Source organism: Chitinophaga sp. YR573 (genome assembly GCF_900110995.1).
In the GTDB taxonomy this organism is placed as follows: Bacteria; Bacteroidota; Bacteroidia; order Chitinophagales; family Chitinophagaceae; genus Chitinophaga.
In genome coordinates this window covers 3,895,189-4,125,874 of sequence record NZ_FOJF01000001.1, presented here as the reverse complement: position 1 = coordinate 4,125,874, position 230,686 = coordinate 3,895,189, and the positions used below count along the sequence as shown (strand labels likewise).

Here is a 230,686-nt window from a genome sequence, read left to right as displayed (position 1 = left end):
CTGGTTTTCCGGCAGCAATACTGGACAATGGAGAACAATTATACCTGATAGCACGCGGATTTACTCCATTGGAGCGCATGCTGGAAGCAATTAAAGAAATTAAAGACAAAGTATAAATATGTTTCAGATAAAAGCAGTCACTGCCGCAGAGATACCAGTTATACAGGAGCTGGTGGAACAGATATGGCGGCCTACTTATCAAACGATCCTGGATAAGGAACAAATTGAGTATATGGTAGAGCTGATGTATAGTACAGCAACACTGACTAAACAATTTGCTCAGGGACAGCATTTCTTGTTGCTGTATGATGACGGATCCCCTATCGGTTATGCCTCTTATGCATCTACAGATACCGCAGGTATTTATAAACTGCATAAGATATATGTGCATGGTAATTACCAGGGAAAAGGTGTAGGGAAATTATTTATCAATGCTGTTATTGATGCTGTAAAAGCATTAAACGGGACGATACTTGAACTGGATGTAAACAGGTATAATAAAGCACGTTTCTTTTACGAAAAACAGGGCTTTACCATTTACAAAGAGAAAGATACTGATATCGGAAATGGTTATTTTATGAATGACTATGAGATGAGGAAAGTATTATAAGAATGATATAAACAATCCAGCCTGGTAGAAATACCAGGCTGTTTCCCAAGTTAACCATTAAAAGACACAACTTTTCTAATTATATTAGAAGGTGATCAATGATCGTTTCTCCTTCTGTATTATAACTTACGATAAATGTTTAAACACGGTTTTGATAAAGGACCGTTTTTATCGAAAAAGATATATAATATATAATAACTAATTAATAATCAGGTATATAATAAAAAAATCCCGCATAATGTAATGCGGGATCCTTTTTTCGGTACGTGTATTCGGTAAATATTTAGAAAACTCTTGGTGTTATTTCGTGATCGCTGCTCCACCCAAAACGGAAGTTAAGCATTACTTCGTGAGAAACAGACTGTGCTCCTTTCAGATTAGAATTGGTAGGTGTATCGTAAGAATAACCTAATTCAAACTGAGGCGTAATACGTACCTGCACCAGTCCGGTCACTGTTTTTTCTGAACGCCATGAAGCGCCCAGCCATACCAGTTCTCTTAACAGTACACAAGCATTCAGATCATACTGCATGCCATTCCCCTTTACTTCTCTCAATAATATGGAAGGTTTCAGCAAAACATCATCATTCACCCTGTATGCATAACCTGCGGTTAAGTAATAGTGTGGTTTGGTAATAATCTTGCTTACTCCTTTTTTGCCCATGTCAAAACTTTTGAAGAGCGGAGAAGATAATCCCACGTAGAAGTCTTCTTTAAATAAAGTGAAACCAAAACCTACATTCGTTTTCATGTAGCTCTGGTTCTCTGCAAAAGAAGGGTCTGTTGTTGAGAGCTGACTATTATTTTCTTTGTATTGAGAGATACCAACCTGTAAACCCAGCGACACATTCCACTCATCATTTAACGCTACTTTCTGAGAGGCAATTGCATTAAAGTCTGTTCTGGAATCTACAGTGATCGATTCTTTCATTGCGGAGAATCCGATGCTGGTTTTAGTTTGCTTAAAAGGTGTGAAAAAAGACAGGGATGCTGTTTTAGGAGCACCATCTAATCCTACCCACTGGTTACGTCCTACCACTGTTAGACTGGCAGATTCATCCACACTTGCATACCCCGGATTTATTACCAGTCCATTAAACATGTACTGAGAATAAATCGGTTCCTGCTGAGCCTTTGCCGGCAGACAGAATGCAATTGCGATAAGCAGGTTTATCAGGAATATCTTCTTATCAGTCATCATCATCTTTTTATTACCAGGTAACCGGTGTAACGTATCTTCTTACCACTGCCATCTGTATAGTGTATGATAAAGAAGTAAGAGCCATCCAGTACGTCCTGATTCTTTCCGCTTCCGGTATTTGCTTTACCATTGAAGTTGTTGGTGAAGTTGTTGTATCCTTTTGTTGTGAATACGGTACCACCCCAACGGTTAAACACGGTTACATCGTTATCAGGATATTTATCAATGTTCTCGATATACATTGCGTCATTACCCAAACCATCATTGTTTGGAGAAAGAGCAGGATGCACACGGATATTTCCATTGTTATCATCTTTCCATCTTCCATCTGTAATAAAACGTTCGATGTAATCAGGAACTCCATCACCGTCCACATCACAATCTGTACATATTTCGATGATACCACTTGCAGATACTATGGAATCTATTGTAGGTGTATGCTGGTTCGTAGCTACCGTTGCTCTCAGCAATCTCATACCAAACATCTTATCTCTTTCAACACCATTTACCAACACCTGAATTTCTGCACTAGCCTGTGCTGGTAATATTAACAACGGTGTAACAGTGTTATCATAATCCTTACCTCCCTCTGCAGCACTTGTACGTGCCGGTAATTCTCCTGCTGCCGGTGTGAAGAATTCGTAGTACACTGTTACAATACGGGAGCTGGTACGATTCAATCTGAGGGTGAATGGTAGTGGCTGTCCGACTGTATCAAAGGCTACTTTAGCTGTGTAGCGACTGGATGTAAATGATATTCTGAGTGAGTCGTTATCTGTTACGGTATTTTTCAGATCACTAGCCAGGCCCAATGTGTAGGCAGGTGTTCCGCTGCCGGGGACATATGGTTTGGCACTTACCTGCAGGAATCCGTCATCATCATTGACATCGTTATCATCTACGTGTACAGTGATATATTTCTCTTTCTGTCCTGCCAGCATTGTTACGATCAGTGTATCTCCTTTCACAACTCCACCACTCAGCGTCAGCGTTCTGTATATATCGTTTGTAACAACGATAGTGATCGGCATATCTGTTTTAGTGGTTTTGGTTGTTCTCACGATAAACTGCACATCGTCTCCTTCTGTGATAGCACTGGTGGCGGCGAAGATATTTACCTGTGGTGTATCGATATTATTATTGTAGATCGTTACCGTTGCCTGCGGGATAGCTACAAAACCCCACACTACAGCAGGTATGCTGGAGCTGGCATTTTTAAGCTGTAACTGAACCGTTTGATTTGCACCTGCTGATGTTATTCCGGAAGGAACGATCTTAATCAGTGCACCATATGATCCGGCAGGGATGATTACGTTTCCGGAGATACCTACATAGTCTGTTCCTGCGGTAGCAGTACCTCCTATGTTATAATTCACAGACACATCTTTCGCGGCTACCAGCGTGGTATCGCTAAAGCGTACCATGAAGCCTCCTTCAATATTCGGCTGTGTAGCATCTGTTGTTTTTTCTATCAGTATCTGGCGGGCAACTGATTTAGGACCGGTTGCCAGACTTTCATCATCTGTTACATTAATGAGAACAGGTGTAGCATCAACAACCAGGAAGGTCATTCCGGTCATTGCTTTAGTAAGTATAACAGACAGGGTATTATCACCCTGGATGATGTTGTCGTCCTGGATATATACCGGCACCATCAGGCTGTCTGTACCTGCAGGAATCACTACTGAGGTAGGAATCGCCTGTATGTTAGTGCTGCCATACGTAGCGCTTAATGTAACGGTTACATCTGTAACTGATGCAGCTGGTAATTTCACTGCGAATGCACCATTGGTAGAAGGTTCGCCTGCATCGGAAATTTTGATGAGCTTTATAGCTGCAGCAGTTTTATCCAGGATGTACAATGGCGGTACAGTTGCTACGGTATAACCGGTAGCACTTGCAGCGAATTGTAAGATAGTAGTTCCTTCTATTTTAAAGTTGTCCGGTACATTGAGGAAGAAAGTAACAAAGTTGCTGTCTTTCGGTAAGGTTACTACTGTAGGGATACCGCTGTAATTAGTGATATCGGCAGTAGAAGAGGCATCAGGAGCAACATTGATTGACAGACTTTGTGTTGAAGTTACTGTAGGATCTGCATAACCGACCGTCACTCTGGTGAAACTACCTTTATGAATAGAAGTAGAATCGAAAGTGATTTTTAGTTTTGCTTTGGTTGTATTCAGAATGGTAGAATCATCTATGAACACATCCAGACTATCTGTAGTTACACCCGACATATTCGTTACTGTACCGATGATCCTTAACAGCTCTGTGCTTTCCAGGATGTTATCTGTACTGGCAGTAAGGGTGAAGTCCTGGTAACCTGTTGTAGGATCGATTGTCACTACTGTTGGAACACCGGTGTAATCGGTAGATGCAGCAGTAGAATTCACACTTGCTCCAACAGAGAGAGACACTGCTTTATAAGGCAGGACACCTGCAGGGAAGCTGGCTCTTACTGTGTAAGTATTGCCTTCCAGTACATGAGTACCCTGAGAGGTTGGCTGCGCTGTGAAAGTGATTTTACGCTTAGAAGCGGCAGTAGCATCCTTGATCTGTAATACTACAGAGTCTTTAGGATATCCTGCAGCATCTATATATACTACCAGTGTTTCATCATCACCTACAATATTATCAGCAGAAGCAGAAACAGGAGACAGCACTATTGAACTACCTACCAGTGAAACTGTTTGTGGTAATCCTGTATAACCTGAAGTAGCCTGTGAGCTAAGTCCTCTTGAAGCTGTAATAGAGATAGGCGTTGAAGTAGTAGCGCCACCTGGCAGTTTGATAGTGATATTGGCACCGGCCCCACCTTCTGTGATCGTTGTAGTATCAGAAGTGATAATCAGGTTGCCAACTACAACGGCCTTATCTTTTATAGTAACAGTAGCTGCCTGATTTACCTGTAAACCGGTAATAGCTGTTGATGCAGCAGAACCGCCCAGGATCAGGGTTTCATCCCCTTCATTCGTGTTATCATCTGTGATAGTAACACCAGACCAGGTACTGTGATTATTTGTTTTATCTAATGTTAATGTTGTTGAATCCAGTGTGTAATCTGCTGATGATGCGGTAGAAGCGGCCATCAGTGCAGGTGTTATAACAATAGGAACTTCTGTTGTGATACCTGCAGGTAAGCTGAAAGTAAAGCCGTACCCTGTACCACCTTCATCCATGGCGGTAACACTCGGTGTTATTGTTATTATTTTATTAGCCGGATTAGTACCTGTAATATCCTGGATCAAACCACCGAAGGATGGGATATTAAGTCCGGAGATGCTGGTAGATGTACCCAGTAATGTGAATGCCTCATCTGCTTCCAGGATATTATCTGTAACAGCGGTTAATGCACTGGTTGCAGTATAACTGTTCGTGAGAGCAGGCAATGTCACGGATGCAGCAGGATTGAAATCGGTACCGGAAGCAACTGATGCAGCATCAGGCGTCAGCATTACAACGATAGGATCTTCTGCAGTGATAGCCGGATTTACAAGGCTGATCTTAATATCGGAGCTGGCGCCTTCACTTAAAGTAGAAGTAACCAGTTGCAGGTTCATATCTTTATTACCAGGGATCAATCCTGTAGAATCTACAATGGTAATGATAGAGGAGTCTGTTGTAAAACCTGTTGGTTTGGTAACGATATAAAGGATCTCATCGTTCTCCAGTATATTATCAACTTTTGCCAGCAGTTTGGTGGCAACATTTACAGATTTTTTATTCAGGCCAATCGTTACAGAAGTAGGCAAATAAGAAGCATTGGTCAGATCTGACATTTGAGCTTTTGACCCCAATCCTCTTGAAAGTGCTACTGCAATAGGATATGAAGTAGCGATACCGCCCGGTAATGCTACAGTAATAGTAGCACCTGCATCACCTTCTTTTATGGTGGTAGGTGCGATGACTACTTTCATGCCGGTACTGTAGTCCATATCTGTGATAGGGATATCTGCCCCTGTGTAAGGATAAGAACGTTTTGTACCAACGTTATCGAGAGAAATGACTGCTAATCTTACGAATTCGGGTGTTGGCCCTTCAATTAATTTATCTGCAAGGGCACTGAAAGGCACCAGCACGGAAGTACTTCCGGCAGGAATGCTGTAAACCGTACCACCAAAGATGTCCAGGCTGTAATCTATTCCATCATCTGCCGTAGAGGCATTATCTTCTGTAATGCTCTGGATGGTGATAGGTACCTCTGTAGTTACTCCTGTGGGCAGGTGAAGCATCAGATTTCCCGTGTAACCTTCAGGTATTGGCCTTGAGGCAGTAGGTGAGAAATCTCCCTGTATCTGAGCATAAGCAGCATTATAATAGGTACTATCCTGAATGAGCAGGTCTGATTGGCCTGTCACCGTGATACCTAATATAGTGCCCTGGAATTTAAGTGTAAGTTTTTCTGTATTCTCGAGGGCTTTATCTGATTTTGCCTGGATAATGAAATCGGCGCTGCCGGAGGCATTTGCAGGAATCAGGATAGATGCAGGCGTGACAAAATCCGTATCGCCGGCTGTTGAAGTGGCGAGCCTGGAGAAAGTAATATTGATATCTTCCGGACAAGTTACCCCTGAGGATAATTTAACTCTTGCCTTAGTTGTATTTCCTTCGAGAATCTGTGTACTGTCCATGCTCAGTACCATGGTACGTGGTTCATCATCTACAATGGTGTAATCACATTCGGAAGTACCGTTGATGTTGATCAGGGACGCACAGGTAGCTACCAGTTTAAGGTGTAATGAGCGGCTGTATTGTAACTGGTCGTTACCAATTACATGCAGGTTTGTGATAGCCACATTTTTAGCGGTGGTATAGTCTCCCGCAGGAACCAGTACGGCTTCCTGTACCAGTTTAAAGTCGGTATTCACTGCTGCAGGATGTGCGAAAGTAGCTGTAGGATCATACTGCACCAGTACATAAGTAGGCGCACCCAGCTTACCACCGGATACGTTAAGCGTTAAACCCTGTGCAACCTGTTCACCATCAGCTGTATTTCCTTCATTACCTGATAAAGCAGCACTGGTGAACTGTACTTTTATGGGGGTAGCTGAGAATCCTGTTACGGGGAATGAGTCCTTTACTGTTGTAAGACCATCAAACTCTGTAGCAGTAGTACCATAACCCGATAATATGCGGAAAGTTTTGATATTTGGGGGATCGGGACTATAAGCATCACTGTAGATAGCTCCCAGTGAACGCATTACGGCGAGAGATCTTCCCCTTCCATCTACTCCGGTAGCAACTACATTGCCCGGGAAGTAACCGTTGTCATTTACATAAAAACGGTTGTCCGGGATGGAAGCTTCCCAGGAATCAAATTGATTATATGTTCTGTATACGTGTGAGCGGGGCGCTTCAGGCGCACCGGAACAAGCTACATCTCTTAAGATACCTACTGATTTACCATCTGCACTTACGAAACCATACCCACACTGACTTACTTCATCAGGATCTGCGCCCGAAGCGGCCCCCATTAATGACTGTTCTGACAAATAGAATAATGCAGATGTCCCAAAACTGGTGTTGGGCATATGCATTATAAAGTCCATGAAAAAGTAATTACTGTTCTGTATATAAGACACTATGCAGGTAACAGTACCTGTCTGCCCTGCACCACCGTAGTATTTATCCTGTATTGTTCCTATGATATGTACTTTGTAGGGGTCTGCACTTGTACCTGTTCCTGATACAGGTGAGATATAACAGATAGAGGGGCTTTTAAGGTTGGCCCCATCCAGCAGGTGCGAGGTACTTTTAAAGTCGAAGAAAGCTCTGAGACCGGTTGTACTATCCGTATGTGAGTAACTTTCTGTGAGCCCGTTACGGGTCACTTTAATACCACCATCGCTGTATATTTCGACTTTAATACCATCTGCAGCACTTGTACCGCCGGTAGGATTAATTACAGCTTTAACAGTTTGCGCGTTTACCTGACCGCACATAAGTAGCAATAACACCGGCAGCACGGTCCGGTAAAGTACACGACATACTTTACGGTGTGCAATACGGAGATTGCGTGTCATAGGATTGGGAAGTTTGAGCATAGTAAAGCGTGTAAATTTCTATTATCCATCTGATTCTGTTCACGATTAACCAATAATGAGGATATGGTTACGAATTCTTTTAAATGCAATAAAAAAGCCCTGTGCTGCTGATAAAATAAAACGCATAGAACTGATTCCTTGATGGTTAGTCCAGATCGTACCAATCACATTAAGCAGCTGCCAAAACCATCAAATTTTGTATTGCCCCGAAAACTCAATGACAATACATATATATTGAAATACAAACATATCGAATATTTGACACCCAGTCAAAATATTTTATATGTTTTGTTAATATGTCTATCCCCGAAATGGGGATAACTTTTATTATTCCCTATTTACCAACCTTTTATGAGATGGTTTTTTTTACACATATGATGTGAATATATCAGCTAAAATCATGTTATAACATATGATTAGCAAACTGAACTATACCGACAGTGAAAAAATAAGAAAGGGGTGAATTAATCAAATGTTCTGTTTGGGCATTAAAAAAAAGAACAAATGCATAGTCAGAAGCCATAAAATAAAGGTAGATTTGCACAAAACAAGTAAAAATGTCGACAATAGCTAATTCTAACATTGACTTTAACCTTGCATATAAGGTAAAGGACATGTCTCTGGCCGAGTGGGGACGCAAAGAAATTGAACTGGCAGAAGCTGAAATGCCGGGTTTAATGTCCCTGAGAACGGAATATGGTGATACCAAACCATTACAGGGTGCCCGCGTTGCCGGTTGCTTACATATGACCATCCAGACTGCTGTATTAATAGAAACACTGGTACATCTGGGAGCAGAAGTACGCTGGAGTTCCTGCAATATCTTCTCTACTCAGGACCATGCCGCTGCTGCTGTAGCTGCTGCAGGTGTTCCTGTATTTGCCTGGAAGGGTTTAAGTGAGAAAGATTTTGACTGGTGTATTGAACAGACCCTGTTCTTTGGTGCGGCTGACCGTCCTCTGAACATGATCCTGGATGATGGTGGTGACCTGACAAACATGGTATTTGATAAATATCCTGAGCTGATCCAGCACGTTAAGGGTTTGAGTGAAGAAACTACCACCGGTGTACACCGTTTATACGAGCGTATGCAGCATGGTACTTTACCTATCCCTGCTATCAACATCAATGACTCTGTTACCAAATCTAAATTTGATAACAAGTACGGTTGCCGCGAATCCTGTGTAGATGCGATCCGTCGTGCTACTGACGTGATGATTGCTGGTAAAGTTGCCGTTGTTGCTGGTTTTGGTGATGTTGGAAAAGGCTCTGCAGAATCTCTGAGAGGTGCAGGTGCCCGTGTAATCGTTACTGAAATAGATCCTATCTGTGCACTGCAGGCTGCTATGGAAGGTTATGAAGTAAAGAAAATGTCTGATGCAGTGAAAGAAGCTGATATTATCGTAACAACTACCGGTTGCCGCGATATCATCAACGGAGAGCACTTCAAACTGATGAAAGATAAATGTATCGTATCTAATATCGGTCACTTCGATATCGAAATCGATGTTGCATGGCTGAACAAGAACTACGGTAATACTAAAGTGGAAATCAAACCACAGGTAGATAAGTATACCATCGATGGTAAAGATATTATCCTGCTGGCTGAAGGCCGCCTGGTAAACCTTGGTTGTGCTAATGGTCACCCTTCCTTTGTAATGAGTAACTCATTTACAAACCAGGTAATGGCTCAGCTGGAACTGTGGCTGCACACAGACAAATACGAGAACAAAGTATACGTACTGCCTAAACATCTTGATGAGAAGGTAGCCCGTCTGCACCTGAAAAAGATAGGCGTAGAACTGGATGAGTTAACTCCTACCCAGTCTGCTTACCTGAACATTCCGGTTGCAGGTCCTTACAAACCTGATTACTACAGGTACTAGTCGTATCAAAAACATATAGGAAAGGGTGTTCTGTTAAAAACAGAACACCCTTTTTTTCTGGTAATGATTTAGTTAAATTGATTTTGATGGCGCTTCGCACCATCAAAATCAATTTAAGGGGTTTTGCAGGGCTTCGCCCTGCACCCAAAAATCAAACTGAGTCACTACCTTTTTTCTTTAATTTTGTAGCATGACCAAGCTTAGTGTAAATATCAACAAGTTTGCTACCCTCCGTAATGCACGGGGCGGCAATATGCCGGACATACTTAAAGTAGCACAGGATTGTGAACGATTTGGCGCTGATGGCATTACCGTACACCCCCGCCCGGATGAACGCCATATACGCTACCAGGATGTGAAAGACCTGAAACCACTGGTAACTACAGAATTTAATATAGAGGGATATCCGTCTAAGGATTTCATGGACCTGGTGCTGGCTGTAAAGCCTCATCAATGTACACTGGTACCTGATCCGCCTGATGCGATTACTTCCAATACCGGCTGGGATACTATCAAGTATCAGTCTTATCTGAAAGATGTAATCGGTACTTTAAAGGCTGCAGGAATCAGGGTATCTATTTTTTTAAATGCAGATGTGAGTAAAGTGGAAGCGGCTAAAACCGCAGGAGCAGACCGCATAGAATTATATACCGGCCCTTATGCGGAAGAGTATGCAAAAGCGCGTACACAAGCACAGAATTTCCAGTTATTCAATGATTACAAGAATACCGCAAAAGCTGCTACTGCTATTGGATTAGATCTGAATGCAGGGCATGATCTGAGCCTGGATAATTTACGCTTCTTTAAGCTGCATATTCCACAGTTGAAGGAAGTTTCTATTGGCCATGCACTGGTTTGTGATGCGATTTATCTTGGACTTGAGAATACAATACAGTTGTATAAAAGAGAGTTGATAGATTAAAAAAAATTATTGAATGAGCTAAGCTCATTCAATAATTTTTTTAAGTTTTTTTTGCAGGGCTCCGCCCTGCACACCAAAATTTTGAAAGTTATTTTTTCTAGAATACGCCCCACTCTTTTAGTGGAACATTCACTCCTAACTGATTAAGCGCTGCACTGCGCTGGTACCATGAACGGGTATAGCGTAGTTGCAGTTTGCGTGTAATAACGCCTAAACCTGCGGAGAAACCGCTTAACCCTTTTTGCTGAGCTGTTGCTAACTCCTGACGTCTTAAATGATTGTACCCTGCTGTAAACTCTATATAACGGCCTATCTCCCACTGTGCTGCCAGCACAAAATGCCGGAAGATCTTATCTGCTGTTTTATTACCGGCTTTAGTTGTATCTCCGTTTGTAATGATAGTGCCTTCTTCAAAGCCGGGATCTGCGTAACGAACGTCGAACTGATAGACGTGATGTAAAGTGGCTGATAATTGTAAAGGAATATGTTCCAGTTTTTTAGAAATCCCTATCTGTAAGTCGAATGGTAAAGGTTCCTGTGAACCTGCGACGTAGGTGCTTAATTGTACCCCCATGTTCTTTGCTACAAATCCTGCCTGCCATTTATGAGTAGTATCCTGGTAAGTGAGCCCCACATTTACGCCTAAACCGGTAGAATGATATTGCTGGTAACCTGATTGTATAAATTGTAAAGTGATACCGTAATGCCATCTTTCCAGATATTGACGGGACATGGTAAGTTGCACGGACATATCCCGGGGTTTGAAAGCTCCCTGGATATTACCGGATGCATCTGTTTGAGTAACAGTACCATAGTTGATGTATTGAATACCGGCTGCAAATGTTGTCTGTAAACGGCTGGAACGATAACCAAACAGGCAATGTGCGTACTGCACATCTGCGAAGTAATTGGTGTAGTTCATTTCCAGGTGCTGGTGCATGCTTTCTCTGAGTAAAGCCGGGTTTAATGCGGATAAGGCGATATCATTATTCTGCTGACTCACATTTGCGTTTCCCAAAGCCGCCAGTTGAGGAGCTACGGGAAGATCCAGGAAAGAAAATACGCTCTTTCCTCCCAGTACCTGTGCGGTACATGGCTGTATGTATAGGAATAAAAATAAGATGTTAATCTTCCACATGCTGACATAAAACTAATTAATAATAAATAATATTAATGAGCCGGGGGAAAATTAGCATACACAATAAAGCCACTCTGCCCGAAGGAAGAATGGCTTTATTTTAAACCCTTAAAACAATCAACATAAACATACGATGCAGGTCACAACTGTAACAACCTGCATTGAAGTGTTACTTCTTTAATAACGCTATATCGATCACTTGGTTCATTTCTTTTACAAAATGGAACTTTAACCCTTTAATATGCTCAGGATTTAATTCCTTGATATCTTTTTCATTCTGCCAGCAAAGGATAATTTCCCGGATACCCGCCCTTTTGGCAGCCAGGATCTTTTCCTTGATCCCTCCTACCGGTAATACCTGTCCACGCAGGGTGATTTCCCCTGTCATTGCCAGATAAGATTTTACCTTTCTTCCTGTAAATACGGAAGTAAGTGCGGTGAGCATGGTGATACCTGCGCTGGGACCGTCTTTAGGCACTGCCCCTTCCGGTACGTGTACATGCACACTACGCTGGTACATCATCTTGGGATCGATATTGAACTGAGCGGCATTAGCCTGTAAGTAGCTGAGGGCCGTAGTTGCAGACTCCTTCATCACGTTACCAAGGTTCCCGGTCAGTTTCAGCTCTCCTTTTCCTTCACTCAGACTGCTTTCTATAAAGAGGATATCTCCTCCTACGTAAGTCCAGGCCAGGCCAACAGCTACACCAGCAGGGTTACCTACTTTGTATATTTCGTTGGAATAGCGTGGTTTACCCAGTATTTTCTCTACATGTTCTTCTGTAAGGCTATCCGGCACTTCTTCTTCCAGTGCTACATCTTTTGCAAGGGAGCGCATAATGGAAGCCAGTTGGCGGTCCAGTTCACGTACACCGCTTTCACGGGTATAGTCCTGGATGATCCTGTCCATTACGCTGGTGCTGATCTTCATCTTCAGAGATTTCAGACCATGTGCATCTTTCTGTTTTGGAACAAGGTGGCGTTTGGCGATTTCTGCTTTTTCTTCAATGGAATAACCACTGAGATCAATGATTTCCAGGCGGTCGCGCAGGGCCGGACTGATAGCATTGATGTTATTGGCAGTAGCGATGAATAATACCTTGCTGAGATCATATTCCAGCTCCAGGTAGTTATCATAGAAGGTACCATTTTGTTCGGGGTCCAGTACTTCCAGCATGGCAGAACTTGGATCTCCACGCTGGTCGCTGCCTATCTTGTCTATCTCATCCAGGATCATCACCGGGTTAGAGGTTTTTACCTTACGGATGGATTGCAGGATACGACCGGGCATAGCACCGATATATGTTTTACGGTGTCCGCGGATTTCGCTTTCATCGTGTAAACCACCAAGGCTCAAACGTACATATTTACGACCGATGGCACTGGCAATAGAGCGTCCGAGAGAGGTTTTACCAATACCCGGAGGGCCTACGAAACAAAGGATAGGAGATTTCATATCCCCTTTCAGTTTCAGCACGGCCAGGTATTCCAGTATCCTTTCTTTAATCTTATCCATGCCATAATGATCATTATCAAGGATCTTTTTGGCTTTTTTAAGATCGTAGCTATCCTGGGTATAATCCTGCCAGGGCAGGTCCAGCATCAGGTCTAAGTGATTATATACCACAGAATAATCGGGAGTGCTTGGATGCATACGTTCCAGTTTCTCGATTCCTTTGCGGAACAGTTCTGCAGCAGCTTCTGTCCATACTTTCTTTTCCGCTTTGCGTTGCAGTTCTTTTACTTCACGGTCGTTGGAATCACCACCCAGTTCTTCCTTAATGGATTTCAGCTGTTGTTGCAGGAAGTATTCCCGTTGCTGTTTATCCAGGTCTGCTTTGGTTTTGTTGGTGATTTTGTTTTTTAACTCTGCCAGTTGCAATTCCACCTGCAGGAGTTTCAATAACAGTTCTGCTCGGGTGCGCAGATTATTGATTTCCAGCAGTTGTTGTTTTTCCTTCAGGTCGCAGTTAAGGTTGGAGGAAACGAAATGCACGAGGAAGGAAGCGTTCTCAATATTCTTGAGGATAATGCTTGCTTCGGATGGCAGGTTTGGAGAGAGTTGAATGATTTGTCCTGCCAGGTCTTTGATAGATGAGATATACGCATCAAATTCCGGATCATCTGTCACTATTTCATCGTTCAGTATCTCTATACGGGCTTTGAAATAAGGATCTTCGGAAGCTATTTCACTGATCTTAAATCTCTTGCGTCCCTGTATGATGATAGTAGTACCACCATCCGGCATTTTAATCAGCTTCACGATACGGGCAACCGTACCTACATCTGCCAGATCAACTATATTAGGGTCCTCTATTGTACTGTCTTTCTGTGCTACAACGCCAATCAGTTTGTCGCTTCTGTAAGCATCATTGACTGCCTTAATTGATTTGTCTCTGCCAACGGTGATAGGTAATACAACACCGGGAAAAAGTACAGTATTTCTTAAAGGTAAGAGTGCCAGTTCATCGGGTATTTTATCGTCTTCCTGCCCATCCCCATCTTCATTTAAAGGGATTATTGGCATGAATTCCATCTCTTCTTCAGAATTATTTAAATAAAATCTGTTCATCTGCATAGTTTAATTCAGAAAGTGGCCAATTTGTCAGACCATGGCCTATCTTTTCCTTTTATTTATAAGCACAGGTATATTGTCAAGTTTAATGCCATTTGTATATACGTAATAACTATAGGTCTAATAAAAAAAGCGTCCCGGACAATTTGCCGGGACGCTTTCTATAATTTATGTGATAAGTACTATAATGTTACCCCCACGCCTAACTGGATAGCCTGGTTTTTCCAGTTACCGGTGTTAGACACGTCCTGTACACTTCTTACGTCGGTAAAACCAACAATGTAACGGGCACTGATGTTTACGATTGGCAGCTGAATCCATAAGCCGGCAACACCGGAAATGTCTCCGCCATTGAATGCGTCATCGGCACCTTTGAATACATTCTTGTTACTCACCAATGCACTGAACTGAGGTCCGACCTGCAGTTTGATGCGTGGAGTTCCCAGAGAGAAGTTAGCCAGCAGGGGAATACTGAGATAGTTCAGTTTAATCTTTTTGTTTTCATTTGAAGGGTCGTTCAGATTGTCCGGGTTATAAATCTGACCGAAATCATCGGTTGTTTTAGTCTGGGTAGATGAGAAGATCAGTTCTCCCTGTACACCAAAGCCTTTTGTGAGGTTGATCTGTGCAAAACCACCCAGGTGATATCCCAGGTTAAATCCATCCTTGTAACCTTTACCATCCAGTTTACCAAGGTTTGCACCTCCTTTTAAACCGAATCTTAAAAATTTGCTTTGGGCACTAACAGTAGAAAATGCAGTTACACTGAGTACTGCCATTGCGAAAAACAGTTTTTTCATATAGCGTTTTTTATGTGCTACATATTATATCAAATTCTATGCTAAGTTTATTTATATATTACTTTATTGAGAATCCAACCCTTGCTGTGAAGTATCCCATCAGGCTCTTATCCGTTCCCTGAAAGGGTCTGAAGACTGTATAAGAAGGAGCTATGGTAAATTTTCCTATTACGTAAGAAACATTGAGGGTAAAGTCCAGGGCCCGTACTTCGAAGCCGGTTTTGTTACTGCTGGAGAGTTGAAGTGCATCCCTCATAATTTCAGGACGCTCTTGTTTATCGTCCCATTTCAGTTTGGGAGAGCGGGAGATATACTGGAATGCTTTGAGGTTACTGTAATAATGTGCTGTTCCCATGGTAAGGCCAAAGGAAGGGGTTATCAGGAAAGCGTCATCCGCTTTTATAACATCCATAAAGATAAAGGGATGTCTGACGGCGGCTACTATGTTCCAGTCATTCCCGGAAACATTACGGGTAGCAGGTCCTATTTTTTCTTCTTTGCTACCCCAGCCAAAATCCAGGCTAATGCCGGGCTGAACCCACCACTTGCGGTAATAGAAGTATGCAAACAGTTCATTATTAATAGGTGTGGCCGGAACGTCTGAAGAATCAGAGAAGATATACCTTGTATAAGAGATCCCTGTAAGGAAGTTCCTGTTTTTGGAATAGTCGTACCCTGCGGAGAAATCCCATTCAAACCAGGGATCGCCGATGGCATCAAAAAGGTAGTAAGCACTGGCGGTGCCATAGAACCCGCTTTTATGGTAGTATCCAACGGTAGGTGTGACGAAAGTCTTCATCACAATTGGACGGTCTTCGTTGCTGGCAACGACTTTACTTCCATAGGCAGGGTTATTACCGTAGCCTACCCCGATCATGAATTCACTTTTCTCCCGTTTACTCAATAGGGAATCCAGTTGCTTTTCAAGTTCGGCAAGGGACTGGCTCATAACAGCCTGACTACACAACAGAAATAAAACAAAACAAAGGCAGCGATGCATGCACGAAGCATTTTACTTATGCCCGCAAGATAAGAGAAAAGTTTGAAGGTTTTAATTATACGAGGTCGATTACCGTGATTTCGGGTAAAATGCCCACACGACCCGGATAACCCAGGAATCCAAAACCCCTGTTTACGTACAGACGCTGGTTTCCTTCTTTGTAGAGGCCGGCCCATTCTTTATAGATGTATTGGGCAGGGCTCCATCTGATTCCGGGAATTTCGACGCCGAACTGCATACCATGGGTATGGCCAGCCAGGGTAAGATCGATATCCGGGTACTCTGTTCTTACCTGGGCATCCCAATGGGTGGGATCGTGAGATAATAATATTTTAAAGGGCAGGTGAGATGCACCGGCGTATGCTTTCTTCATGTCCCCATATTTAGGGAAACGATTCATGGCACTCCAGTTTTCTATGCCCAGCAGTGCGATCTGCTCTCCTCCCCTGTCCAGGGTAACATGTTCGTTCATTAGCAGACGCCAACCCAGTTGTCCGTGCAGGGCTTTTACTTTTTCCAGGTTTTCGGTGCGTTGTGCGCTGTAACCGTTGGCGTCTTTGTCTGGCCAGGCGTAATAATCGCCATAGTCGTGGTTACCGAGGGTAGAATATACGCCCATAGGCGCTTTTATCTGGCTAAAGGAGTCCATGTGGTTATCCATTTCCAGTGCGCGGTCATTTACCAGATCGCCTGTAAAGAATATGATATCTGCCTTTTGGGCTTCGATAAGGGCAATGCCTTTGGCAACGGCTTCTTTGTTACTTAAGCTACCGGAGTGAATATCAGAGATTTGCACTATTCTTAGTCCTTTAAATGCCGGTGGCAGGTTTTTAAAGGACAGTTTGATTTTATGGACCCGGTAATTGTAGCGGTTGGTGATACCATATAATATGGTAGCGAACAATCCTCCACCCATCAGCAGGGCAGCCTGTGTTAAAAAGCGGGAGCGGGTGATATTGCTGATATCGGATGACACGGCAGCACCAGATGAGAACTTTTTGAAGGTCCACTGTACTCCTCTTCTTACATCATCCAGCAGCAGGAATACGGCTACCAGCAATTTGGCGAATACGACGCCGAAGATGACGGTAAGGACAAAAGAGCGGGTATTTACGGGCCAGTCCTGCCAATTGAGGTAGGGTAGCGACACTATAGTAAACAGTATGAGGGCTGACAAGGTCCAGTATATACTGAAAACTATTGTCCGTGTACGTCCGGATGAGTCGCTGAGGATACCTCTAACGGCCATGAAAACATAGATATCGAGTAAAAGCAATATTGCTACCAGTATAATCGTATTCTTAAATCCCCGCATGATTTTTTATTTGAGCCAGTTGATTTGCGTTAAAGTCAGCATGATCTGATGACGATTTATGATAGCCAATATTGTACCTTTGTGCGACAATTTTTCGTTTTAAGGAAGAAATACGGTTAACTAATTAATTATTAACAAATTAACAATTGCGTACATCTGCTGTTGTGAATAAATAAATATACCCCTGCACCTTAATTTTACCTAATCGTTGTACTTTTGTCTGACTTGGTAAAGATACTGATATATGAAATTTACTTTTTACGGTCATTCCAGCTTTGCAGTAGAGATTAAGGGTAAGAAGATAGTTTTTGATCCGTTCATTACCCATAACGAACTGGCCAAGTCTATAGATATCAATAAGATAGAAGCCGATTATATTTTCATTTCTCATGGCCACGATGATCATATTGCTGATCTTGTTGTCCTGGCCAGACGTACCAATGCAACGGTTGTTGGGTCTTTTGAAATTACAACCTGGTTGGGGAAACAGGGGCTGGAAAGAGTGCATCCTATGAATACGGGAGGAAAGTGGGTGTTTGATTTTGGTACAGTGAAGTGTGTGGTTGCTCATCATTCCAGTGGTTTACCGGATGGTTCATATGGTGGTAATCCCCTTGGATTCCTGTTTACGACAGAAGAAGGCAATTTCTACTTTGCAGGAGATACGGCCCTTACGCTGGACATGCAGTTGATTCCCCGGTTTGCAAAACTGGACTTTGCAGTGTTACCGATAGGAGATAATTTTACGATGGGTGCTGAGGATGCTATTGTAGCAGCCGAATTTATTCAGTGTAAGCGCATTATAGGGGTTCATTACGATACATTTGGTTATATTAAGATAGATAAAGAGAAAGTGACACAACAATTTGCCCAGGCTGGCTTAGAGTTATTGTTACCGGCAATTGGAAGCAGTATCGATTTGTAAGAAAAGTATATATTACATGGATTGTTCCATGGCCTTTTTATTATCCTATAGTAAACCTAAGAAATACCTAATCACAAATGGCAAGAGTAATCGCAATCGCTAATCAGAAAGGTGGGGTAGGGAAAACTACCAGTGCTATTAACCTGGCAAGCAGTCTGGCTGTGCTGGAATATAAAACTTTACTGGTAGATGCCGACCCACAGGCTAACAGCACTACCGGTTTGGGTTTTGACCTGCGTCATATACAGCAGAGCTTATATGATTGTATGGTGAATGATGTGCTTGCAAAAGATGTGGTATTAGAATCAGATACCCCGAATTTGAAAGTATTACCTTCTCATATTGACCTCGTAGGCGCTGAACTGGAGCTTATTAACCATCCGAACAGGGAACAGGTGATGAAGCAGGTGATAGATGCCGTTAAGCATGACTATGATTTTGTTATAGTTGACTGCTCTCCTTCCCTGGGTCTGATCACGGTAAATGCCCTAGTGGCATCTGACTCGGTGATCATCCCGGTGCAATGTGAATTCTTCGCACTGGAAGGTTTGGGTAAGTTACTGAATACAATAAAAATCGTACAAAGCCGTTTGAATACCCATCTGGAAATAGAAGGTATCCTGATGACTATGTATGATGGCCGTTTACGCCTGAGCAACCAGGTGGTAGATGAGGTGAAGCAGCATTTTGAGGAAAGCGTGTTTAATACCATCATTCACCGTAATACCAAACTGGGTGAAGCGCCTAGCTTTGGTAAATCCGTGATTATGTATGATGCCGCCAGTACAGGGGCTATTAACTACCTGAACCTGGCTAAGGAAATACTGCAGAACAACAATTTTACACGTATTAACCAGGACGATAAAATATTAGCAATTAACGATGAGCAATCCGAGTAAGGGCAATCCTAATAAAAAAGAGGCGCTGGGGAAAGGGATCCGCTCGCTGCTGCAAAACATTGATACTGATCTGAAACAGACTACCGTAGCCCTGGGCGAACAGGTAGTGGCACAGGCTACGGGCATTGAACGTATCCCGCTGGACCAGGTAGATGTGAATCCAAAGCAGCCGCGCCGGGACTTTGATGAGAAGGCTTTACAGGAATTGAGCATGTCCATTTCACTGCACGATGTAATACAACCTATTACAGTAAGCAGGGTGGGCCCCAAAAAGTACCAGCTCATAGCAGGTGAAAGGCGTTTACGCGCCAGTAGAATGGCCGGTCTGAAAGACATTCCGGCTTATATCCGTCAGGCCAATGACCAGGAACTCCTGGAACTGGCATTGCTGGAAAACCTGCAACGTGAAAATCTGAATGCCATAGAAATTGGTCTTTCTTATAAGAGACTGATGGACGAATGCGTATTTACGCAGGAACAGGTGGCAGACAGGATGGGTAAGGAAAGAAGTACAGTTACCAACTATATCCGTCTTTTAAAGTTACCACCAGATGTACAGGTGGCTGTGCGTAACGGGCAAATCAGCATGGGTCATGCCAGGGCGCTGATTGCAGTGGAGAACATTGAGAAACAACTCTTTATCTTTAACGAGATCATTCAAAACGGTCTTTCCGTTCGTCAGACGGAAGAACTGGTGCGCAAAACCAGCCATATAGACAAAGGCAACGTTAAGAAGCCTGTGAAGAGCGTGTTACCACCAGCCTACCAGAAAATAGAAGATCACCTGGCGACTCACTTTGCGACTAAAGTAAAACTGGACAGAGGTAAGAATGGTAAGGGAAGTGTGGTGATCGAGTTTTATTCCGATGAGGAACTGGATAGCATATTAGAAAAAATAGATTTATACGGTGGCTAAAAGGTCCGGGAATATACTTTTTACTTTATTGCGCATTTGTATCCTGGCTATGCCCATGCTATGTCTGATCCAGTCTACATTGCTGGCACAGGATAGCACCAAAGCGGCCTATCTGCGGAAACAACAGCCGGACAGCCGGAAAGACAGCAGCAAGCTCTTTATTAAAAAAGACAGTACTGCTGCCATTGTTGAAAAACCTGTGCATAGCCCACGCAAGGCTGCACTTTATTCTGCCGTGTTACCAGGTCTGGGACAAATATATAACCGCGAATACTGGAAACTTCCTCTTGTTTATGCTGCACTTGGTATCACTACCGGTACTTTTATCATTAATATGAGAGAATACAGGACTTACCGCAATGCCTACCGTATCCGAATGGACGGTAATGCGGATACCCATGATGCATATGAAGGACTATACAGTGATGCTTCCCTGAAATATTTACGGGACGGATACCGGGAGTACGTAGATTATTCCGTACTCGTATTTGTATTAGCCTATGGGCTGAACATTGCAGATGCTACTGTATTTGCTCACCTTCGCTCCTTCGACATGTCTGATGATCTTAGTATGAAGGTTGTACCTACGATTATCGATAACAGGTCTATTGGCCTGAGTTTACGTATAAGCATAGGCGGAAAGAAGAAGTTCAACAATGCAATGGCTATAGGCCGGTAATTACCTCACTCTGCAAATCACAACACTCTATATATTATGAAGATAGCGCTTATTGGTTATGGGAAAATGGGAAAAGCTATAGAAAAAATAGCTATTGCCAAAGGCCATGAGATTGTACTCCGTACTAATAGTCAGCAGCCATTGGAAAAGGAATTACTGAAACAGGCAGATGTGGCGATTGAGTTTACAGGGCCTGAAACCGCTTACCATAATATATTAAAGTGCTTTGAGGCAAATGTACCGGTAGTTTGTGGCAGCACAGGCTGGCTGGACGCTTTACCTGCTGTGAAAGCAGTATGCCTGGAGAAACATCAGGCTTTCTTATACGCCAGTAACTTCAGCGTAGGTGTAAACATCTTCTTCGAGATCAATAAACGCCTGGCAGAACTGATGGGCAGACAACTCCAATACAATGTGGTGATGGAAGAAATCCATCATACACAGAAAAAAGATGCCCCAAGCGGTACTGCTATTACACTGGCTGAACAGGTGATGGACAAGGTAGGCCGTAAAAAGCTATGGGTAAATGAAGTGACCAATCAACCGGATGAACTGGCTATTATCTCCAAAAGAATAGATCCGGCCCCTGGTACCCATATTATTACATATACATCTGATATTGATGATATTACGATTTCTCATACGGCACATTCCCGGGAAGGTTTTGCTTCCGGCGCTGTAGTAGCTGCAGAATGGTTAAAAGATAAGAAAGGGATTTTCAGCATGAAGGATGTACTAAGCCTGTAAGACAGGAATGACGTAAAAAGCAGTTATCTTTGCGTAATCTTCACCGTATTCACAAAACTTCAGGGAGGGATGCAAATCATTCGATATGTTGTCTAAAAAAACACAATACGCTTTTCACGCGCTCATACACCTGGCCGAAAATGCAGATAAAGGACCAATTTTAATTTCTGAAATAGCTCAGGAAAAAAGTATTTCCATCAAATTCCTGGAGAATATCCTGCTGGAATTAAAGAATGCTGGTATTCTGGGTAGCAAAAAAGGAAAAGGAGGTGGTTATTACCTGCTGAAGCCGCCTAAAGAGATCGCCCTGGCCAAGATCATCCGTTTACTGGATGGCGCCATTGCCCTATTACCATGTGTAAGTCTGAACTACTACGAACGTTGTGAAAATTGCCGGGACGAGGCCGTTTGCGGATTAAATGACGTGATGGGTAAAGTTCGTGACGCTTCACTTAAGATACTGGAAACCAAAACATTAAAAGATATCCTGACTAGAGATTAATCATTTTCCCCTACCCTCTTTGCTACTCCACAATGAGGAACATTTGTAATTTTTTTCAAAACAGTCTATCTTTTTTATAGGTTTTATGTAATTTTGTTCCTACAGCGGAAGCATGAGTGGTAATGCGTCATGACTGTTATAGCTAAGGAAGTTTACATGGAAAACATTAAAGCAGCATTGGAAGGCCTTGACGCAGCGGCCGCCATGCGATACCTGGTAGAACAATTCCCAGGTGCCGTGGCATTCTCCACTTCTTTCGGGCAGGAAGATCAGGTAGTAGCGGATATGATATGGCGGGCAGATTTACCCATCCGGGTATTTACACTGGATACCGGCCGATTGTTCCAGGAAACTTATGACCTGATGGATCTTACCCGCGCCCGTTACAAAAAGCCATTTGAAGTATATTTTCCTGAAACAGCTTCAGTTGAGAAACTGTTGCTGGAAAAGGGTCCTAATAGTTTCTACGAATCGGTAGAGAACAGAAAAGAATGCTGTCATATCCGTAAAGTAGTACCACTGAACCGTGCCCTGCAGGGTGTGAAGGTATGGATTACCGGCCTGCGTGCTGAACAGTCGGAAAACCGGCAGGGACTGGAAGCCCTTGAATGGGATGAGGCCAGGCAGATGTATAAGTACAATCCCCTTATCCACTGGACTTACGATGATATGATGGACTATATTAAAGCGCAGAAAGTTCCTTACAACAAACTGCATGATAAAGGTTTCATCAGTATAGGCTGTGCATCCTGTACACGTGCAGTTGAACCTGGAGAACATCCACGCGCCGGCAGATGGTGGTGGGAATTATCCAAGAAGGAATGTGGGTTGCACGGCTAAAATTATTTAATTATTTTTCAAGATGGTCTGTGAACAATGGCCATTTAAATTAAGATATATGACCAACAAAATACAGTGGGAGTTTCCGCAGGCATTGGAAGATGAGGCCATCTATATTTTACGTGAAACAGCGGCACAGTTTGAAAAACCTGCCATCCTGTTTTCAGGTGGAAAGGATTCTATCACACTAGTACGTCTGGCGCAAAAAGCTTTTTATCCTGGTAAAGTACCATTTCCCCTGTTACATATTGACACCGGGCATAACTTCCCGGAAACAATTGAGTTTCGTGACTGGCTGGTGGAGAAACTGGGACTCGAACTAATCGTAAGAAATGTACAGGACAGTATCAACCAGGGCAAAGTACAGGAAGAAACCGGTAAGTATGCCAGTCGTAATGCACTACAAACCGTTACCTTATTAGATAGCATCGAAGAGCTGAAGTATGATGCCTGTATGGGTGGTGCCCGCAGGGATGAAGAAAAAGCCCGTGCCAAGGAAAGGATCTTCTCTGTAAGAGATGAATTTGGTCAGTGGAATGCAAAAATGCAACGTCCCGAGCTGTTTGATATGCTGAATGGTAAGATTCATCTGGGTGAAAATGTGAGGGTATTCCCTATTTCTAACTGGACAGAACTGGATGTATGGAATTATATCCGCAGGGAAAATCTCCGTATCCCCTCTATCTATTTCTCTCATGAAAGAGAGATTATTGAAAGAGATGGTATGTACTGGCCTACCTCTCCTTTCCTGAATACTTCTGAGGATGAAAAACCTTTCCTTCATAAAGTACGTTTCCGCACGGTAGGAGATATGACCTGTACCGCTGCTGTTGCGTCTGAAGCAGATAAACTGGAAGATATTATTGCTGAAATAATGGAAGCCAAAATTTCTGAAAGAGGTGCGCGTATCGATGATAAACGTTCCGAAGCCGCCATGGAAAAGAGAAAACAGGCTGGTTATTTTTAAACTAATTCAAAAAATTAAACATGGAGGTTTTACATATAACCACTTCGGGCAGTGTAGATGATGGTAAAAGTACCCTGATTGGCAGGTTACTCTACGATACACAATCTATTCCCCAGGATAAAATGGACGCATTACATGCTGCCAGCAAACGTAAGGGACTGGATTTTACCGATCTGTCTCTGTTAACAGATGGTCTGGTAGCAGAACGTGAACAGGGTATCACCATTGACGTAGCGCATATCTACTTCTCTACCCCTAACCGTAAATACATTATAGCTGATACCCCGGGACATATAGAATACACCCGTAATATGGTAACCGGTGCATCTACTGCACAGGTATCCCTGATACTGATAGATGCCCGTAAAGGTATTGTGGAACAAACCTACAGGCACTTCTTTATTGCTGCCCTGCTGCGTATTCCTTACCTGGTGGTGTGTGTGAATAAAATGGACCTTGTAGAATACAATGAAGCACGCTTTAACCAGATAGTGGAAGATTTCCAGCAAATGGTGGCCAGCGCTTCTTTCCAGGCTCCTTCTATCAAGTTCATTCCAATTTCTTCTTTATATGGTGAGAATGTGGCTGGCAGATCTGAAAAGATCGGCTGGTACAAAGGTGAATCCTTACTGGAATACCTGGAGCAGATCACTTTTGATCATGCAGACAGCACTCATCCAGCCCGTTTCCCGGTACAATCCGTGATCCGTCCGATGACCAAGGAGTTTCATGACTTCCGTGGCTTTGCCGGTAAAGTGGCCAGTGGTCATTTTAATGTAGGTGATGAGATCATCTCCCTGCCATCCCAGCAGAAGAGCAGGATTAAAACTATACAGCAGTTTGAAACACAACTTTCTATTGCAAGTGCCCGTGAAAGCGTGGTAATTACGCTGGAAGACGAGATTGATACCAGTCGTGGCAGCATGTTGTCTAAAACAGACAATGTACCTTCCCTGCTGAAAGAAATCACGGCGCAGGTATGCTGGATGGACCAGCAAAAGCTGGTGCCTGGTAAAGCATATTTACTGCAGCATGGTATTAACCGTGTGAAAGCGAAAGTACAGCAGATCAATCATGTGATTGATGTGACTAACAACAAGATAGTAGAAGATAAAAAGGAACTTGGGCTGAATGATATCGGGAAGATTACGTTGAAAACAGCACAGCCAATATTTGCAGATTCTTATCACGTGAACCCGGCTAACGGTGCATTCATACTGGTAGATGAATTCAGCAATGCAACTGTAGCGGTAGGATTTGTAGAATAGTATATCTATAGAAAATATAAACCCCGGTCATGCATGACCGGGGTTTTTTGTTTAGATCAGAATGTTAATTTTCAGGACAGTTATTTCTGCAGTGTTTCCGGTAGGTTTTTTAGCATGTCTACCGTCATTTTTTCCAGACAGTATTCCGGTTTCCAGCCCCAGTCGTTACGGGCCAGTATATCGTCTATGCTCTGTGGCCAGCTGTCGGCAATCTGCTGACGATAGTCTGGTTCATAGGTGATAGTAAATTCAGGAATATGTTTTTTGATCTCCGCTGCGATCTCTTTTGGAGAAAAGCTCATGCCACCCAGGTTATAGGATGAACGTACGGAGATGCGTGATTTATCTGCTTCCATCAATTCTATGGTAGCACGGATAGCATCCGGCATATACATCATAGGCAGGTATGTGCTTTCCTTCAGGAAGCAGTTGTATTTTTTCTCTTCCAGCGCTTCGTGGAAGATTTCAATAGCATAGTCCGTAGTACCACCACCGGGAGCAGATTTATAGCTGATCAGACCAGGGTAACGCAGGCTGCGTACATCCAGACCATAGCGGTGATTATAGTATTCGCACCAGCGTTCACCTGCATATTTGCTAATACCGTAGATGGTAGTAGGCTCTATGATGGTGTGCTGAGGTGTTGTTTCTTTAGGAGAATTGGGACCGAATACGGCAATGGAGCTGGGCCAGTAGATTTTGTCTATACTCTCTTCCTTAGCGATGTCCAGTACGTTCAGCAGGCTTTGCATGTTGATATGCCAGGCCAGGAGCGGGTTCTTTTCACCGGTAGCAGAAAGGATGGCAGCCAGCAGATAAATCTGGGTAATGTTATGACGGATGACCAGCACATGCAGCTGTTCCTTATTCATTACATCCAGGGTAACATAAGGGCCGGTACCTTTCAGCAGATCATGCTCCTCTCTGAGGTCGGAAGCAAGTACATTGGCATCTCCATACATTTTTCTCAATGCCAGTGTCAGCTCAACACCAATCTGCCCACAGGCACCAATAACCAGTATCTTATCTTTCTTCATGCTTTCTTCAGGATTTCAGAACGTAATATTAACTGCTTCTGGTAGAATATGAACAATCTCTTCCAGCGGATGACAAAACACTAACAATCCGGTGTAGTGCGATATTATTAACAGTGGCTTACACCTTTCCGCATTACAATATTATGACAAAAGCATTGTATCAGAGTGGTCATGCTAATACAATTCGAATAGTATAACTTTGCATTCTCAAATACAAAAATCATGTCGTCAATAGAAAATTTGAAGTCACTATTCAAAGAGCAATACAATCCTGATAATTTTTTCCTGATCGCTGGTCCGTGTGTGGTAGAAGATGAAGCATTGCTTTTTCACGTGGCTGAAAAAGTATCCGGCATCTGCAAGCGTTTAAATATTCCTTATATATTCAAAGCATCTTACCGTAAGGCCAACCGCACAAGCATACACTCTTTCAGTGGTGTAGGTGATGTGGAAGGACTGGACCTTGTACAGAAAACAGGACAGGTATTTAACCTGCCTACTACTTCTGATATTCACTCTGCAGCGGAAGCTGCCATGGCAGCGGCCTATGTGGATATCCTGCAGATCCCTGCTTTCCTGTGCAGGCAGACTGACCTGTTACTGGCAGCAGGTGAAACCGGTAAGTTTGTGAATGTGAAGAAAGGACAGTTCCTGAGTGGAGAAGCGATGAAGTTTGCGGTGGAAAAGATCAGACAGTCTGGTAACGAGAAGATATTATTAACTGAGCGTGGTACTACTTTCGGCTATCAGGACCTGGTAGTGGATTACCGCAATATTCCTATCATGCAGGAGCATAAAGTGCCTGTAATCATGGACTGTACGCATTCCCTGCAGCAGCCTAACCAATCCAGCGGTGTAACCGGTGGTAATCCCAAAATGATTGGTACTATCGCTAAAGCGGCTATAGCTACCGGTGCAGACGGGTTATTCATAGAAACACATCCGGACCCTTCCTGTGCAAAATCTGATGGCGCCAATATGCTGCATCTGGATCTGCTGGAAGGATTACTGGAAGACCTGGTAAGGATACGTGAGGCAGTAAGGAAATAGTAAACGGTTTGATTTTTGGGTGTTAGTTTTTCGTAAATTCATAACCGACACCCAAAAATATAATTCCATGATCAACTTACATGATGTAAAAGCAGGAGACACCGTTCTGGTGAATTACGAAGGCAATACAGTTGAAGGCCAGGTGCTGGAAGTGAATCGTGAGGACAAACAGGTTTGTGTACAAACCGGTGAACAGGAATTCTGGTATGATCTGGACGCGCTTTATGCTATCCCACTGAATGAGGATCAATTGCTTAAGCTGAAATTCAGGAAAGAAGGTACTGAGAATGGTAACGGACGCATATACGTACGTGGGCCCTTTTCTGTTAAACTGTATGAATTAGGAAATGGTCAGCCAGCTACCCGCCTGGACTACCGTGATGAACATCGTGAGATTAAGGAGTCTATCACAGTTAACCAGTTACAAAATCATTATCATGAAATGACCAATTTTCACCTGGAATAGGCGAAAAGGACTCATTTTAAAGAAAAAAGCCATCAGCGATATTGTATTGCTGATGGCTTGTTCTTTTATATAACTGGTATTATAAGTACCGGAGTGGGTTCCTGCGTGCGTTGAGGATGTAATTCTTCATATTCACCCAAAAGGCCATAATCATATAAACAATTATGGGTGAACCCATTGTGAGAAAAGAAGTATAAATAAAAAACAGACGGATGCGGGAAGTTGCTACTCCCAGCTTATTGCCGATAGCTGTACAAACCCCAAAGGCCTGCCACTCCACGAAATCTTTTAGTCTGTTCATATGTCAAATTTATCGCAATATGATGGCAAAAACAACTATTTGTTGTGTATGGTATGGAGCTTGTGGGAAGCTGCCGGTTTGGTGTTTATTGACAGCCGGCTACATATCTTTTAAAAACTTGTTGTTTTTAATTAATTTTGCGGTGCATTTTCTAACCGGTCTTAAATTATTTTTCATGGTGTTTGATATTGAAATGATTAAAAAAGTGTATGCGGCTCTGCCGGGTAAGGTGGAAGCTACCCGTAAAATGCTGGGACGCCCGCTGACACTGTCTGAGAAGATCTTATATGCTCACTTATTTTCGGCCACTACTACGGCTTTTGAGCGCGGAAAGTCTTATGTGGAGTTTGCACCGGATCGCGTAGCGATGCAGGATGCGACTGCGCAGATGGCTCTGTTACAGTTCATGACATGCGGACGCGACCAGGTAGCTGTTCCTTCTACCGTACACTGTGATCACCTCATTCAAGCCAAGACAGGTGCTACTGAAGACCTGGCAACGGCTGTAGACACCAACAGGGAAGTATATGATTTCCTGTCTTCTATCTCTAATAAATACGGTATCGGTTTCTGGAAACCAGGTGCAGGTATCATTCACCAGGTAGTATTGGAAAACTATGCTTTCCCTGGTGGTATGATGATTGGAACTGACTCCCACACTCCAAATGCAGGTGGTTTAGGTATGCTGGCAATCGGTGTTGGTGGTGCTGATGCAGTGGATGTAATGGCGGGATTAGCCTGGGAACTGAAAATGCCCAAACTGATAGGTGTAAAGCTGACAGGTAAACTGAGCGGCTGGGTTTCTCCTAAAGACGTAATTCTGAAAGTAGCTGGTGTACTGACTGTTAAAGGTGGTACCGGTTGCATCGTTGAATATTTTGGTGAAGGTGCTGATAGCCTGAGTGCTACCGGTAAAGGAACTATCTGTAACATGGGTGCGGAAATAGGTGCTACCTGCTCTGTATTCGGTTACGACAGCAAAATTGCTGATTATCTGAAGGCTACTGAACGTGCTGAAATAGCTTCCCTGGCTGATGGCGTAAGAGAACATCTGCGTCCGGATGCTGAAGTATATACAGATCCTACTAAATATTACGACCAGGTTATTGAAATTGACCTGAATGAGCTGGAGCCACATGTAAATGGTCCGTTCACTCCGGATTTAGCATGGCCTATCTCTAAATTTGCACAGGCTGTAAAGGAAAACAACTGGCCTGAGAAGCTGGATGTAGCCCTGATCGGTTCCTGCACCAACTCTTCTTACGAAGATATCTCCCGTGCAGCATCTCTGGCAAAACAGGCTATCGACAAGAATCTGCCTGTAAAAGCTGAATACACTATTACTCCGGGTTCTGAGCTGGTTCGTTTTACCATCGAAAGAGACGGATTCCTGAATACATTTGAACAGATTGGCGGTGTGGTGCTGGCAAATGCCTGCGGTCCCTGTATCGGTCAATGGGCACGTCATATAGACGATCCTAACCGTAAGAACTCAATCATCACCTCTTTCAACCGTAACTTTGCGAAGAGGAATGATGGTCTGGCAGCTACACATGCTTTCGTAGCTTCTCCGGAGATAGTAACGGCACTGGCTATTGCCGGTGATCTTACCTTCAACCCGCTGACAGACAAACTGAAGAACAAAGATGGTAAGGAAGTAATGCTGGATGAACCATCCGGTTATGAACTGCCTATAAAAGGTTTCTCTGTAGATGATCCTGGTTACCAGGCACCTGCTGCAGATGGTAAAGGCGTTCAGGTAATAGTATCTCCTACCAGCGACCGTTTACAACTGCTTGCCCCGTTCTCTGCATGGGAAGGTACTGATCTGAAAGGTCTGAAACTGCTGATCAAAGCGAAAGGTAAATGTACTACTGACCATATCTCTATGGCAGGTCCGTGGTTGAAATACCGTGGTCACCTGGATAACATTTCCAACAACATGCTGATTGGCGCTATCAATGCGTTCAATGATAAAACTGATACCGTTAAGAACGAAATCACCGGTGAATATGGTGCTGTACCAGCTACTGCCCGTGCTTACAAAGCCGTTGGTGTTGGTTCTGTAGTAATAGGTGATGAGAACTATGGTGAAGGGTCCAGCCGCGAACATGCTGCAATGGAACCTCGTCACTTAGGCGTTCGCGCTATTCTCGTTAAATCTTTTGCACGTATCCACGAAACCAACCTGAAGAAACAAGGTATGCTTGGTCTTACCTTTGCTAACAAGGATGATTACGATAAGATACAGGAAGATGATACACTGGATATCGTGGGTCTGACTTCTTTCACTCCTGGTGTTGGTCTTACAGTGATTGCAAATCACAAAGACGGTAGCAAGGATGAAATTCCGGTAAACCATACTTACAATGAACAACAGATACAGTGGTTCAAAGCAGGTGGTGCGCTGAATGTAATTCGTGCTGAAGCAGCAAAGAATAAGAAAGGTTAATCTTTCTTTGAGATATAAATAAAAGACCCGTTCCGATATCGGAACGGGTCTTTTATTTTGGTTTATAGGGCTTCGCCCTGCACCCAATTATTTAGAATAATTTCTTCTTCAGTTTAAATCTTCTTGCTATACTGATCCTTAAATCCCCCGCTCCTATTCTCTGATAAGTATCGGGTACAGGTGAGTTACTACGTGTAGTGAAATTCATATAGTGAATGCCCGCGAAGTAGCGTTTGGAGTTATATCCTATTGAGATACGTTCTGTGTTATTCAGTTGTAGTCCGAATTTACCAATCTTTTTATCTGTCCTGATTAAACTTAAACTGCTGTAATTAGTACCTATACTGCCGGTAAGAGACAGTGTAAGAAAGAAATGCCTTTTATATACAAACGTGTATGCATATCCTGCGCTGGCAGCCAGACTAACAATACCTGTGCGGTCAAAACGCCGGTTATTAAAGAAATCTTCTTTGGAAAGCCTACCGGGAATAATAGACGAATCTGCCTTCATCCTTACACCAAACAACTCTGCTCCTATAAGGAATGAACCGGCACTTTTCTTCTGGTAATCATTTTGCAGATAAGCTGCCCGGTAAGAGAACTTGCTATCGTTAAATACATATTGAACACCCAGTCCCAGCGTGAGATTATGGATATCCGGTCTTACCGGCACTTTGGTCTCTGGAGTAAGCGTATTTAATCCATTTAATAATCCTTTGGAACTGGAGATATAATATCCTTTGTAAAACTGTGCATAAAGATCTACAACCAGCTTACGTGCATAAAAATGGCTCTGCAAATCCAGTCCTCTCGTTTTACCATACTTATCCTCCTTATTAATGAAGGGCAGGTTAAAAGCAAGGTTAATGCCCAAAAACTTATAATTGACGCCAAAACCAAGGTTAAAAGGGGTATTAGGACGGTATAATACTTCCTGATTCCTCTTACTGTCCACGATATCGTAGTAGTTATATTTCCGGCTACCGAAAACCCGGAAGGTGATATCCTTTGTATGATCTTCTATGTAGCTGGAATCGTTATCCGTCTGGAACCATCTGATGGCTTTCTTTACAGCAGGGGGTGTATTGGATGGCAGAGGGATATCCTTTGCCTGACCCAAAGCTGAAATGTATAGACACAGGCATCCCGACAATAGAGTGAGCCATTTCCTCATGTGCAACAGTTGTAGATAAGTAAAGTGCGAACGGCGTGCCCCGTTATTATTTAGGCAATTCAATGACTTCCAGATTGCTGATATTTCCCTCAGACAACTCAAAACGTAACAGTGTTTTTACTTTATGCCAGCCCTGCTGGCCACATGCCCCCGGATTCATATGCAACAACTTTAGTGCAGGGTCCGGCATTACTTTCAGAATGTGGGAATGCCCGCAAATAAACAGTTTGGGGGTATTTTTCAACAATAGCTCCTTAATACCGGGAGCATATTTGCCTGGATACCCGCCGATATGTGTGATAAACACTTCTACTCCTTCCAGATTAAAAGGTAAGTGTTCCGGATAACGTACCCTCAGATCTGCTCCATCTATATTCCCGAATACCGCCCTGAATGGCTTGAATCCTTCGAGCTGGTCTGCCAGCTCTATGTTCCCGATATCTCCTGCATGCCATACCTCATCCACCTTATCAAAATATTTAAATACCTGCGGATGCAGATAGCTATGTGTGTCTGACATCAACCCAATCTTCTTCATATTGCAATATATAACCAAATGTAAAATAATAAAAAGCTGATTACATTTAGTTATTTTACAAACGAATATATCCCTGTTTTATGCAAACTGATATTACCGGCAAGTTATTGATCTGCTGTCCCGACCGGCCGGGTATTGTTGCCGGTGTATCCCAGTTCCTTTATAACTGTGGTGCAAATATTCTGGATGCCAGTCAGCATAGTACTGATCCCCGCGAAGGATTGTTCTTTATGCGTATGGCATTTCAGTTGGAAAAAGCAGACATTACCCGTGAGCAACTGGAAAAAGATTTTCAGGAGAAAGTAGCAGGGCCACTGAAAATGGACTGGCATATCGATTATACAGATCATAGGAAACAGATGGCCATCATGGTATCGAAATATGATCATTGCCTGATGGAATTGTTACTAAGATGGAGAAGCGGGGAATTACCGGTGGATATTCCTTTAGTGATTTCCAATCATAAAGAATTACAGCAGCTGACAGAAGACTTTGGCATTCCTTTTCATTATTTACCGGTAGATGCGGGCAATAAAGCTGTGCGCGAACAGGAAGCCATTCAGTTAATTAAAAATGCGCATGCTGATTTCATTGTGCTGGCGCGTTACATGCAGATCCTCTCTCCTGCTTTTGTAAGTGTTTTCCCCGGGAAGATCATCAATATACATCACTCTTTCCTACCTGCTTTTGCGGGTGCGAATCCTTACAAGAATGCCTATACGCGAGGAGTGAAACTGATTGGTGCTACAGCACATTATGTAACAAATGATCTGGATGAAGGACCGATTATCGATCAGGATGTGGCGCGTGTAAGTCATAAACATGCGGTGAGTGACCTGGTAATGCTGGGAAGGGATATTGAGCGGCAGGTGTTAACAAGAGCGGTAGTAGCGCATATTGAAGATAGAGTGATTGTGCATGGGAATAAGACAATCGTATTTTAAAAAGAAAGCCTGATGTTTGAACATCAGGCTTTCTTTTATTTAGTCGTTTTTCTTTCTGATGAACTTACCCAGACCTTTACCGGCTGTTGCGTAAGACTCTCTGATACGAACACCTGTATCATAATCATAACCACCAAAAGTTCTGCCAGGACAATCATCCACAGTCAGTTTCGCAATTACTGCTTTGGTAGCTGAATCGATGATCCATGCTTCGCCATCAATAGAGGCATTTTTACGGGAAATCATGATATTGTAACCTGGTTCTACAAACTTGGTTTTAAATATCAGGGTATACTTGGCTGTAGGGAATTCACCGGATTTAATATCACCACTGTTCTCTGTGAACAGTGTATTAAATTGTGGTTCAAACCTTTCTTTACGATCTGCTTTCCAGGCTTTCTCCCAGGTGTCTCCTTTTCCTGGTTCTTTCTTGTTGTACTCTGCTTTCTTTTTGTTGATATAATCCTGTTCGTCGGCAAATTTACCAACGGCTACATGATCATACTCAAATACAGTGTTGATTTCTGTTTGTCCTTTGAGAGCTGCTACATCGCCCTCAATTAACTTAACTTTTTGTGCGTCTGCAGTGACAGACATGCATGCTGCGATTGTAAGTGCAGCAGCAGATTTGAGGATTAATTTCATGCTATACAGTTTATCAGACAAATATAATTATCAGATTCATATCCTGTGCATATTTATAAATATTTGCGGGAACTACGTAATAGCTCAACTGAGGTTTATATCTCTAGTTTACAACTTCGAATAACAGCGCGGCTCCAAGTTTCGCTGTACGGTTATCTATATCAAATTCAGGATTCAGTTCTGCAATATCGAGTCCTGCGAGCTTTCCGCTTTGTAACAGTGTGCGGTAACATTCCAGAAAAAGGCCATCGGGTCTTATACCGTTATAGGCAGTAGCGCTAACGCCAGGGGCAAATGCTGCTGCGAAAACGTCGAGGTCTATGGTGAGGTAGATCTGATCTACTTCTTTGATGAATTGAGAGATGGCTGCCTGTAGTAAAGTACGATCCTGTAAGTGGAAAGCATCAGCATCTACGTACTGTGCATCCAGCTCTCCGGCGATACGGAAAAGTTGTTGTGTATTGCTGTTTGTCTGAATACCTAATGCGAGATAATGAAAAGGGCGCTCCAGCTCTTTGCAGTATTCTGCCAGTTGCCAGAAACCGGTACCAGAAGTACTTCCTTCCTCTCCGGGAATCCTTAAATCGAAATGTGCATCTATGTTTAGCAGGCCTAATTTTGCAGATGATTTGTTGATATGCAGATGTGCATATAATGCCTGTGCATGTCCATATGTGATCTCATGTCCACCACCTAATAATATAGGCAGATAACCAGCCTTTTTTATAGCCAGTACAACTCCGCATAATAGTTCATGTGCGGGTTCTAATGCCTGCTCATAACACACTACATCTCCCCCATCTATCAGTACTAACTCCTTAGTATCAAAATGAACAGGGAAGTTAGAACAGGCATTCCTTAATGCTGCCGGTCCGGCAGCTGCACCTGTACGTCCTTTGTTACGCCTTACCCCTTCGTCGGATGCAAAGCCTAAAAAAACGAACCCTTTCTGGCCAGGTTGTAAGACGGGGAACTTTTCGCCTCCCAGTACATTCACTGGTATTACATGCTGGTGCCAGCGAAATGTTTCTTCGTCTGTACCGTCTATCCGGCCCGTCCATGCAACCGGTGGGCGGTAAAAGTTTGTCGTAATCATAATCTATAAACAGGTGTAAAATATCTTGCTAAATTGGAACAAAAAACTGAACGAATTAGCGTTAATTATACAATTAATGCTTAACTTGGAATTGAACCCTAAATTAATAACCCATGAGATATTCCTACTATTACTGTGCATTATGCCTGCTTTCTATTTTATTTTACAGCTGCCAAAAGAATGAGAAAGTAAGAATAGAAAAAATAGACATTGGCCCAATTGAAAATCACAAAGTTACGTTAGAACAGGCAAAGAATATAGCTAAATTAAATTCGCTATATACTAAGGTCCGCGAAGGTAATGACTTACCCTCCCAAAGAAGTGGTATTGCTTTGGCAAGAATTGCCCCAAAAGAAATTAAAGATGCAAGAAGTATTGCAGGCAATACTGCCGATGCCGATTACTACATCATCAGCTATCAGGATAGCGGTTTTGCTATTGTATCCGGAGATGACAGACTGATGCCAATAGTGGCCTATTCAGATAAAAATTCTTTCCCTATTATTGAAAACGGCCATTACCCTACAGGTTTAGTCGGTTGGTTAGCAAAATTATCGGATACTGTTAAAACCATCCGGACTAAAAACATAGGTCAGGATTCAGTGACCAAACATGCTTGGGAAGAGATCCGGTTATATAGTGAATTATCAAAGGACAATGTCAGATCTACTGCGGATCTGTCTGATGCAAGAGTTTCGTTATATCATGTTGCATGCACCAAGCTGAATGCAACCACATCGGTTACAAATGTAGCTGGTCCCTTTTTATCGTCAACATGGGGGCAATGGGACGGATATAACAATACACTTACATACGCCAATTGTTCCGCCTCTTCCAATGGCATGCCCCCTTCTGGTTGCGTAGCTACATCTACAGGACAAATAATGAGATATTATACATGGCCTACTTCATATGATTGGGCAAACATGCCATTAACTTATGGTACAAATACAACCTCCAACTTATTGAAAGATATAGGAGAAGCTGTTGATATGGATTATGCCTGTGACGGGTCAAGTGCCTCCACCTCCAACGCAGCATCGGCCCTGGTTAACAATTTTAATTACAAATCTGCTTCTTATAATTCGACATATAACTATGCAACTGTTGAATCAGAATTATTTGGTGGACACCCGGTAATTTTATCAGGTGGTTCAATAAGTAAATTCCTGTTTTTTAATGTATACTCAGACGGTCATGCATGGGTGTCAGATGGAGTGACAGAGGTAATCTATTATAAATGTATTGCGTATATCCCGGTAGACGACATTTCAGGTTTATGGTGGGACCAGACTGCAACTTATTTATATTTCCATATGAACTGGGGCTGGAGTGGACAGTATGACGGCTGGTATGGCTTCAATGCCTTTAATCCGGGGAGTTATACGTTTAATTATAAACCTGCGATGATCACTAACATCAGGCCCAACTGATAAATGATGAACTGCTTTTATTTAATAATATCAGCTGTCTTTTTAATGTCCTGTTTTAAGTCCGGGTCACAAGGCGGCATTCTGAGGGATGTCGCTACTAATATTTCATACCATAAAGATGGACATGCCATATTAGGTCCTTCAAATGCTTTATATACAGCTGATAATATAAAAGTCTATTATCTTCAGAACGGAGAAAAAAAAGAAGTTAAGGAGGGAAACCTGGATGCATCAAAGGGTTTTCTGATAATGAAAGATGATAGTACCGGTTTAAATTATCTGAAGTTATATCCTAACACACAATTGGAAAAGAATAGTAGTACTCCTACTACGCTCATACAATTCGGAAATGATTTTACAGATACGGTTGTTTGTAAAATAAACCAGCCGAATAATAAATCATATATCGTGACCCGGGTTTGGTATAACAGCCAGATAAAATGGGATAAGGATACTTCCCCCCGGCATTATCTGATACGTTTTTTTACGGTAAATAAATAAAAGAGAGGGGTATCGTACTTTTGAGTGACGATACCCCTCTATAATAGTTCTCCATTCTTCCACACACCTGATGGTTTCATCTTCCCCTGGTAGTATAAGATATCCCTGTAATCATCGCATGGATACATCTGCATGTCTGCGTCAAAGCCTGTTGCCAGCTGACCGGTATGTGTAAGTTGCAGCGCTTTTGCAGCACGGTATGTAAGCCCGGCAAATACTTCTGCAGCAGATAACTTTTCTGCAGCACTCATTACTGCGGCTTGCAACAGCAGGTCTCCCATAGGCGCAGAGCCTGGATTCCAGTCGCTGGCAATAGCTACACATGCCCCTGCGTCTAATAACTTGCGGGCAGGTGCATAATGCATGCCTAAGCCTAATGAAGCACCTGGTAATACTACAGCAACAATGTCTGCGGCTGCCAGTCCTGCCACAGAGTTGATATCACTGGCCTCCAGATGATCTGCAGATACAGCACCTGCTTCTACCGCTACGATCGCACCACCACAAGTGAACTGATCAGCATGCACAGTAGCTGCAAAACCCAATGCTTTTGCCTGTTGTAAAAAGGGTAAGGCCTGTGCAGCAGAAAAGGCCGTTTCTTCTATGAAGATATCTATGCGTTGCGTAAGGTCTTTTACTTCTGGCAGTAAGACGTTGATGACCCAGTTGAGATATGTTTCTTCAGTGCCTTCAAAATCTTTGGGACGCATATGTGCTGCCAGACAGGTAGGTATCAATGTAGCTTTCGTTTGTAATCCTGCCAGTCTGATAGCCTGTAACATCTTTATCTCATCTTCTAAATTTAGTCCGTAACCACTTTTCACTTCTATGGTAGTTACGCCTTCCTGTAAATGACGGTTAGCTCTTGCTACAGTATTTTTAGTGAGAGTATCTATAGTAGCGGTACGCGTTTTGGTAACAGAATCCCATATACCACCACCTGCACGGGCGATTTCTAAGTAGCTTTTACCGGCGATACGCATTGCGTAATCACGACTGCGGGTACCATCAAAACAGATATGTGTGTGACAGTCTATGAACCCCGGCAGTAATACAGCCGGGGTGTTGATATGTGTAATATTACTTTGCGGATATTGTTGTTGCAGGGTAGTGAAATCTGCAATAGCGATTATTTTACCGTTGTCTGTAACTATACCTCCATTAGTGATTACAGATAGTTGTTCATCACGCAGTGCCCCTTTTACAGGTAATCCTGAGAGTGGTAATATCTGGGAAAAAGGGCCGGTCAGATTCATAAGTTTAATTAAGAGATTTAAAGGTCTAAGTTAAATTGCTTTGCTATATCCTGAGCTTTCTCATATCCTGCATCTGCATGACGGAAAATACCTAAAGCAGGATCATTGTATAATACTCTTTGTAAACAAGCTGCTGCACGGTCGGTACCATCTGCCAGTACTACCATTCCTGCATGCTGGGAATATCCCATCCCTACTCCACCACCATGGTGAAAAGAGACCCAGGTGGCACCGCCACCGGTATTGGCCATGAGGTTGAGTAAAGTCCAGTCGGATACGGCATCAGAACCATCCTTCATCGCTTCTGTTTCACGATTGGGAGAAGCTACAGAGCCACAGTCTAAATGATCACGACCGATAACGATAGGCGCTTTTACTTTGCCCGTTCTAACGAGTTCATTAAAGATCAGTCCTGCTTTTTCACGTTCACCCATACCCAGCCAGCAGATACGTGCTGGAAGACCCTGGAAGGCTACCTGTTCCTGTGCTTTCCGTAACCAGTTAATAAGTGGTTTATTCTCCGGGAAAGCGTCTATTAACGCCTGATCTGTAGTATAGATATCCTGAGGATCTCCGGAGAGGGCTACCCAACGGAACGGGCCTTTCCCTTCGCAGAATAAAGGACGGATATAAGCCGGAGTAAACCCGGGGAAATTGAAAGCATTTGCTTCTCCCCCTTGTTTAGCGAACTCCCGCAGGTTATTACCATAATCAAATGTAATGGCTCCTTTCAGTTGTAATGCCAGCATATAACCTACATGACGGGCCATGCTTTTTAATGATAACTGTTTGTAAGCTTCTGCATCTGATTTGCGGAGTACAGCTGCTTCCTGTAAGGATAGTCCGTTAGGGATATATCCGTTGAGAGGATCATGTGCAGATGTCTGGTCTGTTAGTATATCAGGGATGATATTATCTTCCAGTAATCTTTTTAATAAATCTCCTGCATCACTTACTAATCCTATGGAAAGTGCCTGTCCTTTAGCTTTGGCGTCCATTGCCCAGGCGATCGCTTCCTCATAGGAATGTGTCATACGATCTATATAACGGGTAGCTAATCTTTTCTGAATACGGGTTTCATCAACATCTGCACCGAGGAACACAGCGCCTGCCATGGTAGCCGCTAATGGCTGTGCGCCACCCATGCCGCCTATACCGGCAGTGACTAACAAACGACCGCTAAGGCTTCCACCGAAGTGCTGATTACCGCATTCCACAAAGGTTTCGTAAGTTCCCTGTAAGATGCCTTGTGTACCAATGTAAATCCAGCTGCCTGCTGTCATCTGTCCGTACATCATGAGCCCCTTTGCACGTAACTCGTTGAAGTGTTCCCAGGTAGCCCATTTAGGCACAAGGTTACTATTAGCCAGCATTACACGCGGTGCCTGCGGATGTGTACGGACAACACCTACCGGCTTACCCGACTGTACCAGTAAGGAATGATCTTCATCCAGTTCCAGCAGTATTTCTATGATCTTTTGTAACGCTTCTTTATTGCGGGCTGCCTGGCCAATACCACCATATACAACTAATTCATCCGGGTTCTCTGCCACTTCATCATCCAGGTTATTCAGGAGCATACGCAGGGGAGCTTCCGTTTGCCATGAGCGGGCATGTAATTGCGGGCCACGGGGTGCTTTGTAATGCGGGTGTGCCGCATATGTTTTAATAAAGTCCGAACTGGTCATGATAAATACCGTTTAGTGATAATTGATTGTCGGCAGCCGCTTTATTGGCTACATTAACTAAAGACTGATTGGTGATGAGTGTATGCAGGTGTTGAATATCGTACGCAAAGATCCTGTCTTTTGTAGCAAAGGAAACGGTTTCGCGTACAAAGCTATGTACTGTTTCCAGTACCGGACCGGATGTAAGCGGACGACGGAAATCCACAGCCTGTGCAGCATACAGCAGTTCTATTGCAAGAATATATTCCAGGTTGTCTATCACCTGGTGTAGTTTACGTCCGCTGATAGAACCCATGGAAACATGGTCTTCCTGACCCAGGGAAGTAGGTACGCTGTCTGCACTGGCAGGGAAACACAGGGTTTTATTTTCGGTCACCAATGCTGCTGTGGTATACTGCGGAATCATGAAACCAGAGTTGAGCCCTGCGTTTTCTATAAGCAGCTTTGGCAGGCCATAACGCCCTTCAATCATCATATAACAACGTCTGTCTGAGATATTACCCAGTTCTGCCGCAGCTACAGTAGCGTAATCCAGCGGAATAGCCAGCGGCTGTCCGTGGAAGTTACCGCCACTGATAGTATCCTCAGCGCTGAAGATAATAGGATTGTCGGTAACGGAATTCAGTTCTATGGTAGTGAGATCAAGCAGGTGTAACCAGGCCGTACGGGAAGCCCCATGCACCTGCGGCATACAGCGTAAAGAGTAAGGGTCCTGTACACGATCACAGTCAACATGTGCCGCCATGATACCGGAATTCTCCAGCATCATTTTCAGGCGGTGAGCTACCAGCTGACTACCAGGATAAGGACGGATAGCATGTAAGCGCGGATCGAAAGGCCGGGCAGTACCCATTAACCCTTCCAGAGATAAAGCACCTATAATATCTGCGGCTTCCAGCAGGTTATGAAAACGTTGTAATGCTGTTACCGCAAAGGAGAGGATAAACTGCGTACCGTTAATGAGTGCCAGTCCTTCCTTAGGGCCAAGTATAATCGGATCAAGACCTTCCGCCTGCATCATGGCAGAGGCATGTACACGTTGTCCTTTGTACCATACTTCCCCTAACCCTATCAATGGCAGGAACAGGTGTGATAAAGGCGCCAGGTCGCCGGATGCCCCCACAGAGCCTTTCTCCGGCACTACCGGTGTAACGTTATGTTCTATATGCCAGATGATACGGTCCAGTGTAGCAGGGGCCACACCTGAATACCCCTGCGCCAGTGCATGCACTTTAGTGATCAGCATTACACGGGCTACCGTTACCGGAATAGGATTGCCCACGCCTACGCTGTGGCTTTGCAGGATATTGTATTGCAGGGTGCGGGTATCTTCTTCGGAGATCTTGGTATCACACAAAGGGCCAAAGCCGGTATTGATACCATATACTGTGCTGTGCTTAGCGACGATCTCCTGTACATAGGCACGACTGGCAGCAATACGTGCTGCCACTTCGGGGATGATGACCCCACGTAAGCAGCCGGCGGCAATATCAAGCGCTTTGGCTACTGTGAGCTGATCAATGCCGTAATTGAATTGGTGTATCATTATACAATCAGTTTTTCATTGAAGAAAGAATACGTATGGACAAAGGCTCCTGCTGAACAGCTTTCTCCACCTGTGTAATAGCTTCCAGCAGCAGTTTACTCTGACGTTGTGATTCTGTAAGGTCTGTCATGGCCAGGGTGATAGCCTCCCATACAGGCTGTACTTCCTGCAATAACGACTCCCCTTTGTCTGTAAGCATCACCAGTTGCCGGCGCCCATCATCGGGACAGGGAGCCGTTTCTACCAGTCCTTTCTTTTTAAGGCCGGTTACCAGCTGACTGACTGCTGAATGTGATACTTCCAGTTGTTCGGCTATATCAGTTAAAGGGATATTCTGTTGTTTGGAGAGGATATAGAATACAGGGAACCAGCTGGCATCAAAGGCAATGCCCGACTGTTCATAGACTTTATTTACTTCCATCAGGAAGTATTCACTTAACCGCCTTAACCGGCTGCCAAATACCAGGTATCCCAGGGAGGAATAAAAACTCATAACGCAGGGTATTAAATTATATAAGCACTTACATAATTTAATACAATAATAAGGAATTTCTCAATTCCTTTAATTTTTGGTTTATTTTTTACGGACGTCGAACCAAACGGGGGATGTGTCTGTGACGTCTCCGTTGTAGTTGATGCTGAGTTCCTCTCCCTTTTTAATTTCTTTACGGGTGATGATACTCATGGTTTCTTCATCAAAGTCCATTTCGTACTCACAATTGGGCTCGTAAGCATGGTTGTAGATGGAACAAAAACCGAGTGCGATACAGGAACGCGTTTCACGTGCTCCCCAGAGGAAGATATAGTTATGCAACTTGGTTGTATCCACCGTTTGTGTATCATCATAAGATAAAACCAGTACAGGTGAGGTTTCTATGCGGGTACCTGCAGGAATGTTTTCTTTTGTGAATACCCCCCGGCCCTTGCCTTTTGTGTGATCTACGTATAAATATGGTTTGATCATAATTTTATAATACAAAGCGTAAAATAAAGGTAAAGCAGGAAGTTATCAAAATCAGACATAAAAATTTTAGGTTTGCGGAAATGTAATTACGAAACATGATCGATTATAACCCAAAAGCCTGGTTTACTTTCATCTTCCGGTTTCATAAAGGAGATACCGTGCGCAAGCTATCTCCTATGTTCATCGGCCTCTCTATCTATTCCGCTGCTGTGGCGTATATAGAGATGGATTTCTTTAAGCTGAAGGCCGATAGTGAACTGAAAAACATCGTGATAGTACACACTCTGCTGGGTTTTGTTATATCAACGCTGCTCGTATTCCGTACCAATACGGCCTATGACCGCTGGTGGGAAGGACGCAAACACTGGGGCTCCCTTGTGAACAACAGCCGTAACCTGGCCATCAAGTTAAGCGCCATACTACCTCTTACCAATACTGCTTCCAGGGAATACTTCAGGATAATGATCCCTAATTATGCATTTGCCCTTAAGAACCATCTGCGTATGAACTTTATTGGTGGTGAACTGGAAACGGTTACCGGTTTTACGGCAGATACGACCAAACATGTCCCTAACCAGATTGCGGCACATATACTGGCACATATACACGAACTGTACCGCCAGCAACAGATCTCCGGAGAACAACTGCTCTCCATCAACCATGAATTACAAGCCTTTACCGATATATGTGGCGCCTGTGAACGCATCAGGAACACCCCTATCCCATTTTCGTACAGCGTTTTCATTAAGAAATTTATTTTCTTTTATGTGATGACCCTGCCCCTTGGTTATGTGTTCACTGTTGGTTACCTGATCATACCCGTAGTAGTATTCGTTTTTTATGTATTGGCCAGTCTTGAGCTGATTGCAGAAGAAATCGAGGACCCTTTTGGTTTTGATGCCAATGACCTGCCTACAGACACCATTTCAGCCAACATACGCAAACATGTGGCAGAGATATTGTAATGTAGCACCTCAACTTTGTTTAATTTCGCTCACTGACAGCCTTTTGGAATATGGAAAATGAAGCTTTACTGGAAAAATTCGAAACGCTGGTCAATGAGCATAACTACCAGGAATTAAAGGTTTACCTGGACGATCAGCTCATTACAGATGTGGCCGAACTCATTCATGAGTTACCGGAGCAGGCTGGTATTATCATCAACAATCTCTCCCTGGGGCGTGCTGCTGCGGCCTTCAGGATACTGGAGTTCCATGCACAGGAAGATGTGATTCATGAGCTGCCGGCAGCGAAAGTAGCTGAACTGCTGAATGAACTGCCTGCGGATGACCGTACAGCTTTCCTCGGAGAGCTGCATAGTGACGTGGTGAAAGAGCTGATCAAACTACTGGACCCTGAAGAGCGGAAAATTACCCTCAGCCTGCTGGGATATCATGAAACCAGCGTAGGCCGTATCATGAACCCGGACTATATCGCTGTCCGGGAAGAATGGACGGTAAAGCAGGTGCTTGATTATATCCGTGAATATGGGAAGGACAGTGAAACCATAGACGTGATCTATGTCGTAGATGAAAAAGGCAAGCTGATAGATGACTTCCGTATCAGGGAATTCCTGCTGGTGGCGACCAACACCGTTGTGCATACGCTGATGGATGACCGCTTTGTAGCCCTGCATGTGAACGATGAACAGGAAGAAGCCATCCAGGTATTCCGTATGGAAAACCGTGTGGCCCTGCCGGTTGTAGACGATGAAGGCATTCTGCTGGGTATTGTGACCATCGATGACATGTTGTGGATTGCCAATGAAGAACATACAGAGGATATCCAGAAGATAGGTGGTACCGAAGCGCTGGATGAACCTTACCTCGATATTCCCCTCATGAAGCTGGTGAAGAAACGAATAGGCTGGCTGGTAATTCTCTTTATAGGAGAAATGCTTACTGCCACCGCCATGGGCTTCTTTGAGGATGAAATTGCCAAAGCTGTAGTGCTGGCCCTGTTTGTACCACTCATTATCTCCAGTGGTGGTAACAGCGGTTCCCAGGCATCTACCCTGATTATACAGGCCATGGCCCTGGGTGAAATCACCATTGAAGACTGGTGGCGTGTCATGCGCAGGGAAATCCTTTCCGGATTGATGCTGGGTAGTGTACTGGGACTGATAGGCTTTATCCGTATCCTTCTCTGGAACTCCTTCTTTCATACCTATGGTGCCCATTCTGTTCTGATAGGCATTACCGTAGGACTGTCACTTATCGGAGTGGTATTATGGGGTACCCTTTCGGGCTCTATGCTGCCATTGATCCTGAAACGTCTGGGGGCTGACCCCGCCACGTCTTCGGCTCCTTTTGTGGCTACACTGGTGGATGTAACAGGGCTCCTGATTTACTTCTCCGTGGCTTTTGCTTTGATGGAAGGGATACTGCTGTAGCTGATTTTCCTGCTCTTCACGCTATCCCTGTATTTCCTTATTAAAAACATATCTGAATAACTGACAGTGTCTGCCGGAGGCTTTGCCTTTAAGGATCGCATCACGGAGGCTACTGTGTTGCCCTGCCCTATGATGAGCAGACGCTTGCCCCAGTCGTCATGACGGGTAATCTCATAAATCAGTCCTTCCCCGGTAGAATCAGGGTTATAAGAGGCTGTATCCACATTCTTATATGCCCGCAGGGAATCTGCTGTTTGAAGACTGCGTAAAAAGGGAGTGATATAGATCTTCTGTATAGCCGAATCTTTCAGGAAGCGGTATAAATCTCCTGCACGGCGGAACCCTGTTTCTGTTAAAGAGGAATCATAACCGGGTAATTGTTCTGCATGGCGTACCAGGAAAAAAGTACCGGTAAGAAAGGTACTGTCATCCGTCAGCGGGACAGGCTCCTTTACCGGAACTGGCTGCTCACAGGCCAAACAACATGACAACAATAAGATGATATAATGCCTCATAGGATTCGCTGGTTCAATACTTCGACAAATTACGATTTTTATAATTTGCCAGGTAAATGACGTTAATCACATGACTCTCATTTCGTTATTATAAGACTATTTTCCCTATTGTTTGTACAGAATTCACATATTTTAGCCATATTGCACGCTGATCCATGTAAAAAATTGAGAAACATATATGTGCGGAATAGTCGCTTATATAGGCCAGAGAGAAGCCTACCCCATCGTTCTTAAAGGATTAAAACGATTAGAATACCGAGGTTACGACAGTGCAGGTGTTGCCCTGATCAATAACGGCCTGCAGGTATACAAGAAAAAAGGCAAGGTGGCTGAACTGGAAAACCACGTAAGTGGTAAGGATATGCGCAGTCATATTGCTATCGGTCATACCCGCTGGGCTACCCACGGAGAACCAAGTGACCGTAACTCTCACCCACACGTTTCCGGCAATGGTAAACTGGCTATGATCCATAACGGGATTATAGAAAACTATGCACAACTGAAACAGGAATTGCTGAATCAGGGGCATATTTTCAAAAGTGATACCGATACAGAAGTACTGACTCACTTCATTGAAGAGATTCAGAAAAGTAATCACTGTACCCTGGAAGAGGCGTTGCGCATTGCTTTAAAAAGAGTAGTAGGCGCTTACGTAATCGTTATTGTAGATGAAGATAACCCGGATACACTGATTGCTGCCCGTAAAGGCAGCCCGCTGGTAATAGGCGTAGGCAAGGGAGAACACTTCCTCGCATCAGATGCGTCCCCTATCGTGGAATACACCAAAGAAGTGGTGTATGTGAATGATTATGAGATAGCGATTATCAAGGCAGATGAACTGATACTGAAGAATATCTCCAACGAGAGACAAACACCTTATATACAAAAGCTGGACATTGAACTGGCAGCAATTGAGAAAGGTGGATATGATCACTTTATGCTCAAAGAGATTTTTGAGCAGCCGCAAACCATCTTCGACAGCTTACGTGGCAGGCTGGATGCTAAAAATGGTACACTTACCATTGGTGGTATCCGGGAGCATGCAGAAATGCTCAGTAAGGCCAAACGTATTATTATCGTGGCCTGCGGTACTTCCTGGCATGCTGGTCTTGTTGCAGAGTATATGATTGAAGAACTATGCCGCATCCCTGTAGAAGTGGAATACGCTTCTGAGTTCCGCTACCGCAACCCGGTAGTAGGGCCTGGTGATGTGATCATTGCCGTATCACAATCCGGAGAAACTGCGGATACATTAGTGGCGATAGAAAGTGCGAAAGAAAAGGGCGCTATCATCTTAGGTGTTTGTAATGTGGTGGGTTCTTCTATTGCACGTTTGTCTGACGCCGGTGCGTATACGCATGCTGGTCCGGAGATTGGCGTTGCCAGTACCAAAGCATTTACCGCACAGCTGGCAGTACTTTGCCTGATCGGTCTTAAAGTGGCCATCGTAAAAGGCAGTATCACCCAGCAACGTTTCCAGCATCTTTTAGATGAACTGGACCATATTCCTGAGAAAGTAGCTGCTGTCCTTAAACTCAATGACAGGATCAAAGAGATAGCGGCTAAATATAAAGATGCCCGCGACTTCCTCTACCTTGGACGTGGTTATAACTTCCCGGTAGCATTGGAAGGTGCCCTGAAACTGAAAGAAATCTCCTACATACACGCAGAAGGCTACCCCGCCGCTGAAATGAAACATGGTCCTATTGCCCTGGTGGATGAGAACCTGCCTGTAGTATTTGTGGCTACCCGCGACAGCTACTATGAAAAGGTAGTCTCCAACATCCAGGAAATCAAGGCCCGTAAAGGCAAGGTAATAGCCGTTGTTACAGAAGGCGACCAGGTAATTCCGGGTATGGCCGATGATATCATCATGGTACCGGAAGCAGATGAACTGGTAGCACCTATCCTCTCTGTTATTCCGCTGCAGCTGCTGGCTTATCATATAGGCGTACTGAAAGGTTTTGACGTAGATAAACCAAGGAACCTGGCAAAGTCTGTGACAGTAGAATAGTTTTACATCCTTTTAACACCAAAGCGAATGAACCTGATACAGAAAAAACCGCTCAAAGAGTTAGGTTATAATTTTGTAGCAGCCTCTTACCTGCCTGACGGGAAAGATGAATATTATCTGCGTAATAAGCAGTCGGGCAATGAGATTGTTTACCGTCAGCTGTCTGCGATGGAAATAGAGACACTGGTAAGAAATGATAATACTTCAGACGACTGGAATAATATCTTTGTTGCTGATGCATTTAATCCTCAACTAGTAAAGCACTGCCATTTTTTCGGGATGGTACGTATCGGTAAACTGGAACCTTATTATTTAGAATTCCATAACCTGCGACAGCCTGTAGGCTTATATAACAGCACTATTTCTTCCTGCGACTTCGGCGATAATGTAGTTGTTCACAACGTACATTTCCTCTCTCATTACATCATTGGTAATGAAGTGATGATCTGTAACGTAAATGAAATGGCTACTACAGATCATGCTAAATTCGGGAATGGTATTGTGAAAGAAGGTGAACCGGAAAATGTGCGGATCTGGCTGGAGTTATGCAATGAAAATGGGGGACGTAGTGTAATGCCTTTTGATGGCATGCTGCCGGGCGATGCCTGGCTGTGGACGCGTAACAGGGATGACGAGAGCCTTCAGTCGAAGTTTAAAGCATTTACAGAAAAACAGTTTGATAAAAAGCGCGGATATTATGGCATGGTGGGAGATCGCTGTGTGATCAAGAACGTGAAGATTATTAAAGATGTTACTATCGGCACAGACGCTTATCTGAAAGGTGCGAATAAAATAAAGAATGTAACGATCAATAGTTCTGCAGATGCGACTACACAGATAGGCGAAGGGTGTGAGTTAGTGAATGGTGTAGTGGGTTACGGATGCCGTGTCTTTTATGGTGTGAAGGCGGTACGTTTTGTTATGGCGTCTCATTCACAGCTGAAATATGGTGCACGTCTGATCAACTCTTATCTTGGGAATAATTCAACGATCTCTTGCTGTGAAGTTTTGAATTCACTGATCTTCCCGGCACATGAGCAACATCATAATAACTCTTTTTTATGTGCTGCGTTAATCATGGGACAGAGCAATATGGCAGCTGGTGCAACTATCGGGTCTAATCATAATTCGCGTGGAGCAGATGGTGAGATTGTTGCAGGGCGCGGATTCTGGCCAGGATTGTGTGTGAGCTTAAAACATAATTCAAGGTTCGCCAGTTTTACACTGATTGCCAAAGGCAATTATATGTCGGAGATGGATATCCCTTTTCCGTTTAGTTTAGTCCTGAATGATGAACAGCATAATAGTCTGAAGATTATGACAGGCTACTGGTTTTTGCATAACATGTATGCACTGGCCCGTAATTCCTGGAAACATATGGACCGTGATAAACGTACGGATAAAACACAGTTGATAGAGTATGATTATCTGGCCCCGGATAGTGTGGAAGAGATGATTCATGCGATGGAACTGATGGAAGTAGCTGTAGGTAAAGCATGGTATGCAAAGGAAGATGATACGCTGGATTATCGTCAGAAAGGACGTGAGTTATTACTGAATAATATTGAAGAAGTAAGTCATCTGAAAATATATGCTGAGAAGGTAGAGAACAGCAGCCGTAAAACAGAATTACTCAAAGTACACAGGAGTTATCCTTTGTTCCGGGAACTGATTAATTTATATGCGGTGCGTAATATCTTCAGTTATCTTCATACACATCCTGATGCTTCTTTTGAATCATTGCAAACTATTGCCAATGCTGCGGAACGCGGGCCATGGTGCAATGTAGGCGGACAGCTGATGCGCGCATCTACATTACAATTACTGAAAGATAATATCCGTAGTGGAAAAATTAATGGCTGGGACCAGTTGCATGAAAACTACCGGCAGATAGGAGAACAATATCCGGTTGATAAATTACAACATGCTATAGGTTCTCTCTTGTTTATACAAGGAAAAAAAGATTTTACTTCTGCTTATTTAAAAGAATCTCTGTTATCTTCTGTTGCTACTCAGGAACTGATTACAGATAATATTTATCGCTCCCGTGAGAAGGATTATCAGAATCCTTTCCGTAAGATGACGTATGAGAACAATGCGGAGATGGATGCAGTAACAGGGAAACTGGAAAGTAATAGTTTTATTCAGCAGACAATTGCTGACCTGAAATCTTATAAGGAAAGTGTGAATGCATTAATCAATAAATGGCACTTGTAGTTTTTTAATCTTCGATCATTATCTCTTTCAGATCTTTATTATTGATAAATTTTTTATCCGTTAAAGTGTTAAGGAACATGTACAATTGTCTTTGTTCCTTTTCACTTAGAGGGATCCCATTTTTCAACAAAAGATCTATTGTATTCCCTTTCTCCTGCCCATGATCGTACATGGCAAATACCTGGAAAATATCAAAGAAACGTCCGTCATGCATATAGGGCGAGCTTACCAGTACATTACGTAAAGAAGGTACTTTAAACTTGAGATAGTCTGCTGTGTTATTAGTGATCTTCATTCTGCCAATGTCATTCATAGAAGGCAGATATGGCAAACCATTATTACGCATGCTGAAGTCTGTGAAGAAAGGTTCTTTATGGCAGGCTGCGCATTTTTGCTGAAAAGTTTTGTATCCGCCCTGTTCTTCTGCGGTGAATGTTACACCTGGTTCATGTCTCTTCACACTATCATATCTGGATTCAAAGGAGATCATAGTAGCCATGAACTGGGATAATGCTTTCAGCATTCTCTGGCTGGTAACTTCTTCTGTTCCGAAAGCATCTTTAAACATCCTTTTATAGGTCTTATTTCCTTGTAAGCGGGTGATCAGTTCTTTTAAATCCATACCCATTTCATCTTCATTTGTGATGGGTGATATCGGTTGTACTTCTAAATGATTTACCCCACCATCCCACATAAAGTCCTTTTGCCATATCAGGTTGAAGAGTGTGGGTACGGAGCGACTGGTAACCCTGCCCATGATACCATGACTAAGGGCATGATCGAAGTGGCCAAAGGCTGCAAACTGCTGATGACAGAAGCCACAGGAAACGGAGCTGTCTTTAGAAAGTTTAGGATCGTAGAAGAGATATCTGCCAAGGGCTATGCCTTCTTTGGTTAAAGGGTTCTTTGAAAAGTCGTAGACGGGTTTAGGCAGGCTGTCTGGCAATTTAAGGGTATAGTACTCCGGGCCGGGTTTGCCGGCTTTGCCTATGATGAATAACCACAGGCAGAAAAGAGAGAGCAGGTATACCGCTTTACGGGCCATTTTAGTTTTTTACAGAGAACATATGTTGATAATTATCGGCGATGTGATCAGCAGCTGAACCTGGTGTCATAAAGCCTGCCAGTTGATGGAAGCTAATGCCATTCAACAAGGTATAGATATCTGCACTCACACGGATGATGGAAATAAAATCCTGTGGAGAAGACTGATATTGGCGAGGTGGCCTCGCCGTAATCATACCTGATAAAGGTAAAGTTACCCAACGCTGTGTAATGTGAGGCGCCCGGTAGCCCCCTATATGGAATTCAATCATATGCCCGGGAAGATAGGAAGAAGGAGACGTGCCCTCCAGCTTTACCATAATATAACCACTGTTCCAGGTCCAGAACATCCCATATACAGGGTCTAAAGCGCCGCTTTGTGCTCCTGTGCAGTTCAGTAAGCTATCGACCCCTATCATAAAAGAAATGCTCTTATACTCACCCTTAGGCATGTTTAAGGTGATATTCTTTGACTCGCTACTATCCTCACTTACGAGGAAACATTCGGATGAAAGTTTTACTGTTTTTCCGGATGAATCTGTTAAGGAGAAATTGCTGAGATAGTATTTAAATGATGTGATATTGAAGGTATCTCCTGCGGCGTTCAGATAGTTAGTATTGCGCAGGTACAAAGGCTCCCCTTTCACTGTATTTTCCAGCGATACAATTAAGTGCTGAGCTTTTATTCCACTCATTATCAACACGCTAATAAGTAACAGGCACCATTTCATAGGATCAAAAATAAGCAGAAAGGGCGTGATGTCCTTTAAAATAACATCACGCCCTTTCTATATATGATAATAGTTTATTTCCTTTTATAACCCCATCCGCCATAGTAGAATACTACTAAAAAGCAAAGCAGTGGCACTCCATAAGCCAAAGCAGTAGACTGCTTATCTGCTACCAATCCCATTACAAAAGGAACAATCGCTCCTCCTACAATAGACATGATCTGAAAAGAAGCACCTTGTTTGGTATGAATACCCAGATCTTTTACCCCCAGGGCAAAGATGGTAGGGAACATAATAGACATAAAGAAGAAAATAGCGATCAGGGCATATACTGATAATGCACCGCTACCTGCCATTACCACAGCACACAACACTACATTGATAGTGGCATACAGCATCAGTAATTTATTGGCAGCTACCTTTCTCATAATGGCAGTACCAATAAAACGGCCAGCCAGGAATAATGCCATACCGATAGAGAGTAAAAAAGATGCTTCCTTACTGCTGGTACCCTCCCAGTATTCTGTAGCGTAGTTCAGGAACAATGCCCCTACTCCTACCTGTGCTGCCACATAAAAGAACTGAGTAATGACACCCCATACAAAATGAGAATGCTCAAATAAAGGTTTGGTAGCTGCCAGACTTTCATTCCCTGTTTGTTCCTCTTCCTTGATCTCAGGTAAAGGCGTACGGTAAAAAAAGAGGGCAATCACCAATACCAGGATGCCGATGATAATATAAGTAAGTTGTACAGAAGAAAGATCTTTCACACTGGCCGGGTTAGCCTTATCTTCAAAAAACAGCATACCGCCTATAATAGGCCCCAGGAAAGAACCCAGTCCGTTGAAACACTGTGAAAGGTTTAAACGTTGTTCTGATGTTTCCCTGCTACCCAATACGGTCACATAAGGGTTGGCCGCTGTTTCCAGGCAAGCCAGGCCACAGGCCAAAATAAAAAGAGCTAACAAAAACCCTTCAAAACTAAGATGACTGGCAGCAGGATAAAATAAGAAAGCGCCTATTGCATACAGCAGTAAACCCAGGATAATACCTCGTTTGTAACCGTACCTGTTCATGAAAAGACCTGCAGGTAATGCCATTAAAAAGTACGCGCCAAAATAAGATAACTGCAATAAGGTAGAACGGGATTTGGTAACGTTCAGTACTTCCTGAAAATGTTTATTCAACACATCAAGCAGGCCATAAGCAAGGCCCCAGAGAAAGAACAGACTTGTAACCAGGATGAGTGGAAAGAGATAACTTTTATTTGTATCAATGTTTGCTTTAACGGTGGAATTTGGAATTGCAGCTCCTGCCATGATAGGAAATTTATGTGATAAAAATATAGGCAGACCCGCAGGCCTGCCATCTGATATAAGCTAGCTAATTGATCTGTCCAGGTGCGTATATCCTCCATCTACATACACAATCTGACCTGTAGTATGAGAAGATACATTTGATAATAATACCGCTGTCATGTTGGCGATTTCAGTGGAAGTTGTCATACGTTTTTCCAACGGAATCTTTGATACAATAGATGCCAGCTTTTCTTCCGGATTTGGCAGAGAACTGATCCATGTTTCATACAGTGGCGTCCATACTTCCGCAGGAATTACCGTGTTTACCCGGATGCCGTAAGGTAACAGCTCAACTGCCCACTCGCGGGTCAATGCGTTGATGCCACCTTTGGAAGCTGCATAACCGGAAGTGTTGCCCTGTCCTGTATCCGCTACTTTAGAACCGATGTTAAGGATAGTACCTTTCGTGGCTTTCAGATGCGGCAAGGCATAATGCGCCAGGTTATAATAATGCGATAAGTTCTTCTGTAATGAAGCCATGAACTTTTCAGGACTGCCACTTTCCAGACCACAGCCATCGTTTACACCTGCATTATTCACCAGGCCATCAATACGGCCATATTGTTTTATGGTAAAGTCGATCACTTTTTTACAGTCTGCCACTTCTCCCAGTTCTGCTGTTACACCAGCAGCCTTTCCGCCAGCAGCAATGATAGCTGCTACTGCTTTGTCATTATCTTCTGCGCTTCTTCCGGCAACAACTACGATGCCACCTTCTGCTCCTACTACTTTGGATATAGCTTCTCCTATTCCTTTAGCACCACCTGTAACTATAAATACTTTATCCTTTAATCCCAGATCCATGTGAATGGTTTAATTTGTTTTAAAGATTGTAGAACCTCACTGCATTAACGCCCATGATATTAGCCTGTTCCGTAACCGATAAACGGCTGATATAATCTGTAATCAGTTGTTTCACCTGTGCATAAGAACCAGCCAGTTTACACACGGGCCAGTCGGACCCAAACAGTAACCTGTCAGCGCCAAAAGCATCCAGTGCAATGTCCAGGAAAGGCGCAAAATGCGCGGGCTGCCAGTGTTGCCAGTCGGCCTCAGTTACCAGTCCGCTTAATTTACAGTATACATGCGGTTCTTTTGCAATTGCACGCATATGCTTTTCCCATTCCTGTATATCACCTGATTTAAAATCAGGTTTTGCCATATGATCTATCACCAGGCGCTGTTGCGGGAATTTCTTTACAAAAGCCGCCACAGCAGGTAGTTGTTTAGGATAGACCAGGATATCATACGTAAAATGATATTTTGACAGGGCATGTACGCCACGACAAAAATCTTCACGTAACAGGAATGCCGGATCGGGTTCTCCCTGTACGATATGTCTGAATCCTTTTAACTGGCTGAATTGATTGTAATATGCGAGCCGTTCGGGGAGATTATCTGCACACAGGTTTGTCCATCCCACTACTCCTTTTATAAAATCATGTTTTGATGCCAGCTCCAGCAGGAATGCAGTTTCATCTTCCGACTGATCTGCCTGTACTGCCACACAACCATCTACATTATTCTCTGTCAGAACGGGAAGCAGATGATGTGGCAGGAAATCGTCCTGGATCACTTTCATATCGTCAGTGATCCAGGCGTCCTTTACAGGATTATAATTCCAAAAATGCTGGTGCGCGTCTATTATCATTATTTCATAACGTTAAATCGTACTACAGGGAAAAGATCTTGTCCATCTTTACCCATTTCTCACCGGGTTTGGCAACCGGTAACGCCTGCTGATACTTCCACATCAGGGTTTCCCATTCCTGGACCTTTGGATTAGCAGCATCAGCCGCATCCTTTTTTTCTCCGGAAAAGCTACCGTTCACTTCCATGATCATAAATAATCTATTCATGATACGATATATCTCCATATTGATGATACCACTGTCTGTGATACTCTTTCTTATTTCAGGCCATATTTCGCGGTGGTATGCTTCATATTCCGCAATTAAAACAGGATCATTTTTCAGATCTAAAGCCAGGCAATATCTCTCCATAAGTTATCAATTATTTGCCTTGTAAGCTACTGCTGTTTGTTTGGATGATCCCAGGCCATCTATACCCAGTTCTATCACATCTCCTGCTTTCAGATATACCTGTGGATTCATGCCTAATCCCACACCGGCTGGTGTACCTGTAGAGATCACATCACCCGGGAGTAATGTCATGAACTGGCTGAGATAAGAAACGAGAAAAGGTAAGTTGAAGATCAGGTTAGCAGTAGTACCATCCTGCATTTTCTTACCGTTTACAGTGAGCCATAAACGCAGGTTATGCACGTCTTTTATTTCGTCTTTGGTCGCCATCCATGGACCAAGTGGTGCAAAGGTATCGTTACTCTTACCTTTTACCCATTGTCCATTACGTTCCAGCTGAAATGCGCGTTCGCTGTAATCGTTATGCAGGCAATAACCGGCGATATAATCCATGGCATCTTTCTCTTCCACATAACTGGCTTTCTTACCAATCACTACTACCAGTTCCACTTCCCAATCTGTTTTCTGACTATCGCGTGGAATGATCAGGTCATCATTAGGGCCTACCAATGCAGAAGTACTTTTGAAAAATACGATTGGTTCTGTAGGGATCTGTGCATTGGTTTCCTTTGCATGATCTGCATAGTTCAACCCAATACAGATTATTTTGGAAGGACGGGCAACCGCAGATCCAAGGCGGGTTCCTACAGGTACTGCCGGGCAGCTGGCTGCATTCTTTTCCCACCATTGTGCCAGACGTGTTAATCCGTCTGTTTCAAAAAACTTTTCTCCAAAATCTTCTCCGAATGCACTTACATCAAACATACCGTTATCTGTTACTACACCCGGCTTCTCAGCTCCCGCTAAACCAAATCTTATCAGTTTCATATATTTCCTTGTTATTTACCTGTTTGTAATCTGCAGATGCCCGTCATTCACGCTTACATCCGCTATGCTTTTCATTTTAGATCCCTTCACAAACATTACGATGCAGTTTTCAGGATGTTCTTTTGAAGAGATAATTCCCCCGCTGTATCCCTCCGGAACCGGCAGGCGCAACGTTTTATTAGCACCTCCAAATTCTGCATACACATACATAGAATCTGTAGTAGTAATAGCAGGCTGAATTTTAATGATAAAGTCTGCAATGATTTTACCTGATGTCAGGTTCCTCCTGTAATTTTTTGTAACAGTGGTTGTCAGGTCCAGTTTACCCAAACCCAGTTTATTTTCTGCATATTGCCATATTGCTGCCGGTGGTGTTCCTACCTGATTAATTTTCAGGTCTGTACCATCCAGGCTTGCATGGTAATAACGGGTATTACGTTTTTTCATCAGTACACCGATATAACAGCTGTTAGGCTTGTCCCATACAGTGCGGAACATATCGGATTCCTTTGCATCATCTGCCAGTGGCAGATCGAAAGTCTTTTCTTTTGCCTGGCCGTTCAGTGCAAAAGTGATTTTTACCTGTCCGGTATCACCTGCAGGGAATCCTACAGCTACGGTACCGGCTGGTGTTGCAGGTGTAAAATTGTCTCCGGCAGACGCTTCCGTGGATTGTTCCGGTTGTTTACCGGATTCATTACAGGCAAAAAAAACAGGGATAAGGAATAATAGTGCGAAATTTTTCATGGGAATTGAGTGATTTATTGCGAATATAACTTAATTGTTCAGTCGTATAAATCCTCCGTCCAGGGGATAATCTGTTCCGGTTATGAAACCAGCTTCCTCGCTGCACAGGTATAAGGCCAGGGTACCCACTTCATCTGGCTTTGCCATACGGCCTATAGGCTGCGTTTTAGACAGCTTTTCAAACATTTCCTGTTCCTTACCGGGATAGTTTTTACTGATAAATCCGTCTACAAAAGGGGTGTGTACACGTGCAGGAGAAATACAGTTACAGCGGATGCCGTCCTGGATATAATCTTTGGCAACAGACAAGGTCATTGTCAGCACCGCTCCTTTACTCATGGAATAAGCAAATCTGTCTGGTATACCTACGCTGGACGCGATAGAGGCTACGTTAAGGATCACCCCGCTTTTCTGCTGCTTCATCTGTTTGATGGCCGCAAACATGCAGTTATAGGTCCCTTTTACATTTACGCTGTACACCCTGTCCAGGTCTTCTTCGGAAGTAGTTTCCAGTTTACCAACGTGTGCAATTCCTGCACAGTTTACCAGGATATCGAGTTTTCCTTCGGCTTTGATAATGTTCTCCATGGTCTGTACCACTGTAGCCTGCTGTGCCACATTACACCCATGTACAGTAGCCTTTCCTCCAGCTGCAGTAATATCCGCTGCCGTCTGACGGCCACCTTCTTCATTCAGTTCAATAACGTGGACAGCAGCACCCTGTGCAGCAAATACCTTTGCTATGGCTTGTCCGATCCCACTACCACCTCCCGTAATTACGGCCACTTTACCATCTAGTCTAAACAGGTTCATAATATGCTCAATTTAAGGGTTCTAAAATAGCCCTTTTAACAAGGGGAAATCTATCTTTTTTTAACCTTAGCTTGTACTTTCTTGCCATATTTTTCCCTTTTTGGACAAAATCTGTGAAAATAAGCTAAAAAGGAAAAACGCTAAGTACCAGATGGCACTTAGCGTTTTGCGTTATTATTTCAATATTCTCTTAGTAAATCTTGTTCAGCGTATCTATGTAAGCATGGATAGAGGCGTTCACAATATCGGTAGAATAACCGTAGCCATAATAAGACTGGCCATTGTGTAAAACACGCATATTTACCTTGCTCACATCTTTACTGCCACCACGCATCGACTGAATATTAAATTCATCAATGTGGATATCGTCTTTGATGATTTCGTGGATAGCATTGATAGCTGCATCTACAGGACCGTTACCCGCGGCGCTGGCTTCTTTTTCCTCTCCGTTGATTCTCAGTTTCACTGTTGCCATCGGGCGCAGCGGATCTCCGCATACTACCTGTAACAAAGTTACCTTGATCGCTTTATCATCGTAGTTGGTAGCATCACCATCTCCCATCAATTCCATCAGATCAGCATCGCTGATTTCTTTCTTCTGATCAGCTACTACCAGGAAGCGGTGATACACCTCATCCAGATTCACTTTATCAATGTTGTAACCCAGGCGTTCCAGGTGATGTTTCAGTGCATGACGGCCACTACGTGCTGAGAGGATGATAGAGTTGGAAGGAATACCCACATCTTCAGGATTCAGGATCTCGTAGTTTTCGCGGTGCTTCAGTACACCATCCTGGTGAATACCGGAGCTATGTGCAAAAGCATTACGACCGATGATAGCTTTATTTGCCTGTACCGGCATACGCATCATGGTTTCTACCAGGTTGCTGATACCGTAAATACGTTTGGAATTAATGCCTGTATGATAACCCAGCGCATGATGCGTTTGCATGATCATAGCCACTTCTTCCAGGGAAGTATTACCTGCACGTTCACCGATACCGTTGATAGTACATTCTACCTGACGCGCACCATTGAATACACCGGCCATTGTATTGGCAGTAGCCAGTCCGAGGTCGTTATGACAGTGTACAGAAATGATTGCCTTATCAATGTTGGATACGTTATCCATCAGGTATTTGATTTTGGCACCATACTGTTCCGGCAGGCAGTAACCATTGGTGTCAGGAATATTCACAACAGTAGCACCGGCAGCAATCACCGCCTGTATCATCTGTGCGAGGTATTCGTTATCTGCACGTCCTGCATCTTCTGCGTAGAATTCGATATCGTCTACATATTTACGGGCGTATTTCACAGCATCTACAGCACGTTGCAGAATTTCTTCGCGGGTACTGTTGAATTTGTATTTAATGTGCATATCAGAAGCACCGATACCGGTGTGGATACGTTTACGTTTTGCAAAACGCAACGCTTCTGCGGCAGCATCAATGTCTTTTGTATTAGCGCGTGTTAAGGCACAGATTACAGGCTCACTTACTGCTTTGGATATTTCAACCACACTCTGGAAATCGCCGGGACTAGAGATAGGGAAACCGGCTTCAATAACATCTACACCAAGGGCTTCCAGCTCCTTTGCTACCGTAATTTTCTCAACCGTAGTTAACTGGCATCCCGGAACCTGTTCACCATCACGAAGAGTAGTATCGAAGACGTATACACGATTTTTATCGCTCATCATTAGTTAATTTAATTAAGTTAATTCAGGTTCTCTAACACCTTTGCGCCCATTGCATCCGTACCCATTACCAGGTGATTGTCTGTATGTTTGTTGGCAATATCCATGGTACGGTAGCCTTGTTTCAGTGTAGCTTCTACAGCTTTGATCACACGCTGTGATTCATTTTTCAGACCAAATGAAATATCCAGCATCAGTGCAACAGATAAGATAGAAGCTAAAGGATTCGCAATACCTTTACCTGCAATATCATGTGCAGAACCATGAATAGGTTCGTAGAAACCAGCGCCGTCCCCAATGGAAGCAGATGCCAGCATACCCATAGAACCAGCTATCTGTGAGGCTTCATCGGTTAAGATATCACCAAACAGGTTGCCTGTTACTACTACATCGAAACGTTTAGGATCTTTGATCAGCTGCATAGCGGCATTATCAATGAACATATGTTCCGTTTCAACATCAGGATATTCTTTTGCAATTTCCTGTACTACTTCGCGCCACAGACGGCTTGCTTCCAGTACGTTTGCTTTATCCACAGAGCACAGCTTTTTACGGCGGGTGCGTGCTGCTTCATATGCTTTACGCGCAATACGTTCTACTTCATAACGGTGATAGATCATCAGATCAGAAGCTGTGTTACGGTCTTCTGTACGTTTCTTTTCACCAAAGTAAACATCGCCGGTCAGTTCGCGGAAGAACAGGATATCTGATCCTCTCAGGATCTCCGGTTTTATGCTGGATGCTTCCAGCAATTCATCAAACAGTTTGATAGGCCGCAGATTGGCATATAAACCCAGTTCCTTACGGATCTTCAGTAATCCCTGTTCTGGTCTTACTTTCAGAGAAGGGTCGTTGTCGTATTTGGCATGGCCGATAGCGCCGAACAGGATAGCATCGCTTTTGCGGGCTTTCTCCAGCGTTTCGTCCGGTAACGGATTACCGGTAGCTTCGATGGCAACGTGCCCCATAATGCCTTCTTCAAAAACGAAATTGTGTTTGTAGTTTTCGGCAATTGTTACTAATACTTTCTGGCCCCAGGCAGTTACTTCCTGACCAATACCGTCACCAGGAATTACCAGTATCTTTTTGTCTACGCCCATTTAGTTTGATGTTGTTTTTTTAAAAATTAAACTCCCTGCCTGCTTCGTAGGTTTCAATTTCCTTACGAAGATTTAACAGGTAATCAATATCATCATAGCCGTTTATCAGGCATTCTTTTTTGTAAGGATTGATATCAAACTTTGCTTCATCACCAGTAGACAAGATACGGATAGATTGTTTTTCCATATCTACTTCCAATTGTGTTGCAGGATCTGACTTGATAGCGCTGAAGATCTTCTCCAGGAATTCATCTGTTACCTGTACAGGTAAGATAAAGTTGTTCAATGCATTATTCTTGAAGATATCTGCAAAGAAACTACTTACCACTACTTTAAAGCCAGCGTCGCCGATAGCCCAGGCAGCATGTTCGCGGGAAGATCCGCAACCAAAGTTTTTACCTCCTACCAGGATCTCTCCTTTGTAGGTAGGGTCATTCAGCACAAAATCAGCCTTTGGCTGATTGTTGGCATCGTAACGCCAGTCGCGGAAAAGATTTTCTCCAAAACCATCTCTGGTAGTTGCTTTCAGGAAACGGGCCGGAATGATCTGGTCTGTATCTATATTTTCTATTGCAATAGGAACTGCAGTGGAAACTAAATGTCGAAAGTTCTTGCTCATCTTTATGAAGAGGTCTTTAAAATTATTGTTTAGAGATCTGTTTCTACAGGTTCAATCCGCTGCGCCTTAATACGTAACCGTACATATTTAGTGAACCATTTTCCATTGCGGAAATTGGTAGCACGCAGTAATTCCTGTGTTTCGTGCATGATGGTGTCCAGTTCTGTTGTGGGAACATCCTCCATGAGGCTGTCTCCAAACATCCTTAACCATTCTACGATACCATTCTCAGGATCTGCCAGTTCGGTTTCGCGGTCGAAGTATTGTACCTGATTTACACGGAAATCGTATTCTTCCAGCAGGGAAGTATATTCTCCTACGGAAGGGTAGTACCAGAGCGGCTTGAATGCATAACCATGCTTTTGCATCACTTTTTCCACCGCACCCATGATATCGTCCACATTACCTTTTCCGCCCATTTCCAGTACCAGTCGTCCGCCCGGTACCAGGTGCTGATGGATACGGTCCAGTACTTTTTCTTTCTGACGGATCCAGTGCAGGACGGCATTGGAAAACACGGCATCAAACTTCTCGGACAGTGTAAAAGAAGTAGCATCTGCCACTGCAAATTTAAGATCCGGGAAATGTTGTTTAGCGCTGGCGATCATGGAAACAGAGCTATCTATTCCTGTTACCTGTGCACCGCTGGCAGCAATCTGTGCCGTCAGTTCACCGGTGCCACAGCCCAGGTCCAGGATCTTCTCCCCTTCTTTGGGCTCCAGCCATTCCACCACATTATTCCCGTGCTGGAATACAAAAGCATGCTTTTCTTTATACAAATCCGCGTTCCAGGCCATATCTATACTAATTCTCTTACGTCAGTAACTTTTCCGGTAATAGCTGCGGCAGCAGCAGACAAAGGGCTGGCCAGGAAGGTGCGGGCATTGGGACCCTGACGACCTTCAAAGTTCCTGTTGGAAGTAGAGATGCAATACATACCGGCAGGAATCTTGTCTTCGTTCATACCCAGGCAGGCAGAGCAGCCAGGTTCACGCAGATGGAAGCCTGCCGCTTCAAATATCTTATCTATTCCTTCTCTCTTAGCCTGTGCTTCTACCTGTTTGGAACCAGGTACAATCCATGCTACCACTCCGTCTGCTTTTTTCTTTCCTTTCACAAAATCTGCTACCAGGCGCAAATCTTCGATACGGGAATTGGTACAGCTACCAATGAATACATAATCTACTTTTTTGCCCAACAGTTCACTTCCAGGTTCCAGGCCCATGTATTCCAGTGATTTTTTGAAAGAGGCTTTCTCTTTATCATCTGTTTCTTCCAGGGTAGGAATGTGCTGGGTAATACCCATGCCCATACCCGGATTGGTACCGTAGGTGATCTGCGGTTCTATATCTGCAGCGTCGAAAGTGAGTGTTACGTCAAATTCAGCGTCTTTATCAGTATGAAGGGTTTTCCAGTAGGCTAATGCCTTGTCCCAGTCTGCTCCCTTAGGTGCAAACTCACGCCCCTTGATATATTCGAAAGTTGTTTCATCCGGAGCGATCAATCCACCGCGGGCCCCCATCTCTATACTCATGTTACAGATGGTCATGCGTGCTTCCATACTCAGGGCACGGATAGCTTCACCGGCATATTCCACAAAGTAACCGGTAGCACCGGAAGCAGAGATCTTAGAGATGATGTACAGGATAATATCTTTGGATAATACCCCTTTCTTCAGCTGACCATTTACTTCGATCTTCATGCGTTTTGGACGGTATTGCAGGATACACTGGGTAGCCAGTACCTGTTCTACCTCGGAAGTACCGATACCAAAAGCGATGGCGCCAAAGGCCCCATGTGTACTGGTATGGCTGTCGCCGCAAACGATTGTCATACCCGGCAGGGTAATACCCAGTTCGGGCCCTATTACGTGAACAATCCCCTGGTAAGGGTGGCCGAGGCCGTACAGTTCCACTCCAAATTCTTTGGTATTGGTAGTCAGCATTTCCACCTGTTTACGGCTCAATGCTTCTTTAATCGGCAGGTGCTGGTCAACGGTAGGAACGTTATGATCAGCTGTTGCCTTTGTTTTGGCGGTACGGAACACCGGGATACCCCTCTTACGCAAGCCGTCAAATGCCTGCGGACTAGTCACCTCATGAATAAAATGAGTGTTGATATACACCGCATCCGGAAAACCAGGTTTGCTAAGTACCACGTGGCTGTCCCAGAGCTTATCGAATAATGTTTTTCCCATCCGTAATTACTTTTTAAATTTTAACGCAAATTGCGTTTTATGCTTCCTTCCTTTGTTTGTACCTTCAAAGCTAGTTTGCTATGGTTATTAGTACATAGCTAAATTTGACTTAATTACGATATGTAAATACACCTGAAGATAATCATCTAATTGGTTATCAGATAATTATAACACATTATTAACGATGTCCAACAACCATCACGATGCCCTGTTCATACTAATAAAAACGCTTACTAAGGCAGAAAAACGGAATTTTCAACTTGCTTTCAATAAAAACAACACAAAAGAAGACGTTTTATTCATCCAGTTATTCAACACATTAGATAAATTAAAGGAGTATGATGAGGAGTTAATCCTCAAAAAGATCCCCGCTATAAAAAAACAACAGCTCAGTAATGTAAAAGCCCATCTGTATAAACAACTCCTTACCAGCCTTCGTCTGTTGTATAAGCAAAAAGACCCCTTGATAGACCTGAGGGAACAGCTGGATTATGCCCGCGTATTGTACAGTAAAGGATTATACAGCCAAAGTCTGAAGATTCTTTCCCGTGCCAAGTCAATGGCCATGGAACAGGAAGAAGTGATGTTAAGCTATGAAATTATAGAATTCGAAAAACTGATAGAAAGCCGGCATATTACCCGCAGTCTGGAAAACCGGGCTGATGAACTGAGTGCAGAATCCAAACTGATAGAACTCCGCCTCAGTAATGTGAGTAAGTTGTCTACCCTTTCCCTGCGTATGTATGGCCTGTACCTGAAACTGGGTCATGCCCGGGATGCCAGGGATGCCGAAATGGTGAAGCTGTTCTTTGAAAAAGAGCTGCCTCCCAACTGCAACCAGGACATGAGCTTTTATGAAAAGATACATCTTTACCAGGCATATAGCTGGTATTACTATATTTTGCAGGACTTCGTCATGTTTTACCGCTATACCCAGAAATGGGTAGACCTGTTCAGCGAATATCCTTCCCTGCAACGCACTGATATAGAACTCTATATCAAAGCCATGCATAACCTGCTGACAGCACACTTTTACACCATGAACCACGACAAGTTCATGCGGGTGCTGGAACAGCTGGAAACCTTCAATACCGAAAACCAGGAGTCCTTCAACGAAAACACACGGATATCCGCTTTTGTGTACCTGTATACAGCACGGATCAACCGCTACTTCCTGGAAGGAACTTTCAGTGAAGGGTTATCCCTGGTGCCTCAGCTGGAAGCCGAAATAGCTGAATATCAACTCAAAATAGATCAGCATCGTATCCTGCTGTTTTATTATAAAATCGCCTGTCTGTACTTTGGTAGTGGAGACAATAACAAGGCGATTGTTTATCTGAATAAAATCATTCACCTGCGTATAGGTAATCTTCGTGCTGATATACAGTGTTTTACACGCATACTGCACCTGATAGCCCACTATGAACTGGAGAATTACAGCCTGGTAGAATACCTGATCAAATCTGTGTACCACTTCATTGCCAAGAATAAAGACTTAGGACAGATGATGGAAGAGATCCTGAAATTCTTACGCAAGAACATCTATGCAAATCCTAAAGCTTTACGCAGTGCATTTGCCGATCTGAAGGAAAAGCTGGTACAGTTATCACAGAATCCTTATGAAAGAAGATCATTCCTCTACCTGGATATTATTTCCTGGCTGGAAAGCAAGATTGAAGGAATACCGGTGCAGAGTGTGATTCACCGTAAATTTGTGAAGAAGGAAAAGCGCATTTAAAGAGCAATAAAACAGGTTCAAAACAGTACTATCTTACGCTTATCCTACGCTAAAAGGCGTAGGATAAGCGTAAGATAGTACTGTTTTGAACCTGATCAGATCCTGTTTTGATCCTGTAATCAGATCCCGTAAATATTGCAGTAGACTAGCAATTTATCTTTTTTAGTTCGTCGGAAGGCCTACAGACTCACTACCAAAGCCCCAGTTAATACCAAATAACGCTACGAGTTTATTCGTTGATTCAAAACTTTTACCAAATGCGCCGTTGATATAGAGGTTATCACTTATCCTGTAATTGATGTACCCTACCGTTCTGTTAGCGCTGCCACTTTTCCCGTTATAATACCGGTATAAAGATTCGCAGCCAAAGGAAATCCTGTCAAATTCGAGTCCGGCCCTGCCACCGAAGTCAACACTGTTTGCCTTCTCCACAATTCCAAGTTCGTTTTTGTAATAACTATCATACAGATAACGGCCTGCAATGTTCACTGCCAGGTAACTTTTTGTGGCAGTTTCTCCTTTTGATAACGGAATATAGGTAGCCAGGGTAGTCCAGGCACCTTTCCTTCCTGTTTGCCAGGAAGAATCCCCAATGCCGTAAGTAGCATAAGCAGCGGCTACATCCCAGGAAAAGATAGGCTTTTCATTGATCAGATCATTGATCTCCTGTACGATATCATCTGTTTGTTTAGGCCGCAGATTTGCAAATTCTTTGATCAGCTGTTTTTTCTTTACAGGATCTCTTTCCATAGCAATAGCTGCTATCCCATCATTCAATTCTTCCTGTGCAGCATCATGCCATTTGTTGAGCATCTTATCCATCTTTTCACTGTATGATTTCAGATGCACTTTAATGATAGTGGTTTTGAGTCCCAATGCAAAGATTTTCTGCGATGCTGTAGCAGAATCCGGGATCATATCTTTATTTAAAAATGCAAGGGAGAAACTGGTAAATTTCAATCCGGAGAAAATGTTTTCTCCCACTACCATACTTTTATTCGTACGTGCATCCGTCATCGTTTTCAAACCTACAAAACTATATACGTCTCTCGACTTTGGTTTCAGCCACCAGTAAGGAGTAAACTCTGTTGAATAGTTTTGCGGAAAGCTGTTTCCGGATGATTGAAATGACTGTGCTACACCTAGTACAAATTCTTTAGGGGTATTACTTGTTTGTGTTAATGTAGGGGCTATATCAGTCAGGATAAATACAGGTGCATTGGGCACTGCCAGCTCTTTTAATTTAACGGTACCATCCAGGGATTGTGCGGATAAATTAATACAGAAGAAGATGAGTAGTAATGGTAAAATTGAGTACTTCATATCAGGATTTCAGTTCTATGTCTTTGTATAGTATTACGGTTCTGCAATCATCACTTATTTCTATGATGGGATCGGAAAACTCTTTATGCCCTTCTTCACCATCATCAAAAATATACCTGGCACTTACCTGTGTGCTGGCGCTTTTCCTCGCAGCATCATCACCCAGCAAATCTATTTTAGTCATTACAGTGATTGTATATTCTGCTAAGGCAATGGCAGGACCTATCCCCTGTTGCGGAATATCTCCTGAAGCATTCTCTGAATGAGCAACGGCCTTTAATGGGTCACCGGTGCCTGGTTTGAGGGCTATTGCACGGGATGCTGCTAACCCAAAGGTAGAGATATCAACAGCCATTTTTATCTGTTGCATTCCGTCGCCAACTTTATATGAACTCATGTGTCTTCGAAATTTAGGTAAATATAAGTCTGATGTATTAAATGGGGTATTACTTTTTGGGATTACGCTTCTCATGCTAAAATACAAAAAATAAGGCTTTTCAAAAATACAAACTACTTTGTATTTCTCAAAGTGAACCCCTTATATTTGGCCTAAGAACTATATCTCAGAATAACCCAAATTTGAACCCATGTTGAAATTACCTATGTCCTTTTTGCTTGCTTCCACGTTATTAACCAGCACCTTGCGGGCGCAGGTAGCCCCTGAAGCACAATCAGTAACCGGAAAAGTAATAGCAGGCTACCAGGGATGGTTTACCTGTTATGGAGATGGCTCTCCGATTGCCAGGTGGAGACATTGGTCTGGTGGCGTTTACCAGTCCAATGCAGGCGCTCCTGCCCCCGGTAGCCTCACCTTTGAAGCTTATCCTGATGTAAGTGAATATCCCGCTTCCCAGCTCTTCCAGACAGGCCTTACTAATTTAAGTAGTGGTGCTCCTTCAAAACTGTTCTCTTCCTATCCGCAGGAAACATTAGACCTGCACTTTAAATGGATGCAGCAGAATGGAATTGATGGTGTGGGCCTGCAACGTTTCCTCGGAGAAACCAAAGATGGGGTGTTTAAAGCACACCGCGACAGTGTTACTGTACGCATGCGTCGTGTAGCAGAAAAGTATCAGCGTATCTTCTACATCATGTACGATTTAAGCGCGGATGATACTACCTACTTTAAAACCGACTGGTCACATATTGAGAACGACCTGAACGTACTTGGTTCCCCCTACTACGCACATCAGAATGGCAAACCAGTTATCTGCCTCTGGGGATTTGGTTTTACCGGCAGGCCCAACGCTCCTGTGCAAAGCCTCGCCATTATCAACTGGCTGAAAAAGAAAGGTTATTATGTGATAGGTGGCGTGCCTACCAACTGGCTTAACGGTACAGATGATTCCTTCAGCGGATATGCAGATGTATACAAAGCGTTTAACATGCTCTCTCCCTGGTCTGTAGGGCGGTTTGTAAATAATGCAGGCGCAGATAATTTCAGTACCAATCATCTTGTTCCTGATCTGGCTTATTGCAATGCCAATGGCATCGATTATCAACCTGTACTCTTTCCGGGCTTCTCCTGGAGTAACTGGAACGGTGGTGCGAAAAACCAGATTCCACGCAATAAAGGAGAGTTTTTCTGGCATCAGTTATACAATGTGAAGAACCTGGGTATGAATACCGCTTATATCGCTATGTTTGATGAATATGATGAAGGAACAGCTATTGCCAAAATAGCAGACAGTTATCTTTCAATACCCGCTAATCAATACTTTTTAACCAGCAGTGCTGATGGAACTTATATCTCTTCAGATTTTTATTTACGTCTTGCAGGACAGGCAGCCAAAGTGTTAAAAGGTACTGCTCCTCTTACTACTAACGTCACTATTCCTTATGTAGTAGCACCAGTGTGGTTGCGCACCAGTCTCGAAGTTGGATATGATGCAGCCCTTACCTGGACAGACAGCGCAGAGCCTACTTCTTCACCCACTAATGTAACCACGCCTATCTGTGGAACAGTATCCGGAGAAACCAGTCATAGTGGTACTTATTCCATACGTGTAGCCGGACAGGATAATTCTGCTACAGCAGGTTCTTATTATTACTTCAAAACTTTTGATGTAAATATTCCGGTTACTGCCAGCACAAAACTCAGCTACTGGACATATCCTGTTAATACGCTTTCAAGATATGTTTCTGTTGATCTGATTTTCACAGATGGTACTGCGTTACGCAATACATCTGCCAACGATGTGAACGGAGTAGCGATGCATCCCGGAGCAGGCCATGGCACAGTGAATACCTGGCAGCAGGTACTTAGTAATATTGGCACCTGGGTGAGTGGGAAAACGATAGACAGGATTGTGATTGCATATGATCACACACAGGATACGGGGAGCTTCAAAACATATATTGATGATATAACTATTCAGGATAATTAAAAAAATAACCGGCCTCTAACGGGGCCGGTTATATGTTATTATTATAAAAAAAATATTACTCTTATAACACAATACGTTTCCCTTCTTTTGCAGACTTTCTTGCAGCCTCTAAAATCTTCACCACAATCAGATTATTGCTAAGAGAAGAAAGATCATTTACCGGATGAATAGTACCGTTTAATACCGCTGTGAGATAAGTGATATTATCCTGATAAACAGCTGCGGGTACAGTCAATGGCTGATAAATATCTTTCTGTCTTTGCTGTAATGTATTACTGTTCAGCGCATGTAAATAACCTGATTTACCAAACACTTCCCAGTCTTTAATACTGAAAGGCCAGTTCCAGGAAGCTTCAATGATACCGGTTGCTTCAGGATATTCCAAAAGAATAGTAGCATCATCATCTACCTTAGGATATACATCCGGTTTGATATGACGGGCAACAGCGGTAACAGCTATCGGTGCTTTGCCATCCATCATCCAGGTCATCAGATTAGCGCCATAACATCCAAAGTCTACAATAGCCCCTCCCCCATTCTTCACAGGGTCTGTTAACCAGTTGAGAAAATCTTTACTGCAACCTATTTCTTTAGGCCCTTCGTGTCCGTCATGCACAACCATTTTACGAACAGGACCAACAGCATTCTGCGATTTTACCAATGTATACAACTGCTGGTTACTATCATACCAGGTAGTTTCATAATTGGTGAGTAACTGGATATGATATTTGTTTGCCAGCGCAGCCATACGTTCTGCCTGTGCCACAGTAGTAGCCAGTGGTTTCTCCACCATTACGGAGATGCCTTTGGGTGCGCAGGCTTCTACCACATCAATATGCTCTGCAACAGGATTATATCCCAGAACAGCATCCGGATGTGTTTTTGCCAGCATAGCCGCCAATGTGGGATAGAATAAAGAATCCGGCAGCTGATAACTTTTTTTATAACGGGCAATCAGTTGAGAATCTGCTTCCGCAATACCCGTGATGATTACCTGTCCTTTTTTGTACTGGTGCATCAGCAGGTGTACATGATCATGACTCAGCCCTGCCACACCCACTTTTAATGGCTGTTGTGCTGCTGCTGTAAGAGCAGATAGTAATAAGAGACCGTAACATAATAGCTTCTTCATCTGTGGATATTTATCATTGAATATTTAATACTTTCCATTCATCATCTTCCTTAAAAGTATAGATCTTCTGAGAGCTTCTTCCTCCATCAGGGAAAGTGCATATTTCTGTAATAAGATACAGGTCTTCTGTAATCTTTTCTCTTTGCGGATAGGCACGGCTGAGATCCTTAAATACCGGGAAGCCTTCTTCCATAAGGTTTTTAATAAATGATAATCTCAATACATCTGCTGTTGATTCCAGTATATCCTCATTACCTATGCTATCATTCGTTTTATACAATAACAAACGGGCTTCTTCCAGGAAGTTCTTACAGGCAATTGCTTTTTCCATATCCTGTTCATCATATGCATCTTCCAGGCAAAGAATAGCACCTTCTGGTGTTGAGAAATCATGTATGAAATAATCAACTCCATCATCAATATACAGACCTGTCATTCTATCGAAATCAAGTCTTTCCGCTTCCGGCAATCCATCCCTGATAGCCCGGATAGTATACCCTCCTATCAGTCGTCCGTCTTCAATGATCATCCAGTCTGAGATAAACTGCGAATCAATACCTATACGCTGATCTTCATGAACAGAAGTAACATATACGGGTTTATTACCTACTACACCAAACAGATTGCCTTCCTCATCAAAGCTGGGAGTTGTTAACCAGAGATGTTCATTATTGGTGCCATCTTCTATCAATACTTTTACAGAGAAATACTGCTGATTAGGCTCAGGTGCAATCAGACTGTTCTGAAAATAATGCAGGGTTGCCCTTGCTTTTTCAATGGCCCAGTTCATGCGTATATCGTCATTGGCAACATTCACAACTGCCAGCTGAGCATCTTCTGCAATCGTTTTTTTGCTCCTGCCAAATAATCGAGATAATAGTCCCATCGTTTTTTAAGGGGTAGATTGGTGAATGCGTAAAAGTAAACTTTTACCGGCATTATTGCACCTCCTGTAAAGGAGCTTCGTAACGATAGTACCTGAAATAAAATATAACAAATGCAGTGAGTTGGAACAATACTGCCGCATACCAGTAATAATATGCCAGTGAAAGGAACAAGCCGGCTACTATAATAAGGAATACCCAGCGGAAATATTTATCCTGATCCAGTTGCGGAAAATATAACAGGCTACGCATCAGCATTAATATGCTGATACCAAAGGTGATATACAGCAGTAAATCAGCAGGGGCAGTTTTAAAGAGTAGCAGGATAAATTCCGGTAACATGATGAACAGATAGGTAGTACCTGTTTGCACATATCTTTTCCACAAAGGAACCGGTAACTGCGGAAGTGTAGACAGATAGAGATCGTCGAAACGGCGGTGATTAAATATTAATACGCTGTGTGCCAGCAGATTGAGCAGCAGCCCTACTAATATAACACGCTTATCAGGTTGATCCCCAATGAAAGAGCAGGCCATTAACAGGATCAATGCACCTGCGAACTTTGTAAGCGCCAATGCTTTTACATTACCATTGAGCAGTTCATATATATAGAACATCCAGAGAGGTTTGCGGAAACGGCGGTTTAACCATTGCACCCAATCGGAAAAGAATGGTGTAGTCCCCGGATGTTTTATTTTATGATCATAACTGCGCATAGGCATGATAGTCATGATGATGTTAAAAACTAAAATGATAATTGCCGGCACATAGGCATGTGTTTTAAGCGCTATCAGGATAGCAACGAGGCTGTATACCAATACCGGTACATACAAGCTGAAATGGAGCCAGTAAAGGGTACGCCATTTACGGGGCCCTTCCAGGATGCCGAGGGTAGCGTATAAAAAAGTGTTTTCTCTGGCAGACAATGTCTTTTGCACATAAGCCATACATTTCAGGTTGTATAACAACCAGATGAGCAATGTTATCAGCAACATACCCGGGCTGGTAAGAAAACCTATTATCAGGGCATAATGATAAGGTATGAGTTGATTGCCCGGCACGATGCCGAAGAAGAAATAAAATACAAACAGGAAGAATCCGGTATTGCGGGTATAATACCTGACTGTGAATACTTTCGATAACGCCATGATAGTTAGATTTTTACAATATTTCTTTCCTGTACCTGTAACTGAATAGACACTGCGCTAACCGGTTGATGAGAGGTAATGCAGAAAGTAACCCCATGTTTTGTGTAAAAGGATTCTACCATGTTGTACAGTAATGGAACAGTCTGTTTATCAAGCGTTATTAATGGTTCATCTAGTAAAATCACCTTTGGAGTACCGGTAAAAGCCAGCAACAGCGATAGTTTTTTAAGCATGCCGCTGGAATAGGTACTAACAGGTCTGTGGATAAATGTGTGGATACCTAAAAGTTCAATCAGTTCCTTAATATCCTGGTATCCGTCTCCTTTTGTTTTCAAATAAAGGCTAACTAAGTCATTACCAGTAAGGAAGCCGGGATATACCGGTTCAGCCTCTGCATAATTCACAAACCGGCGGTATTGTACTGGTTGCTTACGGCAACTAATATTATTCTCCAGTTGTATATCTCCCTTAAAAGGTATCAATCCCGCCATCACCTTCATACTGGTTGTTTTACCTGCACCGTTGCCTCCCAGCAGCCAGTAAATATTATGCTGTAACTGCAATTCCGGAATGTCCAGAATGACAGTTTCGTGATAAGCCTTGGTAATATCTTTTAGGGTGAGTACAGCAGATTGCATAAACGGATGTATTTATTTGTAAATATGTGCAATAAATAATTGTAATTCAGCTCTCAGCAGGGGTTTTAACAAAATTTTGTCTTACCACGAAAAGGGGAATTTCTGTACGAAAATCATTGGAAATATTTAAATAAATTTTAAGCTGTTATGTGCGTTTTGTGTGCGTTTAAAGTTTTATTCATACCCCTCCAACCCATGAAAGAGCCGCCATGCTATATCTTCTAAATCCCATTCTTCTTTTTCCACATTCTGTTAAAAACTTAAAAATCTTACAGGCACATTCATGTGTACATTTGTACAGTTCCTGACACAGTTGTGTGATTTATCGGGGGATGGCAAAAACCCCGATCCCAAGACCAGCTAAAAGTCATCTTTAGGAATATTTTAAAAAAAGGGTATTAACGTAAGGGGTCCAGGCATTCAACGCAGGAATTTAATTTCTTTCGTTACGTCCATTCTATCTGTAACAACCGTTAACCATATAAAAAATATTGAGTGATGAATCATGAGAATGAATTGCTTTTAAGAGAAAATAAGGATCGATTTGTACTTCTCCCAATCAACTATCCAAAAGTGTGGGAAAAATATAAACAGCATGAAGCCAGTTTCTGGACCGCTGAAGAAATTGACCTGAGTTCGGATCTTAAGGACTGGGGAAACCTGAATGACGGAGAACGTCATTTCATTACACATGTACTTGCTTTTTTTGCTGCCAGTGATGGTATTGTGAATGAGAATCTTGCCGTGAATTTCATGAGCGAGGTGCAGATTCCGGAAGCCCGTTGTTTTTACGGTTTCCAGATCATGATGGAAAACATTCATTCTGAAACTTACGCCTTACTAATAGATACCTACGTAAAGGACCCTTCTGAAAAAGATCGTTTATTTCATGCCATCGAAACTGTTCCTGCTGTTAAGAAAAAAGCAGAATGGGCATTGCGCTGGATCGATAACGGAAACTTTGCAGAACGCCTGGTAGCTTTTGCTGCCGTAGAAGGAATTTTCTTCAGTGGTAGTTTTTGTTCCATCTTCTGGTTAAAGAAAAGAGGTCTGATGCCGGGTCTTACTTTCTCCAATGAACTGATCAGCCGCGATGAAGGATTGCATTGTGAATTTGCCTGTCTGCTGTATAAGATGCTGGAAAACAGATTATCTGAAGAAGCAGTACAGAACATTATCCTGGATGCTGTAAAAATTGAAAAGGAATTTATCACAGAAGCACTACCGGTAGGACTGATCGGAATGAACAGTACGCTGATGTCTGAATATATTGAGTTTGTAGCAGACCGCTGGTTATCAGAACTGGGATATGCCAAAGTATACAATACAGCAAATCCTTTCGATTTCATGGAGATGATTTCTCTGCAGGGTAAAACCAATTTCTTCGAAAAACGTGTAGGTGATTATCAGAAGTCAGGCGTAATGTCTTCAGGAAAAGATAATCAGGCTTTCAGTCTTGATGAAGATTTTTAAACTATATGTATCTAAGGCATAATAATTGCATAGAACTGCTGAGATTATGCCAACTTTTTTAAACACTAACCTCTTTAAATTCATTTAACCATGTTTGTAATAAAACGCGACGGCCGCAAAGAAGCGGTTAAGTTTGACAAGATCACTGCCCGCGTGGAGAAGCTTTGTTATGGGTTGAATGCGGAGTATGTAGATGCTGTTGACGTGGCCAAGAAAGTAATCCTCGGATTATACGATGGCGTTACAACTACCGAACTGGATAACCTCGCCGCTGAAACAGCAGCGTCGCTTACTACTAAACATCCTGATTACGCATTGCTTGCATCACGCATAGCAGTGAGTAACCTACATAAAAACACAGTGAAGTCGTTTTCCAAAACGATGAAGAAACTGTTTGAATATGTTGATCCGAAAGTAGGAAAGCCTGCTCCATTACTGGCAGATGATGTGTGGGAGATCATTAAGAAGAATGCAGATATCCTGGACTCCAATATTATATACGACCGCGATTTCTCATTTGACTATTTCGGTTTTAAAACACTGGAACGTTCTTACCTGCTGAAACTGGATGGTAAAGTAGCAGAACGTCCGCAGCATATGTTTATGCGCGTGTCTGTTGGTATCCACAAAGAAGATATCGACTCTGTACTGAAAACGTACAACCTGATGAGCGAACGCTGGTTCACACATGGTACACCTACCCTGTTCAACGCCGGTACGCCTAAACCACAGATGTCCAGCTGCTTCCTGTTAACTATGCAGGACGATAGCATCGAAGGTATCTACGATACACTGAAACAAACAGCTAAGATATCACAGAGTGCTGGTGGTATCGGTCTCAGCATCCATAATATCCGTGCTACAGGTTCTTATATCAGCGGAACCAACGGTACTTCCAATGGTATCATCCCAATGCTGCGTGTGTTTAACGACACTGCACGTTATGTGGATCAGGGCGGTGGAAAACGTAAAGGTGCTTTTGCTATTTACCTAGAACCATGGCATGCGGATATCTTTGAATTCTTAGATCTGCGTAAGAACCACGGTAAAGAAGAAATGCGTGCGAGAGATCTTTTCTACGCTTTGTGGATGCCGGACCTGTTTATGAAACGTGTTGAGGAAAATGGTGACTGGAGTTTGTTCTGTCCTCACGAAGCACCAGGATTACATGAGTGCTGGGGCGAGAAATTCGAAGCGCTGTACGCACAGTACGAATCAGAAAACCGCGCACGTAAAGTAGTGAAAGCACAGGACCTGTGGTTTGCTATCCTGGATGCGCAGATTGAAACCGGTAACCCTTACCTGCTGTATAAAGATGCTGCCAACCGCAAATCAAATCAGCAGAACCTGGGTACTATCAAGAGTTCCAACCTGTGTACAGAGATCATTGAATATACAGACGCTAACGAAATAGCTGTATGTAACCTGGCTTCCCTGGCGCTGCCTAGTTATATTTCTAACGGAAAGTTCAATCACGATAAATTATATGAAGTAACTTATCAGGCTACGCTGAACCTGAACCGTATCATCGATAATAACTTTTATCCTGTTGAGGAAGCGCGTAACAGTAACATGCGTCACCGTCCTATCGGATTAGGTGTACAGGGCCTGGCAGATGCCTTCATCCTGATGCGTTATCCGTTCGAAAGCGAAGAAGCAAAACAACTGAATAAAGATATCTTCGAAACCATCTATTATGCTGCATTATCAGCATCAAGAGATCTGGCTAAGAAAGATGGTGCTTATGAAACCTTCCCTGGTTCACCTGCATCAAAAGGTATCCTGCAGTTTGATATGTGGGGTGTTACACCTTCCACACGCTGGGACTGGAAAGCACTGAAAGCTGAGATCATAGAACATGGTATCCGCAACTCACTGTTGGTAGCTCCAATGCCTACTGCATCTACTTCACAGATCCTGGGTAACAATGAGTGTTTTGAACCATACACTTCCAACATTTACACACGCCGTGTATTAAGTGGTGAGTTTGTGATCGTGAACAAACACCTGCTGAAAGACCTGGTAGAACTGGGACTGTGGGACGGAGATATGAAGAACAGGATCATTGCTGCAAACGGTTCTATCCAGAACATCGCAGAAATACCTGCTCCAATAAAAGAACTGTACAAAACTGTTTGGGAAATCAAACAACGTACTATCATAGATATGGCTGCTGACCGTGGCGCTTATGTATGCCAGTCGCAATCACTGAACCTGTTCGTAGATACACCATCTGCTTCCAAATTAACTTCTATGCACTTCTATGGCTGGAAGAAAGGTTTGAAAACCGGTATGTACTACCTGCGTACACAGGCTGCTACACAGGCCGTACAGTTCACTGTTGAAAAACAGGGTGGACAGAATATGGAGCCTATGGTTGCTAAAACAGCCGCTGCCGCAGAACCAGCAACAGCTACTGCAACAGCAGATACCGTTGCTACCGCTACAGCTTCCGCAAAGAAAGTTGACCCATCCCTGGATGAAGTTGAATTCATTGAAGGTGCAGTATGTACTATGGAAGAAGGTTGTGTAACCTGCAGTTCATGATGAATATTATTCTTATAAAAAAGCCGGTTCGATGTTCGAACCGGCTTTTTTTATGGTAAATCTTCTCCATAAAATCCCCATTGTTCCAGTAAACTATCATATTGTTCCGGTGGCAGGTTTTTCTGATTATAATGCCCCGCCAGGGTCCTTTGTCTCAATGCCTCATAAATACTCACTGCACAGGCCACAGAGATGTTTAAAGACTGAATAATGCCTACCTGAGGGATAATAAAGTTCCCATCTGCCAATGCCCTTATTTCATCACTAACCCCACCATGTTCATTCCCAAATACCAGGGCCACAGAACCCGTGAAATCAATCTCATATAATCCTACCGCATCTGATGATAAATGGGTAGTATAAATCTTCTCATATTTTTGTCTTAAAGCAGCCACACATTCATCCACATCGGAAAACTGATGGATAGTAAGCCATTTGGCCGCGCTGCTGGAACTTTTAGCCCCCCATTTCTTATGTTTGGGGATCTTGTTGTTCAGCACATAGATTTCCTGGATACCTACGGCATCACAGGTACGCATCACAGCAGAAATGTTGTGTGGGTCCTGTACATTCTCCAGGACCACTGTCAGTCCGGATTGTCGTTTGTTTAATACGGATAGCAACCTTTCTCTACGTTCCGGTGTCATAATCAATAATATATAAATTTACAGGGGCAAAAATAACTTAAAATACCGCTTTTCCTTACTACCTTCATACATATCAAAAAACCTCTATTCAACATATGTTCAAGAAAGTCCTCAAAGTAGTAGGGATCATTTTCATAGTACTTATAGCCGCTGCCATAGCCATCCCTTATTTTTTCAAGGGAAAGATCATGTCTATTGCAAAAACAGAGCTGAATAAACAGCTGAATGCCAATGTGGATTTCAAGGATGTAGATATCAGTCTTATCCGGCATTTCCCCAGGCTTGCTGTAGCTATTGAAGATTTACAGGTTATCAACAGGGCGCCTTTTGAAGGTGATACCCTTATCTCTGTAAAAAAGATCGATCTGGCCCTGAATCTCATGAGTGTGATCAAAGGTGGCAAAATGGATATTTATAACGTGTCAGTCATAGCTCCACGTATCCATGCCATCGTTCATAAGAATGGAGAAGCTAACTGGAACATCACCAAACCAGATACCGTAACGACCACCGCAACCACTGATACTGCCTCTTTTGCACTGAACCTGCAACAGTATAAGATCGAAGATGCGATGATCAGTTATGAAGATGAACAGGGGGGTATGGGATTACTGATTGAAGACCTGGACCACCAGGGTAAAGGTGATTTCACACAAGACCTGTTCACTTTGCAAACCAGCACTGAAGCTGCAGCCGTAACCTTCCATTACGGCCTTATCCCCTATCTTCTGCGTACCCATACCAAAATGGAAGCAGATGTACAGGTAGATAACAAAACAAGCACATATACCCTTCAGAAAGGCGATGTGACCCTGAACAACCTGCAACTGGCTGTACAGGGGTTCTTTAAGATGGTGAATGACAGCACTTACGGCATGGACCTTACCATGAAAGCTCCTTCCACCAAATTCAAGGATATCCTTTCCCTGGTGCCTGCCATTTTCATGAAGGACTTTGATAAGATAAAAACGGATGGTACCACTGCCTTCGATGGTTTTGTGAAAGGTACCTACAGCGCTACCCAGATGCCGGCCTTTGGTTTACACCTGGACGTAAAGAACGGGTTCTTCCAGTATCCTGACCTGCCCAAGCCTGTAAAGAATATACAGATCACACTGAATGTAAAGAATGCAGATGGTGTGCCTGATCATACAATTGTGGACATGCCTGCCGCTCACCTGGAAATGGATAACACGCCCATTGATATGCGCTTACTGGTGAAAACACCTATATCCGATATGTATGTGGATGGTGCCGTGAAAGGTAAACTGGACCTCTCCAAAGTAACTCAGTTTGTGAAGCTGGAAGAAGGTACTGCGTTAAGTGGTCTCCTGGATGCTGACGTGAATGCCAAAGGTAATATGAGTGCAATAGAGAAACAGGAATACGACCGTTTCTATGCAGCAGGAACATTGATTGTAAGCAACCTGTTATACCGCAGCAAGGATTATCCTGATGGCATTAAGGTGAACAACCTTTCTATGGTATTCAATCCAAAGAATGTGACCGTACAGAAATTTGACGGTCAATATATGGGAACCAACTTCCAGGCAAACGGAGAAGTGAATAATATGCTGGCATATGTATTCAAGAACGCTCCGCTGGATGGTAAACTGGTAGTGAAAGCCGATCAGGTGAACCTGGATAAATGGATGGGGACTACTACCACAACTACTACTGCTGCACCGGATACCAGTGCACCGTTCCTAGTTCCTGCCAACCTGGATTTCACAGTACAGGCACAGGTAGATAAAGTGCATTATGATAAACTGGATATGAATAACGTTTCCGGTTCATTATTGCTGAAAGATCAGACAGTGACCATGCAGCAGATCAAAGCCAATGCATTGCAGGGTAACATGGAAGTTAACGGTAGTTACAGCACTAAAAACACACCGCTTACTCCGGATATTACGATGGCTTACAGTGTGCAGAATGTAGATGTAAAAGAAACATTCAATGCCTTTAACACTGTACAGAAATTAATGCCTGTAGGGCAGTTCCTGGCTGGTAAAATCACTTCGCAGTTAAGTCTGAAAGGAAAACTGGGTAAGGATATGATGCCGGTAATGAGCAGCCTTAACGGGGATGGTAACCTGTTGCTGATAGAAGGTGTATTACAGAAATTCGCACCGGTAGAACAACTGGCCAGCACACTGAATGTAAACCAGTTAAAGAATATCTCCTTAAAGGATATCAAAACTTATTTCTCTTTTGAAGATGGCCGCGTAAAAGTAAAACCATTCAATCTGAAAGCAGGTGGTATCAATATGCTGGTAGGCGGTTCTCATGGGTTTGACCAGTCACTCGATTATGTAATGCAGATGACACTGCCCCGCAGCATTATCGGTAAACAGGGAGATGCATTAGTAAGCAGCCTGGCTACAGCGGCTACTAATAAAGGTATCCCTGTAAATGTGAGTGACAGCGTTCACCTGAATGTATTGTTAGGTGGCAATATCACTAAACCTACTTATAAAACTGATTTACAGGAAACTGCCGGTGCAGCCATGAATAACCTGAAAGACCAGGCAGCCACACTTGTAAAGAATAAAGTAGATACTGCAAAGGCAGCATTAAAAGATACTTTACAACATGTAAAAAATCAGGCCATTACATCTGTCAAGGATGAACTGACCAAACAACTGACCGGCAAAAAAGATAGCAGTGCTACCAAATCCCAGCCATTGCAGGATGTTGGGAAACAAGCCGGACAGACACTAAAAAATACATTAGGTGGGTTCTTAAAGAAAAAGAGCGCTACTGACACAACCAAGCACTAAGCATTCATTATAAGAAGAATACGAATTATGAATATGATGTTTAAACACATATTTATAATTCGTATTTTTTTTGTTTATACGCTGCAATAAAACTACTTTGGATAATTAATTGTCTGAGTTTTTCAGCACCTTTACATACTACTTATTCTCCACCCGACATGATGGGTGTGTTAACTTGAGAAATTGCCTTATAGGAATATATGGAATACGAGCGTTACATATCAGATGGAATCCTTGAAAAGTACTTCTTAGGATTTGCGACTCCTGAAGAGAAAAAGGAGTTGGAAATTCATTTGAGTATTTTCCCTGAGCTGCAAACAGAAATGGATGCAGTAGAGCGGCGCATAGAAAGAGCCGCTTTTAAAGATGCGGCATTACCACCAGCGCATATTAAATCGGCACTGATGAAGCAGATTGCTGCGGAAAGTGAGGATGAACAAACTTACTCTTATAACATAAAATACAATACCGTTACAGCCCCTTCCAGTAATCACAAAATGTCTGTACATATTGGCTGGAAAATAGTCTTAATCGCATTGTTATCCATGATTGCCCTTTCAGTATTGGCAGCTATTGTTTTCTACCTGGCAGCCATGCAAAAATAGAATGAAAAATAAGCATTAAAAAAGGCCTCATAACGTGTGTTATGAGGCCTTTTTTAATGCTTATATATTTTTACAGATCTGTATGCTGCATTACTTTGTAATTCTCCTGCATAGCTTTCAGTTTATCTTTACCGTAAGCCAGGCGGGTTACCAATACATACAATACCGGTACAACGAAGATAGCCAGGAAAGTAGCAGTAAACATACCACCTAATACTGTCCAGCCCATTGTTTTACGGGATTCAGCACCAGCACCTGTTGCCATTACCAGTGGTAAGATACCAAGCAGGAAGGCGAGGGAAGTCATGATAATAGGACGCAAACGCAGCTTGGCTGCTTCTACGGTAGCTGTTACCAGCTCCATTCCTCTGTCCACACGTTCTTTCGCAAATTCCACGATCAGGATCGCATTCTTTGCCGACAAGCCTATCAGTGTAATCAAACCAATCTGTGCGTATACGTTATTATTCAGACTGGGCAGGAAGGTAAGCGTTACTATCGCTCCAAATGCACCCAATGGTACTGCCAGTAATACGGAAAACGGCACAGACCAGCTCTCGTACAATGCTGCCAGGAACAGGAACACAAAGATGATTGATAAGGCGAAGATGTAAATCGTCTTGGAACCGGATAATAACTCCTCACGGCTTAATCCGGAGAACTCGTATCCATATCCTTCCGGTAATACCTGTGCGGCTACTTCCTTCAGGGCATTGATAGCATCACCACTACTGTAACCCGGAGCAGGCCCACCATTTATTTCCGCTGAACGGAACAGGTTGTAATGCGCTACTATCGGCGCGCTTTCCATCACCTTATAAGATGTAAGTACATTCAGTGGTACCATATCTCCGTTTGTATTACGTACGAAGTATTGTCCCAGGTCTTTGATATCACCGCGGTAAGTAGAATCGGCCTGTGCTAACACGCGGAAGTTACGTCCGTAGATGGTGAAATCATTCACATAGGAACTACCCAGGTATGTTTGTAATGCAGTAGCAATGGAAGAAATCTGTACGCCCATCTTCTTGGCTTTCTCACGGTCTATTTCCAGTTGATAACCTGGTGTACGGGCCGTAAAGAAGGAGAAGGCACGTCCAATTTCGGGACGTTGATTGGCGGCACCTATGAACTTCTGTAATACTCCTTCAAAAGCCTTGATATCTGAGTTACCACTCTTCTGTTCCAGGATAAAAGAGAACCCTGCGGTACTACCCAAACCAGGAATAGCCGGTGGCTGGATCACTACAGAACTGGCTTCTTTCCAGTGTGTTAGTTTACCCTGTATTTCTGCTGCAATAGCACCAATCTGTAACGCTTTGGACTTTCTGTCATCCCATGGTTTCAGCTGACAGAAAATGGTAGCACTGTTGGATTTTGTAGCAAAACTCACAACGTTCAAACCTCCCAGTGCAGCATAGTGCGCAATACCTTTTACACTGTCCAGCGTATGCATCATTTCGCGTAACACAGTTACGGTACGTTCTGTAGAAGATGATTCCGGCAGGTCGAAGGTGATGTACAAACGGCCGTCATCTTCTGTAGGAATAAATCCTGTTGGTTTATTCCTGAACAATAACAGTGTACCTACCATGATACATAACAAAATGATTGCTACATAACGGCCCAGACGGATACTCTTTTTCACGCCCAGTGAATAACGACTGGTAACGTGAGAGAACCATATGTTGAACTTATAAAAGAATTTGTTCAGCCCTTTGGAATGCGCACCCAGGTCACTTGGTCTTAAGATCAGCGTACATAATGCCGGTGTTAAGGAAAGTGCGATGAATGCAGAGATCAGTACAGAGATGGCGATAGTGATCGCAAACTGCTGATACAGACGTCCTACGATACCAGGAATGAACCCTACCGGGATAAACACCGCTGCCAGAATCAGGGCAATGGCGATTACAGGGCCGGAGATTTCTTTCATGGCCTGATAAGTGGCATCTTTCGGTGACATCTTCTCATGGTCCATATTATGCTGGACCGCCTCCACCACCACGATGGCATCATCCACCACTATACCAATGGCCAGTACGAAGCCGAACAGGGTTAGTGTGTTGATGGTAAAGCCCAGTGGTATAAAGAAGATGAAAGTAGCGATAATGGATACCGGAATGGCCAATACAGGGATGATAGTCGCTCTCCAGCTTTGCAGGAAGAGGAATACCACCAGTACCACCAGTGCTAATGCTTCCAGCAGTGTTTCTACCACTTCATGGATAGATACTTCCACTACAGATACAGACTCAAACGGTACTACATAATCCACGTCAGCGGGGAAAGCTTTTTTCAGCTCTGCCATCGTTGCATATACTGCGTTTGCTGTTTCAATAGCGTTACTACCTGGTGCCTGGTAAACCAGCAGGTAAGAAGCTCTTTTACCATCTACGAAGGAGTTACCACTGTAGTTGAATTTACCCAGTTCTACGCGGGCAACATCTTTAAGATATACCAGTGATCCATCGGAAGGACGGGATTTGATAATGATATTACCAAATTCTTCGGCAGTCGTTAAACGACCTTTCACTAAAATGGTGTATTCGTATGTTTGTCCGGCTTTTTGCGGAGGTGCACCTACAGAACCTGCTGCGATCTGCGCATTCTGTTCTGTGATAGCAGCCTTCACTTCATCAGCTGTTACACCCATCTGGGCCAGCTTATCAGGTTTCAGCCACAGACGCATACTGAAGTCATCCGCACGGGTGAAGATATCACCCACACCTTTTGCACGTAGTAATGCATCCTTTATAAATACGTTGGTGTAGTTGTCGAGAAATGTAATGTCGTGTGATCCTTTAGGTGAGAATAGCGCCACCAGTAACAGGATACTGGGGTTACGCTTTCTTACGGTGAGGCCCAAACGCTGTACTTCCTGCGGAAGGGTAGGCTGTGCGATCCCCACACGGTTCTGAACGTCCAGTGCGGCAATGTTGATGTCCGTACCTACTTCAAAGTTAACCGTGAGCGTCATGGCACCACTGTTGGTACTGTTGCTGGACATGTAAGTCATACCGGGAGTACCATTCACCTGTACTTCTACAGGCGTGGCCACGGTTTGCTCCACTGTCTGGGCATCCGCACCGGTATACGTACCAGTTACCTGCACCGTTGGCGGCGAGATCTCAGGATACTGCCCAATGGGCAGGTTCATCATGGCCAGCAGCCCTACCAGCACCAGCACGAGAGATATCACTATCGCTGTTACGGGTCTGCGTATAAAAGTATTTGCAATCATGATCTTCTTCTATTGATTCTAAAAACTATTTCTTAGCAGCTGGCGGTTGTTGTTTTGCCGCTGCTGTATCTATTTTACCACCATCACGTAAACGCTGGAAGCCTTCTGTAATCACCTTATCTCCTGCATTCACACCATCCAGTACTACGATCTGATCTCTCAGACGTGGCCCCAGGTGGATTTTGCGCTGTTCTGCAGTTGTATCCTTTGAGACAAACACGAAGTATTCACCCATTTGTTCCACTACCGCTTTGTAAGGGATGATCACATGTTCTCCTGACTGATCATTCAGCACGCGTAATACGCAGCTCATACCATCTTTCAGTTCGTCTTTAGGATTGTTGAACTCAATACGTACTTTGATGGTAGCAGTCAGATTATCTACGCCACGGTCTATCACAATGATCTTTCCACGTTCTGCGTAAGCAGTACCATCAGGTAATTGCAGGCGGAAAGTAGAATCTTCTGCCGGGTTGATCGTTTTACCTTGCAGGGATGCAAAACGGTGAATATCCGTTTCACTCACCACAAAGTCTACCGCAATCGGGTTCTCGCTGGACATGGTGTTCAGCAGTGTAGTACCCGGGCTTACCTGGGCACCCAGTTTCACCTGAGAGATACCTATGCGACCGGTGAAGGGCGCTCTTATATAAGAGTAGTCTAAGTCTGTTTTAGCGGCCAGCAACTGTGCATTGGCAGCAGCTACCTGGCTGCGGTTTGTTTCCAGTGCAGCGTCAGCGTTATCTAAAGTCTGGCGGGCAATCGCATCCTGTTCTGCCAGTCGGTGATAACGGTCCGCATCTTTCTGCGCTTTATTGAAGTTTGCTTTGGCACTGGCGATGTTGGCTTCTGCCTGCGCGTAAGCGGCTTCATATTTGCGGCGGTCTATTTCATAGAGGGGTTTACCCTTCTGCACTACTTCTCCTTCTTTGAAGAAGATCCCGGTAATATAACCAGCTACCTGGGCACGCAGTTCTACCTGGCTCAGTGATACTACTGAAGCTGGATATTTATCGTAATAAATAGCAGAACCCAGTGTTGCAGTTGCAACATTTACCGGTGTTGGGGGCATTACCATGGCTGCTTTCTGGCCCGGGCCTTTGCATGAAGCCAGGAAAAATGCACCTGTAGCGCCAATGAGGAGAATGTGTTGCTTTGTTTTCATCTCTATATATTTGTCCTTTCAATGACCTTACGGCCAGTTTCCTTTAATTAGTTAGTTGTTATTGTACCCAATGCACGTTCCAGATCTATTTTGCTTGACAGTACAGTGTACATGGCATTATAATAGTTCAGTTGTGCGGCACGGAGATCTGTCTGGGCAGTAATCACTTCCAGGTAGGCTTTGATACCTTCCCTGTACTGCAATTCTATCAGATCATATACTTCCTTTGCCAGATCCATGTTCTCCTTTAATACGAGGTACTCATTTAAGTTGCTTTTGTAAGCAGACATGGCCTGTGTATATTCTGTATTGATCTGGTTCTTTAATGCTTCCACATCCCAGTCGCTACGTTTTAACTGTAGTTCCGCCTGTTTGATGTTATGCAGTCTTTTAGATCCCTGGAAGATGGGCAGTGATAACTGAAGGCCCACCAGTGAGTTGGGATAGTCATGACTGTACAGCTTTGAGAATTCCGGATGCAGGTAAGCGAAATTATAATTGGCAAAGGCTGATACAGTTGGCAGGAAACTCCATTTATTATATTTCAGTTCTGCTGCCAGCAGGCTACGCTGTGTTTGCAGCAACTGGTATTCTATCCTTGTTTCGTAGGCTACGCTTACGTTTGTATCCAGTTGTACTTCCTGGGTCATCTTCATTGTATCGTATACCAGGTTCAGTTGTCCGTTAACAGGATATCCCATTAACTGCCTCAGGTAAGCATTTTTTGCCACCAGGGTTTCTTCCCCGGTTTTCTTCTGTGCTTTGGTATTGTTGAGTGAAATGGTAGCCCGCTTATAGTCGGTCTTATCCACTACACCGCCCTGGTATTGGTTATAGGCATCTTTCAGGCTGCGTTCCAGGCGAACGATATCTTCATTCAGTACTTCCACTTGTTTCTGCGTAAGCAGCATATCGTAATACGCTTTGCTCACATTGCTTACTACATCAATCTGGTTACTGTGTGTGTTCTGTTTTGCCTGTGTACGTACGTCTTTGGCCGTTCTTCCTGCCAGCAGGAGATCGCGGGTAAAGATGTTCTGGTTCAGCGAGAAGGCTGCTGAAGAGGAGTTTGCCACCCCGGTAGTAATAGCACTACCATTAAAATAGGAGGTTGGCAGTTTCAGGTAATGCTGCAGGTTGAAGTCGAGGCCGATCTGGGGGTACCAGTCTGCCAGCTTGCTTTTAATACTATATTCAGTAATTTCTTCATCAATTTTGGACTGTTTCACAACAGGCTGATGAGACAATGCATACTGAATACAGTTCTGCAGGGTTGCTTGAGACAATAGTGAATCGGGCGTCTGTTGTGCGAATGCAGTAGCATTACACAGCCATACACCCAAGACAGCGGTCAGGTAAAATACTCTTTTCATAAAAGGTTTTGACAATCAGATTCTTCTTTAGACCAATCGTAAGAACAATGATAAAAACATGATTGTTCTTAAATACATGATAAATACAAAAGTTTGCACTAAATAGGCAAGCAGGTAGGTTTAGCTTAATGATTTGTTTTCAACGGGTCTTACCTGGTTAGTCAGCAGGTAATTGAGATGCGAAGATATACCACAAATAAAAAAATCCATCACCGTTGATGGATTTTTTTAATCAGTTCATTATTTGTTAAGTGTACGTCCACTATGAATATGCTTCTCTGCATGATAGGAAGACCTTACCAGTGGTCCCGATTCAACATAATCGAGGCCCATGTTGTAGCCTATTTCACGCAATTCCGCGAATTCATCAGGGTGTACAAAACGTACTACGGGTAAATGTTTTGGAGTGGGTTGCAGGTATTGGCCCAGGGTTATCACATCACAGCCATTGTCGTAAAGATCCTGCATGGCCTGTACTACTTCTTCTTTGTTTTCGCCTAATCCCAGCATGATACCGCTTTTGGTGCGCATACCCCCATCTTTCAGACGGCGTATTACTTCCAGGCTACGGTGGTATTTGGCCTGTATACGTACCTGTTTGGTGAGTCTTTCCACTGTTTCCAGGTTATGAGACACCACTTCAGGGGCTACTTCGATGATGCGTTGAAGGTTCTCCCATTGTCCACGGAAGTCCGGGATCAGGGTTTCCAGGGTGGTATCCGCGTTTAATGCCCGGATAGCCTTGATAGTGTTGGCCCATATAATGGAGCCGCCATCTTTCAGTTCGTCCCTGTCTACAGAAGTGATTACCGCATGTTTTACCTTCATCAGGTAAATAGCTTCAGCTACACGCTGAGGTTCGTCATAATCAACAGCCTCAGGTCTGCCGGTAGCAACGGCGCAAAAACCACAGCTACGTGTGCAGATATTACCTAATATCATGAAGGTAGCAGTACCGGCTCCCCAGCACTCTCCCATATTAGGACAGTTACCGCTTTCGCAAATGGTGTGTAATTTATGTGTATCAACCAGGTTACGAACCTGTTTATAGCTTTCTCCTATTGGCAGCTTAACACGAAGCCAGTCCGGTTTTTTAACCCTTGGAACATCCGTTGTGGCAGGTGCCGTACTGCATGGTGTTGAAGTAGTTATGAGTGTTTCTTCCATCTCTGATCCTTTCTTTAGGCTACAAATTTACTACTTATCTGCTTATTTCTTCTTGTCCCAGCGCTTTCCGAACTGTAAGGCTAAATATGCATTAAAAAAGAACTTCTTATCAGGCTGGAAAACCATTAACGGGATGTCTTTGGTGTAATATTCCGCATTTACCCCTACTTCCAGGGCGCTTACTACTTCATTGAACCGGGCCCAGTCGAACCGTAACCCTGTTTTAGCATGTGCACCAGGTACGATGGTCACTTCTCCCCAGCCTTTGCCGAAGCCGGCACCGCCGATAATAGAAGACCTGTCAGTAAATGCCTGGTCATATGCGGCGTTTTCGCCGTATTTAACCTGTACAGCATCGCCTGTGTTAGGATCTATTACGTTTAGGTAATAAGGCTTTAAGAGGCCAACGGACAAACCACCATAAAAGATAGCATTCACCAGTACGCCATTCTTATTACCTTTTCCCCCGATCAGGCGTTGCTGCCCAATACCCAGTTTTGCCTGGTAGAAGTTATTCTTCTTACCGTAGATGTACGGTTTTTCAGAATATACAAAACCATACTGGTCAATATCTTTTATGGAACCTGGCTTTTTATCTTCTTTGGGATTTTTCTTCTCTGCAAACTCAAACTGATAGTAGGTTACTTTTTCCCTGGATTTGCGACGGCCCATTTCCAGGAAACCGCTCCAGCCATCCGTATTGATACGGGCACCTACAGAGAATTCTCTCTGGTATAAGTTCTCCCCTTCTTCCAGCTGTTTAAATAATGAAATACGTTTCAACTTTTTCTGCTCCCGCTCCTCTTTTGGGGACTTCTCTGTTGAGCTGTTGTCCTGAGCCTGCAAGCCGCCCACTACCAGTAGTAAGAGCACGAATAAGTGTAGTTTTTTCACCTGTATAGATTTGTTTTGTTTATTATAAACGTCTGGCTTGTTATATTGGTATGCTAATCATTACAAACCTACACGTTTTTTCTTTCATGCGTAAATTTGTTTTCCCCTGCATAGCGGCGCGTATAACAGGTATAACGTATTATATGTAAAATGGTTACACGCCTTTATCTCATAGACTTTTTCCTTTTCTTCCTTCTTCCTATTTTTACAGGAAATAACTGATAATATGCTCACGTCTTCAATTTTATATAATGGCCAGCTGAGAACTACTGCCACTCACCTGCAAAGCGGTACCGTAATAAATACCGATGCTCCGGTAGATAATAATGGTAAAGGAGAGCGCTTTTCACCTACCGACCTGGTAGCGACTGCCCTGGGATCGTGTATGCTTACTATTATGGGGATCAATGCTGCAAAAAACGGCTGGAATATAGAAGGCACCAGGGTGAGTATAGAGAAGATCATGGGCACTGAACCACGCCGTATTGTAGAAGTAAAGGTAGTATTTGATTTTCCGGGGGATAACGGACTGGGAGAAAAAGAAAAGACTATCCTGGAACGTGCGGCACTTACCTGCCCGGTAGCGAAAAGTGTACACCCTGATTTGTTGCAGAGCGTTACGTTTAACTGGTAAATATTTTATTAACTGGCCTCTGCCCGGGGCCAGTTAATGATATCCTCCTTCAGCAGCTTCACTCCTATTGCACATTGCAGGCATCGCTTCTCATCACAGTAATGATTCTTTAGCTGTAATAACGCCTGTGAATCATGCGCCGTTCCGGCCTTAATACCCAGCTCTTCCCATCCATCCGTTACATTATTCTCTTCCGCAGGTAATTTACTCATCAGGTCTACCGCCTTTTCCTGGTAACTGTCTTTCAGCTTCTCCCGGCCATACAGGTACAACAATGGCAATACGGTATTGATGAGAATGTTATGTATAGCCGTTTGTCCGGGTAGCTGTGCTTTCTTAACAGGGATATCAAAACGGTAGTGCTGCAACCAGTAAGCAGATGGCCTGGCCCTGACCAGTTCTTCAAAACCGGCAAGTGTTTCCGTTTCCAGGATCCGTGAAAACAGGTGACTACTCTTCTGTAACAATGCCGCCAGGCAGGCAATCCGTATGGTAGGAAAAGAGGATGGCCGCATACGTAACCATTTAAAGAGATACCCCGGTAAAGGCTGTAGCTGATACTTATGCTTCATAAAGTTATACTCCTGTTGCAGCCGCAAAGGATATTCATCTTTAAAATCTGTATCCAGCATACCAGCCTGGCCAAACAACAATGCTTCCAGGTGGAAAAGACTATGCTGATGCTTAAGGAACACGGGAAAAGGAAAAGACTGTACCAGTTGCAGAAATGCTTCCCTGTTTGCAGGCAGACCTGCACTTTCCGCAATAGCCCAGTAACAAACCTCCTCCCAGTTGTACCGGTTGCACAACAACCAGCTCTGCAAACGGTTGGCCTTCCGTTCCAGCCTTTCTATCAGCAACCTTTCTTTCCAGTTCTCCCAGATAAGATAAGGCACCTTACCGGCATTTTTTCCGCAAGGCACAAAAGCCGTGGACTCCCGTAACCTTGCAAAACGGTCGATTAATACCTTGGGAACATACTGCTGTAGCTCTATACAGGGAATGCCGCTGGTCGTCAGCTCTTCCACATCATTCTCGAACACTACATGCAGAATCGCTTTTTCGTATTCCGGATTCTGCTGATGCCTGTGCCGGTACCAGTCGGACGTTCTGAGGTGCAACTCCACATTACCCGCCCATAGTGTTTGTCCTATACGGATACGTGCAGCAGTAAAGTCCGGACCTGCGTGACTGTTATACATACCCGGATATAAAATCTGCAAAGGCAAACCATCCAGTGTGGTTAAACCGGATTGTGTAAATAAACGAAGTTGCCATATATGCTGGAATAGCTCCTCAGTGAGGAGCGGGCTAACATTAACAACAGTATTCATCTGAGGAAATTATGCTAATAAAGTTAGCAATTTATTCCAATCTTCCAATTTTTTGGAAAATTGGAGCAAGTAACATTACCTTTGCACCCAGTTCTTTAAAAATCACTTATCCAGAAAGGCGGAGGGACTTGGCCCTGCGATGCCTTAGCAACCAATCTTGTTTAACGACAGGATAAAGGTGCTAATTCCGGCCCCGGTTATAATTATAATCGAGGGAAGATAAGTTGGCAGAGATAGATATTCAATGTAATAAAATACTGAGATGCCTCTTCCAACCACGGAGGGGCTTTTTTTATGCCCTGCACTCCCCTTTTCTGCTTAAGCGGCAAGCTGAAAGCGTAAAATGAAAATAGCAACACAATTACTTCATAGCATACCGGTTGATGAATTGACAGGCGCCATCTCTGTTCCAATTTATCAGACCTCCACTTTTGTGCAGGAATCCCCCGGTATCAATAAGGGATTTGAATTTTCCCGTGCCAACAATCCTACACGAAAGGTGCTGGAGAATATTATCTGCAGCCTGGAAGAAGGCCACGCCGGCTTCGGTTTCGCCAGCGGCATGGCAGCGATAGATGCTGTGATGAAGCTATTAAAAACCGGTGATGAGATCATGGCAGTGGAAGATACTTATGGCGGTATTTTCCAGATGTTTCAGCATATGTTTGAACGCTTTGGTATCAAAGCAAACTTTGTAGATACCAGCAGTACCGATAAAGTGCTGGCAGCTATGACTCCGCAGACAAAAATGATCTGGCTGGAATCGCCTACCAATCCTACATTACGCGTATCCGATATCAAATCCATCAGCAAAATAGCAAAGCAGCATAACGTACTGCTGGTAGTAGATAATACACTCTGCACACCACTGCTGCAACAACCTATTCCAATGGGCGCCGATATCGTGATCCACAGCGCTACCAAATACCTGGCAGGACATACAGATGTTATAGCCGGACTGGTAGTCGTGAACAACAAAATACTGGCAGACCAGATACGCTTCAATCAGAATATTTCAGGAAGTATACTCAGTCCGTTTGAAGCATGGCTGACCATCCGCGGTATTGAAACACTCTGCCTGCGCCTGGATAAACAATGCAGCAATGCCTCGGCAATAGCCACCTGGCTCACTTCTCACCCGGCTGTTGACAAAGTATATTACCCTGGATTAGCTACACATAAGAACCACCATATTGCCCGCAAACAACAAAAACAATATGGAGGGCTTGTCAGCTTTTCTTTGAAAACAGATAACATTAAAAGCGCCATACGTGTAGTAAATGCTACCAAGCTGTTTAAGCTGGCGGAAAGTTTTGGCGGCGTAAAAAGCATGCTCGATCATCCGGCAACCATGACACATCGTCTCATACCTGAAGATTTTCGTAAAAAAACGGGACTACAAGATTCCTGCATCCGCCTCTCTGTAGGTATAGAAGATGCAGATGACCTTATCAATGACCTGAAGCAGGCGCTGGACAAGCTCAACCTGCCTGCAGGCAAACAAATAACAGTTTTACAATAAAGCGGAACGTAGCAATACGTTACTCATTAAGCACAAAAAAGAAAATGGAAAAAAAGATCATCAATTTAGGAATTTTCGGATTTGGTTGCGTGGGACAAGGGTTATACGAAGTTCTGAACAGAACAAAAGGTATTAATGCCCGCATAAAAAAAATATGTATTAAAGACCCAAACAAACAACGTCCTATAGATGCCAGTTACTTTACTACAGATCCTAACGAGATCCTGAACGATCCCACCATCGACGTGGTAGTAGAGCTGATCAACGAAACAGATGCAGCCTTTCATATCGTAAGCACTGCCTTACGCAATGGTAAAGCTGTAGTGAGTGCAAGCAAAAGGATGATCGCAGAAAACCTGCCTGCATTATACCAGCTGCAGATAGAAAACAAAGTGCCTTTCCTCTACGAAGCATCCAGTTGCGCAAGTATTCCCATCATCCGTAACCTGGAAGAATACTATGATAACGACTTACTGAATGCAGTAGAAGGTATCTGTAACGGTTCTACGAATTATATCCTCACAAAAATATTTGAAGAAAACCTGAGCTTTGCAACCGCCCTGCAACAGGCGCAGGACTTAGGTTTCGCAGAAACTGATCCTACCCTGGATATAGAAGGATATGATCCTAAATTCAAAATCGTTATCCTGTTATTACATGCTTTCGGAACATTTGTAAAACCGGAAGAAGTATTCAACTTCGGTATTCATCACCTGAATGATTTTGATATACAGTTTGCAAAACAACGCGGTTGTACCATTAAACTCATAGGCACCTGCCGCAGGAAGAATGGTAGCGTAAATGCATACGTGTTACCTCACCTGGTAAAAGAACATAACCTGCTGTACGATGTATACAATGAATACAACGGTATCCTGTTAGAGAGTGCATTTACAGACAAACAATTCTTTGTGGGTAAAGGTGCTGGTGGTACTGCCACAGGTAGTGCGGTATTATCAGATATCTCTGCCCTGTTATACAATTACCGTTATGAGTATAAAAAGATTAAACAATCCAACCAGCCTGCATTCAGCAATGATGTACAACTGAAAGTATATCTGCGCTACAGCTCACCGGATCAGGTACATCTGGCCGACTTCTTCAATATTTCAGAGAAATATGAGTCTGTTACCTACCGCTATATAGTAGGTACCATCAACTTAGAAAAACTGAAAGAAGCTCAGTGGCTGAAGAATAAAGATGTGAACCTGCTGGTACTGGAGGAATAGCATATTACGCAAAGAAGCGTAACCAACCATTTAAAAGTAAAAACGGCGCAATTTCTTGCGCCGTTATATTTTCTCTAAGGCTTCCACCACATTACTGATTGGAAGGCCCATTACATTATAAAAACATCCATTAATACTTTCTATCCCCACTGCTCCTATCCATTCCTGTATTGCATAAGCACCGGCCTTATCATAAGGTTTGTACTCATCTATATAGTAAGTGATCTGTGCGTTCGTGAGTGGTTTGAAATGTACTTCTGTTTCTTTGGAGAAAGACAACTCTTCTCCATTATGCGTAATCACTACACCTGTGATTACACGATGTGTACGGCCACTTAATGCAGAAAGAATTTTAATAGCATCATCCCTGTCTTTGGGTTTGCCAATGATCGTATCATCCAGTACCACCACTGTATCTGCGGTGATGATAATATCTTCATTACTGCATAGTGCAGCTACTGCGGCAGACTTCTGACGTGCAATGTGTATGGGAATATCCGGGATATGCATATCCGCAGGAAAGGTTTCCGCAGTATCCACTACTTTCACTTCAAAAAGAATCCCTGCCTGTTCCAGCAATTGTTTACGCCGGGGCGACTGTGACGCCAGTATTACACGTTTACCGGTATACATCAAAGCATTATTTTAAAGAAGATCATAGATAAGATACCGGTGAGCATGATCAGCTTCACCATAGAACTTACTTTATGGTAATGTTCCGGCAGATGGGCTTTTTTCAGCTGCAGATAAATATATACGCATGGCACCTGTACAAACAGTGCCAGGTAAATAATAGCTATATACCATCCCAAAAAAGCAATCCTTATTTCGGTGAGCAGGATCAGTACCTGTAAACCTACCAGCAACCCATAACACAGGCGTTTGGCGGGTGTTACTCCCCATACAATGGGAATAGTGCGGCAACCATCCTTGCTATCACCTATCATATCTTCCAGGTCTTTTACAATCTCCCTTACCAGGGAAATCAGGAACGCAAACAGGGCGTATACGCCAATGATCTGAATAAGTTTGCGCCCTACGGGAGACATAATCGCATCAAAACTCTCGTAAATCTTTTTCTCGTAGAACCCTACTACCACTACGGAAAGCGCTGTTAATAAAGAGATCAGCACATTCCCGATCAGTACCTGTCTTTTAAAAGAAGTAGAATAAAACCAGAGCAGTAAAGAACAGAATACCTGGGTAAACCCGAGATAGATTTGCCCTAAGCGCCAGGCTACGATAAACCCGATAGATACCCCCGCCATATTAAATATGGTGTGCCAGGCCATTGCCCAGCGACGGTTAATGATCTTGTCGAGTACCATTTTATCCGGCTTGTTGATGATATCAATATTGATATCAAAATAATCATTGATGATATAACCGGCTGCCGCTATTAATACTGTAGATAAGGAAAGTAAGAAAAACGATAACGGGGAAAGCGATGGCGATTCCCCGTTATATTGCAGTAATGGTGCTACCACACAGTATTGCAGTAAAAATTGTGTTAATCCAATATAAATAAGGTTCGGATAACGTATCAACTTGAAAAATGCAATCAGCAATTTCATAATATTATAATTGCAGTAAAAATAAGAAATGACTAACGACTGGCAATTTCTTCGTCTATCGTCCAGTGGTCATTCAGCTTTAATACCTTCTCTATAATTTCCCTTACGCATCCCATACCACCATTGACAGGAGAAACGTAACGGCAGATACTTTTTATTTCCGGAGCGGCATCTGCCGGACAAACAGGCAAACCTACCAGTTGCATAGCCCGGTAATCCGGAATATCATCCCCCATAAAAATCACCTCTTCCCAGCGCAGATCATGCTCAAATACATAATCCTGTAGTTTTTCCTGTTTATCGGTGATCCCGGTATAGATATCCTTAATTCCCAGCCCTTGCAGGCGGCTCACCACACTTTCAGACTTTCCTCCGGAGATAATGGCTATCCTGTACCCCTTTTTAATGGCCAGCTGAAGAGCATACCCGTCTCTGATGTTCATTTTCCGGGACTGTTCCCCATTAGGCAGCAATTGGACGGTTCCGTCTGTCAGCACACCATCTACATCAAATACAAAGGTAGTGATGGGCTTAAAAAGCGCTAAAATGTTCATTTGTAAAAATCATTAATACTGTCAGACATTACCCTGTAGATCAGTTGAAGATACTTTTGATCCTGCAGCAGTCCCAGGTGTTTAGTCATGGTAGCCTGGTCATTGCGCAGGGCAGGACCAGTCTGTACAGATTCCGGAGGGAATTTATCCAGTCTTTCAAAGGTTTCTTTGATAATGGGCTCCAGCAGGGAAAAGTCCAGCCCGTCTTTCTCACAATAGTTTTTAGACCTGGCAATCAGGTGGTTAGTAAAGTTATTACACAATACTGCTGCCAGGTTCAGTTGCAAACGCTGTTCGGAGTTCATTACTTCCACCCTGGAAGAAACGCTTTGTGCAATAGGTTGCAGCCTGCGCATCGTCTCGTCATTGGCTGCTTCCAGCAATAATGGGATGGGAGGGAAACTCTTCACACCCTTGCGGAGAGACTGTAAGGGGTATAATACCCCGGTATTCGAAGAAATGTTACTGATTGCGTCCAGTGGTACGGCACCTGCCGTATGGGCCACAATACGTTTGCCCAGCCTTAGCTGGTCATTTAACAGCGGAATAGCCCCATCGCTCACTGCAATGAGGTACACATCTGCCTCCATATTAATATCCCTCAGGTCGTTCGTAGCTGCCCCAGCATGTATAACTTCCTTTAATTCATCAGCATGCTCTTTCGTACGACTAATCACTTGTGAGATCTGGTGTCCGTTAATTTTAAGCAGTTGACCGAAACAATGCGCAACATTACCCGCGCCAATAATAACTATATCCATTCTAAGTAAAGGTTACATATATATTATGGTGTATGTACCAGTAAAAGTAAAAAATCAGGAGATTTGCACTCATATAAATATATGGTTAAGCGATCCTTCCTATTAAAAACGTTGTTACCCAGCAATTTAACCATTAAACTCTTAATCATTCATTTTAAATGATTTTATCAAAAATATTACATTTACATTCAATACATCGAAAGAGGCTTATTTTTTATTCTCGGCCTACTTTTGTACACTTGCAAAAATCGGATTTGCAATTTTATACGGAATTTTACGTATCTAGTAGCACATAAAGAAGGCATTCATGGCAAAAAATCTAGTAATAGTTGAGTCTCCGGCGAAAGCGAAGACGATAGAAAAGATACTTGGCAAAGACTTCGAGGTAAAATCTTGCTTTGGACATATACGTGATCTTGAGAAGGATGATATGGGTATCGATATCCCCAATAACTTTAAACCTAAGTACAAAATCCCAGAAGATAAGGAAAAGATAGTAAAGGAATTGAAGAAGCTGGCGAAGGAAACCGGTGAGGTTTGGTTAGCAACGGATGAGGACCGTGAAGGGGAAGCCATATCATGGCACCTTTGCGAAGTACTCGGCCTTGACCCTGACGTTACCAAACGCATTGTTTTCCATGAAATTACCAAGCCAGCCATCGAAAAAGCCGTCTTAAATCCCCGTTTACTGAACATGGACCTGGTACACGCCCAGCAAGCAAGGCGTATACTGGACAGGATAGTAGGTTTCGAGCTCTCCCCCGTATTATGGAGGAAGATGAGCATGCGGAACTCATTATCTGCCGGCCGCGTACAATCTGTAGCGGTAAGGCTGATAGTGGAAAGGGAAAGAGAGATCAATACCTTCAACTCTGTAAGCACCTTTAAGGTAGAAGCATTTTTTACCGCTAAAGACATTGCAGGCAAGAACATTACATTTAAAGCTGAAGGGCCTACCCGCTTCAAAACCGCTGAGGATGCTGAAAAGTTCCTCCAGCAATGTGTGGGAGCTGCCTACAGCGTTAAAGATATCCAGGTAAAACCGGGCAAGAAGTCGCCCGCTGCACCTTTTACTACCTCTACCCTGCAACAGGAAGCCAGCCGTAAGCTGGGCTACAGTGTATCTAAAACGATGCTGCTGGCGCAGAAACTGTATGAAAGTGGTAATATCACCTACATGCGTACGGACTCCGTGAACCTGTCGGATACTGCCCTGGGCGAAATCCAGAAGGCGATCACTACTAATTATGGGGAAAAGTACCACCAGCACCGCAAGTTCAAAAACAAGAACGAGTCTGCACAGGAAGCGCATGAGGCCATCCGCCCGTCTTACATGGAGAACTCCACTGTAGATGACAGCGATACCAAAAAGCTGTATGAACTGATCTGGAAGCGTACCATCGCCAGCCAGATGAGTGATGCTGAACTGGAAAAGACCACGGCTAAAATAGATATCTCTACCAACAAAGAGGAACTGACAGCCAGCGGTGAAGTACTGAAATTCGACGGTTTCCTGAAAGTATACATGGAAGGAAAGGATGATGAGGATGTAAGTGATGAGGAAGATACAGATGATGGCTCATTGCCACCATTACAGGTGAAACAGGCCCTGCCCCTGAAAGAAATGAAAGCTACAGAACGTTTCAGCCGCCCTGCTCCGCGTTATACGGAAGCAAGTCTGGTGAAGAAACTGGAAGAGCTGGGCATAGGACGCCCGTCTACCTACGCTCCTACCATTACCACCGTACAAAAACGTGGTTATGTTGAAAAGCGTGAGAAAGAAGGGATTAAAAGGGATTTCCGCATTCTTACCCTGAAAGATGATAAGATTGAGAAAGTAACTGATACCGAAAATACCGGCGCTGAAAAGAACAAACTGTTCCCGACAGACCTTGGGATGATCGTTACCGACTTCCTGAACCAGTACTTTAACTCCGTAATGGACTATGGCTTTACTGCCAGGATTGAAGGGGAGTTTGATGAAATCGCACATGGCAAGAAGATATGGAACAACATGTTAAATGAGTTCTATACCCCTTTCCATAAAGATGTGGAGAACACCCTGGAAAATGCTGAACGTGTAAAAGGCGAACGTCCGCTGGGTACAGATGAAGCAACCGGTAAACCTATCGTTGCACGTATGGGACGTTATGGCCCGATGATCCAGATAGGTAAGGTAGAAGATGAAGAGAAGCCACGTTTTGCAAAACTGAAGGCGACTCAGAGTATCGAAACCATCACCCTGGCCGAAGCAATGGAGTTGTTCAAACTGCCCCGTAACCTGGGTAAATTTGAAGATGAAGATGTTACGGTGAATATCGGTCGTTTTGGTCCTTATGCCGCACATGATAAGAAGTTCTACTCTCTCAAAAAAGAAATGGACCCTTATACCATCGAACTGGACGAAGTTGCTCCGTTAATTGCGGAAAAACGTACAGCCAAAGACGAAAGGACAATAAAAATCTTTGAAAAAGAGAAGATCCAGATACTTAAAGGCCCATATGGTCCGTATATAAAGCAGGGATTGAGGAACTTTAAAATTCCGAAGGAAAAGATTGACACCGCTGCGGACCTTACTGTGGAAGAAGCAAAGGCTATTATAGAAGATGTAAAAGCTAATCCTCCTAAGAAGAAAGCACCACCGAGGAAAAAGAAGGCGGAATAATGCAATAAACTATGCACGAAACCAAAGAAATAAATGCACTATTTCACCTGCTGGATGATCCGGACCAGGAGGTGTATGATACCGTTGCCAGCAAAATCTTATTGTTTGGCAAGGAGATCATACCTAACCTTGAGCATTTATGGGAGAACACAATAGATGAATCCATACAGGAAAGAATCGAACAGGTGATCCACCGCGTGCATTACAAGGATTTGCAAACAGCACTCCTGCAATGGAGCAACGCAGAGGCACCGGACCTGCTGCAAGGTGCTATACTGGTAGCCCGCTACCAGTTCCCGGACATGCAGTCGAACAGTGTATTAACAGAAATAGAGCGGATCAAACGCAATATATGGCTGGAGCTGAATAACTACCTTACCCCGCTGGAACAGATCAATGTATTGAACAGCATGATCTACAATTACTTCGGGTTAAAGGGGGAAGAAGTGGCTTATGTCCGTAAGAACCAGTTCTTTATCAACCAGGTAATAGAATCCAAGAAAGGGAATCCTCTTACAAACGGTATTGTTTATCAGAGCCTTTGTGCGATGCTGGACCTTCCTGTGTATGCAGTGAATATCCCCCGTCAGTTTATACTGGCTTATTTTGATAGCTTCTACGACTTTACTGAGCCGCCAAGGCCGGATGATGTACGTATCCTGTTCTTTATAGATCCTATACAGGGGCAGATATACACACATCAGGATGTGGAAGGATATTTAAAAAGGATGTCTATTCAACCGGTTCCTTCTTACTTCAATCCTCAGTCTAATAAAAAGGTAATTCAATTCCTGCTGGGAGAATTGCTGAAATGTTTCCAGGATGATAAGGAAGCATATAAGCAGGAAGAACTGAGAGAGCTGATTAAGTTATTAAACGAATAAAGCTCCTACGGAGCCAAATAAAAAAGCCGCGAATTAAATTCGCGGCTTTTTTATTTATAGTAAGTTTCTACTTATTTGCGGGCTTCCCCTGCATCTTAGGATAAGACAATACGATCAGATCATTCATCACGTTCACTGCTTCATCCAGGTAAATATCTTTTTGTCTGAACTTCAGCCAGTCTTTGTTACGGGCCAGTTTGGAAGTATCCTTACCAATTCTTTCAAGATCTACTTTCAGACTTTCTATATTCAGGTCTTTTACTTTGTCATTTGCAGCATCAAAACGTTTCAGCGCAGCAGTATTTGTCTTCTGCTCTGATTTGTAAGCCTGGATATTCAGAGAGTAAGTCTCCTGTTTCTCCATGTTCTTGATGGTGTTGATATTATCATTCACCATTTTAAATGCTTCGCTGCTTGCCAGACGTTTGTCGCTGTTTTTCTTCAATGCTTCTACAGGAACAGGATCTATCCATGTATTGTAGGTTGCTTTAGGAATCTCATCCCAGGCCAGTGCATCTTTATCTTTACGTTCTGCTACCTCATAATAAGGATCAGGTAACACGATATCTGATGATACACCTTTTAGCTGTGTAGAACCACCATTTGCACGGTAGAATTTCTGCTGGGTGAGTTTAATAGCGCCTAACGGACCGGTATCTTTAGTAGAATAGAATTCATCCAGGTTAAACATCCGCTGAACGGTACCCTTACCATAGGTAGAAGAACTACCGATGATTACTGCACGTTTGTAATCCTGCATAGCTGCTGCCATGATTTCAGAAGCGGAAGCGCTGTATTCATTTACCATGATAGCCAGCGGACCTTCATACTGTACATTCTTATCACGGTCGCGCAATACCATTGGATCGCCGGTACGTGACTTCACCTGTACAACAGGGCCTTCCGGAATAAACAGGCCGGCCATCTGTACCACATCCTGTAAAGAACCACCACCATTAAAGCGAAGATCCAGTATGATACCTTCTACATTTTCTGCTTTCAGTTTGGTAATTTCCTTCGCCACATCTTCGGAGCAACGGGCACCGTTACGGTCCTGGAAATCTGCATAGAATTCAGGAAGATAGATATACCCTAATTTATGTGAGCCATTAATGATCGCTGACTTCGCAAATGTATCATCCAGTATTACCTCATCGCGAACGATAGAGATTACTTTGATAGTACCGTTTGCACTCTTCACGGTCAGTTTCACAATAGAGCCTTTGCTGCCACGGATCAGTTTCACCGCATCTTCCACCGCATAACCGGTGATATCTACGGGTTCTTTATCACCCTGTGCTACTTTCTGGATCACATCGTTTGCTTTCAGGTTACCATCTTTCCAGCTGGGGCTTCCGGTAACGATGCTCATGATTCTGATCTTACCATCTTCTTCACGGAGTTGTGCGCCAATACCATAGAACTTACCAGCCATCTGCTCTTCGAAAGCCCTCTTTTCATCAGGCGGGAAGAAGTCGGTGTGCGGGTCCATTGTAGAGGTAATCGCATTTACGTATAAGCTGAAACGTTCGTTATCGTCCTGCTTGTTTTTAAGACGGTCGAAATAACGGTCGTATACTACTTTCACTTTAGCGCGGGCATCTGCTTCCAGTTCTGCATCTGTCTTAGGCTTTTCGGCCTTTGCCTTGTCGCGTGCATCCTGCAGTTCCACCAGTTTTTCCAGTGTACGGTATTTCAGCACTTTACGCCATGCTTCCACACGTGCAGCCGCATCTTCAGGATAGTCGATCTTATCAGGATCAAGGACTACCTTTTCTTCTTTGGTAAAGTCGAAAGGATGTGACAGGATTTCGGGGTAGATGGCAGCTGCTTCTGCAACACGCTGTTTGATCAGTACATTTACGGTATCAAAACAATCCAGGGGAGCTCCCTGCATTTCATCATCTACATGTGTAGATAAAGGCTTAAGTTTATCGATATCGCTTTTCAGGAAAAACTTCTTCTCGCTGTCCAGCGTTTTCAGAAATTTTGTAAACACTTCTTTGGAAAAAGCATCATCAATATTCTTTGGCTGATAGTGCCCCTCTTTCAGAATTTGCCCAACCAGTCCCATGATTATCTCATGTTTGCCAGGAGGATCTTCTTTGTGTAGTTTGCTGAAGGCTAATCCCCCCATTGAAATGGTTATCAGCAATACTGGTATAATCACTTTCATTCTTCTCATAGAAATCCAAAATTGAACATCATCAAATATAGCATAAAAACCCCCATATGTACTTAAAGGGCTGCTTTCTTTAACAAAAGATTAGAATCAGGGTAATTTAGCATAGTACTCATAAAGGCAGCAGATTAAGGGTTGCTACATTCACATAGATTTGCTGCTAAAACCAGACCAACTTATTACAGGCCCTTATTACTTATAAAAATACGGATCTTATGCTATATAACGATACCGTTCATCAGATATACTCAGGCAAATGTTTTACTTTTGCCTGAGTATTAAAAAACCTGATCCGTGGATAATCCTGCCGCTTCAAAGAATGATCCTTACGCTTCGTTACGTTTACCTGAATTTAACTACTACCTCGTCATCCGCTTCGCCGTTGTTTTCGCGCTCACCATGCAGTTTACCATTATTGAATGGAAAGTATATCAGCTGGCTCATGATCCCTTTTCACTGGGGCTCATAGGACTGGCAGAGGTGATCCCTGCCGTATTGCTGGCTCCATTTGCCGGGCACCTGGTAGATAAGCTGGAGAAGCGGAAAATCATGCTGTTATGCATGATAGCTTATATCATTCTCGGACTGGGACTGTTCCTGCTCACCTGGGACAAAGCAGTGGCAGGTTTTTCCACTAACTGGGTACTGAATTGCATTTACATACTGTTTTTTTTAGGGGGTATCGTGAGGGCTTTTGTAAGCCCGTCTAACTTCTCGCTGATGGCGCTGATCGTACCAAGACCGCTATACGCCAACGCCTCTACCTGGAGCAGCAGTTCCTGGCAGATAGGAGCCATGGCGGGTCCGGCACTGGGCGGTGTGTTAATACACCTGGTAGGTGTGCATTGGGCCATGTTGCTGGTTGTGTGTATTTTCTTTGCGCCGCTGTACAGTATGATCATGATCAAACCCAAGCCTATACTGTATAAATCTCAGGGAGAGAGCTTCTTTGAAGGGCTTACCAAAGGGATGAAATTTGTGTGGAATACCAAGGTGGTACTGAATGCTATGGCACTGGACATGTTTGCCGTATTGTTTGGTGGCGCGGTTGCGCTGTTGCCGGCATTTGCAACGGATGTATTACATGTAGGCTCACTGGAATTCGGTTTTTTACGTGCGGCGGTAGCCGTAGGTTCCATCATCACAATGTTCATCCTGGCATATAAGCCTCTGGTCTACAAACCGGGTATCAAACTGTTGTTTGCGGTGTTTGGCTTCGGCTTGTGTATCATTGTCTTTGGCCTGTCCACGAACTTCTACCTGTCCTTACTGGCATTACTGGTCAGCGGTATGCTGGATGGTATCAGCGTGATTATCCGTCAGACTATCTTACAACTGAAAACTCCGGATGATATGCGGGGACGTGTATCTGCGGTGAGTTCCATGTTTATAGGATCTTCGAATGAACTGGGAGCGTTTGAAAGCGGATCTGCCGCACGTCTGATGGGATTGGTCCCCTCTGTAGTGTTTGGGGGATGTGTTACACTGGGCGTAGTGATTACAACTTATATCATTTCTCCGGCTATGCGAAAGCTGGATTTAAAAGCATAAAAAAGGCTCCTCACGGAGCCTTTTTACTTTACAATATCTTTTAACTTTTCCAGCACATAAAACACCGCCGGACAAATCGTACTATTCAAAAAAGTAATATTCGGCCGCTTCACGAAATCATAACTATCTGTGTAAGGATAATTTTGACAATCCCCGGGACGGGCATCGTAAATACTGCAGTAGTTCTCTGCATCCAGAAACGGGCAGGGAGCCGTTGTTACCACATAATCTCCATCTTCATCCATCTTCAGATAGGTATCTATGAAAGCCGTTTCCTTCATACCCACATATTTAGCTGCACGTTTGATATCGGGCGCTTTAAACCGGGGACTGATCGTTTTACAGCAACCAGCACACTGCAGGCAGTCGATATGACTAAATGCCTCATCATGGAGATCCGGCAATTTCTTCTCCACACCTCTACCCTTTTTCGTCTGCAGCTTCTGCAAAAACTGTTTATTTGCTTTCTGCTGCTCGATAGCCTTTTCTTTCCAGTTTGTAAGTATGTCATTCATCAGAGTACAAAGATAGGTAATAGTACATAGACAGTATTGTGACAATAGCCTGATTTTATTACCCTGGTTTATCACCACACTTTCCACAACGACCGCCCCTGTTTGGCCATTGCTGAAAAACATTATAGCTTTGCACATTCATTTCATCATAGCTTCTTCACATCATGAATCTTTTTGATATACAACAAAATGAGTTTGTGGGTCGTCATATAGGGCCTAACGAAACTGAAACCAACCACATGCTGGATACCATAGGGGTATCCTCACTCGAAGAGCTTGTAAATAAGACCGTTCCTGGTGCTATTCGTATGCAAAAGCCACTGGCAGTGCCGGCGGCGATCAGTGAGAGTGACTATCTGCGTATGCTCAAAGAAATATCACTGAAAAATGACGTATTCCGCAACTACATCGGGCAGGGGTATTATGATACCATCACTCCAAGTGTAATCCTGCGTAATGTGTTTGAGAATCCGGGATGGTATACGCAGTACACGCCTTATCAGGCGGAGATTTCCCAGGGTCGCCTGGAAAGCCTGCTCAACTTCCAGACAATGGTGAGTGACTTTACAGGTCTGCCTATTGCAAATGCTTCCCTGTTAGATGAAGCAACCGCTGCAGCAGAAGCCATGGCCATGTTCTTCAGCGCTCTCAATAAAGACCACGATCATCTGAGCCGTCCTACATTCTTTGTAGACAGTAACGTATTTCCGCAAACAAGAGACGTAATATATACCCGCGCTACACCTCTGAACATCAATGTAATAGTAGGCGATTTCGCTACTGCTGCTCCGGATGCTTCCTGGTTTGGTGCACTGGTGCAATATCCAAATGCACAAGGTGCTGTAGAAGATTACCGCAGCTTCATCGATAAGGTACATGCTGCCGGTGCTTACGTAGCGATGGCAACAGACCTGCTGGCATTAACACTGCTCACTTCTCCCGGTGATCTGGGTGCTGACGCAGCTTTAGGTTCTGCACAGCGCTTTGGTGTTCCATTAGGTTTTGGTGGTCCTCACGCTGCTTTCTTTGCAGTAAAAGATGATTTCAAACGTTCTATTCCGGGTCGTATCATCGGTGTAAGTATTGATGCTGAAGGCAAACGTGCTTTACGTATGGCACTGCAAACCCGCGAACAACATATCAAACGCGAAAAAGCGACTTCCAACATCTGTACTGCACAGGCATTACTGGCCAACATGGCTGCTATGTACGCGGTGTACCACGGACCGGAAGGACTTAAAAATATCGCTACCCGCATAGCTATCCTTGCCAGCGCTGTTGCTGAAAAGCTGAGTGCTAAAGGATTTACACTGAAAGCAAATAACTTCTTCGATACAATAACCGTATCTGTAAAAGATACTGCTGCCATCAGAACAAAAGCGGAAGCTAAAGGCATCAACTTCTTCTATCCTTCAGAAGGATTAGTAGTCATCTCTCTCGATGAAACTGCTACCATCCCGGATGTGAATGATGTATTGTCTGTTTTTGATGCAGGTACTGTATCTAAAAACACAACAACAACCAGCATTCCAGCTGCGCTGGAACGTACTTCTCCTTACCTGTTACACCCTGTGTTCAACAGCTATCACAGTGAGTCGAAGATGATGCGTTACATGAAGATGCTGGAAAATAAAGATCTGTCGCTGAACACTTCCATGATATCGCTGGGTAGCTGTACCATGAAACTGAATGCTGCAACAGAAATGATTCCTTTGAGCTGGAGCCACTGGAGCAAGATGCACCCGTTTGCACCTAAAACGCAGACAGGCGGTTATCAGCAGATAGTGGATGAACTGAGCGATTATCTCTGCCAGATCACTGCTTTTGATGCATGTAGCCTGCAACCTAATAGTGGCGCCCAGGGCGAATATGCCGGCTTGCTGGTTATACGCGCTTTCCATGAAAGCAGAGGAGAAGGCAAACGTAATGTAATGCTGATCCCTATCTCTGCACACGGTACCAACCCTGCTTCTGCAGTAATGGCCGGCTTTAAGGTAGTGGTAGTAAAAGCACTGGAAAACGGATATATCGATGTGGAAGATCTGAAAGCTAAAGCAGCAGCACACGCAGCTGACCTGGCTGGTATCATGATCACCTATCCTTCTACCTATGGTGTATATGAAGAGAGCGTGAAAGAGATCTGCAGCACCGTACACCAGTATGGAGGACAGGTATACATGGATGGCGCCAACATGAATGCGCAGGTGGGCTTAACTGCTCCCGGCCTCATCGGTGCTGACGTATGTCACCTCAACCTGCACAAAACATTCGCTATCCCTCACGGTGGTGGTGGTCCCGGCATGGGCCCTATCTGTGTAGCTAAACACCTCGCTCCTTTCCTTCCAGGGCACGTTAGCCTGGAAAACAAGGCACAAACACAGGCAGTTTCAGCCGCACCATACGGTTCTGCAAGTATCCTGCTCATCTCTTATGCTTACATCCGTTTGCTGGGAGCTGAAGGGATTAAAAACGCTTCTGAATTCGCTATCCTGAATGCCAACTACATGAAGGCAAGACTGGAAAAAGCTTACGATATTCTTTACAATGGTATTAACGGTACCTGCGCACACGAGTTCATCGTAGACCTTCGTCCGTTTAAAGCCACTGCAGGTGTTGAAGCGGAAGACGTTGCAAAACGATTGATGGACTACGGTTTCCACGCTCCTACCCTCAGTTTCCCGGTACCAGGTACTGTGATGATTGAGCCTACAGAAAGTGAGGACCTGGCAGAACTGGACCGCTTCTGCGATGCATTACTGTCTATCCGTGAAGAGATCAGTGCTATTGAAGAAGGAAAAGCAGATAAAGCACAGAACGTGCTGAAACACGCACCCCATACACAGTTTGTAATTACTGCTGATGAATGGACACGCCCTTACAGCCGTCAGACAGCTGCTTATCCGCTGGAGTACGTTAAACTGAATAAATTCTGGCCATCTATCAGCCGTGTGAATAACACTCATGGTGACCGTAACCTGATTTGCACCTGCGAACCAGTGAGTGCTTATGCTGAAGCGGAAGCTTAAAAATTGGAATTTCCCGATATTTTACACCCCGGACTGTTAGTCCGGGGTTTTTTATTTAAAAAAAGATAGTTTGACTATCAATCTATTATCCCCCATATACAAAATTATTCCCAAAAACATATTATAAATAAAACAATTTAACACTAAATTATATATATTGGTATCAAGAAAAACCATTATAACTATGCAGGATTACTCTTTTATGACCACTGAGGAAATCTTTCTCCTACAGGATGCGTTGAAAAAGAACAGAAGGCAGATCTTCAAATTTATTTTGATCGGTCTCACACTTGTGCTGATTGCAGCCTTTGTGCCACAACTATTTCTAAAAAGCCGTCTTACTCAGGAAGAAGTAGATCAGTCATTATTCTCTTACAAGAATGCCTGGTTCTGGACATGGCTGCTGACTTTCGTTTTAGTGCTGATATTCGCACTCATCAAAGTAACAGATGTTCGCTACTACACTATCAAAAAAGACCTTACTACTTTACAGAAAGGACAGATACAGGTGCCACTTGAAACAGTGTATCAGGGTAACAACGATATGCAAACCAGCTTTATCGTAAAAAAAGAAGGACTGAAAAAGAAACAACGCCTCTTTTACTGGATGCGCGGACGCCTGAATGATTTCCGGGCTGGACAGGAAGTAGAAATTGTTTACGGTCGTCATTCACGTGTTATACTTTCCATCAGTAAAGTATAAGATTCAAAAAAAACCAACCATATCATCTGCATCGTAGCAAGCAAACAACTTTCAATATTTGACCGGGGCTATTCCTACAGCAATTTGCTGAGGTTGGCCCCGGCTCTTTTTAGCAAATGATCCTTAACTTTGAAGGGCTATGAATATTGAACAATTCCAGGAATATTGTATTTCACTGCCAGGTGTAACGGAAGAATTCCCGTTTGGGGAAGAAATCCTTGTATATAAAGTAAAAGGGAAGGTCTTTGCACTCACGAACATTGACGACTTTCAATCGGTTAACCTGAAGTGCGATCCCGAAAACGCGGTTGAATTACGTGAACGTTATGATGGTGTCAAACCCGGATACCACATGAATAAAAAACACTGGAATACGGTAGAGGTACATTCCAACATACCCAACAAACTCCTGCTTCAATGGATCAGGGATTCATACGATCTCGTAGTAAAATCATTGCCAAAAAAAGACAGGGAAAGCCTGGTATCATAATAACCATCAAACTCAGTAAAAGCTTATGAGAAAATTGCTATGCCTGGTCATAGTGGGTATGTTTATGCATACTGCATGCTCCAGGGCGGTGAACAAAGATTCACTATGGATGTACGAACACTACACCAAAAAAGAAGTGTACATACCTATGCGGGACGGTGTTAAACTCTTCACCTCCATCTATCTTCCAAAAGATAACGCCGAAAAACATCCCATGCTGATGACCCGCACACCTTATTCCTGTGCGCCATACGGTGATAAAGAATTCCGCCCTTACTACAACACCTATCTGAATAACTACCTTCAAAAGGGTTATATCATGATACTACAGGATGTAAGAGGAAGATGGATGAGTGAAGGAACTTTTGTAGATGTACGCCCTTTTAATCCCAATAAAAAGACTAAACAGGATATTGATGAAGCCAGTGATACCTATGATACCATAGACTGGCTCGTGAAAAACCTGGCTGATAATAACGGTAACATAGGCGTATTCGGTATTTCATATCCCGGTTTCTACTCTACCATGGCGGCATTGAGCGGTCATCCTGCATTAAAGGCTGTAAGTCCGCAGGCTCCGGTTACTGACTGGTTTATGGGTGATGATTTTCACCATAACGGGGCATTTTTTATTGATGATGCTTTCTCTTTTTATACCAGCTTCGGACAACCACGCCCCCAGCCGACTACTGTAGGTCCTAAAGGCTTCGAGTTCAATTCTAAAGACAGCTACGCCTGGTACCTTAAAACAGGTGCTGTTAAGAACTTCTCTGCATTAATGGGTGATAGCATCGCCTTCTGGAAAGACCTCACCAGTCATCCCGACCTGGACAACTGGTGGAAAGCCCGTAACATTCGTCCCTTCTTAAAGAATGTACAGCCAGCAATGCTGGAAGTTGGCGGACTCTTCGATGCAGAAGACTGCTTCGGTGCCTGGAATGTGTATAAATCGATAGAGAAACAAAGTCCGCAGGCTAATAACCGCCTGGTAATGGGTCCCTGGTACCATGGGCAATGGGCTTCTAAAGATGGTACCCACCTGGGTAACGTTCATTTCGACAGCAACACGGCTGAATGGTATGAGCAACATGTAGAGATCCCTTTCTTTGAATACTACCTGAATGGTAAAGGCTCCGCACCGGATATCGCAGAAGCCACTGTCTTCTTTACCGGGGAAAATCAATGGAAACAACTGCCTCAGTGGCCTCCTGCCGGTATGCAGCCTACTCCCATCTACCTGCAGCCTGATGGCAAACTGGATTTCACTAAACCTCTTGCCGCCAACAGCTTCAACGAATATGTGAGTGATCCTGCCAAACCAGTCCCTTACACAGAAGATGTGCATTTCACCCGCACCATTAGCTATATGACTGATGACCAGCGTTTTGCTTCACGCCGTCCGGATGTGGCCGTATTTGAAACAGCTGAGCTGAAAGAAGATCTTACCCTGGCAGGTCCCCTGCTGGCCAAACTGGTAGTAAGCACCAGTGGTACTGATGCCGACTTCATCGTAAAACTGGTAGACGTATTCCCAGATGATTTTAAATACGGGACAGAAGATGCCAGCGAGCACCGCAGGATGCCTTCTGCGACCTATCCTATGGGTGGTTACCAGATGCTCGTACGTGGCGAGATCATGCGTGGAAAGTACCACAACAGCTTCGAGAAGCCTGTTGCATTCGTACCTGGTCAGCCAACTGATGTATCTTTCAGCATCCCGGACATTGCGCATACCTTCAAAAAAGGGCATAAAGTGATGATACAGGTGCAGAGCAGCTGGTTCCCACTGGTTGACCGGAACCCGCAGGTATTCACGGATATCTACCATTGTGATGATAAGGATTTCCGGAAAGCGACCATCCATATTTATCATGATGCCCAGCATCCTTCCCTTATTGAATTGCCGGTAATCAAATAGTTACTAACTTGCAACCTGTCAAATTATACCATTACAATTGATAATGAACTGTTTTATGAATAAAAACGCCCTATTATTGGGAGCATTAAGCTTCTTATCCCTAGCCGGTTTTGCGCAGAAAAAAACCGCTGTTAAAGGCAAAGGACCTGTCGTAAAGGTGAATCCTTTGATCAGAACAAAAATAGACACTGTGAGTTACGGCATTGGCCAGGATATTGGCAGTACGCTGAAAGCACAGGGTCTCGACAGCCTGAATTATGATTTGCTGATTAAAGCTATAAAGGATGCTGCAAAAGGCACAACGCCATTATTAACTAAAGATCAATGCACCATGAGCATAAGTGATTATCTACAAAAATTAAAAGCAGAAAAGATGTCAAAGAATAAGGTTGTAGGTGAGCAGTTCCTCGCTGAGAATAAAACAAAACCTGGGGTAGTTACTTTACCCAGCGGTTTACAATACGTGATCCTGAAGGCGGGAGACGGTCCTAAACCAACTATCAACGACAAAGTAAAAACTCATTATCATGGTACGTTAATCGACGGTACTGTGTTTGATAGCTCTGTAGAAAGAGGTGAGCCTATCTCCTTTCCGGTGAGTGGTGTAATTAAAGGCTGGACGGAAGCTTTGCAGTTAATGCCGGTTGGTTCTAAATGGAAGTTATTCATTCCTTCTGAACTGGCTTATGGCGATCGTCAGGCTGGTCCGAAGATTGGTCCTGGTAGTGCGTTGGTGTTTGAAGTTGAGTTATTGGCTATTGAGAAATAGTCTATTGCAGATATAACTGAAGAAGGCTGGCCATTTGGCCAGCCTTCTTCAGTTATATTACTATTTATTCAACAAAAACTGATGTATATCCAGGCTTTTATAAAGCATTTATGGAAAACGGTTTATTATTGCATCCTTCCATAAATCCACTTAAATATGAAACTTATTTGCCTGCTATGCTCAATGATTATTCTGCTTCCCAGTTTTGCGTATGTCAACAACGATAGGACCGTAATTCCTGCTGTGTTAAAATCTGCCATTGTGTATCGGTCCGGCGCAGAATTGCATCACACGGCCAAAGCTACCCTCGAAAAGGGGAATAATGACGTTGTTATTGAAGGTGTCAGTAATGATGTCGATCTTAACAGTCTTCAGTTTGGTTCTGATGGAGGAGTGACAGTAATGTCGGTGGAGTTCGCCACCAACTATCTTAAGCCCGGTGTAAAACCGATGCTTGTAAAAAAGCTGGAGGACTCTGTTGAAACAGAGACCAGGGCACTTTCCAGGCTGCAGGTGATCCTGAAGACCGACAAGGATATGCTGGACCTCCTGAACGCCAACAAAGAGATCAGGGGCACTCAAACAGGGCTTAGTGTGGCCGAATTGGTAAAAATGATGGAATATTACAAAACCAAAACACTCGAACTGCAGAATGAGATCACGGATTATAACGAACGTGCTGTCAAATTAGCGGAATTGATCGCTAAGCTGAATAATCAATTGAATGAGGAGAAAAACAAGAATACCAAAACAACCGGAAACCTGATCCTACAGCTGTTTAGTCCTATGAGCGGCAATTTTAATTTTACCATCTCATACATTACCAAAAATGCTTCCTGGAATCCTTACTACGATCTATTTGTAGAGTCTGTGAATAAACCCGTACAGCTGATTTACCGGGCCAAGGTTGCTCAGTCCACAGGGATCGACTGGAAGCAGGTTAAGTTGAGTTTATCTACGTCTACACCCAATCAGCAAAATACAGCACCTGTATTTAATGGATGGTTCCTGGGGTATATTAATCCTGTTAGTTCCAATCTTCAAATAAGGGGCACCAGTTCGTTCGCCAACTCGCTGAGTGGAAATATGTCCCTTCAGGAAGTGGTTGTTACGGGTTACGGTACCAAAATGAAACAGAGTCTGGCGACCGAAGCCGATGCTACTCCGGTTTATGTGGTAAATGGAAATATTATTAGTAAGGCTGATTTTGAAAGGATAGCCCCGCAGTCAATTGCCAGCATGAACGTATTAAAAGATGCTGCAGCTACTGCAATATACGGCAGCAGGGCGGCCAACGGAGCTATTGTTGTTGCCCTTAAAGATAAAATGGGTGATTATGTATCCATAGCCGATAACGAGCTTAATATGGTCTATAACATAGACCTGCCCTACGATATGGAAAGTAGCGGTAAAGAACAAAGCGTGCAGTTAAAAGAAAGCAGCGTGGCTTCAACCTATAAGTTCTATGCAGCTCCAAAACTGGATAAAGAAGCCTACCTGCTGGCAGATGTTGCCGATTGGGAACAACTCAATCTTATTCCCGGAGAGGCCAATATTATTTTTGAAGGTACCTATGTAGGCAAAACAATAATAGACCCCAACAGCACTAAGGATACTCTTACGCTTACGTTGGGCAGGGACAAAAGGGTAGTAGTTAAAAGAGACAAACTGGTAGATGTTAGCAGCGTTAAATTCCTGGGATCCAACAAGAAGCAGGTGTTCAGTTATGAGATCACCGTAAAGAACAATAAAAAAGAAAAGATCTCCATGCTGCTCAAGGATCAATACCCTTTGTCCACCAATAAAGACATTGAGGTAGAACTGCTGGAAACCAGCGGGGCAGATGTAAATAAAGATCTCGGCATCCTGAACTGGAACATAGAACTGGCACCGGGAGAAAGTAAGAAGTATAAATTAAGTTATAGCGTTAAGTATCCTAAAGATAAAATGGTCAATCTAAACTGATACATAAAATAAAGACACATGGGACTGACCCAAAAGGTCAGTCCCAATAATTACTTTCTATAGCCTTATTTCCAGATTCTTCCACTTCTTTGTTCTATCAGCATAAAATCCGCTAACGCCATAGCTGCAACAGCTTCCAGTACCACAGGTACTCTCAGCGCAATGCACAGGTCATGGCGGCCTTTCACACTGAAAGACTCTACTTCACCACTCTTTACATTTAAAGTATGCTGTTCTTTAGGCGTACTGGAGGTAGGTTTCACCGCTACGCGGAATACCAGTGGATTCCCATTGGTAATACCACCTACTACTCCACCTGCATGATTGGTAGCAGTTTTACCCGTGGCATCCAGAATAGCATCATTATGCTCTACTCCTTTCATACGGGCAGCAGCAAAGCCGGAACCGAACTCAATCCCTTTAATAGCAGGGATCGCAAATACTGCATGTGCAATGGTAGACTCTACAGAGTCAAAAAAAGGCTCTCCTAATCCTATAGGCAATCCTTCTACCACACATTCTACAATCCCGCCTACAGAATCTTTGGCTGCAATCGCAGCTTCCAGTCCTTTTTCTGCATCCGGTAATCCTGCTACTTCTGTTAGCGTAGCACGAACAGTAATATTCTCTCCCAGGATCTTTTTAGCGATCACACCGGCAGCTACCAGGTTAAGGGTAAGCCTTCCGCTGAAATGTCCGCCGCCGCGGTAATCCTCAAAGCCACCGTATTTAGCGGTAGCTACAAAGTCGGCATGACCAGGGCGGGGAAATTCACGCAGCTTCTCATAATCCGTACTGCGGGTATTATTGTTCTCGAATAATATCGTGATAGGTGCACCGGTGGTATGATCATTAAACACACCGGATTTTATATGCGGCAGATCATCTTCCTTGCGGGGAGTAGTACCTTTTGCACCCGCCTTACGACGGCTAAGATCCGGCAGAAAGTCTTCCTGTGTAAGCGGAATACCGGCAGGAATACCATCTATATTAACACCTACACTTTCGCCATGAGATTCACCAAAAACATTCACCCGGAATAATCTACCAAAACTGTTCATGCGGAATATTACTTTTTGTTAAATATTATAAAACCTGCGGCTCTCCTACTTTCACTACACCACCTATCTTCTGCAGATGATCATAAAACTCTGGATAAGACTTGTTGATGGCTTCTGCTCTTTCTATCACCACTGGTCCGTCTGCTGTTAATGCAGCTACTGCACAAGCCATGGCAATACGATGATCTGCATGTGAATGTACCAGTCCGCCTTTGATCCCTGTACCACCATGCACCAGCATTTCATCTCCATGAAGGTCTATTGTGATACCCAGCTTACCAAATTCTTCCTGTAATGTTTTACCACGGTCACTCTCTTTGTGCGCCAGTCTGCTTACTCCTAAAATCTTGGAAGTTCCATTACAATTAGCCGCCAGTGCTACTAAAGGAGGGAACAAATCAGGACAATCAGTGGCATCAAAATCAAATGCATTCAGCTGATGTTTCTCTACGATCATTGTAAACACACCAGGCATCAGGCTTGCACCTGCTTTCTCCAATGCTTCCAGGATCGCTTTATCCGATTGTGCGGATTGTGTATTCAGATGATGTACTTCTGCTTTACCAGCTACAGCCGCAGCTACCAACAGGAAAGCAGCACCGCTCCAGTCACCTTCCACGGTATACTCACCTGCTTTATACGCCTGCTTTTTACCGAAATGGAATTTCTCAAATTTCTCTTCTGTTACTTTCACCCCAAACTGCTCCATCAGTTGCAGTGTTAATGCAATGTATGGTTTGCTTTTCAGGTCTTTTACAGTAATAGTTACATCTTCTGCCACAGCACCATAAGCCATCAGCAGGCCGGTAAGGAACTGTGAACTGAGAGAACCATCTATCGTAATATTTTTCGCTTTCAACGGTCCCTGGATCTTCAGTGGCAGCTTACCTTCAAAGGTGCTGCATTTCACATCCAGCTGAGGTAATACTTCTTCAAAGAAGTTCATGGGGCGGGTAGTTAAACTACCATGACCATTAATCGTTATCGCCTGTGCAGACAGGGAAGCGATCGGGGTGAACATACGAATGCCCAGTCCTGATTCTCCGCAATTGATTTCACTGGAACGCGGATGAACACCACTACCTGTTATTTCAATCTGATCTTCTTTTCTTGTCACAACAGCACCCAGTTTCTCTGCTACATCTAATGCTGCCAGGCAGTCATCGCTAAGGCCGGGATTACGGATAATACTTTTGCCATTGCTCAGCAACGCAGCTGCCACCGCACGCTGCATAGCGCTTTTGGATGGGTTGGCGGTAACAGTGCCGTTTATAGTGCCGGGTAATATTGTTACTTGCATTTTTTCTTTTTTATAGTTCGTCCAGCAGTTGCTTTAATGCTGAAATAGGTACAGCCTGTGTAATCGCTTTACCTATTTCCTCCAGCAATACAAAATGGATATTATCTGCTTCCCTCTTCTTATCCATTTTGAAGATGTTATACACTTCTTCTTTATTGGATGTAAGCGTTACAGGCAACTGATAGTCATTAATGAGGCGGATCAGCCGGTTGGTTTGCTCTACTGGTAAGCCTTTCAGCTTCTCTGATATTTTGGCTGCTGCCACCATACCAATCGCCACGGCTTTACCATGTGCAATATTTTCCAGTTTCTCTACAGCATGCCCCAGCGTGTGACCGAAGTTGAGCCAGCGGCGGGAACCGTTCTCAAACTCATCTTCCAGTACTACCTTGGTTTTCAGTTCTACGGAACGTTCTACCAGGTATTCCAGTATGGCCACATCGCGTTGCATCGCTTTCTCGCGGTTTTCTTCCAGGTAAGTGAACAGCGTGGCATCCATGATACAGGCATACTTGATGATCTCCGCAAAACCGTTATGCCATTCATCATCAGGCATTGTTAACGGTAAGGAATAATCAAAAAGAATGAACTCCGGTTGACGGATGGTACCCAACAGGTTCTTATGTTTACCATGGTTGATACCGTTCTTTCCTCCTATGGACGCATCTACCTGTGCCAGCAAAGTTGTAGGTACAAATCCTACAGGCATACCACGCATATAAATACTGGATGCATAACCGGTGAGATCTGTAGTCATACCACCGCCAATACCAATGAGCATTGTTTTGCGGTCTGCTTCCAGTTCTATCAACCCGTTGATGATCTGCTCCAGCACATCTGCGCTTTTGTTTTCTTCCCCATCCGGGATCACCAGCTTTTTCCATCCCTGCAATTTATGCCCGTGGTGTTTGTCCACATTCTCATCCAGTACCAGGACGGACCTGGCAGGATCTGCATAATTGCCCAGCTGTAGCAGGCTTTCTCCCAGATAATATTTCGTATTACTATGCTGGAACTGGTAAGATAACGTTCTCATATTGTTGTTATGTCTATTTGTCTTCGTTCATCACTCTGTTCTGTCTGTTGATAGATTCCAGGTGAACTGCATCGAAGTATTTCAGGATGAAATCTTTTGTCAGACCCAGTTTCTCACCTTTCGCAATACCACGTTCCAGGATCTCATTCCAGCGATTGGTTTGTAAGATGGTAACATTGTTTTCCTTCTTGTATATACCGATCTTTTCAGCAATCTTCATACGGTTACCGAGTAACAGCAGGATCTCATCATCTATCTGGTTGATCTGACCACGGAGTTTGTCCAGCGCAGAGTTAAATTCTTTCTTGTCGGTGCGTTCATGACGCCATACAAGACCATCCAACAATTCTGCCAGTCTTTCCGGTGTGATCTGCTGTTTTGCATCGCTCCATGCATTATCCGGATCGATATGTGATTCTATCATCAGACCATCGTAATCCAGGTCAATAGCTTCCTGGGAAACTTCCTGCAGAATGTCACGACGACCGCTGATATGACTAGGATCGCAGATCATAGGCAGTTCAGGCATACGGCGTTTCATTTCGATAGGCAGGTGCCACATTGGAGCATTACGGTATTCAGTATTACCATAGCTGGAGAAACCACGGTGGATCAATCCTATTTTGGTGATACCAGAGTTACGTACACGTTCCACAGCGCCGATCCACAGTTCCAGATCAGGGTTGATCGGGTTCTTGATCAATACAGTTGTATCCACACCTTTCAGTGCATCAGCTACTTCCTGTACAGAGAAAGGATTTACAGTAGTACGGGCGCCGATCCAGAGGATATCAACACCATGTTCCAGTGCTTCTTCCACCTGTTTAGCAGTTGCTACTTCCACAGCCAGGGGTAAACCTGTCAGGGCTTTTGCTTTCTGTAACCATGGTAAACCTTTCACACCGATACCTTCGAAAGAACCGGGGCGGGTACGGGGTTTCCAGATGCCGGCACGGAGAATATCCACTTTACCGGTTTTAGCCAGGCGCTGTGCTGTTTCCAGTACCTGTTCTTCGGTTTCTGCGCTGCATGGACCGGAAATGATCAACGGCTTCTTGTCTGAAGTCGGATCGGAGAATTTTGTTTTTGCAAGTATCTGTTCCATATGAACTTATTTCAGGATTTTTTTTATCTTATTTGATTTCTGAATGAGCTTATAAAAAGTATCGTAATCTTCATCTTCCAGCAGCTGTTTCATTTGCTGCAACTGGTGAATATGTTCTTCCAACACATCCAGTACATTGTTCCGGTTATGCTTGAAGATAGGCACCCACATATCAGGAGAACTTTTTGCCAGACGCACCGTAGATTCAAAACCACCACTTGCCAGTTCAAAGATGCGTCCCTGCTCCTTTTCTTTTTCAAGCACCGTCAGCGCCAGTGCAAAAGAAGTGATATGGGAGATATGCGATACGTAGGCTGTGTGCAGATCATGCTCCACTGCATTCATATATACGAGACGCATCTGTAATTTGTCTACCATATTCTCTATCACTTCCAGCGCATCTTCATCACTGTTCTTTACATCACACAGCACCATTGTTTTCTGCGTGAAGAGATTGCGTACAGCTGCTTCCGGACCGGAATACTCCGTGCCGGCCATGGGATGGGCTGCTACAAAGCGCCCTCTCTTTGGATGACCGGCAACGAGTTGTAATATTTTTTCTTTTGTAGAACCTACATCCATGATCACATGGTTAGGCGCCGCATTATCCAGTATCGAAGGCATTACTTTCAGCAATGCATCTACCGGTATTGCCAGGATGATCAGTTCGGAACGCTGCATCGCATCTTCCAGAGAAGCGCTTTCATCAATGATCTGCAATTCTTTTGCCTTTTGCAGATTGCTTTCATTCTGATCCACTCCGATGATCCAGTTAGCTACTCCCTTTTCTTTCAGGCTGATAGCCAGGGAGCCTCCTATTAAACCTGTTCCTACTATCGTTGCAATCATGACTTAAATTTTGATTGAATCCTCTCCAGCACTTCATCAAACACCTTTTCATCTTTACAGAGGCTTACTCTTATATAACCGTTACCGTTACTGCCGAAGATACCACCCGGTGTGATGAACACCTGTGTTTTCTGCAGGATCTCATCTGTAAGGGAAAAGCCATCCTTTGCAGTAGCAGGGATCTTTGCCCATACGAATAATCCTACCTGGTCTTTATCGAAAGTGCAGTTCAGTAATTCCAGTAACTGAAACACTTTGTTACGGCGGCCTTCATATATTTTATTCAAATCAGCATACCATTCAGGACCCAGTTCCATTGCTTTCACAGCTGCCATCTGTAATGGCTGGAACATACCGGAGTCCATATTGCTTTTGAAACGCAGTACTTCGTTGATCCATTCCTGCTTACCCACCAGCATTCCTACACGCCATCCGGCCATGTTGGAAGATTTACTGAGGGAGTTCAGTTCCAGTACCACTTCCTTGGCACCTGGTGTTTCCAGCAGGCTTTGTGGCTGTTTGTTCAGGATAAAGCTATAAGGATTATCGTGACAAATTAAGATATTATGCTGCTGGGCAAACTGTACCAGCTTCTCTGCAAATGCAGCATTGAAACGGGCACCGGTAGGCATATGCGGATAGTTTACCCACATCAGCTTTACCTTGCTCAGGTCTTTTTTAGCCAGTGCATCCAGGTCAGGCAGCCAGCCATTCTTTTCTTCCAGGTCGTAATCCACAACGGTAGCACCACTCAGGTTTACAGCAGAACGGTAGGTAGGATATCCCGGGTTAGGCACCAGCGCTTCATCTCCTTCCTGCAGGTAAGTCATGCAGATATGCATGATCCCTTCTTTGGAACCGATGAGAGGCAGTACTTCCTTTTCAGGGTCCAGCTCAACACGATAGTAGCGTTTGTAAAATGATGCAATTGCCTGACGAAGTGCCGGAATCCCCTTATAGCCCTGGTAGGCGTGGGTATCCGGTTTCTGAGCCTGCTCATTTAATGCTGCTATCACAGAGGGATGAGGAGGAAGATCGGGGCTGCCTATACCGAGGTTGATCACCTTAGCGCCTGCCTTGTTCATCTCATCTATCTCCCTGAGTTTTTTGGAGAAGTAGTATTCTTCCGTTTGTTGCAACCGTTTTGCTACCTGTAAGTTCATATTAGTGTGTGTTACCTTTCTTATAAATACCCAGTACTTTCAAATGTTCGGTCAGTGATTCTATTTTACTCACCGCACTCTGGAAGTGTTTCAGGTCGTCAAATTCAAAATCTGCGTGGAAGTAGTAGTTCCATTCCTTTGTAGGCATTGGAAATGATTGCAGCTTGCTCAGGTTGATCCCAGCTGCAGCCACCTGTGTCAATACTTTGGCCAGGCTACCTCTTTCGTGCGTTGTCTGAAAATAAACGGATGCTTTATTGGCATCTTCCTGTAGATCTACCTTGTTAGGGGTGATCACCAGGAAACGGGTATAATTATTTTTGATGGTGTGAATGTTGGGAGCAATGATCTCTAATCCGTAGATCTCTGCAGCCAGTTTACCTGCGATAGCGGCAGTGCTTTTCAGCTTTTTCTGCTGTACATGTTTTGCACTGAGGGCCGTATCTTCTGTTTCCACCAGTTTCATGTTCGGGTACTTCTCCAGGAAATCAGAGCATTGTAACAATGCCATATAATGTGAGTGTACTTCCCGGACATCTTCCAGTTTCTGACCGGGCAATACCATCAGGTGTTGTTTGATCTGAAGGTATACTTCACCTATTACGTTAAGGCCGGAGTTCTTCAGCAGACTGTAATTCGGAAGGATACTTCCTGCGATGGAATTTTCTATCGCCATTACGCCTGCGTCAGCAACCTGCTGTTGTTTCGTTTTTTTCACCAGTTCTGCAAAAGAAGCACAGCATTCAATTTCTATGTTCTTGCCAAAGTACCCCTGAGCAGCTATCTGATGAAAACATCCCTCAAAACCCTGGATCGCGACGCGCATTTTTAATTTGTTTGATTTTGAATTTGTTAGTTGCTACAGCAACTACTAATTAAATTGAAAAAGGGCCCCGGTGGAGCCGGGACCCTTTTAATTTGCAACTATTTCATTTCTGCAGTTATTACAAAAGAGTCCCGGCCTTTACGACGTAAAAGAAGTAAAAGAAAAAATAAAAGTAAGAAAGGCTGAAACGGTGTAACATATGCTTTGAATAATCTATAAATAAAAAAGACCTCCTTATTCAGGAGGCCTTTTGCTAGTTTCTTTATATTGTTAAGTACTTACAAAACGACCTCCTATTTCTGGTACCAGAAAAAGTAGAAACCATAAAAGTAACCAAAGGTCGTTTGCTGTATCATGTTAGCTTAATTGCCGGACAAAAATACGCCGGGATTTGAATTGTCCAAGCGCTTATGTCAAAAATTATATTCTATCTAATAAATCACCTTTAATTCGATAATTTATTCAAAAACACTCGTCCAAACTAGCTTAATCAAAAAAAACCGTCCCAAGACCAAGTCCGGGACGGTATATAAAAGCCGTTAATTTGCTTACCAGTAAAATTATTTCTTGGTAGTATCGGTAGCTGCTTTAGCTACGCTATCAACAGTAGCTTTAGCTGAATCAGCTACAGCAGCAACTGTAGAATCAGCAACCTTTGCAGATGAATCGATTGCAGCAGATGCAGCGTTTGCAGTTGAATCAGTACCTTCGCTAGAACCGCTACCACCACAAGCAGCAACAAATACACCCAGAGCCAGAGCTAAGAAACCGATTTTCAGGAAATTCTTCATGTTTAATTATTTTTTTAGGTTTTGAAATAATGTTTCCTCTTTATACCCTCTTTTGGAAAAGGTAACCCAAGATTTAAAAAATATTTTTAAAACCCTCATTTTAAAGGCTTTTCCCTTTAAAGCGATAACAAAGCAGGACTCCTGCGAAGCCTGACTAAATGACCTTCAATTTTTCACCATTTCCTGACATAACAATTCCCCTTATATTTTAATGAATTGATAATCAGTATTAAAAAAGCATCACTATTTTAGTTACTACTCTTAACTTACTGATAATCTGTGCATTCAGGTATATAACCCGTATATAAGCCCTATATAACTGGTATATAACAGGTATATAAGCCGTACTTATATAGATAGGGCTTATATACAGGTTATATCGTAGTCTGTTAACAGTTATAAAGAGTTTAAAAGAGAGTTTATGCTCTTTCTGTGTCTTATTTAAGCTGAAGGAATAAGCTTTCCATAACGAAGGGATGTAGGATTTACATCTTTATCACAGAGAAATAAGGACTTTCATTACTTTTTTAGTCAGACTGCGATAAAATCACTGGGGTCACTGTAGTCATATAGATGAATTCAGGGATATTGATTTGGGATTTGGAATTATTTTCTGCTACTTTGGGTTACCAAAGCCAAATAATAGTATTAATAAGTGAAGCACAATCCGAATATAGAAAGGGATAGAGAGTTATTGCTGGGATTAGCCCGTAATGATGATAAAGCACTGTCTACCATTTATAAGGAGAATTTTCCCTCCGTATTAAGAATGGTTTTGCAGTACAGAGGCAGTGAAGATGATGCGAAAGATCTTTTCCAGGAAGCAATGATCATATTATTTGAGAAAGTGCAGCAGGGAGAGTTTGATCTCTACAGTAAGTTGAAAACCTTTCTGTACTCCATCTGCCGGCACCTGTGGCTTAAAAAACTACAGACAGGTAATGTGTCGCTTGCTTTACCGGATGAACTGGAAGAAGTGCTGCCCGTTGAAGATACTATCGACGAGCACGTGAAAAAGGACGAACAGTTCAGGATCATGGAACAGGCCATGTCTGGTATGGGGGAACCCTGCAAGACGATACTCGAAGATTATTATATCAGGAAAATGTCCATGCAGGACATCTCTGAGAAATTCGGGTATACAAATGCAGAAAACGCCAAGAATCAGAAGTACAAGTGCCTCATGCGTTTAAAGAAACTATTTTTTGATCAATATAAATCTTAAGACCTGAGCAATCAGATCTTTAAAAGTAGGTTACAGGCGATGAATGACATGACATTAATACGTGATATAGAACGCTACCTGGAAGGCGATATGAGTATGCAGGAAAAAGCTGCATTCGAATTGCTGCGCCAGTCTAATCCGTTAGTAAACGAGCAGGTACTTGCCCACCAGCAGTTGATCCAACAGCTGGAAGGTTATGGCCGCCGCGTAGCACTGAAAGATAAACTGGACCAGATTCATGCTACCCTTGATATGGATGCCATGAAAGTGAAACCAGCCTCTCCAAAGGTAATATCCATCAGCAGAAGGATGCTCACCAACCTGGCTGCTGCTGCCTGTATCGCACTCATCACGTCCCTGTCTACCATTGCCCTGATGCAAAAAGCCAGCAGGCAGAAAACTACCGCTCAATACGAAGACGTACGTCGCGTCCTTAATAATATACAGCGCTCACAGAATGCGCTGATCAATGACTTCAACAGCAAAAAGAAAGCACCTGCCAACCCGGGTACTTATGGTGGGACCGGCTTCGCCATCTCCAATAATGGTTATCTCGTTACCAACTACCACGTAGTAGCCGGTGCAGACTCCATTTACATCCAGAGTACTAAAGGTGAAGTATATAAAGCTACCAGCGTATTTGAAGATATCTCCAGCGATCTCGCTATCCTGAAGATTACCGACAGCTCTTTCCGCGGACAACCGGTACCATATACATTAAAGCCACAGGGTGTTCCCCGCGGTGAATATGTATACACCTTAGGTTTCCCACGCGACGAAGTAGTTTACGGAGAAGGTTATATCAGCGCACAAACCGGCTTTAATGGTGATACCACCGCATATCAGGTGTCTATTCCTGTAAATCCGGGTAACAGCGGCGCTCCTTTGATGGATAATAAAGGCGACGTTGTAGGTATCGTTACCGGCAAACAAACTACCTCAGATGGTATTGCTTTCGCAGTAAAAACAGCTAACCTGAAACGTTTGCTGGAAGAAATGAAAGATAAACTGCCTAAAAAGGAATGGAATCATAAGAGCCGCATGGAAGGTTTAACCCGTGCGGAACAGATTAAGAAAATGGAAGATTTCGTATACCTGGTGAAGGTATACAACTAATATATTCTTTTCTATTGGCCTCTGCATGCTAACGGCCACGCTGGAAACAGGGTGGCCGTTGCTTTTATATAAATAGATAACTTATTTCTTCTTAGTCCACGCCTTGTACTTATCCGTAATCCAGTAAATAAAATCTTCCTGGTTCAGCTCACGTAAAGTATTATAATCCGGATAATTATCCTGCATGAAATGTGTCAGGGAATCTCCTTTCAGGCTTGTTACACGACTCACGAATAATGGGGTAAACCGGGAATCAATATATTTCTGCATCTCTGCTTTAGCATAAATCTTCTTAAACTCCCTTTTCTGCTTTTCCTTGCGGGAATAACGGGTAAACGGACTGAATACAATACCTGCTCCCTGCGGTGTATTATCCCCTGCCAGCTTATGGTTAGGTAAATCCAGGATATACCCGAACTTCTCTCTTCTCTCCAGGGAATCTGCCTGGTAAGGCGTATACCGGGAATTCACTTCCACACCATGGAGTTGCTTCGCTTCTATCACTAACCCGATCTCCCGGGTTTCAGTACCTGTTACCTGAGAAACAGTAATACTATCAGGCTTATAACCAATAAAAGAGAATACAATGATATCCTGTGCATTACCGGCAATCTTGTAAAAGCCCCCCTTATCAGAATAAGTTCTTTTACCCGTGCTTTTGTTGAAAACGCTTGCATAAGGCAGTACCAGTCTGTTGTCTTTATCAATGATAGTACCTGTTACGGTAACCTGTGCCTGCGCCCGCACTGCCAGCATGAGCATGCTGCAACAGCTAACGAGGATAAATGTGACTAGTCCTTTTGTATTCATAATTTGGTCCTTGATTCTTGTATTTGTTCAATACCGCCTTCCTCACACTGTTCAATATTGGGTTAAGATAGAAAATGCCTGTCGGTTTACAAAAAAATCCTCCCGTATAACGGAAGGATTCGCATAATTATTACCATAATTTATCTCATATGTTACTTATCTGGCCGATCTGATAATCTGCAGAATAATAGCTACAATCGCTATTACCAGCAGCACATGTATTAAGCTACCAGCCGAATACACAAACACTCCCAACAACCAACCAATGATAAGTATTACTGCAATGAGATACAGAAGATTTCCCATTTTATGCAGATTTAATTAATTTGATCACTTCGTCTCTGGACTTACCCAATTTCTGCTGAATCTTGCCGATAAGACGGTCTTCCTGCCCCTCTTCATATAACAGATCATCATCAGTAAGATCTGCATATTGTTGTTTGATCTTTCCTTTTAACTCGTTCCAGGTTCCTTTGATTTGCAATGTATCCATAACTAACTTTTTTGGGTGAACTAATAGAATACCCTTAAAGTTCCAAAGACTGTGCCAACGGACCACCTGTACTTACCACGCAGTGGCTATAATAGCCGTGCTGAACTCCCTGCTTTCGCCTGCTGGTAAGGTTATCAGTCCCATCCCATTGTTAAATGCATTGGGCGCTCCGGTAAGGTTCTCTATTGCAATACTGTTGCGGTGAGGTGGGATATATATCTGTAAAATGGGATAACAGGTGCCTGGGTAAAAGGTAATATCCACCTGCTTTTGCGGGTCGCGTAGCAGGCATAACGGCGCCTGTTGCGTAAAGTCCACTATAAATGAGTTGTCCAGATTCTGATCCGACAAGCTGGTCAGTGATGCGAACTTATTGAAAGGCAACACTTTACCCGTAGGTACCAGTTGCGCATTAAATTCCACTATTTGTGTTGAAGCAAATTGCAGCTCCAGTTCATCTACCGGCGTACCGGTAGAGAAATACGGATGCCAGCCATCCATCAAAGGAATCTCTTTATCTGATAAATTACGGATGATCGTATTGATACTTAACTGACTACCTGGTAACAGGTTGTATTGTACTTCACAATTGTAGGGGAAAGGATAACCTGCATCCTGACCTTTATATTCATGAGATAATGTTAATACAGCCCCTCTTTTATCTGCATGTTGCCCGGTGACAGTAAAGACAACATCATACAGCAATCCATGAATAGCACTGCCCGGAGACACTGATTTTGAGATAGTGTATTCCTGTTCTTTCCAGTTGTATTTGCTTCCGGGTATCCTGCAGGCAAACGGGCTCAGTTTCGCACTTTTGAAGTATTCAGGCTGGTTGGTTTGATAGTCCTGCAAACTGCTGTAGCTGTCTATGATATTCAGCAATCCCCCATCCTGAGGGATTTTGAATGCATGCAGCAACGCACTGTGAGCAGGAATGATTTCTACCTGTGTACCGGTGCTGTCGTCGGTAAGGGCAATGATCTCAAAGCCCGCCTGATTAAAAGTATGAATGGAGAACATGTATGTAAAGTACAAAAAAAAGAGTGTGCCAGAAATGACTTTTAAAGTATATTTACCCGCCTATAATATTAATATGAAATACAATAAGTATTTAAATTTTGCCTTACTGATTATAGCAGTATTCTACGCAATCCGCTCTGCATCTGAAGGTCACGACTTTGAAGTGTTTGTATATGCTGGTGGTAAGATCCTGAAGGGACAGAATATTTACACCCCTCCATTTGTACAGAATCTGCAATACTACTATAGTCCGCTGTTTGCATTGCTATTGTCTCCCTTTTCCTATTTTCTTACAATAGTTCCGCAATTATTATGGATCACCTTATCCTATTTTCTTTTATACAGGATCTGGAACCTGTCAAAGGAATATTTTGATGTATCCGTGCTTAGTCCAAAGCAAATGCGGCTGTGGTTAATACTTTCTGCATTCTTTGCTCTCCGTTTCATATTAATTGATATCGGATATGTACAGATGACCACACTCATGCTCTGGGCTACATTGGAGAGTATAAGACTTATCAGACGTAATCACCATATTCTCGGGGCAGCATTGCTTGCCTTTGTAATCAATATCAAACTGTTACCGCTGCCATTTGTAGCGTATCTCATCTACCGTAAGGAATTCAAAACCGTATTTTTTATAGGCGTATTTTACCTGGTCTATCTTTTCCTCCCTGCATTCTATCTTGGATGGCAGGGAAACCTGGACCTGGTACATCAATGGTTTGCTATCATAAATCCTCTAAACAAAGAATGGACAGCAGAAGTTGAAGACGGACCAAGTAGTCTCGTAGCCTTAATACCCGTTTACCTGATGGAGACACAGGGTACCATGCCTTTTAAAAGGAACTTTGTCAATCTTCCGTTTGAGCAGGTAATGATGATACTGAATATCGTCCGCTTAGCAGTAGTACTGCTGTTCTTTGCATTCTTAAGAACGCTGCCATTTAGAAAAATAGAAACAGGTATACGCCAGTACTGGGAAATGTGTTATCTCTTTTTAGTGATCCCATTACTCTATCCGCATCAGCAACAATATGCATTTTTATATACAGCCCCCGTATTCATCTATCTTAGCTACTATTTTATAGTAAACTGGACTGTTGTTAAAGAAAAGATGAATATCTTCCTGTGGATCCTGCTGGGTATAGCAGTAGTGAGTTTCACGCCTATTATAGGAAGAGATGTTATTTCAGGATATGCTTACGAAGTTTTATTACACTACAGGATATTACCAATGGCAGGTATGCTGTTCATTCCGGTGTTACTGATCTGCAAACCAGGTCATCTTCAAAAAACAGCTTAAATAAAGAAGGCTGCCCTGGGGCAGCCTTCTTTATTTATTCAATTCAATAAGTGACTCAGTTTAATTTTTTAGTGATGGTGCTTCGCACCATTACTAAAAAATTGAAGGGGTTTTGCAGGGCTTCGCCCTGCACCCAAATCTTAAATATACTGATTGATCATATTCTCCAGCCACTCCTGCTTACCGCTGATCTGCTTAGGCTCCCCATTAGCAATAGCAAAATTGCGCAGGTCTTCCAGTGTCAGTTTACCCTCTTCAAATTCCTTACCCTTACCGCTGTCGAATGAAGCGTAACGTTCTGTACGGAATTTTTTGTAAGGAGATTCATTCAGCATTTTCTCTGCGATGATCGCTGAACGTGCGAAGGAATCAATACCACCGATATGTGCGTGGAAGATATCTTCCAGGTCAGTAGAATTACGGCGCGTCTTCGCATCGAAGTTTACACCACCACCGCTGAATCCACCTGCTTCCAGGATCACCAGCATCGCTTCTACCATATCGTTCAGGTTCATCGGAAACTGATCGGTATCCCAGCCATTCTGCTGGTCACCACGGTTCGCATCAATGCTACCCAGGAAACCATTGTCGGCAGCTACCTGCAGCTCGTGCTGGAAGGTATGACCGGCCAATGTTGCGTGGTTCACTTCAATGTTCAGTTTGAAATCTTTATCCAGGCCAAAATGACGCAGGAAACCTATTACGGTAGCGCTGTCATAATCGTACTGGTGTTTGGTAGGCTCACAAGGCTTAGGCTCAATGAAGAACGTGCCTTTAAAGCCCTGTTTGCGGGCATAATCACGCGCTACGGTCAGGAAGCGTGCCAGGTGTTCCTGCTCACGTTTCATGTTGGTGTTCAGCAGCGTCATATATCCTTCACGACCGCCCCAGAATACATAGTTCTCACCACCTAATGCGATGGTGGCATCCAGTGAATTTTTCACCTGTGTACCTGCATAAGCCAATACGGAAAAATCAGGATTGGTAGAAGCACCGTTCATGTAACGCGGATTGCTGAATACATTCGCAGTTCCCCACAGCAGTTTTACACCACTGGCTTTCTGTTTTTCTTTTGCATAATCAACTACCTGCTGCATACGGCTTTCATACTCCTTGATAGTAGCACCTTCATCTACAAGGTCTATATCATGAAAACAGTAATAAGGTACGCCCAGTTTAGTGATAAACTCAAAAGCAGCATCCATTTTGTCCTTTGCACTTTGTACTGCATCAGGAGCTGCCAGCCATGGGAAAGCCTTGGTACCCGGACCAAAAGGATCTCCACCGGTTCCGCAGAACGTGTGCCAGTAAGACACCGCAAAACGGAACAATTCCTTCATCGTTTTGCCACCGATTTTTCTGTTCTCATCATACCATTTGTATGCAAATGGATTGTCTGACTGAGGTCCTTCATAAGCGATCTTACCAATGCCTTTGAAGTACTCCTGATTGCCTAAAGTAATGCTCATTGTAATTCGTTTTTTTGATTCTAACGTGTGTATGTGTGTAGCTGTGTGTCAGCTATTATATAATGTGTGTCAGTCCTTCCAGCCATTGCTGATATATCTCTCCATATTCCTTTTGCAGTTTGGCATCCGGTTCTACAGTAGCCAGGCATTCCATGCCTTTGAATGCATCTTCCTCTTTATAACATCCGGCTCCTATACCGGCAGCACGGGCAGCTCCCTGAGCGCCGTCTGTATTATATAATTCGATGACCACATTCGCAGTATTGGCAAACACCTCCCGGAAGAGTGGGCTCAGGAACATATTTGTTTTTCCCGCCCTTACGCGATGAATCTGCAATCCCATGTCTGACATAATATCCATCCCGTATTTAAGGGCGAATACAATACCTTCCTGGCCTGCACGCAGCAGGTGCTCACGACTGTGGATATTAAAGTTCAGGTTATTAAATACAGCACCGGTATCCTTATTCGCAAGGATACGCTCCGCACCATTTCCGAAAGGATAAATCTTTAGTCCGCGGGAACCCGCGGGTGCTTTTCCGGCTAATACATTCATCTCATCATAACTCATGTTGCCGGTCATCTGCCGCAGCCAGCTATTGAGAATACCTGTACCGTTCAGACACATCAGCACTCCATTACGTGGAGCTTCCTTTGTATCATTCACGTGTACAAAAGTGTTTACCCTGCTTTCATTATCAAAAGCGATCCTGTCATGCACGGCATACACCACACCGGATGTACCGGCTGTTGTTGCTGCTTCTCCTGGTTTCAGTACGTTCAGAGAAAACGCATTGTTTGGCTGATCGCCTGCACGGTAAGTAACTGGTGTACCAGCAGCCAGTCCTAATAAAGACGCCGCCGCCGCTGTTACTTTTCCCTGTACACCAAAGGTGGGAACAATATCAGATAACAAACTCTGATTGATATCGTAATGTTTGAGTAATACCTGTGAAGGTTCTCTGCTGGTGAAATCCCAGAAAATACCTTCCGATAAACCGGAAATGGTAGTAACCGCATCACCAGTCAGGCGCATAGCGATAAAATCGCCAGACAGCATTACTTTATGAATGCGTGCATAAATCTGTGGTTCGTATTGCTGCACCCAGCGCAGCTTTGAAGCGGTAAAGTTACCGGGAGAGTTCAGTAAATACTGCAGGCTCCAGTTATGGCCCAGGCTATCGAATGCTTCGTTACCTATTTCTACAGCACGACTATCACACCAGATGATAGAAGGGCGCAGCACCTGCTGGTCTTTATCCACACATACCAGTCCGTGCATCTGGTAGGCAATGCCTATACCCGCCACCAGCGTTGCATCAAAAGCATGCTGCTGCTTTAGCATATGCGTAGCGTTCTGCACTTCTTTCCACCACAATTCGGGGTCCTGTTCTGCCCATCCGGCCCTTGGTGCCTGCATAGGCATTTCCTGGGCAGGACTTACCGCTGTTGCCAGGCATTTGCCTGTCTCAATATCTATCAAAGCTGCCTTCACAGAGGAAGAGCCTATATCATATCCAATCGTATATTTCATATTACAAAGCCTCACATGATTAGTTAAATCTATAAACAGGAAACTCCTTACGAAGTTTCCTGTTTATGACTAATATATTAATCCGTTTATATTCTACCAGTATGCTGCGTACAATGCGATGAGGATACCGCAGATAAGAATAGCGATTACGGTGAAAGAAGTAGATGTTCTGAACATAGAAGAATCAACTTCCAGTCCTTTAGGTCCACCTTCAGCCACAACACGTTTAGGGGATATCAGTGAAATCAATATCATACCTATCACACAGAAGATAAATACAATACCCATACGGTCGAGGAATGGTATTTCAAATACACCTGCAGCATTAGGCGCTGAAAATCCGATACCGCTCAGGCAGGAAAGATCCATTGCGTCTGGCAGGAACTTCAGTACGAAGGAAAGAATAACCCCTCCAATCATCGCAAACAATGCTGCAGATGGAGTAGCCCTTTTCCAGAAGAAGCCCAGTACAAACATGGCGAAAATACCAGGAGAAACGAAACCGGTATATTCCTGAATAAACTTGAATCCACCTTTTTCTATACCCAGGAAAGGAGAGATCACGATGGCCAGTATCATAGCGATAACAACCACCCAGCGGCCCACGTTTACAATTTCCTTTTCATTGGCTTTTCTATTAAAGATCTCCTTATAGATATCCAGTGAGAAGATGGTAGAGATACTGTTTGCCTTACCAGCCAGAGAAGCTACGATTGCAGCAGTTAATGCAGCAAAAGCCAGCCCTTTCATACCTATAGGCAACAGATTCATTAACACCGGATAAGCATTATCCTGGTTTACTACTCCTTCTTTGAGCATTTCGGTCTGGAACATTCCCTGTTGATGCAGTACATAAGCTGCAATACCAGGTAATACCACAATCACAGGCATGAGGAGTTTCAGGAAACCGGCAAACAGCAAACCACTGCGTGCAGTTTTAAGATCCGCTCCCAGTGCGCGTTGTGTGATATACTGGTTACATCCCCAATAGTTCAGGTTCACAATCCACATACCACCTACCAGGATCGTTAACCCCGGCAAATCCAGATAATGTGGATCATCCTTCTTTAAAATCATATGGAAATGATCATTGGCGTGCTGCGTTAACAAGTGGAAGCCTTTAATAACTCCGGTTTCACCAAAGTGTTCGGAAACCAGGGTCAATGCCAGGTAAGTAGTAGCCAAACCACCCAGGATCAGGAAGAATACCTGGATTACATCCGTATAACCGATCACTTTCATCCCTCCCAGTGTAATGAATACGGCAAATATGGCCAGTAAACTCATACAGAGATAGAAATTAATGCCGGAAATAGTGTTGATAGCCAGTGCTCCAAGATAAAGGATAGAGGTCAGGTTCACTATTACATACAATAACAGCCAGAACACCGCCATGATTGTACTTACTGTTTTATTATACCGCGTCAGCAGGAACTGCGGCATAGTATAAATCTTGTTCTTGAGATAGATGGGAAGAAAGAACACCGCTACTACTATCAAAGTAGCTGCTGCCATCCATTCATAGGTAGAAATGGCCAAACCGATGGCGAAACCGGAACCAGACATACCAATGAATTGCTCCGCTGAAATATTAGAGGCAATCAGTGAGGCTCCAATAGCCCACCAGGTAAGGGAACCTTCCGCTAAGAAAAAGTCTTTGGAATCGGTTGTGCTTCGTTTTTTTTTCTGGTAGATATAGAAACCATAACCGGCTACTATCACGAAATACACCAAAAAAACAACATAATCGAGGAATTGTAAGCTCTTTTGCATAAAATCAACGTGGTGAAAAAGAATTAATAAGCAATCAATATAGCAACATTTTTTATAAATGTAAAATTTACATTTAAAATTATAACATAGTTCGGGGAATAGCTAATTACTTTTCATCTTATTGTAGTATTAAATTAGCCAGTTGTTCCCCCACTGTAGAGCCGATAGCGACACCCATACCGCCCATACGCACTCCGAGCGCAATATTAGGGGAATATTTCTGAATCAGTGGTTTCCTGTTCGCCCCAAAAGCCATAATTCCGGTCCAACGGTCTGTAATAGTAAAAGAATGACCAGGTAATATAATTTCCCTCAGCCGTTTCTCTAATTCCTGCTGTATTTCCTGGTTAAGGTCGAATGATGTGGTGGTTTCCCCGGCAAAATCGAGGTTACGTCCTCCGCCGAATAATACCCGGCCTTCCAGCTCACGGAAATAATAATAGCCTTCTTCCATGTGGAATACCCCGCGGAAAGGCAGATCCGGGATTACATCAGTGATCAGTACCTGTCCCCTGCCGGGTTGTACATCCAGCTCTGGTAGCAGTTGCCGGGTAAATGCATTGGTACAGATGGCCAGGCCCCTGCAACTAAAAGTGATATCCTTCACCATTACATCCACCCCTGTTCCTGTGTCTTCCATATGGGTGATGGTACAACCGGTTTTTATCTCTACCCCTTTACTGATAGCGATATCAATCAGGCAGCGCATCATTTTACCGGTATGCAGTTCTCCTTCATAATTATTCTGCACCAGCGCCTTTACAAAGCTGGTGTTAAAACCAAAGTTGTTCTCTACGATCGTAAAGGCATCCCCTTCCAATACAGGCAACAGCAGGTTATTCATCCGCTGTAACTGTTGCAACGCAGGTTCTTCTGCGTCGCTAATCAGTTCATAACTGCCCTGTTCCCGGTAGTCCATATTGGCATCGCCTATACGTTGCCTTAATAATTGCAATCCTTTACGACGCATTTGTAATAAACCTACCACTTCTGCCGCCGGCATGGTTTTCAAATCAGCCAGTAGTTCGGTGAGGCTGCCAATACAGGCAAAGCCGGCGTTTTTAGTGCTGGCACCTGTGGGTAAGATCTCCCTTTCCAGTACAAGGACACGGGCATGAGGCGCCAGTTCTTTCAGACTGATAGCCGCAGACAATCCTACTATGCCGCTGCCGGCAACGATATAATCATATTGTAAAAGACTTTGTTTTTCCCAGAAACTGAGCATGGTTATACAGTTAACACTACTTTTCCGGTGACGTGATTAGATTCCAGCAGTTGGTGGGCTTTGATGATCTCTTTTAAAGGAAAGGTGCTGTCTATTTTTACTTTGATCTGCCCGGCAGACAGTAAAGTGGCAATCTTTTCCATACGGTCGCCATCTGGTTTTACAATCATCCACTTTACCCTTACATTTTTTTCACGGGCTTTGGCAATTACAGCGGGATTATCTTTATACATACTTGGCAGAGATACCAGTATCCCTCCCGGTTTCAATATATCCAGCGAGCGTAAGGTAATCTCTCCTCCCATTCCATCTATCACTACATCTACCGGTTCTACAGCCTTTTCAAAAGCTTGTGTATGATAGTCAATTGCTACGTCCACACCCAGCGATTGCAAAAATTCGTGGTTCTTGGCAGAAGCCGTACCTGCTACAAAACAACCTTTACATTTAGCCAGCTGCACAGCAAAATGCCCTACTCCGCCGGAAGCGGCATGCACCAGTACTCTTTGCCCGGCTACAAGCTCCGCCTGGTCAAACAAGGCTTCCCAGGCAGTTAATGCTGCCAGTGGCGTGGCACCAGCTTCTGTATTCGTGATATTTTTAGGAATGATGGTAAACTCATTTTCGTCTACTACGGTATATTGTGCATAGGCATTGCCCAGTTTCGGAAAGTTACTGAGGCCGAAGATACGATCGCCCCTCTCGAATTTACTTACACCATCGCCCAGGCTCACTACTTCTCCTGCAATATCCCAGCCCAGTATGGCCGGTAAGGTGATATCTGCTGCGGCTACGCCTTTTCCCATGCGGGTTTTATAATCCACGGGATTTAATCCTGCGGCCCTTACTTTCACCAGTACCTGCCCCGCTGCCGGTAAAGGCACGGGCACTTTTTCTATCCTGAAGACTGTTGCCGCCCCAAAAGCCGGTAGCACAGCTGCCTCCATAAAATTACTCATATTCAATATTTTATTCAATGTAACGGTTTCTCGTAATATGCTGTAATGAAGTTAAAGTATTTACTTTTTTATAACACGATGATATAAAAAAAGGTAGTGATTAAGAGAGTAATTTTTTTGTGATGGTGCTTCGCACCATTACAAAAAAATCGGAAGGGTTTTGCAGGGCTTCGCCCTGCACCCAAAATCAAATTGAGTCGCTACCCCAAAAAAAACCGGCTCTTTTCAGAAGCCGGTTTAAAGAAGTTATACAAGATATCCGAACAGATCATCATCTTTATTCAGTTCTGTATAGTGGATATTGTATTTATTAAAGTTGGCAATCAGGATATCATAATCCTCCTTGTTCTTCAGCTCCACGCCTATCAGCGCAGGCCCCATCTCCTTATTATGCTTCTGTATAAATTCAAATCGTGTAATGTCATCCGTAGGCCCTAATACATCATTCACAAACTCTCTCAGCGCACCGGGACGCTGTATGAAACGGATAATAAAATAATGCTTCAGTCCTTCGTACAGCAATGACCGTTCTTTGATTTCCTGCATACGGTCGATATCATTGTTACTGCCGCTGAGTACACATACAACAGTCTTGCCTTCGATCTCTTTGGCGAAATCTTCCAGTGCAGCCATAGACAAAGCGCCTGCAGGTTCTACCACGATAGCGTCTTCGTTGTAGAGTTTTAATATAGTGGAACACACCCTTCCTTCCGGTACCAGGTGCATCTTACTCAATACATCTTTACAAATTTCATAGGTAAGGTTACCTACTCTTTTTACAGCGGCGCCATCTACAAACCTTTCTATTTCGGTCAGCGTAACAGGCCCGCCATTTTCAAGTGCACGCAGCATAGAAGGCGCACCTTCCGGCTCTACACCAATAATTTTTGTTTTGGGACTATATGTTTTAAAGTAAGTACCTACACCGGCGGCAAGGCCACCACCACCTACGGGAACAAATAAATAATCTATGTGTGCCTGATCTTCCAGTATCTCTACAGCAACAGTCCCCTGACCTTCAATGATTTTTGCATCATCAAAAGGAGGGATGAAAGTCATGCCATTCAATTTGGTAAATGCCTGGGCTTCTGCTGAACAGTCATCAAAAGTATCTCCTACCAGTTTGATCTGAATATTATCCCCACCAAACATGGTCACCTGTGTCACTTTCTGCCTGGGAGTAACGATAGGCATAAATACTACTCCATGTATACCCATCTGCCGGCATGCGTAGGCAAAGCCCTGAGCATGGTTACCGGCACTGGCGCAGGTAACTCCTTTTGCCAGAACTTCTTTATCCAGACTGCTGATCATGTTATAAGCCCCCCGCAATTTATACGAGCGTACAATCTGCATATCTTCTCTTTTCAGATAAATATCTGCATTATACCGGCGGGATAAGGTAGCACTATAGGAAAGTGGAGTGCGATTAACCACCGGCTTTAACTTCACTGCTGCATCGAGGATATTGAGAGGATTCACACTTGTGATTACCTGGGACATATACTTAAATTAAAAATGATCAATTACAGATGGAGAATGATCTCCATCCGCAATTGATCATTATCGTTATGAGTTTATTATGCGTTTGGACGCAGCTTTCTTACAGCCGCACCTGCCTGCCACATTTCGCTTTCGCGCAGTTCCTTCAGTTCTTCGTCCAGTTTAGCACGATAGTCAGGAGTACTGTTTGAAGCGATAGAGCGGGCAGCTTCTTTACCAGCCTTTACGCTTTCGTATAATTCTTCAAATACCGGTTGGCTGGCTGCTTTGAATTTCTTCCACCAGTCCAGCGCTCCGCGCTGTGCAGTAGTAGAACAGTTAGCATACATCCAGTCCATACCGTTTTCTGCTACCAGTGGCATCAGGGACTGAGTCAGTTCTTCAACAGTTTCGTTGAATGCTTCTGAAGGAGAGTGGCCATTCTTGCGCAGTACTTCGTACTGAGCAGCGAAGATACCCTGGATAGCACCCATCAGGGTACCACGTTCGCCGGTAAGATCGGAAGTAACTTCTTTCAGGAAGTCTGTTTCGAACAGGTAACCGGAACCAACGCCAATGCCTAAAGCAATAGCACGCTCACGGCCACGGCCGGTTGCATCCTGGAAGATAGCAAAGCTGGAGTTCAGACCCTGACCAGCCAGGAACAGTCTGCGCAGGGAAGTACCGGAGCCTTTAGGAGCTACCAGGATTACATCCACATCAGCAGGAGGTATAATACCAGTTTGTTCTTTATAAGTAATACCAAAACCATGGGAGAAATACAGGGCTTTACCTGCAGTCAGGTGTGGCTTTAAAGTAGGCCACAAAGCTATCTGGCCGGCGTCGCTCAACAGGAACTGAACGATAGTACCTTTCTTAGCAGCTTCTTCGATTTCAAACAGTGTCTGACCAGGAACCCAGCCATCAGCAACAGCTTTATCCCAGGTTTTAGATCCTTTACGCTGTCCTACGATCACGTTAAAGCCATTGTCTTTCAGGTTCAATGCCTGGCCCGGACCTTGTACGCCGTAACCAATTACTGCTATCACTTCATTCTTCAGCACTTCTCTAGCCTTTTCCATGGGGAATTCTTCTCTGGTTACTACGTCTTCCAGTACCCCGCCAAAATTGATGGTTGCCATGTTTTGATAGTGTTTTTTGTTGTTTTGTGCCGCAAGCCTTTAGCCGCGGGCTTTTGTTATTAAATTATTTTTGATCAGATACTTTCCTGTGCAGCTGTTACTGTGGATGTGCTGCTGTAATCAGCCGGTGGCAGATTATCAGTATGCAGTCCGGCCAGCTCTTTCAGATGATCGTGGAAACGACGGCTCCATTTTACAATAGCTACCCTGCCGCTCTTCGAATATTCTATTAAACCGTATGGCGCCAGCTTTTCCTGTAATGCAATCAGTTCATGCTGATGACCGGTTTTTTCGATCACGAAATAGTCATCCGTAATAGTGAGTATCCTCGCCTGGTTCTCACGAATCAGCTTTTCGATATTCCCGTTCTGTAATGATTTTGTAGAGATCTTATAAAGCGCCAGTTCCTGATATACTACTTCATCTTCATCATGTACAAAAGCACGGTGTATTTCGATCAGTCTTTCAATCTGACCAACTATCTTTTCCAGCTTAGACCTTTCGGATAATACTGTGATGATGAATTTGTATACTCCGGGTATCTCCGTTTCAGCCGTAGTAAGGCTGGTGATGTTGATACGGCGGCGTGTAAAGATAACGGTGATACGGTTTGTGATACCGATCCTGTCTTCCGTATATACCGTTACTGTATATTCTTTTTCCATAGTGTTCTTGTTTAATCGAGCCTGATATTAGCTATCGGGGCGCCCGCAGGGACCATTGGGAATACATTACCTTCCTGTTCTACTACTACTTCCAGCAGGTACGCACCTTTGTGCGCCAGCATTTCGTCAATAGCAGCATCAATTTCTCCACGGGTGCTGACCTTCTTACCAGGGATATAAAATCCTTTGGCTATCTGCACAAAATCAGGATTGATCATCTCTGTAGATGAATAACGCTTATCATGGAACAACTGTTGCCACTGACGCACCATACCCAGGAAATTGTTGTTGAGGATCACTATTTTCACACCTATTTCAGATTGATAAATAGTGCCCAGCTCCTGTAAAGTCATCTGGAAACAACCATCTCCGATGATCGCTACTACTTCCTTTTCAGGTACACCTACCTTGGCTCCCATCGCTGCCGGTAAAGCAAAACCCATTGTACCCATACCACCGGAAGTGATATTGGTATTTGGATCTTTAAAGCGATAGTAACGGGAAGCAATCATCTGGTGCTGACCAACGTCTGTTACCAGTACTGCATGACCACCTGTTTTTTCAGAGATCCTGCGGATAACTTCCGCCATCTTCAACTGATCCCCTGTAGGATATAATTCAGGCTGAATAACCTTTTCCTGTTCCTTCTTATCTGCTTCTTTAAACTCCTGCAACCACTCATCATGTTTCGCCACATTTATTTTCGCTGTCAATGCTTTCAATGCGGTTTTAGCATCTGCATGTACAGGAACATCTGCTTTGATGATCTTATGGATCTCCGCTGCATCTATTTCAATGTGGATTACTTTCGCCTGTTTGATATACTGTGATACATCACCGGTGATACGATCGTCGAAACGCATCCCTACAGCAATGATCAGATCACATTCATTTGTCATGATGTTAGGCGCATAGTTACCATGCATCCCCAGGTAACCTACATATAAAGGATGATCTACCGGAACAGCAGACAGTCCTAATAAAGTAGAAGCGATAGGGATCTGTGCTTTTTCAGCAAAAGCGATCAGTTCCTTTTCAGCGCCGGAGATCAGTACTCCATGACCACAAAGGATATACGGTTTCTTTGCACTGTTGATGAGTGCAGCCGCAGCATCTACCGCAGCAGGGTCCAGTTCGGGAACCGGGCGGTAACTGCGGATATAATCACATTTGCTGTATTCGTAGTCAAATTTGGCAGCCTGCGCATTCTTGGTGATATCTACCAGTACAGGGCCCGGGCGGCCGCTGGCAGCTATGTAGAATGCTTTGGCGATAGCACCCGGAATATCTTCCGGACGTGTTACCTGTATGTTCCATTTTGTGATAGGCATGGTGATACCTATTACATCCGTTTCCTGGAAAGCATCTGTACCCAACAGGGCAGCTGCTACCTGGCCGGTAATACATACCATAGGGGTAGAATCCATATAAGCATCTGCCAAACCTGTTACCAGGTTGGTAGCACCGGGGCCGGAAGTGGCGAATACCACCCCTACCTTACCGGAAGTACGCGCATATCCCTGGGCAGCATGTGTAGCACCCTGTTCATGGCGGACCAATATATGATGTACTTTGTCCTGGAAATCGTACAGGGCATCGTAAATAGGCATAATTGCGCCTCCGGGATAGCCGAAAATAGTTTCGACACCTTCTGCAATCAGCGAGCGGATCACGGCTTCGGAGCCTGAGATATTCAGTGTGTCCGCAGTCAGCTCGAACTTCTCAGTTGGCTTAGTCTTCATCGGTAACACATCCTTCTGTTGCATTTTTTACAAGTTTTGCGTACTTAAATAGGGTTCCTTTGGTGGCTTTCAGTGCAGGTTGTATCCATTTGGCCCTGCGTGCTGCCAGCTCTTCGTTGCTCAGGTGCACATTAATCTTATTACTCACTGCATCTATTTCTATTATATCGTCGTCCTGTATCAGCGCGATGTTACCACCTTCCTGTGCTTCAGGCGTAATATGCCCTACCACGAAACCATGTGTACCACCGGAGAAACGGCCATCTGTAATCAGTGCTACGCTTTTACCTAAGCCCACACCCATGATAGCAGAGGTTGGTTTTAGCATTTCAGGCATACCAGGTGCTCCCTTAGGACCTACCTGCCTGATTACCACTACGTCTCCTGATTTCACACGTCCGCTGGTGATACCTGCGATCAGTTCAAACTCACCATCAAACACACGTGCAGGTCCTTTGAAACGTTCTCCTTCCTTACCGGTGATTTTAGCTACGGAACCCAGTTCAGCGATGTTACCGTACAGCATCTGAATGTGACCGGTTTCTTTCAGCGGATTTTCCAGTGCCCTGATGATATCCTGTGTTTCAAATTCCAGGTCTGGTACGCTTTCCAGGTTTTCTGCGATGGTTTTACCGGTTACTGTCAGGCAGTGACCATGTAAAAAGCCTTTCTTCAGCAGGTATTTCATTACCAGGGGAACACCACCTATGTTGTGGAGGTCTTCCATCAGGTATTTACCACTTGGTTTCAGATCGGCTATCAGCGGTGTTTTATCACTGATACGCTGAAAATCCTCTAAACCGAATTTTAATCCTACAGACTTTGCGATAGCAATGAAATGCAATACAGCATTAGTACTACCACCCAGTGCGATGATCACGGTAGCTGCATTTTCAAATGCTTCGTACGTCATGATATCGGAAGGCTTAATGTCTCTTTCCAGCAGCAGGCGTATATATTTACCTGCCTCCTCACACTCTTTCTGTTTTTCCTTGCTGAGAGCAGGGCTGGATGAACTGTAAGGTAAGCTCATACCCAGCGCTTCTATCGCAGAGGACATGGTATTAGCGGTATACATACCACCACAGGCGCCAGCGCCGGGGCAGGAATGCATGATAATACCTTTATAATCTTCATCATCCAGGTTGCCGGCCATTTTCTGACCCAGTGCTTCAAACGCTGAAATGATGTTTAAGTCTTGTCCTTTGTATTTGCCAGGGGCAATTGTACCACCGTATACCATGATAGAAGGGCGGTTTAAGCGGCCCATAGCCATCAGGGAACCGGGCATGTTCTTATCACAACCCGGAACGGTGATCAGCGCATCATAATATTGAGCGCCACAGACTGTTTCGATGGAATCTGCAATCAAATCGCGGCTGACCAGGGAATAGCGCATACCGGGTGTACCATTGCTCATACCATCGCTTACGCCAATAGTATGGAATGTAAGTCCGACCAGGTCATTTGCCCATACACCTTTCTTAACCTGTTGAGCCAGGTCATTGAGGTGCATATTACAGGTATTACCGTCGTAGCCCATGCTGGCAACGCCTACCTGTGCTTTCTTCAGGTCTTCTTCAGTTAAACCTATCCCGTACAACTGTGCCTGTGCAGCAGGTTGTGTAGGGTCCTGGGTGAGCGTTTTACTGTACTTGTTGAGTTCCATCTGTTGTAAAATTTCCTTATACCGGCTGTCTGTTAACCGATATGGTTAGTCATATTAAGTAGGATGCAAAGTAGCGGCGAAATGGGGCAAGTTCCAAACCTACAATTGTTGGTTAGCCGGTCTTCAAATCTGTCACATTTACGTCCAAATCCTTACTGGCATTGCATAACGTGATGCCAAAAATCCAAATTCCAAATATTTCATTCCCATGGAAAAGTGGTCAGACAACTGGTAGTCGCCTGACCACCCATGGGTATCTTCTTATCTAAATTATATACAATACCGCCCCGATTCCGGGTAAAACCCGGAAAATATGGCAACATTATGTACTGAACACCAGTAGTTTTAGGCTACTTTAGCTGCTTCACGTTTGAATTCTTTTCCCAGTACTCTGGCTTTATAAGCCTGTTGCAATACTTTGCCCAGCGACTCTGCCCATGGTTTGCCAAATGTCTGACCATCCAATGCTCCAAATCCAATCACTTCAGCAGCGGTACCACAATAGAATGCAGCGTCAGCCTTCTTCAATTCTTCAATAGTGAACAATTTCTCTTCCAGTGGAATACCCAGTTCTTTACACAGTTCAATCACTGTAGCACGGGTAATACCAGGCAGGATGTTTCCCGGAGGAGGAGTGAAAACCTTACCATCTTTTTCGAAGAAGATGTTTGCACCAGGACCTTCAGCTACAAAACCGTTCATGTCCAGCAGCAATGCTTCATCGAAACCTTTGTCCTTAGCTTCCTGCGAAGCCAGGATCGAGTTCACGTATAAACCGGCAGATTTAGATTCTATCTTGAATGCTTTAGGGTTCGGACGCTCGTAAGAAGAGGTCATTACATTCAGCAGCTTTTCACCCAGGTAAGCACCCCAGTCCCAGGCACAGATCAGTACATGCGTTTCGCTGGCAGCTTTTAATGTCATGTTTGGAGGACAAAAAGCAAGCGGACGGATGTAGGCTTCCTGAAGATTGTTCAACTCCAGTACTTTGTAACAAGCAGCGATTAACGCCTCATTATCAAACTTGTAAGGGATGTGGATCAATTCACATGAACGTTTGAATCTGTCAAAATGTTCTTTTGCCTTAAAGATCTTTACCTCTCCACTGGCTGTTTTGTAAGCACGTATGCCTTCAAATACCGCATAACCGTAATGTAGGGACTGACCGTACAGGTCTGTAGTGGCCGCAGTGGCTTTTTTGAACTCTCCGTCAATGTAAAGAATGGTGTTCTCGTTGTAATAGCTATACATATAATTCAGATATTAGAAATCGTGATTGTTACAGGCATAAAAAAATCGCCTTCCTTTTGTGGAGGAAGGCGATTGTTATCGTTAGTGATTGTACACAGTTCCCTATCCTCCGATTTGGTGGCTAATAATGACAACGACGATCACGACCAGTGTAATAGCCCAATTGAGCTCTGGTACGATTTGACTGATCTTATTGTTGTTCTTATTTACCCACATGGAGGTGTTCGTTTTTGCTTTTACAAAAGTATTGGTCGTTAAAGTAAAAAACAATACAATGAAAAAGATTTCGTCAATTCGCAAACAATTGTTCGCTTTTTGAAAATATTGAAATATAAGGGCGTTTCTTTAGCGTAAATATGGATTTTCTCCACATTTATTATAGATAATCCGAACTTATTTCCACAGATTGTTAGGATATTCACCGCTCTCTACCAGCGCAGAAAGGCTTGTTTGTACCCCCGGAGCATCCTCTTTATAGGTAACACCGAACCATTGTGCTGCACAAGGTAACACATTTACCACACCCAGCTTATTCTTTATAAAATGGTCTACAACGATCGGAATAAAGAATTCAGACTTAGGTTTATCACCATCTTTCTCCAGGAAATCCTTGAACAGTTGCTGGCTTAATTCAAATACAGACGGATGGAAACCCCAGAAGTTCATAGACACAGGCGTATTGGCATCCAATGGATGTTTGCTGCCATCTGCATCTTCATATACGATCTGATCACCATCTTTATATACCTTGGTCCTTTCATTGATAGCTGCCAGGTTACCCGCTGCATCTGCCGCACATACCCCACGTGACACAGAACCGTGTTCGCTGATAGTTTTACCTAATTCATAACCTACAACGCTGTATGTAGCTGGTTTACATGCGTTACTTAAGAAAGCCGCCATCTTTTCAAAAGAATCACGGCCATAGAAGTCGTCTCCGTTGATCACCGCAAAAGGCTCATTGATAGCATCTTTCGCACATAATACGGCATGAGCGGTACCCCATGGTTTAGTACGGTCTGCAGGTACCGGATATCCGTTCAGGTAAGCATCCATCTCCTGGTAAACATAATCAACTGCTACCCTGCCTTTCAGCTTGGGTTCGAAAATTTCACGGAATTCTGCTTCGAAATCTTTACGGATAATAAATACGATCTTGCCAAAACCAGCCCTGATCGCGTCATAGATTGAGTAGTCGATAATGGTTTCTCCGCTGGGGCCAAACTGCTGTATCTGTTTCAAACTACCGTAACGGCTAGCCATACCTGCCGCTAAAATCAATAAAGTAGGTTGCATCTTTATGAGATTTTTTTAATTGTGATTATGTTGGAAAGAGAAATTCCAGGAGCTAAATTTAATGATTAAAAGTATTTTCACACTTTCTTTTTGCTATCAGAGATTCTTTTAATGATTTATTAAAAGAGGCTCTAATATGAAGCCCGGGGCTACAAAGCTGCAAACTCCGTACCAAGTAAATATAACATCTATGAGGAAATTACTGTTGTCAACTATAGCTATGTTGTCTTGTTTATATGGAATTGCACAATTAAAAACAGGAGATATTACTATTATTCCGGAACCAAAGCTGCAAAAGGCTGTTCCGGGAAGCTTTGTATTAAACGATCACGCTATCATTCATTATGAAGGCAAAGCAGGAAAAACAACCGCAGAACTCCTGCAAGCCTTTTTAAAAAGTAACTACAACTTAATACTGGAAATCAGCAATGCCCCTTTACCTAAACAACCATTACATCCTGTTATCAATTTCATAGAATCCACTACCGGCAATCCTGAGGCATATGTTATGGAAGTTAATGCAGGTACCATTTTCCTGAAAGGAGATGCTGCTGGTTTATTCTATGGATTACAAACATTACATCAGTTATTACCTGTAGAAAAAAATACGACCATTCACGTTCCCGGTGTACATATAGAAGATGAACCCCGCTTCGCTTACCGTGGATTGATGCTGGATGTGGGCCGTCACTTCTTCCCTGCTTCCTACATCAAACAGTTTATTGATGTAATGGCACAATATAAGTTTAACCGCTTCCACTGGCATTTAACAGAAGATCAGGGATGGCGTATAGAAATAAAAAAGTATCCGCGCTTACAGGAAATTGCTTCTGTCCGCAAGGAAACAATAGTGGGGCATCATCGCTACAGTAGTGGCTATGATGGCAAACCATATGGTGGATATTATACACAGAATGAAATACGTGATATTGTGAAATATGCAGCTGCACGTAATATCACTATCATTCCTGAAATAGAAATGCCGGGCCATTCACAGGCTGTATTAGCGGCCTATCCCAGCTTTGGGGTTACCGGCGGACCATATGCAGTGCGTGGTACATGGGGTATTTCTACAGATGTACTCAATCCTGCCAATGATTCTGTATTTACTTTTTTAGAAGATGTACTAACTGAAGTAATGGACCTCTTCCCCAGTAAGTATATTCATATAGGTGGTGATGAATGTCCTAAAGACCAGTGGAAAGCATCTCCACAGGTACAGGCACTGATACAAAAATTGGGGTTGAAAGATGAACATGCTTTACAGAGTTATTTCATACAACGCATTGAGAAATTCGTAAACAGCAAAGGACGCAGTATCATTGGCTGGGATGAGATACTGGAAGGTGGTCTTGCCCCTAATGCTACTGTTATGAGCTGGCGTGGAGAAGAAGGTGGTATTGCTGCGGCTAAGGAAAAACATGATGTGATCATGAGCCCTAACACTTACCTCTACCTTGATTATTATCAGGGTCATCCTGCTACTGAACCGTTGAATGCAGGCGGTTATCTGCCTTTATCTACTGTCTATAATTACGAACCTTTACCGGCTTCTCTTACTGCTGAAGAACAACAATATATTAAAGGGGTACAGGCAAATATCTGGACAGAATTCATTCCCGATCAGGCGATGGTGGATTACATGACATGGCCGCGTGCTATGGCTTTATCAGAAACGGCCTGGTCTCCTGCTGCTAAAAAGAACATCAATAGATTTTTAAAGAAGATGCCTGCAGAATTACAAAGAATGGAAATTGAAAATGTCAATTTCCGTATACCCGAACCTGTTGGATTGGAAAGTAAAATTACTACTGGTTTAAGTACTGTTAAATTAACAGCGCCGGTAAAAGGTGCTGCTATTTATTATACTATTGATGGAAGTCAGCCCGGGCTTAAGAGCAAACGTTATTCCCAGCCAATTGCGTTGCAGGTGCCTGCTAACAGTACGGTGCAGTTACAATGTATTGTGGTAACTCCTTCTGGTCGTAAAAGTCCGTTATACAGTGCTACTTATGTAAATAAGGATTACCTGCCTGCTGCAAATGTTAATCCAACTATAAAAGGTGTACGCTTCTCCGTTAGTAACAAAATCTCTTTAACACAAACAAAACAAATACCTGCAAAAGCAGACAGCACAGGTATTGTACCCAACATAGAAATAAGATCTTTCATCAATCAGGGTAAAGTAAACTTCGGCGTAACATTCGAAGGATATGTAAAGATAGATACAGATGGATTATATGAGTTTCATGTAAACGCAGATGATGGAGCCGTGTTATATATTGATGATAGTTTGCTGATTGATAATGATGGTACACATGCATTAACAGATAAAGCAGCTTTCATTCCCTTACGTAAAGGATTTCATAAGATAAAGACAGTATACTTTAATACAGGAGATCTGAAATGGTTAGATGTATTCTTATTTAAAGACGGAGAAAAAGTAAATTTGAATCCGATCCTGTTTAACTAAGATGAATCTCAATTACAGTAATATTATTCTGCAAGATATTTCACCTTCATGGCTGCCGGACAACATCCAGGCAGCCATGTTGCGTTTAGACCTGCTGCATCCGGAAGTTTCGGGGAATAAGTGGTTTAAGCTGAAATATAATTTAGAGGCTGCCGGCAAACGTACTATCCTCACTTTTGGCGGGGCTTATTCCAATCATATTGCAGCTACTGCTGCTGCCTGTAAACTGGCAGGCTTACCCGCCATAGGTATCATCCGCGGAGAAAAACCTGTAAACCTCAGTCATACGCTGCAACAAGCCATCGCTGATGGTATGCAACTGGAGTTTATCAGCCGGGAAGCCTACAGGCAGAAAGATACTACCGACTGGAATAAATACTACCCCAATGCTTATATCATCCCCGAAGGGGGAAATAATGAAGCCGGAGCAAGGGGCTGCCGGGAAATCTTATCATTGACAGATACCAGCTCCTTTACTCACATCCTCTGTGCTACCGGCACAGGCACTACCCTGGCTGGGCTTATCAGCAGCGCTAAACCCCATCAGCAGGTATTGGGTTATGTAGTACTGAAGGGAGCGGAATATTTAAAAGAGCAGGTAGCCCTGCTTACACGGGGAACTAACTGGCAACTGATACATGATTATCATAGTGGGGGTTATGCTAAAACAGCCCCGGAACTAATCAGCTTCATCAACAACTTCTACCTGGAAACACAAATTCCGCTGGACGTAGTGTATACTGGTAAACTGGTCTGGGGGTTTAGTCAGTCCCATTTCCCTCCGGGCAGCAAAATACTACTCATCCACACAGGCGGGTTACAGGGAAATTTATCTCTAACTCCCGGTATTTTAACCTTTTGATAAGAAATATATCTGAACGTTAAGTCGTTAAGAAGAAACTTATTCTCAGATATATCTACTTTTAAAAAGTCGTTTACTATATTTGGATGTAGTTGTATTTTTGACAACCTTGGATCAGGAATCAGTTTATATGAAGCAGTTGACGCGTTTTTTTATTGTAGCGGTAGTAATTATTACAGCATTATCATTTACAGTTCAGGCACAGAATACAAATCCTCCGGTCCTCCCGGCGTTCTCAGCCCTTATTAAAACAGGTAAGATACAGCTGGACTTCATCTCAGGTTTCCGTGATGTGGCCCAGATAGGTGTGCAACGTTCTCTGGATAGTGCACAATACTTTTATACAATAGGTTACGTAAACAATCCTAACAATTACAAAAACAGTTATTCAGATAATAAGCCATTACCTGGTTCTAACTATTACCGTTTACTGGTAACGTTCAAATCAGGTAAGTACCTGTATACCAAGATTATGCTGGCTGTTCCGGACAGCACTATTGATGCTGGTCAGAAGTTACAACTGGCTGATGTAAAGGAACAGATGGTGGCGGCGACTGCCAAACAGGATGCTGCCGGGGCTACGCCTACCGCAGCTGAGACTAAAGAAGCAGAGAAAAAGGTAGAGAAGATAGTATGGCATCCTTCCAACTATGTATATACCACTGCAGATGGTAATATTAATATCAAGCTACCGGATGCTACAGATAAGAAATACACAGTGAAATTCTTTGAACCGGATGGATCTTTCCTTTTTGAGATCAAAGAGGTGAAAGAACCTTTCCTGATATTAGAAAAGGCTATTTTCCTGCATTCCGGCTGGTTCAACTTTGAGATTTATGAAAGCGATAAGGTTTATGAGAAGTGGAACCTGTTTATACCTTTGAACTATAAGAACTAGTAATTTTTTTGATGGTGCTTCGCACCATCAAAAAATTGAAGGGGTCTTGCAGGGCTTCGCCCTGCACCCAAAATCAAATATTTATCATTTCTGCACCGAATACATCTGCAAAGTGCCTTTGCATTTTTTCCTTTACTTCTGCCAGGGAAACTTCCCTGCCTAGTTCTTCCTGCATGGAAGCTACTTTCTTGTCTGCAATTCCACAGGGAATAATATTGTTAAAGTACTGAAGATCAGTGTTTACATTCAGGGCCAGCCCATGCATGGTTATCCAACGGCTGCATCTTACTCCCATGGCACAAATTTTACGGGCACGGGCTTTGTCTTCCGGGTCCAGCCATACGCCGGTTTCACCGGCAGAACGGGTACCGGTAATCCCATACTCAGCTAAAGTACGGATAACGATCTCTTCCAGGTTACGCAGGTATTTTCCTATATCTGTAAAGAAGTTTTCAAGATCTATAATAGGATAAGCTACTACCTGGCCAGGGCCATGATAGGTGATATCTCCACCACGGTTAGTAGGGAAAAAGCTGATTCCCTGCTCCTGCATCTGCTGTTCATTGATAAGCAGGTTTTCTATATGCCCGCTTTTACCCAAAGTATATACAGGAGGATGCTCACAGAAAAGCAGGTAGTTGGTGGTTTCTTCCTCAGTAATAATCGGAATATCAGTAGTTATGACATCAGCAGTAGCCGAAATACCCTTTCCCTTCGCCAGCTTCACCCGCACATTCTCCTTCAGCAACACTTCCTGGTAATCCCAGGCCTTCTGGTAATCTATGATTCCCAAATCAGTAATATGGATCTGTTTATTCATATGCAACGGCAAAGTTACGATACATAGGGCAACCGGTAAACAATTGTTACCTTTGCAAAAATTTAAGATCCTCATGGCGGAAGAATTGATTGAATTAGATGATGAGCTGGAAAATGAAGAAGGCAGCGAGGAGCTGTACGAACGGGTGAATATTATCGCCGATAAAGGTCAGGAACCTTTAAGAATCGATAAGTTCCTGATGAACAGAGTGGAAGGTGCCACCCGTAACAAGATCCAGCAGGCCTGCGAAGACGGTATGGTTGTCGTAAATGACAAGCCTGTCAAGTCCAATTACAAGGTAAAAGCACATGATCATATCATCGTCTTTACCAGTAAGAATCCTGAAAATATGGAGGTGGTGCCTGAAGAGATGCCACTGGACATTGTATTTGAAGACGAAGATATCATGCTGATCAACAAGCATCCGGGTATGGTAGTACATCCCGGCTGTGGTAACTATACCGGTACACTGGTAAACGGGCTTGCCTGGTACCTCGGTGACCATACCAACCCCGAACCTGCCCTGCCACGCTTCGGACTGGTACATCGTATCGATAAGAATACCAGCGGATTACTGGTGATCGCCAAGTCGGACAAAGCCATGAACGACCTGGCCAAACAGTTCTTCGACCATAGTGTACAACGCCGCTACCTGGCCCTGGTATGGGGAGATTTTGAAGAGGATGAAGGCACTGTAGTGGCCCATGTAGGCCGCCACCAGCGCTTCCGTAAAATTATGGATGCCTATCCGGACGGGGAATATGGAAAGGAAGCCATCACCCACTACAAAGTACTGGAACGCTTTAATTATGTAACATTAATAGAGTGCAGACTGGAAACCGGCCGTACCCACCAGATCAGGGTACATATGCAGCATATTGGTCACTCCTTATTTAATGACAGCACTTATGGAGGAGACCGTATCAGGAAAGGTACCATCTTCGCCAAATACAAACAGTTTGTAGAAAACTGCTTTGACCTCATGCCCCGGCATGCCCTCCACGCCCAGACACTGGGCTTTGTCCACCCCCGTACCCGTCAGCCTATACACTTCGAAAGCCCGCTCCCGGCGGATTTCACTGCTGTATTGGACAGGTGGAGGACCTACGTTTCTGCAAGACCACTACAGGAAGAATAACTCACTAAAAAGGAAAGGCCCCCTGCAAGCAGGGGGCCTGAAACCAGCCGTAGCTGTTTTACTTCTCTCGGGTGTAAAAATAGGACATTCATATGGTTGAGGATGCTAACCCGATGTTAACAAATGAGTTTTCTCCCGTTTTTAATCCTAATCCAATGTTAACAAACCCCCTTTTCTGTTAATTCCATTAAAAAAATTATACATATCACAAAATTCTTTTAATTTAGTGCCTTACCCATGTCCTCACATGAGAAACCTATATCTACTTATAGTGGTTATTGTATTTACACTTGGCTCCACCACGGCCAGGGCTCAGACACCCTTTACCTATAACACCACCTGCCTCAATGATATCGTGAAATTTACCATTGCTCAAGCTGATCAGGCAGGCATTGATTCCTTAAAATGGGATTATGGCGACCTCGCTTCCGGTGTTAAAGACACGTCATCAGCCATGCAGGGCACACATACCTATGTGACTGCTGGTACCTATACGGTTACCCTTATAGCATTCAGAAGCGGTGTGCAGGACCTTAGCACTCAAACCATTACCATCGTAACACCTGTTATCTACGACTTTGGGCCACAGGACCAAACCCTTTGCGATGGCGGCAGCATCACCCTCACCGCTCCTACGGTGGCCGGGGCTACCTATGAATGGCAGGACAGCTCCACCAATCAGAGTATTGTCGCTGATACCTCAGCTACCTATAAAGTGAAAATCAACGGATGCCTGGTCCCAGACTCGGTAAACGTATTCTTCACTCCTATCCCGGAAATAGACCTGGGCCCCGATGTCACCCTCTGCGCAGGAGAAACCCTGCAACTGGATGCCACTGCCCAGAATTGTACCTTCTTATGGAGTACAGGCGCTACCACTCCGGATATCATTGTACATAGTGATACCGTACGCCCTACCGTCGAATACATCGTTATCGCCGACGCTAAAGGTTGCGGTGTTTACAGAGATACTATCAACATCACCTTTGCAGGCACACAGCACCCCTTCTCCCTGGGGCCTGATACCCTGCTCTGCCCTGGTGAAAGCATCGTGATTTCAGCCGCTACACCGGGCGCTACCGCCTACCGCTGGAGCAACGGGGCCCGTACCCAAACTACCACCATCAATGGCCGGTATGATCTCTGGGTATTCGTCAGCATAGGCGGGGTCTGTGAAGTGCTGGATACCATCAAAGTGCGGTTCAACGCATTAAGGAATGTGGACCTCGGGGGAGATACCACCATCTGTAAAGGAGAAACACTGGTACTAACAGCCGACTTCGGAACCGGTACCTACCGCTGGCAGGATACTTCCAAACAGGCTACCTTCTATGTACGAAAACCCGGTTATTATTATGTACACGCTCAGATAGGCCGTTGTGAATCAACCGATACCATTCACGTAATGTTCGATGATACACTGCATATACACCTTGGGCCTGATAGTCTGATGTGTAACGGGGAAGTGCTTAAACTCTATCCCATGGGGGCTGGCGCTCAATATAAATGGCAGGACAGCTCATCCGTTCCTATCTTTAATGTCACGCAGCCCGGAACATATGCACTGGTCAGTACCAACACCTGCGGACGGGCAACAGATTCTGTAGAAGTCACCTTCCAGGATTGCTCCTCACAGGTATACATGCCAACGGCATTCAGTCCTAACGGAGACGGTTTGAATGATTACTTCCGGCCACGCTTCCGGGGTATGATCTCCAATTTTGAGATCAGCGTGTATGACAGATGGGGAGAAAGGGTTTATTATACCACAGACCCGCAAATAGGGTGGACAGGTAAAAAACAAGGAACTTCTTTACCCACAGGCACTTATGTCTGGGTTATGCAATATGTCAGTGGTGATACAAATAAGCTGATAAAAAAGACCGGATCAGTTACTATTGTATATTAAACATAAAGAAGGCCAGCTGGTAGCTGGCCTTCTTTATGTTTACTTACTGAACAGATCCTGTGAAATCGTGAAACTTAGCAATAAACACCGAAGTCTCCCTTTTCTTGAAAGGAACATTCCAGGTACCATCATACGTTACTAAAGAAGGAATCAGTAAACCCTGTTGTTTGGTCATCTGCACATTCATCCTCACATTAAAATCAAATAATAAGGTTTTATAAGAGAGAGAATATTTCCGTCCTACTATTTCGAAGTTTTCTTTATTGAAGTAGGTAATTAATTCATTGATAACGATATCTCCCCTGTCAATACTATTTAAGTCCTTTTTAGCCCTTGCAGTAAACACATAACAGGGAGTAATATCCTGGTAATTTTCAGAGCGGATAGAGAAGTCATACAGGCGTCTTACTTCAGGGTCAAAGATGGCGACCTTACCCCCTACGATAGGGACACCTCTTACCGGTTGTCCCGGGTTAAAAATCAGCTTTTTTAACTGGTTTTTATGTTTGGCCATACTGCCACCGGAAGTCTCAGGAACCTCTCCGCCGGCATCTGCACAAACAGTTCCTTTTGTAAAGAACAGGCTGGCGTATAATTCCGCCGTGTAGTAATTGTATTCCCCTTTTGCGTTGTAAAAGTCGCCGCCTACTTCTTCCTGCAACACCTTCATGGTATGACAGCGGCCCTGCATATTCTGTTGGATCTGGCTTTTCAGGAATGCCTGTATCTGTCCTTTTTTACCGTAGATACGGATGTCATTATCAGAAACATAACCCAGCAGGCGAAGGTTCTTAAAAGCACGGTAAAAAGTGGTATCCTCTTCTACCCTTTTTATAAAGCTGTTTACATCAAAACCTATACGCTTTGCCTGTACGGTTACTTCATCAAGGGTAACGGTCATCCCTTTATAAACAACAGAAGTATCCTGTGCGTGAGAGTAACTGTAAGAGAATAATATTGCTAAGCACATCCAAAGTTTCCGCATACTGCGAAATTATGAATTTTAGCTAGCTTTTCCTGCCACATACATCTGGTCCATTGTAGGAACGGGACTACCACCTTTGTTTTCCAGTGTGATAGCAAACATATCAGCGTTGTCAACAGATTTCATTTTCCGGAGGATTGCTGCTGTGTCTGTACCGATATCAAACACACCCATATCTACAGGTTTTCCATTCACGATGGCCCATAGCTGGTATTGTTTGCCCGTAGCGGGCTGAGGCAGATTATTGGCCATCAGGAATACCTCTTTCGAAGCCTTGTTCCAGTAGACCGTTGCGAGTAATGAAGGGAAAGATTTAGTACCCGGCATCTTCACCATCTGCATGGAAGGATCTTTCACAATCTCCAGTGAATGTTCCATTTCTTCTATACGTGTCCGGTAAACATTTTGTTCTGATGCCAGTGTATTGTTGGTAGTTAGTAATGCCTCATATTTAACTTTGTAATCACTGTAACGTGAGAAATAAATAAAGTTAAGTAACAAACTTCCCAGCAATAATAATATTGCTGCAGCAGCGGCCCAACGCCAGGAACTGCTTACATACATTTTACCGGCAGGAGTATCTTCTATAATTTGCGTTTCTTCTGTTGCTTCTCCGATCAATTTTCCAGCTTCTTCATCAGCAATAATCCTGATCAGATTTTGCTTCACAACTGTTGGTGGTGTAACAGACTGCAACATTATATAATGCTCCATACCCAGCCGGCAGTCTTCTACTGCTATAGCTATTTCCGGATATTGATCTATTGCCATTTCCAGTTCCTGCTCCTCCTGCGGAGAAGCCAACCGGCTTACATAAGCTTCAATCAATCCGGACGATATGTAACGTGATGCGCCCACTTCTTATGATATTTTTAACAAGTTTCTTAATTGAATAATCGCGTTCCTCATCCTTGTTTTTACGGTACCCAAAGGGATTTCCAACACCTTGGAAATTTCTTCCTGGGTGCATCCTTTGTAGTATGCAAGATCAATAATGACTCGTTGTTCTTTAGTTAGCTTTTCAAGAACTTTTGAAAGGCCAAGATGGTCAACTGATGGGTGTACGGTTAGATTCGTTGTATATAAATGTACGTCATCACCGATCACTTGGATTTTCTGATCCATCTTATGAGCCTTTGAGCGGAGAGTATCAATAGCGGTATTACGGGTAATGTTAAGCATCCAGGTAAACAAACGTCCCTTGCTTTCATCGTACCGGTCAATATTACGCCAGATCTTAAGGAATACTTCCTGCAGAACATCACTCGCATTGCTTTCTTCATTGAGCACTTTCATAGCCACTCCATACAAAGCAGGTGAATAACGGTCATACAGGTAGCCGAATACCTTCTGGTCTTTGGACTTAAGCCCCTGCACCAACTCAGATTCCGTATATGTGAACGCGGATTCCAAAACAATTAATAAATTTTGTTAAAAATAACGTTTCGATGCTGCTAAACGATTAAAGCAAAATGTCATATCAGCCGTATACGTTACAGAAAAGATAACCGTTTACAAGTACAGCTGCATATTTACTCTCAAAGTAAGTCTTCACTAATGGTTAATGGGAATGCAATTATAAAGGAAATATAGCAATTATTGAGGAATAATTGATAATGAGGAGAATATGAAGGGTTAAGATCAGCCAGCTACTTTACCGGCAACGAACATCTGATCCAGGCTTGGGGTTTCACTGCCACCCTTCTTTTCCAGGGTAACTGCAAATACCTGTGCGCTCGTTACTTCTTTCATTTTTTGTAAGGCTTTGGCCATATTGCCCAGTTGGAAAACACCTGCATCAATTGGTTTACCATTGACGATGGCCCATAACTGGTATTGTTTATCTTCAGGAGGTTCGGGTAATGTTTGTGGAAGTATATATGCTTCTTTTGTAGCGGGGTTCCAGCAAATGGTAGCAACAATATCTGTATGTTTACCAACTGCCTGCATTTTGATCCACTTGAAAGCAGGGTCCTTTAACAGGTCCAGTTCTTTCTGTGTTTGCTGATACCTGTCGGCAAAAGCACTTTTCTCAGCGGATAATGCTACATGCTCTTCTTCTGCCTTGGCAATTTTCTCACCTAAAGCATCTGCACGCCCCATGTAAACAACATTCATACCGGCGCTCACAACCAGTAATACACCAGCTGCGACAGCTGCATATTGCCACATTTTCAACACCGGGATCTGCGGCATTATAAAACGTGTTTCTTCCTCTTCTTTTTCCTGTTTCTCTTCCACAACAGGCATCACTTCTTCTTCCTTCTCTATTTCATTCAAACGTGCCATCAGTTGCTGCTTCAGCCCGGCAGGTGGTTTCACTGCCCATGTCTGTACATAACGTTCCATATCAAGGCGCACCGCATCAGCAGCCGCTTTTATTTCAGGATACTGCTGGATAGCAGCTTCCACTTCGCGAGCTTCCGAATCGGATACCAGCCCGGCAACGTGGCTTTCTATAATGCCAGATGATATGTAACGTTGAACATCCACTTAATTACAACTGTTTTAGAATGGTCCGTAATTGTATGATCGCATTACGCATCCGGGTCTTCACAGTACCTAAAGGAATATCCAGGATTTTTGAAATCTCATCCTGTGTACATCCTTTGTAATAAGCCAGATCTATAATAATGCGCTGTTCCTTGTTCAACTGTTCTATTACTTTCGTCAATCCAATCTGGTCCACAGCCTGATGTACAGCAAATTGCTCCGTTCCCATGGAGTTGCTGCTCAGTTCCTGTACCTTCTGGCCCTGCTTATGTGCTTTTGAACGTAAAGTATCGATAGCGGTGTTACGGGCAATATTCACCATCCAGGTGAATAAACGGCCTTTATCAGTATCGTAACGTTCTATACTCCGCCAGATTTTGAGAAAGATTTCCTGCAGCACATCCCCGGCAACATTCTCATCATTGATCACTTTTAAAGCGATCCCAAATAATGCCGGTGAATAATGATCATATAAGTAACCGAAATGTTTTTCACTCCTGGATTTTAATCCAAGAACAAGTTCGGCCTCTGTATATGTTAGTGCTGTACCCAATGTATTTGCTTAGTTTGCAGGCACTAAAATAACAGGGATTTTTAACATTACAAAATTTTTGTCTATTTTATTTATGGAATATCATCTTGTAATCCACACTGATCTTACCTTTTGTGATGTCCTCCAATTTTCCTTTAATCATCCTGCGCTTGAGAGGCTTCAGGTGATCAATGAATAATTTACCATCGATATGATCATATTCGTGGAAGATGACACGGGCAGTTACGCCGGTGAAAGTTCTTTCCTGGGGTTCAAAATTTTCGTTTACATAGCGCAGGGTAACGGTTTCAGGGCGATATACATCCTCCCTTATCTTTGGAATACTCAGGCAGCCTTCGTTATACGCCCACTCTTCACCGGCTGTCTCTACAATATGTGCATTGATGAATACCCCCTTCACACCGTTGTCTCCGGGGTATTCTGCTTTTTCCTCTTCTTCCAGGCTCTCAATGATCTGCTCACTATCTATTACGAACAGGCGGATAGGTCTGTTTACCTGCGGCGCAGCAATGCCCACTCCACTGGAGCTATACATGGTTTCCCACATATTGGCTATGAGTTCCTGCAACTTTGGATAATCAGGCGTTATATCTTCACACATTTTGCGTAAAACCGGGTGTCCGTAAGCAACGATAGGTAGAATCATTTATATCTGTTTTCAATTTTTCAGAAGTGCAAAGGTAAAGATCAATGGCGAATTAAATACAGCAGTTTATCTGCTGCGCAGATATTCCTGCAGAATAATGGTTGCACTGATCTCATCTACCAGCGCCTTATTCCGGCGGTCCTGCTTTTTCAGTCCGCTGTCAATCATCGTCTGGAAAGCCATCTTGGAGGTAAACCGCTCATCTATCTTCTTAACAGGCAGCTCCGGGAAATTCTTGCCCAGGATACGGATACATTCCGTTACCAGGGCCGTGGCATCTGTACTGCTGCCATCCAGGTTCTTGGGCTCCCCTATCAGCATCAGCTCCACAGGCTCTGCTGCCATATATTTCTTCAGGTAAGGGATCAGCTCATGCGTCAGCACCGTAATTAACCCGCTGGCTATCAGCTGTAAAGGGTCTGTTACTGCCAGGCCTGTCCTCTTCTTACCATAATCAATTGCCATTATACGTGCCATACTATCCTATTAATAACATATCTGCGATGGCAAATACTGCGTATACCACGCTTGCAATACCGTTTGTAGTCATAAATGCAATGTTCACCTTACTGAGGTCATTGGGTTTTACCAGCAGATGCTGTGAAATCAGCATCAGGATAAATACCGCTCCTCCAATGATATATAACCAGTGGAACTGTCCCTGCAGACCAATAATGATCACCAGGATACCAGCTACCAGGTGCAGCCCTTCAGAGAAATGCAGGGCACCTGCCTTACCCAGCCAGGCCGGGATGGAATTAAGTGACAAAGAGCGGTCGAACTCCTCATCCTGCAAAGAGTAAATGATATCAAAACCAGATACCCAGCACAATACCAGTGTAGATAATAATACCGGCAACAGGGCAAAATGTCCTGTTACGGCAAGGTAGGCTCCTACCGGTGCCAGTGACAGCCCCAGCCCTAAGATCAAATGACAAAGCGCCGTAAAACGCTTGGTATAACTATATCCCAGCACTACGAGTAAAGCGACAGGCGACAGGTAAAAACAAAGTGGGTTGATGAACCAGGTTACTACCATAAACAGCACACAGTTCACTATCACAAACAGCAGCGCATTGTTTTCAGTAATCACGCCACGGGGAATTTCACGCTGTGCTGTACGCGGGTTCTTCCTGTCTATGTCCACATCCAGCCAGCGGTTAAATGCCATCGCTGCACTGCGTGCAAACACCATACATAATATTACCAGCAGGAATAATTCCCAGCTGAACGACTGCCCGGCTTTCACCGTAGCTATAAAGAAGCCGGTCAGAGCGAACGGCATAGCAAAAATCGTATGACTGAATTTTACAAGTGACAGGTACTTGTTAACGGTACTGATCATAGTGCTTTCTCTTTTTTCAACTTTACAAAGATATCCCAAACCACAATACCTGTGCTAACAGATATATTAAGGGAGTGTTTTACGCCTGATTGCGGAATCTCAATACAGCCCGACACCATCTTCATCACCTCTCCGTCTACGCCAGATACTTCATTACCAAATACTAATGCCAGAGGTTTCCCGGCTTCCGGTGTAAACGCATCCAGCATAATACTCTGCTCCGCCTGTTCTATTGCCATCACCGTATACCCCGCTTCCTGTAACGCCGTTACAGCTTCTGTGGTTGTTGGAAAATATTGCCACTCAACAGTTTCTGTAGCGCCTAATGCTGTTTTCTGAATATCCCGGTGAGGAGGAACAGGCGTATATCCACATAATACTATGCCCTGTAAAAGAAATCCGTCTGCTGTACGGAATACAGAACCAACGTTGTGCATGCTGCGCACATTATCCAGTACCAGCACCAATGGTGTTTTATCGGCTGCTTTGAACTGTTCTACCGTTTTACGGCCCAGTTCATCCATGCTCAGTTTTCGCATTTTGCAAAAATAAGATAATTAGTGGCCCCAACTGCACGTCCTTACATTTCTATATATTTGCGCCATGGCTAAAAGCAAATCGGAAGAAACCCCACTCATGCTACAGCATAAGGCTATTAAAACCCGGTATCCGGATGCCGTGTTGTTGTTTCGTGTGGGAGATTTTTATGAAACTTTTAATGAAGATGCAGTCATTGCCTCTAAAGTATTAGGCATTGTACTCACCAAAAGAGCAAATGGCGCTGCCACTTATGTAGACCTTGCCGGCTTCCCGCACCATTCGCTGGACACCTATCTCCATAAACTGGTGAAGGCAGGCCATCGTGTGGCTGTCTGCGATCAGCTGGAAGATCCTAAAACTGTAAAAGGCATCGTGAAACGCGGTGTTACCGAAATGGTAACTCCCGGTGTAGCAGTGAATGATAAAATACTGGAAAACGCCAGTAATAACTTCCTGGCGGCGGTCCATTTCGGTGCAGACAACATCGGACTTGCCTTCCTGGATATTTCTACAGGCGAGTTTTTTGTGGCTCAGGGAAATATTGAATATGCAGATAAACTCCTGCAGAGTTTCAAACCCGCTGAAGTATTGTATGCCAAACAACAGCAGAAACTCTTCCGCCAGCATTTTGGTACCCGCTTCTACGTGTATACGATGGAGGAGTGGATCTTCACTACTACCTATGCACAGGAAACTTTATTAAAACAATTCGAAACACATAGCCTCAAAGGCTTTGGTATAGATGGCCTGCAGGATGCCATCATTGCTGCCGGTGCTGCCCTGCACTACCTGCGCGATACAGAACATCCGCACCTGCAACATATCACCAATATCCAGCGTATAGAACAGGACGACTTCCTCTGGATGGACCGCTTCACTATCCGTAACCTGGAATTGCTCAACAGCGGTGTGGAAAACGGTCATACGTTGCTCAGTACACTGGACAGTACTGTAAGCCCTATGGGTGCCCGCCTGTTAAAACGCTGGCTGGTATTTCCACTGCGTAATATCAACGATATCAATGAAAGGCTGGACGTTGTAGAGTACTTCATCAAAGAAACAGACCTCTCCAGATCTTTACATCAGCACCTGAAACAAACCGGCGATCTTGAACGTGTAGTATCTAAAATCCCTTTAAGGAAAATAAATCCCAGGGAAGTGATGCAACTGGCCAAAGCCCTGCAACAGGTGGAAGGCGTAAAAAAATTACTGGAGAACTCTCCCAATAATTACCTGCGCGAACTTAGTGGAAAGATGGACCCCTGCCCTGTTATCCTCTCCCGCATCCTGGAACAGATAGTGGAAACACCTCCTGTTCTTGTAAGCAAAGGCGGTGTGATACAACCGGGCATCAATGAGGAACTGGACAAGCTCCGCAACATCTCCAGCAACGGTAAAAACTACCTGCTGGAAATACAGAAAAAAGAAGCAGAAATTACCGGTATTTCCAGCCTGAAAGTAGCTTACAACAATGTATTCGGCTACTACCTGGAAGTAACGAACGCCCACAAAGACAAAGTTCCTGAAACCTGGATCCGCAAGCAAACACTGACAGGTGCAGAACGTTACATCACTCCGGAGCTGAAGGAATATGAAGAGCAGATCATTGGTGCAGAAGAAAAGATTCTTGCCCTGGAAGTAAAAATCTTTGATGACCTGTTGCTTGCCTTACAGTCCTACATTCAGCCTATACAGCAGAATGCTCAGATGTTCGGCAATATAGACTGCCTGCTCTCTTTTGCTACCAATGCTATTCAGTTTAAATACCGTCGTCCGCTTATTACAGAGGGCTTCAATATTGATATACGCGAAGGCCGTCATCCGGTTATCGAACGTGGTTTACCACCGGGAGATACCTATGTGGCCAACGATATTATACTTGATAAAGATCAGCAGCAGATTATCATTCTTACAGGTCCGAATATGAGTGGTAAATCGGCCCTGTTGCGGCAAACGGCGCTCATTACGCTCATGGCGCATATGGGTAGTTTTGTTCCTGCGGCGGCGGCTGAAATAGGCTTGACTGATAAGATCTTCACCCGTGTAGGGGCTTCTGATAACCTTAGTGGTGGCGAATCTACCTTTATGGTGGAGATGAACGAAACGGCCAGTATCATCAACAATATTACTTCCCGCAGCCTTGTTATTCTTGATGAAATAGGCCGTGGCACCAGTACTTATGATGGTATCTCCATCGCCTGGAGCATCGTGGAGTTCCTGCACGACATGACAGAGCACAGGCCGAAAACCCTGTTTGCTACGCACTATCATGAGTTAAACGAGTTAGAGAATAAACATGGCCGTGTAAAGAACTTCCATATCACCAATAAAGAATCAGGGAATAAAATTATATTTCTGAGGAAACTGGCTCCTGGTGGCAGCCGGCATAGCTTTGGTATTCATGTGGCCCGTATGGCGGGTATGCCGCCACAATTGCTGCAAAGAGCCAATGAAGTGCTTGCACATTTAGAAGAAAAACATATTGATGCGCCGCTGGAAAAGCATGTTAAAAACATTACTGGTCCTGCTGCCAAAGTACAATTAAGCATCTTCGATGCGCACAGCGATACGTTTAAACAAATCCGGGAGATGCTGGATAATGTGGATATTAATAGACTTACGCCGGTAGAAGCGTTGCTAAAACTAAGTGAGATTAAAAATCTGATATAAATAAAAGAGCTCCTGATGGAGCTTTTTTATTTAGTACTTATCTCCTCATCTCCTTTTTCATAAGGCAAAGACACTATCACCAATGTCATCATTTCATCTTTTGTCTTCATCGCTCCATACACTATTGCTGGCGGGGAAGAAGGATTAGAAGGGTTATCTGCTGTATTATCATACGTACCTTCTATATTCACGACCGTTCCTGCCGGTATCTTCATCAGTTTTGGAAACCAGTAAATCTCCTGCCAGTTAAAGCTCCAGTCGGGAATAGATACCAGTTTAATCGTATCTCCGGCAGGCGTTACCCCATATGCTTTAAAGATCTTACCCAGGTAATGCATGTGTGGCCATACATATAGCAAAGACTGATCAGTAGGTGTAGCTATTTTTACTTTAAAGCTTTTCACCACATCAGGCGGTATATAAAAATAAGGATCGATCTGTTTCTCTCCTATCCCACCGGAACCTAAAGAAACCGCTTTAATAACCCTTTTAACGGGTGTTTTGGTAAAGAAGAACTGTACCCCGCTGATGATGTCTTCGTCCTTGCCTAAAGGCGCATAATGCACCGTTAATAAAACCACTCCACGCCTGGGCATTACCCATCCGATATTAGCAGGATAAGATTCATAAGAACTACCGGGAATCCATCCTCCAAAGTACACCATGTTCTGCCGGTACTTTACATATTGTTCGTAATAGTCGAGGTGAGATGCTGTATTATTCACATAGGCGGGCGTGTTATATAAATCCAGTTCCGGTACATTATCTACTTCATAATTGGCATGATGAATTACCTTCCTGTTATTGGAAGTAAATTCAATTGCTTCCACGTTCATAGAATCCGGTAGTTCAAAAGGGATTTTATACACGATGAACTTTTCTGTATTATCTCCCGGCAGGTGAAAACTCTCTTTCATAGAGAGTACCAGGTCCGGTTTACGGTTATAGCGTGTACCTGTTATATAAGGATTTTCATCTTTAGCAGTAGCAGTACCTTTAGGCATTTTATGATCTGCCCAGTCGGCGATCATCGCAATCTGTTCTTCGGATAATTTCCTTTCATTGGCAAAGGTTGAATAATGCGGATCTGCCTTCCAGGGTGGCATATAATGGCTCTGCGTTACCTTTTTAATAAACGCAGCTCTCTTTGCCACATCATCATATGTAACAAGCGGAAAGGGCGCAGACTCTCCTTCCCTGTGACAGGGGGTGCAGTTGTTATGTATCAGCGGTGCTATATGCTGATACCACGTAATCTTCTGTGCCTTTGCTGTATACGTGAACAGCAATAATATTGCAATAATGTATTTCACTTGATCATTATCTTTTCATCTCCTTTTTCATATGGCATATACACCATCACCAGTGTCAGCATTTCGTCTGTCGTTTTCATATCTCCGCTGGAATAAATAAGTCGTGGTGGAATGTTGGGATTGGAAAGATTATTGATCGTATTATCATATGTTCCTTCCACGGTAATCACCGTCCCTTTGGGAATTTTCTTCAGCGTGGGAAACCAGTAAGGTTCCTGCCATTTAAAATCCCAGTCCTTTATAGATACCAGCGGAATCGTATCTCCGGAAGGTGCTACCCCATATGCTTTGAATACTTTTCCGAGGTAATGCATATGTGGCCATACGTACAATATTGACTGATCTTCCGGCGCTGTTACTTTTAATTTAAAACTCTTTATTACATCCGCCGGTATAAAAAAATACGGATCAATATCCTTCTCTCCTACTCCGCCTGAACCAAATGATACGGCCATGATCTGCCTTTTTACTGGTGTCTTTGTAAAAAACAACTGTACCCCGCTGATATTCTCTTCTTCCCTGCCTATAGGCGCATAATGTAATGTCAGTAACATTACTCCCCGCTTAGGCATTTTCCAGCCTATATTGGCAGGATAGGATTCATAGGAAGTACCGGGTATCCAGCCCCCGTAGTAAATCATTTTTTTCCGGTAGGGTACATACTGTTCATAAGTCTGACGGGAGCCTTCCGTAAGATTGATATAATCAATTGTATTGTAGAGATCCAGGTCAGGTACATCATCTATTTCATAATTAGCATGATGGACAACTTTCTTATTGCTGGACGTAAACTCGATCGCTTCCACGTTCATAGAATCCGGCAGTTCAAAAGGGATTTTATATACGATAAAGCGTTCCATGTTATCCCCTTTAATAATAAAGGGTTCTTTCATGGTCAGCACCATATCCGGTTTACGGCTGTAATGTGTGCCTTTTACAAATGGAATATCTTCTTCTACAGCTTTGCCTTTAGGCATGTTATGATCTGCCCAGTCGGCGATCATTGCGATCTGTTCATCTGTCAGTTTCCTTTCATTGGAAAAGGCGGTGTAATGCGTATCTGGTTTCCAGGGTGGCATGTACCGGCTCTGCGTCACTTTTTTAATAAAGGACGCTCTTTTAGCTACTTCCTCATAGGTAATTAATGGAAACGGAGCAGCATCACCCTCACGGTGACAGGGAGAACAGTTACTGTGTATAATTGGAGCGATATGCTGGTACCAGGTGATACGCTGTGCATTCGTTGTTATAGAAATAAATAATAGTGCAACAGCAATAATGCCTCTCATTTTCTATCTATCAAAAATTGCTGATCAGGCACCCAACCGGTGTAGTGGCTGCCAGGGGTTCCCCTCCTGTCTCCACACTGCTGATGGCCTGCTCAAGATACTTTTTCGTAGCCACCTTCCTTGTTTTCCCCAGTCCTACCACCCAGTCGTCTATCAATCCCCTGTAATATTCTTTGCCATTGTATCCCATCAGGATTACTTCCGGTGTAACAGTAGCATTCAGTGAATTGGAAATGTGTTTGGCCGGGTCCATCAGTACCGGGAACGTAATACCGTAATCCCTGGTAAAGGCAGCCACCTCACTTCTCAGGAAGGTAACGCCACTAATGATGCCATAGAACTGAATTTCCGGGTGTTTTTGCTGCATGGCCTGCAGTACAGGTGCATAGTTTTTGCATAAAGGGCACTCTGTGGACAGGAATATATATGCAACTGATTTCCCTGCGGGCTTTACCATGAACGTTTTCCCGTTAAAGTCTTTCAGTTTCGTCACCGATGCCAACTTTGCACCGGCAATTAGCTGGGCGCTGAGCGACTGAGTTAGGAACAGCCCGCTAAACAGCGCTAATATCAATAGTTTCGCCATAACGATGCGTTTATCATAACAAGTATTCTGGTTGAAAGTGGCTCAATACAATGTACGGATTAACAATATAATTTTTCTTACATATTGAAAATTAAACCTTTTTGTAAGGAAATGAGGGAATTGGGGTTAATGGGGTATATATAAAAAGGGATGGCCCACCTAAAAGGCGGGCCATCCCGGAATATCATTCCTGTTTAGTGAATTACTTCACGTCCCAGAAAATCTTAGTATCTCTTGTATCTTTTGCAGATACTGAATTGTAGTTAGCTGTATTGTACAGTTTTTCTGTAGAAGGGTACAGTAAACGCACTGGAGGCGCAGATGCAGTAGAGTTACCGGCAGTTGCGAATGACAGTACAGGATAATCTGTTCTTCTTAATTCAGCCCATGCCTGACCTGCTTGCAGTACGCTGAAGTTTACCCATTTCTGCAGATAGATCTTGTTCAGCTTTTCTGTAGTAGTACCGCTATATGCAATAGCAGGCATTGCCAGATAAGTAGTGATCGCAGCAGCAGTTGGGGAAGTTTCTACAGGCCACTGTGTAGGTGTTCCATCTCTTAAAATTCTTGACTGGTTAATACCATACCAGAATCCTATAGATTGATTGATACCTGTTTCGTATGAAGTCTGTGCACTTCCAACACCCCATCTTTCGCCAGCTTCTGCTTTCAGGAAGCTCACTTCCGCTGCAGTAAACATTACACCTGGAACGTTATAGTTGTAATAAAAAGTAGCAGAGTCGTAAGTAGCATATCCACCAGCCTCATATTCAGTGTTAGTTACATTATAAGGAACACCTTTGTAACCGTTGATTTTATTAGCATCAAATATTACTGCTGTACGTGGATCACTATTTGCGACCATTACAGTGTTCAGCAGGTAATCAGGAGCATAACCGAAGTCAGTGAATACATCACGCAGATCACTTCTTACTGCGGTTGGGCTCATTTTAAAGGTAGCATTCTCGGTGTTATCGTCAATCATCGGATAAGTAGCCGCATCAGAAAGCATTGTTGTAATTGCAGTTTGTGCTTTAGATTCACTCACATTAGAGATCCTCATTAATAAACGAAGACGCAGTGAGTTAGCATAACGCTGCCAGTAAGAAATGTTACCCGCATACATAAGATCTGCTTTAGTAAGCTCAGAACTTACTGATGATACTACAGTAACAGTATCAAAGTATGTGTTCAGGTCTTTCAGTCCGGAGATCAATGTATCATATAAAGCAGCTGCATCATCAAATGGCGCTGGTTTAATGGTACGGTCTGCATTCAGGGAACTAGCCTGGGAGAAAGGAATATCACCCCAAAGATCAATCAATTGTGCGGTCTGATCATAAACCAGCACCTGAGCACATTTCAGGAATACCTGCTGCTGCTGTTGCTGTGAAGCAGAAAGAGCACCCAGGGAAGTCTGCATTTCCCTGTAAGAGTTCAGGATACCAGGACCACTGTAATTATAATCCTGACCAGCATCAACACTACCATTGTAAAAATCTGTCCAGCGACCTTCTGTGTAAGAAGTATTCGGAACATACATCTGGTTGCCTGGTACTAATGCTGTTAACTGTGTGAAAGCAGCAGTAGTTGGCATCACAAAAGTGTAATAATCCCAGTATGAAGGATGTATCCTTTTATTCATGAACATACCAGAGAACAGTTTACTCAAAGAACCTGTAGTAGTTAATTCCGGGTTCAAATAATCATCCTCCAGCTTTTTCTTACAGGAACTGAAAGTACCTACAAGTAACATGAGGAGGGCTGTATTTATCAAAAGTCTTTTCATTATTGTCTTTTTAAAAATCGTTTAGAAAATGATCAACTAGAAACGTGCGCGCAAACTAGCACCCAGGCTTCTTGTAGGTCCGGCAGTACCATTGTCAATACCCTGATCCAGCCATCTTGAACCTGTAGCTACTTCAGGATCTAAACCATAAGGCAATGATTTGTAAATATAGAACAGGTTACGTCCGATCACTGACAGTTGCAGTCCCTGGAAGTGCAGTTTCTCAACGATGCTCTTAGGCATGTTGTAAGTCAACGCTACTTCACGAACTTTGATATAACTGTTCTTCATTACTGCAGCAGAATAATCACCATCTCTCCAGTTGTAGTTGCTCAGGTAGTAGTTAGCAGCAGAAACAACTTTATCATTTGTAGTTCCGTCAGCTTTAACACCTGGCAGGATTAAACCGTCATTACGTGAACCACCAGCAGCTGCAACATAAACAGCATTAGCTTCGTCAGTTACGTTGTAAGCAATACCACCATGAGCAGCATCTCTGTACTGAAGGGTGCTTTTAAACATACCACCACCCAGCTGATAATAAGTAGGAATAGAGGTAAGTACGCCACCATAACGGTAGTCTAATGTTACATCAAGAGCAAATTGCTTGTAAGTGAAAGTATTGGAGAACCCACCTACAAACTTAGGCATAATGTTACCAACTAATTTATAGTCAGCAGTATTTACTGTATACAGACCATTTGAACCAACTACACGGTTACCCTTAGTGTCTGTAGTCATTGGATGTACATATATGTTACCCAGTGGATCACCTATTTCAGATCTTGCAATCGCATATCCACCACCTTCAAAGTTTTCAGTTAAGCTGGTCAGACCGTCGCTCAGTTCAAGCAGTTTGTTTCTGTTCAATGCGAAGTTGAAACGTGTAGACCAACGGAAGTCTTTACCACTGATTGGTGTTGCATTGATAGCTGCCTCATAACCGTAGTTAGAAAGAGTACCAGCGTTCATGATCGCAGATGTTGCACCTGTAGATGATGCTGTTGTAGCAAACAGGATCTGACGTTTAATTTTGTTATTATAGTAACTAAAATCAAGTCCTATCTTACCATCAAGGAATTTAGTTTCTAAACCAAATTCAGATTCTCTTTTCTGCTCAGACTTCAGACCATTATTACCGAATTGATTGTTATTAGGCTGCTGATACAAAATGTTAGTGCTGTTATAAGCAACACCAAACTGGTTGTAAGCTACGTTAGCCTGATAGATGGAAGGGTGATTACCCACCAGACCATAAGATGCTCTTAATTTACCATAGCTGATAAATGAAGGCAGTTTTACAACATCAGAGAATACAAAACCAGCATTGAAGGAAGGGTAAAAATAAGTGTTATTACCTTTAGCCAGTGTAGAAGTAGCCTCATAACGAGCAGTACCTTCTACATACAGGAAGCTCTTGTAGTTCAGGTTTAAGATACCGAATGTAGCAACATCTATCTGTTCAGCACGAACAGCCTGCGCACTAACTGTATTAGCAGAGTTGCTAACACTGAACCAGTTTTCATTTACAAGTCCTCCGTTTGTTGAAGTAGACTGGTAACTGTAATTCTGTTTACGACCAGTAAGACCACCAGTCAAAGACATACCAAGATCGTTAGTGATTTTAGGACTATATACCACCATCGCATCTCCATAGATTACATTGTTAACTCTTGTCTGTAACCAGTATCTTCCTGTATAACCTAAAGAAGAAGGTTTTTCATTATGCTCCTTATCTTCAGTACCCAGTGTGGTGAAGTCACCACCAGCTCTTGCTCTGAAACGCAGGTTATCAAGAATGCTAACATTTAAAGTAACACTGTTGATAAAACGGTTCTGAGTCTCATCATAGCTGTTACGCATGTTGTTCCACATATAATCAAGCAGGTTAGTAGCTCTCATATTGTAGAGGAATTTCTGATCCTGATCGTAGTTGGTGTTATTATACGTCACGTATTTATAACCGTTTGAAGTCTGATACCTTGTTTTATAGGTCTCCATATCATCCATACGGCTTGCAAAACCATTATAAGAACCAAACAGGTTACCCATCGCTTCCGGACGGTTGTGAGTAAAGTTATTATTGTAAGTAGACACAACATCCAAACTTATCTTCTTGCTCAGGTTCAATGTACCATTGAAGTTGAAGTTGTTCTTATACAGATTACTTCCTGGCATGATACTCTTATAGTCAATACGGCTGTAAGAGAAACGATAGTTACCTGCATCACTTGCATTAGACATTGCTACGTTCAACGTAGAATTGTAACCTTTCTCATAGAAATCCTTATAGTTATTCTTTACAGCTGAGTATTTTTTAGTGGTACCATCCCAGTACTTCACATCCTGGCCGTTAAACTTAGGACCAAACTGCGCATAAGCCCTGTAAAAAGGATGTTTAGAACCATCAGCGTCAGTTACCCAGCCATCATAAGAAGCAGGGATACTTAAGTTGGTCTGCGCATCATAACCAGGACCATATGTTTCCTGGTAATCAGGAGTACTTGCAACTCTTTCAGTATTGTAAATGTAGTTTACATCTACACCTATTCCGTGAGCGCCTTTAGTACCTTTCTTTGTAGTGATTATAACTACACCATTGCCTGCTTCAGAACCGTACAGTGCAGTAGCACTCGCACCTTTTAACACAGAAAGACTTTCAATGTCTTCCGGATTAATATCCAAAGCTCCATTACCATCAATTCTGTTATTGGTAGTATTCCAGGATGATTGTGTAAGCGAGTTAAAGTTCCTGATAGGAACACCATCTACCACATACAAAGGCTGAGTGCTTCCATTATAAGAGTTTACACCTCTGATCTGCACAGTAACAGCTGAAGAAGCACCACCCGGAGCAGCAACAATCTTCACACCAGCAGCTTTACCATATAAAGCAGATGCAAAGTTAGTGCTACCTGTTTGGGTAAGTTCTTTAGATGTTACAGTACTTACAGCGTAACCTAATGCACGGGTCTCTCTTTTAATACCCATTGCGGTCACCACTACTTCCTGTAATCCTTTAGGATCATCAGCAAGTGATACATTCAGGCTGGTATTACCGCCTACTGCAACTTCCTGTTTCAGATATCCGATGTATGAAAATACAAGGGTACCTGTAGAACTGGCGCTAAGTTTAAAGCTACCTGCACCATCGGTCATAGTACCGTTAGTGGTTCCTTTCTCAGAAACACTCACGCCTGGGAGGGCGGAGCCTTTCGAGTCTTTTACAACGCCCGTGATGGTTATTTTCTGCTGAGCCCAGGCAAACTGAATGCACAAAACAGAAAGAACCGCAAATAAGAAAAGCGATCTCTTCATTTTTATTTTTTTAATTTGAAACTGTGGTGTGTTTAATAAGGATAAATTTTATAAACAAGTGTGTATTATTTTAGACAGTTGACACAAGGCAATAGCTATGCACTATCACTGATAGCACTTAAAAAAGCAGCATACAATAAAATTCTAGTTATTACTTAACTGTGACGTCGACACATATAAGTATAGGAATACCGAAATCAAGCATTATTAATTTGAACTAATGGTCATTGTGTTCTGTTACGTTACGTTTACTTCTATTGTTGAAATGTTATTAATGTCCATTTGGTTGATGCTACATTCTCTTAATGTTCGCATAACGTTCGCTACGAAAAAATACCCTTTTCATTGTTCCCCTGCTTAATTATCAATCCTACCGTATTCCTGCTCTTATCATTAAGCGTTCAATACTTTAACGTTTTAGCATCCTCTTGTTAAAAAAAAGAAATCATTCACTATTTCTCTACAGCCTTGTCCCTTAGCTTCATTGTGGCTTCAAACTTATATAAAGTTTTTCTACTTCACAAATATTTTTTACAAAATTTTAACACAATTCAAAGCTGCTAAATAGAATTAATAATACAATAACACCTTCGTTGTAAATATTGATAATGAATGCCTTATGCACTTTTAAATAGCTATAAAATTTAGCATATCAGCAATATGCTACTATAATTTAGCAATAAAGCATCAGCTCATTTCACTACTCTTTTTATATATTAAATTTTATTTGCTATATGGATGAGTTCGGATTAAACACAGTATCCCTATAGATAATACTTCACTTCGTATTCCTTCAAAAAATTTTCCTGTAGATAAAATCAGAGATGATTCACATTATTCAGGCATAGCAGCTACGGGTTATCATCAGTTTTCATAAAAGCAGAATAATTTCTGTTCTTCTCAAACTTATAAAAAAATTCCTTACTTCGCAAATATATATTATGCATCGCAACGCGAATTAACACTATGTTCATAACGGGGTAAAAAACTTACTTTATTCTCATCATCGTAGATTCCCTCTTACGCAGTTCCAATGGTAACACTACCTGTGCTCTTGTCACTGAATTGTTATCAAGTTCTTCTATCAATAATTGAATTAACCTGCGGCCGATTTCTTCTACAGGCTGTGCTACACAAGTGATAGAAGGGCTGTGTAATCTAAAGATATCATGATCATCAAAACTTACCATACCCAGGTCTTTCCCTATCTGTAACTTCAACGCACGTATGCTCTCAATGCCACAGATGCCCAGATAGTTGGTTGCAAAAAAGATCGCATCCAGGTCTGTATTATGCTGCAGGTACTTCGTAATCTCCTGTATAAATCCAGGTCTGTCCAGATCAAAAGCCAAACGTTTGATCATATTCTTACCTGCGGGAAGATTATGCTCCTGTAATGCCTGTACGAAACCATCCAAACGCAATTGCATCTGAATCTGTGAAGAGGAAGTGGTGATAATCGCTATCTTCTTATATCCCTGGTCCACCATATGACTCACCGCCGTATACGCCCCCTGGAAATTATCCACTACCACATAGTTGAAGTCCTGCACATTCGGAAAATAACGGTCCATCAGTACCACCGGCTTTTGCAAAGAAGCAATTTCCTTATCCAGGTTCAGCGTAGGCGTGATAATATACCCGTCCACCTGCCGGTAACGCAATACCTCCAGCAAGCCTTTGGCTTTTTCTTCATTATCCTCCGTACTGCCAAATAATACCTTATAACCATATTTATCGGCCTCATCCTCTACCACCTTAGCCACATTGGCAAAAAAACTATTAGCGATATCTTCTACAATTAGCCCGATTGTTTTGGTCTTCCCTGTACGTAAACCGCGTGCAAGCTGATTGGGCTTGTATTTCAGCTTTGCAGCTATCTTCATTATACGCTTGCTTACCTGCTCACTGATCCTTTTTTCCTTCCCTTTACCATTTAATACAAAAGAAACTGTTGTAGGTGAAACGCCCGCCTGTTGGGCTATATCTTTAATGGATATTCCTTTCACGAAATTTAGATTTGGTTTGATTTATTAGAAAATTATAATCTTAACAGCAAAGCGCCAAATAAATTAATACTGCCATTTTCATATTTATAAATGAGATTTATTGAAAAATGATGTTTTTTTAACCGATTTTTGATAATTTGGCACATTCACCGGAAAAGTTCCGTTAGGGGGGAGAATCAATATTTGACGGCAATTAATCAGCTGCCAGGGTCATGCGTGAATGGCTGTATACTGCCGTCGAGAGCCACCAGACGGGGCAATAGGATGCTTAAACTTATAAATACATGAAACCCATTCTTATTAAAGTGGGGGCATTTGCCGACAATCAGATCACTATCATTGAACGATGTGATCCTTATTTTAATACACCTTTCCACTTCCATCCGGAATGTGAACTGGTTTTTGTGACCGAAAGCAATGGTAAACGAATTGTTGGCGACAGCATCGAGAGCTTTGATGTAGGTGATATGGTGTTTCTCGGCCCACATATCCCACATGTGTGGTATAACGATGAAAGCTATTATCAGAACAATGAAGCGCTAAAGGCACGCTCTGTAGTTATCTACTTCCCGAAAGACATCTTCGGGGATAAATTCTATGGCCTGCCCGAAACAAAAGCACTCACAGACCTTTTCCACAGAGCTCAACGCGGCATGAAGATCGAAGGCCCCACCTACGATCTGCTGAAAGATGAAATCCTTACCCTTCCCAAAAAAGAAGGACTGGAACGTATCATCTCCCTGCTGGGCATCCTGAAAGTTCTCACGGAAACCAAAGACGTGCATTACCTGGCCAGTACAGGTTATTCCCACGCCTTTAACGCGAAAGACAACCACAAGATAGATGAGGTGTTCAAATACGTGATGAGCAATTTCTCCAAAGAGATCTCTCTCCATGACGTAGCCAGCATCACCAACCTCTCTCCACAGTCCTTCTGCCGCTTCTTTAAAAACCGTACAAAGAAGTCCTTTGTACAGTTCCTCAACGAAGTACGCATCGGCCACGCCTGCAAACGCCTGACCGAAGAAGACTGGTCCATCGCAGAAATAGCCTATTCCTGCGGATTCAAGAACCTCTCCAACTTCAACCGCTTCTTCAAAGAGATAGTCGGTAAAACTCCCAAAGAGTATAAAAATGAACTCAGACTTAAAGAAGCGTAAGAGTAATTTTTTTGGTGGAGCTTCGCTCCACCAAAAAAATTAGCCGTTTTTTGCAGGGCTTCGCCCTGCACCCCAAAATTAAACCAAAGCTCTGATCTTCATCATATAACACCCTACTTGAGAAGTAAGCCCCGTAAATTGTTTGGTAATTGATTAAAATGCATTAATTTTCGTTAACATAACATTAACCAAAGGCCAACTGATAATGCACTATCCGCTGGTAATAAACCCTTTTGTCAACCAAAATTCTTTAGAATCCCCTGTATTCCATGTATAGTAATTATACCGATCAAGAATTACTATTGCTGCTGCAACAGGACAATGTGAAGGCATTCAATGTCATTTATGCCCGCTACAGCCAGCCTTTATACCTGTACATTCTCAGTAAAATGGATGCAGGTGAAGCCAGTAAAGATGTACTCCAGGACCTCTTCACCTCTCTATGGGAAAGAAGACAATCCCTCAGCGTACACGAATCCCTCAAATCCTACCTGTACCAGTCTGCCAGACACAAAATCATCGATATATACCGTAAAAACAGCACCTACCGTAAATATCTGCAACAACTCATAGAACATTTCGACGTACAACCAGGTGGCATCGCGGAACTGGTAGATACCAAAGCCAGGACCAAAGACGTGTTTGATACCATCAACCACCTGCCCGAACGTATGAAGGAAATCTTTATACTCAGCCGGGTAGAACATCAAACGGTAGAGCAGATAGCCGTACGCCTGGGCCTTTCACAGCAAACCGTAAAGAACCAGATTACCAAAGCTTTAAAGATATTACGCACCAACCACGCTAAACCAGATATTGTACTGCTACTGCTCACCGCAGCCAGTATGTACACTTTTTTTTCCAACTGATAGTACTACGAACAAAGAGGGACGACATCTAACTGGGACAATATCAACATTAGGACAACATCTAAACTGAAAATCGGTGGAGCTAGAACAGATCAAGAACATATTAGAGCGTTACAACCAAGGAAAATGCACTTCAGAAGAATCCCGTTTAATAGAACAGTGGTTTGAAGACATTCACCCCGAACACGCTACACAAATCAATGAAAGCGAATTACAGACAGAACTGGACGACATCGGACAGCAACTGACCAAACGTATACAACGCTCTCAGACACGCACCCTGCGCCCATGGTATTACATGGCGGCCGCAGTTGCCATGCTGATCGCTGCCGGCGCCTGGTTCCTCCAGCTCCGCAACAAACCTGCTATCCATAAGGGCATCCAGGAACAACCTCTTGCCCTGAAAAATAATAACGTCATCTCCAATGGCTATATGATCGTTACCATCGCCAAAGGAGATACCGGACATATTACCCTCGAAGATGGCAGTACCATCGTTCTCAACGCTGCCAGCCGTCTTCGTTATCCCGTTCATTTTGCAAACGGTCATCGTGATATCTACCTGGAAGAAGGAGAAGCCTTTTTTAACGTGGCCCCCGAAACAGGCAGCACCTTCACCGTACATGCCGGCAATACCAGCACCACCGCCCTCGGTACTTCTTTTAACATCCGCGCCTATAGCAGCGAACAAAAGATTACTGTAGCCTTGCTGACAGGTAAAGTGAAAGTAGTCACCGCCCGGCAGGAACAAACACCCGTAATATTGTTTTGCAGCGAACAGGCACGCTACGACTGCCGCTCACTGGAACTCGTAAAAACCACTTTCCGGCAGGATGAAGTGATTGGCTGGCAACAGGGCAGCCTGTTGTTCAAAGACGCTTCCTTTGAAGAAGTACGTGCCGGAATAGAGAATATGTACGGTGTGACCATCATCAACCAGAGTGATAAAAAATATTGGACTTATACAGGTAATTTCAAAAAAGAGACCTTGAAAAATGTGATGGAAACAATTTGCCTGACCGAATCGCTGTCTTATACGAAGAAGAACGATACCATACTTCTGAAGAATAAGAAGTAAATACTATTGCTGCTTTGAAACCTAAACATACCGGGGCTATATGAAAGGAAAATCATACTTCGGTAAAGTATGTATTGCTGCGAGCTTCCTGATAATGTCATCATTAACAGGTGAGACGCGACTTTTTGCCCAAACCATAGAGCCATCCAATACCAATATCACCATCTACGTCAGGAACAAAGCCCTCGCCGCCGTGATGGCAGAAATAGCCTTCAAAACCAATCTCAACTTCCACTACGATAAAGCTACTATAGACGTCAGAAAGAAGGTAACACTGCATTGCGATAAAATACCTGTAAGCGCTGTTCTCAATCTTCTCTCCGCTCAAACAGGATTTATTTTTATCCTGCGGGATGATAAAGTGATCATCAGCTTACCTTCCTCTGCTACCAAAGAAGAAGATTCACTGCTGCGAACCGGCCCGGCAATCCGCAGGGATATCACCGGCATGGTAATGGATGCCGGGGGCAGACCCATTCCCGGTGTCACTATCCTTATCAAAAATACCACCAAAGGGGTACAAAGCAATGATGACGGCTACTTCACCATCAGAACTGCTGAAGGAGAAGTGCTCGTATTCCGCTCTGTAGGTTTCCTGAATAAAGAAGTCGTTACCGGCGGCGACAATATCATCGATGTGATACTCGAGGAAAATATCAAAGGCTTAAGTGAACTGGTAGTGACTGCACTCGGATTTACCAAAAGCACCAGGGAACTCTCCTACTCTGCCGGACAACTCGTTAGTGAAGATTTCTCTACCGTCAAAGATGCGAATGTCATTAACAGCCTGTCTGGTAAAGTGGCGGGTGTAATGATCAATCGCAGCGCGTCTGGTATAGGCGGCTCTGCACGGGTAATATTGAGAGGTAACAAATCTACCCGTGAGAACCAACCCCTCTACGTGATAGACGGCGTTCCCCTGGCCAACTTCACGCCCTCACAGCCTACTGACATCTGGGGACAATCATCCGGTATAGTAGGCAGCGGCGGCAGGGATGGCGGGGATGGTATCTCCAACATCAACCCCGATGATATCGCCAGCATCAGCATCCTCAAAGGGGCTTCTGCGGCAGCATTGTATGGTAGTCAGGCCGCCAACGGGGTTATCATGATCACCACCAAAAAAGGCAGCATAGGTAAAGGACATATAAGCTTCTCTTCGGACCTTACCGTAGAAAAGCCCCTTCTTCTGCCCAAACTGCAATACCGTTACGGACAAACCATTCAACCTTATAAAGACGATAAAGATGCCTTACAACCCGGGTCTGCAGACAGCTGGGGGGCAAAACTATCATCGCCGGACCATGTGAAACCATTCTTCAACACCGGCGCTACCTTCACCAACGCACTCTCATTCAGCGGCGGTGCAGATAAAACACAGTTCTACCTCTCCTACTCCAACATGAACAACAAGGGCATCTTACCTGTGAATAAACTCGACAGACACACGTTTAATGCCCGTGTTACCGGTAACCTGCTGGATAATAAACTATCAGTTGATGCCAATATTTCCTTCCTGGCACAGAATGGGCTCAACCGACCTTCTTCAGGATTGTACTATAATGCCCTCACCGGACTGTATACTTTACCCCGGGGACTCAATTTCGACAACTACAAACACTTCGAATACTTCGATACGGAACGCAACATGCCCCTGCAAAACTGGTGGAACATCCACCATGATCTGGGATGGACCGGCCAGGATGATCAACAGAACCCCTACTGGGTATTACAACGTGATCAGCGTGTGGAAAGCCGCTATCGTGCAATGGCCTCTCTTGCCATGAAATACCAGCTACGCGAATGGCTATCCCTGCAACTACGTGGTAACTTTGATAAAAGCTACGATCTATATGAACTAAAGGCATATGCAGGTACTCAACAGGTACTCTCCCCGCCAAACGGAAGATATACCCTGGAAAAAGAAACAAATACACAGCTATATGGTGATATGATGCTCACCGCATGCAGGAAATTAAACGAACAACTACATTTACAGGCCATGCTGGGCGCCAGCATCACCGATGTAAGAGCACACGACAGATCTCTTCTCAGTACGAATCCTACTGCTGCAACAGGACTGATATACAGTAATAAGTTCACCGTAGAAAACATTTCAGGCAATGCACTGGATGCACAGCAGAGCGTTGAACGTAAACAACTGCAGGCCCTCTTTGCCAGTGCGCAGTTAAGCCTGCATAATAAAATATTCTTAGACCTTACCGGCAGGAACGACTGGTCCAGTACTTTTGCTTTCACTCCCATTAAAAGCAAAGGATACTTTTATTACTCTACAGGGCTCAGCGCTATCATCAGTGATTTAATTCCAATGCCATCAGCCATCAATTTTGCCAAGGTGCGTATTTCATATGCCCGTGCAGGTAATGATATCGCGGCCTATGTATCCAGGCCGGCCCGTTTTATCCTGCAAACAACCGGTGGTGTTACGCGCGTCAATTTCAATACCAAAGCACCTTATCCCGGTATCTACCTGAAACCGGAAGACAACCGCTCAATTGAAGCAGGTGCAGAACTGCGCCTATTAAAAGACAGGATCAGCATAGACTTTACCTGGTACAAAAACAACAACTACCAGCAATACATGGAAGTACGTGCTCCTTCCGGCTCCGGCTTTCTTTACTACTATCTGAACCTGGGCAATATCCAGAACAGGGGAATAGAACTCTCCCTTTCCGGAACACCTGTACAGAGCAATCGTCTGAGATGGACTACTGCCATCAACACTACTATCAACCGTAATAAAGTAGTGACACTCAGCAGTAGCAGTATCCCTGGTGCAGGCCCCGACAACTACTACATCCTTACAGACTTCCTCACCAATATGTATGGCTCTTTTATCAAAGAAGGTGGTGCATGGGGAGATATCTACACCAACAAAGAATTGTATAAAAATGAGAAAGGACAATACGTGCTGGATAACCAGGGCAACCTCATTACCCGCAACGTATTTAAAAAAGTAGGTAATCCCAATCCCAAGCTGATGCTGGGCTGGAATAATACCATCAGTTATAAACAATTCTCCTTCAGTTGCGTGGTAGATGCCCGTTTTGGAGGAGAAGTAATGAGCGTTACCAACTCTGTGCTGGACAACTACGGCGTAAGTGAAGAAAGCGCAAAGGCAAGAGATAACGGTGGCGTAAATATCAATGCAGTGTATGAAGATGGCACTGCCTTCACAGGAAAATATGATGCGAGGAAATATTATACCGCTATCGGCGGACGTGCCGGTATCGGGGAAATGTATATGTATGATGCAACCAATATCCGTTTACGTGAATTATCCCTTACCTGCCAGTTACCGGTAAAATCAAGGTTTATCAGTAAAATGCAGATAGGGCTGATTGCAAAAAATCTATGCTTCTTTAAACTGAATGCTCCCTTCGATCCCGAAATTTCTATGAGCAGCGGGAATGGATTACAGGGGATAGATGTTTTCGGTGTATCAGCTACCAGGAGTATGGGAGCAAATGTTAAAGTAGTATTTTAAAGAACACTTGTTATGCGTAACATAATCATTACATGCATTGGTATTACTATGCTGGTTGGCTGTACGCGCAACTTCGAACATATCAATACCAATCCGTACGATCTTTATGATGATGAGTTACAACCGGACTTCAAATTACTGGGAGATCCGCTGGTACAGTCTATGCTGAACATACTCTCCGTGAATGATGTATCTGTTGCACAGTTGCAACAGAACCTCATGGGCGATGTATACTCCGGTTATATGATGACACCCAATCCTTTTCAGGATAACCGGAATAATATGACCTACGATCTGCTCGATAACTGGAATGATGATGCATGGATCACCGCCTACGGTAATGTAATGCCCAACTGCAAATTTGTAATGGACCGTTCCAGGGGTAAGTACCCCGATTTCTATGCATGGGCACAGTTGCTGAGGGTATTGGCCATGCATCGCATCAGCGATATTTACGGTCCGGTCATCTACACGCATTACGCAGTGATTAATCCGGACCGCAGCATTGATTACGACTCACAACAACAAGCATACTACGCCTTTTTCAGTGATCTTGACTCAGCGATCACCACCCTTACCTACTACGCAAAAAACACTACGAAAAGGCACTTTACCGGCTTCGATCTTTCCTATGACGGAGATTATATCCAATGGGTGAAATTAGCCAATACACTACGCCTGCGACTGGCCATACGCATCTCTAAAATTGATCCTGACAAAGCAAGAACAGAAGGAGAAGCTGCGCTTAACCAGCCATATGGTATACTCACTACTAAAGACGATAATTTCAATATTGATATCAGTCCGGTTACACACCCGCTAAACGTCATCTGTAATTCATGGAATGATATCCGTATGGGCGCTCCCATGGAATCCCTTTTGTGCGGTTATCATGATCCCCGCCTGCCTTATTACTTCTTACCGACGGACGTAAAAGATTCTCTTTACAGGGGCATCCGTAACGGTATCACTATTACCGGAAAAGATACCTACACCGGCTTTTCCAAACTGGCATTATTACCTTCCTATATCCAGCTGCTGACGGCTTCAGAAGCCTGGTTCCTGAAGGCAGAAGCTGCCCTTTACGGCTGGGAGGGCGCCGGTGATGCACAAGCCGATTATGAAACCGGAGTCTATACTTCCTTCCAGCAATACCATGTTACCAGTGGCTTTAATAATTATATCCATAACAGCACCTATACGGCCAAAGCCTATGCTGACCCTCAAAATGCAGCCAACAACATCTACAAAGGTGATCCACACCTGAGTACCATCACTATTCAATGGGACCCGTTTGCCAGCACAGAAAAAAAACTGGAACGTATCATCACCCAAAAATGGATTGCCGTATTTCCTGACGGACAGGAAGCATGGTCTGAATTCCGTCGTACCGGTTATCCAAAATTATTTCCTGTAGTCATTAACAACAGCGGTGGAAAGATTGCGACAGAAAATTTTATCCGCCGTATCCCCTTTATTCAATTCGAATATGCCACCAATATTGCCGGTGTAAACAGGGCATTACTCTCATTAAACGGACCCGATAACGGGGGTACCAGATTATGGTGGGATAAACCATGATTTTTTTTCTCTGAGCGTGGTACTATTTTAATTTCAGCACGACATCTCATTATGCGCATAGTAAAAAACACTTGTTAAGACACGCGGGACAAGACAGCGTAAACACGAGGTAATAATATCAATCAAAAGGAAACACGCTTCTCTGGAATGAATGGATGTATAACTATATCCAGCTGCTATTACTATGGGCTACATTATCATCTCTAACTATTTAAAGCAGTATCTATGAAACGTACATTACACGTTAGAAAAGCGTGCAGTGCAGCAGGTATCATGCTGTTACTGATGCTTGCCGGTGGTACCCCAGTTGCCACGGCCGGGACTTCTCCGTTATTGAACAAGGTGTTGCCCCAGCGCGACATTACAGGTACGGTCCGCGACGTAAAGGGATACCCCATCCCAGGCGTTACCGTTGCTATTAAGAATGGTAACAGGGGCACAAAAACCGATGACAACGGTTTTTATCTGATCTCTGCCGATGCCGGAGACGTAATAGTTTTTACTTATGTTGGTTACATCCCTCAGGAAATTATTGTAAACACACAAGGCGTTATCAGCACGATACTCGAAAGAGATATCAGGGGACTGAACGAACTTGTAGTAACTGCGTTGGGCATACGAAGAAAAGCCCGCAGTAATGGTTATGCTGTATCCACTATTCAGGGGGCAGACCTTACCAAAGCACGTGAAATAAGCGTGGCCAATTCACTGGAAGGCCGTATTGCCGGTGTAAACAGTACCCCTCCTACTACGGGTCCTGGTGGTTCTTCCCGTATCACTATCAGGGGTAACTCTTCTTTAAACCGTAACAACCAGCCTTTATATGTAGTTAACGGTATCCAGATGAATAACGACAACCTGGGTTCCGCTAAGATGTATGGTGGTGCAGATCTTGGTGATGGGATCTCCAGTATCAATCCCGATGATATTGAAGAAATGACCGTACTGAAAGGTGGCGCAGCGTCTGCATTATATGGTCAGCGCGGTATTAACGGAGTAATCCTGATCACCACCAAATCCGGTAAGTCAGGACAAATGGCCGTAGAATTAAACAGTAACGTTTCAATAGATAAAGTGAACGATTTCCTGGACTTTCAGGAAGTATACGGACAGGGGCTGAAAGGCGTTAAACCTTCAGATAAAACATCCGCACTCAACAGCGGATTACAAAGCTGGGGTTCAAAACTCGACGGCTCCCAGACTACATTATTCGACGGACAGTTACACCCCTATTCCAAACAGGGTAATCACATCAAAGATTTTTACAAAACAGGTGCTACCTTCAGCAATACACTGTCTGTTTCCGGTGGTAATGGCAAAACCACCTATCGGGTAGCTGCAGGCGATTTGCGCAGCAGCGGTATTTATCCCAATACCCGCTACTTCCGTGATAATATCAACCTGGACCTGAACTATAAGTTATCTGATAAATGGAGCGGACAAACAAATGTGACCTACGTAAAAGAGATCACCAACAACCGCTCTAACCTCAGCGATGCGCCAGGTAATGGTAACTATGGTATTGCATTTCTTCCTTCAAATGTAAAGGCCGATTACCTGGCCCCGGGTGCTGACCCACTGGGGAATGAAATAGTTTACAGCAGTGATCTGTTCAGCACCAACCCTTATTTTGCAGCTAACCGTTTTATAAACAATACAGAGAAAAACCGCGTACTGGGTGTTACCAGTCTGAAGTATGCTCCTTTCTCCTGGTTATATATTCAGGGCCGTGTGACCAATGATTACTTTGGCTTTAACGCCACTTCCATCACACCTACCGGTACAGCTTACCGCCCTACAGGCAGCCTGGACCTGGAACGTAACCGTCAGTTCAATGAAATGAATGCCGACGTATTACTGGGCATCGAAAAAGACCTCACCAGTTCCTTACAGCTGAACTTCAACGCAGGGGCCAACCTGTTAAAGAAAACAGATAAGACAAATGATGTGAGTGCTTCAGGATTTGCCTTCCCCTTTGTATATAATCCTGCTACAGCCAGTACAAAAAACAGTACGATCACGGACAGCAGAAGAGAGATCCACTCTGTATATGGTTCACTGGAACTGGGATGGCAAAACACGTTATACCTGAACTTAACAGACCGTAACGACTGGAGTTCTACTTTACCTTTGCAGAATAATTCATACAACTATCCATCTGCCAACCTCTCCTACATCTTCTCTGAAACACTGAAAACACACTGGCTGAGCTTCGGTAAATTAAGAGCTGGTTATGCACAGGTAGGTGGTGATGCTGATGAATATAAAACCAAATTGTATTACAGTACACTGGGTAGTCCAATCAATGGTGTACCATTGGGTGATATCAGTAGTGAAATCCCCAATAAAAAGCTGAAACCTTTAAAAGCAAAGGAAATAGAAACAGGTATCGAACTGAAAATGTTCAACAACCGTTTCTTTGCAGACTTCAGCTGGTACAATAAACAAATCTCCAACGATATCGTTTCTGCTACCGTTTCTCTTGGCTCCGGTTATACCAGCGCCATTGTAAACGTAGGTAAACTGGAAAACAAAGGAATTGAATTACTGATAGGTGGTGTGCCGGTGAAAACACCCAATATCACCTGGACTACCAGCATCAACATTGCCAACAACAATAACAAGGTATTACAGTTAGCAGAAGGACAAACATCCATGCTGGTAACAGATGGACAGTCCCGTACAGAAGCCGCTTTTATCAACCAGGTGGTAGGATTGCCTTTTGCGCAGATCATGGTATATGATCTCAAACGTGATACCAAAGGTAACCTGGTAGTAAATTCATCAGGATTACCCCAACGTACGGATGCTCTCGTGGCAAAAGGTTCTGGTGTAGCCCCTTTAACAGGTGGATGGAATAACAATATCTCCTACAAAAATCTGCATCTCTCCTTCCTGATAGATTTCAAATCAGGTGGTAAAATATATTCCGGTACCAATGCAAGAGCTTACGGATACGGATTACAGAAAGAAACCCTTCCGGGACGTGAAGGTGGTGTAGTAGTAACAGGTGTAACAGAAGAAGGAACACCCGTTACCAATACAATAGATGCACAGACCTACTACTCCCAACTGGCTACTATTTCTGCGCTGCATGTATACAAAACAGATTTCATCAAGTTCAGATCTGTAAGTCTTACTTACGATTTCAACAACAGCATGTTGCGTAACAAGCTGCATGGATTAAGTGTTTCGCTGGTAGGCCGTAATCTCTTCTACATCAAGAAGTCTACGCCTAACATTGATCCTGAATCCAACTACAGTAATGCAAACGCACAGGGACTTGAATACGCAGGTTTACCCACCAGCAAGTCTTTTGGTATTAATCTGAACGTTAAATTCTGATCATCCTAAATCCAACATCATGAAATCTCTTCATAAAATAATATTGGCTTTGTCTGTTCCGGTGATGATGATTATGCCGGCTTGTACAAAGAATTTTGATGATATTAATACAGATAAAAATAAATCCAGTGAACAAAGTGGTGTGCCGGAATATAATTTTTCCCGGGCACTGCTGGAATATACCGGTAACAGTGATTACAGCTATGAAACATGGCGCGTAAATATCATCTACTGCGGTATGATGATGCAGCAGTTATCCAATGTTTCCTGGTATGCGGGTGATAAATACATGCAGAACGACGGATGGGCCAGTTCTTATTTCGAACGTGCATATCCCGATCAGATAAAATACATCACTGATGTACTACATGTTACCAATGGTAACCCATACCTCACCAACCTTTATCATATCAGCCGTATAGCACGTGTAATGATCTTTCACCGCCTCTCTGATATCTACGGAGATATCCCTTATTCTGAAGCGGGCCTTGGTTATGCAGGTTCTATATTCACGCCTAAATACGATGCACAGCAGGCTATCATGCTGGACATGCTGAAAGAACTGGATGAAGCGGCAGCAGCGCTGGATGCATTCAAACCAGTACCAGGTAAAGGAGATCTGATCTACAACAAAGGTGGTTCCGTACCAGCTACTCAAATCGTTAATAACTGGAGAAAGCTGGCTTATTCCCTGATGTTACGTATTGGAATGCGCCTTACCAAAGTAGATCCGGGTACTGCTCAGACATGGGTGGAGAAAGCCTATGCTAGTGGTTTAATATCTGCTAACACAGAAAACGCTTACATCCTGCATGATGCTTCCGGCGGAAGAACGACCGTGAACAGGGTGAGCAACATCCTTTCCGGCGAGTGGAACGCTACCAATAATCCTGGTGAAGCCAGTCTGTCTAAAACCTTTGTAGACTTTCTGCAAACCAACAACGATCCCCGTCTGGCCTTTACAGCAATCGTTCCTGCTACCGGCAGCACATTGCCATTAGACCAGTTAGGCATGCCAAACGGTTTCGATACCAATGGTTCCGGCAGCGCTACTGATATATCCAAAGCCCCTGATTATCCGGGAGATCTGAAGAGGTATTCTATCCCTAATAAAAATATCCTGCTGAAACTGAACGGTCCTACTTTCCTGGTTACTTATGCACAGACAGAATTCTTACTGGCAGAAGCAGCAAAGAGAGGATGGTCAGTTGGTGCAGATGCACAGACACATTATAATACCGGTGTGACTGCAGCCATGGAACAATTTGTACAATACGATGCCAGTGCTACCATCAGCAGCACTGCGATACAAACATATTTAACAGCCCACCCTTATGTGGATGCTGACGGTTACAACCAGATCAATACCCAGTATTGGGCTGCCTGTCTGCTGGACTGGTATGAAGCATGGTCTAACTGGCGCAGAAGCGGTTACCCTGCGCTGGTACCTGTAAATTATGTTGGGAATGCTACGGGAGGTCAGATACCCCGCAGAATGCTGTATCCTTCTTCGGAAGCAGCTTCTAATGCTACCAATTACCAGGCAGCTATTTCAAGACAGGGGTCTAATTCCCTTATGACACCTGTATGGTGGGATAAGCAGTAACAAAGATTTTATATAGCCATCAATACCGCTATAAAAAGCAGCAAATAACAAGCCGGGCCTGTCGAGGTCCGGCTTTTTGCATTGCTTCGCCCTGTACCCAAAAATCAAATTAGGTTTTCAGATTAAATTGATTACTTTTGATATCATATTGATATCAAATTAAAACCTTTATGGAAAAGATTCTTAAACCTTTCTCCGGCTTCCTGGCACTTATAGTTGCCATCATTGCCCTGCCTTTAGCTGTTTACATGTTTACCTTAATGAGTATGACAGGCGAGCTGAGTTTCATCTGGCTGGCCATCCTATTGTTCATTGTATTCATTTTTGCAGTGAAAGGGATCATGATAGTAAATCCCAACCATGCCCGTGTACTCACCTTCTTTGGTAAATACACCGGTTCTGTGAAAGAAAACGGCCTGTTATGGGTAAATCCACTCTATAAATCTGCCAGCCTCTCCTTAAGGTCTCAGAACCTGAATGGCCAGCAGTTAAAAGTGAATGATAAACTGGGTAACCCCATCGAAATAGCCGCTGTAATTGTATGGCGTGTAAGTGATACCTACAAAGCCTCTTTCGAGGTATCCAACTTCCAGCAGTACGTAAATGTACAGAGTGAAGCAGCTGTGCGTCACCTGGCAGTAAGTTATGCGTATGATATCATGGAAGATGAATCCGCGGATATCACCCTGCGTGATGGCGGTGATAAAGTAAATGAAATGCTGGAAAAAGAACTGAATGACCGCCTGGCTCCGGCTGGTATCTCCGTACTGGAAGCACGTATCAGTCACCTGGCCTATGCTCCTGAGATTGCAGGTGCCATGTTACAGCGCCAGCAGGCTACGGCTATAGTAGCTGCCCGTTCCAAGATTGTGGAAGGTGCGGTAGGTATGGTAGAAATGGCGTTGGCCAGATTATCTGAAAAACAGATCATTATACTGGATGAAGAACGTAAAGCGGCAATGGTATCCAATTTACTGGTGGTGCTTTGCGGCGATTCCAAAGTAACTCCTGTAGTGAATACCGGTACGCTGCACCAGTAATTATAAATGGCTTATGGCAGAGAAGAAAACATTTGTAGTAAGGATTGATGCCCCCACATTCGAGGCCATTGAAAAATGGGCTGCGGACGAATTCAGGAGCGTTAATGGCCAGATGGAATGGTTAATCAACCGTGCGCTGAAAGAGGCAGGAAGGGCCATTAAAACACCAGATAAGGGCAAACCTGATAAGAAGTAACAGCCTGGAGATATAGTAAAGAGCCTTTTTAGTATCGGGTAATACTTTGAAGAGTATCGGGTAATACCTTCATTAGTATCCTGTAATACCTTGAAGCGCTTCTGATCAGCTCTTGAACAGGACTATCCTCCGTTTATCCTCCGTTAAAAGACGGAGGATAAACGGAGGATAGTCCTGTTCAAGAGCCGTTTTGTTCCTGTTCAACTCCTCTTTTCACATATAAAAAGGAGTGTATCAAAAGTGATACACTCCTTTTCATCTTATCAGAATAATATTATTTCTTAGCCTTCTGCATAGGATTACCCCCTACAGATGCGCCACGAACACTCTGCTGCTGTTTAAACAGCTCAAAGCGTGTAGGTGCAGCTACTCTTGGCCAGCTGTTATTCGCCTCATCAATATCCGCTGTTTCACGTAAAGGGTCTAATTTGATAGATACCACCTCTTTATCCTTGGCAAACACTTTCTTTACCTGTTGCTCATCCTTGCGCCAGATATAGGCAGAGATACGATCTGTCTCTTTAGTGCCATCTGCATATGTCCATTCAATAATGAGTGGCATTACAAGACCGCCTAAGTTAGAGAAAGACACTTCATAGAAGTTTTTCTTGCTATCATACAGCTTCTTCTCTTCAGGACTCAGACCAGCATACATATTGTCATAAGTAGCTTTCTCTTCATCCGTTACTTCAAACCTGTTCCATTTGCTGTAGAAATCCTGTAAACTGGTATCCTGCTCTACTGCAAATTTCTCTCCGGCAGCACGGTTACGTGCACGGGAGATATGATCTGCATTACGGTCATATTTCGCTTTTGCTTCCGGATTGCTTATCTGTGGGTTCTTGGTATCAAGACGGTACCATTTCACACTGTCGATGGCAATATCCACTGGTTCTGTTCCGTAGAACCATCCACGCCAGAACCAGTCTAAATCCACCGCAGAAGCATCTTCCATTGTACGGAACAAATCTGCCGGTGTTGGATGTTTGAATGCCCAGCGACGCGCATACTCACGGAAAGCAAAGTCGAACAGATCACGGCCCATCACTGTTTCGCGAAGGATATTCAGCGCAGTGGCAGGTTTAGCATATGCATTCGGCCCAAACTGTGAAATGTTTTCAGAGTTGGTCATGATAGGCTCCAGCTGATCTTTCGGCATCTTCATGTAGTCTGCAATTTTGTATGCAGGTCCACGGTTGGAAGGGAAGTTATTATCCCATTCCTGCTCTGCCAGGAACTGGCAGAAAGTGTTCAGCCCTTCATCCATCCATGTCCACTGACGCTCATCAGAGTTCACGATCATCGGGAAGAAGTTATGTCCTACTTCGTGAATGATTACGCCTATCATACCGTTTTTGGTAGCTTCAGAATAGGTACCATCCTTTTCAGCACGGCCATAGTTAAAGCAGATCATCGGGTATTCCATACCATTCGCTGCTTCTACAGAAATAGCTACAGGATAAGGATAAGGGATCGTATGTTTTGAGTAAGATTTCACGGTATGCGCTACTACCTTGGTGGAATAACGGTTGTATAAGGGATAAGCTTCAGGTCCATAGTAAGACATCGCCATCACCTTTTTACCTTCTACATTGGTAGCCATTGCATCCCATACCAGGCGGCGGGAAGCAACCATGCCAAAGTCGCGTACATTCTGCGCTTCATACACCCATGTTTTACGGGCCGTAGCATGCCCTGCCAGCGACTTTTTCGCTTCATCCAGGGTTACGATCTCTATAGGCTGTTTAGCAGTTTGTGCCTGCTGCCAGCGCTGGAATTGCGCAGGTGTGAGTACATCCTTATAGTTCTGACATTCGCCGGTAGCACCCAGAACATGATCCGCAGGTACGTTCATGCTTACATGGAAATTACCGAAAGTCAGCGCAAACTCACCACGACCGGTAAACTGCTTGTTCTGCCATCCCTGGAAGTCGGAATATACCGCCAGGCGGGGATACCACTGGGTAATAGTGTACAGGTAGTTCTTATCTTCCGGGAAGTATTCATAACCACCACGGCCACCTTCAATCATACGATCGGAGATGTTGTACCACCACTCTACCTTGAAACGCAGTTTCTGACCTGGCTGCAGGGTCTGTGGCAGGTCTATACGCATCATGGTCTGGTTGATGGTGTAAGGCAATGCCTTCCCGTTTTCATCCGTCAGTTTCACTATATTGGTACCGAAACCGGTTCTTGGTCCCAGGATACCGCTAAGGTTACGCATATTCATTTTGTCGGACATGGCACTGCCGTCAAAACTGTTATTATCGCTTTTGGGATCGTGTTCATTCTCATCCAACTGCAACCACAGGTAAGTGAGAGGGTCCGGTGAGTTATTGTAGTAAGTAATCGTTTCCGCACCTGTAAGCTTCTGCTTTTCATCATCCAGCGTAGCGGTGATATCGTAATCGGCCCGTTGCTGCCAGTATTTGGGTCCGGGTGCACCGGAGGCCGAACGGTACATGTTAGGGGTTTCCAGCATAGTACCCAGCTGTTCAAAGCGGTTACCATGATTAGATCCCGGGTTTTGCGCATTTGCCATTGCTGTAATACAACAAAGGCCAAACACCAGTTTCAAGTTTCTTTTTCTCATAAACAAATTTGTATTTCAAAAGGTAAATAGCCGTTGGTTGAGCCAGCTACTTAGATATCAAGTCTTTAAACCGTTCAATAGATAATACAACCGCTATTCCGAAGACTGCCGCAGAAAGGAAAATATTCCATTCCCTGCGTTTTACATCTGTAACATTTACAACAATGCCTGTAAACAGTAAAATGCCAATTACTACCAGCATCTGCCCAAATTCCAATCCCAGATTAAAGGCCAGCAAAGGGGCCACTATATTTGTTTGTGTACCCAATAAACTTTTCAGATAACTGGAAAACCCAAGTCCATGGATCAATCCGAAAAACAGCGCAAAAAAGTAGTTGAGTTGGATCTTCTCCGGAAGGGCCTGTTTTCTTACCACATTAGAAAAGGCCGTAATAAATATTGTAACCGGTATCAGGAATTCTATAATCTTTGTCGGTACATGGATGATGTTTATTACACTCAGTGCCAGTGTAACTGAGTGCCCTATTGTGAAAGCCGTTACCAGCACAAGTACTTTCTTCCAGTCTTCCATCATGTAAATGGCACACAGGGCAATGATAAACAATATATGATCATATCCGTCCCAGGCCACTATATGCTGCCATCCCGTTGCAAAGTACATCACAAATTCAGCCATTACCTATATTTGCTTCTTATTTTGGTAATTATACAACGGCGCGACAAATAATTAAAATTTTTTAGGCAAGTGGGAATATTATTATTTAAATGGTTATTTACGGTACTGCATCCCTTCTACGTAAGCGTAACGGAGATTAAGCATGATGCTGCCACCAACGAATTACAGATCAGTGCCCGGATCTTTGCTGATGACCTGGAAAATGTGCTGAAAAAGCAGTCCAGGCAGGCAGTGGACATCATTCACCCTGCTAACCGCGCCCAGACAGACAGCCTGATAGCCGCTTATGTGAACAAACATCTTGTGATCGCCATAGATGGTAAAACAGTGAAACTGCATTACATAGGTTATAAGATTGAAGAAGAAGCGGCCTGGTGCTTCCTGGAAGTGGAGAATATCAAACCCTTTAAACAGGTACATATAAAGAATGATATCTTATACTCAGAACATCCGAACCAGATCAATATGATCCATGTAATCCTGCATGACGAACGTAAAAGTACCAAGCTGGATAATCCGAATGCCAATGCAGATATCGTATTCTAAACCATTGGATTCCTGTTATCCATAAATTTGATGGGCTTCCTGGCCCCTTCTGGCATCTGCATTTTCATAATTTCTCCCTGGGAGATATAACGTACCTGTGGTATCACCCGCAGTTTTGCCTGTAAGTAAGACTTCACCCTTCTGTCTGTATCCTCAGATTCCGATACAGGCCACAGGTGTAATAATATTTCATCTGTTCCTATCTCATTGGAAAATACTTCCACTACAAACTCCCTTATCTCTTCCATATCATTCAGCAGGTCAAACAATGCAGGTGGATACAACGTAGTTCCTTTGTATTTGATCATCTGTTTACGCCGCCCTATCACTGGTGATAAACGCATCGTGTGACGTCCGCAGGAACAAGGCTCTTCATAGTATCTGCAGATGTCCCCTGTTTTATATCGCAGTAAAGGCATCGCCTCAACACCAAGTGTAGTAATGGTTACTTCACCATCTTCACCAGGTGCCACTGGCTGATTATTATCATCCAGTAATTCAATATATAAAAGTTCAGGGTGATGATGCCCTCCTATACCTGCATTACATTCAGTAAAGGCTGTCTGCATTTCTGTAGAAGCATAGGTAGAATACAGTTTGATATCCCATTGTTCTGTAATCTTCGTACCCAGTACATTCAGAGAGAAATCTGCGTTCCGGATATTCTCTCCTATACATACTGCTTTCTTTACGGAAGAAGCATTGATATCGATATTATGTTCCTTTGCGTGAGCGATTAACTTCACAATAAAGGAAGGTACTGCTACAATCGTAGTAGGTTGTATACGATCTATATTCTCCCATTGTAAAGAAGGAACGCCCGGGCCTACACGTAATACTCCGGCACCCAGTTTACGGATACCATTGTAATAGGCCATACCGGCCATAAACTGCCGGTCCAGCGTTAACATTAACTGGAAGATATCATTTTCTGTGCCATCAGCACAGCAGAAAGAAATGTATTCATTATAGGTAAGACGGTCCTGGTCTTTCTGTGTTAAAGGAATAATCACAGGTTTGCCCAAAGTACCTGAAGTAGTAGTATACTCAGCTATCTTGCTTTTATCAACACATAGAAAATCCCAGTTACGTTCCTGCAAATGCTCTTTGGTAACAGGCGGTATTAACCAGAGATCTTTTAAAGATTTCACAGTAGATGGCTGAATGCCATGCTGTACAAACCATTCCCTGTAAAAGGGAGAGAACTCACGCAGGTAACCCAGCAGGTGGAGTACTTCTTTTTCCTGGAATTTTCTGATGACTGCTTTTGATTGCAGTTCTATGTTGGGTATATACATTGTCAGCTATTTTCAAACCTCTATTATCACAGTGGCAATAGCGGTTGTTTTGATATGTGATAATGAAACAAGGATCTGTAAATTTGTATAACGACCGGCTGCTTTTCCAATCAGTTGCAGAGAGGGTTTACCTGCATCATCATTTGTAATTTCAATCTCATTGAAATCAACTCCTCCATTCCCCCATCCTGTTCCCAATGCTTTTAAGAACGCTTCCTTTGCTGCAAAACGGGCGGCATAACTTTCATATGCATTCACCTGCTTTTCGCAATAACTGATCTCATGCGGTGTAAATACCAGCTCACGGAAACCCTGCCCCTTTTGAATCTTAGCGGCTATGCGGTCTACTTCTACTATGTCGGTACCTACTCCGTAGATCATTTTTTAATGCATTTTTCTATCTGTTTGCGTGCATGCATTTCTTCTCCTTTATTCGCCATTACTTTTGTCAATGCTGTTTCGTAGTATTGCTTTGCACTGTCAAAGTGTTTACGCTTGAATTCGTAATCACCTGCCATTAAATATACGTTATAAAATTCAGGGTCCAGCGCTACCATTGCTTTTACATCCACCTCTTCTCCGTTCATAATAGCGGCTCTCATAGCACGGTAAGTAACGAACGACTGGAAATCCTTTGTTTTCAGGAAAGGATCTGCTGCAATAGTTTTAGTGGTATCATTCAACTCATGATTGGTTTTTAAACCATGCATGCTGAAGATAGAATCTAAATTATATGCTACAAATTCTCCCAGCTGCCAGGGCGAAGTAGATACCCATACTAGTTTCTTTTTGGGTTCGAAAACTACCGCATGATGAGCAATAAACTGGTTCACCGCTTTCTCATTACCTACACCTATATTCTGCCCATGTAAACCAAAGCGGTCTCTCAAAATATCTACTGTTTTCTGTACGGTATTCTGACCGTTTTGCTGCATTAACTCAGATAAGCGCTCGGAGCGATAACCGGAAGCCGTTTCATCACGTTGTTTAATATTCTCTGCCTGGTTACCGTAGATACTTCCCTGGAAGTGATTGGTACAGGAGATAGAGTTCTTTTTAGGATCATACAGGTCCATTCCTTCCGGTCTTTTCTCTATGATCGCAGCACGGTTATCTTCTGCAGAGCCAATCAGGAAAGATTCAGATACGAACATCTTGTGTTTCTTTGCAATAGCCCAGGCCTCATCGATGTTCTTTGCATATTGCAGGATCTCTCTTGCCACTAAAGACACAGGTGTAGCAGCACCGGTAGGTATCGCACTTTTATCTGCGTTGATCGTTACTGTCAGCCCTTTATCATTCATACCCGAAGCAGCGCCGGTAAAGCCTCCCCAGGTCACTATCATAAAGTTATATCCTTTATCAGGATGATAAAATGCCACTATCTTGTCCTCTGCAAATTTATCTCCTACATAAAAATCAAAGTTACGGCCTATGATCAGGTTACTGTCTGCGGATGCATCATTCCAGGTTCCAAAGGATGTACATCCTACCAAAGCCATATTCTGCAAAGCATGCCCTATATCATGTGCAGCATGATAATTGAGAATACGTTCGTAGTTAGTACCAATGAAATCATATTTATCAGAAGCAGAAAAAGAAATACCATAAATCTCTTCTTTATTTTCTTCTGCAATATTCTCTGCCAGGTGACGGTTAAAGAACCCTACAAAGTATTTCAGGAATTTAAGATAAGATTGAGAAGGGATCATTTTTTTGATCTGATCTGTGAAATGATCTTCCTGTCTTTTTACTAACTCGGCAGATAATTTACCATACACTACTCCACGTTCAAAAGGTTTCCCTTCTATATACATTTCGTACAGACCACTTTTGCTTTTACGGAACCAGCTGTTCCCAAGTGTATAACAACCGGTATCGATTTGTGTACGTTCCCATTTCAGGGAGCTTTTATCTGCAATCTCAGGAGGGTTGATATGAGATACACTTAACACATAAATGATCAGTATCAGTAACAGGAGTACAATACTGCCTGTGATGTATAATAATACCCTTCCCAATTTCCGCCAACCGCTTCTTCTTTTTGTCCGCATTATTTAGTCTGTTTGTTATGCTTCTATAATATCATTTACCAGCTTATCCATACCCACCAGCTCTGCACTGGTAACCAGAGAACTCATGGTGACCCCAAGTATCCCGTGTAAGTTCATATTTTGTCCTGTAAGATACAAATTACGCAAACGGGTAGAGGGTGAAATAAATGCTTTTAACGGATCATTACAATCCTTCATTACCCCGTACATGCTTCCTTCCGGCATAGCCAGGTAGTCGCGAAACGTGAGTGGCGTAGCCACGTAATAGGCATGTATACTGTCTTTCAGTCCGGGGAAACGCTTTTCCGCCATCTCCAGCAGTTTTTCAGCTTTCTCTTTTTTAAACGCCTGGTAATCATCTCCTCTTGTATCCGGAAAACTATCCGTGCTAAAGGTATCATGCCAGGCGGAGACTTCGTCATAATGCATGTAGGTCATGAGGCAGAGATTATCTGCATACTGGTCTTTCCCTACACCGGCAGACACGAACATACCAAAGGTCTGAGGCCAGGTATCGGCTGTGTAATCCGCACCCGCCCAGGCATTATCTGATGCGTGGTGGTAATAGTTGTAATTGAGATAAGGGAATTTACTCGGTTTCAGCACCGCATTGATCATAAAGGTACCGGGAGTATTCTCCAGCTTGGCAATCCTCGACCGGTAAGCACCGCGCAGGCTATCACTTTCCGTCATGGCGATGGTCTGTGAAGGATGTAATCCGGAGATATAATATTTCCCGCTGATCTCCTGTCCATCAGCCAGTTTGATATACTCTACCAAACCATCATTTCCTACTATACTTTTTACTTCTGCATTACGGATGATCTCTCCTCCCTGTTCTCTTATCACCCTGTTCAATGCACGGGAAATCTGCGAACCTCCGTCCAGGCATCTCCAGGCGCTTTCTATGTAGCTGTTCTGCACCAGGGCATGTACATAAAAAGGCGTTTTATTCTCTACCCCGGCGTATAACAGGTTGTTGCCTGCCAGTACCTGCCGTAAACGTTCATTGTCTGTAATACTGCGGATATAACCGGCAGTATCTATCCCCAGTATCTTTTCCTTTTCTTTGAAATCACCTGTGCGCAGGTTGAATAAAGGGAACTTACTACAGGCATCTTTCATCATTTCACAGTAAGCATGCAGGGCATCCTTTTCTTTGGGAAATTCCTTTGCCAGCTGTTCAATGAAGTTATCATATCCCTGTGCGTGTTTATATACTTTGTCTTCGTCTTTAAAATGGATATAATCAAATCCGTCTATGTCCAGGCGTTTCAGCTTCATGGCATCCATAATACCGAGGTAACGGAATATCTTATGAAGCGCCTGCTCTTCACCCAGGCTGCCAATGTAATGCACACCGGAATCGATGATGGTTTTGTCGCGTGCATAAGTTTGCATACAACCCCCAATCTGCCTGTTCTTTTCATATATACAGACACTATACCCGTTCTTACCCAGTACTGCACCGCATACCAGGCTTCCCAGGCCACTTCCGATAATGATTACATCGTATTGTTTCATGGGGATTTTTTAATGATAAAAATAACGTTGGATGTATATTTCGTGTTGTCTATCTGTTCCATGGTGGCACCGTAACGCGTAACTATTTCACGCATACGGGTGGAAGAGAAGAAAGACAACTCATTCTGCGTTTTATTAAAACCAATTAATTTAGTAGAGAAGAATTCCGTTAAACGGGTCCTCTCATGCCTTTTCTCCAAGTTCAGATCTCCGTCACGCACTACAATTACACCACCGGGATTGAGATGGTTTATACATTCTGCCAGCACTTTTTCCTGATCATCAGATGGCAGGTAATGCAGTACATCACTGATTACAAAAGCATCATAATTATCAAACGTATAGTTTGTAATATCTGCATATGCAAAATTAAGTCTTTCGCTTTTTATGTAATTATGCTGCGCCGTGCTGATCTTATCTTCATCATAATCTACTCCCATGATCTGCCTGTTTGGAGACATGAACTGTAACATATAACTCAGGAATCCATATCCGCAGCCAATATCGAGAATCCGGCCGTTTTCCGGCAGCAGTTGATGGAACAGTTCATAATTATTTTCCATCTTTGTTTTGATCCTCATATACCATTCCAGCACCGGGCCTTTATAGATATATTGATAGATCAGTTGCTGACGGAAATAAGCAGGTGTTTCTGTGGCTGCTCTCAATACTTCATATTCCTCTTTGAAATAACGGCTGATCTGTTTGGTACGGGATGAATAATTATCTCCCCAGCTACTATCATTCACCTTTATCCTTGGTAAATATTTCACTGTGATAGTACCATCCTTCAGCAGAAAATCATTTTTCTCCATAGTAAAAGCGGTGCCATGCAAAACGATAGGCAGGATATCCAGTCCCAGTTGTTCCGCTATGTAAAATGCGCCCTTATGGAAGCGTTTTAAGACCGCATCAGGAGAACGGGTACCTTCCGGGTATACTACTATAGAATAACCCTGTTTTACCCTGTCTCTCAGCTTTTCTATGCTACCTTCTGCACCTTCTGCTACCGGGTAGTAATCTGCCAGGCGTACTACTGCTCCGAATACCGGAGAGTTCCATACCCATTCATTCGTGAGCAGGATCACCTTAGGATGCAGCATGGTGGAAACGAGAATATCAAGGAAAGACTGATGATTACTGATAATGACAGCAGGTGTATCCAGTTGTTCGTTTAATGGGTTGATGATCCGCTTTTTTACATTGCCCATGATATACAGCTGGGCCCAGGTATAAGCAGATAAAAGTTTATGATATATTACTTTGCCTTTCTCTTTGTTAAATGGATTTAATTTGATCAGCACAAAACCAAGCACCGTTAATAACAGGCTGCCCATCACAAAAAAGGAGAAAGCAAAAACGGATTTTATTAAACCGGATAATGTCCAGGGAGCTTTTCCTTTCGTTGTTCTGTTGGTGATCAGCCAGTTGAACAGGAAAGGGATTAATACCTGAGAGATCAATACCACACAACTGATACCAATGATAGAGATCAGTGCGATAGATTGTAAGGACGGATGTTTTGCAAAGATCATCACACCTAATCCAAGGATAGTAGTAATAGCAGAAAGGAAGATAGATGAACGGAAAGAAGAGAGATGTTCTTCCTTTCCCGACTTATACTGCTGTAATAAACCATCCATGGTGAAGATGCTGTAATCATCTCCTAAACCAAATATAAAAGTGCTGAGGATGATGTTCACGATATTAAAGCGGATACCAAACAGTCCCATGATACCTAATATCCATACCCAGCTTACCAGCATAGGGATAAACGTGATCAATGCCAGTTCTATACGGCCATAAGACAATAACAGCGCAAAGAATACCAGCAATGATGTCATCCATGCAATGCTGTTAAACTCTGATTGCATTACCTGTACCAGCCTGTTCGCTACATATTGTTTATCCAGTACTGTTGTATTGGGATCGTGTTGCAGTTTTTCATATACCGCCGCCTTTTGCTTAGGGTCCACTTTCAGCAAAGTTACCAGCGATACTTTATGTCTTTTCTCTGTGATGAAATCTCCTAACGGGCCTGCACGTAATGTATGTAATGCTTCATCCGGCACCATGGTAAAATCCTTGTGTAACCAGGCGGCAAAAGGATCAAAAGCAGCGGCTTTATATCCTGCGGACGGGCCATGTTCACGCAAATAGTTTATCAGTAGTTGTTGCTTTTCATTTGTCCAGTATTGTTTCCATCTGTTAATGCGGATCTGCTGTTCTCTTTCAGATATCAGCAGGGCATTTACACCGGCAGATTTTTTAACAATACCTTCTTGTTGTAATTGTTGTATCTGTGGCAGTAGTTGCTCACTATGTTGTAACGCTTCTTCTATGTTGTTTCCGTCTGTTACGAGGTAAATAGATTGAGCGGTGTAAGCGTTTACTGTGTTGAATTTATTTTCTGCTTCTTTTAATTCTGGTCGCATGAAATTCATGCGCATCATATCACTTTCAAAACCTACTTTCCTTGCGGTGAAGAAGAATACTACTGTGAGTATCAGGATAACTCCTACTAAATATTTGTTCTTCTCAGGTTTGTAAGCAGCTATTTTATCCAGCCAGTTATGAGAATGAGCAGGAGCATGTTCCGGTTGTTTTCCCAGCACTATCCAGTGTGGTAAAAAGATGAGAGAGAACAACGCTGCGCCTACTAAACTGAGCGCGGCAAATAAACCTACATCCTGTAAGATAGGTGACTGTACCAGTTCCAGACATAAGAACCCGCCAATAGTAGTAAAGCTGCCCAGCGTCATTGGTGTAGCCAGGTCTTTGATCACTTCCCGGATATCCGGTAAATGTCTGTAGTGATTAAATACATGCAGGGAATAATTCACTGCAATACCTAACACGACCGCTCCCGCTCCCAGTGCAATGACAGAGATACTTCCCTGTATGAGGTACACACAGGCTAAGGAGAATAATGCACCAAACACTACCGGTAACATCACCAGCAGTGGTGCACGTTTCTTACGGAAGAATAACGCTATCAATACCACCAGCAGGATTACCGTAATACCCTGTGTTAACATGGTATCCTGGCGTAACTGCTGTGCATTACCGGCAGAAACAGCCGTACCGCCAAAGAAAGATGCCTCTATCTGCGGATAACGTTTTTGCAGGGAATCTATATGTGATTGTAATTTTTTCAGGAAAACAGCATTCTTACCGGTTGCACTGGGCGGGAAAGCAGGCGTAATGAACATCATCAGGTGCTGATGGTTCTTTGTCATAACGAACCCGTCGTACAACTCGAACTGCTCATCATATTGCAGGTGTTGCAGCTTTTTAATCCCCAGCCAGGACATACCCACCGGGTCTGCGGAGATAACTTTTTTCACTACCAGTCCTGCCGGAGATATCAGCGTACGATAGTTATTCTCTAATGTCTGTTGCAGCCTTTGCGGTGTGATTAAAGAATCTATGGTATGATAGTCCTTCTCTTCCAGGAAAACCGGTAAATGGTCCTGTATCACCTGCATCAGGTCCAGCACGGCCGCATCTTCCACCTGCGTCTGCATCTGTTTGATGTAAGGCGATAAGGCCGTTGTAACACTGTCAGACAGCTCATGTGCAAAAGCTGTGAGACTATCCGGCTGTGCAGCCTGTAAAGTATCTTTCTGAGAGATGGTGATGACCAGTTTGTCGGCAAACCGCGAATCGTTAAACACCTGTTGTAGTTTGTCCAGTGTTTTATCCTGTGGCAGTATCCTGGTAATATCTTCTTCCAACCTGATACGGGACGCAAAAAAGCCCGCCAGTAAAAAGCTGGCAATGGTACATGTCCACAGCCAGGCTTTATGACGTGCAAAGAAATTATATATGCTTACAAAGAATGTCCCCATACAAGATTTAATTATTAGCAGCCGGCCTGAATATCTTCAGACACAACCAGGTAATGATAAAACCCAGTAAGCCTCCTGCGATTGCCAGCGTGGTGCCACCCGCAAAATATTGTACTGCATTCAGCAGCCCGTTTTGCGAAAGCATTTTTTTCAGTCCTTCTATAGAAAGGTTATCAGTGATAGTAATAGCAGTATCTGCGGGTACGAATAACTTCCCTGTTTCAAAACTGCCATAAATAAAGAACGGAATCAGCGGAGGCATACTGATATTACAGGCAATCAGCACTAATGCCTTATTTAGCCTGAAATAAGCAGCTACCGCTACCGCGGTGATGAGTTGCAGGCCCCAGATGGGAACAATGCCCATAAAGATGCCTACGCCTATAGAAGTTGCCTTCACTGCGTTCGATTCGTGCTTGTTCAGGAAGTGATCATGCCACATGCTGTACCAGCTATCCTTCTTAAACAGATAACGGATGAAGTTGCGTGGCTTGATATATAAGAAGGCGATTAATACCAGTACTGTATTTAATACGCTGATGCGGGAGAAATCCCTGAAAGGACGGAAATGTGACACACGTTCGTCCGCGGGCGGATAGTATACCTTCACCGGTGCCCAGTCTATCTTAATTCCTTTCCAGGAACAACGTACCAGCACCTCTATCTCAAACTCGTATTTTGTACACATGAAATGCATCTCCTGCATAGCATAGACAGGATACAATCTATATCCTGATTGTGTATCAGGTCCTTTCAACCCTGTTTCCACATAGAACCAGAAGTTAGAGAACTTATTGGCAAATGTATTTTTGCCGGGCATGTTTTCCTGTTGCAGGTTACGTGCCCCTATAATGATATGTCTTTGATGCGTAGGCAGCTTCTCCAGGAACACCAGCAGGTCGGAAGCAAAATGTTGTCCGTCTGCATCCATGGTAATCACGTAGTCGTACCCCTGCTGTAATGCATAACGGAAGCCCCTGCGTAGTGCAATGCCTTTGCCCCTGTTAGGCGTGTAATCCACCCGCTGTATCTGCGGGAAGTTGTCCAGTACGGTAGCCGTATGGTCCGTACTGCCATCATTCACTACAATCACATGAGACGTATACGACAATACATCCTGCAATACAGCCCCCAGTGTGTTAGCGTTGTTGTAGGTTGGGATAAGCACCGCTACTTTAAATGCGGTGAACTGTTCATTATGTGTAGTGTTGTCCGTCATGTTATATCTCTGCAAATGTCCCCTGGAATTTCATAAAAGTGAGGGCTTCAAATTTAAGGGCCGCAGTCACCTTCAATTCATTCTCCTGTATTTTGTATTGCAGCGTGATTTCTGTCTGTGGATTTATCACAGGATCTATCATGTTCAGGAACTTCATGTTGGAAGCCTTCTTAATGATCACCTTTTTCTGTAAGGACCTTTCCAGCAGTTCTGTAATGGTTTGCATCATGCAAACACCGGGCACTACAGGTCTGCCGGGGAAATGCCCTTCAAATACGGGATGCTGTGCATTCCATACAATTCTGAAAGTACCGCCGCCTTCAACGGCTTCTTCCTGTTCCAGTGTATATAATTTTCCTGCTAGCATTATTTCTGTACGCGTTGTAATGAAATATTAAATTTAAACTGCTGATGCCTGATCTCTATAGAATCCGGTACACCCGCTTTATAATTAGTCAGCCATGCTTTCACTACCGGCTTGCGACGGGATGATTTTTCTATATGCATCAACTGAGTACACATCGTATCTGTGATATAATAATTATTCCCTTTGGCGGTCGGCACTACAATATACTGGTAGTTGCTATCACGCTTAATGGTAGCATGTTGCAAATCCGGTCTTAATAAAGCCAGTTCAAAATCACCCCTTAAGGTTTTTACGACTGCTTTTTTATCCATCTTTGGCAACATATAATGTTTTACAAAACCGCCATCCTTTGTAAACTCAAAATCAAAGAATTTGAATCCCATCTCATTCGCAAATACTACTCTCAAACTACTGTCAGGCATCTGCTTGAAAAAGAGTAATCCGCTGAGGTGATGTTTCATTACATCTACCTGTGTACTGTACAACGTATTGGCAAACTGAGGGCGGAACTGTTCTATACAGTGTACATCCCCTGTTGTTGATTGCAGTCCTTTATAAACAGATGTGCAACCCGTTATCAGTAACAGACTACTTAACAGCAAATACCGCATCAGGAATAGCTACATTCAGTTGTTTATGTAAAAAGTTGATGCTGGTATCATCTCCTCCTGTTTCGTACATCTGTATGGTGGATACAGAGTAATCCTTCTTATCTACCAATAAATGAATAGATTTAAAGTACTGGGCTAATGCTTTATTCACTGGTGTTAATTCCAGTAAATAATTCTGTGCATTCTCCAGGATAGTAGTTGTGAAATCTGTATTGTTCAATACATTTCCCTGCACACAATCCACCGTAATTTTATTGATCTGTTCAAACAGTTTATTGCCTTTGGTGGAAACATGACTTTCCTTCTGACCATCTTTTGTTTTGATATCCTTACCATTCATCACCAGCAGATAATAAGAAGGCGTCAGGTATTCCATCTTCACCTTATTATCTTTCCTGAACCAGAACTTTCCTTTAGAAACAATTTTGTCGGACAGCATGCTCAGGTTTTTCTCCTGCACAAAATCGCATTGTATAGATTGTGTTGCCTGTGATGCTTTTGCAAACTGCTGTTTAAAAGTAGCCGCATCCTGTACTGCTTTGTAACCGGCAGTCTGTGCCTGTGTGTGTATCGTACAAACAATACAACTCAGTAATAAAATCCATCTACGCATAAGCGGGTATGTTTAATAACTTATCAATTCTTTCTATCCGGTAACCTTCTTTACGTATGTGATTTATCAATACAGGTAATGTCTGTACTGTCACATGCATAGAATCGTGTAATAAGATAACAGCTCCTGGTTTAATGAAAGGTGTAATACGCTGCATCAGTTCTTCCGGTTGTTTTACTACGGTATCGAGTGAACGGATATTCCATCCTATTGAGGTATAACTTCCTTTCTTTACCGCCTTTTTTAAATTAGGATTCGTTACCCCATAAGGAGGGCGGAATAAACGAGGTCTTTTACCGATAGCTTTTTCAATCGTATCATCTGTCAGTTGTAACTCTGCCAGCATTTTATCCGCGCCAAACATATCAAACCAGAAATGATGTGAGTAGCTGTGATTACCTGCTATATGGCCTTCTTCATTTATTCTTTTTAATAAAGATTCATTCCCTGCTATCCGGTTCCCTATGCAAAAAAAAGCAGCAGGCACATTCTGTTGCTTTAATATATCCAGTATCTCAGGTGTATGTTGTAATAAAGGACCATCATCAAAAGTAATAGCGACTACTTTTTCTGTGGTATTCCCTTCACATACTACCGGCATAAAAAAACCAGATCGAACATTCATAGCACCCCATACCAAAATTCCTGAATAAGAGAGCAACAATAACACAAATATCCACCAGGGTACAGGATTCAACAGATAGTTTGCCAGCAGCAAATTCGCCAAGGCTACAAACAAAATGATATTTATATTTCGATGTGTCAGCATCCGGTTAAAAGTATCAGGGAATGATGTGTTCCTTTATAATGATTATAAATCAGGATCTTCTTTATCTTTTCGGGTGTGTTGCCTTTGAACAAAACATCCGCTGGTACCTGTCCGGAAGATAATACCTTACATCCTACCCACATGCCAAAAGAGGCAGCTGTAGGATATTCCCCGCACAGGTGTTTAAAACAACCTACTGCCTGATCAGGGAATAATGTTCTTTCCACATGATCATACCATATGTCTCCTTCGCTGTCTCCGTTACGTCCTGTAATTAACAGGTCTATATCTTCCTGAGCTATTTCATGCACAGCGAGAAATGCAATGATATCTGCGGCAATCTCCGCTGTACTTCCCGGCTTGTAAGAAGTAGTTAATCCGGTTAATCTTGCATGACTGTTATCCCCTTTCTCTGTACCCAGTACAAAACAGGCAGCACCTTCACCGGCAACAGTACCGGGAGTAGTGCTATGCAATAACTCAGTATGTGTAACCGGTTCCTTTTTAAAGCGGTTAAAGCGGGAGATAATGTTGAAACTATGTGTGGTAAGTTCATCCATCGCTCCCATCAGGATATGTTTGGATTTCCCTTCTTTCAGGATCATGATACTATCCAGCAGTGCACTCTCAAAAGAAAATCCTTTATGTACAAATGTATTATTATAGGCATGACAGCTTAACATTAATGCTATCTGTCCGGCCACTGTATTATGCGTAGATTGTATAAATGAAGTAGGCGTCAGCATTTCTTCCTGCTGATTGATCATCTTGGTAAGAAATACGCCGGTATCATCCAGGCAGCCATAAGCAGTACCGGTGATGATAGCATCCGGTTTCTCCACACCAGCTTCCTGTAAACTGAGTTTAGCCGCAGCTACGCCCATTTTAATGATACGGCTCATACGCCGTATCTGTTTAATGTCTATCCATTGTTTATAGTCCGGATCACTTACTTTCAGGCGTGCACCATCATAAGCGGGATTAACAACAGCCGGGAACGGCCCTTCAGCAGCTGTTTCCAGCGGCGACACACAACCCGTTCCTTGTATATAGATACTCATACTTAGCCGATTGAAAATATTAGGCTGGAACAATTACCGCCAAAGCCAAATGAATTAGACATCACATGATGCACTTTGTTACCTTCTGAAAACGCTGTTACCGGTGTAAAAGGTATTTCTTTCATCCGGGTGCCGAAATTGGCATTCGGATAAAGATATCCTTCCCTTACTGCCAGTGCAGAAAACACCGCTTCTATACCTCCGCTGGCGCCCAGTGTATGACCGGTAAATGATTTGGTACTGCTTACCGGCGGATAATGCGGAGCAAACAGGCGTTCGATGGCTAGTCCTTCCGAAGAATCATTATTCTGTGTACCGGTGCCATGCAGATTGATATAATCAATCTCTTCCGGTTTTAATCCGCTCATCTCCAGCGCTCCTTTCATTGCGAGGTAATTACCAACGCCTTCAGGAGAGGAGGCTGTCTGGTGATATGCATCATTGGCATTCGCAAAGCCACTCAGTTTACACCAGGGCGTGCGTATCAGTTCTTTTAACTCGTCCTTCACCAGCACTACATAACCAGCTCCTTCACCCAGGTTCAGCCCTTTGCGGGTATCATCAAACGGGCGACTAGATTCCTGGTCCAGTATCATCAACGTATTAAATCCATTGAGTGTAAAACGTGTGAGTGCATCAGTACCTCCCGCTATCACCACATCCACCATGTTATTCCTGATCAGCCTTGCCCCATACATCAGTGCGTTGGCACCGGAAGAACAGGCAGTACTGATAGTGGTAACGTGATGACGAATGCCTAAAGAATCCGCTACCAGTTCGGTAATACTGCCACATTCGTGGTTCACTACCTGGTTCAGCTGACCGCTCTGCGGGTCTTTCAGATAATCTGCGAAGAAGTCTTCGGTTTTATCCATCCCTCCCACCGTATTGGCAGAAACGAATCCTACACGGTAGTTCCTGAGTTCACCCAACCCTGTACTGTCCCAGGCTTCCCGGGCAGCAATTTTACTCAGTAACGCCGTTCTGCTGATATGAGCCGGCATACCTGCACGGACAGCAAGAGTAGCATTATCCGCTCTTACTTCCACTACAGGATAAGTACCTTTGTGAGCAGACGACAGGTATTCCATCGTAGCGGCACCGGTAGCCATATTCCTGAAGGCGTCTATACATGCAGACAGGTTATCCCCTATCCCGCAGATAACGCCGCCACCGCCGATCCATACTTCGCCGGCCATTATTGTTTAGTTTGCTGGGCTGTAATAAATTCTGCCATTGTGCGTACAGAACGGAATATTTCTGGCCCCTGTTCCGGGTTGGCAATACGGATGTTATAATTCTGCTGTAACAGTACGATCAGCTCCAGCGCATCAATGGAATCCAGTCCCAGACCTTCTTTAAACAAAGGCTGATCATCTCCGATCTCTTCCGGTTTCACTTCCTGCAGGTTCAGCTGCTCTACGATCTGGGCTTTCAGCGCCGCCATCAATTTTTCCATGTTCTATTTATAGTTTATTTATCTGAAGGTTCTCCGCATTCATCGGCAAACCCTGCTTTTCTTTTTCAACCAGGTGCAAAATTACTTCATATTGCTCGTTCATCACCTCCACCCATCCACAAAGTGCGGCCCCTACTGCATTTTCATCAAAAAGCTGCTGCACATAAGACATAACCAGCTCTGTATCAAAATGATCCGAAGTAAAAAAGGCATTCTCTCCTTTAAAACCATGACGGATGCTAATCTCTCCCATCACAATGTTGGGTAGGGTATATACGAACAATGCGGGGCTTGGGAACTCCTTTACGGTATCGTAATAGCGCAGGTCTGTATCCAGACTGGCACTCTTATTCGCCAGTATCAGTCCCACCTCTGCAGGCGGGTAATCCAGCGGCTCTTTTAACAGCACTTCTGCTGCCAGCCAGCCCAGCTTGCACAAATGGTCCATCTTATGGAACTTGGGATACTGACCGGAAAAGCGGTCGTACGCTGCCCGCAGGAAATCCTGCAGGTTCAGGTCCTGCGATGCTTCCCATAACAACTCCCCATTCCGGTAGATCCGGTGTTGCCGGATTACACAACTTGCTGTGATAGATACCTCTCCCAATCGCTTTATTCCTGTTTTAAGATTTGTGTTAATTCAATAGTACGGGCCAGGCGTTTCAATGCTGTATTGTGATTCTTCACATACAGGTTGGTTTCATCCCACACATAACCGGCCAGTACTGAACAGATCTGATTCTTGATAAGAGGGTCCTGATCTTTAGAAAAGAAAATGGTGTCCAGTGTACCTTCGTACCAGGCCATCACATAAGAGCGGAATGTGTTCACACCCTGCATGGTTGGTTCCATATATTCTTTCTCCCAGTCTACAGCCTCTCCCTTCAGTTTGCGTATCACCAGCTTTGCTGCTGTTTGTGCAGATACACAGGCTAAAGTTACGCCAGAAGAGAAGATAGGGTCTAAAAATTCCGTTACGTTGCCGGTGAGTACAAATCCATCTCCGTAGAACTTATCAGTGGTAGCGGACCAGGATTCCAGTATTCTTGGTTCAAATACCATATCTACACCCCGGAAACGTTCGCGGGTATAGGGTTCCGCTTCCAGCATGGCACGGTACTGCTCTTCAGGTGTACCCGGATATTCCGCGAAGAACGACGGATCACCTACAAAACCGACAGAGGTAACACCTGTGGAGAATGGAATGATCCAGATCCATACACCGGGTTTATGCACCACGGCGGTGATACGGTTAGGTTCATCGGCCATAGAGCGGCGCACATCTACGGTATGTGCAAATAACGCTTTACGGGGTTGCAGATTAGAAGCGCGTTCCAGGTTGAACAGGCGGGGAATTACCCTGCCATAACCGCTTCCGTCTACTATAAATTTAGCTGCTATTTCATGTTTGTTGCCTTGCAGATCTTCTACAGTCGTCACAGAATCAGATCCGTTGAATTTGATGTCTGTAACAGTTGTTTCATAAGAAACGGGGACACCCATTTTCTCTACGGTATCTGCCAGGGTTTTGTCAAAGTCTGCACGGGTAACCTGCCAGGTCCATGTCCAGCCCTGCGTATGCTGTTCTTTGAAAGTAAAGTCGCATACGGAATTACCTTTTACGAATTTGGCGCCGAACTTTTCCTGGAAACCTTTCTCTTTGATAGCATCAATAAATTTAGCTTCTTCCAGGGCTTCCATGCTGCGGGGTAACAGGCTTTCTCCGATAACAAAGCGGGGGAACTTTAGTTTCTCGACAATTTTAACAGTGTAACCTGCCTGATGAATAATGGATGCGGCTACAGTTCCGGCAGGACCTGCACCGATTACTAATACATCCACTTTTTCTGTAGTCATAACATTGTAGGGTTTAGTTGTAATAGTTGTGGCTTCTATTTTCTTTTGCATTGCAGCAAGGTGTAACTCAGTCCCATCTGGTTGTTTTCTTCAACAATTTTCAATCCTGCATGATCAATACACTGGAAAAAATCATCTGTATGGTACATCTGGCTGTTACCATTGGCCATAGCTGTAAAATACAGGGAAGTCTGTTGCAGGCAGAAAGCAGCTGATTTAAATGGTTGTCTGTCCCAGAATGGTTCCAGGATATAGATAGTCCCGGTTTCTGTGAGTGCCTCTCCGCAACGTTTCAAAATGGATACGATCTGTTCTTCAGAGAAGCAGTCCAGGAACTGGCTCATCCAGATGGCATCAAAACCAGCGGGGAAAGGCAGGCTTTCATCCAGGATATTAGCTTCATGGAAAGATACGCGATCAGCAACGCCGGCATCTTTCACTCTTTGTGATGCAATTTCAATTTCACCTGGTAAATCGAACATGGTTACCTGTACATCCTTATCGTGGGCAGTACATGCCAGTGTCCATTTGCCGGTGTTCCCCCCAATGTCCAGCAGTTTGCGGGGTTTATTTTCAAATACGATCTGTAATGCCTGCGGGAATGCGAGATCGGAATAATAGTGATCAAAGTCGTACCAGCTTTTGCCTATTTTAGGCGGCAGCAGTGGCAGTCCGGGGTAAATGGTATCCCAGGGGCCCAGCTCCTTTAACCCGGCAGGTTTTCCTTCTATCAGGCTTTCCTGCAGATGGTCCATACCACGGTAGCAGATGTCCTGGGTAAAGTCCATGTTAATGCGGGTCAGCTTATCATGCAGAATGAAATAGCCTGTTTTGGTAAGGGAATATCTCTTATCGTTCACGATCAGCAGTTCCATGCCCAGCCCTGCTTCCATGAGTACACGGGCAGCATAACGGGTTACTTTTACCTTTTCCAGTACTTCTTCTATAGTCAGCCCTTTGGTGCCGCTATCGCTGATTACCTGGAGGATGCCCATATCGCGTAATGCGCGGGTAGCCTGGAATGCTATAGGCGCAAATGCCAGTCTTAATGCTGCTTCCTGTGCCTGTAGTGCTGTCTTCGTTTCTTTATTAAAAAGCTCCATATTACAATTATCAAGTACCCTTTTTATTTGGAAAATACCATTGCTGCGTTACATCCGCCAAATCCTGACACTGTCTTCAAAAAATGTTTCATCTCTTTCTGCATCATCTCACTGCTTACTTTCACCGGCTCACTTACCCCCAGTGTTTCAAACCCCAGAGTAGGAATCACTACATTCTGTTGTAAGGCATGCATGCCTATGATGGCTTCTATTAATCCTGCGGCACCTAATGTATGCCCGTAATAACTTTTCAGACTGTTTACAGGTGTGTCCAGCAAACCTGCCAGCTGTAATGCTTTAGATTCCATTTCATCATTATACAGCGTAGCTGTACCATGTGCAGAAACAAAACCTATATCAGTACTACTCACCATACTGTTTTTCATGGCTGATACCATTGCCTGGCTCAGTTCTGCACCAGTACGTGATGGGCCGGAAATATGGTTCGCATCATTACTCACCGCCCCTGCTCCTACCAGGATGGCATTGGCGGGTATGTATGCTTCTTTGCATGTTAAGATCACAGTACCTGCTCCTTCTCCCAGTGTTACTCCTTTTCTGGCTGCATCAAACGGGCGGCAGGGTTCACTGCTCACTGCCTGAAACGACTGGAAACCTGATAACACAAACTGGGTTACTACATCGGCGCCTGTCACTACTGCATGATCATAACGCCCTGATAAAATAAGTCTGCGGGCCGTTAATATGGCCAGCAGTCCTGAAATACAGGCGTTGCTCACTACAATAGGGTCTTCTTTGTAATCAAAATAAGCCGCTATTTTTTTAGCTGTATGAAATAGTTCCATCTCCTGCAAAGGAGCATCAGATGGATGCTGTTCCAGCAGTTCAATATTCCCTTTCGTTGTAGACACAATAAATGCCGTACGTCCGTCGGTGATGTCTATCTCTGTTCTGTCTAATGCAGTCTGCACAGACAGGATCAGTAGTTGTTCAAACTTCGTATAGTTGTCAGGGCTATCCTCATTCCAATATCCTTCCAGTTGTCCGGGTTGCAACATAGCCGCATAAAAAGGCTGTGTATACAATGCTTTGTTATCCTGCAATTGTATACCACTCTGCCCTCTGGAGACATTAGAGAAATTCTCCTCTGTAGTTCTGCCTAAAGGAGATAAAATATTGTCTGCAACTACATACACGCTTTTCATCTTCTTTTCACATTAATTGGAGGTGGTATAAGCCCATGCGTTGTTTTCCATGTTTCAAAAAATGGAGGGATGGTCAGTTGCAGGGTAGATGTAGCTGCATCCAGGAATACCTGTAAAGAGCTGCCTTCTGCCACCAGTTCTCCTGTTGCCGCATTAAAGAGCGTATATTCAAAACTGATCTTTGCTGCTGCGGTATTGATGTATTTTGTTTCCACAATTACACGGTCGCCATAACGTAAAGAGCGTTTATAACTGCATTGTACATTTACCACAGGCACTGTATATCCTTCCTTATAAATATCCAGGTAACGCAAGCCGTATTTTTCGCCGAAAGCTTCTCTTCCGTCTTCAAAATAACGCACATAGTGGCCATGCCATACTATCCCCAGCGGATCTGCTTCATTAAACTTTACCAGTATATTGGCACTCTCGGTTAATACGGCGCTCATGTTTATATTTTATAAGAGAGCAATTTTTTAGTGATGGAGCTTCGCTCCATCACTAAAAAATTGAAAGAATTTACAGGGCTTCGCCCTGCACCCAAAATCAAACTAAGTTACTCCCCCTTTTTCACTACTTTCTTAGCCTTGGGAGGTTTCGTTGTTTTCAACGTATCTTTTTTAGGCTGCTCTACGGGTTCCTCCTTTGCATCAGGAGCAGCAAGTGCTTCCTTCTTCCAGTCGGAATAATCATCTTTATCTATAGAATGTAATACTTTGTATACTGTGTATGCCCAGTAGTTACGGAAACCGAATCCCTGTGCTTTACCCGTCATACGCTCAGTAAACAATACTTTTTTGTTAGACAGGTTCAGCAATGTAACGTACATCGTAGCTTCTTTATTCAGTTTGCTCATGCCGTCCATGATAAATACCAGCCCTATGCCTTTCTTCCCGCTCAGTTCATAGGATTTCACATGTTTAGCAATATCTGCTATTTTAACACTATCCTTTTCCATTGCTGCCTCATCATCTACTTTCAGTGTTTCTGTGTTCCTGGCAACATTCAGTTTATTCACAACAGACAGTTCGTTCATAACATGGTCTCTTCTGAAAGAACCGGCTATATCATACTTCTTCTGCTCGTTGGTGATCACGTTGTTGATCTCTTCAAACTTGTCACGCATCTGGCTGGCAACAGCTGTTTCTCCCTGTACTTTAGCAAGGGAAAAGTCTACGCCAAGATAAGTGAGAGGAATAGTGTCATTATTGTAAAAATCCTTAAGGGTTTGTGCCTGGGTGGCCAGACTTAATAACAGCAATGAAAAGAGACAGTACATGTGTCTTTTAAAATACTTCATAAAAATCGGGGGTTTATGGGTTTATGAAAATCTTCAGTTCGCATTGCGCCATCAGCTTTCCATCCAGCATTACCTTAGCTGCTACCATGGTGGCATTGAACACCTGGCTTTGAATTTCGGTAATAGTTTCGATGAATGAACCGGCTGGCGGCAGTTCAAATACTTCAAAATCTTTCACGGCTCCGATAAAGCCAATAGGTACGGGCGTATTTTCTTGCTGGGCAACATAACCAACTCTGGCAGCAGCAGTCTGCGCCATATTTTCCAGTAAGCCGGGGGGCATGAACTTACCATCTTCAACAAACAGGTTATCAGCTGCAATCTGCAGACCGGTGCGGGTAATATTATCTTTCACTTCCAGCAGGCCGCTGATCATCACCACAGGTGGGCGTTGTGGAATATACTCTGTAATGTTGTCTGTGTGGATGAACATAATCAGTTTATTTTGGATTGGACGAGTCCCAGAAATCATAATAATTAAACCACTGCTCAGGATACTTCTTCACGATGGCTTCCATCTCTTCTACAAAATCCTGTGCTGCCAGTTCTACCCCCTGCCGGCGACGGCCGTTGTATTCCCTTGGCTTAGTGGCGTATAAATGGTAATGCGTACCCGATTCTTTACAGGCAAACACCAGCGATACCGGTACACGGAATGTAGCAGCCAGCAGGAAAGGACCTGCCGGGAACTGAGCATCCTGTCCCAGGAATGGTACTGTTACCGTTTTATTGCCTTCCAGAAAACGATCTGCATGCATGCACACCAGTTCCTGTTTGCTCAGGGCATCATTAATGGCGTAAATGTGCGATAAATCATCCTTAATAACAATAATATTCACATTCCTTTCCCCCGTAACAGATGACAAATACTTTTTAATCCGCTCGTGTTCTCCATCGAACATCACAATATTAATCCTTGTTTCCAGCCGCTGAAACAGGTGCCCGGCCACTTCCCAGTTGCCCAGGTGTGCACTGAGCATGATACCGCCTTTGCCGGCAGCTGTTATTTCACGCAGATAGGCCTCCCCCTCAAATTCAAAAGTGAATTTGTTGGATAAGCCCGACATGACAACGATCTTGTCTATCAGCACTTGTCCGAATACATAGTAGTTCCTGTATACACTGTATAAGGATTTCCACCAGCCGTATCCGACTTTTGTATGAAAGTATTGAAAAATGGGGCGTGAAGAACTATAAGAAAACAAAAAGTAGTATCCCGCCACAAATCTTAACAATACATATGCGGGCATTACTCCTCCGTAACGCAAAATTCCAATGAAAATACTGTACCCCAGCTTGTTTCCCTTGGATTTCCCCTCCCAGGAAGACATTATACCAGTTCTTTTTGCTTTACACGAGTGCCTACATAGTCGTAGAAGTCCTGGAATGTAATAATTGACTGGAAATCTTCAGGGTTAACCTTGAAACCGAAGTTATTTTCAATAACAACTACCAGGTCTATATAATCGAGACTATCCAGGTCCAATACTATCTTGAGATTAGCATCTGGCTTGATATTCTCTGGATTGGCTTCAAATTCCTCTACCAGGAATGCATTTGTGGTCAATATGATCTCGTTCTTCTCCATAATAAGTGTAACTCTGAGATATAGGTTGAAACAATATTGTTAATTAAAATAATTAGGCTGATTAATAATGAAATGCTGTGACATTACCCTTCCTTATATCCCCTTAAATGATCCTTTAACGTTAACTATAGTTCGCCTGGTCAATACGTTATGATGATTATTCCCGCTCAAAGTTAATAATATCCGGGCAGTTAAGTGCACAATGTAGACCTGCAGGTTGCATGTTGAGGCAATAATTCTCTAAAGTGTTGACAGTTAATTAATTATTTATTTATTATCCCATTTACGGACGATGAGAGACGAGTTAGTACCCCCAAAGCCAAAAGAGTTAGACAAAAATATATTAAAATCTTTATTAATAGTAGAATTTGTAATATTTAATCTCGCGGCAGCTCCATCAGGATTCTCCAGGTTGATATTAGGAGCTATAAATCCGTTCTGCATCATCAGCATGGAATAAACGATCTCACTGGCTCCTGCCATCCAGCATTCGTGGCCGGTCATCGATTTGGTTGAACTGATATAAGGCTTGGACTCTCCAAACACCAGGTCCAGCGCAGCGGCCTCACTGGCATCACCTGCCTGGGTACTGGTAGCATGTGCATTGATATACTCAATATCACGGGCCTGTAATCCGGAATCCTGCAAAGCTATCTGCAGGGAACGTACCGGACCATCTATAGTAGGGTTGGAAATATGCGCTCCATTGGAAGAAAAACCGTAACCTATCACCTCTCCCAGGATCTTTGCCCCTCTGCGCTGTGCAGATTCCAGGCTTTCCAGGATCACCGTTGCCGCACCACCACTGGGTACAAGCCCGTCACGGTCCCGGTCGAATGGACGACTGGCCTTTGTAGGATCAGATTCCCTTACAGAGAAAGCGGCGATCGCATCAAAGTTACCCATGGAGTAAACGTTCACTTCCTGGGCGCCTCCGCAAATCACACAATCCTGCATCCCGTTACGGATAAAGGTATATCCCAGGCCAATGGCATGGGAACCGCTTGCACAGGCAGCACTTACGCTGAAGTTAATGCCGCGCAGCTTAAAGATAGTGGCCAGGTTCATGTTTACGGTAGAGTTCATCGTCTGGAATACAGAACCCGATCCTACCATCATGGTATCCTTCTTCTCCCGCATGATATCAGTTGCCTCTATCACCGGTTTGGAAGAGCTGTCGTTCCCAAACAGCAAACCCACTTCCGTTTTCTCTATATAATCCGGGTCAATACCCGCCTGTGCCATCGCATCGCGGGTACTCATATATGCAAATTCCGCCTGCTCCGGCATCATCATCCGGGCACGACGGTCTAACAGTCCTTTCAGTTCGGGCCTGTCTACAAAACCGGTTAACCCGGACCGGTAGCCATAAGCTTTCCTGGCCGGGTCCAGTATAATACCAGACTGCCCTTTGTACAATGAATCCCTTACGTCCTCCAGGCTTTTGCCTATACAGGAATAGATTCCCAAGCCAGTGATCACTACTCTCTTCATATCATTAAGTGTATAGTCCTCCGTTAATTGATAATATTTCCCCCGTAATATAAGCGGAAGCTTTTGAGGCAAAGAATGCAACAGCTTCTGCTACTTCTTCAGGTGTACCAAAACGATTCATAGGTACCTGTGCCGCCAGCTCTTTCTCATTCAGGTCTGCTGTCATATCCGTTTTGATAAACCCGGGTGCTACTGCATTTACTGTTACGCCGCGTTTGGCTACTTCCTGTGCCAGCGCTTTGGTAGCACCTATTACACCGGCTTTGGCCGCAGAGTAATTCGTTTGCCCCGGCATCCCTTTGATACCGGATAAGGAAACAATATTGATGATACGTCCGTAACGCTTCATCAGCATATTGTTCAGTACCTGTTTAGTTACATAGAAGAAGCCATCCAGACTGCTGTTCAACACGTTTCTCCATTGCGTACTGTTCATCCAGAACAGCAGGTTATCTTCACGGATACCGGCATTATTCACCAGCACTTCGACCTGTTTCTCTTTATTATTCTCTACCCAGGTGCCTAGTACCGCCTGTACTTCCTGTTCATTTCCTACATCGAATCTCAGGATCTCCCCGTCACTTCCTTTTGCCTGCACAGCTTCCAGCGTTTCGTTGGCAGCAGCTTCATTACCCTTATAATTGATGAGTACATAATAGCCCAGCTCTGCCATCTTGATGCATATCGCCCTGCCTATCCCTCTTGAGCCTCCTGTTATTAAAGCACATTTCATATGAATACTATTTCCGGTTCATGCGTCTGCAGATATTCTTTAATCCTTTTAGCATCTTTATACTTAGGGCTATCCTCAATAAATTTAGGGAAAATAGCTCTTACTTCAGTGTAGATCCTGTGTGAGAAGCTGGACAACTTATCCTGACAATTCAGGTAATCTACTGCCTGCAACATGGTCATCACCTGTATAGCCAGTACTTCAAAAGTATTGTCTATAACACGCTGTGTCATCAGCGCTGCATTACATCCCATACTTACAATATCCTGGTTGTCATTATTGTTGGGAATACTGTGCACATACATCGGGAAAGACAGCGTCTGGTTCTCTGCCACCGTTGAAGTAGCCGTGAACTGTATACCCTGCATACCAAAGTTAAAGCCAAGTTTTCCCAGGTTCATGAATGGCGGGAACTTGTGGTTCAGCTTATCATTCATCAGGTAGTTGAGTTGTCTTTCAGACAACATAGACAACTTCGTGATGGCGATCTTCACCTTATCCATTTCCAGGGAGATATAATCACCATGGAAGTTACCACCATGAAAAACATTTTGCTGATGATGGTCCACCACCGGATTATCACTCACAGAATTCAGTTCCTGTACTACTATCTTTTCTGCCTGTACCAGTGTATCATACACAGGGCCTAATACCTGAGGTACACAACGCAAAGAGTAATATTCCTGTACTTTATCCTTAAAGATCTCTTCTTCCAGTTCTTTATAGAAATGATCCGGACGATGACGGACCATCTTACTATCCTTCAGTATATGGCGCATCCCTGCGGCCACTTTATTCTGCCCTTCATGCAGCTTCACTACATTCAGTTCGTGCGATAAATGATCATCAAATGCTTCTACTACTTCATTGATCATGGCAGAAAGGATGCAACTCCAGTCCAGCAGTTTCTTTGCCTGTATGATGTTCACCAGCCCTATGCCTGTCATGGCAGAAGTACCATTGATCACCGCCAGTCCTTCGCGTACATGTACACTCATAGGCTTGATGCCCAGCTTTGCAAATACTTCTGCAGTAGGCTGCAATGTATCCTCATACACTACTTCTCCTTCACCGATTAATACTAATCCCAGATGCGCCAGTTGTACCAGGTCGCCGCTGGCGCCTACACCACCGTGTTCATAAACGCAGGGATATACGTTTTTATTGATAAGGTCTTTGAGTAAGGTGACTACTTCCACATGTACACCTGAATGTGCCTGCATAAAGCTGCTCAAACGGGCTATCATTAATGCTTTGGTCAGAACAGGTGGTAAGTACTTACCTGCACCGGAACTATGGCTGCGGATCAGGTTATATTGTAACTGGTGTGTATCGTCTTCACTAATACGGTATTGTGCCATTGGCCCAAACCCGGTATTAATTCCGTAGATCAGCTTCTTGGCTGAGAATTTCTGAAGAAACAGGAAATTTTCCTCTACCTGTTGTACGGCTGCTTCATCCAGACTTAATTCTTCCCCCCCAAATAATACCCGGTACACTTCTTCCAGTGAAAGTACCTTACTTCCTAAAACGACCATTATTTTAAATTATAATATTTAAATATGTGAAAAAGCTCTCAAAATTAGCAAATTCTAATTAAGAACATAATATAGGTTCTTCGATAACGCCTCAGTTTGATTTATTTTGATCAAAGAGAAATGTTTTTGTGGTGGTACTTCGCACCATCACAAAAACATTGAAGGGATTTTGCAGGGCTTCGCCCTGCACCCAAAAATCAAACTATCCTTCTTCGATCCCAGGTTCGGGTGCTTCCACCAATACTTTATCAATACGGTGGGCATCCATATCAACAATTTCAAAAGTAAATCCTCTCCATTCAAACTTCTCTCCTATTTTGGGTATATGTTCCTGGTGATGGAGAATAAAACCTGCCATCGTATCAAATTCCTGCTCAAATTCGGCCATCCAGTCTTCTTTGTCGAAACGGCTGAGGAAGTCGTAAAAAGGAATCTGCCCGTCTACCAGGTAAGATCCGTCTTCACGTCTTACAATCTCGTAATCATCATCCTGACCGGTTTCCGGCATATCACCGACAATGGCTTCCAGAATATCGTTCAGTGTGATCATACCCAGGAATGTACCATATTCATCCACGATAAACGCAGCATGACTCTGTGTTTCCTTGAACTTTTCCAGTACCTGATAAGCAGAGTTATTTTCCGGGATAAAGAGGGGTTTCTTTATGATGGGTTCCAGGGTGTAATTGTTGCTGGCAGCAGCCAGGTAGAGGTCCTTAATAGATACAATACCTAATATTTTATCTATCTGACCATCACATACAGGGTAAACAGAGTGTACGCTCTCAAAAATCTTATCTCTTAAAATCTCTTTCTGATCTGTCATATCCAGCCATACGATATCCGTACGGTGGGTCATGAGAGAGGTAATGTTACGGTCTCCCAGATGGAATACACGTTCAATGATCTCCTGCTCGGTTTCTTCAATAGCGCCGGAACTTGTTCCTTCATTGATCATCGCCTTGATCTCTTCTTCCGTCACATTATTATCTGAAGGTTGTAGTTTAAAGAGACTTACCAACAGGTTTGTAGAGATAGTGAGTAACCAGATAAAAGGCGAAGTGATCCTGGATAACCAGAGCATAGGAGCCGCTACCTGCCTGGAAATAGCTTCCGGACGGGCAACACCCAGGCGTTTAGGCACCAGTTCTCCCAGTACAATTGTGAAATAAGTGATCACCAGCACAATGATAGCTGTGGCTATGCCATGGCTGTAAGGCGCCAGATATTCTATCCGTGCCACTATATCTATCAGTTCCATCCTCCAGGTTGCGCCGGAGTAGATACCTATTAAAATACTGATGAGGGTAATGCCTATCTGAACAGTGGATAAGAATCTGTCAGGATTATTGGCCAGCTTCAGCGCTGTTTTTGCCTTTTCATCGCCTTTGTTGGCCAGGAATTCCAGCCTCGCTTTGCGGGCCGATTCCATGGCACTCTCAGACATTGAGAACAAGCCATTTAATAAAATAAGGACGAGGATAATGACGACGACTTCCATGATATAAAGGCTAAAATAAAGAATTATTCAAATATTAAGGTAAGAAATGCTAAAAGCAGTCCTGCTGAAATAGCAAATACCTTGCGGTAGCTCAATTCATGGTGTTTGGTGCCGCTCTCATAAAATATGGTGGTGGATATATGCAGAAAGGCCCCGATAACGAGCGCTACCACATATGTAAGGACATGTTCCATTTGTGCCGAATGGCTGCCTGCTTCAGCGGCAAGCACCGCAGCCAGCGGTGTTACAAGCGAAAAGATAAGTAAGATACGCCATAGTTTCATCCCTTTCTGATGAGAATGAAGCATCACTGTCATCAGCGTTAACGCTTCCGGCAGTTTATGGGCGGCTACTCCTATGACCAGGGAAGACATGGAGGCGCTGTCATTAAAATGAAATCCCAGTGGGATCCCTTCCATGAAAGCGTGTATAGATAACCCCAGCAACAAAGGAGCAATAGCCACATGATGATGATGATCGTTTTGGGGCACATGTGTATGCCCGTGTTCCGTACCATGCGACAACTGCGCTAAAGCTACCTGGAAAAAGAAACCAATTACAATGTAAATGCCGGCACTATGCCCCAGCTCCTGGAATACTTCCGGCAGCAGGTGCATGATAGTGATCCCGAAAAGGCAGGCGCCGGTAAAGCCCAGCAGGTAAAGAGGCAGGCTGGGATGTATCCGCCTGACTACCATTGGAATAATGCCACCACCAAGGGTTGCAAGAAATATAATTATTAAGAAGATCCAGTTCATGGTGTTAGTTCATGTTCCAGCCTGATACGGCGCTGAAAGAACCCGCCGCTCAACAACCCAATAAATATGCCGAGTACAGCACCGCCGGCAACATCCAGCGGATAATGTACACCCACATATACCTGGGCATAGCTGATCACAAAAGCCCAGACAAAGAATAACGAAGCATACCATCTGGAAATATGCCTGAATGTGAGAAAACAAAAAGTACCTAATGCGAAATGGTTGGCAGCATGATTAGAAGTAAAACTGCCACTGCCCGGACAATATGTCACCAGCACTCTTACATAATGCTGTAGCAAAGGATCACGGCAGGGACGCAAACGGCCTATCCAGTCTTTGATGTGTGAACTTGACTGGTCTGCCAGTCCGAAAGCAATCAGGAAGAATGCCATCCACCAGAATCCTCTCCATTTATAATTGATAGTGACAAACAGCAGCAGAAACAGGTATAAAGGTGCCCATACAAAAGGCTCTCTCAGCCAGGGAATAATAGCATCCATCAATGGAGTATGCCATTGACCGTTGATTTTAAAAAAGAGTTTAAGGTCCAGACGAAGCAGTTTCTCCAGCATGGCTATGGTTTTGTAGCTATAATGATCAGTCGTGGTGAAGCCTGTTCATCGTAGTTATTAAATTGGTAGTCTCCAAAGATCTGTGTTATCTCTAATCCCTGATGGGCAAACATCTCTTCAAAATCCTCCCTCGTATATGCGTTTACGCTTTCCGTAAAGCATGCCCGCTGTTTCCTGGACTGGTCCAGGATATCAATCTGTTTCAGGAATTTATGGTCTGTAACTTCCCGTTGGATATCAAATAATACATTTTCCTTTTCCTTAGACTCTTCCGTTACCAGGTGAGCAGCCACATAAGAGCTGTTCAGGTAATCCAGTACCAGGGTACCACCAGGTTTCAGGGCATTCTTCAGCGTACGTAAGGCATTTTCATTCTCACGCTGCGTATCAAAATAACCGAAACTGGTAAAGAAGTTAAAGACAAAGTCGAAGTAATTGACCCTGAAAGGAAGGCGCATATCGTGCTGGAAAAAGCTCAGATGCTCATTTTCCATCTTTTTGGCAATGTTGATACTCTGTATGGACAGGTCTATTCCGGTAACGGTATACCCCTTGTCTGCCAGGTATTTTGAATGACGGCCACGGCCACAGGCCACATCCAGCATGGTGGCATCTGCAGTCGGGTGCAGGTATGCCAGGAGAAGATCTATGAAAGATGCTGCTTCCTTACTATCCCTGTTATTATATAACAGATGGTAATAAGGAGAATTAAACCAGTCTTTAAACCATTGTTTTTGTACTTCCACTTCAATCTCTTTATAAACTTCCATGCTCTGTAATAAATGCACCCTATTTTTTATTATTAAACATCAAATATCGGGTGCTTTCGTAAAATGCGCGCGTTAAATTATCGAGCGCCTTTGCCGTATCCGGTTGTTGCAGCTTTACATTCTTTAATGGGTCGCCCTGGAGATCGTACAAAGCAGATTCCTGCGTCGCATAATTAATCTCATACTGGTATCTGTCACCCATCACGGCAATGTATGTCTGCATATTTTTCACAAAAGTACTAAAAGCATAGCGACCTGCACGGGAAGAATCCAGCATGTTCTGTCCCAGTGTATAGTTTTTCACCGGCATACCCACGATGGTAGCCATTGTAGGGTATACATCCACGAGGCTGGTCGTCTGGTTTACTACTCCCGGCTGCACATTACCCGGACTATACATAAAACAGGTGGTATGTACCCCACCGCTGCCCAGCTCATATTCCGGTATAGGCATGAAGTGGTAAGGATTCAGCGCACAGTTATGATCCCCGAACATAATGAATACGGTATTTTCCAGGTAACCGCCTTTCCTTGCCAGGTCTATCAGGTGGCCTACATTGTAATCTTCATAACGTAAAGCATTAAACTGATCTATGGAAACGAAGCCTGCCTGTTTGAACTTCTCCATATCTATGTCCTTTTCGGTTACTTTTTTAAAGTCGCCCGAACCGGCCGTAGTAGTATAAGGAGGGTGATTATCTGCCAGTTGCAGGAAAGCAATGAAAGGTTGATTACGCTGATGGGCACCCCTGAAAATTTCATCTGCTTCTGTAATGAGGTCATAATCAGATACACCCCATACGTCTGCTTTTGGCGCCTTATAATATCCTTCTTCAAAGATTTTCACTCCTTCCACATTGCTGGTAAATATTGCACGGATGTTTGCCCAGTTGGTATTACCACCCAGCAGGTAGTACTTTTCGTATCCATGGAACTGATCCATCACCACACGCTGGTCCACCATCTTGGGGTGACGGGAAGCGGTGTTGGCCATTGCGATATCCGGTAAACCGGTTGTTACACCGTATACTGTTCTTGCCGTACTGATGGCAGGCACGTAAAAATGTTTAAACAGGATGCCGCTGTCTGCAATGCTCTTCATATGTGGCGTAGCCTGCATAGGGTTACCGTACATACTGGTTATGCAGGCGCCTGTAGATTCCAGCATCACCAGTACTACGTTCATTTTGCGCTTAGACGGGTCTCCTGCTATAGTTCTTACAAAGTTGAGCTTCTCTACATCCGGACTGTCTACAGCCAGGTATTTAGCCATTACAGGATAATATTCTTTTGTCCTTTTCAGATCGTAAGTATCATTTCTTACAGACAGGTTGGATACCAGGTATAAGATAGGATTGAGTGCAAGACTGGTAATCCCGTTATCGCGGGAGAACATCGCCTGGCTCCAGCGCAGTGGGAAATAAGCGAAGTTACCATAGATGCCGGCTGCAAAAAGCAGTACCACTGTAGTCGCCCATCCTGTAAAACGCCAGTTGCCGATCTTCTTAGGCGGCTGGTTGGCCAGTCTGCGGTAAGTAGTGATCAGCATCCTGCTAACAAGGAACAGGAACAGCAACAGGCCGATGAAGGCACGTATTACCGGGTAAGTCTGCCATAACATACTCGCAGTATCCGCTCTTTCACCACTTAACAGGAAGCGGGAAATGTTGGGATCTATACGCAGGGCCAGATAGGCATAATGACCCAGGTCCAGCGCATATAATAATATCAGTACAAAGTATATAATAAAGAAGTACCAGAAGGCAATCCGGCGAAGGAAAGGTTTATTGAAGAAACCATTCCGCCATATCAGTGTAATGAGCAGAACCGGCACCATCAGGATCAGGGTAAGACGTAAGTCGAACTTCAGTCCCAGGTACCATGCCTTCAAAACAGGCGCCGTACCGGTTACGGTGGTTTTGAAAAAGAAGAAGTAGAATACCAGGCGGAATATTACAGAAAAGAGGAATAGGTATGATGCCTGCAAAATAACGTAACGAATATACCGTGGTATATTCTTCCAAGTGTATTTCATGTAAAGAGCAACTGTTTTAGATCAAATACGTTTAAAAAACATAACAAAAATTTAAACGTGGCTGCAAATATACCAAATTTCACCTCTATCATAGGGGGTACAGGAACTTAAAAACAACTTAAAATCATATATATACTATTGAATTTTACCTGGCAGGGCCTTTGAGGGTATATAAGACCGCAGTAGAAAATATGGAATTTTTCTTTTGGGAATAGTCACTTTATATTTGCCCTTCCTTTAAAAATTGAAAATTGTGGCACTGATCAAATCAATTTCCGGTATTCGCGGAACTATTGGAGGCAAACCAGGCGAGGGACTCTCTCCGCTTGATGTTGTCAAGTTTACAGCTGCCTACGGCACCTGGCTGACACAGCAATCCGACAATAAAAAAGTAGTTATTGGACGAGACGGACGTATTTCCGGCGAAATGGTGAAGCAGCTGGTAGTGGCAACACTTACCGGTCTTGGCCTGGATGTGGTTGATCTGGACCTCTCCACCACTCCTACCGTGGAGATAGCCGTGAAGATGGAAAACGCCGCAGGCGGTATCATCCTCACTGCCAGTCACAATCCTAAAGAATGGAACGCCCTGAAACTGCTGAACAGTGAAGGGGAATTCATCTCCGGAGAAGAAGGAGCCCTGTTGCTGGATATCGCTGCACGTGAGGACTTTGTCTTTGCAGACGTTTCCAAACTGGGTACTTACCGTAAAGACGACAGCTACCTGCAGAAACACATAGACCTGGTAGTTAACTACCCCCTGGTGGATGTGCCGGCTATCAAAGCCCGTAACTTCAAAGTAGTACTGGATGCGGTAAACTCTACCGGTGCCATTTTCATCCCTGCCCTGCTCAAAGCGCTGGGCGTAGAAGATGTAACCGTATTATTTGATGAGGTGAACGGTAAATTCAGTCATAATCCGGAACCATTACCGGAAAACCTGACGGCTCTCAGCAATGAAGTGAATAAGTCCAATGCCGACCTGGGCATAGCTGTAGACCCTGACGTTGACCGCCTTTGCTTCGTTTGCGAAGATGGCAGCATGTTTGGCGAAGAGTATACCCTGGTAGCGGTGGCTGATTATATATTAAAGACCAGGAAAGGGAATACCGTTTCCAACCTCTCTTCTACCCAGGCACTGAAAGACATTACCCTCAAAAATGGCGGAGAATACCATCCTTCTGCTGTAGGAGAAGTAAATGTAGTGCGTAAAATGAAGGAAGTAAATGCGGTAATCGGTGGAGAAGGTAACGGTGGTATCATCGTTCCGGACCTGCACTATGGCCGTGATGCACTCATCGGTGTTGGTTTGTTCCTGAGTCATCTGGCTCACAGCAAAAAGAACCTGAAAGCATTGCGTAACAGCTATCCCGACTATTTCATTTCCAAGAATAAAATAGAACTGGACAAAGGTGTAGACGTAAAAGACATCTTCGAAAAGATCAAAGGCAAATACAAAAACCAGCCGCTGAACATAGAAGATGGTCTGAAAATAGAGTTTGAGAAAGATTGGGTACACTTACGTACATCCAATACAGAACCTATTATCAGGATCTATGCGGAAAGCCAGAATGAGACCACGGCAGATAATATCGCCAAGAGGATCATGCAGGATATCCGTGAGTTTATGCATTGATAATCAGTATAAATATATTGGTAGATTGGCGGATACATCATTTGTATCCGCCAATTTCGTTTTAGCGTTATTTTCAAAAAAAGTTGGACATTTGTGTCCGCCAACGGGCTTTTATTTTATATCAAAAACCACCAACCACCTTGAAAAGAATATACTTTGACAATGCAGCTACCACGCCGCTGGATAAAGACGTCCTGGATGTGATGCTGCCTTACATGACCGAAAAGTTCGGGAATCCGTCTTCTATTTATTCATATGGCCGCGAAACACGCCTGGCCATTGAAACGGCACGTAAGTCAGTCGCAAAAATCCTGAATGCCAATCCCGGGGAAATCTTCTTCACTTCCGGCGGCACAGAAAGCAGCAATACCGCTATAAGTGCGGCTATCCACAACCTGGGTTGCCGTCATATCATCTCTTCAGAAATAGAACACCACGCTACCCTGCATACAGTAGAACACCTGCACTCCAGGGAGAAGGTGAAACTCAGCAATGTACGCCTGCTGGCAGACGGACATGTGGATATGGCTCACCTGCGTGAATTACTGGCCGACTCCAAAGAGAGATGCCTGGTAACACTCATGCATGCTAACAATGAGATCGGTAACCTGCTGGATATACATGCTGTAGGTAACCTCTGCAAAGAATTCGACGCTATCTTCCATTCCGATACAGTGCAGACCGTAGGACATTACCCTTTCGACCTTCGCAACACGCCTATACATTTCATTAATGGAGCCGGACACAAGTTCCATGGCCCTAAAGGCGTGGGTATACTCTATATAAATGAGAATGTGAAGATCACTCCTCTGATGCAGGGCGGTTCCCAGGAGCGTAACATGCGTGCCGGTACAGAGAACCTGTATGGTATCGTTGGTTTTGCCAAAGCGCTGGAACTGGCTACTGCTCATTACGAAGAATACAGCAAATACATCAACGACCTGCGTATGTACATGGCAGAACAGTTGCAGAAACATATTCCGGGTATCGGTTTTAACGGCGATCTGTACGGCCGTAGCCTGTATACGGTGCTGAATGTGTCTTTCCCTAAAACAGAAAAGAGCGAGATGTTACTGTTTAACCTGGATATCAATGGTATCTGTGCATCCGGTGGCAGTGCCTGTACATCCGGCGCAGATCTGGGCTCTCATGTGATCCGCGCCATTTCCAGCAATCCTAACCATATAGCGGTAAGGTTCTCTTTCAGTAAGGATAATACGAAAGAAGAAGTAGATGAGGTAGTGACTAAGTTGAAGGATATTATATAATATATGGTGTGCCAGATATAAAAAAAGCTCCTGACGGAGCTTTTTTTATATCTATGAATTTCTGTTGATCACATCATAAAACTTCTCTCTATACCCGTCACTAATCGGAATAGACTGATTAGCAATCATTACCGTATTCTTCTCCACGGAGTTAATCTTATTCAGAGAAACGACATAAGACCTGTGTACCCGGATAAACTTATCTGATGGTAACCTGGTTTCAAATGATTTCAGGCTGCGCAGTGTTAATACAGGCTGATAAGGTGTATAGATCTTGGTATAATCTTTCAATGCCTCTATAAAGAGGATATCTTCCAGATTGATCTTGATAATCTTATATTCTGTTTTAATGAAGATGTAGTCATTCACATGATTATTGCTACTATCGCCATTCTTCTGCTGGGACATCGTCCTCAGTTCCAATGCTTTGGTAGCAGCCCTGAGAAAACGTTCAAAGGGAACGGGTTTCAGCAGATAATCCACTACTTCCAGGTCGAATCCTTCCAGCGCATACTCTCCGTAAGCAGTAGTAAACACCACCATAGGAGGATATTTGAGTGATTTCATGAATTGGATACCGGTAATATCAGGCATCTTGATATCCAGGAAAAGCAGGTCTACCTTTTCTTCCTGCAGGAAACGCAAAGCCTCCGCCGCATTTTCAAACGTACCTACCAGCTGAAGAAAGGGGACCTTCTTCGCAAAATCAGTAATTATTTCCAATGCCAGTGGTTCATCGTCCACCGCTATACACCTGATCATTTTTCAACACTATTTTAAGATCAACAATAAATTGGTTATCAGCTTCTGTTATTTCTAATTCGTGGTCTTCGGTGTAGAGCAGTTCAAGTCTTTTTCGCACATTCTGTAATCCTATCCCCCCTTTTTCTGCCACCCTTTGCCTGAAGAGGCTATTTTCTACTACCAGCCGTACCTGGTTTTTCTCTATAGCCACTGCGATGGCAATAAAAGAAGGCTCTGCGTAGCTGATCCCGTGCTTGAATGCATTCTCCACGAATGGTACCAGCAGCATGGGTTCTATCCGCAGTCCTATCGGGTTCCCCTGTACCGCATAGTCTACCACGATATCGTCCGGCATCCTTAAACGTTGAATATCAATGTAATCTTCCAGGTATTGCAGTTCCTGTTGCAATTGCACTTTGTCTTCATTCGATTCATAAATCATGTACCGCATGATGGTTGACAGCTTTACAATAGCATGTTCCGTTTGTGCAGAATGTTTATGTGCAAGTGAATAGATAGTGTTTAGACAGTTAAAAAGGAAGTGAGGATTAATCTGTGACTTTAAAAATTTTAATTCGGCGTTCAGGTTCTCCACTTTCAGGGCTTCCCGCTGTTGTTCACTCTTGAACCATTCCTGGGCAATCTTGATAAATCCACTCATGAAAAGCATGAGCAGCGCGGCAAAGACCGATTTACGCAGTATCTCCGGGAACAGGATATAGTCCAGGAAAGTAGGTACCCTTCTTATCTGCAGGTGGGCAGGCACGCCTGCGGCAGATGTGTCGTGTAAAATGCCTTCATCGAAGGCAATGGGCGGTTTTTCCCTAAAATAGATACTCCTGCTCTGCTTTACAATCTCCTCATCTTCAGGCGCATGGTAGCGGCTGAAAGGTGGCGGAGGATTAAATCCGATATCCCTGCCACTGCTGTCTACTGCTTCCTGGGCCGCATAGGTTTTCCAGAAGAGGTAATCAGTGAGCGCCTGCTGCATGATGATGAAAACCAGCATGAAGATGACACAGCTCAGGTAGTAAACTATCTTTTTTAAAGTAAAATATCTTGGGATGAGTATGTAGAAGTTGAGATAGAAAACGCCTATCAGGAAGAGATTATCTACTATTTCACGGGCAAAGAACCAGGGATGCTGGATTTTGATCCGGTAGATGAAAAAAGGAAAAAACAGGAAACAGGTCCAAACTACAATATGCAGTCCAACATTAAATAACCGGCTTTTATAGAGTAGTTTTAAATTTATCATGTGGCTAAAAGCGCGATAAACTTACACTCAATTCCGGTAAAGGGGGTGTTAAAATTTGTTAAGTAAGGTAAAAGGAATGTTAAAATTTGGAGGAAATAGATATCCCATGTGGCCGGATACAGTACTGTGGCCAGTATTATAAATAATTAATATGTTCTCTTCAGACTGCTATATGCTACTCAACACCGGCAATTTTCATATCCAGTAGCTCCTGTTTGGAGATAATGGGAAAACTTTTACCGTTGCTGCGCATTTTTGCTACCATCAAATCTCCTACCTTCTGAGCATCTTCCTTTGTCTGGAAGTAATGTCTGCCTGCTATGGTAGGTATAATATCCTGATAGATAAAGGTTTTGTGACCGACGTTAATCTTAAAGCCCCAGGAACCTCCCCCTTCTAACTCAAAAGGAATTACCGCAATGCTATCATGCACTGCGGTAATTTCTATATTTTTTGCCTGTTGTTTCTGCTGACAAGACGTAGCTAAAGCTATGATTATCAACAGAGAAAAGGACGTTTTAGTCATTAGTATCGTTTTCCTGAGTAGGATTGAATTCATGGCAATCATCCAGCTGAGTGCTGCTGGCCAGACCCAATGCTACATAACCTCTGTTTTTTACGCTGAAACCAACTGCGCCTGTACGGGAAGCAGCATCAAAAGCAGTCTTTTCTGTCCAGTAACCAGAGATTGGATTATATGCCCAGGTATTGCTGAGTGAGCCAGTTGCTACGTATGCTATGTTGTCGATAACAAAAGCAACTGCACCATAACGGGCGATAGTAGTGTAATCATCATCGAATGAACCATCGGTAGCATTCTTGATCTGCCATCTTTCATTCCACTGGTCGTTGTTAGCATCATACACATACATACGTGTGGATGATTCTGTATTGCTAACACCTGTAACTACGTAAGCGCTATCCTTGATAACAAAAGCAACAGCCTGTTTTCTCTTGTCTTTCAACGGGTTAGCTTCTGTCCATGAGTTAGTGGAAGGATTAAATTTGTAGAAATCGCTAAAGTTGCTACCGCTTGTTCCTGAGCTTCCTGTACCAACATAACCGTAGTTACCCAGGCCAAATGAAACTGCATAGTAACGTGCAGCACCAGGGAAATCTGTTCTTGACTGCCAGCTATTGGTAGCAGGATCAAATTCCCATGTATCTTTCAACATTTCGTAGTTGTTATCGTAACCTGTAGTCACATACCCTTTTGAACCAACGGCAAAGCCGGTAGCACCTAAACGGGAAAGGTCATGGGTAGCATCAGCAGGGTCAACCAGCGCTGCCATAGAAGTCCATGCATCCTTTACCGGATCGTATTTCCAGAAGTCGTTCAGTTTGGTACCGTCACCAGTTCCACCAAAGCCTGTACCTACATACGCTGTATCCCCAATCACAAAACTAACAGCTTCACGTCTGGCATCACCCTGATAGTCGGCCCGTTTGATCCAGTTACCCAGCTTAGTCGTATCGCTGTTGGATGTACAGGACGCTAACGTAAACACTGTTAATCCCAGAAAATATACTTTTAAATAGCGCATAAGTTATTTCTTTACTTTTTTTATAGCTGCCAAAATTATCCGCCCTTATTGTAGTGCAATCAGAAAATAGATACAATACTACATTTACATGATAAAGGACGGGTTTTCATCTGCCAATCGGTTTGTTTGCCTTACAACCACTGTTACTGCCCCGGCAGTAGCATAAGGAGCAGCGAAGGTGATTCGTCGATAAAAAAAGCCAATTGGCATATTAAATAAGCAGGAACTAGGCATCCTGTCTAAAATTGCGCTCCATGAATAAAAGTATCCGTGCCAAAGAGGCCTGTAAATATCTGGTTTGTGCGTTATTGATTACAGGCGCTGAGGCCTGTGACAAAGCCGGTTTCTCCTACGATAATATCGTTGATAATGGAGCAACCCAATATATTGTTGTCGATTCCGTAACAATGAATATGAATACAGTATTCCTGGATTCTATTCCCACATCTTACCAGAGCCTCGCATTGGTAGGTAATCATACTGATCCCATATTCGGAACAGTATCTGCTTCTTCCTACTGGAGAGTAAAGGCTTATAACGGTGCTACCATCCCGGACCTGGCATCTTATGATTCCCTGGTAATGATCATGCGTCCCAATAAAACCGGTATGTATGGTGATACTGCGGCAGTTCAGGATGTATCTGTATACCGCGTAACAGAAAAGATAGACACCCGTATTACAAACGGCTATTTATATAGTTATGATAAATTTGCTACTGAAACAACACCATTGGGTAGCAAACAGTTCAAAATCAGACCCAGCATTGATACACTCATCAGGATTAAACTGGATGATGTATTAGGAGCGGACCTGTATGCGAAATGTAAGGCTAAATCACAGACTGTTACTGATCAGATCCAGTTTGCAGACTATCTGAAAGGTCTCTCTATCCAACCTGGCGCTAACAGCAAACTTGTTAGTTCTTTCCGTGGAGATGACTCTCTCACCATGCGTTTATATTACCATCAGAACTCTGGTGAAAAGTTGACTACTACCATCGATTTCCCGGTATATAATGCATCGTTACAGTTCAATCATATTGATGTGACACGTCCGTCAGGATCTCCGCTGGCAGGGCTTTCCAGCACTAACAAGACACTGGCTTCCACCAGCGCTGATAACAGGACATTTGCACAACCGCTGACAAACCTGATCACCCGCGTAGATATGCCTTACCTGAAGAACATTTCACAACTGCATAAGTTCTTCAAAGTAATGCGTGCAACCCTGACAGTGAGACCTGAAAAACAGACCTATCAGTATCCATATAATCTGCCTGGTAAACTAACACTTTGTGAAATAAACAGCACAAATACTATTACAGATTCACTGATTTCTCCAAGCACAGGTGGTGTACAAACCGGTAACCTGGTGATTGATTACGCATACAATCTGAATACCGCTTACACATACGATATTACCAATTATTGCATAGCACAAATGTCCGCCGTAGATGCGAATATCCGTGGACTGGCATTGATACAACCGAGGAATACAGGGTTTACGAGATTTGACCGTGTTGTACTGGGTGATAGAAAGAATAAGTTTAATAACATTGAGATTAAGATCTATTACCTGCAGTATGAATAATTGCCATCAAGTTCCAGATTACATGAAGCGAATAAAACAATATACAACTGGCTTATGCGTAGGCGGCCTGATATTATTATCAGGGAAAGATGCTGTGGCACAAAAAGGGATCAACTCCCTTTACTCTGCTTATGGTATTGGCGACGTGGAACAACATGATTACAGCCGTAACTTTGGTGTGGGTAGCACAGGTATTGCCCGCCGTTCAGACTTTTTCCTGAACGAGCTGAACCCTGCCTCATACTCAGCTATACCCAGACAGCATTTTATGTTCGATGTGTCCCTGCGGGCACAATCCATTACTTATAAAGATGCAGGTTCCCTGAACCAGACTGCCGGAGACGTGATCATTAAAAGACTGGCATTAGGCTTCAAAGCCAACAACCGCTGGGGTATCAGCGCAGGCTTTACTCCTTACAGTACCGTTGACTATAAACTTCTTTCTACTACATACATAGATACATCTCCACTTGTTACCACCACAGAAGGTACCGGTGGTATCAACAAAGCATATATCTCCAATGCAGTAAAATTAACGAAGAACTTTTCCGTAGGTGTATCCAGTAACTTCCTGTTCGGCCCTATCAACACTACCTCAAACGTAGGTGGAGATACTGTGTCTACCAGGACAGAACGTTACGCCTTTAACATGAACTTCACTACAGGTGTTCAGTATAGCGGTAAGATCGGCAAGAAATGGCTGTTAGGTTTAGGCGGTACTTATCGCTTTAAAACCAACATGAACTACCAGAACAAACTGTATATCCTGAACAGTAGTTCTACCGTGTTATTTACTGATAACGACCTTGCAAGGACCAAGATCAAATTACCTGAGCAGATCGGTGGAGGTTTCTCCCTGAGTAACGGGACCCTCACCTGGTTAGCTGATTACCGTACAGAGAAATGGGGTTCAGCAGGTAATAAAACCACTAACTACAACCTCGTTAACTCCGACCGTTATTCAACCGGTATAGAGTATAGCTTCAAACGTACTTACTACAACCAGCAGGTAGAAGGTATCATCGCACAGGCTGGCTTCTCCTATTACAATTCCAACCTGGTAGTGAAAAATAACCAGATCAGGGATGTGGCAGGAACAGCGGGTATCTCTATCCCAAGCCGCAGCGGGGCACTTCGTTATTATGTAGGTGTTGAGGTAGGACAACGTGGTACTACCAGCGGAGGATTAATCAAAGAAACTTATGTTAATGGTGTATTCCACTTCTCGTTAAGAGATATCTGGTTTATACGCAGAACGTATGAATAATATTAAAGCGTATTTTTTTAGTGATGGTGCGAATGCACCATCACTAAAAAAATAAAAAGGTTTTGCAGGGTTTCGCCCTGTACCCAAAAATTAAACGGTTATTCCTGTAATAATTTCTCAAACCATAGTCCGGAGTCTTTCATCGTCCTGTGCTGCGTTTCCATATCTACATGCACTAAGCCAAAACGAGCCCTGTATCCTTCCGCCCATTCAAAGTTATCAGTCAGCGTCCACGCAAAAAATCCATCTACCTTCACCCCTTCCCGCTTCGCCTTCAATATTGCTCCCAGGTATTCTTCAAAGTATTTAACACGATCTGTATCATGTACCCGTCCATCTGTGAGTACATCATTAAAAGCTGCACCATTCTCTGTAACAATCAGTCTTTTTACGCCTTCATAAGCCGCAAACTGTTTCAGTATATTGTACATTCCTGTACCACTTATCTCCCAGCCCAATGCAGTAACCGGTACTTTACGGGCCCTTGCCTTTACTTCAGAAACACCGACTATTGGCATGAAATAATTGCTTTTCATTACCAGTGGGAAATAATTCTGCACACCAATAAAGTCGAAGTCAAAAGCCAGTTGGTCCCAATCACGCCAGAGGCCATAACGGCGCTCTATTTTGCCCAGTAGCGGAAAATCGGCAACTGGGTAGCCTAACCCCAGTACGGGCTCAAGGAAGAGGCGGTTAAACAGCGCGTCAGCCTTTTTAGCGGCCTTTATATCCCCTTCGTTTTGTGTATAAGGAATGATATGAGAGCAGGATAATGCGGTACCTATCACAGCGCCTTCCACTTCCTGGCGGATCACCTTGGCGGCGGATGCCTGTGCAAGCAATGTATGATGTACTGCCGGGAAGAAATAAGACAATCCAAATTTGCCGGGTGCATGTACACCCAGCATATAACCCAGGGAAGTAAATCCAAAGGGTTCATTCATCACGATCCAGTGTTTTACTTTCTGCCCGTATTCCCGCATACAGATGCGCACATATTCTTCAAAGGCGAATATCACACCACGATGAGTCCAGCCTCCCTTTATTTCTATAGCATGCGGCAGGTCCCAGTGGTAGAGTGTGACATAAGGTTGTAATCCCAGTTCCAGGCAGGCATCTATCACCCGATGATAAAAGGCGATGCCGGCAGGATTTACTTCGCCGGTACCTTTTGGAATTATGCGGGCCCAGGCGATGGAGAAGCGGAATACTTTGAAACCCATTTGTTTGGTTAACAGCAGGTCGTCATAGTAACGGTTATAGAAATCCGTGGCTACACGGGCATGGGTGCCATCTTTCACTTTGCCTTTACGGGCGGTGAAAACATCCCATATAGAACTCCCTTTACCATCATGCTCGAAAGCGCCTTCGTTCTGAAAGGCTGAAATGGTAACTCCCCATAAGAAATCAGCTCCAAAATCTTGTTTTGTGAATTGTTCCATATACAAATCCAGGGTGCAGTTTACAATACTTTATTTGCATAGCTAATTATTTTCCTGTTAAGAATTGGGAATAATTCCGAACTTGTTGACCTGTTTGCCTGTAATTCCCACCAGTTTAATAAGATGAGTGTATGAATAAGATATTAATTGCCTTATTGGCTTTATTATTGGGAGCATGCCAGCAAAAGGGCAAACAAACGACTGTTGTCTCCTCAGATTCTCTGCATCACGCAGATGCCCTTAGTCGCATGGTAATTATACCAGGCGGTACTTTCACCATGGGTGCAAACGATGCAGAAGCCCGTGCTGATGAACAGCCCAGGCATACCGTTACAATAGACAGTTTTCAGATGGATGAACATGAGGTGACTAACGCAGAATTTGCTGCCTTTACAGCCTCTACGGGTTATGTTACGCTGGCAGAAAAGCCTGTCACCAAAGAAGAGCTGATGCAGCAATTGCCGGCTGGTTCTCCGGAACCCGACAGCAGCATGTTACTACCCGGATCATTAGTAT

General features: G+C 43.6%; 194 protein-coding genes and 1 riboswitch (2 of these 195 running past the window's edge). Of the genes, 65 read left to right on the top strand and 129 right to left on the bottom strand.

All coding sequences use genetic code 11. The features are described from left to right. Both BMW86_RS17380 and BMW86_RS17375 read left to right on the top strand, forming a co-directional pair. Nucleotides 1-116, top strand: partial view of a DsbA family protein gene (locus BMW86_RS17380; protein ID WP_089782991.1) — the 3' portion only. It extends 511 nt beyond the left edge of the window; only the last 116 of its 627 coding nucleotides appear in the window; its start codon lies off the left edge, out of view; it ends in the stop codon at nt 114-116. 2 nt (nt 117-118) lie between these two features. After that, nucleotides 119-610 (top strand): GNAT family N-acetyltransferase, encoded by a 492-nt coding sequence (locus BMW86_RS17375; RefSeq protein WP_089782990.1) that lies wholly within the window; start codon nt 119-121, stop codon nt 608-610. A 283-nt stretch (nt 611-893) separates the two neighbouring features. On the opposite strand, the gene BMW86_RS17370 is transcribed toward BMW86_RS17375, so the two are convergent. Beyond that, on the bottom strand, nt 894-1,814 hold the full coding sequence (locus tag BMW86_RS17370) for a PorP/SprF family type IX secretion system membrane protein (protein ID WP_089782989.1): 921 nt from the start codon (nt 1,812-1,814) through the stop codon (nt 894-896). Next, a complete protein-coding gene (locus BMW86_RS17365) occupies nt 1,811-7,834 on the bottom strand; it encodes a T9SS type B sorting domain-containing protein (protein WP_177189289.1) in 6,024 nt (2,007 codons plus the stop codon). The genes BMW86_RS17370 and BMW86_RS17365 overlap by 4 nt, the downstream gene beginning before the upstream one ends. A 578-nt stretch (nt 7,835-8,412) precedes the next feature. Here BMW86_RS17365 and ahcY point away from each other — a divergent pair. Together ahcY and BMW86_RS17355 are read left to right on the top strand one after the other, a co-directional pair. Beyond that, complete coding sequence (gene ahcY / locus BMW86_RS17360) at nt 8,413-9,741, top strand: adenosylhomocysteinase (protein WP_089782987.1); 1,329 nt, start codon at nt 8,413-8,415, stop codon at nt 9,739-9,741. A gap of 190 nt (nt 9,742-9,931) precedes the next feature. Next, nucleotides 9,932-10,663, top strand: coding sequence for a pyridoxine 5'-phosphate synthase (locus BMW86_RS17355; protein WP_089782986.1), 732 nt, complete (start codon nt 9,932-9,934; stop codon nt 10,661-10,663). Nucleotides 10,664-10,760: 97 nt separating this feature from the next. Here BMW86_RS17355 and porQ read toward each other — a convergent pair whose 3' ends face one another. The 5 genes from porQ to BMW86_RS17330 form a co-directional block, all read right to left on the bottom strand. Further along, nucleotides 10,761-11,801, bottom strand: a complete 1,041-nt coding sequence (gene porQ / locus BMW86_RS17350; RefSeq protein WP_089782985.1) for a type IX secretion system protein PorQ — start codon at nt 11,799-11,801, stop codon at nt 10,761-10,763. A 169-nt stretch (nt 11,802-11,970) separates the two neighbouring features. Beyond that, nucleotides 11,971-14,373: an endopeptidase La gene (gene lon / locus BMW86_RS17345; RefSeq protein WP_089783712.1), complete on the bottom strand. Its 2,403-nt coding sequence runs from the start codon at nt 14,371-14,373 to the stop codon at nt 11,971-11,973. A 185-nt stretch (nt 14,374-14,558) separates the two neighbouring features. Continuing rightward, the gene (locus BMW86_RS17340; protein ID WP_089782984.1) at nt 14,559-15,176 is read right to left on the bottom strand and encodes a porin family protein; all 618 of its coding nucleotides are present in this window, start codon (nt 15,174-15,176) and stop codon (nt 14,559-14,561) included. Nucleotides 15,177-15,234: 58 nt separating this feature from the next. Beyond that, on the bottom strand, nt 15,235-16,125 hold the full coding sequence (locus tag BMW86_RS17335) for a hypothetical protein (protein WP_089782983.1): 891 nt from the start codon (nt 16,123-16,125) through the stop codon (nt 15,235-15,237). Nucleotides 16,126-16,231: 106 nt separating this feature from the next. Further along, the gene (locus BMW86_RS17330; protein ID WP_089782982.1) at nt 16,232-17,491 is read right to left on the bottom strand and encodes a metallophosphoesterase; all 1,260 of its coding nucleotides are present in this window, start codon (nt 17,489-17,491) and stop codon (nt 16,232-16,234) included. Between the two features lie 244 nt (nt 17,492-17,735). On the opposite strand from BMW86_RS17330, the gene BMW86_RS17325 reads away from it, so the two are divergent. The 9 genes from BMW86_RS17325 to BMW86_RS17285 all read left to right on the top strand — a co-directional run bounded on the left by BMW86_RS17325 (nt 17,736) and on the right by BMW86_RS17285 (nt 25,234). Further along, entirely contained in the window at nt 17,736-18,416 is a 681-nt protein-coding gene (locus tag BMW86_RS17325; protein ID WP_089782981.1) for a metal-dependent hydrolase, read from the top strand. Between the two features lie 77 nt (nt 18,417-18,493). After that, entirely contained in the window at nt 18,494-19,315 is an 822-nt protein-coding gene (locus tag BMW86_RS17320; RefSeq protein ID WP_089782980.1) for a ParA family protein, read from the top strand. Then, nucleotides 19,299-20,231 carry a ParB/RepB/Spo0J family partition protein gene (locus BMW86_RS17315; RefSeq protein WP_089782979.1) on the top strand — a complete coding sequence of 311 codons (933 nt, stop codon included), beginning with the start codon at nt 19,299-19,301 and terminating at the stop codon, nt 20,229-20,231. The genes BMW86_RS17320 and BMW86_RS17315 overlap by 17 nt, the downstream gene beginning before the upstream one ends. 49 nt (nt 20,232-20,280) lie before the next feature. Further along, complete coding sequence (locus tag BMW86_RS17310) at nt 20,281-20,910, top strand: DUF5683 domain-containing protein (protein ID WP_089782978.1); 630 nt, start codon at nt 20,281-20,283, stop codon at nt 20,908-20,910. Between the two features lie 36 nt (nt 20,911-20,946). Continuing rightward, nucleotides 20,947-21,657 (top strand): 4-hydroxy-tetrahydrodipicolinate reductase, encoded by a 711-nt coding sequence (dapB, locus tag BMW86_RS17305; protein WP_089782977.1) that lies wholly within the window; start codon nt 20,947-20,949, stop codon nt 21,655-21,657. Between the two features lie 85 nt (nt 21,658-21,742). Beyond that, nucleotides 21,743-22,159 carry an RrF2 family transcriptional regulator gene (locus BMW86_RS17300; RefSeq protein ID WP_089782976.1) on the top strand — a complete coding sequence of 139 codons (417 nt, stop codon included), beginning with the start codon at nt 21,743-21,745 and terminating at the stop codon, nt 22,157-22,159. A 156-nt stretch (nt 22,160-22,315) separates the two neighbouring features. After that, nucleotides 22,316-22,999 carry a phosphoadenylyl-sulfate reductase gene (locus BMW86_RS17295; RefSeq protein WP_089783711.1) on the top strand — a complete coding sequence of 228 codons (684 nt, stop codon included), beginning with the start codon at nt 22,316-22,318 and terminating at the stop codon, nt 22,997-22,999. A 58-nt stretch (nt 23,000-23,057) separates the two neighbouring features. Beyond that, a complete protein-coding gene (gene cysD / locus BMW86_RS17290; protein ID WP_089782975.1) occupies nt 23,058-23,966 on the top strand; it encodes a sulfate adenylyltransferase subunit CysD in 909 nt (302 codons plus the stop codon). Between the two features lie 20 nt (nt 23,967-23,986). After that, nucleotides 23,987-25,234: a sulfate adenylyltransferase subunit 1 gene (locus tag BMW86_RS17285; protein WP_089782974.1), complete on the top strand. Its 1,248-nt coding sequence runs from the start codon at nt 23,987-23,989 to the stop codon at nt 25,232-25,234. Between the two features lie 80 nt (nt 25,235-25,314). Here the strand turns inward: BMW86_RS17285 and BMW86_RS17280 are convergent, their stop codons facing one another. Then, complete coding sequence (locus BMW86_RS17280) at nt 25,315-26,271, bottom strand: NAD-dependent epimerase/dehydratase family protein (protein ID WP_089782973.1); 957 nt, start codon at nt 26,269-26,271, stop codon at nt 25,315-25,317. 222 nt (nt 26,272-26,493) lie between these two features. On the opposite strand from BMW86_RS17280, the gene kdsA reads away from it, so the two are divergent. After that, nucleotides 26,494-27,321: a 3-deoxy-8-phosphooctulonate synthase gene (gene kdsA, locus BMW86_RS17275; protein ID WP_089782972.1), complete on the top strand. Its 828-nt coding sequence runs from the start codon at nt 26,494-26,496 to the stop codon at nt 27,319-27,321. A gap of 67 nt (nt 27,322-27,388) precedes the next feature. Beyond that, entirely contained in the window at nt 27,389-27,787 is a 399-nt protein-coding gene (locus BMW86_RS17270; protein WP_089782971.1) for a hypothetical protein, read from the top strand. 79 nt (nt 27,788-27,866) lie between these two features. Here the strand turns inward: BMW86_RS17270 and BMW86_RS17265 are convergent, their stop codons facing one another. Beyond that, nucleotides 27,867-28,088, bottom strand: a complete 222-nt coding sequence (locus BMW86_RS17265) for a PspC domain-containing protein (protein ID WP_089782970.1) — start codon at nt 28,086-28,088, stop codon at nt 27,867-27,869. 175 nt (nt 28,089-28,263) lie between these two features. Here BMW86_RS17265 and BMW86_RS17260 point away from each other — a divergent pair, with 175 nt between their 5' ends. Beyond that, nucleotides 28,264-30,540: an aconitate hydratase gene (locus BMW86_RS17260; protein WP_089782969.1), complete on the top strand. Its 2,277-nt coding sequence runs from the start codon at nt 28,264-28,266 to the stop codon at nt 30,538-30,540. A 91-nt stretch (nt 30,541-30,631) separates the two neighbouring features. Here the strand turns inward: BMW86_RS17260 and BMW86_RS17255 are convergent, their stop codons facing one another. Beyond that, the gene (locus tag BMW86_RS17255; RefSeq protein WP_089782968.1) at nt 30,632-31,714 is read right to left on the bottom strand and encodes a DUF4421 domain-containing protein; all 1,083 of its coding nucleotides are present in this window, start codon (nt 31,712-31,714) and stop codon (nt 30,632-30,634) included. Nucleotides 31,715-31,760: 46 nt separating this feature from the next. Further along, a complete protein-coding gene (locus BMW86_RS17250) occupies nt 31,761-32,252 on the bottom strand; it encodes a metallophosphoesterase family protein (RefSeq protein WP_089782967.1) in 492 nt (163 codons plus the stop codon). A gap of 80 nt (nt 32,253-32,332) precedes the next feature. On the opposite strand from BMW86_RS17250, the gene purU reads away from it, so the two are divergent. Beyond that, entirely contained in the window at nt 32,333-33,196 is an 864-nt protein-coding gene (gene purU, locus BMW86_RS17245; RefSeq protein WP_089782966.1) for a formyltetrahydrofolate deformylase, read from the top strand. A gap of 39 nt (nt 33,197-33,235) precedes the next feature. On the opposite strand, the gene BMW86_RS17240 is transcribed toward purU, so the two are convergent. Next, a complete protein-coding gene (locus tag BMW86_RS17240) occupies nt 33,236-33,841 on the bottom strand; it encodes a hypothetical protein (protein WP_089782965.1) in 606 nt (201 codons plus the stop codon). Between the two features lie 103 nt (nt 33,842-33,944). Then, on the bottom strand, nt 33,945-34,937 hold the full coding sequence (gene hutG, locus BMW86_RS17235; RefSeq protein WP_089782964.1) for a formimidoylglutamase: 993 nt from the start codon (nt 34,935-34,937) through the stop codon (nt 33,945-33,947). 113 nt (nt 34,938-35,050) lie between these two features. Between hutG and BMW86_RS17230 the strand changes: the two genes are divergently transcribed. Continuing rightward, nucleotides 35,051-36,370 (top strand): C10 family peptidase, encoded by a 1,320-nt coding sequence (locus BMW86_RS17230; RefSeq protein WP_089782963.1) that lies wholly within the window; start codon nt 35,051-35,053, stop codon nt 36,368-36,370. 45 nt (nt 36,371-36,415) lie between these two features. Next, complete coding sequence (locus BMW86_RS17225; protein WP_089782962.1) at nt 36,416-36,871, top strand: hypothetical protein; 456 nt, start codon at nt 36,416-36,418, stop codon at nt 36,869-36,871. A 38-nt stretch (nt 36,872-36,909) separates the two neighbouring features. On the opposite strand, the gene hutI is transcribed toward BMW86_RS17225, so the two are convergent. The 5 genes from hutI to BMW86_RS17200 form a co-directional block, all read right to left on the bottom strand. Next, a complete protein-coding gene (gene hutI / locus BMW86_RS17220) occupies nt 36,910-38,127 on the bottom strand; it encodes an imidazolonepropionase (protein ID WP_089782961.1) in 1,218 nt (405 codons plus the stop codon). Nucleotides 38,128-38,144: 17 nt separating this feature from the next. Further along, entirely contained in the window at nt 38,145-39,815 is a 1,671-nt protein-coding gene (gene hutU, locus BMW86_RS17215) for a urocanate hydratase (protein ID WP_089782960.1), read from the bottom strand. Beyond that, entirely contained in the window at nt 39,793-41,361 is a 1,569-nt protein-coding gene (gene hutH / locus BMW86_RS17210; RefSeq protein WP_089782959.1) for a histidine ammonia-lyase, read from the bottom strand. The genes hutU and hutH (BMW86_RS17210) overlap by 23 nt, the downstream gene beginning before the upstream one ends. A gap of 7 nt (nt 41,362-41,368) precedes the next feature. Next, the gene (locus tag BMW86_RS17205) at nt 41,369-41,854 is read right to left on the bottom strand and encodes a MarR family winged helix-turn-helix transcriptional regulator (protein ID WP_089782958.1); all 486 of its coding nucleotides are present in this window, start codon (nt 41,852-41,854) and stop codon (nt 41,369-41,371) included. An 81-nt stretch (nt 41,855-41,935) separates the two neighbouring features. Next, nucleotides 41,936-42,325 (bottom strand): SET domain-containing protein, encoded by a 390-nt coding sequence (locus BMW86_RS17200; RefSeq protein ID WP_089782957.1) that lies wholly within the window; start codon nt 42,323-42,325, stop codon nt 41,936-41,938. A gap of 95 nt (nt 42,326-42,420) precedes the next feature. On the opposite strand from BMW86_RS17200, the gene BMW86_RS17195 reads away from it, so the two are divergent. After that, on the top strand, nt 42,421-43,290 hold the full coding sequence (locus BMW86_RS17195; RefSeq protein ID WP_089782956.1) for a bestrophin family protein: 870 nt from the start codon (nt 42,421-42,423) through the stop codon (nt 43,288-43,290). Between the two features lie 50 nt (nt 43,291-43,340). Continuing rightward, the gene (gene mgtE, locus BMW86_RS17190) at nt 43,341-44,717 is read left to right on the top strand and encodes a magnesium transporter (RefSeq protein WP_089782955.1); all 1,377 of its coding nucleotides are present in this window, start codon (nt 43,341-43,343) and stop codon (nt 44,715-44,717) included. On the opposite strand, the gene BMW86_RS17185 is transcribed toward mgtE, so the two are convergent. Next, on the bottom strand, nt 44,672-45,232 hold the full coding sequence (locus tag BMW86_RS17185; protein WP_089782954.1) for a phosphoglycerate mutase family protein: 561 nt from the start codon (nt 45,230-45,232) through the stop codon (nt 44,672-44,674). The two genes, mgtE and BMW86_RS17185, sit on opposite strands and share 46 nt — an antisense overlap. A 178-nt stretch (nt 45,233-45,410) precedes the next feature. Here BMW86_RS17185 and glmS point away from each other — a divergent pair, with 178 nt between their 5' ends. Further along, nucleotides 45,411-47,246 (top strand): glutamine--fructose-6-phosphate transaminase (isomerizing), encoded by a 1,836-nt coding sequence (gene glmS / locus BMW86_RS17180; RefSeq protein ID WP_089782953.1) that lies wholly within the window; start codon nt 45,411-45,413, stop codon nt 47,244-47,246. A 27-nt stretch (nt 47,247-47,273) separates the two neighbouring features. After that, nucleotides 47,274-49,463: a DUF4954 family protein gene (locus tag BMW86_RS17175; RefSeq protein ID WP_089782952.1), complete on the top strand. Its 2,190-nt coding sequence runs from the start codon at nt 47,274-47,276 to the stop codon at nt 49,461-49,463. Between the two features lie 4 nt (nt 49,464-49,467). Here BMW86_RS17175 and BMW86_RS17170 read toward each other — a convergent pair whose 3' ends face one another. From BMW86_RS17170 to leuC, 14 genes are all read right to left on the bottom strand, one after another. Continuing rightward, a complete protein-coding gene (locus BMW86_RS17170; RefSeq protein ID WP_089782951.1) occupies nt 49,468-50,508 on the bottom strand; it encodes a cytochrome-c peroxidase in 1,041 nt (346 codons plus the stop codon). Nucleotide 50,509: 1 nt separating this feature from the next. Continuing rightward, nucleotides 50,510-51,202, bottom strand: a complete 693-nt coding sequence (locus tag BMW86_RS17165; RefSeq protein WP_089782950.1) for an MbnP family protein — start codon at nt 51,200-51,202, stop codon at nt 50,510-50,512. 110 nt (nt 51,203-51,312) lie between these two features. After that, nucleotides 51,313-52,557 (bottom strand): L-fucose:H+ symporter permease, encoded by a 1,245-nt coding sequence (fucP, locus tag BMW86_RS17160; protein WP_089782949.1) that lies wholly within the window; start codon nt 52,555-52,557, stop codon nt 51,313-51,315. A gap of 60 nt (nt 52,558-52,617) precedes the next feature. Further along, a complete protein-coding gene (locus tag BMW86_RS17155) occupies nt 52,618-53,400 on the bottom strand; it encodes an L-fucose dehydrogenase (RefSeq protein WP_089782948.1) in 783 nt (260 codons plus the stop codon). 19 nt (nt 53,401-53,419) lie between these two features. Continuing rightward, the gene (locus BMW86_RS17150; protein WP_089782947.1) at nt 53,420-54,247 is read right to left on the bottom strand and encodes an amidohydrolase family protein; all 828 of its coding nucleotides are present in this window, start codon (nt 54,245-54,247) and stop codon (nt 53,420-53,422) included. Nucleotides 54,248-54,269: 22 nt separating this feature from the next. Next, a complete protein-coding gene (locus BMW86_RS17145; protein ID WP_089782946.1) occupies nt 54,270-54,599 on the bottom strand; it encodes an L-rhamnose mutarotase in 330 nt (109 codons plus the stop codon). A gap of 6 nt (nt 54,600-54,605) precedes the next feature. Next, nucleotides 54,606-55,466, bottom strand: a complete 861-nt coding sequence (locus BMW86_RS17140) for a fumarylacetoacetate hydrolase family protein (RefSeq protein ID WP_089782945.1) — start codon at nt 55,464-55,466, stop codon at nt 54,606-54,608. A 15-nt stretch (nt 55,467-55,481) separates the two neighbouring features. Continuing rightward, nucleotides 55,482-56,213, bottom strand: coding sequence for a hypothetical protein (locus tag BMW86_RS17135; RefSeq protein WP_089782944.1), 732 nt, complete (start codon nt 56,211-56,213; stop codon nt 55,482-55,484). A 30-nt stretch (nt 56,214-56,243) separates the two neighbouring features. Continuing rightward, the gene (locus BMW86_RS17130) at nt 56,244-57,026 is read right to left on the bottom strand and encodes an SDR family NAD(P)-dependent oxidoreductase (protein WP_218149159.1); all 783 of its coding nucleotides are present in this window, start codon (nt 57,024-57,026) and stop codon (nt 56,244-56,246) included. 190 nt (nt 57,027-57,216) lie between these two features. Next, on the bottom strand, nt 57,217-58,728 hold the full coding sequence (locus tag BMW86_RS17125; protein WP_255372937.1) for a 2-isopropylmalate synthase: 1,512 nt from the start codon (nt 58,726-58,728) through the stop codon (nt 57,217-57,219). A 17-nt stretch (nt 58,729-58,745) separates the two neighbouring features. Then, nucleotides 58,746-59,825, bottom strand: a complete 1,080-nt coding sequence (gene leuB, locus BMW86_RS17120) for a 3-isopropylmalate dehydrogenase (protein ID WP_089782942.1) — start codon at nt 59,823-59,825, stop codon at nt 58,746-58,748. A gap of 19 nt (nt 59,826-59,844) precedes the next feature. Next, the gene (gene leuD / locus BMW86_RS17115) at nt 59,845-60,444 is read right to left on the bottom strand and encodes a 3-isopropylmalate dehydratase small subunit (protein ID WP_089782941.1); all 600 of its coding nucleotides are present in this window, start codon (nt 60,442-60,444) and stop codon (nt 59,845-59,847) included. A 29-nt stretch (nt 60,445-60,473) separates the two neighbouring features. Then, entirely contained in the window at nt 60,474-61,241 is a 768-nt protein-coding gene (locus BMW86_RS17110) for a methyltransferase domain-containing protein (protein ID WP_089782940.1), read from the bottom strand. A gap of 2 nt (nt 61,242-61,243) precedes the next feature. Beyond that, nucleotides 61,244-62,641, bottom strand: coding sequence for a 3-isopropylmalate dehydratase large subunit (gene leuC, locus BMW86_RS17105; RefSeq protein ID WP_089782939.1), 1,398 nt, complete (start codon nt 62,639-62,641; stop codon nt 61,244-61,246). A 184-nt stretch (nt 62,642-62,825) separates the two neighbouring features. Here leuC and BMW86_RS17100 point away from each other — a divergent pair, with 184 nt between their 5' ends. Continuing rightward, nucleotides 62,826-64,379, top strand: coding sequence for a hypothetical protein (locus tag BMW86_RS17100; protein ID WP_089782938.1), 1,554 nt, complete (start codon nt 62,826-62,828; stop codon nt 64,377-64,379). Between the two features lie 162 nt (nt 64,380-64,541). Here BMW86_RS17100 and BMW86_RS17095 read toward each other — a convergent pair whose 3' ends face one another. Together BMW86_RS17095 and BMW86_RS17090 are read right to left on the bottom strand one after the other, a co-directional pair. Then, entirely contained in the window at nt 64,542-65,702 is a 1,161-nt protein-coding gene (locus BMW86_RS17095) for a hypothetical protein (protein ID WP_089782937.1), read from the bottom strand. Nucleotide 65,703: 1 nt separating this feature from the next. After that, complete coding sequence (locus tag BMW86_RS17090; RefSeq protein WP_143056603.1) at nt 65,704-66,099, bottom strand: hypothetical protein; 396 nt, start codon at nt 66,097-66,099, stop codon at nt 65,704-65,706. Nucleotides 66,100-66,289: 190 nt separating this feature from the next. Here BMW86_RS17090 and BMW86_RS17085 point away from each other — a divergent pair, with 190 nt between their 5' ends. Further along, nucleotides 66,290-68,089, top strand: a complete 1,800-nt coding sequence (locus BMW86_RS17085; RefSeq protein WP_218149158.1) for a glycoside hydrolase family 99 protein — start codon at nt 66,290-66,292, stop codon at nt 68,087-68,089. A gap of 61 nt (nt 68,090-68,150) precedes the next feature. Here BMW86_RS17085 and BMW86_RS17080 read toward each other — a convergent pair whose 3' ends face one another. Genes BMW86_RS17080 through BMW86_RS17065 form a run of 4 tightly spaced genes read right to left on the bottom strand, consistent with a single transcriptional unit; the run spans nt 68,151 to nt 71,892 of the window. Then, complete coding sequence (locus tag BMW86_RS17080; RefSeq protein ID WP_089782935.1) at nt 68,151-69,221, bottom strand: Gfo/Idh/MocA family protein; 1,071 nt, start codon at nt 69,219-69,221, stop codon at nt 68,151-68,153. A gap of 13 nt (nt 69,222-69,234) precedes the next feature. Further along, nucleotides 69,235-70,107, bottom strand: a complete 873-nt coding sequence (locus BMW86_RS17075; RefSeq protein ID WP_089782934.1) for a YegJ family protein — start codon at nt 70,105-70,107, stop codon at nt 69,235-69,237. A gap of 52 nt (nt 70,108-70,159) precedes the next feature. Beyond that, entirely contained in the window at nt 70,160-71,254 is a 1,095-nt protein-coding gene (locus BMW86_RS17070; protein ID WP_089782933.1) for a hypothetical protein, read from the bottom strand. Between the two features lie 5 nt (nt 71,255-71,259). Next, entirely contained in the window at nt 71,260-71,892 is a 633-nt protein-coding gene (locus BMW86_RS17065; RefSeq protein WP_089782932.1) for an ABC transporter ATP-binding protein, read from the bottom strand. A gap of 498 nt (nt 71,893-72,390) precedes the next feature. Here BMW86_RS17065 and BMW86_RS17060 point away from each other — a divergent pair, with 498 nt between their 5' ends. Next, nucleotides 72,391-73,365, top strand: coding sequence for a ribonucleoside-diphosphate reductase small subunit (locus BMW86_RS17060; RefSeq protein ID WP_089782931.1), 975 nt, complete (start codon nt 72,391-72,393; stop codon nt 73,363-73,365). A gap of 90 nt (nt 73,366-73,455) precedes the next feature. Then, complete coding sequence (locus tag BMW86_RS17055; protein ID WP_089782930.1) at nt 73,456-75,912, top strand: ribonucleoside-diphosphate reductase subunit alpha; 2,457 nt, start codon at nt 73,456-73,458, stop codon at nt 75,910-75,912. A gap of 50 nt (nt 75,913-75,962) precedes the next feature. Here the strand turns inward: BMW86_RS17055 and BMW86_RS17050 are convergent, their stop codons facing one another. Next, nucleotides 75,963-76,559, bottom strand: coding sequence for a TrmH family RNA methyltransferase (locus BMW86_RS17050; RefSeq protein ID WP_089782929.1), 597 nt, complete (start codon nt 76,557-76,559; stop codon nt 75,963-75,965). A gap of 95 nt (nt 76,560-76,654) precedes the next feature. Between BMW86_RS17050 and BMW86_RS17045 the strand changes: the two genes are divergently transcribed. Together BMW86_RS17045 and BMW86_RS17040 are read left to right on the top strand one after the other, a co-directional pair. Further along, a complete protein-coding gene (locus BMW86_RS17045; protein WP_089782928.1) occupies nt 76,655-79,342 on the top strand; it encodes an AsmA-like C-terminal region-containing protein in 2,688 nt (895 codons plus the stop codon). Between the two features lie 200 nt (nt 79,343-79,542). Continuing rightward, a complete protein-coding gene (locus BMW86_RS17040; protein WP_089782927.1) occupies nt 79,543-79,947 on the top strand; it encodes a hypothetical protein in 405 nt (134 codons plus the stop codon). 70 nt (nt 79,948-80,017) lie between these two features. Here BMW86_RS17040 and BMW86_RS17035 read toward each other — a convergent pair whose 3' ends face one another. From BMW86_RS17035 to BMW86_RS17015, 5 genes are all read right to left on the bottom strand, one after another. After that, nucleotides 80,018-83,191, bottom strand: coding sequence for an efflux RND transporter permease subunit (locus BMW86_RS17035; protein ID WP_089782926.1), 3,174 nt, complete (start codon nt 83,189-83,191; stop codon nt 80,018-80,020). Between the two features lie 25 nt (nt 83,192-83,216). Further along, on the bottom strand, nt 83,217-84,356 hold the full coding sequence (locus BMW86_RS17030) for an efflux RND transporter periplasmic adaptor subunit (RefSeq protein ID WP_089782925.1): 1,140 nt from the start codon (nt 84,354-84,356) through the stop codon (nt 83,217-83,219). Nucleotides 84,357-84,403: 47 nt separating this feature from the next. Then, nucleotides 84,404-85,729, bottom strand: a complete 1,326-nt coding sequence (locus BMW86_RS17025) for a TolC family protein (protein WP_089782924.1) — start codon at nt 85,727-85,729, stop codon at nt 84,404-84,406. Nucleotides 85,730-85,969: 240 nt separating this feature from the next. Further along, nucleotides 85,970-86,896: a lipoyl synthase gene (gene lipA, locus BMW86_RS17020; protein WP_218149157.1), complete on the bottom strand. Its 927-nt coding sequence runs from the start codon at nt 86,894-86,896 to the stop codon at nt 85,970-85,972. 42 nt (nt 86,897-86,938) lie between these two features. After that, the gene (locus BMW86_RS17015) at nt 86,939-87,790 is read right to left on the bottom strand and encodes a hypothetical protein (RefSeq protein ID WP_143056602.1); all 852 of its coding nucleotides are present in this window, start codon (nt 87,788-87,790) and stop codon (nt 86,939-86,941) included. 226 nt (nt 87,791-88,016) lie between these two features. On the opposite strand from BMW86_RS17015, the gene BMW86_RS17010 reads away from it, so the two are divergent. Beyond that, nucleotides 88,017-88,424 (top strand): OsmC family protein, encoded by a 408-nt coding sequence (locus tag BMW86_RS17010; RefSeq protein WP_089782922.1) that lies wholly within the window; start codon nt 88,017-88,019, stop codon nt 88,422-88,424. 8 nt (nt 88,425-88,432) lie between these two features. Here BMW86_RS17010 and BMW86_RS17005 read toward each other — a convergent pair whose 3' ends face one another. Next, nucleotides 88,433-89,758 carry a DUF2851 family protein gene (locus tag BMW86_RS17005; RefSeq protein ID WP_089782921.1) on the bottom strand — a complete coding sequence of 442 codons (1,326 nt, stop codon included), beginning with the start codon at nt 89,756-89,758 and terminating at the stop codon, nt 88,433-88,435. A gap of 103 nt (nt 89,759-89,861) precedes the next feature. Next, a riboswitch (SAM riboswitch) is annotated at nt 89,862-89,984 on the top strand. A 117-nt stretch (nt 89,985-90,101) separates the two neighbouring features. Here BMW86_RS17005 and BMW86_RS17000 point away from each other — a divergent pair. Next, nucleotides 90,102-91,280 carry a trans-sulfuration enzyme family protein gene (locus BMW86_RS17000; protein WP_089782920.1) on the top strand — a complete coding sequence of 393 codons (1,179 nt, stop codon included), beginning with the start codon at nt 90,102-90,104 and terminating at the stop codon, nt 91,278-91,280. A gap of 44 nt (nt 91,281-91,324) precedes the next feature. After that, nucleotides 91,325-92,509 (top strand): homoserine dehydrogenase, encoded by a 1,185-nt coding sequence (locus BMW86_RS16995; protein ID WP_089782919.1) that lies wholly within the window; start codon nt 91,325-91,327, stop codon nt 92,507-92,509. Between the two features lie 63 nt (nt 92,510-92,572). Here the strand turns inward: BMW86_RS16995 and BMW86_RS16990 are convergent, their stop codons facing one another. The 4 genes from BMW86_RS16990 to BMW86_RS16975 are packed head-to-tail and all read right to left on the bottom strand — an operon-like array spanning nt 92,573 to nt 95,398. Further along, nucleotides 92,573-93,142: a Maf family protein gene (locus BMW86_RS16990; protein WP_089782918.1), complete on the bottom strand. Its 570-nt coding sequence runs from the start codon at nt 93,140-93,142 to the stop codon at nt 92,573-92,575. Continuing rightward, a complete protein-coding gene (locus tag BMW86_RS16985; protein WP_089782917.1) occupies nt 93,142-94,083 on the bottom strand; it encodes a geranylgeranylglycerol-phosphate geranylgeranyltransferase in 942 nt (313 codons plus the stop codon). Before BMW86_RS16985 ends, BMW86_RS16990 begins: the two co-directional genes overlap by 1 nt. Before the next feature lie 32 nt (nt 94,084-94,115). Further along, nucleotides 94,116-94,637, bottom strand: a complete 522-nt coding sequence (locus BMW86_RS16980) for a KdsC family phosphatase (RefSeq protein WP_089782916.1) — start codon at nt 94,635-94,637, stop codon at nt 94,116-94,118. Further along, nucleotides 94,634-95,398 carry a Rossmann-like and DUF2520 domain-containing protein gene (locus BMW86_RS16975; protein WP_089782915.1) on the bottom strand — a complete coding sequence of 255 codons (765 nt, stop codon included), beginning with the start codon at nt 95,396-95,398 and terminating at the stop codon, nt 94,634-94,636. The genes BMW86_RS16980 and BMW86_RS16975 overlap by 4 nt, the downstream gene beginning before the upstream one ends. A 307-nt stretch (nt 95,399-95,705) precedes the next feature. Here BMW86_RS16975 and topA point away from each other — a divergent pair, with 307 nt between their 5' ends. Then, nucleotides 95,706-98,063 carry a type I DNA topoisomerase gene (gene topA, locus BMW86_RS16970; RefSeq protein ID WP_089782914.1) on the top strand — a complete coding sequence of 786 codons (2,358 nt, stop codon included), beginning with the start codon at nt 95,706-95,708 and terminating at the stop codon, nt 98,061-98,063. 11 nt (nt 98,064-98,074) lie between these two features. After that, on the top strand, nt 98,075-98,947 hold the full coding sequence (locus BMW86_RS16965; protein ID WP_089782913.1) for a transglutaminase-like domain-containing protein: 873 nt from the start codon (nt 98,075-98,077) through the stop codon (nt 98,945-98,947). 67 nt (nt 98,948-99,014) lie between these two features. Here the strand turns inward: BMW86_RS16965 and BMW86_RS16960 are convergent, their stop codons facing one another. After that, the gene (locus tag BMW86_RS16960; RefSeq protein ID WP_089782912.1) at nt 99,015-101,132 is read right to left on the bottom strand and encodes a carboxy terminal-processing peptidase; all 2,118 of its coding nucleotides are present in this window, start codon (nt 101,130-101,132) and stop codon (nt 99,015-99,017) included. Between the two features lie 291 nt (nt 101,133-101,423). Here BMW86_RS16960 and BMW86_RS16955 point away from each other — a divergent pair, with 291 nt between their 5' ends. Then, nucleotides 101,424-102,680: an MFS transporter gene (locus tag BMW86_RS16955; protein WP_089782911.1), complete on the top strand. Its 1,257-nt coding sequence runs from the start codon at nt 101,424-101,426 to the stop codon at nt 102,678-102,680. 23 nt (nt 102,681-102,703) lie between these two features. Here BMW86_RS16955 and BMW86_RS16950 read toward each other — a convergent pair whose 3' ends face one another. Further along, nucleotides 102,704-103,195, bottom strand: a complete 492-nt coding sequence (locus BMW86_RS16950) for a YkgJ family cysteine cluster protein (RefSeq protein ID WP_089783707.1) — start codon at nt 103,193-103,195, stop codon at nt 102,704-102,706. Nucleotides 103,196-103,359: 164 nt separating this feature from the next. Here BMW86_RS16950 and gcvP point away from each other — a divergent pair, with 164 nt between their 5' ends. From gcvP to BMW86_RS16920, 6 genes are all read left to right on the top strand, one after another. Continuing rightward, nucleotides 103,360-106,221 (top strand): aminomethyl-transferring glycine dehydrogenase, encoded by a 2,862-nt coding sequence (gcvP, locus tag BMW86_RS16945; RefSeq protein WP_089782910.1) that lies wholly within the window; start codon nt 103,360-103,362, stop codon nt 106,219-106,221. A 184-nt stretch (nt 106,222-106,405) separates the two neighbouring features. Further along, a complete protein-coding gene (locus BMW86_RS16940) occupies nt 106,406-106,924 on the top strand; it encodes a hypothetical protein (RefSeq protein WP_089782909.1) in 519 nt (172 codons plus the stop codon). A gap of 139 nt (nt 106,925-107,063) precedes the next feature. Further along, entirely contained in the window at nt 107,064-107,414 is a 351-nt protein-coding gene (locus BMW86_RS16935; RefSeq protein WP_089782908.1) for an MmcQ/YjbR family DNA-binding protein, read from the top strand. 25 nt (nt 107,415-107,439) lie between these two features. Continuing rightward, nucleotides 107,440-109,332 (top strand): CocE/NonD family hydrolase, encoded by a 1,893-nt coding sequence (locus BMW86_RS16930; protein WP_089782907.1) that lies wholly within the window; start codon nt 107,440-107,442, stop codon nt 109,330-109,332. A gap of 55 nt (nt 109,333-109,387) precedes the next feature. Next, entirely contained in the window at nt 109,388-110,101 is a 714-nt protein-coding gene (locus tag BMW86_RS16925) for an FKBP-type peptidyl-prolyl cis-trans isomerase (RefSeq protein WP_177189288.1), read from the top strand. 156 nt (nt 110,102-110,257) lie between these two features. After that, the gene (locus tag BMW86_RS16920) at nt 110,258-112,066 is read left to right on the top strand and encodes a DUF4139 domain-containing protein (protein ID WP_089782906.1); all 1,809 of its coding nucleotides are present in this window, start codon (nt 110,258-110,260) and stop codon (nt 112,064-112,066) included. 65 nt (nt 112,067-112,131) lie between these two features. Here BMW86_RS16920 and BMW86_RS16915 read toward each other — a convergent pair whose 3' ends face one another. The 8 genes from BMW86_RS16915 to BMW86_RS16880 form a co-directional block, all read right to left on the bottom strand. After that, nucleotides 112,132-113,127: a chorismate synthase gene (locus BMW86_RS16915; protein ID WP_089782905.1), complete on the bottom strand. Its 996-nt coding sequence runs from the start codon at nt 113,125-113,127 to the stop codon at nt 112,132-112,134. Nucleotides 113,128-113,152: 25 nt separating this feature from the next. Further along, nucleotides 113,153-114,427: a 3-phosphoshikimate 1-carboxyvinyltransferase gene (gene aroA, locus BMW86_RS16910; protein ID WP_089782904.1), complete on the bottom strand. Its 1,275-nt coding sequence runs from the start codon at nt 114,425-114,427 to the stop codon at nt 113,153-113,155. 10 nt (nt 114,428-114,437) lie between these two features. Beyond that, nucleotides 114,438-115,463 (bottom strand): 3-dehydroquinate synthase, encoded by a 1,026-nt coding sequence (gene aroB, locus BMW86_RS16905; RefSeq protein ID WP_089782903.1) that lies wholly within the window; start codon nt 115,461-115,463, stop codon nt 114,438-114,440. A gap of 13 nt (nt 115,464-115,476) precedes the next feature. Further along, complete coding sequence (locus BMW86_RS16900) at nt 115,477-116,568, bottom strand: chorismate mutase (protein WP_089782902.1); 1,092 nt, start codon at nt 116,566-116,568, stop codon at nt 115,477-115,479. Nucleotides 116,569-116,574: 6 nt separating this feature from the next. Beyond that, complete coding sequence (locus BMW86_RS16895) at nt 116,575-117,417, bottom strand: prephenate dehydrogenase (RefSeq protein ID WP_089782901.1); 843 nt, start codon at nt 117,415-117,417, stop codon at nt 116,575-116,577. Continuing rightward, nucleotides 117,414-118,580, bottom strand: a complete 1,167-nt coding sequence (locus BMW86_RS16890) for a pyridoxal phosphate-dependent aminotransferase (protein WP_089782900.1) — start codon at nt 118,578-118,580, stop codon at nt 117,414-117,416. The genes BMW86_RS16895 and BMW86_RS16890 overlap by 4 nt, the downstream gene beginning before the upstream one ends. Before the next feature lies 1 nt (nt 118,581). Continuing rightward, nucleotides 118,582-119,406, bottom strand: a complete 825-nt coding sequence (locus BMW86_RS16885; protein WP_089782899.1) for a prephenate dehydratase — start codon at nt 119,404-119,406, stop codon at nt 118,582-118,584. Between the two features lie 560 nt (nt 119,407-119,966). After that, nucleotides 119,967-120,197 carry a hypothetical protein gene (locus BMW86_RS16880; RefSeq protein WP_089782898.1) on the bottom strand — a complete coding sequence of 77 codons (231 nt, stop codon included), beginning with the start codon at nt 120,195-120,197 and terminating at the stop codon, nt 119,967-119,969. A gap of 655 nt (nt 120,198-120,852) precedes the next feature. Here BMW86_RS16880 and BMW86_RS16875 point away from each other — a divergent pair. Together BMW86_RS16875 and BMW86_RS16870 are read left to right on the top strand one after the other, a co-directional pair. Continuing rightward, the gene (locus tag BMW86_RS16875; protein WP_089782897.1) at nt 120,853-121,422 is read left to right on the top strand and encodes an RNA polymerase sigma factor; all 570 of its coding nucleotides are present in this window, start codon (nt 120,853-120,855) and stop codon (nt 121,420-121,422) included. A gap of 48 nt (nt 121,423-121,470) precedes the next feature. Beyond that, nucleotides 121,471-122,538: a S1C family serine protease gene (locus BMW86_RS16870; protein ID WP_177189287.1), complete on the top strand. Its 1,068-nt coding sequence runs from the start codon at nt 121,471-121,473 to the stop codon at nt 122,536-122,538. Nucleotides 122,539-122,619: 81 nt separating this feature from the next. On the opposite strand, the gene BMW86_RS16865 is transcribed toward BMW86_RS16870, so the two are convergent. The 4 genes from BMW86_RS16865 to BMW86_RS16855 form a co-directional block, all read right to left on the bottom strand. Beyond that, entirely contained in the window at nt 122,620-123,348 is a 729-nt protein-coding gene (locus tag BMW86_RS16865) for a carboxypeptidase-like regulatory domain-containing protein (RefSeq protein ID WP_089782895.1), read from the bottom strand. A gap of 156 nt (nt 123,349-123,504) precedes the next feature. After that, entirely contained in the window at nt 123,505-123,654 is a 150-nt protein-coding gene (locus BMW86_RS32550) for a lmo0937 family membrane protein (protein WP_143056601.1), read from the bottom strand. A gap of 1 nt (nt 123,655) precedes the next feature. Continuing rightward, nucleotides 123,656-123,841 carry a CsbD family protein gene (locus tag BMW86_RS16860; RefSeq protein WP_089782894.1) on the bottom strand — a complete coding sequence of 62 codons (186 nt, stop codon included), beginning with the start codon at nt 123,839-123,841 and terminating at the stop codon, nt 123,656-123,658. A gap of 72 nt (nt 123,842-123,913) precedes the next feature. After that, nucleotides 123,914-124,864, bottom strand: coding sequence for an aldose 1-epimerase (locus BMW86_RS16855; protein WP_089782893.1), 951 nt, complete (start codon nt 124,862-124,864; stop codon nt 123,914-123,916). 73 nt (nt 124,865-124,937) lie between these two features. Here BMW86_RS16855 and BMW86_RS16850 point away from each other — a divergent pair, with 73 nt between their 5' ends. Then, nucleotides 124,938-126,170 (top strand): glycosyltransferase family 87 protein, encoded by a 1,233-nt coding sequence (locus BMW86_RS16850; RefSeq protein ID WP_177189286.1) that lies wholly within the window; start codon nt 124,938-124,940, stop codon nt 126,168-126,170. A 140-nt stretch (nt 126,171-126,310) separates the two neighbouring features. Here BMW86_RS16850 and xylA read toward each other — a convergent pair whose 3' ends face one another. The 12 genes from xylA to BMW86_RS16790 form a co-directional block, all read right to left on the bottom strand. Further along, nucleotides 126,311-127,639, bottom strand: a complete 1,329-nt coding sequence (gene xylA / locus BMW86_RS16845; RefSeq protein WP_089782891.1) for a xylose isomerase — start codon at nt 127,637-127,639, stop codon at nt 126,311-126,313. Nucleotides 127,640-127,694: 55 nt separating this feature from the next. Next, on the bottom strand, nt 127,695-129,173 hold the full coding sequence (locus tag BMW86_RS16840; RefSeq protein ID WP_089782890.1) for a xylulokinase: 1,479 nt from the start codon (nt 129,171-129,173) through the stop codon (nt 127,695-127,697). A 93-nt stretch (nt 129,174-129,266) separates the two neighbouring features. After that, the gene (locus BMW86_RS16835) at nt 129,267-130,946 is read right to left on the bottom strand and encodes a sodium/sugar symporter (protein ID WP_089782889.1); all 1,680 of its coding nucleotides are present in this window, start codon (nt 130,944-130,946) and stop codon (nt 129,267-129,269) included. Nucleotides 130,947-131,064: 118 nt separating this feature from the next. Further along, nucleotides 131,065-132,171 (bottom strand): NAD(P)/FAD-dependent oxidoreductase, encoded by a 1,107-nt coding sequence (locus BMW86_RS16830; RefSeq protein ID WP_089782888.1) that lies wholly within the window; start codon nt 132,169-132,171, stop codon nt 131,065-131,067. A gap of 2 nt (nt 132,172-132,173) precedes the next feature. Further along, nucleotides 132,174-133,130, bottom strand: a complete 957-nt coding sequence (locus BMW86_RS16825; RefSeq protein WP_089782887.1) for an NADP-dependent oxidoreductase — start codon at nt 133,128-133,130, stop codon at nt 132,174-132,176. Between the two features lie 246 nt (nt 133,131-133,376). Continuing rightward, entirely contained in the window at nt 133,377-134,633 is a 1,257-nt protein-coding gene (gene ilvA, locus BMW86_RS16820) for a threonine ammonia-lyase IlvA (RefSeq protein WP_089782886.1), read from the bottom strand. 77 nt (nt 134,634-134,710) lie between these two features. Next, nucleotides 134,711-135,754: a ketol-acid reductoisomerase gene (ilvC, locus tag BMW86_RS16815; RefSeq protein ID WP_089782885.1), complete on the bottom strand. Its 1,044-nt coding sequence runs from the start codon at nt 135,752-135,754 to the stop codon at nt 134,711-134,713. Nucleotides 135,755-135,828: 74 nt separating this feature from the next. Beyond that, nucleotides 135,829-136,419 (bottom strand): acetolactate synthase small subunit, encoded by a 591-nt coding sequence (gene ilvN / locus BMW86_RS16810; RefSeq protein WP_089782884.1) that lies wholly within the window; start codon nt 136,417-136,419, stop codon nt 135,829-135,831. A gap of 11 nt (nt 136,420-136,430) precedes the next feature. Further along, nucleotides 136,431-138,185: a biosynthetic-type acetolactate synthase large subunit gene (gene ilvB / locus BMW86_RS16805; RefSeq protein WP_089782883.1), complete on the bottom strand. Its 1,755-nt coding sequence runs from the start codon at nt 138,183-138,185 to the stop codon at nt 136,431-136,433. Next, nucleotides 138,151-139,830: a dihydroxy-acid dehydratase gene (ilvD, locus tag BMW86_RS16800; RefSeq protein WP_089782882.1), complete on the bottom strand. Its 1,680-nt coding sequence runs from the start codon at nt 139,828-139,830 to the stop codon at nt 138,151-138,153. The genes ilvB and ilvD overlap by 35 nt, the downstream gene beginning before the upstream one ends. Before the next feature lie 345 nt (nt 139,831-140,175). Then, nucleotides 140,176-141,081, bottom strand: coding sequence for a branched-chain amino acid transaminase (locus BMW86_RS16795; protein WP_089782881.1), 906 nt, complete (start codon nt 141,079-141,081; stop codon nt 140,176-140,178). Between the two features lie 393 nt (nt 141,082-141,474). After that, nucleotides 141,475-142,377, bottom strand: coding sequence for a sugar phosphate nucleotidyltransferase (locus tag BMW86_RS16790; RefSeq protein ID WP_089782880.1), 903 nt, complete (start codon nt 142,375-142,377; stop codon nt 141,475-141,477). 190 nt (nt 142,378-142,567) lie between these two features. On the opposite strand from BMW86_RS16790, the gene BMW86_RS16785 reads away from it, so the two are divergent. The 3 genes from BMW86_RS16785 (at nt 142,568) to BMW86_RS16775 (ending at nt 146,610) form a co-directional block, all read left to right on the top strand. After that, nucleotides 142,568-144,850: a family 20 glycosylhydrolase gene (locus BMW86_RS16785; protein WP_218149156.1), complete on the top strand. Its 2,283-nt coding sequence runs from the start codon at nt 142,568-142,570 to the stop codon at nt 144,848-144,850. Between the two features lies 1 nt (nt 144,851). Beyond that, complete coding sequence (locus BMW86_RS16780) at nt 144,852-145,712, top strand: 1-aminocyclopropane-1-carboxylate deaminase/D-cysteine desulfhydrase (protein ID WP_089782878.1); 861 nt, start codon at nt 144,852-144,854, stop codon at nt 145,710-145,712. Nucleotides 145,713-145,842: 130 nt separating this feature from the next. Beyond that, nucleotides 145,843-146,610, top strand: coding sequence for a hypothetical protein (locus tag BMW86_RS16775; RefSeq protein WP_089782877.1), 768 nt, complete (start codon nt 145,843-145,845; stop codon nt 146,608-146,610). 73 nt (nt 146,611-146,683) lie between these two features. On the opposite strand, the gene lipB is transcribed toward BMW86_RS16775, so the two are convergent. After that, nucleotides 146,684-147,430, bottom strand: coding sequence for a lipoyl(octanoyl) transferase LipB (gene lipB / locus BMW86_RS16770; RefSeq protein ID WP_089782876.1), 747 nt, complete (start codon nt 147,428-147,430; stop codon nt 146,684-146,686). Between the two features lie 73 nt (nt 147,431-147,503). On the opposite strand from lipB, the gene BMW86_RS16765 reads away from it, so the two are divergent. Both BMW86_RS16765 and BMW86_RS16760 read left to right on the top strand, forming a co-directional pair. Beyond that, nucleotides 147,504-148,568 carry an RluA family pseudouridine synthase gene (locus tag BMW86_RS16765; protein ID WP_089783705.1) on the top strand — a complete coding sequence of 355 codons (1,065 nt, stop codon included), beginning with the start codon at nt 147,504-147,506 and terminating at the stop codon, nt 148,566-148,568. 247 nt (nt 148,569-148,815) lie between these two features. Continuing rightward, complete coding sequence (locus tag BMW86_RS16760; RefSeq protein ID WP_089782875.1) at nt 148,816-150,477, top strand: T9SS type B sorting domain-containing protein; 1,662 nt, start codon at nt 148,816-148,818, stop codon at nt 150,475-150,477. A 43-nt stretch (nt 150,478-150,520) separates the two neighbouring features. Here the strand turns inward: BMW86_RS16760 and BMW86_RS16755 are convergent, their stop codons facing one another. From BMW86_RS16755 to BMW86_RS16715, 9 genes are all read right to left on the bottom strand, one after another. Continuing rightward, a complete protein-coding gene (locus tag BMW86_RS16755; RefSeq protein WP_143056600.1) occupies nt 150,521-151,462 on the bottom strand; it encodes a hypothetical protein in 942 nt (313 codons plus the stop codon). Between the two features lie 18 nt (nt 151,463-151,480). Next, on the bottom strand, nt 151,481-152,320 hold the full coding sequence (locus BMW86_RS16750; protein ID WP_143056599.1) for an anti-sigma factor: 840 nt from the start codon (nt 152,318-152,320) through the stop codon (nt 151,481-151,483). 3 nt (nt 152,321-152,323) lie between these two features. Next, nucleotides 152,324-152,875, bottom strand: coding sequence for an RNA polymerase sigma factor (locus BMW86_RS16745; RefSeq protein WP_089782872.1), 552 nt, complete (start codon nt 152,873-152,875; stop codon nt 152,324-152,326). A gap of 228 nt (nt 152,876-153,103) precedes the next feature. Next, a complete protein-coding gene (locus tag BMW86_RS16740; protein ID WP_089782871.1) occupies nt 153,104-153,955 on the bottom strand; it encodes an anti-sigma factor in 852 nt (283 codons plus the stop codon). Nucleotides 153,956-153,959: 4 nt separating this feature from the next. Continuing rightward, the gene (locus tag BMW86_RS16735) at nt 153,960-154,508 is read right to left on the bottom strand and encodes an RNA polymerase sigma factor (protein ID WP_089782870.1); all 549 of its coding nucleotides are present in this window, start codon (nt 154,506-154,508) and stop codon (nt 153,960-153,962) included. Nucleotides 154,509-154,575: 67 nt separating this feature from the next. Further along, entirely contained in the window at nt 154,576-155,154 is a 579-nt protein-coding gene (gene def / locus BMW86_RS16730) for a peptide deformylase (protein WP_089782869.1), read from the bottom strand. Nucleotides 155,155-155,220: 66 nt separating this feature from the next. Next, a complete protein-coding gene (gene ruvX / locus BMW86_RS16725; protein WP_089782868.1) occupies nt 155,221-155,631 on the bottom strand; it encodes a Holliday junction resolvase RuvX in 411 nt (136 codons plus the stop codon). Nucleotide 155,632: 1 nt separating this feature from the next. Then, nucleotides 155,633-156,499, bottom strand: a complete 867-nt coding sequence (locus BMW86_RS16720) for a UbiA-like polyprenyltransferase (RefSeq protein ID WP_089782867.1) — start codon at nt 156,497-156,499, stop codon at nt 155,633-155,635. Then, nucleotides 156,496-157,038, bottom strand: a complete 543-nt coding sequence (locus BMW86_RS16715) for an RNA methyltransferase (protein WP_177189285.1) — start codon at nt 157,036-157,038, stop codon at nt 156,496-156,498. Before BMW86_RS16715 ends, BMW86_RS16720 begins: the two co-directional genes overlap by 4 nt. A 64-nt stretch (nt 157,039-157,102) precedes the next feature. Here BMW86_RS16715 and mutS point away from each other — a divergent pair, with 64 nt between their 5' ends. After that, the gene (mutS, locus tag BMW86_RS16710; RefSeq protein ID WP_089782865.1) at nt 157,103-159,709 is read left to right on the top strand and encodes a DNA mismatch repair protein MutS; all 2,607 of its coding nucleotides are present in this window, start codon (nt 157,103-157,105) and stop codon (nt 159,707-159,709) included. 26 nt (nt 159,710-159,735) lie between these two features. Here mutS and BMW86_RS16705 read toward each other — a convergent pair whose 3' ends face one another. The 6 genes from BMW86_RS16705 to BMW86_RS16680 form a co-directional block, all read right to left on the bottom strand. After that, a complete protein-coding gene (locus BMW86_RS16705; RefSeq protein ID WP_255372935.1) occupies nt 159,736-161,022 on the bottom strand; it encodes a c-type cytochrome in 1,287 nt (428 codons plus the stop codon). After that, on the bottom strand, nt 161,019-162,311 hold the full coding sequence (locus BMW86_RS16700) for a calcium-binding protein (protein ID WP_089782864.1): 1,293 nt from the start codon (nt 162,309-162,311) through the stop codon (nt 161,019-161,021). The genes BMW86_RS16705 and BMW86_RS16700 overlap by 4 nt, the downstream gene beginning before the upstream one ends. A gap of 10 nt (nt 162,312-162,321) precedes the next feature. Beyond that, nucleotides 162,322-162,897 (bottom strand): redoxin domain-containing protein, encoded by a 576-nt coding sequence (locus BMW86_RS16695; protein ID WP_089782863.1) that lies wholly within the window; start codon nt 162,895-162,897, stop codon nt 162,322-162,324. Nucleotides 162,898-163,099: 202 nt separating this feature from the next. Beyond that, nucleotides 163,100-164,686: a SusD/RagB family nutrient-binding outer membrane lipoprotein gene (locus BMW86_RS16690; RefSeq protein ID WP_089782862.1), complete on the bottom strand. Its 1,587-nt coding sequence runs from the start codon at nt 164,684-164,686 to the stop codon at nt 163,100-163,102. A 36-nt stretch (nt 164,687-164,722) separates the two neighbouring features. Then, complete coding sequence (locus BMW86_RS16685; RefSeq protein WP_218149155.1) at nt 164,723-168,004, bottom strand: SusC/RagA family TonB-linked outer membrane protein; 3,282 nt, start codon at nt 168,002-168,004, stop codon at nt 164,723-164,725. Between the two features lie 989 nt (nt 168,005-168,993). Next, nucleotides 168,994-170,013, bottom strand: a complete 1,020-nt coding sequence (locus BMW86_RS16680) for a LacI family DNA-binding transcriptional regulator (protein ID WP_089782860.1) — start codon at nt 170,011-170,013, stop codon at nt 168,994-168,996. A gap of 284 nt (nt 170,014-170,297) precedes the next feature. Between BMW86_RS16680 and BMW86_RS16675 the strand changes: the two genes are divergently transcribed. From BMW86_RS16675 to BMW86_RS16635, 9 genes are all read left to right on the top strand, one after another. Then, nucleotides 170,298-171,173 carry an AraC family transcriptional regulator gene (locus BMW86_RS16675; protein WP_089782859.1) on the top strand — a complete coding sequence of 292 codons (876 nt, stop codon included), beginning with the start codon at nt 170,298-170,300 and terminating at the stop codon, nt 171,171-171,173. Nucleotides 171,174-171,442: 269 nt separating this feature from the next. Then, nucleotides 171,443-172,042: an RNA polymerase sigma factor gene (locus tag BMW86_RS16670; protein WP_089782858.1), complete on the top strand. Its 600-nt coding sequence runs from the start codon at nt 171,443-171,445 to the stop codon at nt 172,040-172,042. 76 nt (nt 172,043-172,118) lie between these two features. After that, complete coding sequence (locus BMW86_RS16665) at nt 172,119-173,120, top strand: FecR family protein (protein ID WP_089782857.1); 1,002 nt, start codon at nt 172,119-172,121, stop codon at nt 173,118-173,120. Nucleotides 173,121-173,160: 40 nt separating this feature from the next. Continuing rightward, nucleotides 173,161-176,628, top strand: coding sequence for a SusC/RagA family TonB-linked outer membrane protein (locus BMW86_RS16660; protein WP_089782856.1), 3,468 nt, complete (start codon nt 173,161-173,163; stop codon nt 176,626-176,628). A 12-nt stretch (nt 176,629-176,640) separates the two neighbouring features. After that, nucleotides 176,641-178,209, top strand: a complete 1,569-nt coding sequence (locus BMW86_RS16655; RefSeq protein WP_089782855.1) for a SusD/RagB family nutrient-binding outer membrane lipoprotein — start codon at nt 176,641-176,643, stop codon at nt 178,207-178,209. 225 nt (nt 178,210-178,434) lie between these two features. Further along, nucleotides 178,435-181,554, top strand: coding sequence for a SusC/RagA family TonB-linked outer membrane protein (locus BMW86_RS16650; RefSeq protein WP_089782854.1), 3,120 nt, complete (start codon nt 178,435-178,437; stop codon nt 181,552-181,554). A gap of 19 nt (nt 181,555-181,573) precedes the next feature. Then, on the top strand, nt 181,574-183,160 hold the full coding sequence (locus BMW86_RS16645; RefSeq protein WP_089782853.1) for a SusD/RagB family nutrient-binding outer membrane lipoprotein: 1,587 nt from the start codon (nt 181,574-181,576) through the stop codon (nt 183,158-183,160). Between the two features lie 170 nt (nt 183,161-183,330). After that, nucleotides 183,331-184,200 (top strand): SPFH domain-containing protein, encoded by an 870-nt coding sequence (locus BMW86_RS16640; RefSeq protein ID WP_089782852.1) that lies wholly within the window; start codon nt 183,331-183,333, stop codon nt 184,198-184,200. Nucleotides 184,201-184,213: 13 nt separating this feature from the next. Continuing rightward, nucleotides 184,214-184,396 (top strand): type II toxin-antitoxin system antitoxin, encoded by a 183-nt coding sequence (locus BMW86_RS16635; protein WP_089782851.1) that lies wholly within the window; start codon nt 184,214-184,216, stop codon nt 184,394-184,396. Between the two features lie 274 nt (nt 184,397-184,670). Here the strand turns inward: BMW86_RS16635 and BMW86_RS16630 are convergent, their stop codons facing one another. After that, on the bottom strand, nt 184,671-186,992 hold the full coding sequence (locus BMW86_RS16630; RefSeq protein WP_089782850.1) for a M1 family metallopeptidase: 2,322 nt from the start codon (nt 186,990-186,992) through the stop codon (nt 184,671-184,673). A 46-nt stretch (nt 186,993-187,038) separates the two neighbouring features. Then, entirely contained in the window at nt 187,039-187,629 is a 591-nt protein-coding gene (locus tag BMW86_RS16625; RefSeq protein ID WP_177189284.1) for a HupE/UreJ family protein, read from the bottom strand. 69 nt (nt 187,630-187,698) lie between these two features. Here BMW86_RS16625 and BMW86_RS16620 point away from each other — a divergent pair, with 69 nt between their 5' ends. Further along, nucleotides 187,699-188,175, top strand: coding sequence for a DUF6702 family protein (locus tag BMW86_RS16620; protein ID WP_089782849.1), 477 nt, complete (start codon nt 187,699-187,701; stop codon nt 188,173-188,175). Here the strand turns inward: BMW86_RS16620 and BMW86_RS16615 are convergent. From BMW86_RS16615 to BMW86_RS16470, 30 genes are all read right to left on the bottom strand, one after another. Continuing rightward, nucleotides 188,172-189,473, bottom strand: a complete 1,302-nt coding sequence (locus BMW86_RS16615) for a flexirubin biosynthesis putative acyl-CoA ligase FlxY (protein WP_089782848.1) — start codon at nt 189,471-189,473, stop codon at nt 188,172-188,174. The two genes, BMW86_RS16620 and BMW86_RS16615, sit on opposite strands and share 4 nt — an antisense overlap. 12 nt (nt 189,474-189,485) lie before the next feature. Next, nucleotides 189,486-189,854, bottom strand: a complete 369-nt coding sequence (gene acpS, locus BMW86_RS16610; protein WP_089782847.1) for a holo-ACP synthase — start codon at nt 189,852-189,854, stop codon at nt 189,486-189,488. Beyond that, nucleotides 189,851-191,527, bottom strand: coding sequence for a C45 family autoproteolytic acyltransferase/hydolase (locus BMW86_RS16605; RefSeq protein WP_089782846.1), 1,677 nt, complete (start codon nt 191,525-191,527; stop codon nt 189,851-189,853). Before BMW86_RS16605 ends, acpS begins: the two co-directional genes overlap by 4 nt. Before the next feature lie 15 nt (nt 191,528-191,542). Beyond that, nucleotides 191,543-193,051 carry a phytoene desaturase family protein gene (locus BMW86_RS16600; protein WP_089782845.1) on the bottom strand — a complete coding sequence of 503 codons (1,509 nt, stop codon included), beginning with the start codon at nt 193,049-193,051 and terminating at the stop codon, nt 191,543-191,545. Continuing rightward, entirely contained in the window at nt 193,048-196,902 is a 3,855-nt protein-coding gene (locus BMW86_RS16595) for a trifunctional MMPL family transporter/lysophospholipid acyltransferase/class I SAM-dependent methyltransferase (protein WP_089782844.1), read from the bottom strand. The genes BMW86_RS16600 and BMW86_RS16595 overlap by 4 nt, the downstream gene beginning before the upstream one ends. A gap of 7 nt (nt 196,903-196,909) precedes the next feature. Then, complete coding sequence (locus BMW86_RS16590; RefSeq protein ID WP_089782843.1) at nt 196,910-198,121, bottom strand: DUF2062 domain-containing protein; 1,212 nt, start codon at nt 198,119-198,121, stop codon at nt 196,910-196,912. Between the two features lies 1 nt (nt 198,122). Beyond that, the gene (locus BMW86_RS16585; protein ID WP_089782842.1) at nt 198,123-198,488 is read right to left on the bottom strand and encodes an ApeI family dehydratase; all 366 of its coding nucleotides are present in this window, start codon (nt 198,486-198,488) and stop codon (nt 198,123-198,125) included. Continuing rightward, nucleotides 198,488-199,099: a flexirubin biosynthesis protein LolB2 gene (locus BMW86_RS16580; RefSeq protein WP_089782841.1), complete on the bottom strand. Its 612-nt coding sequence runs from the start codon at nt 199,097-199,099 to the stop codon at nt 198,488-198,490. The genes BMW86_RS16585 and BMW86_RS16580 overlap by 1 nt, the downstream gene beginning before the upstream one ends. Further along, nucleotides 199,077-199,712 (bottom strand): flexirubin biosynthesis/transport protein LolA2, encoded by a 636-nt coding sequence (locus BMW86_RS16575; protein WP_089782840.1) that lies wholly within the window; start codon nt 199,710-199,712, stop codon nt 199,077-199,079. The genes BMW86_RS16580 and BMW86_RS16575 overlap by 23 nt, the downstream gene beginning before the upstream one ends. Continuing rightward, on the bottom strand, nt 199,705-200,451 hold the full coding sequence (locus BMW86_RS16570) for a polysaccharide deacetylase family protein (RefSeq protein ID WP_255372934.1): 747 nt from the start codon (nt 200,449-200,451) through the stop codon (nt 199,705-199,707). Before BMW86_RS16570 ends, BMW86_RS16575 begins: the two co-directional genes overlap by 8 nt. Before the next feature lie 23 nt (nt 200,452-200,474). Continuing rightward, nucleotides 200,475-201,542 (bottom strand): beta-ketoacyl synthase chain length factor, encoded by a 1,068-nt coding sequence (locus BMW86_RS16565; RefSeq protein WP_089782838.1) that lies wholly within the window; start codon nt 201,540-201,542, stop codon nt 200,475-200,477. 2 nt (nt 201,543-201,544) lie between these two features. Further along, on the bottom strand, nt 201,545-202,741 hold the full coding sequence (locus BMW86_RS16560) for a beta-ketoacyl-[acyl-carrier-protein] synthase family protein (protein WP_089782837.1): 1,197 nt from the start codon (nt 202,739-202,741) through the stop codon (nt 201,545-201,547). Next, nucleotides 202,741-203,001 carry a phosphopantetheine-binding protein gene (locus BMW86_RS16555; protein WP_089782836.1) on the bottom strand — a complete coding sequence of 87 codons (261 nt, stop codon included), beginning with the start codon at nt 202,999-203,001 and terminating at the stop codon, nt 202,741-202,743. Before BMW86_RS16555 ends, BMW86_RS16560 begins: the two co-directional genes overlap by 1 nt. A 7-nt stretch (nt 203,002-203,008) precedes the next feature. Beyond that, nucleotides 203,009-203,608: a hypothetical protein gene (locus tag BMW86_RS16550; protein WP_089782835.1), complete on the bottom strand. Its 600-nt coding sequence runs from the start codon at nt 203,606-203,608 to the stop codon at nt 203,009-203,011. 5 nt (nt 203,609-203,613) lie between these two features. After that, on the bottom strand, nt 203,614-204,909 hold the full coding sequence (locus tag BMW86_RS16545) for an NAD(P)/FAD-dependent oxidoreductase (protein WP_255372933.1): 1,296 nt from the start codon (nt 204,907-204,909) through the stop codon (nt 203,614-203,616). After that, complete coding sequence (locus tag BMW86_RS16540; RefSeq protein WP_089782834.1) at nt 204,894-205,961, bottom strand: methyltransferase; 1,068 nt, start codon at nt 205,959-205,961, stop codon at nt 204,894-204,896. Before BMW86_RS16540 ends, BMW86_RS16545 begins: the two co-directional genes overlap by 16 nt. Nucleotides 205,962-205,984: 23 nt before the next feature. Then, on the bottom strand, nt 205,985-207,127 hold the full coding sequence (locus BMW86_RS16535) for a beta-ketoacyl-[acyl-carrier-protein] synthase family protein (RefSeq protein WP_089782833.1): 1,143 nt from the start codon (nt 207,125-207,127) through the stop codon (nt 205,985-205,987). After that, nucleotides 207,124-207,576 carry an acyl-CoA thioesterase gene (locus BMW86_RS16530; protein WP_089782832.1) on the bottom strand — a complete coding sequence of 151 codons (453 nt, stop codon included), beginning with the start codon at nt 207,574-207,576 and terminating at the stop codon, nt 207,124-207,126. Before BMW86_RS16530 ends, BMW86_RS16535 begins: the two co-directional genes overlap by 4 nt. 107 nt (nt 207,577-207,683) lie before the next feature. Continuing rightward, on the bottom strand, nt 207,684-208,427 hold the full coding sequence (locus BMW86_RS16525; protein ID WP_143056598.1) for a hypothetical protein: 744 nt from the start codon (nt 208,425-208,427) through the stop codon (nt 207,684-207,686). 13 nt (nt 208,428-208,440) lie between these two features. Beyond that, nucleotides 208,441-208,860: a hotdog family protein gene (locus BMW86_RS16520; protein WP_089782830.1), complete on the bottom strand. Its 420-nt coding sequence runs from the start codon at nt 208,858-208,860 to the stop codon at nt 208,441-208,443. 7 nt (nt 208,861-208,867) lie between these two features. Next, on the bottom strand, nt 208,868-209,758 hold the full coding sequence (locus BMW86_RS16515) for an LpxL/LpxP family acyltransferase (RefSeq protein WP_089782829.1): 891 nt from the start codon (nt 209,756-209,758) through the stop codon (nt 208,868-208,870). Continuing rightward, nucleotides 209,758-210,015: an acyl carrier protein gene (locus BMW86_RS16510; RefSeq protein ID WP_089782828.1), complete on the bottom strand. Its 258-nt coding sequence runs from the start codon at nt 210,013-210,015 to the stop codon at nt 209,758-209,760. The genes BMW86_RS16515 and BMW86_RS16510 overlap by 1 nt, the downstream gene beginning before the upstream one ends. A gap of 267 nt (nt 210,016-210,282) precedes the next feature. Then, on the bottom strand, nt 210,283-211,509 hold the full coding sequence (locus BMW86_RS16505) for a beta-ketoacyl-[acyl-carrier-protein] synthase family protein (RefSeq protein WP_089782827.1): 1,227 nt from the start codon (nt 211,507-211,509) through the stop codon (nt 210,283-210,285). Between the two features lie 4 nt (nt 211,510-211,513). Continuing rightward, a complete protein-coding gene (gene fabG, locus BMW86_RS16500) occupies nt 211,514-212,242 on the bottom strand; it encodes a flexirubin biosynthesis SDR family reductase FlxB (RefSeq protein WP_089782826.1) in 729 nt (242 codons plus the stop codon). After that, nucleotides 212,239-213,780 carry a flexirubin biosynthesis tyrosine ammonia-lyase FlxA gene (gene hutH / locus BMW86_RS16495; RefSeq protein ID WP_089782825.1) on the bottom strand — a complete coding sequence of 514 codons (1,542 nt, stop codon included), beginning with the start codon at nt 213,778-213,780 and terminating at the stop codon, nt 212,239-212,241. Before hutH (BMW86_RS16495) ends, fabG begins: the two co-directional genes overlap by 4 nt. 202 nt (nt 213,781-213,982) lie before the next feature. Further along, the gene (locus tag BMW86_RS16490) at nt 213,983-215,281 is read right to left on the bottom strand and encodes a hemolysin family protein (protein ID WP_089782824.1); all 1,299 of its coding nucleotides are present in this window, start codon (nt 215,279-215,281) and stop codon (nt 213,983-213,985) included. 23 nt (nt 215,282-215,304) lie between these two features. Then, nucleotides 215,305-216,039: a ZIP family metal transporter gene (locus BMW86_RS16485; protein WP_089782823.1), complete on the bottom strand. Its 735-nt coding sequence runs from the start codon at nt 216,037-216,039 to the stop codon at nt 215,305-215,307. Beyond that, entirely contained in the window at nt 216,036-216,614 is a 579-nt protein-coding gene (locus BMW86_RS16480; protein ID WP_089782822.1) for a phosphatase PAP2 family protein, read from the bottom strand. Before BMW86_RS16480 ends, BMW86_RS16485 begins: the two co-directional genes overlap by 4 nt. A 2-nt stretch (nt 216,615-216,616) precedes the next feature. Continuing rightward, entirely contained in the window at nt 216,617-217,384 is a 768-nt protein-coding gene (locus BMW86_RS16475) for a class I SAM-dependent methyltransferase (RefSeq protein WP_089782821.1), read from the bottom strand. Between the two features lie 19 nt (nt 217,385-217,403). Then, nucleotides 217,404-219,419 carry an LTA synthase family protein gene (locus tag BMW86_RS16470; protein WP_089782820.1) on the bottom strand — a complete coding sequence of 672 codons (2,016 nt, stop codon included), beginning with the start codon at nt 219,417-219,419 and terminating at the stop codon, nt 217,404-217,406. A 253-nt stretch (nt 219,420-219,672) separates the two neighbouring features. On the opposite strand from BMW86_RS16470, the gene glmM reads away from it, so the two are divergent. Together glmM and BMW86_RS16460 are read left to right on the top strand one after the other, a co-directional pair. Next, entirely contained in the window at nt 219,673-221,055 is a 1,383-nt protein-coding gene (gene glmM / locus BMW86_RS16465; protein ID WP_089783701.1) for a phosphoglucosamine mutase, read from the top strand. 140 nt (nt 221,056-221,195) lie between these two features. Further along, nucleotides 221,196-222,323: a cysteine desulfurase family protein gene (locus tag BMW86_RS16460; protein WP_089782819.1), complete on the top strand. Its 1,128-nt coding sequence runs from the start codon at nt 221,196-221,198 to the stop codon at nt 222,321-222,323. Nucleotides 222,324-222,374: 51 nt separating this feature from the next. Here the strand turns inward: BMW86_RS16460 and BMW86_RS16455 are convergent, their stop codons facing one another. The 4 genes from BMW86_RS16455 to BMW86_RS16440 form a co-directional block, all read right to left on the bottom strand. After that, nucleotides 222,375-223,085, bottom strand: a complete 711-nt coding sequence (locus BMW86_RS16455; protein WP_089782818.1) for a LytR/AlgR family response regulator transcription factor — start codon at nt 223,083-223,085, stop codon at nt 222,375-222,377. Next, nucleotides 223,057-224,325 (bottom strand): sensor histidine kinase, encoded by a 1,269-nt coding sequence (locus BMW86_RS16450; RefSeq protein WP_089782817.1) that lies wholly within the window; start codon nt 224,323-224,325, stop codon nt 223,057-223,059. The genes BMW86_RS16455 and BMW86_RS16450 overlap by 29 nt, the downstream gene beginning before the upstream one ends. A gap of 175 nt (nt 224,326-224,500) precedes the next feature. Then, nucleotides 224,501-224,851, bottom strand: a complete 351-nt coding sequence (locus tag BMW86_RS16445; RefSeq protein ID WP_177189283.1) for a DUF4907 domain-containing protein — start codon at nt 224,849-224,851, stop codon at nt 224,501-224,503. Further along, the gene (locus BMW86_RS16440) at nt 224,844-225,869 is read right to left on the bottom strand and encodes a Kelch repeat-containing protein (RefSeq protein WP_089782815.1); all 1,026 of its coding nucleotides are present in this window, start codon (nt 225,867-225,869) and stop codon (nt 224,844-224,846) included. The genes BMW86_RS16445 and BMW86_RS16440 overlap by 8 nt, the downstream gene beginning before the upstream one ends. 254 nt (nt 225,870-226,123) lie before the next feature. Here BMW86_RS16440 and BMW86_RS16435 point away from each other — a divergent pair, with 254 nt between their 5' ends. Then, nucleotides 226,124-227,461, top strand: a complete 1,338-nt coding sequence (locus BMW86_RS16435) for a DUF4270 family protein (RefSeq protein WP_089782814.1) — start codon at nt 226,124-226,126, stop codon at nt 227,459-227,461. A 22-nt stretch (nt 227,462-227,483) separates the two neighbouring features. Then, nucleotides 227,484-228,728, top strand: coding sequence for a hypothetical protein (locus BMW86_RS16430; RefSeq protein ID WP_089782813.1), 1,245 nt, complete (start codon nt 227,484-227,486; stop codon nt 228,726-228,728). A gap of 98 nt (nt 228,729-228,826) precedes the next feature. On the opposite strand, the gene BMW86_RS16425 is transcribed toward BMW86_RS16430, so the two are convergent. Continuing rightward, nucleotides 228,827-230,170 (bottom strand): GH1 family beta-glucosidase, encoded by a 1,344-nt coding sequence (locus tag BMW86_RS16425; protein ID WP_089782812.1) that lies wholly within the window; start codon nt 230,168-230,170, stop codon nt 228,827-228,829. 131 nt (nt 230,171-230,301) lie between these two features. Between BMW86_RS16425 and BMW86_RS16420 the strand changes: the two genes are divergently transcribed. Beyond that, nucleotides 230,302-230,686: the 5' end (the start) of a formylglycine-generating enzyme family protein gene (locus tag BMW86_RS16420; RefSeq protein ID WP_089782811.1), read on the top strand. The gene runs 653 nt beyond the window's last position; only the first 385 of its 1,038 coding nucleotides appear in the window; its start codon is at nt 230,302-230,304; the stop codon falls past the right edge of the window.

Coding starts and splice junctions, on each gene's coding strand:
- aroB (WP_089782903.1), bottom strand. CDS start 115,463: ATGAGAACGTTATCTTACCAGTTCCAGCATAGTAATACGAAATATTAT.
- BMW86_RS17270 (WP_089782971.1), top strand. CDS start 27,389: ATGATCAACTTACATGATGTAAAAGCAGGAGACACCGTTCTGGTGAAT.
- BMW86_RS17080 (WP_089782935.1), bottom strand. CDS start 69,221: ATGAAGAAGCTATTATGTTACGGTCTCTTATTACTATCTGCTCTTACA.
- BMW86_RS17330 (WP_089782982.1), bottom strand. CDS start 17,491: ATGCGGGGATTTAAGAATACGATTATACTGGTAGCAATATTGCTTTTA.
- BMW86_RS16650 (WP_089782854.1), top strand. CDS start 178,435: ATGAAACGTACATTACACGTTAGAAAAGCGTGCAGTGCAGCAGGTATC.
- BMW86_RS16445 (WP_177189283.1), bottom strand. CDS start 224,851: ATGACTAAAACGTCCTTTTCTCTGTTGATAATCATAGCTTTAGCTACG.
- BMW86_RS17225 (WP_089782962.1), top strand. CDS start 36,416: ATGTCCTGTTTTAAGTCCGGGTCACAAGGCGGCATTCTGAGGGATGTC.
- BMW86_RS17060 (WP_089782931.1), top strand. CDS start 72,391: ATGAATCATGAGAATGAATTGCTTTTAAGAGAAAATAAGGATCGATTT.
- BMW86_RS32550 (WP_143056601.1), bottom strand. CDS start 123,654: ATGGGAAATCTTCTGTATCTCATTGCAGTAATACTTATCATTGGTTGG.
- BMW86_RS16825 (WP_089782887.1), bottom strand. CDS start 133,130: ATGAGTAATTTTATGGAGGCAGCTGTGCTACCGGCTTTTGGGGCGGCA.
- BMW86_RS17035 (WP_089782926.1), bottom strand. CDS start 83,191: ATGATTGCAAATACTTTTATACGCAGACCCGTAACAGCGATAGTGATA.
- hutI (WP_089782961.1), bottom strand. CDS start 38,127: ATGAATCTGACCGGCCCTTTTTCCCAGATATTACCACTCTCAGGATTA.
- BMW86_RS16925 (WP_177189288.1), top strand. CDS start 109,388: ATGAATAAAAACGCCCTATTATTGGGAGCATTAAGCTTCTTATCCCTA.
- ilvA (WP_089782886.1), bottom strand. CDS start 134,633: ATGTCCCAGGTAATCACAAGTGTGAATCCTCTCAATATCCTCGATGCA.
- BMW86_RS16720 (WP_089782867.1), bottom strand. CDS start 156,499: ATGATCAGTACCGTTAACAAGTACCTGTCACTTGTAAAATTCAGTCAT.
- BMW86_RS16535 (WP_089782833.1), bottom strand. CDS start 207,127: ATGAAAAGCGTGTATGTAGTTGCAGACAATATTTTATCTCCTTTAGGC.
- BMW86_RS17230 (WP_089782963.1), top strand. CDS start 35,051: ATGAGATATTCCTACTATTACTGTGCATTATGCCTGCTTTCTATTTTA.
- BMW86_RS17335 (WP_089782983.1), bottom strand. CDS start 16,125: ATGAGCCAGTCCCTTGCCGAACTTGAAAAGCAACTGGATTCCCTATTG.
- lipA (WP_218149157.1), bottom strand. CDS start 86,896: ATGGAAGAAACACTCATAACTACTTCAACACCATGCAGTACGGCACCT.
- BMW86_RS16755 (WP_143056600.1), bottom strand. CDS start 151,462: ATGCGGAAACTTTGGATGTGCTTAGCAATATTATTCTCTTACAGTTAC.
- BMW86_RS16440 (WP_089782815.1), bottom strand. CDS start 225,869: ATGCGCTATTTAAAAGTATATTTTCTGGGATTAACAGTGTTTACGTTA.
- BMW86_RS16695 (WP_089782863.1), bottom strand. CDS start 162,897: ATGGCGAAACTATTGATATTAGCGCTGTTTAGCGGGCTGTTCCTAACT.
- BMW86_RS16635 (WP_089782851.1), top strand. CDS start 184,214: ATGGCAGAGAAGAAAACATTTGTAGTAAGGATTGATGCCCCCACATTC.
- BMW86_RS17280 (WP_089782973.1), bottom strand. CDS start 26,271: ATGAAGAAAGATAAGATACTGGTTATTGGTGCCTGTGGGCAGATTGGT.
- BMW86_RS16510 (WP_089782828.1), bottom strand. CDS start 210,015: ATGGAGAAGAACGAGATCATATTGACCACAAATGCATTCCTGGTAGAG.
- lon (WP_089783712.1), bottom strand. CDS start 14,373: ATGAACAGATTTTATTTAAATAATTCTGAAGAAGAGATGGAATTCATG.
- BMW86_RS16895 (WP_089782901.1), bottom strand. CDS start 117,417: ATGATTGCAACGATAGTAGGAACAGGTTTAATAGGAGGCTCCCTGGCT.
- ilvC (WP_089782885.1), bottom strand. CDS start 135,754: ATGGCAACCATCAATTTTGGCGGGGTACTGGAAGACGTAGTAACCAGA.
- ilvN (WP_089782884.1), bottom strand. CDS start 136,419: ATGGAAAAAGAATATACAGTAACGGTATATACGGAAGACAGGATCGGT.
- BMW86_RS17255 (WP_089782968.1), bottom strand. CDS start 31,714: ATGAGGAAATGGCTCACTCTATTGTCGGGATGCCTGTGTCTATACATT.
- ahcY (WP_089782987.1), top strand. CDS start 8,413: ATGTCGACAATAGCTAATTCTAACATTGACTTTAACCTTGCATATAAG.
- BMW86_RS17005 (WP_089782921.1), bottom strand. CDS start 89,758: ATGAATACTGTTGTTAATGTTAGCCCGCTCCTCACTGAGGAGCTATTC.
- BMW86_RS16670 (WP_089782858.1), top strand. CDS start 171,443: ATGTATAGTAATTATACCGATCAAGAATTACTATTGCTGCTGCAACAG.
- BMW86_RS16615 (WP_089782848.1), bottom strand. CDS start 189,473: ATGTATATACCCAACATAGAACTGCAATCAAAAGCAGTCATCAGAAAA.
- BMW86_RS16560 (WP_089782837.1), bottom strand. CDS start 202,741: ATGGCCGGCGAAGTATGGATCGGCGGTGGCGGCGTTATCTGCGGGATA.
- BMW86_RS16915 (WP_089782905.1), bottom strand. CDS start 113,127: ATGAACAGTTTTGGTAGATTATTCCGGGTGAATGTTTTTGGTGAATCT.
- BMW86_RS16960 (WP_089782912.1), bottom strand. CDS start 101,132: ATGAGAAGAATGAAAGTGATTATACCAGTATTGCTGATAACCATTTCA.
- BMW86_RS16600 (WP_089782845.1), bottom strand. CDS start 193,051: ATGAAACAATACGATGTAATCATTATCGGAAGTGGCCTGGGAAGCCTG.
- acpS (WP_089782847.1), bottom strand. CDS start 189,854: ATGATCTACGGAGTAGGTACCGACATAGTAGAAGTAGACCGCATAGCC.
- BMW86_RS16675 (WP_089782859.1), top strand. CDS start 170,298: ATGAAACCCATTCTTATTAAAGTGGGGGCATTTGCCGACAATCAGATC.
- ilvD (WP_089782882.1), bottom strand. CDS start 139,830: ATGGAACTCAACAAGTACAGTAAAACGCTCACCCAGGACCCTACACAA.
- mgtE (WP_089782955.1), top strand. CDS start 43,341: ATGGAAAATGAAGCTTTACTGGAAAAATTCGAAACGCTGGTCAATGAG.
- BMW86_RS16515 (WP_089782829.1), bottom strand. CDS start 209,758: ATGTCTTCCTGGGAGGGGAAATCCAAGGGAAACAAGCTGGGGTACAGT.
- BMW86_RS16860 (WP_089782894.1), bottom strand. CDS start 123,841: ATGGATACATTGCAAATCAAAGGAACCTGGAACGAGTTAAAAGGAAAG.
- BMW86_RS17355 (WP_089782986.1), top strand. CDS start 9,932: ATGACCAAGCTTAGTGTAAATATCAACAAGTTTGCTACCCTCCGTAAT.
- BMW86_RS16485 (WP_089782823.1), bottom strand. CDS start 216,039: ATGAACTGGATCTTCTTAATAATTATATTTCTTGCAACCCTTGGTGGT.
- BMW86_RS17285 (WP_089782974.1), top strand. CDS start 23,987: ATGGAGGTTTTACATATAACCACTTCGGGCAGTGTAGATGATGGTAAA.
- hutU (WP_089782960.1), bottom strand. CDS start 39,815: ATGACCAGTTCGGACTTTATTAAAACATATGCGGCACACCCGCATTAC.
- BMW86_RS16425 (WP_089782812.1), bottom strand. CDS start 230,170: ATGGAACAATTCACAAAACAAGATTTTGGAGCTGATTTCTTATGGGGA.
- BMW86_RS16920 (WP_089782906.1), top strand. CDS start 110,258: ATGAAACTTATTTGCCTGCTATGCTCAATGATTATTCTGCTTCCCAGT.
- xylA (WP_089782891.1), bottom strand. CDS start 127,639: ATGAGCATTACTTTAGGCAATCAGGAGTACTTCAAAGGCATTGGTAAG.
- BMW86_RS17165 (WP_089782950.1), bottom strand. CDS start 51,202: ATGAGTGGAATAAAAGCTCAGCACTTAATTGTATCGCTGGAAAATACA.
- BMW86_RS16505 (WP_089782827.1), bottom strand. CDS start 211,509: ATGAAGAGAGTAGTGATCACTGGCTTGGGAATCTATTCCTGTATAGGC.
- BMW86_RS16690 (WP_089782862.1), bottom strand. CDS start 164,686: ATGAAAAGACTTTTGATAAATACAGCCCTCCTCATGTTACTTGTAGGT.
- BMW86_RS17055 (WP_089782930.1), top strand. CDS start 73,456: ATGTTTGTAATAAAACGCGACGGCCGCAAAGAAGCGGTTAAGTTTGAC.
- leuD (WP_089782941.1), bottom strand. CDS start 60,444: ATGAGCAAGAACTTTCGACATTTAGTTTCCACTGCAGTTCCTATTGCA.
- BMW86_RS17175 (WP_089782952.1), top strand. CDS start 47,274: ATGAACCTGATACAGAAAAAACCGCTCAAAGAGTTAGGTTATAATTTT.
- BMW86_RS16850 (WP_177189286.1), top strand. CDS start 124,938: ATGAAATACAATAAGTATTTAAATTTTGCCTTACTGATTATAGCAGTA.
- aroA (WP_089782904.1), bottom strand. CDS start 114,427: ATGCAAGTAACAATATTACCCGGCACTATAAACGGCACTGTTACCGCC.
- BMW86_RS16865 (WP_089782895.1), bottom strand. CDS start 123,348: ATGAATACAAAAGGACTAGTCACATTTATCCTCGTTAGCTGTTGCAGC.
- BMW86_RS16790 (WP_089782880.1), bottom strand. CDS start 142,377: ATGCAACCTACTTTATTGATTTTAGCGGCAGGTATGGCTAGCCGTTAC.
- BMW86_RS17295 (WP_089783711.1), top strand. CDS start 22,316: ATGGAAAACATTAAAGCAGCATTGGAAGGCCTTGACGCAGCGGCCGCC.
- BMW86_RS17240 (WP_089782965.1), bottom strand. CDS start 33,841: ATGAAATTAATCCTCAAATCTGCTGCTGCACTTACAATCGCAGCATGC.
- BMW86_RS16545 (WP_255372933.1), bottom strand. CDS start 204,909: ATGCAAAAGAAAATAGAAGCCACAACTATTACAACTAAACCCTACAAT.
- BMW86_RS16785 (WP_218149156.1), top strand. CDS start 142,568: ATGAGGAAATTACTGTTGTCAACTATAGCTATGTTGTCTTGTTTATAT.
- BMW86_RS16575 (WP_089782840.1), bottom strand. CDS start 199,712: ATGCGTAGATGGATTTTATTACTGAGTTGTATTGTTTGTACGATACAC.
- hutH (WP_089782825.1), bottom strand. CDS start 213,780: ATGGTCGTTTTAGGAAGTAAGGTACTTTCACTGGAAGAAGTGTACCGG.
- BMW86_RS17135 (WP_089782944.1), bottom strand. CDS start 56,213: ATGAAAAATTTCGCACTATTATTCCTTATCCCTGTTTTTTTTGCCTGT.
- BMW86_RS16595 (WP_089782844.1), bottom strand. CDS start 196,902: ATGGGGACATTCTTTGTAAGCATATATAATTTCTTTGCACGTCATAAA.
- BMW86_RS17310 (WP_089782978.1), top strand. CDS start 20,281: ATGCCCATGCTATGTCTGATCCAGTCTACATTGCTGGCACAGGATAGC.
- BMW86_RS16880 (WP_089782898.1), bottom strand. CDS start 120,197: ATGAAGAATTTCCTGAAAATCGGTTTCTTAGCTCTGGCTCTGGGTGTA.
- BMW86_RS16530 (WP_089782832.1), bottom strand. CDS start 207,576: ATGAGCGCCGTATTAACCGAGAGTGCCAATATACTGGTAAAGTTTAAT.
- BMW86_RS17040 (WP_089782927.1), top strand. CDS start 79,543: ATGGAATACGAGCGTTACATATCAGATGGAATCCTTGAAAAGTACTTC.
- BMW86_RS16775 (WP_089782877.1), top strand. CDS start 145,843: ATGAAGCAGTTGACGCGTTTTTTTATTGTAGCGGTAGTAATTATTACA.
- BMW86_RS16640 (WP_089782852.1), top strand. CDS start 183,331: ATGGAAAAGATTCTTAAACCTTTCTCCGGCTTCCTGGCACTTATAGTT.
- glmS (WP_089782953.1), top strand. CDS start 45,411: ATGTGCGGAATAGTCGCTTATATAGGCCAGAGAGAAGCCTACCCCATC.
- BMW86_RS16430 (WP_089782813.1), top strand. CDS start 227,484: ATGAAGCGAATAAAACAATATACAACTGGCTTATGCGTAGGCGGCCTG.
- BMW86_RS17110 (WP_089782940.1), bottom strand. CDS start 61,241: ATGGCCTGGAACGCGGATTTGTATAAAGAAAAGCATGCTTTTGTATTC.
- purU (WP_089782966.1), top strand. CDS start 32,333: ATGCAAACTGATATTACCGGCAAGTTATTGATCTGCTGTCCCGACCGG.
- fucP (WP_089782949.1), bottom strand. CDS start 52,557: ATGGCAGGAGCTGCAATTCCAAATTCCACCGTTAAAGCAAACATTGAT.
- BMW86_RS16470 (WP_089782820.1), bottom strand. CDS start 219,419: ATGAAATACACTTGGAAGAATATACCACGGTATATTCGTTACGTTATT.
- BMW86_RS17375 (WP_089782990.1), top strand. CDS start 119: ATGTTTCAGATAAAAGCAGTCACTGCCGCAGAGATACCAGTTATACAG.
- BMW86_RS16950 (WP_089783707.1), bottom strand. CDS start 103,195: ATGAATGACATACTTACAAACTGGAAAGAAAAGGCTATCGAGCAGCAG.
- BMW86_RS17200 (WP_089782957.1), bottom strand. CDS start 42,325: ATGATCAAACCATATTTATACGTAGATCACACAAAAGGCAAGGGCCGG.
- porQ (WP_089782985.1), bottom strand. CDS start 11,801: ATGTGGAAGATTAACATCTTATTTTTATTCCTATACATACAGCCATGT.
- BMW86_RS17075 (WP_089782934.1), bottom strand. CDS start 70,107: ATGGGACTATTATCTCGATTATTTGGCAGGAGCAAAAAAACGATTGCA.
- BMW86_RS17045 (WP_089782928.1), top strand. CDS start 76,655: ATGTTCAAGAAAGTCCTCAAAGTAGTAGGGATCATTTTCATAGTACTT.
- BMW86_RS17070 (WP_089782933.1), bottom strand. CDS start 71,254: ATGGCGTTATCGAAAGTATTCACAGTCAGGTATTATACCCGCAATACC.
- BMW86_RS17130 (WP_218149159.1), bottom strand. CDS start 57,026: ATGAACCTGTTTAGACTAGATGGTAAAGTGGCCGTAATTACGGGAGGT.
- BMW86_RS17125 (WP_255372937.1), bottom strand. CDS start 58,728: ATGATGAGCGATAAAAATCGTGTATACGTCTTCGATACTACTCTTCGT.
- BMW86_RS17150 (WP_089782947.1), bottom strand. CDS start 54,247: ATGATAATAGACGCGCACCAGCATTTTTGGAATTATAATCCTGTAAAG.
- BMW86_RS17090 (WP_143056603.1), bottom strand. CDS start 66,099: ATGAGTTCATATAAAGTTGGCGACGGAATGCAACAGATAAAAATGGCT.
- BMW86_RS16760 (WP_089782875.1), top strand. CDS start 148,816: ATGAGAAACCTATATCTACTTATAGTGGTTATTGTATTTACACTTGGC.
- topA (WP_089782914.1), top strand. CDS start 95,706: ATGGCAAAAAATCTAGTAATAGTTGAGTCTCCGGCGAAAGCGAAGACG.
- BMW86_RS16980 (WP_089782916.1), bottom strand. CDS start 94,637: ATGAACATTTTAGCGCTTTTTAAGCCCATCACTACCTTTGTATTTGAT.
- BMW86_RS17030 (WP_089782925.1), bottom strand. CDS start 84,356: ATGAAAACAAAGCAACACATTCTCCTCATTGGCGCTACAGGTGCATTT.
- fabG (WP_089782826.1), bottom strand. CDS start 212,242: ATGAAATGTGCTTTAATAACAGGAGGCTCAAGAGGGATAGGCAGGGCG.
- BMW86_RS16780 (WP_089782878.1), top strand. CDS start 144,852: ATGAATCTCAATTACAGTAATATTATTCTGCAAGATATTTCACCTTCA.
- BMW86_RS16580 (WP_089782841.1), bottom strand. CDS start 199,099: ATGCGGTATTTGCTGTTAAGTAGTCTGTTACTGATAACGGGTTGCACA.
- BMW86_RS16525 (WP_143056598.1), bottom strand. CDS start 208,427: ATGAAGTATTTTAAAAGACACATGTACTGTCTCTTTTCATTGCTGTTA.
- BMW86_RS17185 (WP_089782954.1), bottom strand. CDS start 45,232: ATGAGGCATTATATCATCTTATTGTTGTCATGTTGTTTGGCCTGTGAG.
- BMW86_RS16935 (WP_089782908.1), top strand. CDS start 107,064: ATGAATATTGAACAATTCCAGGAATATTGTATTTCACTGCCAGGTGTA.
- BMW86_RS16555 (WP_089782836.1), bottom strand. CDS start 203,001: ATGGAAAAATTGATGGCGGCGCTGAAAGCCCAGATCGTAGAGCAGCTG.
- BMW86_RS16455 (WP_089782818.1), bottom strand. CDS start 223,085: ATGATCAGGTGTATAGCGGTGGACGATGAACCACTGGCATTGGAAATA.
- BMW86_RS17095 (WP_089782937.1), bottom strand. CDS start 65,702: ATGAAGTACTCAATTTTACCATTACTACTCATCTTCTTCTGTATTAAT.
- BMW86_RS16625 (WP_177189284.1), bottom strand. CDS start 187,629: ATGGCTGAATTTGTGATGTACTTTGCAACGGGATGGCAGCATATAGTG.
- BMW86_RS16480 (WP_089782822.1), bottom strand. CDS start 216,614: ATGCTGGAGAAACTGCTTCGTCTGGACCTTAAACTCTTTTTTAAAATC.
- BMW86_RS16965 (WP_089782913.1), top strand. CDS start 98,075: ATGCACGAAACCAAAGAAATAAATGCACTATTTCACCTGCTGGATGAT.
- BMW86_RS16890 (WP_089782900.1), bottom strand. CDS start 118,580: ATGAACTTACAGGTAGCAAAACGGTTGCAACAAACGGAAGAATACTAC.
- BMW86_RS16795 (WP_089782881.1), bottom strand. CDS start 141,081: ATGTATAGCTATTACAACGAGAACACCATTCTTTACATTGACGGAGAG.
- BMW86_RS16940 (WP_089782909.1), top strand. CDS start 106,406: ATGCAGGATTACTCTTTTATGACCACTGAGGAAATCTTTCTCCTACAG.
- BMW86_RS16715 (WP_177189285.1), bottom strand. CDS start 157,038: ATGCGAAAACTGAGCATGGATGAACTGGGCCGTAAAACGGTAGAACAG.
- BMW86_RS16590 (WP_089782843.1), bottom strand. CDS start 198,121: ATGACGGACAACACTACACATAATGAACAGTTCACCGCATTTAAAGTA.
- BMW86_RS17325 (WP_089782981.1), top strand. CDS start 17,736: ATGAAATTTACTTTTTACGGTCATTCCAGCTTTGCAGTAGAGATTAAG.
- BMW86_RS17000 (WP_089782920.1), top strand. CDS start 90,102: ATGAAAATAGCAACACAATTACTTCATAGCATACCGGTTGATGAATTG.
- hutH (WP_089782959.1), bottom strand. CDS start 41,361: ATGATACACCAATTCAATTACGGCATTGATCAGCTCACAGTAGCCAAA.
- BMW86_RS16450 (WP_089782817.1), bottom strand. CDS start 224,325: ATGATAAATTTAAAACTACTCTATAAAAGCCGGTTATTTAATGTTGGA.
- BMW86_RS17265 (WP_089782970.1), bottom strand. CDS start 28,088: ATGAACAGACTAAAAGATTTCGTGGAGTGGCAGGCCTTTGGGGTTTGT.
- BMW86_RS16655 (WP_089782855.1), top strand. CDS start 176,641: ATGCGTAACATAATCATTACATGCATTGGTATTACTATGCTGGTTGGC.
- BMW86_RS17205 (WP_089782958.1), bottom strand. CDS start 41,854: ATGAGTTTTTATTCCTCCCTGGGATACCTGGTATTTGGCAGCCGGTTA.
- lipB (WP_089782876.1), bottom strand. CDS start 147,430: ATGAATAAACAGATCCATATTACTGATTTGGGAATCATAGATTACCAG.
- BMW86_RS17195 (WP_089782956.1), top strand. CDS start 42,421: ATGATCGATTATAACCCAAAAGCCTGGTTTACTTTCATCTTCCGGTTT.
- BMW86_RS16660 (WP_089782856.1), top strand. CDS start 173,161: ATGAAAGGAAAATCATACTTCGGTAAAGTATGTATTGCTGCGAGCTTC.
- BMW86_RS17085 (WP_218149158.1), top strand. CDS start 66,290: ATGTTGAAATTACCTATGTCCTTTTTGCTTGCTTCCACGTTATTAACC.
- BMW86_RS17340 (WP_089782984.1), bottom strand. CDS start 15,176: ATGAAAAAACTGTTTTTCGCAATGGCAGTACTCAGTGTAACTGCATTT.
- ilvB (WP_089782883.1), bottom strand. CDS start 138,185: ATGCAACAGAAGGATGTGTTACCGATGAAGACTAAGCCAACTGAGAAG.
- BMW86_RS16835 (WP_089782889.1), bottom strand. CDS start 130,946: ATGCAAAAGAGCTTACAATTCCTCGATTATGTTGTTTTTTTGGTGTAT.
- BMW86_RS17315 (WP_089782979.1), top strand. CDS start 19,299: ATGAGCAATCCGAGTAAGGGCAATCCTAATAAAAAAGAGGCGCTGGGG.
- BMW86_RS16520 (WP_089782830.1), bottom strand. CDS start 208,860: ATGTTCATCCACACAGACAACATTACAGAGTATATTCCACAACGCCCA.
- BMW86_RS17145 (WP_089782946.1), bottom strand. CDS start 54,599: ATGGAGAGATATTGCCTGGCTTTAGATCTGAAAAATGATCCTGTTTTA.
- BMW86_RS17300 (WP_089782976.1), top strand. CDS start 21,743: ATGTTGTCTAAAAAAACACAATACGCTTTTCACGCGCTCATACACCTG.
- BMW86_RS17260 (WP_089782969.1), top strand. CDS start 28,264: ATGGTGTTTGATATTGAAATGATTAAAAAAGTGTATGCGGCTCTGCCG.
- BMW86_RS17155 (WP_089782948.1), bottom strand. CDS start 53,400: ATGGATCTGGGATTAAAGGATAAAGTATTTATAGTTACAGGTGGTGCT.
- BMW86_RS17010 (WP_089782922.1), top strand. CDS start 88,017: ATGCTCACGTCTTCAATTTTATATAATGGCCAGCTGAGAACTACTGCC.
- BMW86_RS16855 (WP_089782893.1), bottom strand. CDS start 124,864: ATGTTCTCCATTCATACTTTTAATCAGGCGGGCTTTGAGATCATTGCC.
- BMW86_RS16985 (WP_089782917.1), bottom strand. CDS start 94,083: ATGAAATTGCTGATTGCATTTTTCAAGTTGATACGTTATCCGAACCTT.
- BMW86_RS16975 (WP_089782915.1), bottom strand. CDS start 95,398: ATGGATATAGTTATTATTGGCGCGGGTAATGTTGCGCATTGTTTCGGT.
- hutG (WP_089782964.1), bottom strand. CDS start 34,937: ATGATTACGACAAACTTTTACCGCCCACCGGTTGCATGGACGGGCCGG.
- BMW86_RS16765 (WP_089783705.1), top strand. CDS start 147,504: ATGGCGGAAGAATTGATTGAATTAGATGATGAGCTGGAAAATGAAGAA.
- BMW86_RS17065 (WP_089782932.1), bottom strand. CDS start 71,892: ATGCAATCTGCTGTACTCACCCTAAAAGATATTACCAAGGCTTATCAC.
- BMW86_RS16990 (WP_089782918.1), bottom strand. CDS start 93,142: ATGTATACCGGTAAACGTGTAATACTGGCGTCACAGTCGCCCCGGCGT.
- BMW86_RS16995 (WP_089782919.1), top strand. CDS start 91,325: ATGGAAAAAAAGATCATCAATTTAGGAATTTTCGGATTTGGTTGCGTG.
- BMW86_RS16870 (WP_177189287.1), top strand. CDS start 121,471: ATGACATTAATACGTGATATAGAACGCTACCTGGAAGGCGATATGAGT.
- leuC (WP_089782939.1), bottom strand. CDS start 62,641: ATGGGAAAAACATTATTCGATAAGCTCTGGGACAGCCACGTGGTACTT.
- leuB (WP_089782942.1), bottom strand. CDS start 59,825: ATGGGCGTAGACAAAAAGATACTGGTAATTCCTGGTGACGGTATTGGT.
- BMW86_RS16540 (WP_089782834.1), bottom strand. CDS start 205,961: ATGGAGCTTTTTAATAAAGAAACGAAGACAGCACTACAGGCACAGGAA.
- BMW86_RS17250 (WP_089782967.1), bottom strand. CDS start 32,252: ATGAAGAAGATTGGGTTGATGTCAGACACACATAGCTATCTGCATCCG.
- BMW86_RS16930 (WP_089782907.1), top strand. CDS start 107,440: ATGAGAAAATTGCTATGCCTGGTCATAGTGGGTATGTTTATGCATACT.
- BMW86_RS16685 (WP_218149155.1), bottom strand. CDS start 168,004: ATGAAGAGATCGCTTTTCTTATTTGCGGTTCTTTCTGTTTTGTGCATT.
- BMW86_RS17320 (WP_089782980.1), top strand. CDS start 18,494: ATGGCAAGAGTAATCGCAATCGCTAATCAGAAAGGTGGGGTAGGGAAA.
- cysD (WP_089782975.1), top strand. CDS start 23,058: ATGACCAACAAAATACAGTGGGAGTTTCCGCAGGCATTGGAAGATGAG.
- BMW86_RS16490 (WP_089782824.1), bottom strand. CDS start 215,281: ATGGAAGTCGTCGTCATTATCCTCGTCCTTATTTTATTAAATGGCTTG.
- BMW86_RS16885 (WP_089782899.1), bottom strand. CDS start 119,406: ATGCGCGTCGCGATCCAGGGTTTTGAGGGATGTTTTCATCAGATAGCT.
- BMW86_RS16830 (WP_089782888.1), bottom strand. CDS start 132,171: ATGCTCAGTTTCTGGGAAAAACAAAGTCTTTTACAATATGATTATATC.
- BMW86_RS16585 (WP_089782842.1), bottom strand. CDS start 198,488: ATGCTAGCAGGAAAATTATATACACTGGAACAGGAAGAAGCCGTTGAA.
- BMW86_RS17170 (WP_089782951.1), bottom strand. CDS start 50,508: ATGGCCCGTAAAGCGGTATACCTGCTCTCTCTTTTCTGCCTGTGGTTA.
- BMW86_RS16900 (WP_089782902.1), bottom strand. CDS start 116,568: ATGGAACAGATACTTGCAAAAACAAAATTCTCCGATCCGACTTCAGAC.
- BMW86_RS16605 (WP_089782846.1), bottom strand. CDS start 191,527: ATGCGGACAAAAAGAAGAAGCGGTTGGCGGAAATTGGGAAGGGTATTA.
- kdsA (WP_089782972.1), top strand. CDS start 26,494: ATGTCGTCAATAGAAAATTTGAAGTCACTATTCAAAGAGCAATACAAT.
- BMW86_RS17365 (WP_177189289.1), bottom strand. CDS start 7,834: ATGACACGCAATCTCCGTATTGCACACCGTAAAGTATGTCGTGTACTT.
- BMW86_RS17140 (WP_089782945.1), bottom strand. CDS start 55,466: ATGAAACTGATAAGATTTGGTTTAGCGGGAGCTGAGAAGCCGGGTGTA.
- BMW86_RS17100 (WP_089782938.1), top strand. CDS start 62,826: ATGTCCAACAACCATCACGATGCCCTGTTCATACTAATAAAAACGCTT.
- gcvP (WP_089782910.1), top strand. CDS start 103,360: ATGAATCTTTTTGATATACAACAAAATGAGTTTGTGGGTCGTCATATA.
- BMW86_RS16475 (WP_089782821.1), bottom strand. CDS start 217,384: ATGGAAGTTTATAAAGAGATTGAAGTGGAAGTACAAAAACAATGGTTT.
- BMW86_RS16630 (WP_089782850.1), bottom strand. CDS start 186,992: ATGAGAAAAAGAAACTTGAAACTGGTGTTTGGCCTTTGTTGTATTACA.
- dapB (WP_089782977.1), top strand. CDS start 20,947: ATGAAGATAGCGCTTATTGGTTATGGGAAAATGGGAAAAGCTATAGAA.
- BMW86_RS17370 (WP_089782989.1), bottom strand. CDS start 1,814: ATGATGATGACTGATAAGAAGATATTCCTGATAAACCTGCTTATCGCA.
- ruvX (WP_089782868.1), bottom strand. CDS start 155,631: ATGGCACGTATAATGGCAATTGATTATGGTAAGAAGAGGACAGGCCTG.
- mutS (WP_089782865.1), top strand. CDS start 157,103: ATGGCTAAAAGCAAATCGGAAGAAACCCCACTCATGCTACAGCATAAG.
- BMW86_RS16645 (WP_089782853.1), top strand. CDS start 181,574: ATGAAATCTCTTCATAAAATAATATTGGCTTTGTCTGTTCCGGTGATG.
- BMW86_RS16700 (WP_089782864.1), bottom strand. CDS start 162,311: ATGAGAGGCATTATTGCTGTTGCACTATTATTTATTTCTATAACAACG.
- BMW86_RS17025 (WP_089782924.1), bottom strand. CDS start 85,729: ATGAAAAGAGTATTTTACCTGACCGCTGTCTTGGGTGTATGGCTGTGT.
- def (WP_089782869.1), bottom strand. CDS start 155,154: ATGATTCTACCTATCGTTGCTTACGGACACCCGGTTTTACGCAAAATG.
- BMW86_RS17050 (WP_089782929.1), bottom strand. CDS start 76,559: ATGACACCGGAACGTAGAGAAAGGTTGCTATCCGTATTAAACAAACGA.
- BMW86_RS16565 (WP_089782838.1), bottom strand. CDS start 201,542: ATGAGTATCTATATACAAGGAACGGGTTGTGTGTCGCCGCTGGAAACA.
- BMW86_RS16840 (WP_089782890.1), bottom strand. CDS start 129,173: ATGAAATATACGATTGGATATGATATAGGCTCTTCCTCTGTGAAGGCA.
- BMW86_RS16435 (WP_089782814.1), top strand. CDS start 226,124: ATGAATAAAAGTATCCGTGCCAAAGAGGCCTGTAAATATCTGGTTTGT.